Origin of the sequence: Thioclava sp. SK-1 (assembly GCF_001705665.1) — a bacterium.
GTDB lineage: Bacteria > Pseudomonadota > Alphaproteobacteria > Rhodobacterales > Rhodobacteraceae > Thioclava.
In genome coordinates this window covers 173,015-372,301 of record NZ_MDHA01000044.1, presented here as the reverse complement: position 1 = coordinate 372,301, position 199,287 = coordinate 173,015, and the positions used below count along the sequence as shown (strand labels likewise).

The window sequence follows — 199,287 nt, the reverse complement described above, 5'->3', positions numbered from 1 at the left end:
CAGCAAAACGCTTGCGGATATCGGCCGCGACCGTCTCGGGCCCATCATCGGCCGCCAGTGCCATCCGCACCCGCCGCTGCCGCGCGGCATCCCCCTTCACCGCCTCAAGGAGTAGATCGGCCAGCACCTCGGCCCCGAGCGCGGTTAGATTGGCTTTGTTGAGGGATTTGCCGGCCATGAAATACGCCCTTGGGTCTAAGAGATCGGATTAGCCTAGCCGACAGCGAAGGGAAATCAACATATAGAAAAGGCGCCCAGTGGGCGCCCTATATATAGATCTCTGGAAAAACTTAGCCTTTGTTGGGAAAAACTCAGGTTAGTTTTACAACGTTCAGTGCGTCCAATTTCCACGCCGACCGGAGGCAAAATTCTCACCGTATCCACCAGCGCGCACATTGGCGGCACGTTTCTGCGGTGTTGTGACAGCATAATCGATGTTGTTTTCTTTCGCATAGGCTTCGGCCTCGGCACGGCTTTCAAACCGCAGGCGAACCTGTGTTTGCGTATCAGCCGAACTGGTCCAGCCCATCAACGGATCGATTTCGCGCGCGTCAGTCTGTGCGAAATCCAGATACCAGAACTTGGTTTTGCCTTGCCCGGATTGCATCGCATTTCGGGACGGTTGGTAGATACGTGCGCGCATGGCTGTCTCCTCAGAACTTGAGTACTTTTAAAACATACGCAAAAAAGAGCAAGTCCGAAGGGAAGACATCGCTCAGGAAACCTTAATTGCATAAATGGGACGTGCGATGTGCACCGCGCAACCTGTAGGCTTGGGCGCAAAATTTCGCCTGTTGGCGAAAGCAGAGCCTTGGCTTGAGTGTTTGGCTGCGCCTTAATGCGGCTGTGGTCGGGCGATGGCGCCTAAGCGCGATGTTCGTTTTGGGCGCGAATTATGTTCAATGCGCGCCCAAAACGGTGTTTCCACTATATGCTGATAGCGGACCGGATGGTCGAGGTTAAATCGACAGGCAGATATATTTCATTTCCAAGAAGTCTTCGATGCCGTGATGGCTGCCTTCGCGGCCCAGGCCGGATTGCTTAACACCACCAAAGGGTGCGACTTCGGTGGAGATGATCCCGGTGTTGACGCCAACGATGCCATATTCCAACGCCTCTTGCACGCGGGTAATGCGGCCGACATCGCGGGCGTAGAAATAGGAGGCCAGACCAAAGATCGTGTCATTGGCTTTTTCCACCGCCTCTTCTTCGGTCGAAAAGCGGAACAGCGGTGCCACCGGGCCAAAGGTTTCTTCTGTCGAAACTTTCATATCCTGTGTCACCCCGGTTAAAACCGTGGGTTCGAACCATGTGCCACCCAGATCCGAGCGTTTGCCACCCACCAGAACCTTACCGCCACCGTCAAGCACGTCTTTGATATGTTCTTCGACTTTTTCCACCGCTTTAGGGGTGATCAACGGCCCGGCATCGGTGCCGTCGTCCAAACCATCGCCCAGTTTCATCGCGCGAACAGCCTGTACCAGCTTTTCCGCAAAGGCATCGTAAACGCCGTCTTGGACATAAATCCGGTTGGCGCAGACGCAGGTCTGACCGTTGTTACGGAATTTACATGCCATGGCGCCTTTGACTGCTTCATCCAAATCGGCATCATCAAAGACGATGAACGGGGCATTTCCGCCCAGCTCCATCGAGCATTTCATGACTTGATCGGCCGCTTGGCCCAGCAAAATGCGCCCGACATTGGTGGATCCGGTAAAGGTCAACTTGCGCACGGTTTCGTTTTCGCAAAATTCTTTGCCGATGTCGGAGGCTTTGTTCGACGTCACAACATTGAACAGTCCCTTGGGCAGGCCGGCGCGTTCCGCCAGAACCGCAAGCGCGAGGGCAGATAGCGGCGTTTCCGACGCAGGGCGGGCGACAAAACCACAGCCTGCGGCCAAGGCGGGTGCAGCCTTGCGGGTAATCATTGCAGTCGGGAAATTCCATGGTGTAATGGAGCCGACGACGCCGATCGGTTGTTTGATGACGCTGATCCGCTTATCGGGCATATGGCCAGGGATGGTTTCGCCGTAGATCCGCTTGGCCTCTTCTGCGAACCATTCGATGAAGCTTGCGCCATAGGCGATTTCGCCAGTGGACTCTGCAAAGGGTTTGCCCATTTCGGCGGTTAAGATGATGCCCAGATCCTGTTGGTTCTCCATCATCAGATCAAACCAGGCCCGCAATGTATTGGCGCGTTCTTTAGCAGTTTTTGCGGTCCAGCCCTTCATTGCATTTTTGGCGGCTGCGATTGCGCGAGCCGTTTCGGCGCGGCCCATATCGGGAACGGATGCGATGATATCGCCACGGGCAGGGTTGGTGACGTCAAATGTCGAGCCATCATCAGCGTCGATCCAATCGCCGGCCACATAGGCTTTGGTCGCCAGTAGGCTGGGGTCGTTGAGTAAGGATTTCAGGTTGGTGGCTTGGTCAAGCATGCAAAAGGGTCCTTATCATCATGGTCGCTTTTCTGTGCGACACATTATCGGGTTGGGCGCAGGCTGACATGTTGGCCTGGCACTGTCCATCTGTCGCAATGAACAGCAAGCCAGATGCACTGTCAGTTCTGGTATCTTGTGCTGCCATATGGGGCGATTGCCGCGCTTGGCAAGGTGGCGCTGCGGGCGGGGGGCTGGCGTTGAAGGGGCTCTGCCCCGACCACCGTTTTCCGGGGCTTAATGCCCCGAAAAACGGTGGTCTCCCCGGGATATTTAAGGGCAAGATGAAAGACAGATGGGGCTTTCGGCGGGGCGCGGTGAGGGGTATGGTGCGCTATGGATCAGACACTCGAAATCTCCGCAGAAGATACGGCTGAAAAAGCCGCCACGATCACGTTTTCGGAAGATCAGGCAGAGGCTTGGGATGGTATCGCAGCCATATTGGAAGCGGCTGGTGTGGATATTGTCGACGGCACGGTAGGGCCAGAGACGGGCGGATCGAGGGTGTTATCTGTTGTTGGGAAGGCCGGGTCGGGCAAAACCATGTTGTTGGCCGCGCTGTATAAAGCCTTGGATGAGGCCGGTGTAGATTTGGTAACCGGTGATTATGAAGGCAAGCCACGCAAGGACCGTCGCACGCTTGCCATTTTGGCCCCTACGAATAAGGCCGCCAGTGTTTTGCGATCACGTGGGGTGCCGGCCACGACCATTCACCGGATTATTTACACGCCTGTTTATGACCCTGAATATGAAAAAATTGCAGAATGGCTGGCAGGGCAGGGGGCGCGGCCGAAAATTGACATGCTGGGTCTTGATGGGTTGACCGAAGAGGCTTTGGACCGGGCGAAAGCATTTTACGATATTCATACCTCGATCCCGGGTGCGTTGGCGGCTGCGGGTTTGCGTGGGTCTGATTTCATCAATGGCTGGAAGCGTCGCGAAGATCCGCTTGATATCGGTTTTGTCGATGAGGCGTCGATGCTGGATGACAAGCAGTTTGAAGATCTTAAAGAGCTGTTTTCAACATTGGTGATGTTTGGGGATCCCGCGCAGCTGGCCCCTGTTAATCAATCGGGCCAGATGGTTTTTGAAAGCCTGCCGGAAGAACGTACCCATATATTACACCGCATCCATCGACAAACAGCAGATAACCCGATTTTGGATCTTGCGCATGCTTTGGCGGATGAAAGCCTGAGCTTCGAGCGGTTTGAACGGATGATTGAAGACCGCGCTGCCAATGATGACCGTGTTGTTTGGGCACGACGCGTGGAAAGTGATTTGATGGCGCGCTCGCCGGTATTGGTGTGGCGCAATGCGACGCGTATCCGGTTGATCCATGCGTTTCGCGGTGCCCATCACGCGCCTGCGGATGAGCTGTTACCAGGGGAGCCGCTGATCTGTGACGGCATTGAGCTGCCTGTCAAACATCGCAAGCGGCGCATTGATTTGGAAGCGCGCGGCTTGATCAAAGGTGCGCAGGTTGTCTATCTGGGACCGGGCAAGAAACCGGGGTTTTCACGGCTGCATGTTTTGGGGGCAGAGGATCCGCGCCTTTCTGCCGCATCGATCGTCAAGATTGAGCTACCCGATGAGGAAGAGCCGTTCATCCCCTTTGCTGCGCGGATGGGGGCAACATTTTTGCACGGGGCGGCGGTCACGATTCATAAGGCACAGGGCAGCCAGTGGCGCGATGTTCAGGTGTTTGCGCCAGACATCTATGCGGCACATCGCGCGGGCCGCACAGAAGCCGGGATCCCGCTGTGGAAACGGCTTGCCTATGTTGCGATCACGCGGGCGGAGCATCGTTTGTTGTGGGTGACGCGTAACGCGTTGGCGCGTCCGGCGGCACCTTTGGCGATTGACGATTTGCCCAAAGGGGCGCAGGCGCTGAAGCTGGAGCTGCAAGAGCCTGAGTAATCAGCGGAACCGACGGAACACAAATGCCGCCGCCCAACCCGCAAACACGGCAATCGCCAGTGATAACAGGCCGTAGAGAGGGGGATAATCCTGTGACAGCATGAACAGCCAGCGTTCCAGTCCGACTTTGCGTACTTTAATTGGGGCGCTGTAATCATCGATCACGCGTTCTTGGCGCAAAAGAAAGATGCGAACCAGATAATCGCCTTCGATCAAATTCGCGGGCAGCTGAAAATCGGCGCGAAACAGGGTGTCTTCGATCAGTGTGACATCCCCCTCTTTCAGCCGGTAGAACCCTTCATTGATGCGGATCCTCTGCAGCGCCTCTGCAAAGGGCGAGGCATTGGCACGTTCAATCGCATCCGAGAAGCTGCGCATCGCAGAGGGGATCATTATCCGGTAAATTGCATCCACTTCTGACGCCAGAATATCCTGACGTGGGCCGGTTGTGGCCACCGCATAATAGCTGGGCGCAGAAGGGATTTCGATGGCATCCGTATTGACCCAAACCCCTAATTCACGCGATTTTCGGCGCACGATCACCGGGCTGGACGGGCCCTGTAGTGTGACGATCACATCCAGCCGGCCTTCGGGTTCGGGCTCATATCGTTTGACGGCCCCATAGATCAAAATCTCGGACCCATCGAAAGAGGCGGTGATGCCGATGCTTTCTTTGCTTAGGCCGGCCACGACCTGTTCGGCGTGTGCTGGCAATGCAAAGGCGAATAGCAGGATCAACAGCCGGATCATGGGGCACCTGCAATGCTGATGGAATACAGCTCTGCCGGGGTCAGAACCAGATCCAGGCCCAGCTTGATTGCGACAGAAAGGACCAACACAGCCAGCAAAATGCGCAGCTGTTCGGCCTTTAGCAGCGCGCCCAAACGCGATCCGAATTGCGCACCGATCACCCCCCCCACAATCAGCGATAAGGCCAGCATGACATCGACCGATTGATTGGTGACCGCATGCAACATTGTCGTGAAGGCTGAGGTGAACAGGATTTGAAACAGCGACGTGCCAATCACCACCTTTGTGGGCATGCCCAGCAGATAGATCATCGCAGGCACCATGATAAAGCCGCCGCCGACGCCCATAATCGCCGCCAAGATGCCGACGCAGACGCCGACCAAAATCGGTGGGATTACAGAAATATACAGTCCCGACGCGCGAAATTTGATTTTCAGTGGCAGCTTATGCACCCAGGTGTGGATATGGCGCTTGCCACGTTTGCCACCCTTCTTGGACCGGCGCATCGCGCGCAGGCTTTCCAAGAACATCAACATGCCGATCCCGCCAAGAAACACGACATAGCTTAGCTGCACGGCCAGGTCGATTTGTCCAAGTGACTGTAATATATTGAAAATGATGATGCCAAAGCCGGATCCAACAAGTCCGCCGACCAGCAATACAAGCCCCATCCGCACATCAACCGCTTTGCGTTTGAACTGCGCAAGCACCCCCGAGACAGAGGAGGCAACCACCTGATTGGCCCCTGTGGCCACAGCCACGGCAGGCGGGATGCCGATAAAAAACAACAGCGGCGTGATCAAGAACCCGCCGCCAACGCCGAACAGGCCTGACAGCAGACCCACGAGCCCACCCAGCCCCAGAAGGAGATAAAGATTAACCGATACCTCGGCGATGGGCAGGTAAACTTGCATGGACATCCGTCACGAGCTGGTCAGCCAAGTGTCGCCTTGAAACCGGGCGGTGTCAAACGGCACAGCGGGTGTTTTGCCGTAATTTACGACAATATCTGATTACAGATTGCGCAGATAGCGGCGTAAGATCCGCTCTAACTTGGCGGCGCCCAATGGGGCCATCGCTTTTGTCTGCGCATGGCTGATCTGTTCATCGGCTTTCATGCCCGCGCCCATATTGGTGATGACTGATACGGCAGCGACGCGCAGTCCCAAAAAGCGTGCCAAGATGACCTCGGGAACCGTGGACATGCCAACGGCATCGGCGCCCAGGATCTTGGCCGCGCGTATTTCTGCCGGGGTCTCAAAGGAGGGGCCGGAGAACCAGCAATACACTCCCTCTGGCAGCGCAATATCTTCGGCGGCTGCGGCCCGCGCCAGACCTTGCCGAATGGTTGTGTCATGGGCTTGCGTCATTGGCACGAAACGCGTGTCCGATGGCTCTTTGATCAGCGGATTATGACCTGCGAAATTGATATGGTCAGACAGCATCATCAAACCGCCGGGCATGATGTCGGGGCGCAAACTGCCTGCCGCATTGGTCAGCAGCAGCTCTTGCGTGCCCAGCCCGCGCAGGATCTCCAACGGCACGCGCATTTCTGCGGGATTGCCATGTTCATAGTAATGCGCCCGACCGCCAAAGACGGCGACGCGCACGCCCTCCAACTCTCCGATGACCAGCTTGGGATTATGGCCCGACACACCTGCCTGTGGGAAGCCGGGCATATCAGAATAAGGGATCTCAACCCCGTTGACCTCATTGGCCAAATGACCAAGGCCGGACCCCAAAACCAAGCCCAATCGCGGGGCGCTATCACCCGCACGGGCCCGGATCAATTCAATCAGTTCATCGGACATTCAGCGTTCTTTCACATAGGGCTGTCCACCCGCCTTTGGGGCAACGGATTTGCCGATAAACCCGGCCAGAGCGATCACGGTCAAGATATAGGGTAGGGCGTCCAAAAATGGACCGGGGATTTGGAAATGCAAAACGCGTTCTACGATATCACCGCGCAACGACAGGGCTTGGAAAAAACCGAACAGCATCGTCGCACCCAGCGCGTTCCACGGTTTCCATTTGGCAAAGATCAATGCCGCCAGCGCGATATACCCCCGCCCCGATGTCATTTCTTTGCCAAACCCCGCCTGTAGCGCCGTGGCCAGGTAGGCCCCTGCCAAGCCGCATAAAACCCCGGTGATGATCACCGCGCAGTAGCGCAGGCGGATCACGGAAATTCCTGCCGTATCCACGGATTCCGGGTTTTCCCCCACAGCGCGCAGGCGCAGTCCAAAGCGTGTGCGATACAGCACCCACCATGTCAGCGGCACCAATAGCAGCGCGATATAGCTAAGAATGGAATCCCCCGACAACACGGTGGAATACAGCGGCCCAATCACCGGGACAGGGGCGATTTGCGCGGTAAAGGGCAGCTCAATTGCGTTGAATCTTGCCGCACCGCGCAGCGCTTCGGTTCGGCCCCCTTGATGGAAAATTGCCTGCGCCGCCAGAACCGTCAGGCCAGAGGCCAGAAAATTCAACGCCACGCCAGAGATCAGCTGATTGCCGCGAAAGGTGATCGAGGCCACCCCATGGATCAGTGCAAAGAGCACTGAGGCCACGATCCCCGCGCCCAAGCCAACCCATGCTGACCCGGTGAAATAGGCCACCGTGGCAGAGGCCATCGCAGCGGCCAGCATCTTGCCCTCTAGCCCGATGTCAAAAATTCCCGCCCGTTCGGAAAACAGCCCGGCAAGGCAGGCCAACAACAATGGTGTGCCAAGACGAAAGGTGGAATCCAGCAGCGCGATCAGATCCAGATAGCTCATGCTTGCGCCCCCTGTTTGGCCGATAGCTTGGCAAATACCCAGATCACGGCGCGTTCGGACATGCCGTTCAACGCCCCGGTGAACAAGATCACCAGACCTTGCAGCACGATGCGCAGCTCAATCGGAATAGAGGTCCATAGACCCAGCTCGCCACCGCCCTGATACAGCATTCCGAACAAAAGCGCCGCGATGAAGACGCCAAACGGATGATTGCGCCCCATCAAAGCAACCGCGATGCCAATAAAGCCCGCCCCTTCAGCCGAATTCAGCACCAAACGTTCGCTTTCGCCCATCACATTGTTAATCGCCATCATCCCGGCCAAACCGCCCGAAATCAGCATAGCAATCACGATCACTTTCGTAGGTGAGATGCCGGCGTAGATCGCCGCGCTTTCAGATTTTCCATAGGCACGAATTTCATAGCCCAGGCGCGAACGAAACAGCAAAAACCACACGGCCACACAGGCCAGAACCGCGACAAAGAACGAAATATTGACCGGGGTGTTATTGGCAAACAGCATGCCAAGGCCGGGCACCTCATTCAACGCGGGCAGATGCGCACCCGGCCCAAATCGCGCAGTGGCCGGGTCTGAAGATCCCTCCGGTTTGAGCACCCCACCCAGAAGATAGACCAGTAAAGCCGAGGCGATATAGTTGAACATGATGGTGGTGATGACGATATGGCTGCCGCGCTTGGCTTGCAGCCATGCGGGTATCAACGCCCACAGCAGCCCAAACAGCGCAGCACCAATCATCGCAGCCGGCAACGCCAGCGCCCAATGTGGCCACGGAACTGCCAGACAGACCAAGGCCACACCCAACCCGCCTAGCTGTGCCTGGCCTTCGGACCCGATGTTGAATTGGCTGGCATGATACGCGACCGTGACAGACAGGCCGGTGAACAGAAAACTGGTGGTGAAATACAGCGTGTAGCCCCATGCGTAGCTGGAGCCGACCGCACCTTCGACCATGACCTTGATCGCTTCGACAGGATCGCCGCCGATGGCCAGAATTACCAACATCGAAATTCCAAAGGCCAGCGCCACATTGATCAGCGGCACCAACCCTAAATCGGCCCATTTCGGCAGTTTGTTCATGCGGCTTCTCCACCGTCTTTTTGCGGATCACGTACGCCGGCCATTAGTAGGCCAAGTTCGCGTTCGTTCGTGTCGCTCGCCAGACGCTCGCCCATGATTTCACCATCAAACATCACTGCGATGCGATCAGACAGGGACATGATCTCGTCGAGCTCTACCGAGACAAGCAGAACGGCCTTACCTGCGTCACGCAATTCAATGATGCGTTTATGGATGAATTCAATTGCACCAATATCGACACCGCGTGTCGGCTGACCAATCAGTAACAGATCCGGATTGCGTTCAATCTCGCGGGCCAGAACGATCTTTTGTTGATTGCCGCCCGAGAAATTCTTGGCTGCCAAGGACGGGATAGGGGGGCGGACATCAAACCGTTCCATGGCGCCTTCGGTGGCCTGAACGATGGCCGGGTTATCCATCAAAACAGCATTTTTCTGATATTGCGGCGCGTCGTGATAGCCAAACACAAGGTTCTCCCACGCAGCAAAGTCCAAAATCAAACCATGGTGGTGTCGGTCCTCTGGCACATGCGCGATTGAGGCATCACGGCGATCGCGCCCGGTCGCTCGCGCTGACAAATCGATCGGCGTGCCATTCATCTTTACGCTGCCGGTGGCAGGGCGATAGCCACCCAAGACCTCCAGAAGCTCAGTTTGACCATTTCCGGCGACACCGGCAATGCCAAGGATCTCACCGGCACGAATGGTCAGGTTGATACCGCGCAAACGTTCAACTTTGGCCGCATCAACCACGCGCAGATTTTCTATTTGCAGCACTGCATTTTTGGGTTGCGCCGGTGTCTTTTCAACATTCAGCAAGACTTTGCGCCCGACCATTAGCTCTGCCAGATGTTCTGGGCTGGTTTTTGCGGTTTCTACCGTAGCTGTCATTTGCCCGCGCCGCATCACAGAAACTGAATCTGTGGCTTCCATTATTTCGCGCAATTTATGGGTGATCAGAATGATGGTTTTTCCCTGCCGCTTCAGGTGATCCAGAATGCGGAACAGATGGTCGGCCTCTGACGGGGTCAGGACCCCCGTCGGCTCATCCAAAATCAAAATCTCGGCCTGCCGATACAGCGCTTTCAAAATCTCAACGCGTTGTTGATGGCCAACAGACAGGTTTTCAATTTTCGTATCGGGATCTACATCCATCTCATATTCATCAGACAGACGTTTCAATTCTTTGCGGGCCTTGGACAGGGAAGGGCGCAGCAACGGCCCGTCTTCCACGCCAAGGATAATATTTTCCAGTACGGTGAAATTCTGCACCAACTTGAAATGCTGAAAGACCATGCCGATACCGGCGCGGATTGCGGCATCGCTATCGGGGATCTGGGTGGGCGTGCCATTGATCAAGATCTCGCCCGAATCAGCCTTATAAAACCCATAAAGGATCGACATCAGCGTGGATTTTCCCGCGCCGTTTTCGCCGATAATGCCATGGACGGTTCCCGGCATGACGCGGATTGAGATGTCTTTATTCGCCTGCACTGGTCCAAAAGCCTTGGATATGCCGCGAAGTTCGATGGCGGGGGCGGCCGTTGCCGGCTGCCCCCCTGTGTTCGGCGTTTGGGTCATGCGTTATTCAATCGGGCAGGAGTTATCCGACATGTAATCATGGACTTGGATCTCTCCAGACGCGATTTTCGCCGCAGCCTCATCCACGGGTGCAAGCATTTCCGCGCTGACCAGCTCGGCGTTGTTTTCGTCCATTGCATAGCCGACGCCCTTATCCGCCAGCCCCAGCACGACAAGCCCGGTTTCCGTATCCTCACCCGAGGTAAAGATATCAAACACCGCGTTGTCCACGCGCTTGGTCATCGAGGTCAGAACCTTGCCCGGATGCAAATAGTTCTGGTTGCTGTCAACGCCGATGGACAAGATGCCCTCATCGGCAGCAGCTTGCAAAATACCGATGCCGGTGCCGCCTGCCGCGGCATAGATGACATCTGCGCCCTGGCTGATCTGCGCCTTTGTCAGCTCGGCCCCTTTGACCGGGTCATTCCATGCGGCTGGGGTCGTGCCGGTCATGTTTTGAATGATTTTCGCATCAGGGTTTGCGGCTTTGACGCCTTGCGCATAGCCGCATGCAAATTTGCGGATCAGCGGGATATCCATGCCGCCGATAAAGCCGACCGTCCCGGTTTTCGAGGCCTCTGCCGCCATCATGCCCACCAGATAGGATCCTTGCTCTTCTTGGAACACGACCGAGCGCACGTTGGGCTGATCAACGACCATATCAATGATGGCAAATGTGGTGTCGGGATAATCGGCTGCGACCGAATTCAGGACATCGCCAAAGGCAAAGCCGGTCATCACGATTGGGTTCGCACCCGATTCGGCCAAGCGGCGCAGCGCCTGTTCACGCTGGGCTTCGGATTGCATTTCCAGCTCTTTGTAGCTGCCACCGGTTTCTTCGACCCAGCGTGCAGCACCGTTATAGGCGGCCTCATTAAAGCTTTTGTCGAATTTTCCTCCCAGATCATAGATCAATGCCGGGTCGGCCAAGGCTGCGCCTGCACTGATAGCAAGCGTGGCGGTCGCGCCAAGGAACTGTTTTAAAACTGTCATGGATCTCTCCCGGTCGATGTTTGTTCTGCCGTTAAGGCATGTTTTGGCGGGGGTAAATAGCCCGCAGACCCCGTGAATTAGGGCGGAACCTGACTGTTTGGTCAAGTCCGATTCCGCCCTGGTCGAAAACGACGTAGCGGGTCCTCTGGCAGATGGTCAGAAATAGGGCGTTATATCGCGCGCCATGATAAGCGCATCCTGACGCCTGCCATCGGGCCTGCGGTAATAGCCTTTGCGCCGGCCGGTTTCATGCCAGCCCGTTGCATCATACAGGGCAATGGCGGCAGCGTTATCCTCCACCACCTCAAGAAAAGCTGTCTGCGCGTCGCGTTCGGTGCTGACGGCCACGAATTGCGATATCAGCGCCCGGCCCGCGCCACGTCGCCGCGCAGTTGGATCCACAGCAATTGTGATCAGCTCGGCCTCGCCTGCCACGGCGCGACCCAGTGCAAACCCATCGGTATGAAAGACGATAAAGCTGAAGCGATCCGCCAATGTTGTGCGAAATTCGCCCGCTGACCACGGGCGCGGAACGGTGAAACATTGCGCATGAAGGGCCGCAAGCTGGTCTGGTGTCATCTTCGGTCAGTCCAAAATTAGCGGCGGCGGATCCGATGGGGGCGCAGCATCGGCCGCACGCACATAAAGCGGAGCTGGGCGATCTATGGGATCGCCAGCCTCGAATATGCGCAGGGCGATCCGCGTCAATCTGGGGGCAAGATCGGTGATTTCACGCGGTTGGGCTACAAGCCCCAGCGCCGCAGAAATGGTCTGTGCATCTTGGCCAATCACCCGTGTAGCCCCCATCACTGCCAGTCCCGTATCGGGGGCGGATGGGTCATGCATCATCGGTTTGCCGCGTGCGACGCCTTGATCGAACAGCTGCAAATAGGCCTGGCCTCGTGGTGCTGTCAGCGCCACCAGGGCGGGATCATCGCCCGCCCCATCGGCAATGACTTGAAATAATGAGACACCGATGGCGGGGATCCCCAGCGACAGCGCCAGTCCACGTGCCGCAGAGACGCCAATGCGGATCCCGGTGAAATTGCCCGGCCCGGTGCCAACGGCCACGGCGCTTAGGTCAGACCATGCGACACCGCCTTGTGCCAGGATCTGTTCCAGCAGGGGCATCAGATGCTCTGCCTGTCCGCGCTTCATTTCAACATAGTGGCTCGCAAGGGTTTGATTGCCCTGCACCAAAGCGGCCGCGCAATGCGCGGCCGATGTGTCAAAGCCCAAAACCAACGGCAAATTAGCTGGCAACGGGGCGAACCTCTGTCACCTCAGGAATGTAGTGGCGCAGCAGGTTTTCAATCCCCATTTTCAACGTCAGCGTCGAAGACGGGCAACCTGCACAGGCGCCTTGCATATGCAAATAGACGACGCCGCGATCAAACCCGTGGAAGGTGATGTCACCGCCATCTTGGGCGACAGCCGGGCGTACGCGCGTGTCCAGCAATTCCTTGATCTGGGTGACGATAGCACCGTCTTCGGCATCGCCGGTATGTTCTGCATGGCCAGAGGAGCCTTCGCCCTCAATCACCGGGGCGCCGGATTGGAAATGCTCCATGATGGCGCCTAAAATTGCGGGTTTGGCATGGTCCCAGTCGGTCGCGTCATCTTTGGTGACGGTGACGAAATCGCTGCCAAAAAACACACCGCTGACACCAGGAATGTCGAACAGGCGCTTGGCCAGTGGCGATTTCTGCCCGGCTTCGGCACTTGGGAAATCTGCGGTGCCCGCGTCAAGCACGGTCTGGCCCGGCAAGAACTTCAATGTTGCGGGGTTCGGCGTGGTTTCGGTCTGGATGAACATTTGCGCCTCCTTGGCTTCGGTTGCAGATATGCGCTTCCCGAGCCTTTGCGTCAAGATTTACGGGCAAAAAAGCCCGCATGGTCTAAGCGGTGGTTGGGGCGTCCAATTGGGCCCGGCTTAGGTGATTTGTTCCAATTTCTCTTTTGACATATCGCCGGGCACGATGGTCAAAGGGCAGGGCAATGAGCCCGCGCTTTTGGTCATCTGCGTTACAAGTGGCCCGGGGTTGTTGCCATCAGTCCCCGCGCCCAGCACCAAAATCCCGATATTTTCGTCTTCTTCGACCAGCTTCAAAATCTCGCGCACGGGTTCGCCCTCACGGATCACCAAAGTGGGGTTCACGCCCTGGCGGTCACGCATCCATTTCGCGAAAACCTCAAAATGCGCTTCGATCCGGTCGCGGGCCTCTTCGCGCATGATCTCGCCCACACCGATCCAATGTTGGTATTCCTCGGGCGGGATCACAGAGATGATCGTGACACCTGCCTTGGTGCGGGCTGCACGCATGGCTGCAAACCGCATAGCGTTCAGGCATTCTCGGGTGTCGTCAAGGACGACAAGGAACTTGCGCATGGTGCCTCGTTTGGTCGGCGGGCTGGGGGCCCAGATCGCGGCATCATCGCGTGCGATCGGGGCTTTGGCAAGCGCGGCTGAACAGTTACAGCACTTGGCTTGCGGCCCAGTCCATATACAGTTCGCGCACTTTCTGGGTTGCAGGGCCATAGCTATAGCGAACATCGTCAAATGCGCTTACGCCCTGCACTTTGGAAAAATTACCCGAAAGAAAGATTTCATCTGCGTTACGGAAATCGTCCAAGGTCAATACAGCCTCATGCACGATATAGCCCGCGTCGCGCAGGTTTTTCATATGGCGTTTGCGTGTCAGCCCGGACAAGAACGTGCCATTGGCGATCGGGGTGAAATATTCGCCATCCTTCACCATCCATACATTGGCCGTGGCAGTTTCTGCGACATTGCCCTGCGCATCTTGCACCAGCGCATTGCCAAAGCCTTTGCGCTGCGCCTCGACCAGCATCCGGGCGTTATTGGGATACAAACACCCTGCTTTGGCATTGCAAACATTATCGGCCAGAACGGGGCGGCGAAAGCTGGTTGTGGTCAATGTGGTCATCGCCTGCGCGTCGGGCATAGCCACCTCTTCCAATGAGATCGCAAACCCCGTGGCACCCAACGCGGGCGCCACGCCCAGATCAGAACCGTTCAGCGCCCAATACATCGGGCGGACATAGACCGCCGCACCTTTGGCATAGGCGCGCAGGCCCTCACGGGCGATGGCAGTGATATCTTCCCCCGAGTGGGTGGGGGTGATCATCAACGCCTCTGCCGAGCGGTTCAGCCGGGCGCAATGCGCGTCGAGATCCGGGGCCACGCCATCAAACAGCCGTGCGCCGTCAAACACGTTGGATCCCTGCCACAGCCCGTGATCGGCTGCGCGCATCACCATCACATCGCCATCATGCCAAGCGCCATCGAAATAGGTGCGAATATTCTTGCCGAATGCCATCGTCGTCTCTCCAAATTTGCGGCTGACCCAATCACTTGCGGACCAAACTGTCCAGAGTGCGTCTGGCATGGCTGTGTTGCAATCGCCGCAGGTTGCGTGCGCAGGCGCACAGCCCTGGCGGGGCGGCGAACTGTCGCGTGGCCGCATACGACGCCGGGCAAACAAAAGGAACTGTGACTTTCAGATCCTGACAACCGATGATAAGTCCTACAAAACCGTGTGTGTTTTGGGTCAGTCGCGCTGTCCCACCCGCCAAAGGAGCAAGCCGTTTACATGGGTATCGACGGGCCAGCCACTGATATGTTGCAGCCGTTTGGCAAAACGCAGGCTTTGCGGCTGTTGGTTATTGGCGGCACTGGGCGGCTTGGTCGGCTGATTGGGCCTGTGCTGCGCGCGCAGCCCGGTTTGGCCTGCGTATTTCAGGCCCGGGCAGAGCATCGCGGTGGCGATATCATCTTTGACCCCCTTGGCGATGCGGCTGCTTACGCGCATGCGGCTGGCGCGGCGGATGTGATCTTGAACCTTGCCGGGCCCGTCAGCTTTGTCAGGGGGGGCGATACGCAGGCGCAATGGGATCAGCATGTGGCACTGGCGCAGGCGGCGATTGCGGCCTCCAATGGCTGCCCGGTTGTGCAGGTTTCCTCTGCAGCGGTGTATGGTGATCCCGGACCGCAGTCTTGCGCCGAGGCGCAGCCACTTGCGCCGTTGTCGCCCTATGGGCAAGCGAAACAGGCGACAGAGAGTGCCGTGGCCGATCACGCCAATGTCACGGTGGTGCGTATCGGCAATGTGGCCGGTGCGGATGCGCTGTTGGCAGGCAGCAACGCGGCGGCCACCCTGCGCAAGTTACATGTGCTGCCCGATGGGCGTGGATTGCAACGCAGCTACATCGGGCCGCTGGCGCTTGCGCGGGCGCTTACGCGTTTGGTTCGGTTACTGGCGGCGGGGGCAGATGTGCCCAAAACCATCAATCTTGCGTTGCCCGGCGTCGTTGGCATGGATGATTTGTTGCGCGCCGCAGATATGGCCTTTACGCCCGAAACGGCCCCTGCGGGAACCATCGCGCAGGTCGATCTGGATGTTGGACGCGCGATTGACCTTGGGCTTGTGCCGGGCGCGCCTGCGCGTGCCGACGATATTATTGCGGATCTGCGTGCCGTAATTGAAATGGAGCCGCGCCCGTGACCTTGTCGAAACGCCTGTTTGATCTGACTCTGGCGCTGATCTTGTCGCCGATTTTGCTGACCTTGATGTTGGTCGTGCTGGTGACATTGATGTTCACCGAGGGCCGGCCCTATTTTTATGCGGCCGATCGGATGAGATCTCCGACACGCCGTTTCCGGCTGTGGAAGTTCCGCACCATGACCATTGATCACAGTGATCATGGTGTGACTGGTGGGAACAAAGCCGCAAGGATTACCCGCATCGGTCGGATTTTACGTAAAACGCGCGGGGATGAGCTGCCGCAGCTGTGGAACATCTTCAAAGGGGACCTTAGCTTTGTTGGTCCGCGCGCGCCTCTGCCCGATTATGTCGAACGCTTCCCGGAAATATATGGTCAGGTTTTGCAAAGCCGACCCGGGGCGACCGGCATCGCGTCGCTGTATTATCATCGCCATGAGGAATGGTTGCTGGCAAAGACCACCACCCCGGCCGAGACAGATGCCGTCTATTGTCAGGTTTGTATCCCTGCCAAGGCCAAGTTGGATCTGTTGTATCAACGTCACCAATCCGTATGTTTTGATCTGGTTTTGGTTGTGCGTACCATCAAGCGAGTGTTGAGTTGACGGTAGAAATTTCTTCGATTGATGGTTTGGACCTGAAAAGACGAACGGATAGACGACAATGATCCGCACCAACCGTAAATTGCCATCGCTTGCGCGGCGCCTGATCCGGCTGACACCGACGCATAAAATATGGATCCTGACATCTGTTCAGTGTTTGCTGGTGCCGGTGGCGTTTTGTTGTGCGCTGGCGTTGCAACAGGGCGCAAGCAATTGGACGGCGGCTTTTGAAAAGAACTGGGTCTATCTGCCGTTCTTGTTGCTTGTCGATGTGTCGCTGAATTACATGTTCGGGTTGAACCGGCTGAAGCTGAAGGATTTTGAAGGTGATGCGATTTTGCGCAGCCTTGTGGTGTCTTTGGGGTTGGGCCTGTGTTCCTATGCCTTATCCAAACTGTCGTCCGAGGGGCTGCGTGGAAATATCCATGTGGTATTTGCCCTTCTGCATTTCATTACCGGGCTTGTGACGCGGCGGACGCTTTTGGCAGTTTTGCAGCAAATCTATCGTAGCTCAAACGTGGTCAGTCGGATTGCGATCTATGGGGCCGGACGCACCGGAATGACGCTGGAGCGTGAATTGCGCAATCGTCCGGGGCTGATGGTTCATGCCTTTATCGACGACAACGCGGCTCTGGCAGGGGCCAATGTGAACGGCCTTCAGGTCTATGCCGGGGTGCATTCCAAAAAGTTGATCGACAAATATAAAATCAACCGCGTTATTTTGGCGATGCCATCGGTATCGGTTGACAAGCAGACTTATCTGATTGACCGGCTAACCAAGCTGGGGCTAGAGGTGCAAACCCTGCCTTCTTTTGCGCAGCTTTTGGGCGGAGATGCGTTGATGAGCAAGCTGATCCCGGCAGGTCCGGCAGCGTTGCTGCAGCGCGAGGCATTGGATGATCGTCTGGTCACGGGATGTTCGGCCTATCGTAACGCCAATATTTTAATCACTGGTGGCGGCGGCTCTATTGGATTGGAACTGTGCCGTCAGGTGCTGATCTGTCGCCCCAAGAAGTTGGTTTTGTTCGAACTGTCCGAATTGGCACTTTATAATGCCGAGGCCGAGATGCGGGTGCTGGCGGCGCAGATTGGCTGTGAAATCGTGCCTATTTTGGGTACGATTTGCGACAGTTTGCATATTCGCGACGTGTTGGACCGTCATCAGATCGACGTTGTCTTGCATGCCGCCGCCTATAAACATGTGCCTTTGGTCGAGGCCAACGCCCGTGTTGGTTTGGCTAATAATGCATTGGGGACGGCCGTCTTGGCGCGCGCGGCGCGCGACGCGCAGGTTAAGCGCTTTGTTTTGGTGTCTTCGGACAAGGCAGTGCGGCCCGGCAATTTGATGGGCGCGTCAAAGCGCCTGGCCGAACTGGTCGTGCAGGATTTGGCGGCGCGTTCGGGGCGCACAGTCTATTCGATCGTCCGTTTCGGCAATGTCATGGGCTCTTCCGGGTCGGTGATCCCGAAATTTCAGGAGCAAATTGAACGCGGCGGACCGGTTACGCTGACGGATAAGGACGTAACGCGCTATTTTATGACGATCCCGGAAGCCTCGCGTTTGGTGCTTGTGGCGGGTTCTTTGGGGGATGGCGGAGAGGTCTATGTGCTGGATATGGGCAAACCCATTCGGATCTATGACCTGGCACATCGGATGATCGAGGCAGCAGGTTATACCCTGCGCGATGAGGCCACCCCAGAGGGCGACATTCAGATCGTAACCACTGGCCTGCGCCCGGGCGAAAAACTGCATGAGGAATTGATGGTGCGCACCGGTGCGCAGACCACGGCCCATCCCAAGATCATCCGGGTGCGCGAAGATCATCTATCGGAACTGGAAACCGCGGCCATGCTGCGTGACTTGCGCGAAGCGGTGGAAGAAGGCGATGAAAACGCTGCGATTTCCATCGTGGTGAAGGCTGTGCGTGAATATGATCCGCAAAGCCTGCCCGATACAGCGCCACAGCTGGTCGCCGCCCGCGCACGTGAACAGGCGGATCTAACGGGCCGTGAGGGGAAACCGACAACGCGTTAAACCCGTGGGCATCACGTTTCGCGAAACGGATCGTCGGGGTAACCTACACCGTTCAGATACAAGCCCTGCGGTGGGCAGACCGGGCCACAGGCCGCACGGTCGCGCGCCTGCAAGGCAAGCGCCACACGGTCGGGTGCCCAGGATCCGGCGCCGACCCGCTCTAATGTGCCGACGATAGAGCGGACTTGATTGTGCAAGAAGCTGCGCGCTCGCAGATAGAATCGGAATTCTTGCCCATGCGGAATGTCGCTACAGTCAATCTGAATATCGTCAATGGATTTCAACGGTGATTTCGCCTGACAGATAGAGCTGCGAAAGGTCGTGAAATCATGATGGCCCACCAGATGCTGTGCGCCTTGGCGCATCGCGTCGATGTCCAGTGGGTTGGTAACGCGCCAGACCTGCCCTTTGCCATGCGTCATTGGGGCGCGGCGTTGCACCAACCGAAACAGGTAGCGCCGCTCAATGGCGGAAAAACGCGCGTGAAAATCATCATCCACCCGGGCGGCGGCCAAAATTGCTACAGGGGCGGGTTTCAGATGAAAGTTCAGCGCCTCTGACAGACGAAAGGCGTCCCAGTCTTTTTCCAGATCAACCGTCGCGACCTGCGCCGTGGCGTGAACGCCTGCATCTGTGCGTCCGGCTGCGGCGATCGTATGGTCGCGTGGTTCCAGTTTCGCCAAGGCGGTTTCAATCGCGCCCTGGACCGAGGGCTGATCAGCCTGTCGTTGCCACCCTGCAAAGGGTGCACCATCGTATTCAATTTTCAAAGCATATCTGGGCATGTTTTGGCCATAGCCTTGCGCGTGGATCTGCGCAAGGCTCTGTTATCAGGTTACGACAGCTCATGCCGCCTGGGCAGGAATATGGTCAATAGTCCCAGGATCGGAAGAAAGGCACAGATGCTAAACACGGTTTCAATGCTAGTGGCATCGGCAACAACGCCCAATGCAGCGGCGGCGATGCCGGCCACACCAAAGGCCACGCCAAAAAACAGCCCCGCAACCATGCCGACCCGGCCCGGCATCAGCTCTTGTCCAAAGACCACAATTGCTGGGAAGGCAGAGGCCAGCGTGATGCCGATGATCACGCTAAGCGTGCCGGTCCAAAACAGATTGGCATAAGGCAGGATCAGGGTGAATGGCAAAACCCCAAGGATTGAGACCCAGATAACGGTGCGTCGTCCAATCCGATCCCCAACAGGTCCACCAATCACCGTGCCGACGGCCACCGCGGCCAAGAAAAAGAACAGCATTTTTTGCGCCTGCGGTGTGGACAGACCAAAACGGTCGATCAGGAAAAACGTATAGTAGCTGGTCATCGACGCCATATAAACATGTTTAGAAAAGATCAGCAGCAACAACACGGTGACGGCTGTGATCACCCGGTTGCGCGGCAATCTCTTGGGGTTGGTGGTGGCTTTGCGCTTGGCCGCGGCCAGACGTTCACGGATGTGCCAGCGGCTGACATTGACCAAAATCACCATGCCTATCAAAGCTGCAAGCGCGAACCACGCGACAGAGCCGCGGCCGAAGGGCACAACGATAAAGGCCGCCAACAATGGACCGGCGGCGGTGCCAAAATTGCCGCCAACTTGAAAGACGGATTGCGCCGTGCCGAACCGCCCGCCTGAGGCTGCGCGCGTCACGCGCGAGGCTTCGGGGTGAAACACCGATGATCCGATTCCGATCAGCCCGGCACCGCATAGCAGCATGCCATAGCTTGGCGCGCTCGCGAGTAAACCAAGGCCGCACAGTGTCGCAAACATACCGATAGGCAGCGACCATGCAAAGGGGTGGCGATCTGTCACGATGCCCACAACCGGTTGCAACAGCGATGCGGTCAGCTGAAAGAAAAAGGTCAACAGGCCGATTTGCCAAAAGCTAAGGGCAAACTCCGCCTTAAGCATTGGATAAATCGCTGCCAGCAAGGATTGCATCAGGTCATTCAAGAAGTGACAGCCACTGATCGCTGCCAGTATCACATAGGCGGTCTTGGCTGTATCGTCTTGGGCTATAGGTGTCTTACCTTGGGCCGTGGGTGTCGTGGCATCGACCATCTGGCTGTCTCCTTTTTTGCCCTCAATACGGGGATTGAGGGCGGCGATCTTTCGTGATTTAGTCAAGCTCTTTCGCGATTGGGCCAAAATGCAACCTATGTCTTCCGGCGCTTTGGTGTCGCTTGCCAATCGTATCGCCTTGGTTGAACAATCAGCGGCGGCGGTGATCAGCCTGGCGTCGGATTATCCCGAAGGCACCTGGGTCGCGCCGCATTCCCATCCGCGCGATCAGCTGCTGCATGCTTTGTCAGGTGTGGTGGATGTGTCGACGGAACAGGGAAATTGGCGTGTGCCCCCTGAAACGGCACTATGGATACCGGCGGGCTGTGTGCACGCGGTAGAGATGCTGGGGCCAGTTCGGATGCGCTCGGTCTACGTCAAAGCCGGACATGTCACGCCGGCGACGGGATTGAGGACGCCGCAGGTGCCGCGCGTGGTGTCGATGTCGCCTTTGGCGCGTGCGCTGGTGCTAGAGACCATCGGCATCGGCAATCGCGATTGCCTGGACCGGCGTGAACAATTGGTGCTGGATTTGCTGCTGCATGAAATTCCGCGGCTGCCAGAGCAGCCATTGGCGCTGCCCTTGCCGCGCGACCCTCGGCTGTTACGCCTGTGTCAGGCGTTCATCGCAGATCCCTGTGCGCAGGTATCGCTGGATGGCTGGGCCGCGCAGGCCGCCATGAGCCGGCGCAGCCTGTCACGCCATTTTCGTCAGGAAACCGGGCTGACCTTGGATCGGTGGCGGCAGCAGGCCTGTGTGATGGCGGCGCTGCCGCGTTTGGTGCGCGGGGATCCGATCACGCAGATCGCGCTTGATTTGGGATATGACAGCCCGGCGGCCTTTACGACGATGTTTCGCCGCCTGTTGGGCGTGGGGCCGCGGGCCTATGCGCAATCAGGGGCAACCTGATCTAGGCGCGGCGCAGTAAGAGGGATCTGGCCGACGGCCAAAATTGGCCTAACCCTTTTGCCAATCGCCTCTGGAAACGGATCTTCGCGCACCCTATCTTTCGCGCAGGAGGATTTGCCTATGAAAATGACACGTCTGCCATCCGCGGCTGAGGCTCTGCCTGGCCGCGAGGTTCCGATGCCGGTGCGTGCACCGCATTTCCTGTTTCAACGCGATCTTCATGCGCCGGTCCCCAAAGGGATGGCGCAGGCCATGTTTGGGATGGGGTGTTTTTGGGGTGTGGAGCGGATTTTTTGGACCCTGCCTGGGGTATGGCTGACCATGGTTGGCTATGCCGGTGGACATACGCAAAATCCTGATTACCGCGAGGTTTGCTCGGGCATGACGGGCCATAATGAGGTGGTGCGGCTGATCTATGATCCCGAGGTCATCAGTTATGAACAGCTGCTACAGGTGTTTTGGGAAAACCACGACCCGACGCAGGGCATGGCGCAGGGAAATGACCGCGGCACGCAATACCGGTCCGGCATCTACACATATTCCGCCGCGCAGACACATGCGGCAGAGACCAGCCGGACCGCCTATGCTGCGCTGTTGGTGCAGGCCGGGCATAAGGCGATTACGACCGAGATCCGGCGGGCTCCGGATTTTTATTTTGCCGAAGAATACCACCAACAATATTTGGCCAAAGAGCCCAACGGATATTGCGGTATCGGGGGGACGGGGGTGTCCTGCCCCATCGGGTTAATGGCATAGTCCAAAACCGGGACCGACGCGCCATCCCGATACGCGCTAGGGCCAGGCAAGGGCGGCGCGCGGCGGCATTGAGCCCCCGCGAGCCGCGTCGGGACCATTGTCATGGTCCCTCCCGCCCTTGACCTGACGTGGTTTGCAGGCCAAAGCGGGGGCGGATCTGTTTAGGGAGACCGCGATGACCACCAGCTTTACTGCGTTCACAACGCTTGATGACGCCGCCACAGCCGAAGCGCTGGAAGCCCGTGTTGCGGATTTGGACCCGGCCCCCTACGGCACCGGCGTTTTTGAAATCGAAGATGGCTCGGGCCGGTATGAGCTGGGCGCGTATTTCACCCAAGCCCCCGATGCGATCGCACTGGCGCTGCTGGCGATGGTGCATGGTGCGCCTGACTTCACGATTTCCGAGCTGCCCGAGACAGATTGGGTGGCCCATGTGCGCCGCGAGCTTGCGCCCGTGGATGCGGGTCGCTTCTTTGTCTATGGCAGCCATGATGCGGATAAATTGCCCGCCGACCGCATTGCGCTGAAAATTGATGCTGCAATGGCTTTTGGCACCGGGCATCACGGCACCACTTTGGGCTGCCTGAAGGCGCTGGATCAGCTGGAACGCGATGGGCTGGTGGCGAAGAATGTCGTGGATATTGGCTGTGGTACGGCTGTATTGGCGATGGCTGCCGCCAAGCTGTGGCCCGATGCCGTTCTTGCGTCAGATATTGATCCAGTTGCGGTGGAGACCGCGCAGGCCAATGTGCGCAGCAATGATTTGGACGGTCGGGTGATATGTTTGCAAGCAGCCGGGTTTGACCATGACACCTTGCGATCGGCCGCGCCGTTCGATTTGGTCTTTGCCAACATCTTAAAGGCCCCGTTGATCGCATTGGCCCCGGATATGCGACAATACTGCGGCGAATCAGCATATGTAATTCTGTCGGGAATCCTGCATGAACAGGCCGATGATGTTATCGCCGCTTATAAAAATAACGGTTTTTGTCTTCGTATGCGAAACGAACACGGCGATTGGACGACATTGGTTCTACAGCATAGTTAACGCAACGTTAAGTGATTGGCTTTTCGTTTAGATTTCAGTCATAGTGATCTTGCCCGGAATGAGGCAATTTCATGACTCGGATCTTTAACATGCCCGGAACACATCAGACTGATTTTGAACGCCGCCTGGCGCGCATTGATCAAATTCACAAAGCAGGTGGCGCGTTTGAAGCCACCGGCGCTTTGGGCCGTGCGTATTTTGACAGCCATCGGGTGAAAACGCGTAGGTCGATCCCGTGGCGCGGGATTGCGGCGCTTTTGGCGGGGATGCTGTTGTTCAAGGCCACGATGCTGGCGCAGATCGGGGGCGAGGCCTATGCCGCGCGCGTTGATCTGTTACGCGATGGCACGATGTTGGAACAGCTTGGTGCTTGGGTGCTGCATGCGGATACCGCGACGCGTTTTGCGGCCGAATATATCCGGCCTTTGCTGTATTAGACACGCTTTAGATTGCGCGGCAGGGGCGGCGCCAAGGCATAGAAAAAGGGCCGTGCAGTTCAAGCTGCACGGCCCTTTTAAGTGTTGAAGGGTGCTGGGCCCCGCATGATGCATCAGCGAACCTGGGCAATATCAAAGCGGGTCAGGCCGATATCATCCAGCTCACGGTCGGACAGTTTGTCCAGTGCGCGGCGGGTCATGCGGGCATCATTCCATGCCAAGATGGCTTGAAACGCTTGAGCGAACAGGCCTGTGGCTGCGCCAGAGCGAAGTTCGATACGGTTTGTGGTTTGGACGGACATTTAAGAAATCTCGTTTTCAATATGCTGATAGGGTGGGCGGTGGCTGCCCTTATCCGCTCATATAATGGGCTATTTACGAAAACAACGCGCATGTTGTCAGGCCTGCCATGCGGTTTTTGCATGCCCTGCACGCCTGTCGGTATGCAGCATCAAACCTGCACACCATAGCCGGGTTTTCGCCGCCCCCAGGGGGAGTGAGGCCGGCGTGGGACAGTTCTGGCTTCCCGATGTTCTCTTTTCGTGCTACTTGATGGAAAAGTAATGAATAATGAGCATCAAGGGGCGCACCATGCGGGTGATCGGAATCGATCCGGGGCTAAGGAATCTTGGCTGGGGTGTGATCGACATGGAGGGCTCGAAGCTGCGCCATGTTGCCAATGGGACGCTGCATTCCGCTGGTGATGCCTTGGCCAATCGGCTTGCAGTGCTGTATCGTGATTTAACGGCAGTGTTTGATAGCTATGTGCCAGAGGCCGCCGGAGTTGAGCAGACCTTTGTCAATAAGGACGCGGTCGCGACGTTGAAATTGGGTCAGGCGCGCGGCGTCGCCTTGCTGGTGCCCGCGCTTGCGGGGCTGGAGGTTGGGGAATACGCGCCAAATGCTGTCAAAAAAACCGTGGTTGGCGTGGGACATGCAGATAAAAAACAGGTGCAGCATATGGTGGCGCATCAATTGCCGGGTGTAAAATTCGACAGTGCGGATTCGGCAGATGCCTTGGCCATTGCGATTTGCCACGCCTTGCATCTGCAATCCGCGCGGCGCATTGGGGCGGCGCAGCTGTCACGCACGATGGTGACATTGAGCGACCGGGGACAGGCGCGGATCAAAAGGACACCGGTATGATCGGCAGGCTTTCAGGTATTATTGCCCACCGGGGCTTGGATCAGGTGATGATCGATGTGCGCGGTGTGGGCTATATCGTCCATGTCAGCACGCGGACGGCGCAGTCATTGCCACCCGTGGGGGAGGCCTGTGCGCTGTATACCGATCTGCTGGTGCGCGAAGATTTGTTACAGCTGTTCGGGTTTTCCAGCCTGTTGGAAAAGGAATGGCATGGGCTTTTGACATCGGTTCAAGGGATTGGCGCGAAAGCGTCGCTTGCGGTGCTGGGGCAATTGGGACCAGAGGCATTGGGCCGTGCGATTGCGCTTGGCGATTGGGCTGCGGTAAAGGCGGCGCCCGGTGTGGGGCCGAAATTGGCGCAACGTGTGGTTAATGAGCTGAAGGACAAAGCGCCGACGGTGATGGCGCTTGGCGCAACATTAAGCGTGGATGCGGCTCCGGCGCCGGAGCTAATCGAACCCGCGGTAAGGTCGCGTGGGCGCGCGGGGGCAACCCCGATGGCGGCCCCAAAGGTAAATTACCAAGCAGAGGCATTGTCTGCGCTGACGAATTTGGGCTATGCGCCGTCAGAGGCGGCTTCGGCTGTGGCGCAGGCGGCAGAGGCACCGGAGGCCACCGATACCGCCAAGTTGATCCGTTTGGCACTGCGGCAGTTGGCGCCGAAAGATTGATATGTGGTGGATTAATACCGGGGGAGCGCGGCATGGGGGCATCGAACCCCCATCCCACGCGGGGGGCTGTCGCCCCCCACGCCAAACCCGACCGACAGCGAGGCAGATGAAGCGATGACCGACCCGGACCCGACATTGCGCCCAGATCGTTTGCCCGATGATGCGGATCGTGCGCTTCGGCCACAGGTCTTGGAGGAATTCGTTGGTCAGGCTGAGGCGCGGGCAAATCTGCGTGTATTCATCGAATCCGCCAAAATGCGCGGACAGGCGATGGACCATACACTGTTTCATGGCCCACCCGGTCTGGGGAAAACCACTTTGGCGCAGATCATGGCCCGTGAACTGGGGGTGAATTTCAAGATGACCTCTGGCCCGGTTCTGGCCAAAGCCGGTGATCTTGCCGCGATTTTGACCAACCTGGAAAATCGCGACGTGCTGTTCATCGACGAGATTCACCGGATGAACCCGGCGGTGGAAGAGGTGTTATATCCGGCCATGGAGGATTTCGAGCTGGATCTTGTGATCGGGGAGGGGCCTGCTGCACGCACGGTGCGCATTGAATTGCAGCCCTTTACCCTGGTAGGGGCGACGACGCGGTTGGGATTGTTGACCACGCCGCTGCGTGACCGGTTCGGTATTCCGACGCGGTTGCAATTCTATACCGAAGATGAACTGGATTTGATCGTTGCGCGTGGGGCGCGGCTGCTGGGTATTCCTGCCCATCCCGAAGGCACGCGCGAAATCGCCAAACGCGCACGCGGCACGCCGCGGATTGCCGGACGATTGCTGCGCCGGGTTGTGGATTTCGCTCTTGTCGAAGGCGATGGAACCTTGTCCCGCAGCATTGCCGACAGCGCCTTAACGCGGCTGGGTGTCGACAGCCTTGGTTTGGACGGTGCGGATCGGCGCTATATGATGTTGATGGCGGAACATTACGGCGGCGGTCCCGTCGGGATTGAAACGCTTTCCGCTGCGCTGTCGGAAAGCCGGGATGCGTTAGAAGAAGTGATCGAACCCTATTTGCTGCAACAGGGGCTGGTGCAGCGCACGCCTCGCGGGCGTATGTTGGGCGCGCGGGCCTGGCGCCATCTGGGCATAGAAGCCCTACGACCGGAGCCGCCTGTCGCCACCCCGCAATCCGATCTGTTTACATAACCCACTGAAAGATCAAGATGACCGAACCGCTTGCCCGTTTTGAGATAACATCCGCCCAGATCGAGCATGTTGTAGGCGCATTTTACACGCGCGTGCGGGCGCATCATCTGCTGGGGCCTGTTTTTGCAACTCATGTCACAGATTGGGCAGAGCATGAGGCGAAGATTGCGCGATTTTGGAAAGGCGCGATCTTGCATCAACCGGGGTATGAGGGATCACCGATGATGGCACATCGCCGGGCAGGCAACGTATTTGCAGGACATTTCCCTGTGTGGTTGGGCCTGTTTGATGACACGTTGCGGCGTGAATTGGACCCGCTGGCCGCTGCGGGCTGGTCCGCCCTGGCGCATCGTATCGGGGCGGGGCTGCGCATGGGGGTTGCGGATGTCGGCAAGGCACCGGCTGATGCACCTGTCTTGCGCTAGATTAACTGTCCTTCGTCCCCGCCTGGTTGCGACCAAATAGGCCGGTCAGACTGCGGCCGATGATATTGGTCACTTTCGGCTTGGGCAAGGCACGGAAAGGCATCGGTCGGCAGACCTCCATCGCGGCAATGCCCACGCGTGCGGTCAGCGCGCCATTGACCACCCCTTCGCCAAAACGGCGAGACAGTTTGGCGGCCAAATGCCCGCCCGCCACCGTCTCTATCAGGTCATCGCCTGCGGCCACCGCGCCCGTGGCGACCAGATGCGTCATCACTGCGCGGGCCAGCCGTATGGCCCCCAAACTGCCTGCGCGCCCGCCATAAATCTCGGCAATGCGTCGGATCATTCGAATATTGGCGATCAACGCAGTGGCCACATCCACCAATGCCAGTGGCACCAGCGCTGTTGTCGCCGCGACCGAGCGGCTTGCTGCCTCAATCTCAAGGCGGGCGGCGCTGTCAAGCGGGCGCATCAATTCGGTTTCTGCCAGATCAACCAATGTATCACTGTCGATTACCTCTGGCCCGCGTTCGGCCAACCGCTTGCGCGACCATGACATTTCGGCCCTTGCAGCATAGAGGGCTGACAGTTTCGTAACTGTTTTGCGGGTTCGGGTGACGTCATGTGTCCCTGTCAAAGATGAGACTTCGCGGTGTAATACATCCAAGCGTTTCATCCGCGAGAATGCGGCGATTTCGCGCAATGCAATGATCAACGCAGCGATCACCACGCAGGCAAGCAGCCCGGCCCCGATCCAGCCAAGGATGGGGTTTGACGCAAAAAGCCCCTCGACAAAGCGCCAAGCGGCCAACGAGGCCATAAACCCCAAAAGTGCGAGGATCGAACGCCACAGGAGCTTTGCAACCAATGATGGTGGACGTGCACCCAAGCGCGCGGCGATTTGCATAGCACGGCCGTGCAATTGGTCTTGGGTCGCGTCGGGCAAATCCTTAATGGGTTCTGCCTGTGCGGGATTTTCGGCAGCCTCGTCCAGTTCGATCATCACCGGGCGTTTCATAGCTTATCTCCGATCAAAAATTGCGCGGCACGGTCCAGCCGGATATGGGGCGGCCCATCCCCGGGGCGTAATGTTACAGGGGCCGGTGCAAACCCCATGATGGCATAGGCGTCATTCAGCCATTTCTGCGCGCCTTGGCGGGCAGGTGATAGCAATTGCCCTGGATCATCGGGCAGGGCGCCTGGATACATCGCGACATTGCGTCCATCGGGCAACCGCCCCCGCACAGCAGGCAAAGTGCCACCATCTTGTTCGATCATCGCCTCGGTTGTGGTGCGCAGCGATGCCAATGCAAGAGCCTGCGTTTGCGCACCGGAAAAATCGGCACGGTCTTTGGCATCACGTAAAAGAGCAGTGGTGATCGCGGTTAATTTGCCATGATCGATCGAATGCAGATGATCGGCCTTGGTCGCTGCGAATAAGATTTTTTCGACCCGCTGTGCGCCCATCAGGCTGGTCAGCCAGCTGGCACGCCCGGGGCGAAAGGCCTGCAATACCTCTGCCATCGCGCGGCGCAGGTCTTCCAGCGCAGCAGGGCCTGCATGGATTGCGCCCAACACATCGGCCAGCACTACTTGGCGGTCGATTTTTGAGAAGTGATCGCGGAAGAAGGGTTTGACGACCTCCCTTTTGTAGGCATCGTAACGGCGTTCCATTTCATGCGCCAAGCTGGTGCGGGGGGTGTCCGTCGCCGGAAGGGGGGCAAATGTCAGCACGGGGGAGCCCTCTAGCTCCCCAGGCAACAAAAACCGACCCGGGGAGCAATCGGAAAAACCGGCCTCTTTCGCAGATTTCAGATGTGACGTGAACTGAAAGGCCAAAGCTTTGGCTGTTGGCTCTGAGAAATCCGCTGCGGGGTCGACTGTTGTCAAAAGCTGCAAATATTCGGTGCCTTGCGGGCGATGTTCTAGCCGCATGAGCACACCATCTGACCATTGGCGATAGGATTTGTCTATCAAAGACAAATCCAAAAGCCATTCGCCGGGATAGTCGAAAATATCCACATGCAATGTGCGCGGCCCGCGCATGCCCGATAGTAGCCCGCGCGGCGCAATGCGAAAGCTTAACCGCAGTTCCGATGTGGCGCGTGTCCCTTCAGGCCAGAAAGGTTCTGGCCCGGTCAATGCCGCCAAATGCGATTCGTAATCAAACCGGGGCACCGTGTCATCGGGCTGGGGCTGCAAGAATGCCGCCTGTACATCGCCCGCGCCCGTCAGTGCCTGCATCCGCCCCCGGTCCAGAAGATTGGCCACCAAAGAGGTGATGAACACGGTTTTACCTGCACGCGACAGGCCGGTGACGCCAATGCGCAGAACGGGTTCAAACATCGCCCCTGAAAGCTGGTCGCCAAGTCCCGCAATGCCGCGCGTTACGCCATCTGTCAGATCGGAAAATCCCACCACATTCTATCCTTATATCTTCATAGGTTAGATAGGTGTGCAGTCGCCGCGATTCAATTCCACGCAGAGATCAATAAAAACCGCCACCCCCGGAGTAGGGGCGGCGGCAGGCGCGTGTCGGGCTTGGGTTCAAACTCAAACGCCGGTAGGGCCGGATGTATCGGTTCCGGTGGCCTTCTTGGCGACAGGGGCGCGGCGGCGCATCGGCGTGACCGTGCTATCGCCGGCGATTTCTTCGTCCTTGGGGCCATCGGCATGTTCGTCAATGAATTCCAGCACAAGCGGGCGGATATTGTTCCGCCATGACCCGCCCGCAAAGATGCCGTAATGGCCTGCGCCGGGCTCCAAGTGCTGTGCTTTCATCGCATCTGGAACGCCCGTGCACAGATCAAGCGCGGCAACACATTGGCCCGGCGCAGAGATATCGTCATTCTCGCCTTCGACCGTTTTCACCGCGACCGAGGTGATTTTGCCCAGGTCAACCGGCTTTCCCTTAATGGTGAATTTGTTCTGCGCGATCTCCAGCCCCTTAAAGATCCGCTCCACCGTCGACAGATAGAACTCAGCGGTCATATCCATAACGGCCAGATATTCATCATAGAATTTATTGTGCTTATCGACATCAGGGACGTTGTCGGACTGTGCATCGCTCATGATTTTGTCATGGAAGGCTTGCGAATGCTTCTCAGAGTTCATTGAGATGAACGAGGCCAGCTGCATCAGCCCGGGATACACCAGACGACCAACGCCGTTATATTTGAAGCCAACGCGCTGAATCACCATCTGCTCCAACTGGCCCATCGTGATGCGGCGACCAAAATCGGTCACATCGGTGGCGGCGGCATCGGGGTCAATCGGTCCGCCGATCAGGGTCAGGGTGCGCGGCTGCGCATCAGGATCCTCTTCGGCCAGATAGGCCGTCGCCGCCAAGGCCAGCGGTGCGGGCTGACATACGGCGATCACATTGATATCTGATCCCAATTCCCGCATGAAATCGGCCAGATACAGCGTGTAATCTTCCACGTCGAATTTGCCAACACTGACGGGGATGTCGCGCGCATTGTGCCAATCGGTGATATAGACCTCGGCATCGGGAAGCAGGGAGGCCACAGTGGACCGCAGCAAGGTCGCGTAATGGCCTGACATTGGGGCCACTACCAACACGCGCCGCGGCATTGGCCCACGGCCTTGCACGTCAAAATGGATCAAAGAACCAAATGGCCGGTCCACGATGGTCTTGATTTGCACCAGATGATCGCGGCCATCCGTGCCAGTGATCGAAGGGATGTTCCACTCTGGCTTGACAACCATACGCGAAAAGCTGCGCTCGGTGACGGCGCCCCATGCTTCGATCACACGAAACATTGGGTTGGGTGATAGGCCCCAGACTGGGTAAGATGCCATGGCCCGAGCAGACGCCCCAAGCCATTCGTTGGTGTTCCTGATTGATTCCATCAGGTCGTAGCTCGACATGGCTTTCATCTACGTTACTCCTTCAAACCGCCCGCCTTGATAACATTCTTTATCAGACGTCGGTGAAAAACTCCTCAAGCTTTTGCGAACGAACTTGTTTGCTGCGCAAAGCCGGGTCTATCCTACTAAAAACAATAGGAGGACCACTACCTTATGACAACCGGGGAGGAAGAGGTTTCTGCTGCATCGCAGAAAATGCAGCGAAATTTGGAAAAAATCGAAGCTTTGACGCAACGCATGGTTGATGCAATGACGCGAAAACGTGCGCCAAACCTTGCGTTGGAAGGGCCTGGGCCTGATTTATACATGTCCACCGCGAATGCCTATATGCGGGAACTGGCCGATAAGCCGTCTCATATCTTCGAATCTCAGGTGAAATACTGGGGCGAGGCGATCACTCATTACATGGAAGCCTCACATACGTTGGCGACAGAGGGTCTGAAGGTGCCCGAGGACACCGGGCCAAAAGACAGGCGTTTCACCAACCCGTTGTGGGACACGCACCCCTATTTTAATTTCGTTAAACAGCAGTATATGATCGCGTCGAAGGCGCTTGACGACGCGTCCAAAGGATTGCCGGGGCTGACGCAGAAAGATCAGCAACGGGTTGATTTTTTCACCCATCAGTTGATCGATATGATGGCGCCTACGAACTTTCTGGCGACCAATCCGGATGCGCTGGAACGGGCCGTCGTGACCGAAGGGGAGAGCCTTGTCCAAGGCCTTGAAAACCTTGTTCGGGACATGGAGCAAAATGATGGTGATCTGCTGGTAACGCTGGCCGATCGCACAGCCTTTGACGTTGGCACAAATTTGGGCGCATCAGAGGGGGCGGTGGTTTACCGCACCCGCATGTTTGAACTGATCCAATATGCGCCGCTGACAGAACAGGTGCACCGCACCCCGTTGTTGATCTTCCCGCCATGGATTAACAAGTTCTATATCCTTGATATGAAAGCACAAAGCAGCTTTATCAAATTTGCCGTAGAGCAGGGGTTCACGGTGTTTGTGGTCAGCTGGAAGAACCCCGATGCCACATTTGCAGATGTTGGGTTTGAAGATTATCTGGAAAGCTATCTGGATGCGATGACGCAGGTAAAGGCGATCACCAAAGTCGCTAAGATCAATGTCATCGGTTATTGTATCGCCGGCACCACGCTAAGCCTTGCGCTGGCGCTGATGAACAAGCGCAAGGACACATCGGTCAATTGCGCGACCTTCTTCACCACTTTGACCAACTTCTCCGAACAAGGAGAGTTCATCCCCTTCTTACAAGATGATTTCGTCGATGGGTTGGAACGGCAATGTGAGCGCGATGGCGTGTTGTCGAGCTATTTCATGAGCCGGACATTTAGCTTCCTACGCTCCAATGATCTGATCTGGAAACCCGCCATTCGTAGCTACATGATGGGGGAGGCGCCGCCGGCCTTTGATCTGCTGTATTGGAATGGCGATGCCACAAACCTGCCAGGCAAGATGGCGATGCAATATTTGCGTGGGCTGTGCCAGGAGAATCACTTTGCCGAAGATGGCTATGAGATTCTGGGCGAGGTACTGAAACTGTCGGATGTAAAAGTGCCGCTTATGGCTGTGGCCTGCGAAACCGACCATATCGCGCCGTGGATCACGTCCTTCTCCGGGATCGCGAAAATGGGATCGAAGGACAAAACCTTTATCCTGTCCGAATCGGGGCATATCGCGGGGATCGTGAACCCACCGTCGAAGAAGAAATACGGTCACTATACATCACCGGCACCGCTGGAAGATGCTAAGGATTGGAAATCAAAAGCAGAATTTCATGACGGCAGCTGGTGGCCGCGTTGGCAGGAATGGCTTGCCTCGCAATCTGGGCGCATGGTTGCAGCGCGCGAACCCGGCGGGCCGGACCATCCGGTGCTTGCCGAGGCTCCGGGGATCTACGTAAAGGAGATCGTCAAGATATAATTCGCTAATAGGTTGTAAAATTTCTGCGACGCAGCAAGAAAGGACTTGATTTGCTGCGTCGCAGCATTTATATCTGTATTCAAGCGAACGGGGTCCCGCAACCGAACATCCAGGACCTCAATGATATTGGAGATATGACAATGGCTACCACGACCCCGGACTTCACAAAGATGATGCAAGACATGATGGCTTCGATGCCGATGGACACATCGAAGTTCCAGGAAGCCTTCAAATCGCAGGCTGCTTTCGGCGAGAAAATGTCGAAAGTCGCGTTGGACGCAGCAGAGAAATCCGCTGAAATCTCGTCCAAATGGACCAAAGAATCGATCTCGAAAATGGGTTCTTTGTCGACCACGAAAGACGAGCCGGCAGATTACGCCAAAGCGATGAGCGATTTCGCATCCTCCTCCGCTGAGCTGGCGTCGGAAAACATCTCTGCTTTCGCTGAAGTTGCAAAAAAAGTGCAGATGGAAACGGTTGAGCTGATGCTTGCCGCTGGTAAAGATTTTTCTGAAGATGCTACGGCTGCTGTCAAAAAAGCGACCACCGAAGCAACGACGGCTGCGAAAAAAGCGACCGCTGCCGCGAAGTAATCAGGTTCCTCCCGCAGTTTCAGCAACCTCCTCCCTGCTGGAACACGGACCTAGGGCGGGCTTCGGCCCGCCTTTCTTTTGTTGCTTTTAACGGGTTACAGCTTAATCATTGCTGCAATGCAAAATAAACGGGAGGTTCCTATGACGGACGCGCAGAAAACGCTTCTGATCAAGCGCTACGCCAGCCGCAGGCTCTATAACACCGAGACCAGCGACTATGTCACGCTTGAAGATATTGCCCGTTTTATTCGGTCGGGCCGTGAAGTAAAAATCGTCGACCTTAAGACAGGTGACGAGCTGACACGCCAGTATCTGCTTCAAATCATTGCAGAACATGAAAGTCGCGGCGAAAATATGCTGCCGGTTTCCGTTCTGACGGATTTGGTGCGTTCTTACACAACATCGGCGCAGGCCATGATGCCGCAGTTCTTGACCAATACATTTGAAATGCTGCGCCAGGGTCAGGAACAGATGATGGGGAACCTGAATCAGATGCCGAATCCCATGGCCAAAGTGCCGGGGTTTGACGCGCTGCATAAACAGCAGCAGGCCTTCTTAGAATCGATGATGTCAGGTTGGCCCAAGGGCGGCACCAGCCCGGCGGCCGACAGCAGCGACGCGGCCTCCGACAAAGAGGATCTGCAGGCGATCAAGAAGCAGCTTGCCGAACTGCAGTCGAAACTGTCGAAGTTGTAATCAGGCTTTGGGCGTATGTGACCTACATGCGCCCGGCCATGCCCTGGGCTGCGACGGTGATTGATCTTGCGGCTATCGCCGCTATATCTGGCCCGAACTGTCGAAAAGGGATTTCCATGTCAAAGGTTCCAACACCCTGCATCGGTGTGTGCAAGTTCCGCCGCCAAGGTCATTGCATTGGTTGTTCAATGACCAAAGAACAAAAGCAGATTTCAAAGAAATTGAAAAAGCCCAAGCTGCAAAAAGCCTATGTCGAGTTGATTATCGCCCAGCAAAAAATTATGGGACGGTATAGCCACTGGGTGCCAGCCTATCTGAAACGATGTGCCAAAAAAGGCGTAACACCACCAGATCTGTGATCGCACCACTAGGGCTGCACAAATTAGAGATCAAATATAAAACGGGCCGACACGTTGATGCGTGTCGGCCCGTTTTGTGTCGTTAGATCAGATTAGCCCAGATGTGAACGCAAGATCCAAGCGAATTTCTCGTGGATGCGGCCGCGTTCGATGCATAGGTCTTCGGTCAGGGTGTCGCCGTTATCGGCAGCGATATCGCCGGCGCCGTGCAATGTGGCTGCAACGATTTCTTGTGCTTTGACCAGCATTGCGATCATTTCACGATCCGTTGCGGGGCCTTCATGCTCTTCAACTTTGGAGCGTTCCAGCATGCTTTTCAGCGTGCCTTCTGCCATAACGTCGATGGCCCGAATACGCTCGGCCAGATCGTCTTGTGCAACGAAGTGATCTTCGTAAATGGTCTGGAACAGCTCGTGCAGGGGGCCGAAAGCCATCCCTTTGACGTTCCAATGGAAATTTTGCGCCAGCATGGTGGCAACAACGGTTTCCGCAACGGATTGCTGAAGTGCCTCAGCAATGGCTTCGCGTGCGGTGGGGGATAGGGATACTGCGGTTTGGGACATGGGTCCTGCCTTCCAATTGAATCACGGGACGTTGGCTGGCGTCTTGCTGGCTGTCCAAATTATATGGCACATCCAGAGTGCATTGCAACCCCTTGAAAAATATAGATTAATTCTGATTAAAAAAGTCAGGCAATTATGGATTTGATCAGTTGCGCTGATCTTGCAGCGACGACAATCGTGCGATCCCATTGAGAAGAAACGCGATATTGCGCCAGTGATGCCGTGTCACGCGGGAGCGAAGCAGAAATTCTGCTGACCCAAGGTCATCATCATGCAAACAATAGGCCAGACGAACCAACCATGCCTCGTCAAAACTGACATCTGGGGAACCGGGGCGATATAAAACCGCAGGCGCTGCCAGCGCCTGCGCCAACACACGCGCCAGGCCATCCGCCATTGTGGTGACGGAACGATCACGGTTTAACGACAGCATCGCACAGGCCCGGAAGGCATCAATATAGCGGGTAGAACGGACACGCAGGGCGGCGGCACGAATCTCATCCAGCAGCGCACGCTGCTCGGCGCGCAGCACAACAGGGCGATGTGCGGGCTGTTCATAGCGTTCAGATTGAGCAGCGGTGATCGCGATAGCGTGCATGGGCGGCCTCCATTGATTGCCCGAGTAATACAGTCAGATATTGATTCAAGCAAGATATTTTCTGATTGTTTCACTCGGGCTTCATGGCGTGCCGCAAATTCCAGGCGGGGTTTTGCCGCAATCCATGCGCGGCATCAGCCTTAGGAATATAAAAAACCCGCAGCGCCTTGCGACACTGCGGGGATAATCATGGCCACATCAGCGGCGTTATTCGGCGACGCAATCAGCGAAATAGCTGGGCGCGCCATCAGGGCCTTTTTCAACCACCAGGCCGTGAATATCGGTTTCAAACCCGGGGCATTCGCGCGCAAATTCGCGGTTAAATTTCAGGTAATCGACGATCTTCTTATTAAATACCTCTCCGGGGACCAGCAGCGGGATGCCGGGCGGGTAGGGGGTCACAAGGCTGGTGGTAATGCGGCCTTCCAGCTCATCCACCGGGACGCGCTGTGTCGTGCGCCGCGCGATGTGCGAGAACGCATCGGCCGGTGTCATCGCCGGTGTATGGTCGCTAAGATAGATGTCGGTCGACAAAATCGCGACATCATATTTTGCGTACATCTGATGCACATGTTGGCAAAGGTCGCGCAGGCCCATCTGTTCATAGCGTGGCTGCTTGGCGCAGAAATCAGGCATTGTGCGCCACAATGGCTGGTTCTTATCAAAGTCATCCTTGAACTGCTGCAACGCCGCCAATAGCGTGTTCCAACGGCCTTTGGTGATGCCAATCGTGAACATGATAAAGAAGCTGTACAGCCCGGTCTTTTCGACAACCACACCATGTTCGGCCAAGTATTTCGACACAATCGAGGCCGGAATCCCAGTTTCTTCAAACCGGCCATCAATATTCAAACCCGGTGTGATCAATGTGGCCTTGATCGGGTCCAACATGTTGAACCCCGGGGCCATATCGCCAAATCCATGCCAGGCATCTTCACCGTCAGATTGCTGCACGCCATCGGCGTCAGTGCGTTTCAGAACCCAGCCGGTGTTGCGCCCAATGCCTTCTTCTTCCAGCTCATCGGGGCCCCATACCTCAAACCACCAGTCATTTTCGCCATATTCTGCATCGACCTTGCGCATGGCGCGGCGGAAGTCCAACGCCTCATCAATGCTTTCTTCCACCAAGGCGGTGCCACCTGGCGGCTCCATCATTGCGGCGGCAACATCGCAAGATGCGATGATACTGTATTGCGGGCTGGTCGATGTGTGCATCAGATAGGCTTCGTTGAACAGATGGCGATCCAGCTTGGTCTCTTCGCTGTCTTGCACCAAGACATGGCTGGCCTGCGAAATCCCGGCCAACAGTTTATGGATAGATTGCGTCGCATAGGTCACCGAATGTTTGGTGCGCCCGCGCTTACGCCCCATCGCGTGATAGGTGCCATAAAACGGGTGGAAGGCCGCATGGGGCAGCCATGCTTCGTCAAAATGCAGGTTCTCAACATACCCATCCAGCGCGGTTTTAATCGTCTCGGTGTTATACAGCACGCCGTCATAGGTCGATTGGGTCAAGGTCATGACCCGCGGCTTGATCGTCTCGGCGTCATAGCCTGCCAAAAGCGGGTTTGCGCGGATCTTGGCCTTGATCGTTTCTACATCAAATTCGCTGCGCGGGATCGGGCCGATGATGCCGTAATGGTTGCGTGTGGGTTTCAAGAACACCGGAATCGCACCGGTCATGATAATTGAGTGTAGGATTGATTTGTGACAGTTGCGGTCTACGACCACCACATCACCGGGCGCAACCGTGTGATGCCAGACCATCTTATTACTGGTCGATGTGCCGTTTGTGACAAAAAAGCAGTGATCGGCATTGAAGATCCGCGCTGCATTTCGTTCAGATGCGCCAATGGCGCCATTGTGATCCAGCAGCTGGCCAAGCTCTTCTACCGCGTTGCACACATCCGCGCGCAGCATATTTTCGCCATAGAACTGGTGATACATCTGCCCAATCGGGCTTTTCAAAAACGCCACACCGCCGGAATGGCCCGGGCAATGCCAAGAGTAGGATCCATCTTCGGCATAATCCAGTAAGGCGCGGAAGAAGGGCGGCTGGATGCTTTCCAGATAGGATTTCGCCTCGCGGATGATATGGCGGGCAACGAATTCCGGCGTGTCCTCAAACATATGGATGAAACCGTGCAATTCGCGCAAAATATCATTGGGCAAGTGCCGCGATGTCTTGGTCTCCCCATAGATATAAATCGGAACTTCTTCGTTTTTCCAGCGCACCTCTTCGATGAAATTACGCAGGTTTACGACAGCGGGATCCAGATCGGGACCGGGGGTGAATTCCTCATCATCAATGGACAGCACAAAGGCGCTGGCGCGCGACTGCTGCTGGGCGAATTGTGAAAGATCACCGTAGCTTGTGGCGCCAAGCACCTCGAACCCTTCGTTTTCGATGGCCTGCGCCATCGCCCGAATACCAGAGCCGGAGGAATTTTCTGACCGGAAATCTTCGTCGATGATGACAATGGGAAAGCGAAACTTCATAGGGTTCTCCTACCGGGCAGACCGCGATTTCAGCGCGCGGCGTGCCGGGGCGATATAGGTGCAGATCTTGCGCCGTTTGTTTCTGCTTCGGATGCGCAGGTCAAGGCTTGCGCATCAACTGTCGGTAAAACGGGCGCGACAACCGCGCCCGTGATGGCAGGTCAGGCGACTTCGGCAAAGACCTTTTTCAAAGCGCGGTCCAGTTTTTCAAACATCTCATCCATTTGCGGTTCTGTCATAATGAACGGCGGGCATAGGACGACCGACTGCCCCAAAGGACGGCAGATCAGACCCATATCCGTGCACGTATTGGCGATCCGTTCTGACACGGACAGATGCCCGTCGAACGGGGTTTTGGTGGCACGGTCTTTCACCGCTTCCAGGGCCCACATATAGCCCACGCCGCGCAGTTCCCCGATATTTGCGGATGTCGCGATTTCCGCCAGCCCGGCTTCCATACGCCCCGACAGGCGGTTGACGTTATCGGCCAGCCCTTCGTTCATCACTACATCTATCGCCTTTAGCGCGATGGCGCAGCCAACCGGATGGCCCGATGCGGTAAATCCATGCGGGAATTCCTCAATTGCTTCAATCGCGTCTTGCAGGCGTTGGGCCAAAGTGCCGCCGATGATCACCGCGCCCATCGGGAAATACCCCGCTGTCAGCGCTTTGGATGAGATAATCGCATCAGGCATGAAATCATAGGTTTGCGCGCCCCAGGTTGACCCGGTCCGGCCAAAGCCACAGATGACCTCATCCGAGATCAGCGGAACGTCATATTTTGCCAGAACCTTGGAAATAGCCTGGAAATAGCCTTTGGGCGGGGGCACGACGCCACCTGCGCCGATCACCGGCTCTGCGAAGAACCCTGCGATTGTGTCCGCGCCTTCCTTGATGATGGTTGCTTCCAACTCGGCGGCCAGCCGGGCGGTGAACTGTTCTTCGGTCTCCCCCTCTTGGCCAAAGCGCCAGTAATGCGGCGAACCAACATGGATGAACCCCGGCAACGGCAGCCCAAAGACCGAGTTATAGGGCTTGCCCGTCATTGATGCCGACACCGCCGTCACCCCGTGATAGCTATTCCACCGAGTCAAAATCTTGCGCTTTTGTGGCTTGCCTTCGGCGGCGTGCAAGAACCACAACATTTTAACCATCGTGTCATTCGCCTCTGATCCAGAGTTGGTGTAGAACACCCGCCCGGTATCAAATGGCGACACTTCGATCAGCTTTTCACTTAGCAAGACAGTCTGATCCGACATCCGCCCGAAAAAGCTGTGATAGCCGGGGAATTTATCAAACTGGGCTTTGGCGGCCTGCGTCAACCCTGCGTGATCGAACCCGGCGACCATGTTCCACAGGCCGGAATTGGCATCCAGATATTTGCGGCCGTTGGTGTCGAAAATATACGGGCCTTCCCCATGGGTCACCACAACCGTGCCACGGTCATGAACCGAGGGCAAATCGGTGAACCCATAAAGGGAGAATTCTTCTGCTCTGGCTTCCCAGCTTTGTGTCACCGACATCGTCGACTCCTTGGTCAGATTTGGAATGCAGGCTAGCGTTGGCGCGGGCCGCGTCAATGGGTGTCATTGATCCAATTGCACGGGATTCGGTTGCCAATCCCTGTTGCGATACCGCAGTCTGCGCGCGAACCGAAGGGGGAAATATGGCAACCCAACGAGAACGTGTCAGCCTATGGGCGGTAGAGGTGCTGGTCGCTGTGGCTGAAGAAGGCGCGATCACTGCGGTGGCGCGCCGTTTGGGTGTATCCGCCTCCGCCGTCAGTCAGCAACTTGTTGCGCTAGAGGCAGCTTTGGGCGCTGATCTGGTGGACCGCTCCGCCCGGCCGATGAAATTGACAGCAGCGGGAACTGCGTTCTTGCCACATGCGGGGGCGATGTTGGATGCCTTGGCACAGGGGCGCGGGGATATTGCCGGTGCCGATCACCGAAGCCTGCGTCATTTCCGCCTTGGTATGATCGAAGATTTTGAGCATGCCGTGACCCCGCAGCTGCTAAGGGATATGGCGCAAACGCTGACCTCATGCAGGTTTGAATTGGAAACCGGCCCCAGCCACCGACTGCTTAGCAAACTGGAGGCCCGCGCATTGGATGTGGTGGTGGCCGCAGCGCCGCATGCGCCCGCAGCCGATGGGTTGCAGGCCTATTCAGTCCTGCAAGAACCTTTTCTAGAGGTCTGGCCAGATAACCGTATGGATGCGGATCTGCCGCTTATTCGGTACAGTCAGCGGACATTGATGGGCCGGGTGATCGCACAATATCTGGCACAACACAGCCTTACGCCACCGTCGCGCTATGAAATGGACAGCTATCCGGCGATTTTGTCACTGGTGGCGGCAGGGCAGGGATGGACGATCTTGACCCCGTCCGCCCTGCATCACGGCGCGCGCAGCGGTCTTACCTTGCGCCCGATGCGCAGGCCCGGTCTGACCCGCGAGATTTCGGTGTTTGCACGCGCAGGGATGATGGCCGATTTGGCACAGATGGTCGCGCGGCATTTGCAAACCTCCCTTATGGCGCAGATTGTCAGCCCTGCCATTGCGCAAAACCCTTGGCTGCACGGCCATTTGCGTGTGCCGCAAGATCTTTGACCCTCTCCGCGACATAACACCGGGGGCACAAGGCCCCCGATGTCCATATCATCGCAATCCGCATGGTCTTAGACTAATCGGTTTTGCTCTTTGGCAGCTTTGATAAAGCCTGCAAACAGCGGATGCGGCGCGAAAGGTTTTGATTTCAGCTCAGGGTGGAACTGCACACCGATGAACCACGGGTGGTCTTTGTGTTCTACAATCTCGGGCAGGCGACCATCAGGCGACATGCCGGAAAAGACCATGCCACACTCTTCCAGCTTTTCGCGGTATCGTGCGTCAACCTCATAGCGATGGCGGTGGCGCTCCTCGATTTCGGTGGTGCCATATTGCGCGGCCACATTTGACCCCGGCGTCAAAGCCGCAGAATAGGCGCCCAAACGCATGGTGCCGCCCTTATCGTCGGTCACTTTACGTTCCACCCGATGATTGCCCTGCACCCATTCTTTCAGGTGATAGACGACAGGTTCAAACCGCTCTGCGCCGGCTTCATGGTTGAATTCTTCCGAACCCGCATCTTCAATCCCGGCCAGATTGCGCGCAGCTTCAATGACCGCCATCTGCATGCCAAGACAAATGCCCATATAGGGGATCTTCTTCTCGCGCGCGAATTGTGCGGCGCGGATCTTGCCTTCGGTTCCGCGTTCACCAAAGCCACCGGGCACCAGGATCGCATCATAATCTTCCAGATAGGCCGCCGGATCTTCACGGTCGAACACTTCGGCATCGATCCACTCGGCTTTCACTTTCACGCGGTTGGCCATACCCCCATGTGTCAGCGCCTCGGCAATGGATTTATACGCGTCTTCCAGCTGCACATATTTACCAACGATCGCCACACGCACAACACCTTCGGCGTTGTTCAGACGATCCATCACGTCTTCCCAGCGGCTCATCTCGGGTTTGGGCGCAGGCGATATACCAAACGCATCCAAAACGGCCTGATCCAAACCCACCCGGTGATAGGCCAAGGGCGCTTCATAAATCGATTTTAGATCATAGGCCGGAATTACCGCCTCTGGTCGCACGTTACAAAACAGGCCAATCTTGGCGCGTTCTTTTTCCGGGATCGGGTGTTCTGAACGGCAGACCAAAACATCAGGCTGCAACCCGATAGAGCGCAGCTCTTTGACCGAGTGCTGCGTTGGTTTTGTTTTCAGCTCCCCACTGGCCGCCAAATAGGGCAGCAATGTCAGATGCATGAAAATACATTGGCCGCGCGGACGATCTTGGCTGAACTGACGGATCGCTTCGAAGAACGGCAAACCCTCAATATCGCCTACCGTGCCGCCAATTTCACACAACATGAAATCAACCTCGTCATCCCCGATAGAGATAAAGTCTTTGATTTCATTCGTCACATGGGGAATCACCTGAATGGTCTTGCCCAGATATTCGCCGCGGCGCTCTTTCTCCAGAACATTGGTGTAGATGCGTCCAGATGAAATCGAATCTGTCTTGCGCGCGGACACCCCGGTGAACCGCTCGTAATGCCCCAGATCCAGATCCGTTTCGGCGCCGTCATCGGTCACAAAAACTTCGCCATGTTCAAATGGCGACATCGTGCCGGGATCAACGTTTAAATAGGGATCAAGCTTGCGCAGCCGAACGGAAAAACCGCGCGCCTGAAGCAAAGCCCCCAGTGCCGCCGATGCCAAGCCTTTGCCGAGCGAAGAAACCACACCGCCGGTGATGAAGACGTAACGTGCCATGGAAGCCCCCGTGAGTGTCTGTCACTGCCACCTTGTTTCAAGGCAGCACAAAAGAAAAAGGCCCGACACGATTGCACCGGGCTCACGGGATTTAATGCTTACATGATTCGCAGCCCGCCCGCAATCGGACCGCAAGCAGTAGAGTTAAAGCGCCCGCTCAACGCGATACTTTGCGGTGGGCGCTTTGAAAATACGGTCCAGACAGGCCGCCTTAGGATTACTCCGCAGCAGGGGGTGTAATCGGCGCGTTTGTGCTTGCAGGGGGCGGTGTCAGGTCAACAGAGGGCAGCGCAGGTGCGGACCCATCTGTTGCAGGCATCAGATCCACAACAGAACCGTTTTGCGCATCGCGCGCAGCCAAAACCGTCAAGGTGATCGAGGTCGCAAGGAACCCGGCTGCAAGGATCCAGGTCAGCTTCGACAGCGCATTCGCCGCCTGACGCCCGGTCATGACACCATTGCCTGCCCCACCACCTGAATCGCCCATCCCAAGGCCGCCGCCTTCGGACCGCTGCAGCAGCACCACGCCAATCATCAACAACGCAAGGATCAGGTGGATGGAAAGAACGACAGTTTGCATGCGGACAAGGCCTTCTGTATCGGATGACGCGCCTATCTAGGCGGATGTATCCTCTCGTGCAAGCCCCCGATTGCCCGTCTTGCGCCCGCATGGGCCAAAACATCCATTTTTCTGCGCAGCTTTCAGCTTGCTATATATATCCCGGGGGAATTGGCCGCAGGCCAAGGGGGCAGAGCCCCATGCGGATCCCGCTGATACATCGCGACGCGCTGCAATTGGGCTTTTGTCATGAAACATCCATAAAAACAGGTTTCGCATTCGGCCCAGCTTCGCTATACCGCGCAAGGTTTTCTTAGCCTTCAGGAGTATATCATGGCCAATGTCGTCGTCGTCGGTGCCCAATGGGGTGACGAGGGGAAGGGCAAGATTGTAGACTGGCTCTCAGAACGTGCCGATGTCATCGCGCGCTTTCAAGGTGGTCACAATGCCGGCCACACGTTGGTGATTGACGGCAAAGTCTACAAGCTGAACGCGCTACCTTCGGGGGTTGTGCGCGGCGGTAAGCTTAGCGTGATCGGCAACGGTGTCGTCTTGGATCCGTGGCATCTGCTGGGTGAAATTGATAAGATCCGTGAACAGGGCGTCGAAATTTCGCCCGAAACGCTGATGATTGCGGAAAACACACCGCTGATCTTGCCATTCCACGGCGAGCTGGACCGCGCGCGCGAAGGCGTGGCCACCGCGGGTACAAAGATTGGTACCACAGGTCGCGGCATTGGCCCTGCCTATGAAGATAAGGTGGGGCGCCGCGTCATCCGCGTCGCAGATCTGGCCGATCCTACAACGCTTGCCGCGCGTGTGGACCGCGCGTTGGTGCATCACGACGCGCTGCGCCGCGGTCTGGGCCTGGAGCCGATCGACCGCGATGCAATCTTGGCACAGCTGAATGAGGTTGCGCCGGAAATCCTGAAATATGCAGCTCCCGTCTGGAAAGTTCTGACAGAGCAGCGCAAGGCCGGCAAACGCATCTTGTTTGAAGGCGCGCAAGGCTCGCTGCTTGATATTGATTTCGGCACCTATCCTTTCGTCACTTCCTCTAATGTGATCGCCGGGCAGGCTGCGACGGGTGTGGGCATCGGTCCGGGCTCAATCGATTATGTCCTTGGTATTGTCAAAGCCTATACCACACGGGTCGGCGAAGGCCCGTTCCCGACAGAGCTGGACGATGAAGACGGCAACCGGTTGGGCACGCGCGGCCACGAATTTGGCACCGTCACCGGGCGCAAACGTCGCTGCGGTTGGTTCGATGCCGCGCTGGTGCGCCAGACCTGCGCCGTGTCGGGCGTCAACGGTATTTCCTTGACCAAACTTGATGTATTGGACGGTTTCAAGACGATCAAGATCTGCATCGGCTATGAGCTGGACGGTGAACGACTTGACTATCTTCCGACGGCTTCGGATCAGCAGGCGCGTTGCAAGCCGATCTATGAAGAGGTCGAAGGCTGGTCGGAATCGACCGAAGGCGCACGCTCATGGAATGACCTGCCCGGCGCGGCGGTGAAATATGTCCGTCGCATCGAAGAGCTGATCGATTGCCCGGTGGCCATGCTGTCCACCAGCCCAGAGCGTGACGACACGATTCTTGTCACCGACCCGTTCGAGGATTGATACCATGGCGCTCAGCTATAAGGCGCGGCGGATGTGGTCCATTGTCGCATTGCTGATCGGTCTGCCGATCTACATTGCGGTGGCGGTCACTGTCACCAATCTTGCCGAAGGCTATTTCGGTCGATTGCCGATCCTGATTGAGCTGGTCGTCTATGTAGTTTTGGGTGTTGCTTGGATCATTCCGCTGAAACCCGTGTTTTCCGGGATAGGGAAACCCGACCCGGACGCACCGCCATCCGATAAATAAAGCAGCCTGTGCCGGAATGCGTGCGGGGCATTTTTTGGCGCGGCATCTGCACCTACCTGATTCATAAGACGGGCCGGCACAACAATAAGTGCCGGCCCGTCTTATGTGATCTGTAATTCCGCTATCGGGCCGACGCCCAAGTGTTGCGCTCAGGTGATAAATACCTGAATGTCGCAAGAGCGCGCGGCAGGCATCATACCCCGCCGTGTTTACGGCCATGCGAACTGTTGGAGCCAGCCTCATGTATCGTCCACCGGCCTTTGCAGAAACCCGCCGCGAAGTGTTGCATCATGCGATCGCGCAGATTCGACTGGCAGCGTTGGTCACGCCACATGACGGCGGAATTGACGTTTCGCATGTGCCAATGCTGCTGCGCGATACGGGGAAGGCCGTCACCTTAGAAACTCATGTCGCGCGCGGTAATCCCCATTGGCGAAGGCTTGCACAGGACCGTCCGTCGGTCGCGATTTTTCAAGGACCCCAGGCTTATATATCTCCGTCGTTCTATCCGACGAAGGCGGAAACGGGAAAGGTTGTGCCAACTTGGACCTATATTGCGGTGCATGCCCATGGCCAGCTTCGCGCGGTTCAAGATCGCAGCTGGTTGGCGCAGCATTTGCACGACCTGACGCAAGCGTCAGAGGCGAATATGCCGCAACCATGGTCTGTTGACGACGCCCCGCGGGAGTATCTGAACAGCCTTGAACGCGGAATTGTGGGATTGCAATTTTCCGTGGATCGGTTGGAGGGCGCGTGGAAGATCAATCAACATAAATCCGAAGCGGATCGGCGTGGCACTGCCGATGGGCTTGCGGCCTCAGGCGCGCAAGGGGCTGCTTTGGCAGCCGTTTTGGCCCAGACATTTGAATAATCTGCGTCGAAAGGGGCCGGCGGATTAAGGGGGCGCTCCAATGCGCGCGTCCCCCCGCAGTGTCATTTGCAATCTGTTGTAGCACTGTGGTCACCGGCCCCGAATGCGCGGGTCCAGAGCATCGCGCAACCCATCTCCAATATAGTTGACCGACAACACCGTAAGCGAAATCGCGATACCGGGTAAAATTACCCGTGCAGGATACAGTTGCATCTGATCGACTGCATCAAACAGCAATCTGCCCCAAGTTGGAAAATCCGGTGGGAATCCCAACCCCAAAAACGATAACGAGCTTTCGGTGATGACAGCGGTGGCGATGCCCAAGGTCGCAGAGACCATGATCGGACTAAGGGCATTTGGCAAAACATGGCGCAGGATCATCCGCCGTGGCGGGGTACCAATGGATTTCGCCGCAAGGACAAATTCACGCTCTTTCAGCACAAGCACATCGCCGCGCACGATCCGTGCCGTTTGCATCCAAGATGTCGCCCCGATCGCGGTGACAATCAGAATGAATATGCCGGTTTCAGGGCCAAACGCCTTGGATAGGGGCTCACGAAACAACGTGACCATCAGCAACAATAGGGGCAGTAGGGGCAGCGCTAGGAACAAATCGGTCAGGCGCATCAGCGGGCCGTCAAGCCGTTTGAAATACCCCGACAATACGCCGATGGCCGTGCCTAAAAACAACGAAAGCAACATCGCGGTCATCCCGACGGCAATGGTGATCTGGCCCCCGGCCAGGATACGCGCCAGCAGATCGCGGCCCAATTGGTCGGTGCCAAAGGGATGTGCTGCCGATGGTCCTTTGTTGCGCGCCAACAGATCAACATAGCTGGGGGCAGTTTTCCACACCAACGGCCCCAAGAAAATGCCAACAAGAATGATCACGAAGATCGACAGGCCAAATAACGCACCTTTATGCGTTTTGAATTGATCCCAAACATCCCACCACTGAGAGCGCGGCGCGCGGCTTGTCGCCGTGATCTGAACCGGGTGCGGAGGGGCAGGTGGCGCTGCGGCGGGTGCTGCAGCAGGCTGTGCGGCCTCAGGTTGAGGGGCTTCACCGCGCTGCGCCTTGGCGGCATCCATTTTGGCCATCGCTTTTTCAAGTTTAATCATAGCGGATCCGTGGGTCGAGAATGCCGTACAGTAGATCGGCAACCAGATTGAAAAGAACGATAAGGATGGCAAAGATGAACGTCAGCGTCATGACCATTGGCAGGTCATTGGCATAGATCGATAAGATCAATTGCTGGCCCAGGCCGTTTACCTTGAACACCTGCTCGGTGATGATCGCGCCGCCGAAAATCGTGGGAACACCCAGGGCGATAACAGTGATCACAGGGATCATGGAATTGCGCAGCACATGGATCAACACGACGACATTTTCGGTTAGCCCTTTGGCGCGTGCCGTGCGCACATAATCTTGTCCCAGGTTGTCAAGCATCGAGGCCCGCATGAACCGCGAGATTTGCGCAGCATTATACAGGGCCAATACCGTGACGGGCATAACCATCTGCCGGATTTGTTGCCAAAAGCTTGACCAATCGGTGACCTCTAACATTGTGTCATAGACCGAAGGAAACCATTGCAGCTTTACCGCGAAAACGATGATCAATACCACGCCAGTAAAGAACGTGGGAACCGAAAACCCCAGCATGGCGATGAATGTGCCGATATTGTCGAACCAGCTATACTGCTTATAGGCGGAAATGATCCCGATCGGCAGTGCAATCAATACGCCAACGATATAGGCCAGCCCCACAACCATCAATGTTTGTGGCATCCGCTCGGCAATGATGGCCATCACGGGTTGGCGCGATTGAAATGAAATAACGCGCTGCATACCGTCGCCAAAATGCGTGCCAAAGGTATAATCCCACAGGTGAACCGGCTCGACCCAGAAAAACTGTTTTAACCACAAAAGATAGCGTACCCACCAGGCCGAATTCAGACCAAGTGCTTCGCGCATCTTGGCTTTGACCTCCGGCGGGACGGTTAAAGGAACATCACCCAATGGATCGCCGGGCGCGGCCTCTAAAAGTAAGAATATGATCAGGGAAATGATCAAAAGCGTGGGGATCGCAATCAGCAATCGTCGCAAAGTATAGGTGAACATCGGCGGCTGATACTTTCTGGCTGTCCGCATTTTAGCAGGGCGGTCCGGTATGACCGGGGGGTGGCGGTGGCGGGGGCCGGGCCAAAGGCCCGGCCCCCGCCACCGCCCGGGTTCGATCCCCTAAAGGGGGATCGAACACCGCGAAGCGGCAAATGAGCGGAAAATTATTCAGCCCGATACCAGTCTGACGCGTTCCAAAGCTCTGAATCCCAAGTGTTGAGCACCACCCCACCCAGTGTATTGGATTTCGCCGAAACACGACCACGATCGACCAAAGGCACGATGGTCATTGTGTCTTTGGTCAGCATGTCATTCATGGCTTTCGCAAGGGTCGCGCGTTCCGTCAGCTCTCCGGTCAGGCCCAGCTCTTTGACCTTTTCATCATAGGCTTCATCACAGAAACGGTTGATGTTTTCGCCTTGCCATTGCGTTGCCGGACGTGGCGCTTTTGAACATGTATATTGTGCCAGGTAGGGCTCTGGATCCGTGCCGTCGAAATTGTTGGCATACATCTCCACATCGGCATAAAATTTCTGGAACGTATCGGGCGAGCCTGCATCGCCACCAAAGAAGACCGAGCCATCAACGTTTTTCAATTCGGTCTCGACACCCAGCTCGGACCACCATTGTTTGATGATCGATTGAAAATCTTGGCGCACGGCATTGGTGGAGCTTTGGAACAGCAAGCTTAGCGCTTTGCCATCTTTGTCACGAATGCCATCGCCATCCGTATCAGTCCAGCCTGCGTCATCCAGCAAGGCCTTCGCGCCGGCCATATCCTGTGTCAGACATTCGGTGTTGTCAGAGGCAAACATTGCCGGGGCCGGCACCAGATTACAGGTCGCGCGCCCTGCCTGACCATAGCCGATTTCCGTTAAAATGTTGCGATCAATCGCCATCGATAACGCACGTCGGACGCGTTCATCCGACAAGATCGGATGTGGATGAGCCGCAGTCGAGCGCTCGCCCTCCGGCAGATCGGAGGATGGATCTGTCATATTCATTTCCAGCCGCTCGACCAATGTGCCAAAACCTACCACCAGTTCGCCTTTGCCTTTGGCTTCCATCGCAGCCAAAACATCGGGGGCAAGCTGCAAATTCCACGCATAGTCGAATTCGCCTGTTTCCAGAACGGCACGCCCTGCCGCAGCCGCATCGCCCCCACCTTTCAGTACCAATGTTGAAAACGCAGGTTTAGCCGCATCGCGATATTCTGGATTTGCCTCCATTGTGATCACGTCATTGGTACGGAATTCGGTGACGCGGAACGGCCCTGTGCCGATCGGGTTGAAATTTTCCGCGGTGCAGCTGGAGGCGGCAGCGCCCAGGCATTTCTCAAACTGTGCTTTTTGCAAAACCGGCGAGGTGGCGCCGGTGAAGGCTGTAAACGGGTTCGGGCGTGGCGCATCATAGGTGATCTTGACGGTCAGATCATCCAAGGCTTCAACTGATTGAATGCCCTCATATCGTGCCAGATAGGCGCAGCCGCCCTCTGGGTGCATACAATATTGCGCGGTAAACGCCGCATCTTCGGCGGTCAATGGCGTGCCATCGGACCATTTCAACCCCGGCGTGATATGCCAGGTGATCGATGTCAGATCCTGCGCGATGCCACCGTTTTCCAGGCTCGGGATTTCCGTCACAAGACGGGGGATGATTTCACCTTTTTCGTTGAAACCAGCCAGTGGTTCCAACACCAAAGACGAGGCTTCAACATCCTTCGTCCCGGCTGACAAATATGGGTTCATGGTGGACGGGGCTTGCCAATAGATCACATTGACCTGACCGTCAGCGCCGCGTTCGGCAAATGCCGCTGGGGCAATCCCAATGGCCGCGACTGCGCCCAGCAAAGCGGTGATATGTTTCATTCTGTCCTCTCCGTTATGGACTATTTTTGTTGGGTCAGACCAGTTCGGTCTGCGGTGCCGCCGTGTTTCCGGCAGTCGTGTTTTGGTCCTGATAAATATGGCAGGACACATATCGCCCCGGTTCAACCTCTTGGAATCTGGGTTCAATCTCGTGGCAAATTGGTTTCACCTGTGGGCAACGCGTGCAAAAATTGCAGCCCTTGGGCGGATTTGCGGGGGAGGGCACATCCCCCGTCAGTAAGATGCGATGGCGGTCGACCTCGGCCTCAGGGTCCGGTTCTGGAACCGCAGATAGCAACGCTTGCGTATAGGGGTGCAGGGGCTGTGCATAAACCGCGTCGCGCGGTGCAAGCTCTACGATTTGGCCCAGATACATCACCGCGACGCGATCCGCGATATGGCGCACCATCGAAAGGTCATGGCTGATGAACAGATAGGTCAGGCCCAGCCGATCTTGCAGCTCTTCTAGCAGGTTGACCACCTGCGCCTGGATCGACACATCCAATGCGGCAATCGGTTCGTCACAAATGATAAATTTGGGATTCAGCGCCAAGGCACGCGCAATTCCAATGCGCTGCCGTTGCCCACCGGAAAATTCATGTGGGTAGCGATTGGCAAAGGTGCGGTTCAGCCCCACCTGATCCATCAGCTCATACACCCGCAGCAACTTTTCCTTTTTCGATAGCTGCGTATGCTCGTCTAGGGGCTCGCTGATGATGCCGGCAATTGTCATGCGCGGGTTCAGACTGGCCTGCGGATCTTGGAACACCATCTGCATGGTCGGGCGCATTCGCCGCAACTGGCGCTCATCGGCCTTCGCGATTTCGATCCCGTCGATTTTTACGCTGCCTGCCGTAGGCTCATACAGCCGCAAAATCGCGCGTCCTGTGGTCGATTTCCCGCAGCCCGATTCGCCGACCAGCCCCAGTGTCTCACCTTCGTGAATGTCAAAGGAGACGTTATCAACCGCCTTCACATCCCCCACATGTTTGCGAAACACACCTGCGGTGATCGGAAAATACATTTTCAGGCCTTGCACCTGCACCAAGGGTGGTTTGGTGGCATCAGGCATGATCATGCTCCGTCAAAATCAAAGGGGCTGCGCGCGGTGAGTCGGCGGCTGAATTCCAAAAACACGCTGCGTCATGGCCCGGACCTGCCTCAAACCGGGGCGGGTTCTGGCTGTGGCACAGATCGAACGCCTTGGGACACCGATCACGGAAAGAACAGGCGGCCGGTGCTGCGGTCAGGATCGGCGGTTGCCCTTCGATCACGGACAGTTTGGGCGCGCGATCGCCGCGCACGCTTGGCACAGTGCGCAGCAACGCCTGAGTGTAGGGATGCGCAGGCGCGCGGAACACCTCTTTCACGGGGCCTTGTTCCACGATCTGCCCACCATACATTACCATAATCCGGTCCGCGATCCCGGCAATGACGCCCAGATCATGGGTGATCCACACAATGGCCATCCCCAGTTTTTGGCGTAAATCTTTCACCAGCTCTAATATCTGGGCCTGAATGGTTACATCCAGCGCGGTTGTCGGTTCATCCGCGATCAGCACTTTGGGGTCACAGGTCAGGGCAATTGCAATCATCACGCGCTGACGCATGCCGCCGGAAAATTGATGCGGATAATCCTTTAACCGGCGTTCCGCATCGGGGATGCCAACAAGTTCCAGTAGCTCTTTCGCGCGGGCATGCGCCTGTTTCTTGTTCAATCCCATATGTTTGATCAACGGTTCGCGCAGCTGATAGCCAACCGTGAACACCGGGTTCAAAGAGGTCATCGGATCTTGAAAAATGAATCCGATTCCGGGCCCGCGCACTTTGCGCAGATGTTCAGGCGAACAAGTGCGCAGGTTCACCCCTTCAAACATTACCTCACCTGCGCGGATCTCCGCAGGGGGCTGTGGCAATAATCCGATCAATGACATCATTGTCACGGACTTGCCCGACCCTGACTCCCCGACCACCCCAAGCAGCTCCCCGGGATAAAGATCAAAAGACACAGAATTGACGGCATGGACCGCTCCGCCACGTGTGCGGAAAACGGTTTTCAACCCATCAACGCGAAGCGCGGGCTCTGCCCCGTTCGGCATATGGTTCTCCAGTCTGTTGGTATCGCTTTGATTTTAAGCGATTTTATGTGCGGCCTGTCTGTGCAGATGCCTATTTTTTACTAACTGTTAGATAAATTTCTTGTGCTTGCAAGTCTGATTGTCGACATTCGACATAATCCAGATGCATAGCTGCCATGGCTTGACGTATATGGTTGGTGTTGACAGCGTCTCGCCTGAAATATGATCTTAAACGGGAGCCCCCAATGTCCGATCTTGCCACCGCCCGGCAGCTTCTTGAACGCCTTGTGGCGTTTCCTTCGGTTAGCCGGTCCAGCAACCTGGACTTGATTGAATGGGTTGCCGCTTGGCTGGCTGAACAGGGGATTGAGGCCACGATTGTGCCCGATCCCAATGCGCCCAAAGCCTCGCTTTACGCGATGGTGGGGCCGGCCGTCGAAGGCGGGACGGTTTTGTCGGGCCATACCGATGTCGTGCCGGTGGACGGTCAGGAGTGGAGCACGGACCCGTGGGTGGTCAGCGAACGCGACGGGCGGCTATATGGTCGGGGCTGCTGTGATATGAAAGGGTTCGACGCGCTGGCGCTTGCTGCGATGGCATTGGCGGCCAAGCGGGATTTGAAACGCCCGCTGCAGATCGCGCTAAGCCATGATGAGGAAATCGGCTGCATCGGGTGTATTCCTCTGATCGAAGCAATGACGGCTCTGCCGCGTGCTGCGGGCGTGATCGTCGGAGAGCCGACGCAGATGAAAGTGGTGTCTGGTCATAAGGGAGGCTTGGCATTCAAAGTGGCGATCCACGGCGTAGAGGTCCATTCGTCTTTGATGCACACCGGGGTCAGCGCGATTTTGGAAGCCGCAAAAATTCTGAGCTGGATCAATGAGATGAACCAGAAAGGTGAGGCCAGTTCTGATCCCCAAGGCCCGTTTGTGCCACCCTGGACCACCGTGCATTGCGGCCAGATCAATGGCGGCACAGCGCATAATATCACCGCCGCATTATGTGAATTGGATGTCAGCTTTCGGGTGATGCCGCCTGAAAATCCAGAAGATTGGCGCGCCGTGTTCATGGCCAAAGTTGCCGAGATTGAGGCGCAGATGAAGGCGGTGGATGACGAAGCCTTTATCGAAGTTTCCGAGCTGTTCGCCTTTACCGGGCTTGCGCCTGAACGCGACGGCGGGGCAGAGCTGCTGGCGCGGCACATCACCGGGGAAAACGCGCCCGAAGTGGTCAGCTACGGCACAGAAGCGGGGCAGTTTCAGCAACGCGGCTGGTCTGCCGCCGTTTGTGGTCCAGGAAATATTGAGCAGGCACACAAGCCCGATGAGTGGCTGGCGCTTTCGGAATTTGAAGCCGGGTGGACCTTTATGGAAACCCTCGTGTCGCGGTTATGCGACTGATTTGAAGGGTAAATATTGTGGGTATTCCGATTTCAATGAACAGCAGTCCGCGCCATCGCGCACAGTTGCCAGAACAGACGGATGTTGTCGTGATTGGCGGCGGCATCGCCGGCATCATGAGCGCGTATTTTCTGGCCCGTGCGGGACGCCGAGTTGTTCTGTGTGAAAAGGGGCGCATTGCCGGGGAACAGTCTGGCCGCAATTGGGGCTGGATCCGGCAACAAGGGCGCGACCCGGCAGAGCTGCCGATCATGATGGAGGCGCTGCGGCTGTGGCACGGGTTGGCAAAAGAGCTGGGGCCGGAGCTGGGGTTTAAAACCTGTGGTGTCACTTATCTGGCCAATACGCCGGAAAAAATGGAAGGCAATGCACGCTGGGTATCACTTGCACAACAATTTGGTCTGGATAGCCAATTACTGACATCGGCGCAGGTACAGGCAATGGCTCCCAATTCTGCGGGTTGGCTTGGCGGGGTTACGACGCCGTCAGATGCACGTGCAGAGCCGTTTCTGGCGGTACCGATGCTGTCGGATTTGGCGGTTGCAGCCGGTGTTGTGATCCGAGAGCGCTGCGCGGTTCGCACGTTGGAACGGCGCAATGGCGCGGTTTGCGGCGTGGTGACCGAGGCAGGTACCATCGACTGCGAGCAGGTCTTATTGACGGGCGGCGCTTGGTCATCGCTTTTTGCCCGTAATGAAGGGGTGATATTCCCGCAGCTTGCCGTGCGCGCGTCGGTGGCGCGGACGCAGGCGTTGCCGCTGTTGGGCGAAACATCTGGTGCGGATCGTGAATTTGCGTTTCGCAGACGGGCGGATGGCGGATATACGCTCGCGCCAGGGACGCAGCATGATTTTTGGGTCGGGCCAGACGCATTCCGCCATTTCACAGCCTTCTTGCCACAGCTTTTGCGTGATTTCAGCCAGACCAGCTTACAACCGATGGCGCCGGCAGGCTTTCCTGACGCATGGCGCACGCCGCGCAGCTGGACGGGGGAGGATGCGACCCCATTCGAGGCGATGCGGGTCTTGGATCCCAAGCCAAACGCGCTGCTCTTGGACAAGACACGCAGCGCATTCTCGCGTGCTTTCCCACATTTAGGACCAATACGGCTGCAAGACAGCTGGGCCGGGATGATTGACGTGATGCCAGACACGGTGCCCGTTTTGGATGAAACCTCGGTGCCGGGGTTCTGGGTGGCGACAGGGCTGTCGGGTCATGGGTTTGGGATCGGGCCGGGTATTGGCCGTGTGATGGCCGATCTGATGCTGGGGCGGCCAGCTGGGCATGATCTCAGCCGGTTCCGCCTATCACGTTTCACGGATAGTTCGAAAATTGACCTTGGGCCAAAATTTTGACCCGCTACCGCGCAAAAAACATCGAAAAATGAATAGGGGGCGTTATGCCAATCAAAAATCGCTTCGCGGAAATGTTGAACGAAATCACCCGGTGGCGCCGCGATTTCCACGAAAACCCGGAACTGCTGTATGAGGTTCATCGCACCGCTGGCAAGGTGACGGAACTGTTGCAAAGCTTCGGCGTGGATGAAGTGGTCACGGGGCTGGGCCGCACCGGTGTCGTCGGGGTGATCAGGGGAAGGACCAATGCCTCGGGTCGGGTGATCGGGCTGCGTGCAGATATGGATGCACTGCCAATTGTGGAACAAACCGGTGTGGAGTATGCCTCTAAAACACCGGGTGTGATGCATGCTTGCGGCCATGATGGGCATACCGCGATGTTGCTGGGGGCGGCGAAATACCTCGCCGAGACACGGAATTTCGATGGCACCGCCGTTGTCATCTTCCAACCCGCAGAAGAGGGCGGCGGCGGTGGTCTGGCCATGTGTGACGATGGTCTGATGGAGAAATTTGGCATCGATGAAGTCTATGGTATGCACAATCAGCCGGGCATGCCCATCGGCCAATTTGCCATCCGCGAAGGTGCAATGATGGCGGCAGCAGATCATTTCGAAGTGGTGGTGACGGGTGTCGGGGGCCATGCCGCGAAGCCGCAGATTACCGTGGATTCCGTGCTTGTGGGCAGCCAGATTGTCGTGGCGCTACAGTCGATTGTCTCGCGCAATGTTGATCCGCTGGGCAATGCCGTTGTTTCGGTCTGTGCATTCCAATCGGAATCTACGGCCTATAACGTCATCAGTCAGACGGTTACGCTGAAAGGAACCGTGCGCAGCCTAGATCCCAAACTGCGTGATTTCGTGCAAGAGCGGTTTACTAAGGTTGTGACCGCCACGGCGGAAGCCTTTGGTGCATCCGTCGATATCACCTATGACCGTGGCTATCCGGTGACGATGAATGCGCCCGATAACACCGCCTATGCGATTGAGGCGGCCAAGATCGTGTCCCCCGATGTCCAGATCGGGATTGACCCCATGATGGGGGCCGAGGATTTCAGCTATATGCTGGAAGAACGCCCGGGCGCATATATTTTTGTTGGCAATGGCGATACCGCCAGCGTGCATCACCCGGCCTATAATTTCGATGATGATGCGATTCCCTTCGGCTCCAGCTGGTATGCGACGATGGTAGAGACCCGCTTGCCCATAACATGATCAACCGCCTGCGCGCCTTGCTTATGTGGCGGGGCGTGCAGGGACAGTTGCCCGGTATTTACTTGGAACCACTGGGCTTAGAACCACTGGCCGGGCTCCATCAGCCCAAGGTTCATCAGCTGCGCACTGTTCCATTCAAATGGGGTGGAATTATACCAGTAAAAGCTTTGCACATCGAAGGTCGATCCGGCATTGGCCTTCAAGGCTTTTGCCGCACGAAATGACGCCACCGCAGCGGTCAGATTGTGGTGCCAAGGGCAGGCATATGTGTTGTATTCTTCATCCGAAAATGTGTGATTTGCGTGGAATTGCAGCCCCGGCTGAGTGCGAAACAGGCTAATTCTGTCAATTTTCCGCTTTTTCTCTGGAACATGCTCTTCAAACCGCCAGCGCAGCCCACCGAAGAAATCCAATTGGCGTTCTTTTGGGTGATTGTCATTGGCCGGGTCCGGGCGGGCCAGCGCATAATATCCGGCACGGTCAATCATTGCCTCTTGCAGGTTCACGCCGTTGGGATTGACCTGAAGATCAGCGGCATAAAGATCGACAACATAGGTCAGCATCGCAGAGCGGCGTTCTTCGGTGTGAAAGGCCAGAACCTCGCGAATATTGCGTGTCTCGCTGAACGGATAGAACAGATATTCGCCGTTATAGCAGTAATACAGCCATGTCTGCGGCGGGCAGGCCGCGATGATCTGATTCATCGCAGACACCATCGCATCCGGATGGCGCAGCGGATAATCGATCCTGTGCACTTTTTGTGCGATATCTGCAGGCAATGTCAGCTCTGGCGGGGCCAAAGCGATAACGGCGGCAAAGCCAAGTCCCAGATGATGGGTCAGCGTGCTGTCAACTTCGACCAGATCTTCTATAAAAATCAGCGCGATCGGGCCTTTGGCCAACAGGGTTTGGCCGGTGTCTAAAAACACGTCGAGGGAGGAGAAATTCATATGCCTATCCGTCTTGTCCCTGCCAAAAGTCTGTTAACCGCCGGGCAAATGCAAGTGTGAACGGTGCTGTGGCTTGTCACGATGGGGTCTTTTGCGGTATCGGGCAGCGTCATCCAGACATATGAGGCCCCACAATGTCGCAAGACAAGACCGCTACGACAGACGCAGTCCCAATTCTGACAGGTGCCGGCGCGCCCAAAAAGCTGCATATCAAGACCTATGGCTGCCAGATGAATGTCTATGACAGTGAGCGCATGGCCGAGGCGATGGGGCCAGAGGGCTATGAGCTGACGGATGATCCCGCGCAGGCGGATATGGTGTTGCTGAATACCTGCCACATTCGTGAACGCGCTGCAGAAAAGGTCTATCATGAGCTGGGTCGATTGCGCCCGCTGAAAGAAGCCCGGCCAGATCTGAAGATCGGCGTCGCGGGGTGTGTGGCGCAGGCCGAGGGTGAGGAAATCCGCCGCCGTATGCCGTTGGTGGACCTGGTTGTCGGGTCGCAAAGCTATCACAAGCTGCCCGCAATGGTGAAAGCTGTGGACGCAGGCAAGAAGCCTGTCGATACGGAATTCCCGCTGGAAGATAAATTTGACCATCTGCCAGAACGGCCAAGCACCACCCGGCCCACAGCGTTTTTGACCGTTCAGGAAGGCTGCGACAAGTTCTGCGCGTTTTGCGTGGTGCCCTATACCCGTGGCGCAGAGGTATCGCGCCCCGCCGAGCGTATCATGGGCGAGGCCAATAAGCTGGTTGCTAAAGGCGTGCGCGAAATCACGTTGCTGGGGCAGAACGTCAATGCCTATCACGGTCCGGGGGCAGATGGGGATTGGTCATTGGCGCGGCTTGTGCGCGAATTGGCCAAGATCGACGGGCTGGAACGTATCCGCTATATGACCTCGCACCCCAATGATATGGAAGATGATCTGATCGCGGCGCATGGTGATGAACCCAAGCTGATGCCCTATCTGCATCTGCCGGTGCAATCGGGCTCTGACCGCGTGTTAAAGGCGATGAACCGTAAACATACGGCTTCTGAATATATTGCGTTGATAGAAAAAATCCGTGCGGGACGGCCAGATTTGGTGCTGTCGGGGGATTTCATTGTTGGTTTCCCAGGCGAAAGCGACCAAGATTTTGAAGACACGCTGGAGCTGGTCCGCCGGGTGAATTACGGGATGGCCTATTCGTTCAAATATTCCGCCCGCCCTGGCACCCCCGCAGCAGAGCGCAAGGATCTGGTACCTGACGATGTGGCCGATGCACGGTTGCAACGCTTGCAGGCCCTGCTGGGTGAACAACAGCGCGCCTGTCAAGATGCCATGGTCGGCCGTGAATGCACGGTGTTGGTTGAAAAACCCGGGAAATTGGAAGGGCAATGGGTTGGCAAGTCGGATTACCTGCAGGCTGTCCATCTGCGTGGCGAAGGTCTTGCTCCGGGTGTGATGGCGCGTGTGCGGATTGTTTCGGCGGTGCGCAATTCGCTCCATGGAGAGCTGATTTAACCACCACATCACGCAGGGGGACGGCAGATGATATACGCTGTATTCAGTGATGCAGCGTGTTTACGGTGTTTGTTGCTGAAATAGACACAATATATGGGCCGAATTTGCTTCCAATGCGTCACGTTTTTGCTACTGTAGCAGGAATTATTATTAACGCTCGCGCGGGTATTATTGTGACGCGACGGTCTGGATGAGGAGGCGGAAGCGCTTATGTCAAAGCTGTTCCCAAATATGAAATCGGCGCTGGGCCTTGTAGGGGCTGCCGCCTTGGCTATGGCAAGTGCTGCGGCGCCTGTGTCTGCGCAGACGCAGCCAGAGGCCTATGTGCCCACCATTTGGATTGACCCCGATGGTTGTGAACATTGGGTGATGGATGACGGTGTCGAAGGCTATATGGATATCCGGCTGGACCGCCAGGGCCGTCCGGTTTGTCACCGCAATGTTTGTGGCGTGGTGCCGACCGATCGCCTGTTTGCGACGGACAAATCCTCGATTTCGGCATCGGGCCGCGAATATTTGCATCAATTTTTCCGGTCGGCGCAGGCGCGCAGCTTTATCATTACGGGCCATACCGATAGCCGGGCCTCGGATGAATATAACATGCGCCTGTCCAAACGTCGTGCAGAAGCCGTGGCCAAAACGGCGCAAGAGGTCGGCGCACCTGTTCTGGCGGTCAATTGGTATGGTGAACGCCAGCCCCGCGCGACCAATTCAACATCCACAGGTATGGCGCAAAACCGTCGTGTCGAAATCATCTGCGTGAAGTGAGGAGCCTCTTGATGAAAACGCTTAAGACAGTGCTCTTCCTTGGCGCGGCGCTTGGTGCGGCCGCCTGTACCCCAGTTGGCCCGTATAAAGGCTATGATCGTCAGTTGGGCGGGAAGCAGGATCTATCGACACTGAAAGCCGGTGTCTGGATCGATCCGGAAGGCTGTGACCACTGGATCATTGACGATGGTGTGGAGGGCTATCTGTCCGCGCGTCTGGATGATTACGGCAAGCCGATTTGTTCGGGCGCAGGCCCCAAGGGCAGCGCCGTTGGTCCCTTCCGTGGTGGCAGCGAAGAACCTTTCGACCCGCTCTGAGTCGCCTGTCCAAACAGGTTTTGCTTAAATTTTCATCAAATGGGCCGTGCAGTATTCTGCATGGCCTGTTTCGTTTCAGTGATGTGACAATTGTCGAGCCAGATCAGGGACTAGGGCAACCAAGGCTTGCGTGACATTTGGCAAGCATGCACCATATATTTACAGACCCATAGCCAGGAGGTTGTTTTTGGGCTTTAGCGCGATCACCCCCCCGCCCAGCACTCAAGATGCGAGAGAGACGCTTCTTGAGTTTCCCGACAATCGTCTTTTGATCGACCTGTGCGGCGAATTTGACCGCAATCTGGCACAGATCGAACATAAGCTAACCGTGCATATCCTGCGACGTGGCAACCAGCTTGCTGTTGTTGGCGCGCCAGAGATGCAGACACTTGCCGCCGCCGTATTGCATCAATTGTATCAACGCCTTGAAGAGGGCAAAGCAATTGAAGCCGGTGATATTGATGCCGCTGTGCGCATGGTCGATCTGGTGCAAGGTGATGCGGTGGACGATCAGCTTGAGATGTTCAAAGGCGGAAAATATGAGATCCGCACGCGCAAGAAACATATCGAACCCCGCACAGAGGCGCAAAAAGCCTATGTCCGCAACCTGTTCGACAATGAGCTTGGGTTCGGCATTGGTCCGGCGGGGACGGGTAAAACCTATCTTGCTGTTGCCGTCGGCGTGACGCTGTTGATCGGCGGTCATGTCGATAAAATCATTTTGTCGCGTCCTGCAGTTGAGGCCGGCGAACGGTTGGGCTTCTTACCCGGTGATATGAAGGAAAAAGTCGACCCCTATATGCAGCCACTGTATGATGCGCTGAACGACTTTTTGCCTGCCAAGCAATTGGCCAAGCTGATGGAAGAAAAGCGGATTGAAATTGCGCCGCTGGCGTTCATGCGCGGCCGGACCTTGGCCAATGCGTTTGTCGTTCTGGATGAGGCGCAAAACGCGACCACCATGCAGATGAAGATGTTCCTGACCCGTTTGGGACAAGGGTCACGGATGGTGATCACCGGCGACCGCTCTCAGGTGGATTTGCCCCGCGGTATGCCGTCGGGTCTGGCTGATGCGGAACGTATCCTTGGCGATGTAAAAGGGATTTCGTTCAATTACTTCACCTCGGCTGACGTGGTGCGTCATCCGCTGGTGGCGAAGATTATCGACGCATACGACAAAGTCGAAGGTTAACTGCGACGACAAGCAGGGGATTTGGGGCAGCCGGGCGAACAGCCTGTGCTGCCCTTTCCTTTGCCCGAATCCCAAGTGCCAAATTACATCCGTGCCTTGTGAGGTTCTGGGAAGATATGGCGCGCGGATATCGAAAAACCCAAAAACAGATACCCCGTGCAGTGCATGCCGGATATGCGCTTGGTGGTTGCCTGCTGGAACCTGTCAAAATGAAAGGTTTTTTGCGAGTATCTGTTCGCCAAATTAATCCATTGATTTTATTAATTGATTGATCCACGTCCCACCGATGCAGCGCGGTTATTGGCAAGCTCGTGAATTTCTGATGATTTTTATCAGAAAAATCACGGATTTCTCACGTGGGTTTTCATTCCGAAGTTTAGCGCTAACACAAGGTGAGGCCCCGCAATGACAAGGGCCGGAATTTCAGCAGGAGCGCACCGTGCAAAACAGCATGCAGCTAAGCCGTCGACGATTTTTAGGAACCTCTGCAATGGCGCTGTTTATCAGCAGCGCAGGCGTGGCACGCGCGGCAGGGCAGGCGATGCAGATCGACCGCTTCATGACATTGTCGAAATTTGCCACCGGTCACGATGCGTTGGATACAACTGTGGGGGCCGGGTTGTTGGGTGGGTTGCAAGCCAACGATGCAGGCTTTGATGCACAGGCCATCGCGCTGGAGGCTGCGATTTCCAAAGGTGCGTATAGCGATGTCGAGGCACTTGATGCCGCATTGCAAGGCGATGCATTGCGCCAGACTTTGTTGGATATCATTCACGCCTGGTATTCCGGCGTGGTTGCCAAGGGCACAGATGCGACGGTCTATGCCTTTGATAAAGCGTTGATGTATCAGCCCGCGCTGGATGCGGTGCCGATCCCGACCTACGCGCTAAACGGACCAGATTGGTGGACCGCCGAACCGCCTGCCTTGTCTGCAATGCCCTCTTTTTAAAGAATTGATGATTTGATGTTGTCGAAAACGATTTCTCTGTTTGCCCTATGCGCAGGCGCGATGCTGGGGCCTTGGGGCGCCGCTGGTCATGCTGAGCAGCTGTCGGGTGCCTATATCGCCACCACCGCAGATTGCGCCGCTTGCCACACCGATGGTAAGAATGGCACGCCTTTCGCGGGGGGCTATGCGATCACCTCTCCTATGGGGTCGATCATCGCCTCTAATATCACCCCGTCGAAAGAATTCGGGATCGGTGATTACTCGTTGCGCGATTTTTCACGCGCGGTGCGCGAAGGCGTGCGCAAGGATGGCGCTCATCTTTATCCGGCGATGCCCTATCCAGCCTATTCAAAAATGAGCGATGCGGATATCGCCGCGCTTTACGATTACTTTATGAATGACGTAGCGCCGGTGGATGTGGCCGCGCCGCAAACCGATCTGCCCTTCCCGTTTTCGGTGCGCATGTCGATGGCGGGTTGGAACCTGCTTTATGGCGGTGGTGCGCCACTGGTCGATGACCCCGCGCAATCGCCAGAGTGGAACCGTGGGCGGTATCTGGTAGAGGGGCCGGCGCATTGCGGCACCTGTCACACGCCGCGCAACCTGTTGATGGGCTCAAAAACCAGCGCGTTTCTGGCGGGGGGCGCGGTGGGACCGTGGTTTGCCCCCAACCTGACGCCCGGTGCTGGCGGCCTATCGGATTGGTCGGATGCAGATCTAAGCGCCTATTTGTCCACTGGTGTCGCCGAACATGCGCGTGCCTCTGGCCCAATGGCCGAAGCGGTGGAATTCAGCCTGCAACATCTGAACGATAGCGATATTGCCGCGATCGTCACCTATCTGCGCACCGTTCCCGCGCAAGACACGGCTCAGGCCGATACAGCGTCGATGCCTGATATTGCTGCCTTTGTGCCCGCCGATCACAGCGCGAACCGGTCCCGTCACACATTGGCCGATGATGCCAGTGGCGCGCAGCTATATGAGACCGTTTGCGCGTCGTGCCACGGTCTATCGGGGCAGGGGTCGGCCGATGGCACTTATCCCGCGCTGACGGGCAATGTGACGCTGGAACCTGCGCAAAGCTATAACCTGATCTCGACGATCCTGGACGGGGTGTCGCGCACTGTCGATGGCCATGAAACGCTGATGCCCGCGTTTCACGAAGGCAGCCTGGTGCAGCCGCTAAGCGATGATCAGGTCGCGACAGTTGCCAGCTATGTCTCTACGAAATTTGGCACTGAACCGGCCGATATCACGGCACAAGAGGTGGCAACGGTGCGCACTGGTGGCCCCGTCGCCCTTTTGGTCAAGATGGCCGCGCCGGGTGTGATGGCCGCAATCGGTGCAGCGCTAGTGCTGATCCTTGCCGGGTTGGCCGTGATGTTATGGCGCCGCAAGCGCAGCCGATGACCCTTTACGGGCGGCCATGGTGCCGCCCGACCGTAATGCTGTGCCGCGACAGGATCGTGGTGCGCCGATCTAAGGAAATAAGATGACTCAGGAAACGCTTAGCGCCGATGTGGTGATTGCGGGTGCCGGTATTTGTGGCGGCCTTATGGCGCTGGATCTGACACGTGCCGGTCTGTCGGTGATCGTGCTGGACGCTGGCCCGCGATATGATCGTGATCAGGTGGTGCAGAACTGGCGCTATATGCCGCCCGAAAACAAGGCGGGGTTTGACTATGCCACGCCTTATCCCACCGTGCCTTGGGCGCCGCATACGAATTTCTTCCCTGACAACGGATATTTGCACACAACAGGTCCGGATGCCGCTGCCTATAAACAGGGGATCATCAAGGGCGTCGGCGGTACGACATGGCATTGGGCGGCGTCCAGCTGGCGCTATCTGCCCAGCGATATGCAGCTATATTCAACCTATGGTGTGGGCCGCGATTTCGCGATGACCTATGATGAGCTGGAGCCGTATTACTACGCCGCGGAAACCGAAATGGGCGTTATGGGGCCCAATGATCAGCAAATCACCCCCTCTGCGCCGCGGTCAAAACCCTGGCCGATGACATCGATGCCCTATGGTTATGGTGATCGCCGCTTTACCGAATTGGTCGCGCCACTGGGGTATGACAACACGCCGGTGCCGCAGGGGCGGAATTCACGCCCCTATGACGGGCGTCCGCAATGCTGTGGCAACAACAATTGCATGCCAATTTGTCCGATTGGTGCAATGTATCACGGTGTATATTCGATTGAAAAAGCCGAAGCCTTGGGCGCCAAAGTGATCGAAAACGCTGTCGTCTATCGCATTGATACCGATGCGAAAAATGATGTCACGGCGATGCATTTTTACAACCCGGATAAAATCAGCACTAAGGTCACAGCGCGGCGTTTTGTGATTGCAGCCAATGGGATTGAGACGCCCAAACTTTTGCTGGTGGCTGCTAATGACAAGAATCCGAATGGTATCGCCAACTCCTCTGATCAGGTGGGGCGGAACATGATGGACCATCCCGGCATTTCCATGAGCTTCGTCGCGGCAGAGCCGATCTGGTCCGGCCAAGGTTCGGTCCAGATGTCGTCGATCACCAATTTCCGCGACGGGGAGTGGCGCGGCGAACGCTCTGCGATCCAGATCGGTTATAACAATACGGCACAGACATCGAAGGGCGGCATGAAGGCGCTGGCCACGGGTAAGGTTGGGCGCGCCCTGGATGAAGAGATCCGTCGCCGGGCGGCCTGCGGTGTCGATATTTATGTGAACCATGAGACATTGGCAGACCCGAACAACCGACTGACCTTATCGTCCAAGCGCAAAGACGCACTGGGGATCCCCGAGCCTGATGTCTATTATGATGTGGGCGATTATGTCCGTCGTGCCGCCGTCTCTTCGCGCGAGCATCTTAAAACCATCGCGCAGGCTTTGGGCGGCACCGAGATTGAGATGAGCAGCACGTTCACCCCGAACAACCATATCTGTGGTGGCACGATCATGGGCACGGATCCGCGCGATTCCGTCGTCGATAGCTGGTGCCGGACGCATGACCATCAAAACCTGTTCCTGGCCACGGGTGGCGCGATGTCTGCCGTTGGCACGGTCAATGCCACGCTGACCATGGCGGCGCTGTCACTGCGTGCCGCCGATGCGATTAAGTCGGATTTGCGCGCGGGTTAAGGCTGCGCGGAAATGCAATGAAACTGTGCCTGCCGGTTTTTTTCCGGCAGGCTCTCTTGCGTTTTGTTTTTTGTATGTAGTTGAAATTTAATACAAAAGTTGGAACTCGACGCGGTGTTGTATGTTGATTTTACAGCTGCTGCACGGCAGCATGATTTAAACGACAGAGGTTCATATGACACGATTGATGACAGCCCGCGCCGTTCCCCTTGAAGGCCAAGAGGCCCGTTTGAAAAACCTTGTGACCACGCTTGCCGGTAACGTTCGCACCGAAGCGGGCAATATCCGGTTTGAGGCCTATCAAGAGCCCGAAACCAAAGCGATGGTGATGATTGAAGAATACCGCGATGATGCTTGCTTTGACGCGCATCTTTCTGCCCCCCATACGCAGCAATTTAACGCAGCTTTGGCGGAAATCGCGGTAGATGGTGGCTCTGATGTCACCGATCTTACGCCGGTGGCACGAGAAACGTGCGCATTGGGGGATGTGCGTGCGCTCGATCACATCGGGCTGACGGTCCCTGATATTTCCGCCGCTACGCAGTTCTTTCATGACGTCTTTGGGGCGGTGACATTGTATGATGTTCAGCCCGCAGACGCCGAGCCGATGCAAGGCGCCGATGTTGAGGCGCAGCTGGGCCTGTCTAAGGGCAGCAAAGTTTTGCATATGCGGCTATTGCGGATCGGGGATGGCCCCTGCCTGGAGCTGTTCCAGATCGACGGCCCGTCACAAGACGCTGCGCGTTTGCAAGATATGGGCCTGACTCATCTTGGCCTGTATGTCGACGATGTTGACGCGGTTGTGCAGCGCTTTTCGGCGGCTGGCGGGCGTTGTTTGGCTGGGCCACATCCTCTCTCTGGGATTGAAGGCGCTGATGGGAATGCGGGTATCTATGGCTACGCCCCTTGGGGGACATTGATTGAATTGCTGACCTATCCGGGCGGTTTGGATTACCCCGCCGATGCGGCAGCGACGCGTTGGACACCGGCCCCTTCGACCGGGGGTGCGAAATGATTAAGATGACGATGTTTTTAAAGCGTCACCCGGATTTGACACGGGCAGAGTTTGTTCGCCACCATATTGAGCAGCACGGCCCCCTGTTTCGCGCCATCCCCGAGGCGAAAAACCATGTGCTGCGCTATATTCAGACCCATCCGGTGCCTGCGCCCGAAGGCACGGTGGCAACCGCTGATTATGACGGCACTGCCGAGATCTGGTTTGATAGTGCGGCGGGAATGCATGCTGTCCTGACATCGGACAGCTATAAAAACCGCGTATTCCCGGATGAAAAAACCTTTCTGGATCATGATACGACGCTGATCGTTCTGGGCGATCAGGTGGAGATCATCGAAGGCACGGTATGACCGTGACGCCTGACGGGTTGGCCAGTTTGTGGCCGGCCCATTTGCGAAATTGGAGGATTGAATGACACAGAATTTCTTGCAGCCGCTGACCGGGTCATTTGCCCAACCAGCCGAGGAAAACCCGACGGGCCCAATGATCGAGGCGGCGTTTCGTCATCACGGGCTGGACTGGCGCTATATCAATTGCGAAGTTGCGCCTGATGATCTGGCCGCGGCGGTTGCGGGCGCACGGGCAATGGGCTGGCGCGGGTTCAATTGTTCGATCCCGCATAAGGTTGCGGTGATTGACCATCTGGATGGTTTGGGCGAAAGCGCGAAAATCATTGGTGCGGTGAATACTATCGTGCGACGCGGCGATCAGCTGATTGGTGAAAATACCGATGGCAAAGGCTTTGTCGGCGCGCTGTCGCGGGTTGTCGATCCCAAGGGCAAAGAGGTGATGTTGTTTGGCGCAGGTGGCGCCGGGCGTGCCGTTGGGGTTGAACTTGCCTTGGCTGGTGCACGCAAGATCACTGTTGTTAACCGGTCGCACCAGCGCGGCCAGGAGGTGGCGCAGGTGATTGCCACCCAGACCCCGGCACAGGCTGAATTTATGGCCTGGGACGGTGTGGTATCGGTGCCAAGCTCCACGCAGATTGTGGTACATGCCACGTCGCAGGGGCTGTATCCGAAGACCGATCAAATGCCTGATATCGATACAGACAGCCTGCATCCAAAGATGGTTGTAGCTGACGGAATTCACAATCCGCCGCAAACACGTCTGTTGCGGGCCGCACAGGCGCGGGGCTGTCAAACCGTTGACGGGCTGGCGATGTTGGTCGGGCAGGGGGTGATTGGGTTGAAATATTGGACCGGGGTCGACGCCGATCCAGAGGTCATGCGCCATGCATTGGAGGCGCTGGATCTGTAACCTTGTTTTTTGGCCCCCGATGTGGGGCCGATCACAACTGTGTCGGCAGGGATGAAAACCTGACCGTTTCTATCGGACTGCTGTTAGCTTGGGCGCATTAACAGGAGGAACCGATGACGACGCTTGAAAGATTAACCGCCAAGGATTTCAGCCCCGAGTTGCTGGAGCTGTACGATTTTTACGCCCATGGCCATTTGACCAAGCGCGAATTTTTGGATCGTGCGGGGAAATTTGCGGTCGGCGGACTGACCGCTGCTGCCATTCTTGGGATGATGAGCCCGAATTACGCAATAGCTGAACAGGTCAGCTTTAATGACCCGGATATCAAAGCAGATTGGATTACCTATCCCTCTCCCAACGGGCACGGGGATATGCGCGCCTATATGGTGCGTCCCACCGGCCTCCAGGCCGCGCCGGGCGTGGTGGTTGTGCATGAAAACCGGGGCTTGAACCCCTATGTGCGCGATGTTGCGCGCCGCTTGGCCAAGGCAGGTTTCATCGCACTGGCCCCCGATGGGTTGACCCCGGTCGGCGGTTATCCCGGCAATGATGAGGAAGGGCGCGCGCTGCAACAGCAGGTTGATGGCGAAAAGCTAATGAATGACTTCTTTGCTGCGATTGAATTCTTGATGGCGCATTCCGATGTGACGGGTAAGGTCGGCATCACGGGCTTTTGCTATGGCGGGGGGGTGGCGAATGCGGCCGCTGTGGCCTATCCAGAGCTGGGCGCAGCGGTGCCGTTCTATGGCCGCCAGCCCGACCCCGCCGATGTGCCCAAAATCAAGGCTGCGATGTTAATGCAATATGGCGAATTGGACACGCGGGTGAATGCGGGCTGGCCTGCCTATGAACAGGCGCTTCAATCCGCTGGAACCACCTATGAGGGCTATGTCTATCCGGACGCGAACCACGGGTTCCACAATGACAGCACCCCGCGTTACGATGCGCAGGCCGCAGAGTTGGCATGGTCACGCACGCTGGAATGGTTTCGTAAATACCTTGTCTAAGCGTCTAAGATGACGGTCTTTATAACAAAACAATAAGGTTATGCAGGGTTCGCGGCCTGCATGGCCGACATAAGATCAGCTTGGGTCAAAGGCACGGGATTGGCCTTCATCGAAGACGATTGCGCGGCCGCCGCCGCCGCTTGTTGCATGGCCTGCGCGCTGATACCTTGGGTGTCTAGGCCGGGCAATCCCGCATCCCAGGCCCAATCGGCCAAGGCGTCACAGGCCGTATTCATATCCGCAGCCTGTGGCGCGAATTCCGCCGCGATCCATGCGGCGATCTGATCGCAGCGGGCGGTATTGGCCCCTTTCTGCTGATTAAGCCGCAGAATATGTGGCAATAGCGCGCCGCAAATCGCGCCATGGGTCGCACCGGTGGAGCCGCCCAAAGGCCCCGCCAGACCATGCACCGCGCCCAACCCGCTGTTGGCCAGGGTGATCCCACCGCACAGGCTGACCCAGGCCATTTCATCACGCGCGTCGGGTGTGTCTGCTTGCATCAACGATTTGATCGCAGCCAGTCCGCGTGGGATCGCATCACGGCACAGCGCATCGGTAAATGGATTGGCCTTGGTCGATAGATATGGCTCAATCACCTGGGTAATCGCATCCAACCCAGAGGCCAGTGTGATATGGCGCGGGCATCCGTCAGTCAGGCTGGGATCAACGACGGCCAATCGGGGTAACATGCGTGGGTCACGCAAACTGACTTTTCGTTGATGTTCCGGCACGCCGATCACTGCATTCCGCGTGACTTCGGCGCCAGTGCCTGCAGTGGTGGGAATGGCAACGAAGGGCAGCGGATCCCGGTCCAGCGGCAGACCTTTGCCCACAACTTCCAGATGGTCCATCAGTGGCCGCGGTGCCGGGATCATGGCGGCCAATGCTTTGCCGGCGTCAATCACCGCGCCCCCACCCATCGCAACGACCACTTGGCGATCGCCCGCAATGCGCAGACCCGCTTCAATATCGGCCAGGGTCGGTTCGCCCGCAACCGGATGCGCAAGCACGTCACAACCCAAATGTTGCAACTGGGCGCGAATTTCTTCGGATCGCTCCGGGTTTTGACCATGAACGAACAAAACCCGATGCCCCATTGCCGCGATTTGCGCGGATGCTGCCGCGATCTGCCCCCGGCCAAAAGCGATTTTTGTAGCTGTCAAAAAGTCAAACATCACGCACCTTCCACAACACGAATTTCTGTGCCCCAATCGGCGCATCGTTGGCTAAGCACCCTCGGCAGGGGTTGATCGATAAAGACTGTGTCAATTTCCGACAGGGAGGTCAGCCGTACCGGAGCAGAGCGTGCAAGCTTACTGGAATCCGTCACCAGAAAGGTTTTGCGCGCTTGCCGAATGATGGTTCGGCTGACGCGGATCTCGGCCAGGTCAAAATCTAGTAAATCGCCATCTTCATCCAGCGCCGAGGCACCAATAACGGCGAAATCCACTTTAAACTGGCTCATGAAATCGGCGGTCAAGTCGCCCACCAGCCCACCATCAGAGCGGCGCAAATGCCCGCCTGCAACCATGATGTCGCAGCTGTCATTTGCCAGTAATATATTGGCAACATTGCTATTATTTGTAACAACAGTGATGTTCCTGTGGCATAATAGTTCGCGGGCCACGGCTTCGGTCGTTGTGCCAAGGTTTAAGATGATCGAGCTGTTATCGGGGATGGCACGCGCGCAGGCCCGGCCAATCCGGGCCTTGGCATCTTCGCCCATGCGGCGGCGTTCCTCATAGGCGAAATTGGCAACGCCTGTGCGAATGACTGCGCCGCCATGCACCCGGTCCAGCAGGCCTTCTTCGGCCAGTTCAGACAGATCACGCCGAATGGTTTGCAGCGAAACATTGAATTGTTCAGCCAAGAGTTCGACAACAACCCGACCTTCGTTGCGCGCGATCTCAAGGATCTCTGCCTGTCTGAAATTATGTGCCATATTCTGTCAGTCTCCCCCTGAGCGCCATTGCTGCCACAGGCGGTTCGCTTTGTCACCAAAAGCTTCCGCTGCGATTGCAAACACTCATGCTGCAACCGCGAATATGCGCGAAAATGTTCGATTTAGACAAAAGCGAAAATAAATGTTTGACACAAACTGGTGAATCGCGCTTTATCCCTGTCAAGCGAGGGGAGGCGCGGCACATGACACAAGCAGCATATCATCAGACCCCGGTCGACCTGTTTGTCATTGGCGGCGGGATCAACGGTTGCGGGATTGCGCGTGACGCATCCGGGCGCGGTTTGTCGGTTGTTTTGGCCGAAATGGGCGATCTGGCGCAGGCGACATCATCGGCATCGACCAAGCTGTTCCACGGTGGCCTGCGCTATCTTGAATTTTTTGAATTTCGCCTTGTTCGTGAAGCATTGGAAGAGCGCGAAACATTACTGCGCGCGATGCCGCATATCAGTTGGCCGATGCGATTTGTCCTACCATATCATAAGGATATGCGGTTCGACAGTGAAACGCCTACATCGCGTATTCTGTCGGGTGTGATGCCTTGGATGAAAGGTCGGCGCCCTGCGTGGTTGATCCGTTTGGGGCTGTTTCTATACGACACATTGGGTGGGCGTAAAATTTTGCCCGGCACGTCGACTGTGGATCTGACCCAGGCGGAAACGGGTAAGCCGCTGAAATCTAAGTTCCAATTCGCCTATGAATATTCAGACTGCTGGGTGCAGGATGCGCGTTTGGTGGTTTTGAATGCGCGGGATGCGCAAGCGCGCGGCGCGTCAATCCTGACACAGACCAAAGTGACCTCGGCATATCGTGCGGATGGTCTGTGGCACATCACGACCGAGGGCGCACAAGGGCTGCAAACCTATGTTGCGCGGGCTTTGGTGAATGCGGGCGGCCCATGGGTGGAAGATGTGATCCGCAATACGGTTCGCATCAATTCCAGCGAACATGTGCGTTTGGTCCGCGGCAGCCATATCGTCGTGCCGAAACTTTACGATCATGATCGTTGCTATTTCTTCCAAGGCGAAGATGGGCGTATCATCTTCTCTATCCCCTATGAGCAGGAATTTACCCTGATCGGCACGACCGATAAAGAGCATCAGGGCGACCCGAAAGACGCGACCTGCACGGATGAGGAACAAGAATATCTGTGCCGGTTTGCTAGCCAGTATTTTGAAACGCCGGTCACACGGGCGCAGATTTGCTGGACCTATTCTGGGGTGCGGCCGCTGTATAATGATGGTTCCAGCTCGGCCACGGCGGCGACGCGTGACTACGTTTTATCGATGGATGAAAACGGGGCGCCGTTGTTGAATGTATTTGGCGGAAAAATCACGACCTATCGCCGTTTGGCGGAAAGCGCGATGGAGAAGCTTGCACCACATTTCAGTGACTTAACCGGCAAATGGACCGCTGGCGTGACCCTGCCGGGTGGGGATTTCACCCCTGACCAAACGGCGCAGATCACGGCCGATCTGCAGCGTGATTATCCGTTTTTGACACCTGCTTGGGCGCAGCGGCTGATCCGCCATTACGGCACCGAAGCGCGGCAAATCCTTGGCACGGCCAACGCGGTTGAAGATTTGGGTCAGAATTTTGGTGCGGGTTTGACCGAGGCCGAAGTGATCTGGCTGATGGATATCGAATGGGCGCATCATGTGGAGGATGTGATCTGGCGCCGCACAAAGCTTGGCCTAAGGCTGACTGAACAGGAGATCGCAACACTGCGTGCCTTTATGGCGGCGCGTGTGCAAACCGCAGCGGAAGGGTGATCCGCATGCGGGGGAGGGAGGATATATGACACTCGAACTACGGGATGTGGCGACGACTGTGAACGGGCGGCCCCATATCTATACCACGAATTTGACGCTGCAAAAGGGCACGATGAATGTGCTTTTGGGGCCGACATCTGCTGGCAAAACCTCGTTGATGCGGTTGATGGCCGGGCTGGACCGTCCAACCACGGGGCGGGTATTTTGGAACGGTGAAGATGTGACCGATATGCGCGTGCAAGATCGCCGCGTGGCGATGGTGTATCAGCAGTTCATCAATTACCCTGCCATGAGCGTTTACGACAATATTGCCTCGCCGATGAAGTTGATGGGCAAGTCCAAGGCTGAAATCGACCGGGCCGTGCGCGAAACTGCGGATCTGATGCAATTGACCCCGATGTTGCAGCGCAAGCCGCTGGAATTGTCGGGCGGCCAGCAGCAGCGTTGTGCTTTGGCGCGTGCGCTGGTCAAAGGGGCCGGTCTTGTGCTGCTGGATGAGCCTTTGGCAAATCTGGATTACAAACTGCGCGAAGAATTGCGCGCTGAAATCCCCAAGATCTTTGAGGCGTCCGGGGCAATCTTTGTCTATGCGACCACCGAACCGGAAGAGGCGTTGTTGTTGGGCGGGCAGACGGCGGCCCTGTGGGAAGGGCGTGTGACGCAGTTTGGCCCGACCGCTCAGGTGTATCGCCAGCCCGCTGACCGGATCACGGCGCGGGTGTTCAGTGATCCACCGATGAATTTCGTCAGGTGTCAAAAGCAAGGGCATCGTCTGTCCTTTGGCAGCGGTGTGAACGCCCCAGCCGATGGCGCATTCGCGGCCCTGCCTGATGGTGCCTATGTGGCGGGGTTTCGACCCAATCATCTGGAGCTTGCAACGCATCATGATACCGGGCTGCATTTCGTATGCCAATTGACCGGAACCGAGATCACCGGGTCCGAGACCTTCTTGCACCTGCGTCATGACGGCGCACCGTGGGTCGGGCTGGTGCATGGTGTGCATTCACTGGCACGCGGCGCGGATGTGACCGTGGCATTGGACCCTGGTCATATTTATCTGTTCACCGAGGATGGGCGGCTAGCGGCCCCTGCCTCCTATGCGCAGGCGGCGTAACATATGGCACAGATTACACTTTCCAACCTTGCACATAGTTATCTCCCTGAACCGAAAGGGGAGCAGGACTTTGCCTTAAAACATATGGACCATGTTTGGGACAATGGCGGGGCCTACGCGCTTTTGGGATCGTCCGGCTGTGGGAAATCCACGCTGTTGAACATCATCTCGGGGTTATTGAAACCTTCACAAGGGCGGATCCTATTCGGCGATACGGATGTGACTGACGCCCCCACTGCGGAACGCAATATCGCACAGGTTTTTCAGTTTCCCGTAGTCTATGACACGATGACCGTGCGCGACAACTTGGCCTTTCCATTGCGCAATCGCGGGATGGATGCGGGCTATATTGCGGGGCGGGTCAACCAGATCGCGCAGATGATCGGTATGGAAGAGATCTTATCGAAGAAAGCGCGCGGTTTGACCGCAGATGCAAAGCAAAAGATCAGCCTTGGGCGCGGAATGGTGCGCGAGGATGTGAACGCGATCCTGTTTGATGAGCCGCTGACGGTCATCGACCCGCATATGAAATTTGAACTGCGCACGCAGCTAAAGGCGCTGCACCGTGAATTTGGCCATACGATGATCTATGTCACCCATGACCAGACAGAGGCACTGACCTTCGCGGATAAGGTCGTGGTGATGTATGACGGGCGTGTGGTGCAGATGGGGACACCACAAGAGCTGTTTGAACGGCCTGCGCATACATTTGTGGGCTATTTTATCGGATCTCCGGGGATGAATTTCTTCGATGCCACCGTCACGGGCTCCGGCGCTGTGGTCGAGGGTATCGAGGTGCCTCTGGGCGCGGCCAATTATGATGGGCCAGTCGCGGGCCGCGTCCAGATCGGCATCCGGCCAGAGTTCTGTGTGCTGGATAGCACCGGTTTGCCCTTTAAAATTGAGCGGGTCGAAGATGTTGGTCGGCACCGGATTGTGCGCGGCAGCTGCATGGGCCGCCCGGTCAATGTCACCTTGCCCGAGGGGATGCCGATTTCTGAAGATGCGTCGCGCGTGGCCTTCGCGCCTGAGCGGATCAATGTCTATGCCGATGACTGGCGTGTGGCGCCGAAAGGGGAGGCGGCCTGATGGAAAAGACACTTAATAACAAAGCGTGGTTCTTGGTTCTGCCGGTTCTGATACTGGTGGCGTTTTCAGCGGTGGTCCCGCTGATGACCGTGGTCAATTATTCGGTGCAAGATACCTTCGGCAATAACGTGTTCTATTGGGTCGGGCTGGAATGGTTCGCCGATATGCTTCAGTCGGACCGGATGTGGAATGCGCTGGGTCGGCAGGCACTGTTTTCTGCAATTATCTTGGCGATTGAGGTTCCATTGGGGATTTTCGTCGCGTTGAACATGCCCAAAAAAGGATTTTGGTCCAGTTTCGTTTTGGTGACGATGGCGTTGCCATTGTTGATCCCGTTCAACGTGGTAGGCACGATCTGGCAGATCTTTGGCCGGGTGGATATCGGTCTTTTGGGCTATGTTTTGGCCAAGCTGGGCGTGGATTACAACTACACGGCGGATGCGTTTGACGCCTGGGCGACCTTGATTGTCATGGATGTGTGGCATTGGACATCGCTTGTGGCACTGCTGGCCTTTGCCGGGCTGCAATCCATCCCTGAGGCGTATTACCAGGCTGCAAAAATTGATCAGGCCAGCCGCTGGGCCGTGTTCCGTTACATTGAGCTGCCAAAGATGCAAGGCGTGCTGTTGATCGCGATTTTGCTGCGCTTCATGGACAGTTTTATGATCTATACAGAACCATTCGTTCTGACCGGTGGCGGTCCGGGCAATGCCACCACATTCTTGTCGATTGATCTGGTGAAAATGGCAATCGGGCAATTCGATCTGGGACCCGCTGCGGCATTCTCGCTGATGTACTTCCTAGTGATCCTATTGATTTCATGGGTGTTCTACACCGTTATGATCACCGTCGAAAAAGCGGAGGGCAAGTGATGCGCTTAAAAGGTCAACCCTTTGTCATGGCAGCTTATCTGATCTTTTTGATGCTGCCGATCTATTGGCTTTTGAATATGAGCCTGAAAACCAATACCGAGATCACGTCGACATTCTCTATGTGGCCGGTGAATCTGACCTTTGAAAACTATGCGACGATCTTGACCGATCCCAGCTGGTATATGGGCTATGTAAATTCGCTGATCTATGTGGTGTTGAACACCGCGATCAGCCTGGGTGTGGCACTGCCGGCGGCCTATGCGTTCTCACGCTACCGGTTCATGGGGGACAAACATTTGTTCTTCTGGTTATTGACCAATCGTATGGCCCCGCCTGCTGTGTTCGCTTTGCCGTTCTTTCAGCTGTATTCCTCGGTTGGGTTGTTTGACACCCATCTTGCGGTTGCGCTTGCACATTGTCTGTTCAACGTGCCACTGGCCGTGTGGATCCTGGAAGGTTTTATGCGCGGCGTCCCCAAAGAGATTGACGAGACCGCTTATATCGATGGCTATTCCTTTGGCGCGTTTTTCATGAAGATCTTCCTGCCGCTGATTGCGTCAGGTGTGGGTGTGGCGGCGTTCTTCTGCTTTATGTTCTCATGGGTGGAACTGCTGTTGTCACGCACGCTGACATCGGTGGATGCGAAACCGATTGCGGCCACAATGACCCGCACCGTTTCGGCCTCTGGCATGGACTGGGGTGTGTTGGCGGCAGCTGGGGTTCTGACGATTATTCCGGGCGCGCTAGTGATCTATTTCGTGCGCAATTACATTGCCAAGGGCTTTGCCCTGGGCCGCGTCTAAGGAGGATATCGATATGGCTTGGATGGCTTGGACCCTGCCTACGGCGCTGTTTTTCGGAGCGATTGCCTGTTTGATCGTGACCTTCACGGTGCTTGCGATCAAATTCCCCGAAACCCCGCGGGTTGGAATTTTGCGGATTGAAACCACGCGTGGTGATCGGCTTTTTATTACGCTGCTTGGCTCTGCCTTTTTGAACTTGATTTGGCTGGCCGTCGGCATTTCGCCCCAATGGGGCGCACTTATTCTGTGCTTTGTCTATGCCTGTGCGGTGTTCCGCTGGGTATGATCCCAAAACAGGCAAAGCATTGATGTTACTCGCAGACCACATCTCAGGGAGGAGACTATGAAACTGCACCTTACTACCGCTATGGCGCTTGCGCTGATGGTATCGGGACCGGCTTTTGCGGATATGGACGCTGCCAAAAGCTTCCTTGATACGGAAATCGGGGATTTGTCGTCGCTGTCGCGCGCCGACCAAGAAGCCGAGATGCAATGGTATATCGACGCGGCCAAGCCTTTTGCGGGCATGGAAATCAAGGTCGTGTCCGAGAATATCGCCACGCATGAATATGAATCCAAAGTTCTGGCGCCGGCATTTGAGGCGATCACAGGCATCAAACTGACCCATGACTTGATTGGTGAAGGTGATGTGGTTGAAAAGCTGCAAACCCAGATGCAATCGGGCCAGAATATCTATGACGCGTTTGTCAATGACAGCGACCTGATCGGCACACATTGGCGCTATCAGCAGGTGCGCAACCTGACAGATTGGATGGCCAATGAGGGCGCTGATGTGACCTCGCCTACGCTGGATCTGGAAGATTTCATCGGGTTGGACTTTACCTCTGCCCCTGATGGAAAACTGTATCAGCTGCCCGACCAGCAATTCGCGAACCTATACTGGTTCCGCTATGATTGGTTCAACGATCCGGCGATCAAGGCCGAGTTCCTTGAGAAATACGGTTATGAGCTGGGCGTGCCGGTCAACTGGTCAGCCTATGAAGATATCGCGGAGTTTTTCACCGGCAAAAATATCGACGGCCAGGAAATCTATGGCAACATGGATTACGGCAAGAAAGACCCCAGCCTGGGCTGGCGTTACACTGATGCGTGGATGTCGATGGCTGGCATGGGCGACAAGGGCGAACCAAACGGCCTGCCCGTCGATGAATGGGGCATTCGGGTGAATGAAAATTCACAACCCGTAGGTGCTTGTGTGGCACGCGGCGGGGCGACCAATTCACCCGCGGCCGTCTATGCGATCGATAAGGCCATCGACTGGCTACAAAAATACGCCCCACCGGCGGCGGCTGGCATGACCTTCTCTGAGGCCGGTCCAGTGCCTGCACAGGGCAACATCGCGCAGCAGATGTTCATGTATACTACCTTTGTGGCCTCTTTGGTGGAGCCGGGTCTGCCGGTGATGAACGATGATGGCACGCCGAAATGGCGTTTGGCACCAAGCCCTCACGGCGCCTATTGGGAAGAGGGTATGAAAGTTGGCTACCAGGACGTTGGGTCTTGGACGCTGATGGATTCTACACCCGAAGATCAGGCGAAAGCCGCGTGGCTTTATGCGCAGTTTGTTACCTCGAAGACGGTGGATGTGAAAAAATCGCATGTGGGTCTGACCTTCATCCGAGAGTCCACAATTCAAGATGACAGCTTCACCGAGCGCGCGCCGAAACTGGGCGGTTTGGTTGAGTTTTACCGCTCGCCTGCCCGCGTTCAATGGTCGCCCACAGGAACCAACGTGCCGGATTATCCAAAGCTGGCACAGCTGTGGTGGCAGAACATCGGTGACGCCATGTCGGGTGCGAAATCCTCGCAAGACGCATTGGACAGCCTTTGCGCCGATATGGAAAATGTGATGTCGCGTCTGGAACGTGCCGGGGTGATGGGTGATCTTGGTCCAGCCTTGAACGAGGAAAAGGACGCCGAGTATTGGCTCAGCCAGCCCGGTGCACCCAAACCTGCGTTGGAAACCACGGATGAAGAGCCCAAGACGATCGCTTATGATGAGCTGATCGCATCGTGGAACTGATCTGATACACCGGGCGGGGGATGCCCCGCCCGGCTTTTTTTCACCTGCGCGAAAATTGGCGCGCAGATGTAAAAAAGCCATTTGGCATTTGGGGGGAGCCATGACTTATATTCTTGCAATCGATCAGGGCACGACCTCGTCACGGGCGATTGTCTTTGACGAAAACCTTTCCCCTGTCGCGCAGGCACAGGAAGAATTTCCGCAGAAATTTCCGCGCTCTGGCTGGGTGGAGCATGATCCGGCGGATCTGTGGTCAACGGTGGCACGCACAACCCTAGATGCGATCAAAGCGGCGCAGATCGGGGCGGGCGATATTGCTGGGATTGGCATTACAAATCAGCGCGAAACGGTCGTGGTCTGGGACCGTCACACGGGCGAGCCGGTGTATAATGCGATTGTCTGGCAAGATCGCCGGACATCGGATTTCTGCGCCAAGCTGCGTGACGACGGCTTTGAAGAAACTGTCACCGCACGCACGGGCCTGATCATTGATCCCTATTTTTCTGCGACGAAATTGCGCTGGATCCTTGAAACAGTCGAGGGCGCGCGGGAACGGGCTGAAAACGGGGATCTGTTGTTCGGCACGGTAGATTGCTTTTTGATCTGGAAGCTGACGGGCGGCAAGGTCCATGCCACCGATGCAACCAATGCGGCGCGCACGATGTTATATGATATCGCGAAAGGTCGGTGGTCCACCACAATCAGCGCGACCTTTGGGATACCGCAATCCATGCTGCCACAGGTGCGTGATTGCGCAGATGACTTTGGCACCACAGATTCCGGGCTGTTTGGCGCAGCGATTCCGATTTTGGGCGTGGCAGGCGATCAGCAGGCGGCGACCTTGGGGCAGGCGTGTTTTCAGCCGGGCATGTTGAAATCCACCTATGGCACCGGATGTTTCGCGCTGCTCAACACGGGTGATCACATGGTGCGTTCGCAAAATCGGATGTTGACCACGATTGCCTATCAGCTTGATGGCAAACCAACCTATGCGCTGGAAGGATCGATATTTATCGCCGGTGCGGTTGTGCAATGGTTGCGCGACGGGCTGAATATGATCGGTGATGCGGCCCAAACCCAACCTTTGGCGGAGGCCGCGGACCCCGGGCAAGAGGTGATCATGGTGCCTGCCTTTACCGGGCTGGGTGCGCCCTATTGGAATGCTGACTGCCGTGGTGCAATGTTTGGTTTAACCCGTGCGACGACGCCCGCTGAAATTGCCCGGGCGGCATTGGAAAGCGTGGGCTATCAGACCCGCGATTTGTTGCGCGCGATGCAGGCCGATTGGGCGGCACAGGGCGCACAGCCCACTTTGCGGGTGGATGGGGGGATGACGGCATCGGATTGGACGATGCAGTTCCTGGCCGATATTATTGGCGCCCCGGTGGACCGCCCACAGGTGCTAGAAACAACGGCGCAGGGCGTGGCATGGTTGGCGGGATATAAGGCGGGCGTATGCCCTGACCAAGAAGGATTCGCGAAAGCCTGGGCGCTGGATCGGACCTTCCAGCCTAAGATGTCGCAAGCGACGCGTGACGCCCGCTATGCACGGTGGAAACGGGCCGTCGCCGCCACGATTGAATTTGGCTGATCCTTGATACGGCTGCCAACGCGTCTATAGCAAGGCGCGGTTATGCGATCCCCTGCGCCGCCAACCCTGACACGACCGAGGCCACCACGGCACGGCTTTCAGGTTGGCTGGCGGTATGGGGCGTAATGAAAATCTTGGGATGATCCCACAGCGGACTGGTGCTAGGCAAAGGTTCGGTCGCAAAGACGTCAAGCGATGCACCCGACAGATGCCCGGTGTTGAGGGCCTTTAACAGGGCGGTTTCATCCAGCTGCGCGCCGCGCCCCAAATGGATCAACGCAGCCCCCCGGGGCAGGGAGGCCAGAAACGACGACCCGATCAGACCCGTTGTCTGGGGCGTCAAGGGTAAGACATTGATGGCGATCTGTGTGCGGGCCAGAAATGCGCTGCGATCAGCATCGGTGAAATGGGTTACGTTGGGCAACGGATTATGCGGCAGGTTGCGTGACAGCGTGGCGACGCGGAAGCCCAGATCGCTAAGCGCCTTGGCAATGGCGCGCCCCATATGGCCAAACCCTAAAACCCCCACGGCGCAATCTGATGGCGAGCGCCCGCCAATCATCCGCGACCATTCATGGCGCTTTTGTTGCGCCAGATAGCGGCCCATGGAACGGTGATGCCAAACCACATGAAACGCCGCAAACCCGGCCATTTGCAGTGCCTGATCTGGATCTTCGACCCGGATCACCGGCAGATCGGGTGGTAAGGTGGGACAGGCCAGAATCCCATCTGTGCCCGCCGCCGGGCAGCAGACCGCGCGCAGGTTGGGGTAGCGCGCGAAAACCGCGGGATCTGGCGCAAAACATATCAGAAACTGCACCGCAGCAGGGTCTGTGATATCCTCGGGACGGCGTAGATCCAGATGCGGTGCAAAGGCCGCGAAATCTGCCCCGTAATGGGTTAGGATATCGACGCGGGTGCAATCCGCCACGCCCAAATATGTTGCCGTCATAACCGTCAACCTGTCTTACCCCAATCGCCGCCGGGCACCGCTGCCAGCAGCTTTTGTGTATAGCCATGTTGCGGGCGCAAAAAGACCTCTGAGGTTTGTCCGATCTCAACCAGCTTGCCTTTTTGCATCACAGCGATACGGTCGCACAGCTGGGCAGCCACCCGAAGGTCATGGGTGATGAACAAGATTGACAGGTTCATGCGCGCGCGCAGATCGCGCAGCAGATTCAGAACCTGCGCCTGAATAGAGACATCAAGCGCAGAGACCGCTTCATCCGCGATGATCAGTTCTGGATCCATTGCCAGCGCACGGGCAATCCCGATCCGCTGCCGCTGGCCGCCCGAAAATTCATGCGGGAACCGGTCCACGGCTTCAGCACCAAGGCCTACGATTTCCATCAGCTCGCGGGCGCGGGCCTGTGCATCGGCTTTGCTTACCCCCTTGGCAATCGGCCCATCGGTCAGCGCGCGCATGATTTTATGACGCGGGTTCAAACTGGCATAGGGGTCTTGAAAGACCATCTGAACCTTATGGCGCGCAGCGCGCAGATCCGCATCATTAAGCGCGGCCATATCCGTCCCCCCCACAAGGATCTGGCCACTGTCGGGCGTGACCAAACGCACAACCGCGCGGCCCAAAGTGGATTTACCCGACCCCGACTCCCCCACAAGGCCCAGTACTTCGCCTTTGGCAATTGTCAGGGAGATATCATCAATTGCGCGCACTTCACGCGGGGGTTTCATAAACCCGCCCCCGGTGCGATAGACCTTGTTAAGCGATTTGATTTGCAACGCGGGCGCGTTCGTCACCGGCGCTGATTGCGGCACATGTCCTGAAGGGATCGCGTTTAACAACGCCTTGGTGTAATCATGCTGGGGATCTTGAAGCACGTCGGCGGCGGTGCCTGCCTCAACAATCTGACCGTGGCGCATCACAATCACACGGTCTGCGATTTCTTCGACCACGCCAAAATCATGGGTGATGAACATCACGGCCATGCCGCGTCTGTCGCGCAGATCCAAGATCAGCTTCAAAATCTGTGCCTGTGTGGTGACGTCAAGCGCAGTGGTGGGTTCATCAGCAATCAGCAGCTCTGGCTCCAAGGCCAAGGCCATTGCGATCATCGCACGTTGGCGCTGCCCACCAGACAGTTGAAACGGATAGGCGCGGATGATCTTGGCAGGGTCGGGCAGGCCAACTTCGGTGATCAGTTCCAGCGCGCGGGCGCGGCGCTGTGCCGGGCTGTGGCGTTTATGGGCGGCAAAGACCTCTGCGATCTGGTCGCCAATACGCATCAACGGGTTCAGTGCTGTCATTGGCTCTTGAAAGATCATCGCAACCCGATCGCCGCGCATGGCGCGTTGATCGCCCTCTGACAGGCGCAAGATATCCTTGCCGCCAAACATTGCGCGTCCGGCCCCGACCTTCACCCCCGAAGGTAAAAGCCCCATCAGCGCATTGGCCGTCATGGATTTGCCAGACCCCGATTCACCGACAACGCATAGGATTTCGCCCTTAAGGATTTGATAGGAGCATTTATGCACAGCAAACTGTCGGTCCGCGCCTGCGGGCAGATCGATGGTCAGCCGTTCGATGGATAATGTAGGGGAGGTCATGCGCGGCCCTTTCTTGACAGATGCGGGTTGAGCGCATCATTGAGTCCTTCACCGATCAGATTAAGGGCCAACACCGTAAGGATGATTGCCAGACCGGGGAAGAATGACAGCCACCACGCAGTTCGGATCACTGTGCGCGCAGCCCCGACCTGATAGCCCCAGCTCATGATATTGGGATCGCCAAGGCCCAGAAACGACAAAGAGCTTTCCAACAAGATCGCCGTCGCGACCATAAGTGACGCCATGACGATAATCGGAGAGACAGTGTTGGGCAGCACCTGTCCGATCAAGATCTTCATATTCGACAGGCCCGCAAGGCGTGCGGCATCAATATATTCACGTTTGGTGACAGACATTACCTCGGCGCGGACCAGGCGGGCCACCGGGGGCCAGCTGACAATCGCGATGGATAAGGTGATTGATCCAAGCGAAGGCTCTAGAATGGCGACAAGCACAATGGCCAGCGCGAAATTGGGGATGGTTTGAAAAAATTCGGTAAAGCGCATGGCGCATTCATCAACCCAACCGCCGTAAAATCCGGCCAATGCGCCAAGTGGCACACCGATGCACAGTGCCATGACCGTTGAGATCAGGCCGACCAAAAGCGAAACACGCGCACCATAGACCAGCCCGGACAATACATCACGCCCCAACGTGTCTGTGCCCAGATACAGCCCGGCCGCATCAAAGGGCGCAAGGAAGGGGCGCTGCACCATCGCCCAAGGGCCGCGCGGGAACATGAATGGCGCCAGCAGGGCAATGGCGATAACAAGGAACAATAAGATCAGGCCAAAGACGGCGCCACGGTTGGTTGAGAAACGTTTCCAAAAACTCATGCGGATACCTCAGGCCTTATGGCCGATGCGGGGGTCAATCAGGCGGTAGACGATATCGGTGATGATGTTAAAGACGATCACCATCGCCGCCGACACAAGGAAGACGCCCAGAATTGTGTTGTAGTCGCGTGCGGCGAGGCTTTCGAACATCAGCCGCCCAATGCCGGGCCATGCAAAGACCGTCTCAGTCAGGACCGCGCCACCGACTAGCTGCCCGGCTTGCAATCCAGCCAATGTCACCACAGGCAACAATGCGTTGCGCAGGATATGACGGCGACGGATGATCGGATCGGCCAACCCTTTGGCCCGTGCGGTTTTCACAAAATCTTGCTGCCCGACCTCCAGCATGGAGGCCCGGGTCATACGCATGTATACGGCCATAAAGAACAGGCCCAGTGTCGATGCAGGTAAGACCAGATGAGACAGGATGTCCCACATTCGCGTCAGCCCGGTGTAATTTGCACCAACCGTTTCATAGCCAAATCCGGGCAACCACCCCAGATTGACCGAGAACACCAATACCGCCATCAACGCGGCCCAATACAGCGGTGTGGCATAGAACAGCAGCGCAAAGCCGGTCAGCAAGCTGTCACCGATTTTCCCAACCCGAGCAGAGGCCGCAACACCCATCGCAATCCCGCCAACCAATGAAATGCCAAATGCGGTCAGCGTCAGCAATAATGTTGCGGGCAACCGGTCCAAGATCAGATCCAGCACCGGTGCACCCTGGCGGAAACTATATCCCAGATCCAGCGTGACCACATTCCCGACATAGCGGGCAAGCTGTACATAGAATGGTTGATCCAACCCGAATTGAGCCCGTAAATCTGCAATCATCTGTTCATCTGCAGCACCGGCTTCGCCTGCGATTACGGCGGCCGGATCACCCGGCGCAGCATGGATCAGAAAGAAATTCAGAATTGCGATCGCCAGTAGCGTAATCGCGGCTTTTAGCAAACGCCCGAGGATGGGGCCGAGTATGGCCATGACCTGTCCTTGTCTTCAATGCCCGCGCCAATGGCTGCGGGTCGTTGCGGGTGGGGAGGTTCAATCGCCTGACACGCGCGGACAATCGTCTGCGCGGTTTGGGGGTGGCGGAAAGAAAAGGGCAGGGCGGTCAGAGGAACGAAACCGCCCTGCCAGGCAAGTTATTTCTGGATCCACGCGCTGCGCAGACCGTCATTCAGCCCGATGCCTGTCGAGATCAGATCCTGCACCCCGCAACGGTAAATCGTGGGGAATTCCAGCTCCATCATCCAGGCGACGGGCACATCATCGACGATCTCTTTTTGGATCTCGTTATAAATGTCTTGCCGTTCGGTATTGGATGCAGACACGGCGGCTGCGGCCCATTTCTTGTCCAGCTCGGGGTTTTCGTAACCCTCAACATTGTTCCATGGGCTGCCCTTGACGATTTGATCCGCCGTATAGGTGCGTGACACGCCCAGGGCCGGGTCGCCATATTGATACAGATAGGTAAAGGCCAGATCGTAATCCCATTGCGCTGTTTTTTCATTCCAGCCCGCGACATCGGTGGATTCCATATCGACCTTGATACCAACCTCTTCGAGGTTTTGTTTCACCGCTTCGGCCCAACGCGCCCATGTTTCGCCATAGGGCAAGGGCAGCAACCGGATCGGCGTGCCATCATAGCCCATCTCTGCCAGCAGCGCTTTGGCCTTTTCCGGGTCATGGGTGTAATGCGTCACGTCATCTGAATAGAAGTTGGTCTTTGACGACACCGGCCCGGTGGGCACCGTGCCATAGCCATTCCACACAACATCCTTCATGAATTCGCGGTCCATCGCATACATCAGCGCCTGACGGAAACGCTTGTCCGCGGTTGGTCCTTGACGATTGTTCAGCCACATCCATGCATGGGGCGCAAAGAATTCCCAGCCCTTGGTTGTGGTGCAGACATTGTCCATCGCGGCAAGGCGCGGCACATCCCAATTTTCAACGGCGCCGCCGGGAACCACATCAACCTCACCCGTCTCAAAGGCTACCGCACGCGATGCAGCATCGGGGATGACGCGGTAAAACACCTCATCTAGATAGGGCAGACCCTCAACATAATAATCGTCATTCTTCACCAGATGGATGAAGCTGCCTTTTTGCCATTCGTCAAATTTAAACGGGCCAGTCCCGATTGGCGTGCTGTTGGCAGGGTTGGTGGCGTAATCCGTGCCTTCGTAAATATGTTTGGGCAGCATCGGCATAGAGCCTACCTCAAACGCGTTGATGAACGGCCCATAGGATTCTTTCATATGGAAGATGACCGTGTAATCATCTGGCGTCTCGACGCTGTCCACATGGGCGTAATTGGCGCGGAACCGCGGGTGGGTGCCATCCAGAAAGCCTAAGCTAAAGACAACATCGGCAGCGGTGAACGGCGCGCCATCATGCCATTTTACATTCTCATTCAGATGGAATGTATAGGTCATGCCGTCCTCAGCGATTTCCCAAGACTTGGCAAGGCCGGGCTGTGGGTTCAGATCCCCGTCGTAGCGCAGAAGACCTTCATAGATTTGTCCACCCACCATCTGCGTAGGACCGTTTTGCGTCAGCCCCATCATAAGGCCGGGCGGTTCAGGCTGCACGATGACATCCAGACGTCCACCGGCCTCTTGCGCCGCAAGCTGTGTTGCGAAGGCGCTGGCCACGAGGAATGTCGTCAATTTCAGCAGTTTCATCGGTTTCAATATCCCTGTTGAGGCATGATCAAAGATCTGTCCGCATTGGATGCGGATCTGAAGTTTGGCCGCAGTTGCGCGGCGAAAGAGTTTTGGATAGGTGCGATCTGTCGCCGCTTTTGCCCACCGTGGGGGCAGGAAAGAAGAAGTTCGCTCGCAAGTCAAGTAAATTGTCGACAATCGACAAAACCGGAGTTACGCTTCCTTATCGGAGCGCAAACATACGGATATTTGATGGATTACGCTGACATGGGCGGCAAAAGCCCTTCTCCCTTTCTTCCATTGACACGAGACGGCCTTGTGGACCGTGTCGCCAATTCCTTGGCCGAGGCGATTTTAAGTGGATCATTGCAGCCAGGGGATCGTCTGGCCGAGTCGACCATCGCCAAACAGATGGATTTGTCACGCGCGCCGGTGCGTGAGGCTTTGCGATTATTAGAAAGCTCTGGCCTTGTGGATTATAAGGCCAATCGCGGTTTCTTCGTGCATTCCTTGTCAGTGGAGGCCCTGGAACATCTGTATGAATTACGGATTGTAATCGAAACCGCATCTATCCGCCGTTTGATCGCAAGCAACCATCAAGAGGCAGTAAAGGCGCTGCGCGCGCAGCTTGATCACCTGCATGAACTGTCCAGCACAGGTGTAGAAATGGCACCTCATGTGGATGCAGACATGCAATTTCACCGGCTGATCTGTCACTATTCTGGCAATCCGCGGTTTTTGCAGGTCTTTGATACCACGGCGAATGAAATCAAACTAAGCGTGATTTATACCGGGCGCCTTTATGCCGATCCGGCGCTGATCGCGCAAACTCATGAGCCAATCTTTGACAAAATCGCACAAGGCGATGCGGAGGGTGCGGTCGCTGCAATGGAATACCACCTTAGCGATGCACGGCGCATCGTAACGGGGATGTTCCGTAAAAATCAGGAAAGTAAGCAGAAATGAAAGTGTTCTATTCCCCAATGTCGGCGGAGCACGATCCGGTGTTTCGCATCGTTCATGGCAAGATGCAGCGCAATGCCGAACAGGCAGAGCGCTGCCGCCTGTTGATGGCCGCCGTGACCAATCTGGGGCTGCCTGTCGAAGATCCCGGTGACATCCCGCGTGCAGCGATGTTGCGCGTGCACACTGAACGCCATTTGGATTTTTTGGAAAATGGCTGGGCCGAGTGGCAAACTCTGACCGATCCCGGAATTGAAATTGTGCCAAATCAGCATCCGGTGCAGGGGCTGAAATCCTATCCTCGGGGGATTGTGGGCCGGGCCGGCTGGCATATCGGCGATACCTCCATGCCGCTGGGCGAAGGGTCGTGGAAATCTGCGCTGGGGGCGGCGGCGGCGGCTTATCGGGCTGCGCAAGCGGTCAATGATGGCGAACGCGCGGTCTATGCGCTGTGTCGTCCACCTGGCCATCATGCAGATGTCGAAATCAGCGCGGGTCATTGCCTGATGAACAATGCCGCCATCGCAGTGGAAGAATTGCTGACCAAGCATAAAAAGGTCGCGACGCTGGATATTGATGTGCATCATGGCAATGGTACGCAGATGATCTTTTATGGTCGCGATGACGTGCTGACCTGTTCGATTCATGCCGATCCGGCGGAATATTACCCGTTCTTTGTGGGCTATGACCATGAAACGGGCGAGGGCAAAGGCGCGGGATATAATCTCAATTTGCCACTTGCCCCTTCCACTTCGGACGAAGGCTGGGTCGAAGCGATCAAAACGGCACTTGCACGTATCGCAGAATTCAAGCCTGATGCGCTTGTCGTCTGCCTTGGGCTGGACGCGCATGAGAATGATCCCCTCAAGGGGCTGAAAGTGACGTTTGACGGATTTGCCCAGGCCGGGCATTTGATTGCCCAGGCTGGCTATCCCACGGTCATGTGTCAAGAAGGCGGATATCTATCGCCTGATTTGACCACCTCGCTTGAAAGCTACCTGTCCGGATTTCTTGGCAAGGATGCCCTTGTCGAGCCTGCCAACTGATACATCGGAGATCTGAAGTGAATACCCGTCTCAACTCGCTGCACGAAACTGACATCGCCTATCAGGTGCACCCTTACACCAATGCCCGTGCGCATGAAGAGCAAGGTCCGATGATCATCACGAAGGGCGAAGGTGCCTATGTGTATGATTCAGAGGGTAAGAAATATCTGGAGGGTCTGGCAGGCCTGTGGTCCGTCGCTGTGGGCTTTTCAGAGCCGCGTCTGGTTGAAGCGGCCGCGAAACAAATGGCGGAGCTACCCTATATTCAGAACTTTGCCCATAAGGCGCATGAGCCAGGCATCTTGATGGCCGAAAAATTGGTGGAGATGACCCCAGATCACCTGAACAAGGTATTCTACACCAATTCGGGTTCCGAGGCGAATGACACCGTCGTCAAATTCGTCTGGTTCATGAACAACATGTTGGGCAAGCCGAAGAAAAAGAAATTTCTGGCGCGGAATAAGGGCTATCACGGGATCACCGTTGCCTCCGGGTCACTGACCGGCCTGCCGGGCAACCAGAAGGGATTTGACCTGCCTGCGATCCCCGTCGTTCACCTGACCTGTCCGCATCATTATCGCTGGGCCAATGAGGGTGAGACCGAGGCCGAATTCACCGCGCGCCTGTTGAAAGAATGCGAGGATACGATCTTGGCCGAAGGGCCTGAAACCATTGCTGCTTTCATCGGTGAACCGGTGATGGGTGCAGGCGGTGTTATGGTGCCGCCCGAAGGGTACTGGCCCGGGATCGAAGCGATCTGCCGTAAATATGATATTTTGCTGATCTCGGATGAGGTGATCAATGGCTTTGGTCGCACCGGCGCACCTTGGGGCTGTGAGCGGTTTGGCTTTACCCCCGATATTTTGGTGACCTCCAAGCAGCTGACCTCTAGCTATATGCCGCTGGCGGCAATCATGATGTCCGATAAGGTCTATCAGATCATTGCAGATTACACGGCAGAGCTGGGCACTTTGGGCCATGGCTTTACCGGTGGTGGTCATCCGGTCGCCTGTGCTGTCGGGCTTGAGAACCTGAATATCATCCAAGAGCGAGACTTAATGGGCAATGCCAAACGTCTGGAAGAGAAATTCCAAGGCGGGCTGCGCAAGTTTCTGGATCATCCGCTGGTGGGTGAGGTGCGCGGTGTGGGTCTGATCGCCGGTGTGGAGCTGGTACAAGACAAGGCCACCAAAAAGGGCTTTGATAAATATGCAGCCACCGCCAAGGCTGCGGTTTTCGCCGCAGATGAAGGTCTGATCGTGCGTAATGTATATGACACGATTGGGATCTGCCCGCCGATGATCATCACCGAAGCGCAGGTGGATGAGCTGTTGGAGAAACTGGGCAAAGCCCTGGATCGCACGTTGGAATGGTGCAAATCCGAAGGTCTGGTCTAAGCGTCCCGACAGGCGCACACCACACGGGCCGGGGCATATCGCGCCCCGGCCCGTTTCTTATTCCGCTTGCCGTAGCGTCAGTTTGTGGCGTCAATGCACAGGTGGGTTTGTGTTCCGAGCCCGTCAATCCCAAGGGCGACGGTATCGCCGACCTGAAGATAGGTCTGCGGCGTCATCCCCATGCCAACGCCGGGGGGGGTGCCGGTCAAGATCACATCGCCGGGGTCCAGGGTCATGAATTGCGATAGATAGCCGACAACATGTTCCACCCCATACACCATTGTCTTGGTTGAGCCATCCTGACGCCGCGTGTCATTGACATCCAGATACATCGACAGGTCTTGCGGGTCTGGCACCTCATCCGCTGTGACCATCCACGGCCCAAGGGGGCAGAATGTGTCATGGCTTTTGCCCTTAACCCATTGGCCACAGCGCTCTGCCTGAAAGTTGCGCTCTGAGATGTCATTGGCGAGAACATAGCCCGCAACATGGTCCATCGCCTGACCCGCGGGCACATATTTCGCGCGGGTGCCGATGACGATGCCCAGCTCGACCTCCCAATCGGTTTTTTCTGAACCTTGCGGGATTTCTGTTGGGTCATTTGGCCCGCAGATCGCTGAGGTAGCCTTCATGAAGATCACTGGCTCTGCAGGCACTTCCATTCCCGATTCCGCCGCGTGATCGGCGTAATTCAATCCGATGCAAATAACCTTGCCAATTTTTGCAACGGGGGCACCCAGCCGCGTATCAGCGGGCAGGGCGGGCAAGGTCGCGGGATCAAGCGCGGCGATTTTGGCCAAACTGATTGCGGCCAACTGCGTCCCATCAATGTCGTGGATATGGGCTGACAGATCGCGCAGCGTGCCATCTGCATCAACCATGCCGGGCTTTTCAGCGCCAGCCTCTCCGTGGCGGATCAGTTTCATCTTATCCCTCCCTATGCGTGATGGCGCGCACTGTGCCATTGCCTTTTCCCAAAGGGCAAGGGGCGGTGAGTCACATCTTACCCATAAGTGTTGGGACGGTTTTGACCCGGCAATAGCGTAAAGATCAAAATCACGAGCGCCAACACCGCTGACATTACAGAGCAGACCGCAGCGCCTGCCAATTTTTCCAGCACAGTCGCCATGCTGGGTTCAGTCATCGGGGTGATTGTGCCGTATTCCGCCATGGTCGCTGCCGCGAGCTCATAGGCATAAAACCCGACCAGGCAGATCGTCACCAATTGCAGCAGGAATTGGAAAGCGATGATATGACCTGAACGCCCGGTATCATGTAAACGACGGATCGACAGGGTCGCGCCGGCAATGAAATTGATCAGTGATATAGCGCCATAAGCGATCATGACGCCCCACCACAGGCTGGAAGCGGTGGCATCCATTGCGGATCCGGCGAGGTCGGCAGGCGACAAAAGGGTTTTTAGCCCAAGGCTGAACACAAGTTGTTGTGCCGCCACGGCAAGCATGAAGAACCAGAACTCGGACCGGCTGGCGCGGCCGCAGCGCTGAAACATCTTGCGATAGCCATGGGCGATGGCGCGCAGAGGGCCGCAAAAGGGGGCAGCGCCGGTAGAAGCCACGGATTCGGCCCGGATCGACGCGGATGCGCCTGTATTATGTTGAACGCGGGTAATGAAATCATTGCGCCCGTGGTTCCTTGGCTGTGGATCGAATGTCTGAAACTGATCTGCCGGATCCATTGGCACGGAATCTTGCGACGCGGTGTCAAAGTGGAAATGCGCGCAAGCAGGTTGCCAATCGGGCAGGTCTGCGTGCCAAAGGTAGGTTTCCGAGCTGATACTGCCCGATCCGATCATTTTGACCAAAACCTGTTCAGTGATGGGCCCTTGTGGGGCAGTGCCGTCCAGATAAAACCAGTACCGAGCCATTACTTTTCCTTTGCCACCACAGGGCTTACACATACTTCCCGTCACGCCGAACACAGATTGGCAGGTAGGGATTACCATTGATCACTTCGATGTGATCGGCAAAAGCGGCCAAAATGGGGAAAGCGTGGGCCGCTCCGGTGACGGGCTTGCGTTTGCCTAAAAATTCGACACAGTCGGCGGGCCGAATTTAATTAAAGCGAGCCCTCCATGCCCCGTCCATTAACATCTGCCGGCAAGACACAGATTCTTTTGCTGGTGTGTCTGTGCTTGCCGCCGCTGTTTTGGGCGGGAAATTTTATCGTTGGGCGCGGGGCACGGGGCGATATCCCCGGTATCGTGCTGGCCTGGGGGCGTTGGGTGATTGCCTTTGCCGTTTTGTTGCCCTTTGCTGCGGGGGCGATCCGGCGCGATATACCGATTTATCGGGATAATCTGAAAGCGTTCATCGGTATCGGATTGACCAGCGTAACCCTATTTAACACATTGATTTACATAGGTTTGCAATCAACCCAAGCAACCAATGGGATGTTGCTGAATTCGACCATTCCGGTGTTGATCTTGTTGATTGGGGTGGTGTTTTACAGGCGTCGTTTGGTGCTGGCACAGGTGCTGGGGCTGTGCCTATCACTGTGTGGGGTGGCGGTTGTCATTTTGCGCGGTGACCTGGATCGGCTGTTGGGACTGCAATTCGCGCCGGGTGATTTGTTGATCTTTTTGGCGATGGTGTGTTGGTCGTTTTATACCATGTGGCTGACGGATTTTCCCGCGCAGGCCAGCCGCGTTGGTCTGCTATGTATCCATGCCGGGCTGACGGTGGTGATCCTTGCGCCATTTGCCGCGTGGGCGGTGCTGAACGGGGCGCAGGTTCATGCCACACCGCAGGCGTTGATCGCATTGGCTTATGTTGGGGTCGTGCCGTCGATCGGGGCGTTTTTGCTATATGCGAAAGGGGTCGCTTTGGCTGGGCCGTCGACGGCATCCCTGTTTGTGCATTTGATACCAGTCTATGGTGCGGTGCTATCGGTTGTCTTTCTGGGTGAGCAGCTCCACTTGTATCATGCCATTGGCTTTACAGCGATTTTGGGCGGGATTGTCGTAGCGGGCAAACCCAGCCGTTGAGCGCAGGTCCATTGGCGCGATTTTTTCACACCGCCCCTTTTCGACCGCCATCATGATGGCCAAGTTAAGGAGCTGGAGGCACCATGACCATACCATATTCTATTTTGGATCTTGCACCGATTGCCGCAGGCAGCACGCCGCGCGATGCGCTGATGAATTCCACCGATCTGGCCATTGAGGCAGAGTCACTGGGCTATGCGCGTTATTGGTTGGCTGAACATCATAATTCGCGAGGGATTGCGTCGGCGGCAACTGCAGTGGTGATTGGCCATATCGCGCAGGCCACGCAAAAGATCCGTGTCGGCTCGGGCGGTATAATGCTGCCCAATCACGCGCCACTGCAGGTTGCAGAGGCGTTTGGCACGCTGGCCACATTGCATGGGGACCGGATTGATCTGGGGTTGGGCCGTGCGCCGGGCACCGATCAGCGCACGATGCAGGCCCTGCGGCGCGGGATGAACGGGGCAGATCGTTTCCCGGAAGATGTGATTGAATTGCTGGGCTTCTTGCAAGAGCCGCAAAAGGATCAGCCGGTTATCGCGATGCCCGGCGCAGGCACCAATGTGCCGGTATGGATGTTGGGATCATCGCTGTATGGTGCACAGCTGGCCGCGCATTTGGGGCTGCCCTATGCGTTTGCGTCGCATTTTGCGCCAGATGCGCTGGAACAGGCGCTGGAGGTGTATCGCAACAGTTTCACCCCAGGTGTGACGGATCGCCCGCGCTTTATGCTGGCGCTGAACCTGTTTGCTGCCGAAACGGATGAAGAGGCGCATCTGCTGCGATCATCGATGTTGATGGGTTTTGTGCATCTGCGGCGTGGACAGCCCGGCCCACTGCCTGCTCCGGTTGAGAATCTGGCAGAACATGCAGAGGCGCATGAGTTGGTGCAATCACGCCATGCGTTGCGTATGGCCGCCGTTGGCAGCCCCACGACGGTCGAGCGTCAGCTAGGTGATTATATTGCGAAATACCGCCCCGATGAGGTGATCTTGACCGGGCAAATCCACGACCCGGCAGCGCGCAAACGTTCGTTTCAGATTGGTGCGCAGGCAATGGGACGTATCAACGCGCGGCTGGCGGCTTAATGCCGCCGCCGCGCATCGCAGTGTTACATGGAAAAGGAAACCCCACAGCCACAGCTTGATGCGGCATTGGGGTTTTCGATCACGAACCGTGCGCCGATCAGCTCATCCGTGAAATCAATTACTGCATTTTCTAAAAATGGCAGCGATACGGCATCGATCAACACACGCTGACCACGGCCTTCCAAGACGATGTCATCTTCTGCCGAAGTTTCCTCCAGCTTGATATCATATTGAAAACCCGAGCATCCGCCGCCCTCGACGGCGATGCGCAGGGCACGCGGCGTCTGAGCATCTTCGTTGATCTCTGCCAGCCGTGCGAAGGCGCGTTCAGTCACTGTTGGCGGAAGTTGCAACATTTTCACCCGCTTTCTGGCCATTTGGCCTGTATTTCTTAGACAATACCGATATAGGCCCGATATAAGAACACGAAAGAGCCGCGACAAGACGAGGACGCCTTTGCTCAAACCTTATGCCTGCCAGCCCGACCAATCGCGCGGCCGCCTATTCCCCGAAAGTTATTCCACCTTTCGCACGGATTTTCAACGGGATCGCGACCGGATCATCCATTCCTCTGCATTTCGGCGGTTGAAGCATAAAACACAGGTTTTTGTAGAGCATGAGGGCGATTATTATCGCACCCGGCTGACGCATACCATTGAGGTGGCGCAGGTCGCGCGGACTATTGCTGCGACATTGGGGTTGAACACAGATCTGGCAGAGGCGGTGGCACTGGCGCATGATTTGGGGCATCCGCCCTTTGGCCATACCGGTGAAGACGCGCTGCATGAGCTGATGGAACCCTATGGGGGGTTTGACCATAACGCGCAGGCGCTGCGGATCGTCACACGGTTGGAAAAACATTACGCTGACTTTGATGGTCTGAACCTGACATGGGAAACATTGGAAGGGATTGCCAAGCACAACGGTCCGGTGATTTCAAACCGTGGTGGCAGCCATACGGTCACTGATCGCAAGGAGCTGCCCTATGCGTTAGAGGGAGTCGACGCCATGTGGGATCTGGAGCTGGAAACCAATGCCAGCGCCGAGGCGCAGGTGGCGGCTGTAGCCGATGACTGCGCCTATAATCACCATGATTTGCATGATGGTTTGCGCGCCGGCCTATTCACAGAAGATGATTTATGCGAGCTGCCGGTGATCCAGGATTGCTTCGCCGAGGTGGATAAACTGTATCCCGGGTTGGATCCCATGCGCCGCCGCCACGAGGCGCTGCGCAGGGTTTTTGGCTGCATGGTCGAAGATGTGATTGCGGTGGCGCAAAACCGTTTAACATCGCTGAACCCGCAATCGGTTGACGATATCCGGCTAATGGATGGGCCGATCATCCGCTTTTCAAAGCCGCTCTATCAAAACCTGAAGGCGATCAAAGGGTTCTTGTTTCAAAAGATGTATCGGGCGCCGACAGTTCTGGTGGAACGCAAGCGTGTGACCAAAATGATCAATGGCTTGTTTCCACTATTCATTGACCGCCCACATCTGCTGCCTGCTGATTGGCAAGACGATGTTTCCAAAGCCCAGGCCAGTGCAAACCCTAGGACAGAGCTGGCACGTGTGGTTTTAGATTATGTCGCGGGTATGACGGATCGCTTCGCGATTCAGGAATATCACAGGTTGGTGGATCCGAACCTTTGAGTTCATATAAAACAATATAAAAACAATTTGTTATAGTGTTTTTAGCATGGGGGGCTTCGGCCCCCTTTTTAATGCGCTCAACAGGTCCACGAAAAAGGTTCCAGAAAAGTTTCAAATTAATATGTGCATATATAAACATTGAGCGGATAAAAACTCATGTTTTCAATCTGGGGGCACAGGTCTAAATGTAATTCATCGACGAACGAAACGGGTGTTCGCCAAGGGAAACGAAACTGGCCCACACCCACTGGCACAAAAAATTAGATTGGGAGATCTATCATGAAAACCGCATTTATCGCACTTGCAGCCGCTTCCGTTTTTGCCGCTGGCACAGCTTCGGCACAATCTTTCTCGGCTGCTCAGCTGCAGCTGGCCACACAAGCCGGAGTTGAAGCAGGCACCTATTCGGTGGCTCAGCTGCATTCGATCATCGACGCTCAGCGCGACAACAATGAAACCGCTAGCGTTGCAAATGTGAAAACATCCTTCAGCGCAGCGAAATCGGGCGCCGTTCCGGCAAATGCTCAGCTGTCTTCGGCTGCTGAAGTGCCTGTTGGTTCGATCACCGCAGGTCAGGCAAATTACCTGGCAGAAGCACTGCGTGACCCGAATGCTGGCGACGCAGAATTGGTGAAGGCATCCCTGACCCGCAAAAGCGGTTCTGAAATCGACAATGCTGGTTGGGCGCAGCTTGCAGCACAAGCCGGTGTCGGCCCGAACGCGACCAAATCCGAAGTGATTGCTGCACTGACCGCACAGAAAACCGCACGCGAAGAATAATTCGCTTAGATCGGCCTTTGGCAGATCACGTGACGCCCGCATCTGATGATGCGGGCGTTTTCATTTGGTGAATTTCTTTTGCACAGAGGGGCTGTGGCAGGAACATCCCCTGTCCGGCCCGCGTTATATGTTGAACGAAGATAAAAGCAGGAGGACGCTATGATCGTCAAAAAAGGTTCCGCACATTGGGAAGGCCCTATTAAAGAGGGAAAAGCCACCGTTTCAACCGGTTCTAAGGCGCTTGACGCGCAGCCTTATGGGTTCAATACCCGGTTTGAGGATAAGCCCGGCACCAATCCGGAGGAGCTGATCGCGGCGGCGCATGCGTCATGTTTCTCGATGGCGTTGTCTCTACAGCTGACCGATGCGGGTATTACGGATGTTGTGATCGACACCGAAGCTAAAGTGTCAATGGACAAGGATGGGGACGGGTTCGCAGTGAAATCGTCGCAGCTGATTACAAAAGTTTCTGCGACGGGCGATGCCGAGAAGATTAAGGAATGTGCCGAGGGCGCAAAAGCCGGCTGCCCAATCTCCAAATTGTTGAACTGCGATATTTCACTGGATCTGACGATCGCTTAACCGATGGAATCACGCAGTTAACTGCGCCGCACGCGTAGGCTTTCTGTTATGTCAGGCGTGACACAAGTGCCCCTGCAGTGATCTGCGGGGGCGTTTGTCGTTTTGCGCCACGTTCCGAGGCCTCCAGCTGATGGCGGTAAGCGGGAGATTTTTTGCAAAGTGGAACAGATCTGTGACGGCACGACGCGTGTATGTCGCTTGACGTATCGATGGCGAGCCGTGTTTAGCGTGTAATTTGCGCCGAGTCAGTGACTTTTCCGAGATAATCTGATCGCCTGCGTCTTGCTGCCCTTGAAGACCGGGGGGCGCGACAATAAGACTCTGGTAAGCATCTTCGGTTTATTCACGTTTCGTGACTGATAAAGAAAAAGGGCAGGGCCAATGAAAGATCCGATGGACCTCTACATGAATACGCTGGTTCCTATGGTGGTCGAACAGACCTCTCGTGGGGAGCGCGCATTCGATATTTATTCGCGCCTGCTAAAGGAACGTATCATTTTCCTGTCTGGCCCCGTGCATGACGGCATGTCGACCCTGATTTGCGCGCAGCTTTTGTTCCTTGAGGCGGAAAACCCGTCAAAAGAAATTGCTATGTATATCAATAGCCCAGGCGGTGTTGTGACCTCTGGCCTGTCGATTTACGACACGATGCAATATATCAAACCTAAAGTATCGACTCTGGTGATTGGCCAGGCGGCGTCCATGGGATCGCTGTTGCTGCAAGCCGGTGAAAAAGACATGCGCTTTTCATTGCCCAACAGCCGTGTGATGGTGCACCAGCCTTCTGGCGGGTATCAGGGTCAGGCAACCGACATCATGATTCACGCGCAAGAGACGGCAAAATTGAAGCGTCGCCTGAATGAAATTTACGTAAAACATACAGGTAACGACTACGATACTGTTGAAGCTGCGCTGGAGCGTGACAACTTTATGTCGGCGGAAGAGGCAAAAAATTGGGGTCTTATCGACGAGATCCTAGAGAATCGCGGCAAGGCCGAAGACAACAAGTGACGATCATCCCTTAACCGGGGGATGAATTTGACATTGGCATGACGGTTGGGCTGGCCTAGACTTCGGTGAAAGGCCGGCTTGATCGACATACCGGCAGGGGTGGATGACATCCCAGCAGCAGCGCAGAGGTAGAGATGGCGAATAATTCAGGCTCCGACAGCAAGAACACGCTTTATTGCTCGTTCTGTGGCAAGAGCCAGCACGAGGTCCGCAAGCTTATTGCAGGGCCAACGGTGTTCATCTGCGACGAATGTGTCGAGCTGTGCATGGACATCATTCGTGAAGAGACGAAATCGGCCGGGTTGAAAAGCTCTGAAGGGGTTCCGACACCCCGCGATATTTGTAAAGTCCTTGATGATTATGTGATTGGTCAGGAACACGCCAAACGTGTTCTGTCGGTCGCGGTTCACAACCATTACAAACGTCTGAACCACGGTACGAAGCAAGATATCGAACTGGCAAAATCCAACATCATGCTGATTGGTCCAACTGGTTGCGGTAAGACGCTTCTGGCACAAACCTTGGCGCGTATTTTGGATGTGCCGTTCACAATGGCAGATGCGACCACATTGACCGAAGCCGGTTATGTGGGGGAAGATGTTGAAAATATCATCCTGAAATTGCTTCAGGCGTCGGAATACAATGTTGAGCGTGCGCAGCGCGGTATCGTTTATATCGATGAAGTCGATAAGATTACGCGTAAGTCTGACAATCCGTCGATTACGCGCGATGTATCGGGCGAGGGCGTGCAGCAGGCCTTGCTGAAGATCATGGAAGGCACTGTGGCGTCAGTTCCCCCTCAAGGTGGGCGCAAACATCCTCAGCAAGAGTTCTTGCAGGTCGATACAACGAATATCCTGTTTATCTGCGGCGGTGCGTTCGCAGGTCTTGACCGGATCATTGCTGCGCGTGGCAAGGGCTCTGCTATGGGCTTTGGCGCCGAGGTGAAGAACAATGACGATCGCGGTGTTGGTGAACTGTTCAAAGAGCTGGAGCCAGAAGACCTTCTGAAATTCGGGCTTATTCCGGAATTTGTCGGCCGTTTGCCGGTGATTGCGACGTTAACCGACCTGGACGAAGACGCGCTTGTCATTATTCTGACGCAACCCAAAAACGCCTTGGTCAAACAGTACCAACGCCTGTTTGAGATTGAAGGCGTTACGCTGAGCTTCACAGACGATGCGCTGATGGCGATTGCAAAACGGGCGATTGAACGCAAGACGGGTGCGCGCGGCTTGCGGTCCATCTTGGAAGATATCTTGCTGGATACGATGTTTGAGCTTCCGGGTATGGAAGGTGTTGAAGAGATCGTGGTCAATCAAGAAGCGGTCGAATCGGCGGACGCCAAGCCGTTAATTATCTATGCAGACCAAAAGAAAGAGCCGAAAACCGCAGGATAATCGGTCCTGATCACAGTATATGACGCCTGTCGGAGATTTCTTCGGCAGGCGTTGTCATGTGTTAATCTTCGATATGTAAAGCTGTCGTATCAATGGGTTCAAACGGCCACTGGACCTTACCGCCTGCTGCGGTATAAGGGGACAGATAGCGCGCGGAGGTAGCACATGAAAACCCTGCTTCAGATTTTGACCTGGTGGAATGGTCAGACCCTTGGAACCCGTTTCTGGACATCGCGCAACGGCGTGAAAGTCGGTAGCGATGAACAAGGTAATATTTTTTACCAAACCAAAGATACGAAACGCCGTTGGGTTATTTATAACGGGGAATCGCAGGCAAGCCGGGTGACACCTGATTGGCATGGCTGGCTTCATCACACCTATGATGAGCCGCCGACCACTGCACCGATGGCTCATAAGTCTTGGGAAAAACCGCATGAAGAAAACCTGACTGGCACGCCAGCGGCATATGTCCCGGCGGGATCGTTGCACCGTGCGCAGCCGGTTGCGCGCAGTGATTACGAGGCCTGGCAGCCAGAGTGAAACCAATGCGCTGTGCTGCGATGATTGCATCAATTGTGATGCTGTGCACCCCGGGCTGGGCGCAGGACGTCCCGGCGAACGCGCCATCGGGTTTGGCTGAATCCTCTGGCGCGCTTTTGCGTGGTCTGGATAAGGTGACCGGAGTTGCATCAAATATCGACCTAGCGGTTGGTCAAACGGTTCAATACGGGTTCATTACCGTTACGTTGCAAGAATGCCGGTATCCCGCCAATGACCCGTCATCAAACGCATATGCACGGGTCATGATCGCCGATAAAGGTGCCACACAGCCGGCCTTTTCGGGGTGGATGATGGCAGATAGCCCGGCACTATCTGCATTGGATCATCCGCGCTATGATGTTTGGGTCATGCGCTGTAATACGGATTGAGGGTCATCTTCGATACGTTTTGTAAAGCTGGCATGGGTGTGCAGGGCCTGCGATAGCCGTATCTGATAGTCTTTACGCGAAATTTCAATACCTCCCAGACTGGCCAGATGGGAGGTTAAATATTGCGTATCAAACAATTTAAAGCCGTTTTGACGCAGGCGATCCACCGCATAAGCGAGTGCGATTTTTGAGGCATTGGGCACGCGAGAAAACATGCTTTCACCAAAGAACGCCCCACCCAACGTTACGCCGAACACGCCGCCAACCAATTTTGCGCCGTTCCAGACCTCTAGCGAATGCGCATGATCGGCCGCATGCAAATCGTCATATAAAGCGAATAGCGCATCATTAATCCAGGTTTCGTCCCGCGCAGCGCAGCCTTCTACAGTTGCGCGGAAATCCGTGTTCACGCGGATTTGGTAGCGCGCTTTGCGCAGCTCTTTCGCAAGTGAGCGAGATAGCCGAAATCCGTTCAGTGGAATGATCCCACGGAGCTTTGGTTCAAACCAATACAGCGTGTCGTCATCCCGACTTTCAGCCATTGGAAAAATGCCACGCGCATAGCCTGTCAGCAGGGCCTGGGCGGTCAGACGGTCTGTCATTCCATTATCCGTTCGTCGTTAATCGCTTCGCAAGCTCATCGGGTTAACCTTGCTGTATCAAGATGACTGAGCCAATGGCAGAAGGCAATTATGGGCTTTTTCGATTTTCTACCCGACCTCCCGCGATATGAAGGGCAGGCCGGTCCTGTTGAACGTATGAATTGTCGCCACGACATGATTATCGCACCGCTCGCGGATGAAATTGCAGGGGCTAGGGTGCTCGATCTTGCCGCGCATGACGGGCGCTGGACATTCGCCTTCGCCTGCGCAGGCGCGTCAGAGGTGGTGGGGATTGAAGGCCGTGCCGGGCTTGTGCAATCTTACGCGGATTTTCCGGCAGTGGATCATAAATCCCGTTCTAGCTTGCGCTGCGACGATGTGTTCGACGGGATGGAAAAAGCAATTGCCGCAGGCGAGCAATATGATGTCATCGCGGTGCTGGGAATTTTGTATCATGTAATGGATCACATGCGCCTGTTTCGATTGATCCGTCAGCTGAAGCCGAAGCTGGTGATTGTGGACAGTGAATTTGCGATCCGAAACGGCCCGGTGATTCAGCTTGTCCGTGAACGAACGGATAAAGATCTAAACGCGATTGCGCAATTCCCCGGACAGGAGCGAACCTTGATCGGCATTCCGTCGTTCCCTGCGATGGAAGCGATGGCGGATGTCTTGGGGTTTAGTTGTGAATGGATTGATTGGACGCGCCTGCCGGTGCAGCGGCGCAAGCCTGTGAATGATTACTTTCGGCTTGAAAACAAACGCCGGGCCACCTGTCTGCTGCGGCCAGTGTGATGTGTTCCAAATGAAACCACAGCGTTGCTGGGATGGCGGCGCATAAGGCAGCCGGCAGTGAAAAGGCCCGCGACGAACGCGGGCCTGAATGACTTATTTACCGAAGTTCCGCTCCAGCCATTTTTCTAGCCAATGGATGGAGTAGTTGCCCGATTGAACGTCTGGCTCTTGCAGTAGGGCGTCGAACAGGGGCACCGTAGTATCAATACCATCGACAATCAGCTCGCCCAGGGCGCGGTGCAGGCGCGCCAAGGCTTCCGGGCGGTCACGGCCATGCACGATCAATTTTGCGATCAAGCTGTCGTAATAGGGCGGAATAGAATAGCCGGTATACAGCGCCGAATCCATCCGCACACCCAAACCACCGGGGGCGTGATAAGCGGTGATTTTGCCCGGGCAGGGCGAGAAATTAGGCAGTTTCTCTGCGTTGATACGGACCTCAATCGCGTGGCCGTTGATCTGCAGGTCGTCTTGTTCAAATTCCATACCCAGACCAGCGGCAACCATGATTTGTTGGCGCACAAGATCCACACCAAAAATGGCTTCGGTAACTGGGTGTTCCACCTGAAGGCGCGTGTTCATTTCAATGAAGTAGAACTCGCCATCCTCATACAGAAATTCGATCGTACCCGCGCCCGCATAGCCCATCTGACCGATGGCATCGGCGCAGATTTTACCGATCCGCGCACGTTCTTCGGGGGTGATACAGGGGCCGGGCGCCTCTTCGAACACTTTTTGGTGGCGCCGCTGTAGCGAGCAGTCACGCTCGCCCAGATGCACACCACGGCCTTTGCCATCGCCAAAGACCTGAATTTCAATGTGGCGCGGACGTTGCAAATATTTCTCAATATAAACTTCGTCATTACCGAAGGCCGCTTTGGATTCTGAACGTGCCGTGCGGAACGCGGATTCGATCTCATCCTCGTTCAGGGCCACTTTCATACCGCGACCACCGCCGCCGGCAGTTGCCTTGATGATGACCGGATAACCCATTTCAGCGGCAACTTTTTTCGCATCTTCAATGGTCGGAACACCACCGGCAGAGCCGGGAACAACCGGAATACCCAGCTTTGCAGCCGTCTCTTTGGCGGTAATTTTATCGCCCATCATGCGGATATGTTCCGCCGAGGGGCCGATGAATTTAATGTCGTGATCTTCCAGAATCTGCACGAAATTCGCGTTTTCAGACAGGAAACCGTAACCGGGGTGGATTGCCTGCGCACCGGTCACTTCACAGGCGGCAACAATGGCAGGTACGGAAAGATAGCTATCGGTCGAAGAATTGGGACCGATACACACCGATTCATCGGCCATACGCACATGCATTGCGTCCGAATCTGCCGTTGAATGGACCGCAACAGAGGCGATCCCCATCTCGCGGCACGCGCGGATGACACGCAGTGCGATTTCGCCCCGGTTGGCGATCAGGATCTTGTCGAACATCTCAGGCCCCTTATTCGATAATCATCAGCGGTGAGCCAAACTCCACAGGCTGCGCATCATCCACAAGGATACGCTTGACCGTGCCGGATTTCGGCGCCGGGATATGGTTCATTGTTTTCATCGCTTCGACGATCAGCAGTGTCTGGCCTTCTTTGACCTGATCTCCGGGTTTGACGAAAGCGCTCGCGCCGGGTTCTGGTGACATATAGATTGTGCCAACCATGGGCGATGTAACGGCGCCGGGATGGTCTGCAGGATCTTCAGCAGCCGAAGGCGTGTCGGTGGGGGCAGGGCCTGCAATGGCTGCAGGGGCGGTCGCCGCCGCGGCAGGGGCAGAGGCAGCAGGCGCAGCCACAACGTTCATTTGTTTGGAAACGCGAACCTTCAGGCTGTCATCATCGCCATATTCACGGGTCACGGCGATTTCGGTCAGCTCGTTTTTGTTCAAAAGCTCAGCCAGCGCCTTGATGAAGGCCACATCATTTTCACGGGTGTTATCGGTCATGCTGTCCTCATTGCGTGCGGGAGGCATGATAGTTTCTCCGCCCGGCACGGCCTGAATGGTGTTTGCGTGCGCTTATACGCCACGAACGCAGAGGTGAAAAGCGCTAACGAACCAAAGGAATTCACTCCAGCTTGCTTAAACATTAATCAATTGGCCCGGAAATCAGGTTTTAGCGTCCTGTTGAAGGGCTTTTGCTGAGTAAATATTTTTTACCACTTGATAAAATTATTGCTTGTGCAAGCCTGAGCAAAACCAGATGCCAGCACGGAGGACACAATGTCCAATAGCCAGCTTACCGAAGGGATCTGTGCCAACCGGCTTAGCCCCGACGCATTGGCGCAGAATTTCACTGATATCGCGCCCTCGCTTACCGCACATGAAGCACAGGTGGCCGCCGATCGGTGCTATTTCTGCCATGATGCGCCCTGCCAGACGGCCTGTCCAACCGATATCGATATCCCGCTGTTCATTCGGCAAATCGCAACGCAGACCCCGGATGCGGCGGGCATGACAATTTTTGACAGCAATATTTTGGGTGGGATGTGTGCCAGAGTGTGCCCCACCGAAAACCTGTGCGAAGGCGCCTGTGTGCGAATGAAGGCCGAAGGTAAACCGGTCGAAATTGGGCGTCTTCAACGCTTTGCCACTGATGGCGTGATGGCGCGGCAAGATCATCCCTATACCCGTGCCGCAGCGACCGGGCGCACTGTGTCGGTGATCGGTGCGGGGCCTGCCGGGCTTGCCTGTGCGCATCGTCTGGCAATGAAAGGGCATAGTGTCACGATATATGACGCCCGGCCCAAAGCGGGCGGTTTGAACGAATTTGGTATTGCTTCGTATAAGGCTGTAGAAGGGTTCGCGGCGGCAGAGGTCGCATGGCTGATGCAGATCGGCGGCATCAAGATGGTGGAAAACTGGCAGTTGGGCCGGGCCGGGGACGGTGATTTGTCCGATATTCTGGCGCAATCTGACGCAGTGTTTTTGGGCATGGGCCTGTCTGGGGTAAATGCGCTGCGGCTGAAGGGTGAAGATAAAGACAATATCATTCCGGCAACGAATTTTATTGCTCAGCTGCGTCAGGCCAGCGATCTGGCCGCGCTGCCCATTGGGCGTGACGTTGTTGTGATCGGCGGCGGGATGACGGCGGTGGATGCGGCGGTTCAGGCCAAGCTGCTTGGTGCGTTAAATGTCACCATCGTCTATCGGCGTGGACGCGATGCCATGCCTGCGTCCGCGCATGAACAAGAGATCGCACTGTCGCGCGGTGTGCGGATCATCGAACATGCGGCCCCCAAAGCGATTATCGGCAATGGCGCGGTGCGTCATATTGAATTTTGCTACACCAAAAACGGGCCCGACGGGCTGGAAATGACCGACGCTACCTTCCGCCTGCCGGCCGATCAATGTTTCACAGCTATCGGTCAAACCCTTGGGGACATGCCCGAAATTGTGATTGTGAAAGGCGGCAAGATCATCACGGACGGCGCCGGGCGCACCAGTATGGCGCGTGTTTGGGCTGGGGGGGATTGCACCCATGCAGGTGATGATCTGACTGTGACAGCTGTGGCGCAGGGGCGCGATGCGGCTGAAGATATTCACCTTTTCTTGGCGAAGGGATAATCCATGGCGGATCTGACGAGCAACTTCCTGGGGATCAAATCTCCCAATCCATTTTGGTTGGCCTCGGCGCCGCCCACGGATAAGGAATACAATGTGCGCCGTGCATTTGAGGCAGGCTGGGGCGGTGTTGTGTGGAAAACACTGGGTGCCGAAGGCCCGCCGGTGGTGAATGTCAACGGTCCGCGCTACGGTGTCGTTTACGGTGCCGATCGGCGTGTTTTGGGGCTCAATAACATTGAACTTATCACCGATCGCCCGTTGGAGGTGAATCTGCAAGAGATGACCTCGGTCAAACGTGATTACCCGGATCGGGCGCTGATCGCCTCTATCATGGTGCCATGCGAGGAAGAGGCTTGGAAAGCGATTTTGCCTCGGGTTGAGGAGACCCGGGCAGATGGGATTGAGCTGAACTTCGGCTGTCCGCATGGTATGGCCGAACGTGGTATGGGATCTGCCGTCGGGCAGGTGCCTGAGTATATCGAAATGGTGACGCGCTGGTGTAAGCACTATACGCGGATGCCGGTGATCGTAAAATTGACGCCCAATATTACGGATATTCGCGCCCCTGCACAGGCAGCAAAACGCGGTGGTGCAGATGCTGTCAGCCTGATTAATACAATTAATTCAATAACATCCGTAGATTTGGATAATTTCGCACCGCAGCCCACGATTGATGGAAAGGGCAGTCACGGCGGCTACTGCGGCCCAGCCGTCAAGCCGATTGCACTGAATATGGTGGCCGAGATCGCGCGCGATCCAGCAACGGCCGGTCTGCCAATTTCGGGTATCGGCGGGGTCACAACTTGGCGCGACGCGGCGGAATTTCTGGCGCTTGGGGCAAGCAACGTGCAGGTGTGCACGGCGGCGATGACCTACGGGTTCAAAATCGTGCAGGAAATGATCTCTGGACTATCAGATTACATGGATAAAAAGGGCTTCACCAGTGTCGATCAGATCTCTGGTCGCGCCGTGCCCAACACCACGGATTGGCAATATCTGAATCTCAATTATGTGACCAAGGCGCAGATCAACGAAGACGATTGTATCAAATGTGGTCGGTGTTATGCTGCCTGCGAAGACACCTCGCATCAGGCGATCGCAGTATCGTCGGATCGGGTCTATTCGGTCAAGGATGAGGAATGCGTGGCGTGCAATCTATGCGTTGATGTATGTCCGGTGGATTGCATTTCGATGCGTGAATTGGCATTGGGTGAGGTCGATCAGCGGACGGGCACGCCGGTGGCGGGCTACGGAAATTGGACCAGCCACCCCAATAATCCGTCATCACAGGCGGCACAGTGATACGGCGATAGGTATCGCCAAGGGCCGCGTGGGAGCATCCACGCGGCCCAAGTGCAGGATCGCAAGCTGACTGGTTGGGGGGAGACGCGCCCGCGTAATCCCGCAGATGGCGGTTTAGCGGGTCACATCCAAGTCGTGCATGGGTTCTGCAGCGACAGTTTCATATCCCCTTGGGGCAGCTTCGGGTTCAGTAGTGCGCGTTTCGATCTGTTTGATCTCGGCTTGCACCTGTTCCAATTCGACCTTTTTGGTTTCCGCCGTTTCTGGCGGCGTTTCTGTCGGTGCCCTCGACGTCACCGTGCGGGTCATTGTTGTGACCGTTTCCGTGGTCGTGCCATCGCTTGACCGGCTGGTCGAGCGCGTTTCTTGCACGACGGGTGTCGATTGCGCCGGGGTAGCTGTTTCTACAGCAGCGGCATCTGTGCTGGCACTAAACATTCCCGCACGCAGGCGCGCAGCTTCTTGCTGTAGCTGCGTTACCCTGAAGGTCGGCGGCGGGCCAGCCGGTGCCGATAAAAGATCAGACGATGAGACGCTTTGCGCAGCCTCGTCTGTTGATGTGCGGCTTTTCACAGATTGCGCAAGCGCGGCAGCAGCCTTACCTTCTCCAGTCTGCGTATCAACGCTGCCTCCCATGCCACCGTTTACATTTGCACTTGAAACAACGGCTTCTACCGTTGTTGCCGGTGCAACTTTCAGGGCAGGTGTCAGCAGTAACGGTGACCACCCAACCTGTGGATTCAACCCAGTTATACGGTCCATCTCCCCAACTCCATTTGAGATGCACCCCCACATATTCAATCTACGCGCGGATATTTACCGAATCGTTAAGGCGGGCAAGGTCGGGCCGGGTCACAACCTATACGGTCACGGGACCAACAGTCTGGAAAATAAGGTTTCCAGGAAGGTCTCTGCCTCGGCAAAGGAATCGCGCTTTGGCCCCAAGATCGTGCGGACCTGGACATCGAAATCCGCATAATGCTGTGTCAGTGACCAAATCGAAAAAATTAAGTGATAGGGATCAATTGCGGCAATTTTTCCCTGTTGCGACCATGTTGCGATGATTGCGGCCTTGGCATCGACCAGAGTTTTCAGCTCTCCTTCGATCCCATCTAGAAAGCGCGGCGCCCCCTGCAGCACCTCATTGGCAAACAGGCGCGATTCGCGCGGCATTTCCCGGCTCATTTCAAGCTTGCGGCGCATGTAGCCCATGATTTCATCGCGTGGATCACCATCGGCATCCAAAGCATAAAGCGGTGCCAGCCAAACCTCCATCAGGCCTGATAAAAGCGCCACATGGATGGCCTCTTTTGATGGAAAATAATACAGCAGATTGGGCTTTGACAGTCCGGCGGCCTGTGCGATTTGATCCAAAGTCGATCCACGAAACCCATATTGCGAGAACACATCCAGCGCGGCCTCTAATATGGCCTTGGTGTTGCGCAGCTGAATGCGGGTCTGAGGGCGTTGACCCACTGACAGTGGCGGATCTTCGGCAGGGGGGGCGTTAGGGGTTTGCTCTGTCACACGATGTCTCCGGGCCGGGGGAAGGGGCTACATTTATCAATCATTACAGTTCAGTCTGAGCGCAAAGGGTGGCATTTGGGGAAGTCTTTTCCCGATCTATTCCAAAAACTATGTCTATTCTGCCCGAATGGTCAAACCATCAAGGGCAATTGTGCACGCGGATTTGTCATTTCGGCTTTGGGTGCGGATTTGCTAGGCTACGGAAATCTTTAGCCAAAGGAGATGTGATGATCCGCCCTGTTCTTGCGTTATGTGTCGGCATGGCCCCTGTTATTGCAGGCGTTCCGCTTGTACCGATGGCTCAGGCGCAAACCACGTTAGAGCGGTGCCAGACCTCTCTCCGGGGGCAGCAATATGAATTTGCCTATGATGCGGATAATACGTTGCTGCAAGACAGTCGTTCGATGCGGGAAAAATTGTTTGGTGGCAAGGGGGATATCACCTGTCCGGGCCTTGTGACACTGCGCGCCCTGACACCCGAGATGGAGGATAAGACGCGCGGCGCGTTTTGCCTGCAATGGGACAAGGAAAATGAGACCTACATCGGCTATGCCGAAGGGGCGCAAGATGGGTTGGGCCATTGCCGTGCGCCTTCTCGCAGTTTTTGCGAACGGGTGAACGGCTCGACCCAGGCGGCAAAATCTCTGACCGGTTCGGTGGGGGATGTCGCGCGCGACACCACCGGTAAGGTGGTGGGCGAGGATATCGGTGCCGTCGTCGTTGAAACAACCGGGGCAAAGTTGCGGGACCGGCTGCAAGATGCGGGTATCGCGGCCTTGGCAGCTGCAACGCCTGCCGGGCTTGCGGCGGTTGCGGTAACAGCGGTCGTTGTGGGCGGCACGGTCTATGTCTGTTCTGATAGTGGGGCGGGCGGCGCAGATGTTGAAGGGGTCCCCCAAGATCCCCAAGATGGCGCGACCGTCACTGTGGAAGGGCTGGATCAGTTAGGGGCCGATTTGCCCGAGGAAACACCCGCCGATGCGATCACGCCTGCACCGGTTCCAATGGTGGAAACCACACCGCTGACAGAACCAGAAGCTCCACCGGCACCCGTGCCCCCCACCTGCGCCACAGGCGCTGATTGCAGCAGTGCACCATAAGAAATATTGAATTTCTTATACGCATCCTTCAGACAATCATCGTAACGTATCGGTTAAGCACAAGACAGGACAAGATCACGCCCAACCGGGAGCAACGCATGAGACACTATACAGTAAGCTGCGTGACGCAGATGTGTAGGACTGGGTTAACGATTGGTTTGGGTCTGGGTATCGGCTTGAGTTTGGGCATCGCTGCCAATGCCGGTGCACAGGGGTTGGACAGACCGCTTGGCCCAAATGAGACCGCGCTGGATATGTTTCGCTGGGAAAACCGGCTTGTGGTTATTTTCGCCTCGTCCGATGCGGATCCGCTTTATGCGCAACAAAAGGATCTGCTGTCGCAGGCGCTTGACGGTTTGGCCGATCGTGACATCGTGGTTCTAAGCGACACGCAGCCGCAAGCGCGATCAGCGATCCGCGAGCGTTTGGGCGTGAACGGGTTTGAAGTTATGTTGATAGGCAAAGACGGCGGTGTAAAGCTGCGCCTGCGTCGGCCGATCCAGGTGCCTGACCTTTTCGCCGCAATCGATCAGATGCCGATGCGGCGAAAAGAACTTCAGGAATGACCCCGCCCTACGTCGATAGGTTAAAACCGGGTCGTAACGCTTTGTTTTAATTTTCGCTTCCGCGATAGGGTTGGACATATTGCAGCGCCATATCCCATGGAAAAAAGATCCATGTGTCTTGGCTGACTTCGGTAATGAAACTGTCGACCAAAGGTCGGCCCAGCGGTTTTGCATAGACGGTGGCGAACATTGCTTTGGGATACATCTCGCGCACCAGGGCCAAGGTTCGCCCGGAATCGACCAGGTCATCAATGATCAAAACACCTTCGCCCTGATCGCCCATCACATCCGCCTGCGGGGATTTGATCACATGCGGCTCTGACTGGGTTTGGTGGTTGTAGCTTTTGACCGAGATCGTATCGACGACGCGGATGTCCAGCTCGCGTGCTACGACGGCCGCAGGCACCAACCCGCCCCGGGTGATGCCAACAACCGCGCGCCACGCACCGTCATCGGGGCCTTTGCCATCCAAGCGCCAGGCCAGCGCGCGGGCATCGCGGTGGATCTGGTCCCAGCTGATATGAAAGCCTTTTTCATGTGGCAGGCGGTCATTCATCGTCTCTCTCCGTCAGGTCAGCGCCAATTTGGCTGCCAATAGCGCAAGCAAGCCGCCGAATACACGGTCAATCTTTGCTTTTGCGTTCAGATAAATCTGCCGTGTGCGCTCTAATGAGAAGACACGTGCGACAATCACGTTCCACCCGGCATCATTGATGAATACCATCAGCAAAATTACCGGAAATGCCCAAAGCGGGGCATCCACAGGGATGAATGTCAGGAAGATGGTGCCGAAGAAGACTGCAGGTTTGGGATTGGCCAGCTGGGTGGTGACACCTAGCCAGATCAGGCCCATGGGTCCGCGGCTGCGGCTGAGCTTGGGCAAATCCGTGTTTAAGGGCTGCGCCGCATCGCGCCACATTTTATAGGCCAGATAGGCCAGATACCCCGCACCAAAGAATTTCAGAACCGTGAGCAGGGCAGGGGCCAGTTTGAACAAAACCGCCAGCCCGAATAGCGCGGCACAGGCCCATACGCAGGCCCCCAGACCGACACCGATCGCAAGATATGTGCCGCGCATGAACCCTTCGGTCAGGCCGGTGCGTGCGCATAACAACACCGCAGGGCCGGGCGAAATTGCGGCCGCCAGATGCACAAGATAGATTGCTAAAAAGGCAGAGAAAATCATACGAGCCCCCCTTAAGACAGGGGGGCAAGTCTTACTTTTTGTTGGTCACAACGTCAATATCGGGCGCATCAACCGCCTTCATGCCTACGACATGATATCCCGCGTCGACATGCAGGTTTTCCCCGGTCGTGCCAGAGCCCAGATCGGACAGCAAGAACAGGGCGGCTTTGCCCACCTCGTCTTGTGTCACATTGCGGCGCAATGGTGAATTCAGCTCATTCCACTTCATGATATAGCGGAAATCCCCGATACCCGACGCAGCCAGCGTTTTGATCGGACCGGCGGAAATCGCATTGCAGCGAATGCCGTCTTTGCCCAGATCCTCGGCGATATATTTGATCGATGCTTCCAATGCCGCCTTTGCCACGCCCATCACATTGTAATGCGGCATCACTTGTTCGGCGCCGTAATATGTCAATGTCAGCAATGACCCGCCTTCGGGCATCATGGCGGCTGCGCGTTGGCACACAGCGGTAAAGCTGTAGACCGAAATATCCATCGTCATACGGAAATTATCCGCCGATGTATCGACATAGCGGCCACGCAGCTCGCTTTTGTCCGAAAAGCCGATGGCGTGAACGACAAAGTCGATCTTGCCCCATTTTTCTTTCAACGTGTCGAAAAGCGCGTCAATCGACGCCCCGTTTGACACATCACATTCGACAATCGTGTCGCAGTTCAACTGCTGGGACAAAGGATCGACGCGCTTTTTCAGGGCTTCTCCCTGATACGAAAGAGCAAGCTCTGCTCCTGCGTCTGCAAGCTGTTTGGCAATGCCATAGGCGATGGATTTATCATTCGCCAGGCCCATGATAAGGCCGCGTTTGCCCGCCATAAGGTTATTGGACATAATCAGGTAACCCCGCTTCCCTCTGGTAAGTGAAAGTGGCTTAGGTGAAACATGCGACTAAGACAAGCCATGCCAGACCTGCGCCCTTGGCAGGTGGGGCGTGAAGGATACATATGTGCCATACGCCACGCGTGATGTGGCGCAGACCACGCAGGAGTGCCGTTTATGTCAGATCGCAGCGGAAAATTTGCAGGGAATGATCCCTTCGTGATCGCGCAATCATGGTTGACCGAAGCCGAGGCGACAGAGGTCAACGACCCCAATGCCATCGCATTATCAACAGTGGATGCCGATGGGATGCCCAATGCGCGTATGGTCTTGCTGAAAGAGATCGAACCCAGCAGCGCACCATCAGGCGGGGCTTTTGTGTTTTACACGAATTACGGTTCGGTCAAGGCGCAGGAAATCGATGACGCGGGCAAGGCTGCATTTGTGATGCATTGGAAGTCTCTGCGCCGGCAGATTCGGGTGCGCGGCACGGTGGCGCGCGAGGACGGGCCGCAAGCGGATGCCTATTATAAATCACGTTCGCTGAAATCGCGCCTTGGTGCCTGGGCCAGCCATCAAAGCCAGCCACTGGAGGGGCGCGCGACCTTGATGGCCGAAGTTGCCAAGCTGACTCCGCGATTGGGAACCAACCCCGACCGTCCGCCATTTTGGGGCGGTTATCGCATTATTCCGACGGAAATTGAGTTCTGGGCGGATGGTGCATTTCGGTTACATGATCGGTTCCGTTGGGTGCGTGACCTTGCGTCAGATAACTGGCTGATCACACGCTTAAATCCGTGATTTCACGCTTCGTGAAGTCGGTAACATATGACAATTTCGAACTTTTCTCTTGATTGCGTGTGAAAATTTGCGACACTGGGGGGAACCTGCAGTTGGGCCGCTGCGGGGCAACCATTTATGATGTATCGGATTTTTTTATGGACGACTCGGTAGCGGGCCAGCGGAAACTCACCGGAAAGGTAAAATGGTTCGACCCTGGTAAAGGGTTCGGATTTATTTTGGATGCCGAGGGTGGTCCGGATATTTTGCTGCACGCCAACGTCTTGCGCAATTTTGGCCAAGGCTCGGTGGCAGATAATGCCCAAATTACAGTGCATATTCAGGCCACGCCGCGCGGTGTGCAGGCCGTTGAAGTGCTTGAGATTGAACCCCCTGAAGGCGATGAAAATGTCCCGCCGATCGAAGATTTAGGCCGGGCCGAGGTTGAGGATTTACACACCTTGCCGTTGGAACCATCGCGTGTGAAATGGTTCGATAAGGCCAAAGGCTTTGGTTTTGCCAATGTTTTCGGCCGGCCAGAGGATGTGTTTATTCATATCGAAGTGCTGCGCCGGTCTGGCTTTGCCGACCTTGGCCCGGGGGAGGCGATCTGCCTACGGGTGATTGACGGGCGCCGGGGCAGAATGGCCGCGCAGGTTGTCTCATGGGACGTTGCCTTGCGCAGCAGTGAAGAGGGCTGATAGCCTGCTGTCGAAACATCGGTGATTTTTTGGGGGGGGGCGGCAATGCGGCAGTTTATCTTGTCTTTCATGATGACGATTTGGGCCGTAACCGCTGGTGCCGCGCAGCTTACACACTGCGCCCCAGATGCGGCGATTTTCCAAACCGATAACGGGGCGCAGAGAATTGCCATTGAGGTGGCGCAGACCGCCGATGAGCGGGCCCGCGGGCTGATGTTCCGCGACTCCATGCCACAACAGGCCGGAATGCTGTTTGTTTATCCGCGCGAACATGATGTGGCCTTTTGGATGAAGAACACGTTGATACCACTGGATATGGTGTTCATGGATCATAGCGGCACCGTTGTCGATCTGCATGAAAATGCGCGCCCGCATGATGAAACGCCGATTCCCTCAGCCCAGCCTGCGCAATTTGTCTTAGAGGTCAACGCAGGGCAGGCGCGTGCGCTTGGTTTGCTGCCGGGCGCCATTATGGCACACAATCTAGTATCGCAGCCCGATGCGGCGGCACCGTGCAAATAGTTTCAAAAAAAATCACATACCCCCTTTTCCTTTCTGATCACTATCGTTAGAGAGAGCGCAGTCGGGGCATAGCGCAGCCTGGTAGCGCGTCTGTTTTGGGTACAGAAGGTCGTGAGTTCGATTCTCGCTGCCCCGACCACTTCAATTACATTTGGTAGTCAGTCACGTTGGAAATCTTCGGATTGTCCAATGTTTTTGATTCGGCCTATACCACATGTGGTGGCCCTGTGACCTGTGACCACAACGCCACAAAATTACTGCCCCGGAAATTGCGTAAAATTTGATCGGCATCGTTAAGAATTCTTAACTACATGTGGTAGGCTGTGGATGAAACCGGTGGAAAATCCCTAGATATCGCGATTTTTTCCAATATAGCTTGGCTATGTGGCGTTAACTTGTCCACAGGGGCGGCGGTGGATCTTGTGGAGGAATCGCACAATCCTTTGGCGGCCAAAAATATGCGCCAACCGTCAACTCGAAAAACCGTATTTGAATGGTGAAAGATTCATTGACCTGAGCGGCGCTCTCCGTCAATTTGTGGCCAATCGGCGATGGCGACACAATATGTGGTGTCCGCAGGCCCGGTCAGCTCAAGTCACATGGCACATGCCAGGACATCGCTTCGCGTTAGGTCGCGGTGGCGTGCGCTGTTCGGTTTAGACATCGCTTGGCAGAGTTTGTACACGAGATGGATCAGGGCAGATGAAAATTGAACGTAAGTTCACGACGGCACAAAACGGTGCCTATGGCGACATTTCCTTCACCACCACTGCGTCAGAGATCAAGAACCCTGACGGCAAGATCGTGTTCCGCAATGATGCGGTAGAGGTTCCGGCACGCTGGAGCCAGGTTGCGTCCGATGTCCTGGCGCAGAAATATTTCCGCAAGGCTGGCATTCCGGCCATCTTGAAGAAAGTCCCTGAAAAGGGAATGCCAGAATTTTTGTGGCGTTCGGTTGCAGATGACGCCGCTTTGGCGAAACTACCAAAGGAAGAGCGTTTCGGCGGCGAAACCTCGGCCAAGCAGGTGTTTGACCGTTTGGCAGGGGCTTGGGCCTATTGGGGTTGGAAGGGTGGATATTTTACCACCGAAGCCGATGCGCAGGCCTATTATGACGAAATGCGTGCCATGCTGGCCGGACAGATGGGTGCGCCCAACAGCCCGCAATGGTTCAACACCGGTTTGCACTGGGCCTATGGGATCGACGGTCCGGGTCAGGGCCACCATTATGTCGATTACAAAACCGGCAAACTGACCGCGTCTAACAGCGCCTATGAACATCCGCAGCCACATGCCTGCTTTATCCAGTCGGTCGATGATGATCTGGTTAATGACGGGGGCATCATGGACCTGTGGGTCCGCGAAGCGCGCCTGTTCAAATACGGCTCGGGCACAGGCACAAACTTCTCCAGCCTGCGTGCCGCGAATGAGGCCCTGTCGGGCGGTGGTAAATCCTCTGGCCTGATGGGCTTTTTGAAAATCGGTGACCGCGCAGCCGGTGCGATCAAATCGGGTGGTACCACGCGCCGCGCCGCCAAGATGGTGATCGTGGATATGGATCACCCCGATATTGAGGAATTCGTGTCGTGGAAGGTCATCGAAGAGCAGAAAGTGGCCTCGCTTGTTGCGGGTTCCAAACTGCATGAGCGCGAGCTGAACAAAATCTTTGAAGCGATCCGCGCCTTTGATGGCTCTGATGAAAGCTCGGTCGATCCATCGACCAACCCGGCGCTGAAAGCGGCGATCAAATCCGCCAAGGGTGTGATGATCCCGGAAACCTATATCAAGCGCGTATTGCAATACGCACGTCAGGGCTACAGCGCGATTGAGTTCCCAACCTATGACACTGATTGGGATTCTGAGGCCTATTCCTCGGTCTCGGGTCAGAACTCCAATAACTCGGTGCGGGTGACCAATGCGTTCTTGCAGGCTGTCAAAGATGATGCCGATTGGGAACTGCTAAAGCGCACCGACGGTTCTGTCGCCAAAACGATCAAGGCGCGGGATCTGTGGGAACAGGTGGGTCATGCGGCCTGGGCCTGCGCCGATCCGGGGATTCAGTTCCACGACACAGTTAATGAATGGCACACCTGCCCGGAAGATGGTCCGATCCGTGGGTCCAACCCATGTTCGGAATACATGTTCTTGGACGATACCGCATGTAACCTGGCGTCGATGAATTTGCTGACCTTCTATAAGGACGGCGCGTTTGATGCAGAAGCCTATATGCATGCCACCCGCATCTGGACAGTGACGCTGGAAATCTCGGTTTTGATGGCGCAGTTCCCATCAAAAGAGATCGCCCAGCGGTCTTATGATTTCCGCACCCTGGGTCTGGGCTATGCCAATATCGGCGGTTTGCTGATGAATATGGGCTACGGCTATGACAGTGACGAGGGACGGGCGTTGACCGGTGCCTTGACCGCGATCATGACCGGCGTGTCCTATGCAACCTCGGCCGAAATGGCGGGGGAGCTGGGAACTTTCCCAGGCTATAAGAAAAACGCCGATCACATGCTGCGCGTCATCCGTAACCACCGCAATGCGGCCTATGGTAAAACCGACGGCTATGAAGCCCTGGCGGTGAAGCCGGTTCCGCTGGATCTGGAAAACTGCCCGCAAGAGGGTCTGACCGCGCTGGCCAAAGGCGCATGGGATCAGGCGCTGTCGCTGGGTGAACAGCACGGCTACCGTAACGCCCAGGTGTCGGTCATCGCACCGACTGGCACGATCGGTCTGGTGATGGATTGTGACACGACCGGGATCGAGCCAGACTTTGCATTGGTGAAATTCAAGAAGCTTGCCGGTGGCGGGTATTTCAAGATCATCAACCAATCGGTTCCTGCGGCCTTGGCAAAGCTGGGCTATGGATCGGCGCAGGCCGAGGAAATCGTGTCTTATGCTGTTGGTCATGCTTCGTTGGGCAATTGCCCGGCGATCAACACCACATCATTGATCGGTCACGGGTTTGGTGAAGCCGAGCTGAAAAAGATTGCCGCGGCGCTGCCATCGGCATTCGACATCCGCTTTGTGTTCAACCAATGGACCCTAGGCGAAGATTTCTGCTTGAAAACACTGGGTATTCCAGTGGCCAAATTGAACGACCCGTCTTTTGACATGCTGCGCCACCTTGGCTTTACCAAGGCCCAGATCGACGCTGCCAATGATCATGTTTGCGGCACGATGACATTGGAGGGTGCGCCGCATCTGAAGGACGAACATCTGTCGGTCTTTGACTGCGCCAACCCTTGCGGTAAGAAAGGCAAGCGCTTCTTGTCGGTGGACAGCCACATTACGATGATGGCCGCGGCACAGTCGTTCATTTCCGGCGCGATCTCAAAAACGATCAATATGCCGAACAATGCCACCATCGAAGACGTGAAAGCGGCGTATGAGCTGTCATGGTCCTTGGGCATCAAGGCCAACGCGCTGTATCGTGACGGGTCGAAGTTGTCGCAGCCATTGGCCGCCGCGCTGATCGAAGACGACGAAGAGGCAGAAGAGGTTCTGGCCTCGGGTACGCCGCAGGAAAAAGCCGCTGTTCTGGCCGAAAAGATCATTGAGAAAGTGATCGTCAAAGAGCTGGTCCGGTCCAACCGTGAAAAGCTGCCTTCGCGCCGCAAGGGCTATACCCAAAAGGCGATTGTCGGCGGTCATAAGGTCTATCTGCGCACCGGGGAATATGATGACGGTGCGCTTGGCGAGATCTTCATCGATATGCACAAAGAGGGTGCAGGCTTCCGCGCGATGATGAACAACTTCGCCATCGCTGTGTCAGTTGGCTTGCAATATGGCGTGCCGTTGGATGAATTCGTCGATGCGTTCACCTTCACCAAATTTGAACCCGCTGGCATGGTGCAGGGCAATGACTCGGTGAAATCGGCCACCTCGATCCTGGATTATGTGTTCCGCGAATTGGCGATTTCCTATCTGGATCGCACCGATCTGGCGCATGTCAAACCACAGGGCCACACATTTGATGATCTGGGCGGTGGCTCACATGAAGGTCAGACCAATATCGAAGACATCAGCGAAGATGCGGCGCAAAAATCTTTGGAAGTGCTGCGCCAGATCTCGTCCTCGGGCTATCTGCGTAAACGGATGCCGCAAGAGCTGATGGTGCTGCAAGGCGGACAGGCGACGACGACGACCGTCACCGCAACCAGCGAAAGCGTCACTGCGTTTGCCACCCAGCCCAGCCAACAGCCGCAGGCATCCACTGCGGTGGCATCGGGCACGGTGTCGATGGACCGGCGCGCCAAGGCCAAGATGCAAGGCTATGAGGGCGAAGCCTGTGGCGATTGTGGCAATTACACGCTGGTGCGCAATGGCACCTGCATGAAGTGCAACACCTGTGGCGGCACCTCTGGTTGCAGCTAAGGGCGATTGCCGCAAAATGACCGTCCCCGGATGTGCGCAGTCGCGACCGGGGATACCCTAACCGGGGCCGTTTGGGTGCCGGAGTTAAGAGTATTTGCGTTCACAAGGACGATCCAATGCAGCTGATCATTGCAACACAAGCCTTTGCCGATGTTCCATTGCGCCGCATTTCCGGCGGGTATCAGGCCGAGCTGGCCGGCCCTGCATTGAAACATCTGGTTGATGCCAGCTTTGGCGGTGCCTCGATTGAGGTGCTGGAACATGACCGCACACCGCAGGCGTTAAACGTGACAGAAATCCAGATGGCGGGGCGCACGACCCGTGTCACATTGATGAGCTGCGGCGCCAAACAGCTGCATTGAACGCAATGACCCAGATCGGGGGCGGGTGCGCTCGCCCTGGACGTCGAGATGGCCTAGGCAAATAAACCGCTTTCGAGGGCAGTGAACCAGAACGAGCCTGATTGACGAAACTGGCCCCCGTGCAGCTTTGCCGGGGGCCGTTTTATGTCTGTTGGTTTGTGGCGGGCTGAACCGGTGGACGCGTAGGGTGGCGCTGGCTTGGAAACAGGTCTGCGACATAATCCCACAGGCGTTTGCCGTTGCCCCCTTAGCGACCGTCGCTTAGGGTGGTCGCATGGTGTTGCGCATCCTACGTTGCCTTTTAGTTCTAAGCGTTCTGTTGGGCGTGGCGCTGCCGAAATCCTCGGCGGTGTTGGCAGAAGTCATTGGCGCGCAGACAGTGGTGATTTGTACCGGCACAGGGTTAGAAGTGCTGGTGCTTGATGCCAATGGCACACCGATTGAGCGCCAATCCGCGCCGGCCCATCATTGCCTGCTGCATCACGCCACAGATACCGCCGTTGCGCCGAACATTCCGCAGCGTGGGGTGACCTATCAGACCGCCCGGCATGCGCTGCGCGGCCCGGTGCATTGGCAGGCCAGCCGTCCATTATATGATGGGGTGGCCCGCGCCCCGCCGATATCTGCCTGATCCTAGTCTTTCGTAAAGAAATCAGACCACTCCGCGCCAAATCTGGCGGCGGATATCGGAGCCATAAATGATGTTATACAGTTTTCGCGAACTGGGGGCCTGCTGATGGCCGCCCTTTCAACACCCTCACCCTCTGACGCAGCGCCCGATCTGGGCCGCAAGGCAACATTTTACCGTGCTGTCTGGCGCTGGCATTTCTATGCCGGATTATATGTTATTCCCTTTTTTCTAATGCTTGCAGTGACCGGGATGACAATGTTGTGGATCGCCTGGATTGATGGCCGCGATGGGGAGACGATGCGCGTGATCGCCCAAGACACGGCCTTACCCGTCTCGGTTCAGGCGGATGCGGCCTTGGCAGCCTTCCCCCAAGGCGGCACAGTGGCACAATATATCGCGCCCCGCGGCGCGGACAGGGCAGCGATCTTCCGTATCGATACGGTCGATGGGCAGATGATGGCCGTGGTGGACCCGTATTCAGCTGCCGTGCTGGACAGTTTCAGCCGCCGCTCTGGCTGGTATGACACGATGGATACGATGCACAGTGATCTGATGATCGGCGTAACCGGCGACCGGATGATCGAGATTGCAGCGTCTTTCGGGATCATTCTGCTGGTGACAGGCCTGTATTTGTGGTGGCCGCGCGATGGGCGTGGGTGGCGTGAAACGCTCCCGCGATGGGGGTTGCGCGGGCGCAGCCTGTGGCGCTCCTTGCATGGTGCGGTGGGACTGTGGCTGTCGGTCGCGTTGCTTTTCTTCCTGATCTCGGGCTTGTCGTGGACCGGCGTCTGGGGCGAAAAAATGGTGCAAGCCTGGTCCAGCTTTCCAGCGGGGAAATATTCCGGGATCCCGGTCAGCGATGTCACCCATGCGCAGGCGCTTAATGGAGGCACCAAAGAGGTGCCCTGGGCGTTAGAGCAGACACCGATGCCGGCGTCTGATCCGCATGCTGGACATGGGTCGATGGCCGATATGCCGATGATCACACAGGCAGGATCGGCGGGGGACAGCCCGGATATGGACCGGGTTGTGGCCTTCGCGCATGAGATCGGCTTTCACGGCCGATATCAGCTGAATATGCCCATGACCGCGCGTGGGGTCTGGACCATCAGCCGCGATTCTATGTCGACAGACTCGACCGATCCAACATCCGATCGCATCGTGCATATTGACCAATATTCCGGGGATATTCTGGCCGATGTGCGCTTTGCCGATTACAGCATGATGGGCAAGGCGATGGCCGTAGGTATTGCGTTGCATATGGGCACCTTGGGATTTTGGAGCGTGCTGGCCAATACTGTCGTCTGTTTTGGCGTTATCTTCCTATGCTTGTCGGGTGTTGTGATGTGGTGGAAGCGGCGTCCTGCGGGACGTTGGGCGATACATGCGCCACCCCCGCCCAAGAACATGCCACGTTGGCGTGTGGCACAATGGATTGCGGTTGTTCTGGCGCTGGCCTTTCCGATGGCGGGTGCGGTTTTAGCCGCAGTGCTGGTGTTTGACATGATCATCCGGCCACGCCTGCGCCTTGCATGATGTCATTGGCCTGCGGCAGGCGCTGTCGCGGGCCGGTTTTTTGCAGTTTCGCTTGCGCTTATCGGCCAAGCTGATAGCGGTGATGCCATGACATACGATCTTCGCCTGACCCCGCTTGTTGCCGCCCTGCCTGCCACTGTTCCCTTTGTGGGGCCCGAGACGCTTGAGCGAGAGCGCGGCGCGCCGTTTGCGGCACGTTTGGGCGCGAATGAAAACGGCTTTGGCCCGTCACCGCGTGCGATGGCAGCCATGGCCGGGGCAACCGCGGATATCTGGAAGTATGGTGACAGTCTGAGCCATGAACTGCGCCACGCCTTGGCACAGTTTCACGGCTGTACGCCGGACAATATCCTTGTGGGAGAGGGGATCGACGGGCTTTTGGGCGTTTTGGTGCGCCTGTTGATCGCGCCGGGGGATGCGGTGGTGACATCGGACGGCGCATACCCGACGTTCAATTACCATGTGGCCGGGTTTGGCGGCGTTTTGCATAAAGTGCCATACCGTGATGATCGCGAAGACCCAGAAGCGCTTCTGGACCGCGCACGGCTGACCGGAGCCAAGTTGATCTACCTGGCCAATCCCGACAACCCGATGGGGTCATGGCTGACGGGGGCCGAGATTGACGCGATGATTGCGGCTTTGCCTGCGGGCACTTTACTGTGCTTGGACGAGGCCTATTTGGAAATGGCCCCACCAGAGGCCGTGCCCACCACCGCCCTTGATGACCCGCGCGTGATCCGGATGCGGACATTTTCCAAATCCTACGGGCTGGCAGGGGCGCGGATTGGCTATGCGCTGGGGGCCACTTCGGTGATCGCCTCCTTTGACCGGGTGCGCAATCATTTCGGGGTGAATGCGATTGCACAGGCGGGTGCCTTGGCTGCGCTGCAAGACCGCACATGGGCCGCCTATATGAAACTGCTGATTGAGGGCGCGCGCGGGCGCATCGCGCAGATTGCGCATGACAATGGTTTGCGCCCCCTGCCGTCGGCTACAAATTTCGTTGCCATCGATTGCGGACGTGACGGCGTCTATGCCCGCGCGGTGTTGTCGCAGCTGGCTGCGCGCGATGTGTTCGTGCGCATGCCCGGTGTGGCGCCATTGGATCGATGTATCCGCGTATCATGTGGCCCGGACGCAGAGCTGGACGTTTTGGCCCAGCAATTGCCTGCTGCGCTGAAAGCCGCTGATCAAACGGTGTCAAAGCCCTAAGATGGGCCGGTCACGGCGCTCTCTCTGAGCAGTGATTTGCACGCGATCATTGTTCCTTGCCAATGTTGGATAAGACCGACGACGGAGGGGACGATGAGCCGTGCAAAAAGATATCACCGAATAGCCATGCTAAGCCCACTGGCCTTTGCATTGGCATTTGGCGCCTATGCGCAAGAGCCGCATTACAAAGACGCGATCCAACCCAATATTATCGCGACAGATAGCACAGGGGTGACCGGCACGGCAGATGCCGCCCCTTCGACCGCCGCGTTCAAGGACGCGCGTGATGAAATGCTGCAAGAAACGCCAAAGCAATTAACCGGAGATGTGGATCGCGATTTCGTCAAGATGATGATCCCGGAACACCGCAGCATTTTGGCGATGGCGCAGGTGGTGCGTGATTACGGGGAAGATCCGGCCCTACGCAGCCGCGCGGGCCAGATCATCGCCCGTGAACAAGCCGAGCTGGACTGGATGATCGCCTGGTATGAGGCGCATGGCACCCCCTAGACGTTATGCGACCGTATGGGCGGCAACCACGGCAGCGGCGGCGGCCACACCGCCCGGACCATGCGGAATGTCCAGCGCTTGCAAGCCGGCCTCTATTGTCGCCAAAACGCCAAGCGTCATATGTGCATTTACATGGCCCATATGGGCGACACGCAAGAAGTCATCGGCCTCTTTCGTGCCTGGTTCGGCCATGCCCAGCCCGATGCCCAATGTCACGCCGGCCTGTGTTTCCAGCCATTTGCGCAGCCGTTCTGCGCCGCCGTTGCCAATGCGCGCTGCCGTCACCGAAGATCCGCGTAAGCTGGCATCATTAGCCAAGTTCAAGCTGATATCGCCTTGTGCGCCCCATGTATCAAAGGCGGCCCACACGGCGCGCGCCAATGTTTTATGCCGGGCCCAGATCGCGTCCAGCCCCTCTTCCTTGATCATGTCAAGCGACTCGCGCAGGCCGAACAGATGATGTGTCGGGGAGGTGCCGCCGAAATATTGATACACAAATTCAGGGTTCATCCGGGGCGTCCAATCCCAATAGGGTGTGCGCAGATCTGCATCACGGCACGCAGCAATTGCTTTGTCGCTGGCCCATACCAGACCAAGACCGGGCGGCACCATCAACCCCTTTTGGGAGGCGGCGACCATGATGTCCACGCCCCAGTCTTGCATTTTAAACGGCTCACAGCCCAGCGATGCGATGCAATCCACCGCCAAAAGGGCAGGGTGGCCCACCGCATCAATTGCGGCGCGCATCGCGGGAATATCATTGCGCACAGTGGTCGCGGTATCGATATGCGTGACCATGACTGCTTTGATCTTATGACCCGTATCCTTGCGTAGTGTCGCCTCTAGCTGCACGGGATCAGCGGCAGATTTCAGACCGAAATCAATGACTTCTACGTCGACACCCATGCTGCGTGCGTGATCGGCCCAGCCAAGGCCAAACCGCCCGGTGGCCAACACCAAGGCCGTATCGCCGCGCGAAAACATGTTGGAATTCGCGGCTTCCCACGCGCCGTGCCCATTAGAGATATAGATCGCAACATGGGCCTGCGGGCCTTGTGCAACATATTTCAGGTCCTCGACAATGCTCGCCGCCAGTGTTTCAATCTCTCCCTCGTAGATATTGGGCGCCGCCTGATGCATGGCACGCAGTACCCGGTCGGGCATGGCAGAAGGGCCGGGGATGGCAAGATAGCTACGACCGTTGGCGAGAGTCATCTGACGGATATCCTTGCGAAAAAGCGATTCCTAAGCGGTAGAGCCAGAGCAAAACTGGGTCAATCGTCACTGCGTAACCGACACAATCTGACCTTGGCGCATTTGGGTCGGGTGCCTATATTGCAGGCAAAGGAGCACATCATGACAGACAGAGCAATTTTTGAGGTGACCGGCGTAGACCGCGTAAGCTTTCTGCAAGGCATGGTGACAAATGACATGCGCAAGCTGTCGCACGGGGCGGTTTACGCCGCGCTTTTAACGCCGCAGGGCAAATATCTGGCCGATTTTATCTTGGTTGAGCAAGGCGAGACGATCTTACTTGATATCGATGCCTCAATTGCCGGGCCGACGATCAAACGGCTGCTGATGTATAAATTGCGTGCGGATGTGGCGATTGTGCCATCGACGCTGTCAGTGTTTCGCGGCACCCAGAAGGCACCCGAGGGCGCTGTTGCTGATCCACGGCATCCTGCGCTGGGGTGGCGGCTGTATGGGGCGCGATCTGGCGATGACGGCACGGATTTTGACGCGATCCGGGTTGCGCATTGCATTCCCGAGACAGGGTTGGAGCTAACGGCAGACAGTTTCATTCTGGAATATGGCTTTGAACGTCTGTCGGGTGTTGATTTCCGCAAGGGCTGCTATGTCGGGCAAGAGGTCACTGCCCGGATGAAACATAAGACAGAGCTGCGCAAAGGCTTGACCACGGTTACGGTGGCTGGGGATGCCGAATTCGGGGCACAGATCACGTCCAACGATAAGGTTGCAGGGCAAATCTTGACGCGGTCTGGGGATCATGCGCTGGCCTATTTACGTTTTGACCGCGTTGGCGACGAGATGCTGTGCGAGGGTGCGAAGGTTACTCTGAATACGGTTAACGAAGGGTAAAGCTAAGCTAAGTCACGATAATGCGAGCGATTGTCGTAAAATGGTGTGGTTCCCTATGGTTAAAGGGCTTTGCCTGATATTCGTGCAAAATAAAAACCACCCCTATATGATGCGGGTTTTTCCATGAAATCAAATATATGAACACTACATATAGTAAAGATTTCAGTGCCGTTTCGTGTATATTGCACTCGCCATGCCTTAGCTATGTGTTATATGCATGGCAGCTATGCTTATGGGGGCATATCGAATCGCAGGCGAACAGCCCTACATGACCGTCACGCCAGGAAACGCAAGAGCAATAAAAAGGACGGAATAATGCGCGATTTCGTTGATGGCTCCGCATTCAACTATGAGCAAGGCCAACGAGCACGGAAGCTGTTTGCTGCCGTCGTCCTTGCTGCGTTAGATGATGCGATTGCCGATGACAAAAAATACGGTAACGGACCTGAACAGATTGCTCGCTGGGCGCGCTCGCGCGATGGCCGCGAGGTTCTGTCATGCTCTGGTATCGACCCGAATGAACGTGTGGTGCAGGGTCTGATGGATTTTGTTTCCAAGGGTGTGCGGACCTCGGTTGCGCTGTCTCGTGAAGAGAGCGAACGCCGAATGGCCGCAGAAGAAGCCGAAGCAGCCTAAACACTGGCAATGGCTCTTTAAACGAAACAAGCGCGCCCAGATCCGGGCGCGCTTGTTTCGTTTAATGGTCAAAGGCAGGCGCGGGGGTTGGGACGGCCAACTGACCTGGCCCCCATTTAATCCTGCGTTTCATGGGTGCCTTGTGCAGGGTTTGGCCCTGTCATGCCCCCTTGCTCTGACCTTAGCTTATATCCCACGCGGCGCGCCGGTAGTGGCGCCTTGACGGGGGAACAATGTTTATGTGATGCGGCGGCGCAGTAGCCATACAAAGAACATGCCGCCGATCAGGCCCGTGACAATACCGATCGGCATATCGTCTGGGGCCATAACGATCCGGGCAATAATGTCGGCCCAAACCAGAAACACAGCGCCGCACAGTGCAGATATTGGCAACAGGCGGCGATGATCCCCGCCGACAAGAAGGCGCACGATATGCGGGATCATCAGCCCGACAAATCCAATTACCCCCGAAAAGGCAACCATCACCCCGGTTAATAATGCGCCGATGGCAAACACGGTCAACCGAAACCGCGCAACCGGAATGCCCAGCGTTGTCGCGGTTTCATCCCCCAAAGACATGGCGTTCAAAATACCGGATCTTGCCCAAAGATAGGCCCCACAGCCCAGCAAGATGACCGCTGGGTATACAAGCTGATCCCATTGCGCCAAACCCAGCCCGCCCAGCATCCAAAACACCACCGTATGCGTGGCCCGGGGATCGCCCAAAAAGATCAGCACATTGGCCGCTGACATTACGATAAAAGATACTGCGACCCCCGCCAAAACCAATCTGTCCGCGCTGGTGGCGGATGCAAATTGCGATACCGCCAGTACCAGCATTGTAGATGCAAGCGCGCCCAGAAATGCCAACAGCGGCACGGTCAAAAGCCCGATGAACAACCCTGTGTGCAGCAGGGCCAAAATCGCGCCAAATGCCCCGCCCGCCGAAATGCCCAACAGATGCGGATCGGCCAGGGGATTACGCGTCACGGCCTGAAGGCTGGCACCAACCATCGCCAAGCCCGCGCCCACAAGGCAGGCAAGGATGGCGCGGGGAAGGCGGATATCCCATACGATGGCCTCGCGCCCGCTGGACCAATCCACGGGAATGGTGTCAGGGGCGATCTTATTGATCAAAACCCCCCAGACAACATCCAGCGGGATCGCGATCGCCCCGACGCTGACAGCAATCGACACTGACCCAAGCAACAGCACAAGCCCAAGCGCCCCAATGCTCCAAACCCGCGCGGACATGCGCCGTGTTGTCAATTGCTGCGACATTATCATCTTGCGTCACTCGCCCCTGAACGCGGCGGCGAGGGTTTTAACCGCCCGAATATTGCGCGGCCCTGGCGTGGCTTCGACATAATCCAAAACCACAAAGCGATCATTGCGTACAGCGTCCATGGTTGCGAATGCAGGGTTGGACATCATGAAATCGCGTTTTTGTTCGGCTGAAACTTCGCCGTAATTCACGATCACAATCACCTCTGGATTGCGCTCAATCACGGCTTCCCAGCCAACGGTGGCCCAGCTTTTCTCAAGATCGCCCATGATATTGCTGCCGCCTGCGGCCTCGATCAAGGCGTTGGGCATGGCGTAGCGCCCGGCGGTAAATGGAACATCTTCGCCACTGTCATAGACAAAGACCCGCGGCGGCATAGCCAGTGGGGTAAGCGTGTCCAAAAATGTCGCCAGCTGGGACTGATAGCCGGTGATCAATTTATTGGCGCGGTCGGATACGTCGAAAATTTGGCCCAGATTGCGCAGGTCATTATACATATCCTCCATTGAGGCGGGGTCTTTCTTGCCGATATGGATGCAGCTTTCCGTCAGCTCATAGACCTGAATGCCAAAGGGCGCCAAGGTCTGTGGCGTGACCTCGCCGCCGACTTTCATGCCGTAATTCCATCCGGCAAAGAAGAAATCTGCATCGGCACCGATCAGCACTTCTTTAGAGGGGTATTGCGCGGCAAGTTCGGGTAGCTCTTGAACGTTCAGTGTCATGTCCTCGTCCAGCGTTTTCCATCCTGAAATGCCGGTATAGCCAACCATGTGATCGGCAAGCCCCAGCACCAGCATCATCTCTGTCAGATTTACATCATGGGAAATCGCGGCCTTTGGTGGCGCGTTAAATGTGACGGTGCGGCCGCAGCTTTGCACCGTGGTTTGCGCCAAGGCGGTGCCAGCCAGTGACATGAGCGCAAATGTGGAGAGGGTAAGTTTCATAGCTGTCGTCCAGTTCACTTGGGAAGTGCGAATGAAAAATGTGCGGCCCCACTGGGGCGAAGGGTTTCGCGCCGGGCATCGACACGGAAAGTATTCGACACAAGCATGTCGGTGAGCAGGGCGTCGGGCGGGCCAAAGCCTTGTGGATGGCCATCTTTCAAAACCAAAACATCATCGCAAATGCCCATGGCCATATTCAGGTCATGCAATGACACGACGATGGTCAGGCCAAGGCTGCGGATAAGGGACACGACCTCCAACTGATGGCGCACATCAAGATGGTTTGTCGGCTCATCCAAAATCAGCACCTGCGGTTCTTGTGCCAAGGCCCGTGCCACCATCACCCGTTGGCGTTCGCCGCCTGAAAGCGTGCCGAAATCGCGCCCAGCCAAGACGTGCAGGCTAAGCGTCTCCATGACACGATCTACCACATGTTCGTTTTGCGTGCTGGATGCGCCAAAGGGGGTGCTGTAGGGGGTGCGGCCCAGCCGGACAATGTCGCGCACGCTTAATCCAAAGGCCGTGGCCTGTTCTTGCAAAACAGCGGCGATCAGCTTGGCCACATCCCTGGCCGGCAGCGACCAGATATCTTGCCCGCCCACACGCACATGCCCCGTGTTGGGTTTTTGGAATCGATACAACAGGCGCAGCAGGGTGGATTTTCCCGCTCCATTTGGACCAACTACGCCCAAAACCCGCCCCGCCGCCACGCGAAAACTGGTGGAATGCAACACAGGTGTGGCCGATTTTTCAGGCTCCCAACTGACGTTGCTGACATCAAGATCGGCGCTGTTCATCGGGCCACAGGCGATAGGGGGCAGCCGTGGCCTATAGGGTCGACCACCAGCAGTGGCGCGGGCCGTCGAAGGCGATCACTTGCCTTGATATAGGCGGTGTGACCTGCCGGCCTCCGCAATATCGTGCCTGTGATTATATAATGGTGATGCGCTGTCATATCGCCCTCCGCGACGATGCGGGGCGTGGGGCAGACATGTTTTCAGATACGGATAGTTCCGTAATGCCATCATCGTCTCCTATCCAGACACCCCGTCCGGGTCGAGTTGCATGGACGACACCGTAAGATGCCGCTGATGGCAGGTCTCCTGACTTGCGGCTCAACGTTTTCCTGAACCTTCCCAAGCCGATGATGGCTCAGTGGTCGTCCTCAGGATCACTCGCCGCTCACAGTTGCGGGGGCAGTTACGGGTTTGGCGCCTCTGGGCTCTTCCGCACCGTATTCCCTTTTTCATTCCAAGCGCACTTCGGGCGATTAAGAACCATCGCGGGTTTTGTGAAAGATTTCGACCAGCGCGTCAAGTTCGGACATTGGCCGGCGCTGAGATGCCCAGTGGCCCGCTATCGCTGCGCCATATTTCAGGCCGCATTGATGCCGGGCAGCTGAACATCAGCATGTTTAAGCTGGCGCGCCATGATTTCGGTAAAGGGCAAGGTTGGATGTGCTTCTGCCAACATGCCGACCTTGATCCAAAATTCAGCCTGCGCATTGATCGATCGGCACATGACCGAACTTGCCTTGCGTAATTCCTCGTGCAGATCATCCCCGATTTTTACAATACCCACCCTTGAGGCTCCTCTTCACATCTGTATATGGAATGTGTATATTTCATATACTACTGCAGGAGTACATTGGTCAATCTGACCTTTGGTGAAACAGCGAAAAATCAAACAAGAGCGCATCATGACCAGCTATGTGAACGTGCCTGCCAACGCCAAGGCGCAAGATGCCCGCAGATCCAACATCATCAAGCTTTATGGACCAGAGGCGTTTGATGGGATGCGCCGCGCGGGCGCGTTAACCGCCAAATGCCTTGATGGCCTGTCAGATCTGATCCATCCAGGCGTCGCCTTGGCGCAGATCAATGATTTCGTCGTGGCATTCGCGTCGCAGCATGGTGCGACACCAGCTACGCTGGGCTATCACGGTTATCCCTATGCCTGCTGCACATCGGTCAATCATGTGGTGTGCCACGGTTTTCCAAACCAGAAACGCCTGCGCGACGGGGATATTGTAAATGTGGATGTCACGCTGATCTGTGACGGATGGTATGGCGATGCCAGCCGGATGTATGGCGTGGGCAAGCCCAAACATGCGGCACAGCGGCTGATGCAAATTGCCTATGAAGCAATGATGCAGGGCATTCGCGTGGTGCGACCAGGGGCGCGGCTGGGCGATATCGGCCACGCGATCGACTCCTATGCCCGCAGTCAGCGCTGTTCGGTGGTGCGTGACTTTTGCGGCCATGGCATAGGGCAGGTGTTTCATGACACGCCCGATGTTTTGAATTTTGGCACAGCCGGAACGGGTCCAGAACTGCGTGAGGGCATGATTTTTACGGTGGAACCGATGGTCAATCTGGGCCGCGCAGATGTCAAAATTCTTGCGGACAACTGGACTGCTGTGACCCGGGACAGGTCACTTTCAGCACAATTCGAACATTCAATCGGTGTTACATCCGATGGTTATGAGATCTTCACATACTCACGGTCAGCCTAAGCCGGCATCTGCATCGCGGCCAGCATAGGACATCACAGGCCGCGATGGGGTGATGGGATCAGCCCTTTAACACGTCGATTGCGACAAGTGCATCTTGCAGATCAACCGCCGTGTAGGGTTTGCGCACCAGATAGGCGGGAGGATATGCGTCAATCCCGGCCTCATCCCGGTCATAGCCAGACGCCAGCAGGAACGGAACATTGGCCTTTGCCAGATATTCCGCGACAGCCAATGATGTCTCATTGCCCAGATTGACATCCAGAACAGCAAACATTGGGTTGAACCCATCTTCCAACAGACGCAAGGCCTGCGCGACAGACGGGGCAGTTTGCACATCTGTCGCACCCAGGTCTTCTAACATCCCTGCCAGATCCAGTGCGACAATCATCGTATCTTCGACAATCAGTGCTGCGCCGTTCAGCCGGTGCCCGGGTTGGTCGACATCGGGGGTGATGCTTGGCATTTCAGTGTCTGTGTTCTGCTTCGCAAAGGGACGTGTTTCCACGATTACGTTTGGAGGCACCTCAAAACGGGCCTCTAATCCGCCGGTGGCATAGCGCACATCGGCCCCGCCACCCAGCTCATGCGGGATCGTGCGCTCAATGATGGTGGAGCCAAACCCACGGCGTGTGGGGGCATTCACCACCGGGCCACCCCGCTCGATCCAGTCGATTGACACGATGCCATCTTCGGCCTGTGACATGGTGACTTCGACACGGCCTTGGGGCACATGCAATGCACCATATTTGACGGAATTGGTCACCAGTTCATGAAAAACCAGTGCCATCGGGGTAAATGCCTTAGGCGCGATCACCGCATCCTGACCTGCAAATACGATCCGGTCCATGTCTTTAGAGCTGAAGGCACCCAGCTCTACCGCGATCAGCTCGCTTAATGGAATCGGGCTGTATTGATCTTTGGTCAGCTGATCATGGGCGCGTGACAACGCATTGATCCGGCCATCCAGTGCTTGCGTAAAGGATTCGATGGATTGTGCGCCCGATTGCGACTGTTTCATCAATGAGCGGATCAAATTCAGGATATTCCGCACCCGGTGATTGAGTTCAGAAATGAGGATTTCCTGCTGTTCTTGCGCGCGGTTGCGTTCCTGCGCGGCCATATCTGTCAGTTTTAGAACAATTTCCAATAACGTGACGCGCAGGGATTCTGCCGCGCGCAATTCACCTGCGGTCCAAGGTGCGCTGCAGCCCTTCACAACCTCACGCCATGTTTCAAAGCTTTTGCGCGGGGTCAGCCGAGATCCGTTTGGCCCATATTCAATGGATTTATTGGGATTGCCTGCCCATGTGACCGAGCGCGCGATTTCATGGCGAAATAACACCAGATAATCACGAGGGCGCCTTGAAATCGGCAATGCCAATAGACCACAGGACCGGTCGGTGAATGTCTCACCGGCGGGATAGACGCTGGTGATGCAATCCGTGGCATAGACCTGCGACTGCGACGCACCATTCAAGAACCGTGCTAGGGCCGGAAACTCTTCGGCAGATGGTGTGCTGCCTTGGGTCAGATATGTGCCATCGCTATACAGCGCGATCCCGTCACATTTGATCAGCCGCGCGATGCTTTCTGCCACATCGTCAAAATTGCTTTCCCAAGAGCTGTCACCAGAGATCAGCGACATGATCCGGTTATGCGCGTTTTGCGCCCGGCTGGCGTTTTCCGCCTCAATTTCATTTTCTGCTCGCGCCAGTTCATAGGACAAAAGCTGCGCCAAGAGCTCAACCGAGGTGCGCTTTTCATAATCCAGCAGCATTGGTTCCGGATGATGGCAGGCCAATAGCCCCCACAATTGTCCCTTGCGCAGGATCGACACAGACATGGAGGATTTTACCCCCATATTGCGCAAATACTCCAGATGGATGGGCGATACGGACCGGCTCACCGACAACGACAGGTCCAGCGGGTTGCCCATTGGATCATGCGCCGGAAGGATCGGTACGCCTGGGTCATCCACATCGGCAATATGGCGCAGCAATGTCTTTGTATACAGCGCGCGCGCTTGCCGCGGGATATCACTGGCAGGGAAATGCATCCCCAGATATCCCTGCATCTGTGCCGACAGGCTTTCTGCGATTACCGTGCCGCTGCCGTCAGTGGTGAATTGATAGGCCATAACCCGACCGAAACCGGTCATGCTTTGCAGCCCTTCACAGGCCAATTGAGCCATCTGTGCAACAGAGCTGCTGCTGGATAATTTCGCAATGATGGGTTGCACCTGCGCCAGATCATCGCGTTGGCCCGGGCCGGTCTTTGGCTCCAGTTCCAGCACAAAACCCGTGCCATTTTGATGTGCCGACATATCAAAAAGCCGACCATCTTCCAGGAAATCCACGCCGAAAAGACGCACAATCTTTCGGTTTTCATCCAAAAACGCCAATTGAGCGCGGATTTTCTTCAATGTCTCAAATGGTAGGAATTCATGCAACGGATGCCCGACCACATCGGCCACCTGTGGGCCAAGCACTTTGCTGCAATTTATGGACTGATGGCGCACGATCCAATCAGAGGTCAGCGCGATCAAACATCCCCATCTTTGTACGCGGCCCAACAAATGGATGGGCTCACGGTCACAGCTGGTCAGATCGACTGTGTGCGGTTGAACCGGGGGCTGAGAATCGGGTGTGTGTGTCATAGCATATGTTCCGTCGGCGCGCGCGACATGTGGCGGCGGCTTTGGGTCAAAGAAAGGTCGAATGCGGCGAAGCAGGCTTTGGTGTCTGCGATGGCGCGCTTGGCAACAGGGTCACGGTCGCAGACTTGGCTGGCCATCACGCAAAATTCGCGCCACATGGCGGCATCAAAGGGAAGGGCGAAATAGCTGTCGGCGGGCGTATGTGTTTGCGCGCTTGCGACCGCTGCAGCACGGCGGCGGCGCAAAACCTCGGTGCCCAGCCGCGATCCTAATACAACATAATCGACCGCCCAAGGACATAATAGGACGGCGTTGTCGGATGGGTTTTGTGGCAGTGGTTGATGACCAAGCGCCATGATGTCATTGCCCAGCGCGTCCAACATGGCCGGCATTAATGCTTGCGCCGTCGGGATGGGTGCTGCGCGGTCTATATGGTCAAAAATCCACCGCAAACCCTGCTCATGTGCAAGTAGGAAGACTGCGTAATCGCCGTCATACCCTAAATCAAGCGATGAAAACCCTGTGTCAAGCTGATCATGGGCCATGCGCGATCCATCACGCAAAGCGCTACGCAAGCCGCCAGAGGTGGCGTCGCGTTCTGGTCTGTTTGCAAAGGTCTGCCTATCCAATCCGGCGGCAAGACGTTGGGTCATTCTACACTCTTTCCGGCCTCACGCACATGCGGGCAGGTCATCCATACAAGCTTCTGACAAAAATAATGCGTCAAAAGACATATACGGAACATTGGTTTCAGCACGTTCAACAGTTTAGCAGAGAGTTGGTTCCGCAAAAAGCCGACTTTTGCCTTAAATTAATGCTTTCGCTAGATTTTATCGGCCATGAATTTTCTGGGGAATCAAGCATCACGGTTCCGTGATGATGTCATCAAACATGCCTGAAACGGCTTGGCATATGTCCAATGACCCAAGCGTTGGGAGGTAAAAACGTGCCGGGTTGGTGATCACGCTATACTGGGCGGGGCGGTGTGATATTCTTTGACCTGCAGTCTTGCCGTGGGGTGCATATGCCCCATCTGAGGCCAAGAGATATAATACCGCTATGCTGAATTTACGTGAATTCCCTTAGATATCTGGCCCTTTTCTAACAAGGACACGCACCAATGATCCGCCACCGCTGCCCGCATTGCCGGGCTGAAATTTATTTTGACAATTTATCCTGCCTGTCATGTGGTGCGGCGTTGGTGTTTGCCCCCGGTGAGGGGATGAGGGCTGCGCCAGAGGCGGCCACTTGCAAGAATCGCGCGCGCATTGGCTGCAATTGGCAGGCGTTGGAAGGTGCGGATGGTCTGTGCCTGTCTTGCGCCCATACCGAGGTCATTCCCGATCTGTCGATTAAGGGAAACACTGAACGCTGGGCCAAGTTTGAGGCGGCAAAACGGATGTTGATGCGCATGCTGCGCCATTTGGATCTGCCACTGACGGATGGTGCCGGTGCACGTTTCCCACGGTTCCATTTCAAGGGGCCGGATGCGACAGGCAAGGTGGTGATGGGCCATCAAAACGGTCTGATCACCTTGAATATCGCGGAGGCCGATGACGAGTATCGGATTTCGGAACGTGAACAGATGCGCGAAAGTTACCGCACCTTGATCGGGCATTTGCGTCACGAAAGTGCGCATGCCTATTGGGAGGCGTTGATTCAACCCAATGCGCAGCGCCTGGCAGAGTTTCGCAACCTGTTTGGGGATGAACGCGCCGATTACGGCGATGCGCTGAAACGCCATTATAAATTGGGTCCGCCCGATGGATGGGAGCGGGGCTTTGTCAGCGCCTATTCCACCGCGCATCCGTGGGAAGATTTCGCGGAAAGCTGGGCGCATTTATGCCATATGGTCGATACGATGGAAACCGCGCTTAGCTGGCAATTGGCGCCGCTTGGGCGGCTGGCACCCTATGCGCAAGGTGGGTTTGACCTGATGCACGAGCTGCTGCAGGCTCCGTTTCAGGATGTGGTGGAAGAATGGATCAGCCTGTCTGTGGCGCTGAATGCGTTGAATTCCGCAATGGGACATCCCAGTTTCTATCCGTTCATTCTGGGCCCGAAAGTCAGTGAGAAACTGGACTGGATCCGTACCGTCATTCGTGATCACCAATCGGCGCGGCTGGGCATGTCCTAACTGGCCGGCGTGGTGGTCAGCGCGAAACGGCGCAATTCTTCTGGTGTCAAAAGATAGATCCGGTTGGGCGCGGTGCGCATGGCGGGTTCCATCACCGCCGGGTCGATCCCCATTTCCAGCAAATAGCCCATCACATTCGCCTGACCGCGTTGAACATCCTCTACAGCCATAAACGCAGGCAGTATCGCGTTTTTGCCGAAATAATGTTGATGCACGCCGATTTTGCCGTCGGTGGCCACGCTGCGCGTGATCCCACCTGCGAATAGATAGGGGCAGGCGGACAGGCAAATCGCACCACTGTCCACGCGGGTGCCAATGCCGCTGTCGCGCACAATCCGCCCGATGTCCAACGCGTCTTGGACCGAGCCACCGGTGGAATCCAGCGCAATCTGTGTTACCGGCTGTCCGGTTTCGGCCCGCAAGGTCAGCTCATCTGTTATCCGGGCGGCGTCACCGGGTGCGATTTGCCCGGTCAACGTCAGTTCGGTTCCGGTGCCGGTGAACTCCAGCCGCTCTGGCATCGGTTGGCTGCGTGGCGTCAGCCCCGGAACACCCGAGGGGCGCTCATTTGGGGAATAGGGCCGGGTTTCGGGCCCCGACGGGCCGGGCGCGGTCAATGGGCTTGCCCCGCTGAAACTGTCCGACAAGTCCAACACGATCAATGTTGCACCGATGGCAATTTGCACGACGATCAGCGCCTTGATGGCGCGGCCAATCGGGTTTGGACGCGGTAAATCCGGTGTCATGGCTGCGCCCTTGGGGTGGAGGCGGCTGTGTCGGCATCCGCGGCTGCGTCGGCGTGAACGGCTGGGGAGCTGCCTGCGTTTGGTGACGCGTTCTGGTCGGGGTTTGGCCTGGGCGACAGACCCAGATCACGCGCCGCCGACAGGGCAAGGCGCAGCTCTGCGACGGTCATATGTTCTTCGGGCGCGTGGGCACCGGTGCCTTGCCGGATCGCCGCCTGTGTCACCATCAAGATGAATACCAAAACTGCCGGAAGCAGATCAATTGCAATGGCACCGGCCCAGGATGGCACGAAATTCCCGGCATAGCGGATCACCGCATCTGCGGCAGAAAGGGCTGTATATTCAATATCCTGAACATCGGGCAATGTGGCGACCTCTTGCGTGGCGGCTTCCAATGTTGTCGCCCGGTCAGCCAAAAGTGCCATGACGGATGCAATCGTGCTTTGCTGGGCGCTGCGTCCGGCGCCGGTGCTGGCGTCCAAATCCGGCAATACCGCAGAATCACGCAGATCGGCTGCGGCGCGCATCACCAATGGGGCTACGTTCAGCTGCCGTAGTTCTGCGATAATCGCCGACAGGCGCACAGCCTCTTCAGAGAACCGGACGGATCGCCCCTCTACAGCGCCCGGTTCAACCGATAGCGCACGCATCCGCGATAAAATCGCGTTGCCAGTCGAAAATGCTTCATCTACAGCGCGATCCTGGCCCGCGATCTGGGCTTCCAGCCCCTCCAGCTCGGCGGATTTTTGGGTCAGCACCCGAAACACCGCACCACGCCCGGCAAGGCCGGACAGGTCGCCGGTGGCTTCTTGTTCTGACAGGCTTTCGAACGTATCGCGAACCCGCGCCACATCACGCCCAAGTGCCTGACCCGCAATGGTTTTCGCATGCGCCCGTTCCAGCGCGGTCTGATAGCTTTGCACAGTATGAGCCAGATGCTGCTCTACTGCCGCGGCCCCAGCCAAAGCCGCCGCATTCAACCAAGAGGACATCGCCACAATAGCTAAGGATCCCAGCGCCATAGACAGCAATAGCCCCAGCCGTGACGCCGCGGTGCGCATCGCCGGCAACAGCCGCATCATATAAGACCAAAACACAAAAATCCCGACCGAGACCGCCAGCGCATAGCTGACGGCAGCAAAGGTCGTCCACGCGCCCGTGTCATCAAGCAAAGAGCGCACCCCAAGATAGGTATAGATCCCCGACGCGGCCGCCAAAACACCAAGGGCTGCGCCAGTAAAGCTGTCCAGCCAACGCAAATGGCGCGACAGCTCATGCGCGTAGCGTGCGCCCTGGTCTGAATGCTGGGTCTGCGCGGTCGTCGGGTCGATGGGATCGGCCACTGGCAAGTCCTTTGGTTTGGGGATTTTTCACAAGATAAGGCCGGGGGGCAGTTTTCCCTACCGCTTGACGCGATCGTGCCGATCACAGCTTCGTGTGTCAGGGGGATGGGGGGCGCCCCTCTTTTCCTTTGGCGATGAATGCTTATCTATTGGGTCAAAGATAAGGAGACAGGGATGACCTTGAAAACCTATGCCAAGACCGAAGACGCGATTGAACGCCTGACACCCGAGCAATATCGTATCACGCAACAGTCGGGCACCGAAGCGCCGGGTTCGGGGGAGTATCTGGCAGAAAAACGACGCGGGATTTACGTTGATATCGTGTCAGGCGAGCCGCTTTTTGCATCGGCGGCCAAATACGAATCTGGCTGTGGCTGGCCCAGCTTTACCCGTCCGTTGATCACCGATCATGTGCAAGAGCTGACCGACACAAGCCACGGCATGACCCGCATCGAGGTGCGTTCGCGCGATGGTGATAGCCATCTGGGCCATGTCTTCCCCGATGGCCCGCAAGATCAGGGCGGTTTGCGCTATTGTATCAATTCCGCCGCATTGCGATTCATCCCTGCGGAGGAGATGGAGGCCGAAGGCTATGGCGATTTGATCGACGAGATCGATTGAACGCTTTGGCATCATCTTGTGATGTGACGCACATAAAAGGCCCCTGCGTGGGGCCTTTCGCATGTCCGCGCGCTATGGCAGGGTCGCGCAGAATGTGACGCAAGACTTCGGAGACTATCATATGCGTAAGGTTAAATTGGGTCGGACCGACCTGGACGTGTCGGAAATTTGCCTTGGCTCAATGACTTGGGGGTCGCAAGATCACGAAGACAATGGTCATGCACAGATTGATTATGCGCTGGAACGTGGTGTGGATTTCATCGACACGGCGGAAATGTATCCGGTAAACCCGGTGAAGGCGGAAACCGCAGGGCGGACCGAGGAAATCATCGGCAATTGGCTGACCAAAACCGGTAAGCGCAAAGATGTTGTGATCGCCACGAAAATCGCAGGCGGCGGTGGGATGATCCGCAACGGCGAAGAGATGACGGCCGATTCGGTCACGCGCTGTATCGACGCATCGCTGAAACGGCTGCAAACGGATTACATCGATCTGTATCAGTTCCACTGGCCCAACCGCGGTAGCTATCATTTCCGTCAAAACTGGAAATTTGCGCCCGATACACAGCCGGGTGCAGATCAGATCACCGCAAATATGATCGACTGCCTTGGCGCGTTGGAAACGGCTGTCAAAGCAGGTAAAATCCGCCATTTCGGCCTGTCAAATGAATCGGCTTGGGGTATGGCGAAATGGTTGGAACTGGCCGAGGCCGGGCATGGTCCACGCGCCGCGACCATTCAGAATGAATATTCGCTGATGTGCCGGTTGTATGATCTGGACCTGGCAGAGCTTGGCCATCATGAAGACGTGACGTTGTTGGCGTATTCGCCGCTCGCGGTAGGGATGTTGTCGGGCAAATATGCCGACGGTGCGGTGCCTGCGAATTCGCGTTTGGAAGCAAATGGCAATCTGGGTGGGCGGGCAAACCCGCGTGCCTTTGCAATTGCGGATAAATATGTCGCCGTCGCCAAAGAGCACGGTCTGCACCCGGTCACTATGGCAAATGCCTGGACATTGCAGCGTCCCTTCCCCTGTTTGCCGATCATCGGTGCGCGCTCTATCGAACAGCTTGGGCCGGTGCTGGATGCGGCAGGGCAGGTGCTGTCGGAAGCGGTCATGACGGCTTTGGATAAGGTTCATCATGAAAATCCGATGCCGTATTGATCGGCGGCTGGCGCTGGCGGTTTTGCCGCTGGCGCTATGGGCCTGTCAGCCAGATGCGGATCCGTCCGCGCCACTACCCCCGGTGGGGGAGGCGCGTATGGAGATGTTGCAGGCGCAATGTCTTACCAATGGTGGGCAATGGACCAGCACTGGCTTGGGCAGCCTATGTGTAATGCGCACAGGCGATTCCGGCAAATCTTGTCAGGCCAGCACACAATGTGACGGCGCGTGTCTTGCGCGCTCGGGCACTTGCTCTCCGGTCAAGCCATTGCTTGGATGTAATGATGTGCTGACATCCTCGGGGTTGAGGGTCAACGAATGCGTCGAGTGATCTGCCTTTTGGTCGCGCTGGTATCGGGCTGTGCGCAAACATCAGAGCGGGTCAGTCTGCGTGCAGATGATACGTCGATTTCATCGATTGTGCTATTTTCGCCCGAACGGTTTTCGGGCGATTGGCAGGTATTGGAAAGCGCCACGCAGGGGTGTCACGGCGCGCCGCAGCACTGGCGTTGGGATGGAACGTCGCGGTTCACCCTGTCGGGGGTGGATTGCACCGGGATCAAACCCACCCATCTGGGCGGGGTAGCTGCGCTGACCGGGCCGGGGGCGCGGATGATGCCCGACACCGGTTTTGGGCGCGAGCCAATTTGGGTGCTATGGGTCGATCAAGATTACCGGATCGCCGTTTTGGGCACGCCTTCGGGGCAATTTGGGCAGATTATCGGCCGCAAAGGCATCGAGGACCGTCCGGATTTACGCAAGGCCGCGCGTGAGATATTGGAATTTAACGGCTATTTTCCAGCCGCAATTGGACACTGATCTATGTGGATAGCTGTAACGATTTGTGCCGGGGCGATACAAACCGGTCGCTTTGTACTGCAAAAGAAGTTGGCCGGTTCGGGCCTATCGGCAGGGGGCGCAACATTTTCGCGGTTTGTCTTTGGTGCACCGATTGCCATTTTGGCGGCCTTACTGTTGCTGTTGGGCACGGGGGCGCAGATGCCTGCATTGCCCGCATCGTTTTGGGGCTTTGCCGCCTTGGGTGGGTTTGCCCAAGCCGCCGCCACGATGGCTTTGGTGCGGTTGTTTTTGATGCGCAATTTCGCCGTCGGTGTGGCGTTTTCAAAGACCGAGATCGTGCAGGTTGCACTGTTTTCGTTCTTGATCTTGGGCGAGTCGATCACCGCGCTTGCCGCTGTCGGGATCGCCATCGGGTTGGTCGGGGTTCTGGTGTTGTCAAAGCCGCCGCAGGGCGGGAGGGTTGCGGGCCGGGCCGCCGTTCTGGGGATCGTGGCGGGCGGTCTGTTTGGCCTGTCTGCGATCTGTTACCGCGGCGCGACATTGCAATTAGAGGGTCTGCCGGCGCTGGCGCGGGCGCTGGTGACGCTGGGCTGTGTGACCACGTTGCAAAGCTTTGGGATGGCAGCGTGGCTACGCTTGCGTGAGCCCAAAGAACTTAGCCGGGTCTTTGCGCGGTGGCGCATGACGATCTGGGTTGGTGTGCTGGGGATCCTTGGCTCTGCCGGGTGGTTCTTTGCCTTCGCACTGCAAAATGCCGCCTATGTGCGGGCGTTGGGGCAAATTGAAATGGTCTTTACTCTATGTGCCTCTTGGTTGATTTTTCATGAGAAATTGCAACGGCGCGAGGGGCTGGGGATCGCCCTGATCATCGTGTCATTGATGTTGGTGGTGATCGGCGGCTAACGTTGTGTGACCCGACGTTGCGGGATGGGGGGATGATATGGCGTCGATCTGGATTGCGATTGCACCGACATTTTTGTTGATCGTGCTGGGGTTTGGCCTGCGCAGGGGGGGGATCCCCTCGGTTGAATTTTGGAACATCAATGACCGGATCGTTTATTGGGTGTTCATGCCCGCCTTGTTCTTTGCAAAAATATCGGCGGTGGATCTGCACTCTGCCCCATTGGGAGATTTTGCATTTATCCTATATGCAGGGCTGTTTGGCGCGATTGCGTTTGGATGGATCATGCAAAAGCTTTGCGGATATGATCCGGCGCAAGGCACCTGCGTGATCCAAGGTGCCAGCCGGTTCAATACATTCGTTGGCCTGGCGATTGCGGGATCATTATTTGGCAATGAGGGGTTGCAGATTGCGGTATTGGGGTCGGCATTGCTGGTGCCGGTAGTCAATGTCTCGATTGTGACGCTGATGGCGTCCATGCTGGGGGGTGGCCAAGGCGGGCGGGTGCTGGCTACGGTGAAAGAGCTGCTGCGCAATCCATTGATTTTATCCATTGCGGTGGGGATGGTGTTTAATCTGTTAGGATGGCATGAAATTCCGGTGCTGCATGAAACGGCGCGGGTGTTGGGGCAGGGAACCTTGCCGGTGATGCTGCTGTGCGTGGGGGCGAATTTGCGCCTTGATGGGTTGGATGCGGCGGTTGGGCCGGTGATCTGGGCAACGGTGGGGAAGCTTTTGGTGTTTCCTGCGCTGGTGTTTGCTGCGGTGTATATTGTCCATCCGCAGGAAATCGTGGCGCAGGTGGCGATGATCTATGCAGCATTGCCAGTGGCGGTGTCAGCCTATTCTTTGGCGCGACAAATGAGAGCCGATGCGCCTTTGATGGCGGCGATGATTACCGCCCAGACGATTGCGGCATTTGTGACGATCCCGCTGACCCTTGCCCTGATGGCGATATTATATGGCTGAGGGTGAGGATTGCGGGGCGCTGCCCCGCAGGCCCCGGGATATTTAATGCAAGCTGAAAGAGGGAGCGCATTTGCGGGTTAGATCAGCCGAGTGACGATGCCGCGGGCTGTGCGATTGTCGAAAAACGGCGTTCCGTGATCAGCGGTGTGTGGCGATGCCAGGTGGTGTGCGACCTCGGCCAATACGATTTCGGTCACGAAGGGCAGATCGAGCTGTCGGGTGCGGGCCAGAGGCACCCAGTGAATATGAGATAATTCACTGCCTGCACGGGAAAAATCATCAAGGTCGCCATGCACGGATGTGCTGTCAACGAGGAAGAACCGGGCATCAAAGCGCCGGGGGCGTCCATAGGGGGTGATGGCGCGGAATATAAAGGTCAAAGCGCCGGCGCAAGGCGCCAATCCGTCGCGTGTGAAGCTGGCCCAGCCGTGATTTTTGGGCGGGGCGGCTGTGGCGATGGCCAGTCCGGTTTCCTCCCATGTTTCGCGGATGGCAGCGGCGGCCAGTGCAGAGCCCAAGCCGGGGGCGGCGTCACAGGTAAGCCTGTGCGCTGTTTGGGGGCCAAGCGAGGAGGCGAATGTGACATGGCTGTCGGCGGGATCAATGGCCCCACCGGGGAAAACATATTTTGAGGGCATGAACGCAGCATTCGCACCGCGTTGTCCCATCAACACGCTGGGGCCCTGCGCCATGTCATGCCGCAACAGGACAATCGTTGCAGCATCACGCAGTTGGTCGGGCGCTGTGTCAGTCATGATCGGTCCGATCCGCACCAAACCCATGCATGCGCGCGGCCCATTGAACGGATATAATGGCGCCCTTCATCATTGGCAGCAACGCAAGTGACAACACGACACTGCTGGAGCCAAATAACGCGATCATTGTCCAGGGGCTGGGGCGGTAGGCCACGAATATCGCCAGCATCAGCGGTGCAAGAATATGGCCCACGATCAAGATCGTCAGATAGGCTGGCCCGTCATCGGCGCGGTGGTGGTGGAAATCTTCTTGGCATTGCGGGCATCTATTGTGCACCGAAAGATATTTATAGAGCAATTTTCCACTGCCACAGTTCGGGCACCGCAGGCACAGCCCGCGTCGTATCGCACGCCAGGTGTCGCGGGGTTCGATCACGTCGTCTTCACGAAAAGTCATGCTTCAGCCTCCCTTCAGGCTGTTATCCGAGAAAAGCCAGGTCGAAGGAAGGGGAAACCTTCTGGACCCGGCCTTTGGTCGGAAGATTTCAACAAGAGGCCGCAATATTGGTGACGGAAACCTGAGCGCGCTTCGTAAAACAAGAACTGATGAGGGCGAGCCCTGATTGGTCGCGTGAGGAGAACACGATGAAGACCACGTTTAAAACAACGATCGCCGCGGCGCTTTTGGCCGGAACCAGCTTGGCTGTTGTGGGTGTGGCATTCGCACAAGATGCAACACCTGCGCCGCAAGATAGCGCCGCAACACCTGCGCCGGTTGCCAAACCGCCGATGCCACATATGGGCAAAGGTGAGAACGGGCCGCGCATGGGCTTTGACTTCGTTGCCGTGGATACCAATGGTGATGGCCAGATCACATTGGAGGAAATCGAGGCAAAACGTCAGGCGGATGCAGCTGCATTGGATTCCGATGGGAATGGGTTGATCTCGGCCGAGGAGTTGGTGGCACAGGAAATGGCACAGGCACAGTCGCGGATCGAAGCACGTGTCGCCAAGCGAATTGAGATGTTCGATGCGGATGGTGACGGATCGCTGAGTGCTGCAGAATTGATCGAACGCCCGACAGCCGCGGCGGGAATGTTCGCGCGGATCGATGCCAATGGCGATGGGGCCGTGACGCAAGAAGAATTGGCACAGGCACGCCAGATGCGGATGGAGCACGACGGCCGCAAGGGCGGCAAAATGGAGCGCCACGGCGACCATGATCGCAAGGGCAAAGGCGACCGCGATGGTGGCCGCAAAGACGGTGGCCGTAAGGGAGATCACGCGCGCCCGGTGATGCCAGAGAATGCGCCCGACACGTCTGAGGCAAACTGATTTTTAAAAAAGAGGTCCGGCCCGGTGCAGATCGCATCGGGCCGGATGGTATCATGAGCAAAAGCGGGCTATCCCCGGTGAGGATGAACATGGCGCTTGATTCCAATCGGGCCGTCTCTGATGAGGCGTTGCTGATCCTGTATGGCAATGGGGATCGCTCTGCCGCGCGTGATTTGACGCTGCGGATGGGGCCATTGGCGTTTCGCGTCGCGATGCGGATGTTGCGCGATACGGCAGAGGCCGAAGATGTCGCACAAGATGCTTTGTTGCGGTTATGGAAGATCGCGCCTGAATGGCGCAAGGGGGAAGCGAAAGTGACCACCTGGCTGTATCGCGTGACGGCCAACCTTGCGACAGACCGGCTGCGCAAACGGCGTGTTCTGGGCTTGGATGAAGCGCCCGAGATTGAGGATGACAGTGCGTCCCCCTATGATCGGATGATCGACGATGCACGCGCGCAGGCCCTGCAATCCGCCCTTGATCAGCTGCCCGAACGCCAGCGTGAGGCGGTAATTTTGCGACATATCGAAGGGCTTTCAAATCCGCAGATTGCTGTTGCGATGGAAACTGGCGTGGAGGCCGTAGAAAGTCTGACCGCGCGTGGAAAGCGGGCATTGACAGCGTTGTTAAAGGGGCAGAGGGAGGCCTTGGGCTATGACCATGATTAAGCCGCATCAAGATGAAGATGACATCTTTTTGGAGCCATATTTTGGGGCGGGGCGGCGACAGCAGCCCGAGCCGGATACTGCGTTTTTGGGGCGTATCTTGGCCGATGCCGAAGCCAATCTTATGTCCGGGTGTCGCACCGTTGCGCAACGTCCTGCGGCGAAAATCGATCTGCGCCAGTTGTTTGCGTCGATTTTTGGCGGTTGGCTGCCTGTTGGCGGTATGGTCAGCGCGGGATTGGCGGGCGTGTGGATCGGTTTTTTAGGGGATGTGACGATGCAGTCCTATCTGGGGGCTGCGCCTGCGACCGCAAGCACTGTGCATTTGATGCCAGATAGTTTGAGTTTGGGTTTTGCGGAGGAGTAAGGCAGTAATGGCTTCAGGGTCTCAACCCGGTGATGTAGTGGCGGTGCCGCGCGGGGTGCGTTGGGCGCTTATTGCGTCAGTGACGGTGAATATTTTGGTTTTGGGTGTGATCGTCGGCGGCATCCTGGGGCATGGCGCCGGCGGCAAAGCCCGTCCGATGCCGGAGATGAGCTTCGGTCCGTTTGATCGCGGGCTGCGACCCGAGGACAAGGCCGCGATCCGAAAGGCTGCGATGGAGAAAGGCGTAGATCTGCGTGGGATCGACGATGAAAGCCGGCAGAATTTTGATACGATTTTAACGGCGATTGCGGCGGAGCCGTTTGATATGGTGACGTTACAAGACGCGCTGCGTCAGCACCGCGCCGAGATCAGCCGCCGGATTGAGCTGGGCGAAAATCTGATGGTGGATCATTTGAAAACCCTTAGCCCACAGCAGCGGCAGAATTTCGTCAATCAAGTGCGCAATATGGAGCACAAAGCGCCACCGCCGCGCCCGTAAAAGGTGTCACCGGGCGGCGTACCGTGTTCAGGCGGCATTCGGGGCGCGTAAAATGCGGACCTGATTGCGACCATGCGCTTTGGAATACATCAGGGCACGATCCGCCATTTCGATCAGCGTATCGACCGAACGATCCGGGTCGCTTGTACCGCCAAGCGCCATCCCGATCGAAACAGTGGCGCGTAGGGAATTATGGTTGTCGGGCAAGGCGATGGGCTGTTGTTCGATCACCCGACACAGCCGCCCGGCAATCTGGCCGGCTTGCTCCAAAGATGTATTGGGCAGCGCGACAAGAAATTCTTCCCCGCCGAAACGTGCGATAATATCGCTGGCGCGCAATTCCTGTGACAACCTTTTTGCAACCTCAACCAAGACACTGTCACCTGCTGCGTGGCCAAATGTATCATTGATGGATTTAAACCGGTCCATATCCAAAATCAGGATAGCGAAATCCCGATTGGCCTGGCGGCTTTCACTGGCGATACGGTTCAGATGTGGCAAAGCGTAGCGGCGGTTGAACAATCCGGTCAGCGGATCAATCGTTGCCAAGCGGAGTCCCTCGGCCAAAGTTGCGCGCTGTTGATCCAGACGTCGTTTGCGTGCCAAATTGCGTTTCAGCCGCAGACCGGCCTCCTGTGCCAGTTCCGGGGCGGAAAATGTGTCGGGAAGCAAGTCATCGGCGCCCAGATCCAAGGCCACCGCGATTGTATCGCGCCGTCCGGGTGGCACAGCAATGCAGATCGCGGCATGGCGCGAGCGCGAGCGCGACCGCAATTCCGACATCAGCCGCAGCCCTTCACCCGGCATTGACAGATCCGGCGCGATGACAAAGGCATCATATCCGCATCCGCTTTCATTGGCCTGGGTTGCTACATTGAGCGCGTCATGCTGCCCCAGAAGATCAATGCGGTCATGCGGCATCTGGCGGCGCAATGCCGCGCGCCAGTTTACCCCAATTTCAGGGTTTGGAGCGATAAGGCCAATACGGGCGGGTTGAGCAAAATTTGCCGGACCTTCGGCAAAGCCCAGCTCCATCAAAGTTGCGTCGCGCAGGCGCAATTCTTCATCTTGTTCATAAGCACGCAACAGGCTGCGCATCCGGGCCAGCAGGATCTGATCATCGACCGGCTTGGGCAAAACATCATCGGCCCCGGCATGCAGCGCGTCCAGCCGTGCCTGTCTATCCGTGTTGGCGGTGACAATAACTACCGGGATGCGAGAATATTTTGGATTCTGTTTTAACTTTTTGCAAATGTCTATGCCGTTCATATCCCCCAGATCCAAATCCAACAGGATCAGATCTGGCGTGTCACGTGCGATAGCATCCAGCGCCTCTTGCCCCGAAGCTGCCATAACTGGCTGGTAACGTGCATTTGCCAGTTTGACCTTCAGCACGATGCGATTCGTCGCCACATCGTCCACGATCAATATCTTGCCGACCATGCCCACTGAAACTCCTTCAAAGAAGACGGTTGTTTTCAGCATCATGGCGCGTATTAGGTTAACAAAAGCTTTCCGACTTCGGAGATGACATAGATGAAGCAAGAACCCGCTCAAACCATCGCTATTTCCGCTTTGGGGTGGCTCGCCAGTCAAGATACAGTATGCGAAGCTTTCTTACACACAACAGGTGCCGATGCTGGGCAATTGCGCTCTGCCGCGTGTGATCCGGGTTTCCTGGCTGCTGTGCTGGACTTCATTTTGCAACAAGATGAATGGGTTTTGGACTGTGCCGACAGTATTTCCCAACCGCCAGAGCAGCTGGTGACAGCGCGTGCTGTCTTGGGCGGTGGCGATCAGATGCACTGGACATAATGCATGAAAATCAAGGCTGTATTGTTTGATAAAGACGGAACGCTGTTTGATTTTCACGCCACATGGGGTGTCTGGGCAGCCTCTGTTTTAACGCAGCTTAGCGCAGGTGATCCGCGTCGGTTGGATGCGCTGGCGCGGGCGATTGCCTATGATCTTACTCAACAGCGGTTTTTGCCTCACTCTTGCGTGATTGCGGGTACGTTAACCGATGTCATAAAAACCCTGCTACCGCATCTGCCGCACTGGGATGGCCACGCATTGGCCGACTTTTTAAACACGCGCGCGGCCGATGCGCCGCAAGCACCTGCCGTTGATCTGGTACGAGTGTTAAGCGATTTGCGCGGTGATGCCCTGTCACTTGGTGTGATGACCAATGATTCAGAGGCCACGGCGCGCCTGCAACTGGACCGCGAAGCAGTAAGCCATTTGTTTGATTTTATTGCCGGCGCGGACAGTGGCTATGGTTCCAAACCCGATCCTGCGCCACTTTTGGCCTTTGCCAGCGCACAGGCCATTGCGCCACAACAGGTTGTGATGGTGGGCGACAGTTTGCATGATCTGCATGCTGCCAAAGCGGCCGGGATGCTGGCCGTTGGCGTGCTGACCGGCCCAGCATCGCGCGAGGATCTGGCAGAGACCGCCGATGTCGTATTGCCAAATATCGGCGCGCTGCAAGACTGGCTGCGCGGAGTGTCATACCGCAACAATCCAATTTAATATTTTGAACTTATCTTAATGCTGAGTCGCTACGTTTCGTTACATCTATATCTGCGAGGCGGCTTATGCATGGACTTATCAATCGCGCATTACAAAGCTTTCTGACCCTGAATTACGGGCCAGCAGCGTGGAGTGATATCGCACGCGATACAGGCCTGTCGCCCGACGGGTTTGAAGCAATGCTGCATTATCCTGACAGTGTCACGGAAACACTGCTCGCCGCGGCCAGCCGGCGTTTGGACAAATCACAAGATACCTTATTGGAAGATCTGGGGGCACATCTTGCCTCTTTGGAACCTGTGCGGCGGCTGTTGCGCTTTGGCGGTGGCGATTACTGGGAATTTCTTATGTCGCTGGAGGAATTGCAGGGCCGTGGCCAAATGGCATTGCCCGATCTTCGCCTGCCAGAACTTGCTCTAAACATTGAAGAAAACGGATTAATTCGGCTGCGTGTGCGCGGTGATTACCTTGGATGGGGCCTTGTAATGACGGGGCTGGTGCGTGCGATGGCCGATGATTACGGCTCGCTCGCATTGATCGAACCATTGGATCCGCAAGCTGCGGACACACCTGCTGGGGCCGAAGATATTTTAGTGACGTTGTTAGATACCGCCTTTGCCGAAGGGCGTACCTTTGATCTTGCCGGTCCTATGGAGGATGCATGACCGTTGTTTTAACCAATGAAATGTTACAGGGATCCGGCCATGCACGCATGTCGACGGTCGCGTTAGGTCAGTTGATGCCGATGTGCTTGTGGCTTGGGCCCGATCACACAATCCTGTCTATGGGCCCCACATTAGAGAAAATTATTGGCGGGCCCGATGCAATTGGAAAATCATTTCATGATGTTTTCCTGATCGGTCGGGGCGGCGCGCGGACCTGTGCGAAATTGGAACCCACCCGCCGGATACATCTGTCACTGCGCAAAAAACCGGCGATCTCATTGCGTGGGGCTTTGGTGCAAAGCGATGGCGGCGGGTTTATTTTGAACCTTACATTCGGCATCCATTTGACTGAAGCTATTCGTGAATTCTCGATGACAGAGGCCGATTTCGCCTCTTCGGATTTGGCGATGGAGTTGCTGTATCTGCAAGAAGCCAAGACCGTTGTTTTGAATGAGCTGCGCGGATTGAACCGGCGTCTTGAAGACGCACGGCGATCGGCCGAGGATCAGGCGCGCACCGATGCGCTGACGGGCCTGTCCAATCGGCGCGCCTTTGATGCGGCGCTTTCGTCAGCCTTGGTGGATCGCAGGCTCAGCGGGCGTCCCTTCGCGCTTGCGCATTTGGATTTGGATCATTTCAAGGCGGTGAATGATACATTGGGACATGCCGCCGGCGATCAGGTTTTGACCCAGGTCGCGCGTATCTTGCGTGAGGAAACGCGCGACCGGGATGTGGTCGCGCGGGTGGGCGGAGATGAATTCGTGTTGCTTCTGCGCGATATTTTGGACCCCGCGCCGTTGCAAGCATTAGGGGTGCGGATTATCAGCCGCCTTGAAGAACCGGTGCCGTTTGAAAATACAGTCTGCCGAATTTCTGGATCTATCGGTGTGGTGATTTCGTCTAACTACGATGATCCCACGCCCGAACAGATGATGGCAGATGCGGATGCCGTTCTGTATCAATCCAAACGAGAGGGGCGGGCGCGCTGCACAATTGCGCCGCCGCCACTGGGCCAACAAGTCGTCACTGAAATCAGAACTGCCGGCTAATGCGCCGGTAGGCGTCCCCTGACGGCAACAATCAGGTCCGACACAGTCTTCAGTCAGCAGGCTGATATGCACTAGGCGTGATCCTGACTGCCGATACCACCCGGACAGGCAGCGCGGCCCGCTGCTGTAAAACGTGACTGCAAGCCCAGTGGGTGCCTGTGCCCCCCGCACGCTTTGACACAGTTGCTGCGCGCGGGGAATTTAAGCCGTTTTGATCAACTATTGCCGTGACGCGTGAACAGGCCGGCATCTTCGGCCGCCTTGCGCAATGCTTTGGATTTATTGACCGTTTCCTGAAATTCTGACTCCGGGTCACTGTCATAGACCACGCCACCACCGGCCTGAATATACAGCGTTTTGTCTTTTACTACCGCGGTGCGCAGCGCGATACACATGTCCATTTCGCCATTGGCCGCGAAATACCCTACGCCGCCGCCATAGATGCCGCGCTTTTCAGGTTCCAGCTCGTCAATGATTTCCATAGCACGGACCTTGGGCGCGCCTGACACCGTGCCTGCAGGCAGCCCGGCCAGCAATGCCGACAGCGCGTCATGCTCGTCAGACAATTCCCCCACAACATTGGACACGATATGCATGACATGGCTGTAGCGTTCGATAATGAATTTCTCAGTCGGGCGCACCGTGCCAATTTTCGCCACCCGGCCCACATCATTGCGCCCCAAATCCAACAGCATCAAATGCTCTGCCAGTTCTTTCTTATCGGCCAACAGATCTTCTTCCAGGGCGTGATCTTCTTCTGGCGTTGCGCCGCGTGGACGCGTGCCGGCGATGGGGCGGATTGTCACCTCACCGTCGCGGACCCGCACCAGGATCTCTGGGCTTGCACCCACGATCTGGAACGCACCAAAATTCAGGAAGAACATAAAGGGTGACGGGTTGGTGCGCCGCAAAGAACGATACAGCGCGAAGGGCGGCAACGGAAAATCCGCCGCCCAGCGTTGCGCCGGAACCACCTGAAAAATATCGCCAGCGCGGATATATTCCTTCGCCTTTTCGACTGCTGCGATATAGCCCTCATGGGTGAAATTCGATCGCATTTCACCCACTTTCATGGCTTCGCCCATCTCGCGTGATTGGCTTGGCGCGCGGTCCAGATCGCGCAGCGCATCCATCACCCGTTCAGCGGCCTGCGCATAGGCGGCCTTGGCGGACATCCCACTATTTACCCAAGCGGGGGCGCATAGGATCACTTCGCCTTTAACAGAATCCAACACGGCAACGACCGACGGGCGCATCAACACCGCGTCGGGCACACCCAGCGGATCCGGGTTCACATTGGGCAAATGTTCGACCAAGCGGATGGTGTCATAGCCCAGATAGCCAAACAAGCCGCAGGCCGCTGCTGGCAGGTCATCAGGCATCTCCATCCGGCTTTCCGCGATCAGGGCACGCAGACTGTCCAGCGGCGCCTCCTCGCAGGGGGTAAAGCTGTCTTCAAACCGGGCCGAGCGATTGATCTGCGCCTTTTCACCGTGACATTGCCATATCACATCCGGCTTCATCCCGATCATGGAATAGCGGCCGCGGGTTTCCCCCCCGGTCACAGATTCCAGCATAAAGCTGTTTTTAGACGCATCGGCCAGTTTCAACATGACCGAGACAGGCGTGTCCAGATCCGCGGCCAACCGGGCATAGACCAGTTGGTTTTCGCCACGATCCCATGCGGCCTTGAACGCGTCAACTGACGGTGACAGAGCAACCATAATAGCCTCCCGGTGGGTCGTTATTGCATTTGCGCTTCAACAGCGCGGATCGCCGCCTGATCAATCGTCAGACCGGCTTCGGCCTGTGCGGCACGGGCGTAAAGGTCTAACATGTCATTGGCCAGGGTTTGCGACAATTGGGTGGCGATTTGCCCGCGCAGCTGCGCAAGGCTGTCATCGGCAGGGTCCGCTGCGATTACCGCTGTGGGCTGCACGACGAAAACCCGGCCTTCGGCGGTCAGGTCCTTGGCTTGACCTTCAGGCGTGGCAAAGGCTGCGACCACCAGATCACCGGGCATACCGTCCAGATAGCCACCGCGGGGCAGGTCACTGACGTCAGTGGTCAACACACCGGTGGAAGACAATGTCGCGCCGTCATTGACGGCTGCGGCCACCTGCTGCGCACGGGCAGCCAGCGCTGTGGTCAGCGTCTCTTGGCGCCAATCGGCCGCAACGGCATCGCGCGCCTGCGCGAAGGGGATTACCGCTGCTTCGGTGATGCCGTCCAGGCGCAGCGCAAAAACGCCACCGTCTTCCAGCTCTTGCAGCTCGGGGAAATCATTGGCGGTGACAGCCATGGCGGCACTGCGGAAGGCCTCGTAGCCCGCGATATCCGTGTCGGAATCCCCACTGTAGGACAGCGACCCCAGCTCCATCTGGCTTTCATCAGCAACCTCTTCCAAGGTGGCGCCGCCCGCGATCAGATCATTCAGGCTGTCGGTTTGGTTTTGAATGACCCGACGCGCCCGGTCCAGGCCAATTTCCTGCCGCAGCTCTGGCTCGACCTCGTCAAACGGAGTTTGCTGCGCCTCCAGCACGCCATTCATCCGGAACAGGGCAGGGCCGAAATCGGTCTCAATCGGGCCAACGACACCGTTTTCCGTCAACGCGAAAATCGCATCCCCTGCGGTGCCCAATTCTGCCTTCGTCACATCGCCCAGATCCAGATCGGACAGATCCAAGCCGCGCTCTTGCGCGAGGGTTGCGAAATCGGCCTCTCCGGCGTCCAGACGCGCTTTGGCGGCGGTTGCCTCCTCCAAGGACGGGTAGACCAGACGTTCTACCAGTCGGCGCTCTGGCTGGTCATATTGATCGGCACGCGCGGCATAGGCCTGCTGCAATTCGTCATCGGTGACATCGACGGTATCGACCAACATCGAAGGATCCAGCCAGACATAAGAAATCTGACGGGTTTCGGGCGACATGAAACGATCTGAATGCGTCTTATGCCAGTCTTGCAACTGTGCGTCGGTAGGCTGGGCCAAAGGCTCCAACAGATCCGCTTCTTCGATTTCCGCATAAGCTACATTGCGGGTTTCCGAGATATAGGCCGCATAGGCGTCCACTTCGGCTTGTGGCGCATCGACGCCGGTCACAACAGCTGATTGCAAGATAGAGCGCGCAATATCGCCACGCATCTGCGCCTCAAATTGCGATTCCTGATAGCCTTGGTTGCTTAGCGCCATACGGTAGGCCTCGCGGTCGAAGCTGCCGTCCAGACCCTGAAACGCCGGCGCCTGAGTGATCTGCCGGTTCAAGGTCATATCCCCAACCGACACGCCGATCTGACGGGCCTGCTCTGAAATTGCTGCCTGACCGAACAGCTGGCCTTGCACACGGGTCGTCAGACCCAGCGCTTGCGCTTGTTGCATCGAAATCGGCTGGCCAAATTGCGCGGCCATCGCCTGTTGCTCTTGTTGCAATGTGCGGGCGTAATCGTTCATCGAAATCTCGGTGTCGCCCACCGTGCCGATATCTTGATTGCCACCGGCGAAATTCGTGACCGAAAATCCACCAAGCCCAAGGATCAATAGGCCCAACAGGACCCAAACGACCATGTTCTTGCCGTGGCTGCGCAGCTTGTTAGCCATAAGACGTCCTCCCGCCGAATGCGGCGTGTTCTTGCAATTGTCGCAAGCTGTTTAGGGGTTTGAAACCTTGCGGGCAAGGCATGACACGCGCTCAGGGTGTGACGGTGCGCAGGCGGTCCATCAACAATGCGATGCCGGTTGTATCCACATTGGCAAATGCGATGCGCAACTGGCGTTGGCCGCGGGCATCGTCATCGGGCATGAACATGGTGCCGGGCAAAAGCAAAACGCCTGCATCGCGGACCAGACGCTGCGCAAATATTGGTGAGGGATCATCGGCGCAATGTTCGACATAGGCGAAATATGCCCCTAATCCCAACAATTTCCATCCCTCTAGCCCGGCAAATCCGGCCTGCATCGCCGCGCGACGCATCAGGATTTCATCGCGTTCTTGGGCCACCCATTGCGACAGGTTGCGCATGCCCCATAGCGCGCCGATCTGGCCCAGCTGACCGGGGCAGATCGCAACCGTGTCCAAAAATTTCTCTACCTGCGCCAAACGCGCGACCGAGGCCACGGCCGCGCCCACCCGGTGGCCTGTCAAACGATAGGCTTTGGAAAAAGAATACAGCTGAATCAAGGTCTGATCCCAGTCCGGATCGGCAAACAGATCATGCGGCGCGCCGGTGCGGCTGTCAAAATCGCGATATGTCTCATCCACAATCAGCGCGATGCCACGCGCCTTGGCCAATTCGTAAAATGCCCGCATCAGATCGGCCGGATATTCTACACCACCCGGATTGTTCGGGCTGACCAAGACAATTGCGCGGGTTCTATCGGTGATCAGGGCGGCTGCGGCCTGTGGGTCGGGCAAAAGATCAGGTCCTGTCGCCAGACCAACCGCACGGATGGATGCCATATCCAGCCACATTTTATGATTGAAATACCATGGGGTTGGTAAAATCACCTCATCTCCGGGTGCGGTCAATGTCGACAGAACGGCGCAAAAGGCCTGATTGCAGCCTTGTGTGATTGCCACCTGATCTTCATGTACCGTACCGTGATAGGCTGTGCTCCATTGCTGGGCGACCTCGGTGCGCAAGGCGGGCAGGCCCAGCACCGGCCCATATAAATGGGCGGCCGGATCGTCCAGACAGGCCTGCGCAATTGCTTGGCGCAGGCCGACGGGGGGCGGATCCACGGGGGCAGCTTGGGATACGTTGATCAACGGGCGATCAGGCGCAAATGTCACCCCGTCCAGCCATCGCCGCGCCTCCATCACGGGGGGGGCGAATGTCACCGCCATAGCGGGCGATAGCGGTGCAGGCAAAACTGGGTCGGTGGTCATCATGTCCTCGCGTCTTTTCGCCAAATCAGCATGAAGCCGCGTCCGGGCGCAAGATGTCATGCGCTGCAAATGTATTAAAACGCGCCGATCATGCCTCTAGGTCAATCCAGACAGGCACATGGTCCGAAGGCTTTTCACGCCCGCGGATATCTTTATCAATCTCCACATTGCGCAGCAAATCCGCCGCTTGGGGGCTAAGCAGCAGGTGATCAATGCGGATCCCGTTGTTACGCTGCCACGCCCCGGCCTGATAATCCCAAAAAGAGTAATGCCCCGGCCCTGTCACTTTGGCGCGAAAGGCTTCGGTGAAGCCCAGATTCAAAACACGTCGGAACGCGGCCCGGCTTTCAGGCAGGGCCAAAGCATCGCGGCGCCAGCTTTCTGGCTTGGCGGCATCTTCATCTTGCGGGATGATATTGTAATCGCCCGCCATCACAACCGGCTCTTCGCTTTGCAGCAACTGTGTGGCGCGGGCATGCAGCCGGTCCATCCAGTCCAGCTTATAGCCGTATTTTCCCTCGCGGATAGGCGCGCCAGAGGGGTCAAATTCCACCGGGTTGCCATTGGGCAGATACAGCCCGCACAGCCGCACAGCCCGCTCGCCGACAACCGTGGCCTCAATCCAGCGGGCCTGTTCGTCACTCTCATTTCCGGGCAGGCCGCGGGTTACATCCTCCAGCGGCAGCTTCGATAAGATGGCCACGCCGTTAAAGCTTTTCTGACCATGGGTTTCCACCGCATAGCCCAGATCTTCGAACAGTTCGCGCGGGAACCCCTCATCAATCGATTTGATCTCTTGCAGCAAGGCGACATCGGGATCGGCCTCTTTCAGCCAATCCACCAATGCCGCATGGCGTGCCTTAATTCCGTTGATGTTGAATGTCGCAATTTTCATGGCGCCGCCCTTTTTATGCTGTGGCACCTGTGATACGCAGCCCGCCCCAAAGTCACAAGTGTGCGTGGGACGGGATCTGCTGTTCCACAACAATGTCTCTACGCCGCCCCGAGACGGTGTCGAACAGGTGCAGCCGTTGTGGATCGATGGCGATGTGAACACGCTGGCTGATCGATTTTGCGCCCGTTTCCACGACTGCAAGGCGCTGACCGTCAACCAACCCATAGACCACGCGCTGTGCGCCCAGTTCTTCGATGAATTCAACATCCATTGGCAGGCCTTGCGGTGCAATGCGCAGATCCTCCGCCCGCAAGCCCAGCGTCAGCGGCCCGTCGCCAGCGTGCACCCGTGCCACCTGGTGCCCGGCCAGCACCAGTCGCCCGCTTTCAACATGGGCATCCAGCAGGCTCATGGCTGGTGCCCCGATGAACGAGGCCACAAAGGTTGACGCCGGTGTGCGATATACTTCCAGCGGGGCGCCGATCTGTTCTATCTGCCCGCCGTTCAACACAACCAACCGATCCGCCAGCGTCATCGCCTCCAGCTGGTCATGAGTGACATAGAGGGCGGTCGTGCCAAGGCGTTTTTGCAATTTGCGAATTTCCATCCGCATCGTCACGCGCAGCTTGGCATCAAGGTTCGACAGTGGTTCATCGAATAAGAACGCCGCTGGTTGGCGCACGATGGCCCGGCCCATTGCCACCCGTTGGCGCTGTCCACCTGACAGCGCGCGTGGTTTGCGATCCAGATAGGGGCCAAGCTCCAGCAAGGTCGCGGCCTCTTGCACGCGCTGTGCGAGCTCTTGCCGGGACGCCCCGCGATTTTTCAGCCCATAGGCCATATTATCGCGCACCGTCATATGCGGATACAGCGCATAGTTTTGAAACACCATCGCGATATCACGCTCGGCCGGATCCAGATCATTCACCAATCTGTCCCCGATATGGACCTGACCGCCCGAGATGGCTTCCAGACCCGCCACCATGCGCAACAAGGTGGATTTGCCGCAGCCCGATGGGCCGACAAGCACGATAAACTCCCCGTCCTGTATCGCGATATCCACGCCCGATACGGCGGAATGTGCACTGCCCGAATAGGTTTTTGAGACATCTTTCAACGTGATATGTGCCATTATTTATCGCTTTCCGTCAGGCCCTTGATGAACATGCGCTGAAAGACCACCACCACTGCTACGGGGGGGATCATGGCCAGCACAGCAAGGGCGAAGGCTTCGTTATAGTCGGGGATTTGACTGCCGATCCACACCTGCAGGATCGATTTGATGCCGCGCATCAACGTGTAGAAGCTTTCATCCGTGGTCATCAGCAGCGGCCACAGATATTGGTTCCAACCATAGATGAACATAATGATGAAGATCGCCGACATCATGGTTTTCGATAAGGGGATCAAAATGTCGATGAAGAATTTCACCGGTCCGGCCCCGTCGATCCGTGCTGCCTCTAGCAGCTCATCAGGGACTGAGCGAAAAAACTGTCGGAAAAAGAATGTCCCAGTGGCAGAGGCCAGCAAAGGGATGATCAACCCCGAATAAGTGTTAAGCAAATGCAGCTGTGCCATTACCTGATAAGAGGGCATGATGCGCACCTCCAGTGGCAGCAACAGCGTGGTGAAAATCATCCAAAACAGCGCCGTCGCAAAGCGAAAACGGAAATAGACCAGCGCATAGGCCGCCATCATGGACAGCACAATTTTTCCGATTGCAAAGCCCAGGCCAAGGATTAGCGAATTGCGCAGCATCAGCAGGCCGGTCACATCCCCGGTGAACCCGCCGCGATGGGTCAGCACCTTGCCATAGGTGGCCATGGCGTCACCCCCGGGCAGCAGCGATAATCCATTGGTGTGAATGTCGATGGCCGCATGGGTTGATGACATCAGCGCCATCACAACAGGCAGGCACAGGAAGATCACGCCAAGGATCAGGACCAGATGGTCAAATGGTTTCATCTTTTGCATAGCTCACCCGTAATGAACGCGACGTTCAAGAAAGCGGAACTGAACCACCGTCAGCACCGCCACGACGATCATCAAAATCACGGATTGTGCTGAAGATCCGCCGATGTCATTGCCTTTGAACCCGTCCAGATAGACCTTGTAGACAAGGGTCATCGGGTTATTGGCAGGCTTATCTTTTACAATCACATCAATGATCGGGAATGTGTCAAACATCGTATAGGTGATGTTGATGATCAGCAGGAAAAACGCTGTCGGCGCCAGCAAGGGCAAAGTCACATCGCAAAACCTGCGCCACCCGGACCGCGCATCGATCAACGCGGCTTCACGCACCGACGCGGGGATGGATTGCATACCTGACAGAAAAAAAATGAAATTATAGGGGATTTGCTTCCACACCGCGATCGTGACCAAGGCCACGACCGTATCCCAGTAATTCACCCCGACTTTCAGCTCATATCCAAACCAGGCCGCGATTTCGGTGAATGGACCGATATGCATGTCAAAAAACATCATGCCAATAAGCCCGGCCACGGGCGGGGCGATGGCATAGACCGCGATCAGCAGCGTTTTATAGCTATGCGCCCCGCGAATGACCTTATCGGCCTTCACCGCCAGTAATAGCCCAAACCCCAGGGCCAGCGTGGTCACGACCACACAGAAAAACGCGGTAAAGGCTGCCGTGCTGGCATATTGCGTGCTATCGAGCGCAGTTTTGTAATTCTCTAGCCCGACAAAGGTCGCGCCAAAGCCAAACGGATCCTCGATATAAAACGAGGATGTAACGGCCTGTATCGCAGGCCAATAGAAGAAGACCACCACGACCGCGATCTGCGGCAAAACAAATAGCCATGGCGCAAGCGGTGCGTTGAACTGGGCGCGTTTCATCGGATGGGCGGGTTCGGCGCGCCACCACAGGCGCAGTCGGTCGCGCATGGTTTTTGGCGCCCCATTCGTCGTCAAGGCATCTGTCACCGAAGTGTATCCTGCTGATCAGGCCCCGGTGCACGACCGGGTGCGGTGGAATGAAGACGTCCCGGACAGGGCGTCCGGGACGTCGTCGATAGGGCAAAGCGGTGTTAGCTTGCGGATTTTGCGAAACGCGCCAACAGGGCGTTGCCCTCGGTCTCGATCGTGTCAAACGCGTCTTCGACTGTGGTCTCATTGGAGAAGATGCGGTTGAATTCGCGCTCCATCACCGAGCGGATCTGCGGGTAAAAGCCCATGCGGTAGCCTTTCGACCACTCACCACCAGGCAACATCAGCTGCTGGATACCCACTTCGGCGACGGGCTGTTCGTCGTAATAGCCTTCGGACTTCGCCAGCTCATAGGCCGCTTCGGTAATTGGCACATAGCCGGTGTTCTTGTGCCAATATACCTGAGTTTCGGGCGCCGTCAGAAAGGTGAAAAACTGCGCCGTGCAAGCGTTTTCGGCATCAGGTTTTCCCGCCATTGCGAACAGCGCCGCGCCACCGATGAAACTTTGGGTGCCTGCGCCTTCAATCGCATCCCAATAAGGCATGAAATCCGCGCCAAACTCAAAATTGGCCGATTTTTGCAAACCGCCAAAGCTGCCAGAGGACCCGATCCACATCGCGGCTTTGCCTTCTTCGAACGGTTTCAAATTGTCCGCCCAGCCAGCACCGTAAAAGCCATACAACCCAGCGTCAGCCCAGTCTTTCAGCTTGTGGAACATCATTTCTGTGTTCTCATCGGACACGATCATTTCCGTGCCTTCAGCGGAGTCATAGCCATTGTTATTGGTGGCAAATTGCTGGTTGTTGCGGGATTTGAAATTCTCCACCATCATCCATGTCAGCTGCGACGCGGTCATGGGCAGATAGCCGGCCTCTTTCAGCTTGGGCGCTACCTGTTCAAATTCCTCCCATGTTTTGGGTGGCTCAACGCCTGCGGCCTCAAAGGCTTGGGTGTTGTAATACATGATCGGCGCAGAAGAATTGAACGGCATGCCGATGAATTTGCCCGCGCTGTCGGCGTAGAAATTCCGCACGCCCGCGATGAAATCTTCGCGGTTGAACGCTTCGCCTGCACCGGTAATCAGGTCCTCGGCGGGGATTGTTGCGCCTTGGGCCGCGATGATCGTGGCGGAGCCTGCGTCAAACACCTGCAAAATATTGGGCTGTTCACCCGCGCGGAAGGCCGCGATACCCGAAGACAGTGCCTCTTCATAAGTGCCCTTAGAGATCGGGGTCAGATTGCAGCTATCTTGCGCGTCGTTGAACTGTTGCGAGATTTCATTGATGACCTCGCCGTTGCGGCCGCTCATGCCGTGCCACCAGCTGATATCGGTGGCCATTGCGCTGGAGGCTGTCAGGCTCAGTGCCAATGCCGTCGTCGTTTTTGTGAACATGTCCCAGGTCCCTAAAGGATTTTGATTGCGCCGAGGGCTACGGGGGGAATGTTACAGTTCCTTGAGGCAGGGATGACGGTTTTGTAACCCTGTTAAATTTTGCGGGCACAGGCGCGGCCAAAGCCATGTGCGCCCATATTTTGCGCACAATTCCTACGCCCGCAATCAGGCCCCGGAAAATGGAACGGGGGCGGTGGGTGCCGTCAAATGCGACATGGAAGGGGACGTTCGGGTCAGGGCAGGATCGGTGCTGCCTGTTCGTGATGGCTGCGCGCGGTGATCGGCGCAACCGGTGTGGCCGGTGTCCAGCGCTGCCCGCGACCATTCAAAACCTGCCCGCCGCATTCTTCGACAATCAATGCGCCTGCGGCATGATCCCAAGGCTTGGTCATCGGTGAGACCATGAACTGCGCATGACCCAAAGCCATTTGGCGATATTCATGACACGAACAGCCCAGCGTATTCAGCCGCGCATAGGGCGGAAATGTTGCCGCCACCGCGGCACGTTTGTCGGGCGCAAAAAGCGCAAGCGACAGATAGCCGCAGGCGCGTTCGGCCGGGCGCGCAGGCCAAGGCCCCAACTGGCGTGGCGCGGCCCCCTCGCGGCAATACCATGCACCACCGCCCTTATGGGCCATGACCCAATCGTCCAGAACCGGATCATACAGCAGGCCGAAAATGGTCTCTCCATGTTCCACCACAGCCAAAATAACCCCAAATGTGGCCAGCCCCTGTGCGAAATTCGATGTGCCATCCACCGGGTCGATGATCACCGCACGCGCAGCCCCTGCCAGCCCGGCCAGAAGCGAGGGATCATTTTCCACCGCTTCCTCGCCGATGATCAATGCGTCGGGAAACAGTGCACGACAGGCGCGGGCGATCTGCGCCTCGGCTGCCAAATCGGCCTGGGTGACCAGATCTTCGGGGCTGGATTTCGTCGAAATATCCTCGGGCGTCAGGGTGCGAAATCGGGGCATGATCTGATCGCGCGCCGCAGTACGTGTGATGTCAATCAAAGCAGCATGAAGGTTAGGTGTCAGGGGCATCAGGCAATCATCCGAATTGGGGGCAACAGGGGAAAGAGGATGGGAAAGGTGTCGAAATAGCACATCATCAGCGGGGTAAACGGTGCCTTTGACCCAGCAGCCAAGGCCGGCGATTATGTCTGCTCCGGTTGTGGTTGTGGCGTTGCGCGGGGCCGTCTCTGGCGGGGGGGTGGCATCGTGATGATCACAAGACACCCTACAACCAATCCCACGCCGATCCAGCCGATATTTGGCAAGCGTTCGCCGATAATCAGGACGGCCAAAACAGCCGCAACGACGGGTTCAAGCAAAGTGATGACTGTCGCCATACTGGCGGGCACACGGGCCAGTCCAAAACCAAAGGCCAGGTAGCCCAAAAACATCGGCACCGCCGCCATGTAAATGCCCACGAAAGCGTTCGTCCATGAGGCAAGAAACGGTCCCCCGGTCATGAACAAAACCGGCATAAGCAATATACCTCCAAGTCCAAACGTCGCCCCCATTGCGATAGAAGACCTGGTGCCTTGCAGCATCATTTTACGCGCGCTCCAAGAATACAGCGCATAGGTCAGCCCACCAATCAACCCAAGGCATGTCCCCAAAAGCATATTGCCGCCGTCGACCATATCCCCATGGGATGGGTTTTCCGCTATGCAAATCATCCCCATGCCGATCAAACCAACAAATGCCCCGATGGACCACCGCACCGTCAGATGCCTTCGGTCCAGAAAATATTCGATTAGCGCGGAGAGAAGCGGTGCAGAGCCAATAGTAATGACGGTTCCAACGGTCACCCCTGCCAGCCGCATAGCGCCGTAAAACGCCAAGGGATAAATCGCCACGGATACAGCGCCGATTACCAAAAAACGACGCTGGTGCCAAAGCACCGTCCGAGATTGCGCAATGCCTCGGGCGGCGACCAATGCCTGTGCGATGCCCCCTACGCCCATTGCTGCGGCACCAATTGCGGCCGCGCTGACATCTGGCGCAAATGTTGCTGCTGTTCCTGTCGTGCCCCAGACGATGGCGGAAAACAGGATGGCTACGACGCCCCAAATGTGTCCCTGAAGCATTTTAAAGGCCTTCCAACATGTCATACACCATCGCGCGTGCGGTGATCACCCGTGCGCTGCTGCCCTCTAACCCCGCCCGCACCATCGCGCCTTCCAGCAAAAAGGCGATCATCGCGGCCAAATTCACCACGCGGTCGGGCTGATTGGGCAACAGGTCGGATAGATGGTGCGCAAGAATGCTTTCGACCTGTTCCTTATGCCGCCTGACAGCGGCCCGCCCGATATCGGCGGTTTCAAGCTCCGCTGCGGCATTGAGCAAACCGCAGCCGCGAAACCCCCGTTCATAGGCAAATTCGGCATGATCTTGATAGGCGTCAAATACCGCAAGAATGCGCTGATTTGGCGTTTGCGCCGCCGCAGCGCGGGTTTCATACAGGCCCAGCCATTCGCCATGACGTGCCTTAAGATACTGGTTCACCAGATCTGCCTTGGAGGAGAAATTGTTATAAAGGCTCTTTTTGGCCACGCCTGCGCGTTCTACAATGGCATCTATGCCCGTTCCATTGATGCCGTGATTATAAAACAGCGCCATCGCCGCGCCCAAAAGGCGATCATGTGCCGATGGTTTTGGTGTCTTGTTTGGCGCTGTCATGTTGAATCTTTCAAAAATAGGTAGGTCAGTCTAGCTACAACTGGAAGGCCACAGTGGTCAAGCCAGCACTGACGGCGGCATTTGTGATGGGAAATCCACACCGCCGGCCGATGCATTTGATACAATTTCGGAAATTTCTGGCCTTTAGGGCGCTGTCGTTCTTGTCTGCATCTTGATAGATTGCACCCTTTGTTAGCCATGGATATCGTGGCGCTGCGCGCTGGGCTTGTCCTTCAGCGCAGGGATGTTTCCAGGGATACGCTGCGGGCCGGCCGGGGGCGCGGGCGGATTTTGTCAGATACGCCGCAGCGGTTTGCCCCTGATTTTGTATCGGAGTGAAGATGCTACGACATTGGCTGGCTCAACGCCGGGACGTACCGCCCCGGGCGGCGTTGCCTACGACGGTTTGGATGCTTGGTTGTGTTAGCCTGTTGATGGATGTTTCCTCAGAAATGGTGGCGGCGCTATTGCCGATCTATCTGACCAGCGGCCTTGGCGTTTCGGTTATGGCGCTGGGCCTGCTAGAGGGGCTGTCGGTGGCCATCGCCACGGTCACGAAGTTCCTGTCGGGGCTTTGGGTGGACCGCTCGCGCCGGGCCAAGCCATTGGCCGTGCTGGGCTATGGACTGGGGGCGGTATCGCGGCTGATCTTTCCGGTGGCATCCAGTATGGACCACATTGTTTTGGCCAAGTCGATGGACCGCGTTGGCAAAGGCATCCGAGGGACGCCGCGCGATGCAATCATTGCTGCCGTCAGCCCGCCGCAGCTGCGCGGGGCAAGTTTTGGCTTGCGCAAATCTCTTGATACGGTTGGCGGGTTTTTGGGCCCTATCATCGCTGTCTTGGCGATGGTGGTCTTGGCGCAAGATATTCGTGCGGTCTACTGGCTGGCGACAGTTCCGGCGGCTTTGGCGATTGTCGTTTTGGTCCTGTGCGTGACGGAACCTGACGGCCCGTCCTCCCTCGCCGGCTCAAGGTTTCGCCTCTCAGATAGTTTGCGCTTGAACAGGCAGGTCTGGTCAGTAATCGGATTGGCGGCATTGATCATGTTGGCCCGCTTTAGCGAGGCATTCGTTCTATTGAAATCTCTGGAGGCCGGGTTCACCCCCACATGGGTGCCGCTGTCACTGGTGATCATGCATTTGGCCTATGGGGCGACCGCCTATCCGGTGGGCAAATTGTCGGACACTATAGGCACCACCGGATTGTTGCTGTGCAGCCTTGGCTTTTTGCTGGGCGCGCATCTGTTGTTGGCTATCGCTGCATCTGTTTGGGTGTATATTTTGGCAACAGTGATGTGGGGGCTGCATATGGGGTTTTCGCAAGGGTTGCTGGGGGCGATGATTGCCGCGGCAACTCCGCAAACCCTGCGTGGCAGTGCCTTTGGCACGTTCAATCTGGTGACAGGGGCGGTGGTGTTGCTGGGGAACACGGCGGCAGGATGGTTATGGACCTATAGCAGCCCTGCCATGCCCTTTTTTGCCGGAGCAGGGATCAGTCTTGTGGCAGGGGTGCTGATCTGCCTGCGCAGTGGCATAGCACGGGGCCGTAGGCAATCGTGCCGCTGATGGGCTGATGCAACGACATTCCATCCATAACTAACACTCACCTCATGCCTTATTTATATTCGTTATCCTTGATGACTTAGCGCTGCTATACCGGATGAACACGAACCGTCACCGCCTGCGTTATCGCAGGTCAGCGCGTTGCAAGGGCGGCGGTTTTCCACATGCATTCGCTGCGCCACAGGCGTGGCCGGACCAAAGAAAGTGAGTAGCGATATGACTTTAACGTTCAAAAACCAGACCCTTATAGTACTGACGGCTTTGATCATTGGCGCATGTTCTGCTGGCGATGTGATTGATAATACCGTCGACGGCACCGGCGCAGTGCTTAAAGCAGGCGCGAAAGGTGTTGTTGGGGCGGGCCGTCTTGCCGGGCAGGCCGTGATGGGCAGTGAAGAAGAGGATGAATAATCCGACCGTTCCCGGGCGACGGGCTTTTGGCCCAGCCCGGCGCCCATGTGCCACGCAGATTTTGAATTGTCGATCACATGAGGATCGCTTATGGATAGGGGATGGATATCACCCTGATCCGCACATTTTTGGAAGTGGCCGCGACCGGCTCGTTTGTCTCGGCCTCGGCGCGTTTGTTTGTAACGCAATCGGCGGTCAGTTTGCGTATCCAACGGCTGGAAGACTCCCTTGGCCATGCGTTGTTCACCCGTTCTAAGGCCGGGGCAGAGCTGACGCCCACAGGCAAAGAATTTGAACGCTATGCCCTTAGTCTTGTGAAACTGTGGGAGGAGGCGCGCCATCACGTCGCCATGCCTCAGGGCTTCACACGCGCGCTGATTATCGGGGCGCAATATTCGCTGTGGCCGGGCCTGGGATTTCGCTGGATTGATGGGCTGCGCGTTGAAATGCCGGACCTGAGCATCCGCGCCGAAATCGGCATGCCAGAACGGTTGACCCGGTTTTTGATCGAAGGGGTGATCGAAGCCGCTTTGATGTATACGCCGCAGCTGCGACCGGGGTTGCGGGTCGATAAGCTGATGGATGATGAGCTGATCTTGGTCGCCGCTTGGCCTAATCCCACACTGGATCTGGCGGATCGCTATGTGTTCAGCGATTGGGGCGCGGAATTCACACAGGCCCATGCGTTGCATCTGCCCGGGCTGACCCAGTCCGGCCTAAGCTTGACCTTAGGGGCCATGGCGGCGGATTTTATCAGCCGCCGGGGATTGGCTACCTACGTGCCCGCGCGTTCTGCCAAACCCCATCTGGATGCCGGAAGTTTGTATCTTGTGCCCGATGCGCCTGCCTTCCATTATCCGGCATGGGTGGTATGGCGAGAAGATCTTGATCCACAATTGCAACAGGACGCCCAGCGAATATTGCACCGCGTTGTCGGAAAAATAGAAAACGATCAAAACACAATCATCCATGATCTTGCACAGATCAGCGAAGATGGCGATGTCGACACGCTGAATTAGCGGTGTCGGTGGCTGGTTTAGGCAACCGGCTCTGGGGGGGCGGTTTTTTGCGCTACATGCGCTGCCGCCGCATGGGAGGCACGCTCACAGGCCTGTGCCAAGGATGCGCCGCGCACCAGGGCCTTTGCCAAAGCTCCGGTGAAGCAATCACCCGCGCCATGGGCACTGACGGCTGCGACAGGCACGGCGGGCAGGGCGGCAGGTGCACTGTCTTGAGTGGCCCATGCCACGCCCTTGGATCCTGCGGTAACAATCACGGCGTTAAACCCTGCGATCAGCGTGGCTGCTGCGGCCTTTGCACTGGCCAGATCTGTCACTGGGGCGGCGCCAAACATCTCGGCCTCGATCGCGTTGACGACCAAAATATCGACCAACTGCGCAAAATCGTCGGAAAGGGGTCGGGCCGGTGCCGCGTTCAGCAATACTGGAATATTGCGCTGACGTGCCCCACGGGCGGCAGCAAGATTGACCGCCGGTGCCACCTCATTTTGCAAAACCAGAATACCAATATCTTGCCAAATCTGCGGGGTGTCGAATTGCGCGGGATCAATCGCCAGATTGGCCCCTGATACGATGGTTGCGGCATAGTCTCCATCGGCGTTCATGATTGCAACGCTCATGCCTGATGGTTGGGCAAGCGTGGTGACCCCGCGATGATCTACGCCGGCCTGATCCAGCCGTTCACGCAAAAACGCGCCAAATTCGTCATTGCCCACCGCCCCGACCATTCGTGACGGCATCGCCGCAACCGCCTGATTGCCACCTTTTCCGCCGAATTTTGGAAACCAGCGATGGCCTACAGCGGTTTCATCCAAACGCGGCAACTGATCCGTTTCCACCATAATGTCATAGTGTAACGAGCCAATGATCAAGGAAAGGGGGGTAGGTTGGGTCACGATATCCTCATTTTCGTCTTTTTTTGGTAACGGCATTCATCGTGCGCGCCAAATTGGCATCCGCGGCGGCGCGGTCACGCTGCGCGGTGGCGACGAATAGCGCATCCAAAAGATTAAGCTGCGCGATCCGGGCCGTAGCATTTTCCCCCAACAGTGCAGAGTTTTCGGCAGTAGAGCACAGCACAACATCAGCCTGGCGGGCCAATGCGCTGTCATGGTAGTTGGTAACGGCAATGATCCGTGCACCATTTTTGCGGGCCAATTCAACGGTATCAAGCAAGATCGCGCTTTCGCCAGAATGTGAAAACGCGATAACGGCGTCATTCGGCGTCAGCAAGGAGGCCGACATCATCATCATATGCGCATCGTCAAATACCGAACTGCGCAACCCAATACGCAGGAATTTATGGCTGACATCGCGGGCGATTTGCGCCGATCCGCCAAAGCCGTAAAAATCACGCTGTTTGGCGGCATGTAAGAAATCTGCGGCGCGGTTGAATGCCTCCAGATCCAAAATCGCAAAGGTTTCCTCCAGGGCCTGCATCGCGGTGCGAAAAACCTTTTGCACGATTTCGCCCGAGGTGTCCTCGGCCGAAATTTCCGCATGCATCCCAGCCGTATCGGAATGATAATAGGCGATCAGACCGTGGCGAAATTCACGAAACCCGGCAAAGCCCAGCTTTTTGGCAACCTTGACCACCATCGCTTCGGACACGGCTGATTTTTCGGCCACCTCGCGCAGGGGGGTGTCTGGCGCAATATCTTTGCGGGCCAAAATATCTGCCGCGACTTTTCCTTCAAGTGGGGTCAGGCTTGGCAGCCGCATTCGGATTTGCGCCGCGACAGTTTTCGGATCGTCCGTCATTGATTATTTTCCACTTGTTGCGCGATCAATCAGCATCGCAACAATGATGATAATCCCGGTCGCAAGCAATTGGTAGAACGCCTGAACATTCAACAGCGTCAAACCATTACGCAAAGCACCAAGAATAACACATCCGATCAGTGTCCCAACGATAGAGCCACGCCCCCCCATCAGGGACGCCCCACCAATGGCCGAAGCCGCGATGGCGTCCAGCTCCCACAAGTTGCCCATTGTGGGTTCTGCTGCGCCCAACCGTCCAATTAAGATCAGTGAGGCAATCGCGGCCAAACCGCCCGAAATCATATAGGCCGACAGTTTGGTCAAAGTTACAGGCACACCCGCCACACGGGCAGCTTCGGGATTGCCACCCACGGCCATTAGATATTCCCCCAGCGGCGTTTTCGTCAGCACAATCCAGGCGATCAGCGCCAAAAGCGCGACAACAATCACCGGGCCGGGCAGCCCCAACACGGTGCCATTGGACAGGGCACGAAATTCAGTGGGCAGGCCAAATATTGGTGTGCCACCAGTATAGATCAGCGCCAAGGCACGATACAGCGACAACCCGCCCAGCGTCACAATGAACGGCTGCAACCCGCCCCATGTGATCAGCGCACCATTGACAAAGCCGCAGGCCACGCCGGTGGCAATCGCGCCCAGAACCGCCAGCGGCACAGGGACTCCGGCAACCATCATCGCCGCTCCCAATGTGGCCGACAATGCGGCAACCGGGCCGACCGACAGATCAATCCCGCCAGAGATGATAACCAGCGTCATCCCGATCGCAATACAGGCACTGATCGAGCTTTGCTGCAAGATGTTGATGATGTTTTGCACGGTGAAAAAGCTGGGTGTCAGCGCTGAGAACACAATTGCAATCAGGATCAACCCAACCAAAGTGCCAGCATCACGAAACCGCACGCGTGAGAATAACGGTATATTTGTCAGTGCCTTCGTCATGGCAATCCTCGTAATCTATAGATGGGCAACAAGCTCACGCGGCTGGGATCGCGTGGCGGGCTATGGCGGCTTCGGTAATGTCACCGGCGTTCAAGGAGGCTGCGACCCTACCTTCGCGCATCACCAGCACGCGGTCAGAGACACGGATCACCTCTGGCATCTCAGAAGAGACGACCAAGACACCGCAGCCTTGCGCGGCAAGTGTTTCTATCAGGTCGTAGATTTCGGCCTTGGCGCCGACATCAATCCCCCGGGTGGGTTCGTCAAACAGGAAAATACGGGTGCCGGCGGCCAGCCAGCGGCCGATGATGGCTTTTTGCTGATTTCCGCCAGAAAAGCTGCCGATGGCGCGTGTTACGTCAAAGGGACGCAGGTTGACCTCGCGCATCAGCTGTTGCGACCGGGCGTGCAAGGCGCGTTTGCGGATCAGACCCACACGGGAAAACTGCGACATCGCTGGCAGGCCGATATTGGCGGTGATCGGGCGGTGACGGATGATCCCATCGCGTTTGCGTTCTTCAGGCACCAGCCCCAATCCCGCGCGGATACGCGCACGTGGGTTGGCGCCACTGATGGTGACACCGTCCACCGTGACGGTTCCGCTATCGGCGCGGTCCACCCCGGCAATCAGGCGCAGTAATTCAGTGCGTCCCGACCCGACAAGCCCGGCAATACCCAGAACTTCGCCTTGGTGCAATGTCAGATCGGCATTACGCACGGCGGTGCCACGTGATAGCGCGTTGACCTGCATCATCACTGTGTCTGTGGCAAAGCTGCGATGATGGGCATGGGCCAATTCGCGCCCGACCATATGTTCGATCACCGTCGAAAGCGGGGTCTGCGGCAAGGCCACATGGGTGACAAACCGCCCATCGCGTAAAATCGTCGCCGCTTGGCACAGCCGATACACCTCATCCATTTTATGAGAGACATATATGATCGAAACACCCTGTGCGGTTAGGACTTGGATCACCTTTACCAGGCGTTCAAATTCCTTTGGTGTCAGGCTGGAGGTGGGCTCATCCATAGCGATCACCCGCGCGTTGGACCGTAAAGCCTTTGCAATTTCAACAATTTGGCGCTGAGCGACGCGAAGATCTCTGATCGGGGCGGTAACGTCGATGCTGGGGTCCAACGTGGCCAGAAGGCGGCGGGATTCGGCCTCCTGGGTCTGGCGGTCGACAAATATCGCCCCACGGCGCAAGGAGGCGCCAAGGAAGATATTTTGCGCCACCGTCAGTTCGGGCACCTGTTGCAGCTCTTGGTGGATCATCGCGATACCTGCTTTGGCGGCATCTTTCGGGCGCGCGATCGTGACCGCCGTGCCATCAACCGTTATTTGCCCCCCATCTGGTGGGACGACACCGCATAGCACATTCAAAAGAGTAGATTTTCCTGCACCATTTTCCCCTAGCAGGCCGTGAACCTCTCCCGGTGCGACAGTCAAAGACACACCATGCAGCACCTGAATCGGGCCATAGGATTTGGTTACATCTGTCAGGTGAAGGCGCGCAGCGGAAACAGAGGTCATAGGACATCCTTGCAAATACGTGACCCGCAGCGCAGCCGTGCCGCGGGTCTGAGACCGAAAGCCGATGTGATTATTGCGCCGTCAGCACGGCGCGCAGCGCATCCATATCGGTGGTTGTATAGCTGTCGATGGTGTCTTTGGTGATCAGGGCCTGTGGCGTGGCCACCACGCGTGGCAATTCCTGCCCCGCGATAAGGCGCAACGCGACCTCCATCGCCACCTCACCTGTCAGAAGTGGAAAGCTGTCGACGGTTCCGGTCAAATCACCCGCACGCACCGCGGCATAGGCATCTGAAATCCCATCGGTGCCAAATACCGCTGTTTGCTGTTGTTTTCCCGCCGATTTCACGGCTTCGACAACGCCAAGCGCCATCCCGTCATTATTGGCATAAAAGCCGATCAGATCAGGATGTTGCTGTAAAATGGTGGCTGCGGCATTGAACGCAAGCTCGCGCGACCAATTCGCAGGCACAGAGGCCACGATATCAAAGTTACCATTTTCTGTGATTGTCTGGGTAAACCCTGCCGTGCGTTGCCCTGCAGCATAGACCCCGGCCTGACCTTCGATCACCGCGACTTTGCCGCCCTGTGGGTGGTTGTCGATGAACCACTGTGCCACGCGCACGCCGTTGTCCTTTTGCACATTGCCAACGTAATGGCGGGCTGTCGGGATGACCGCATCATTCACATTGACCACAGGCACCCCGGCCGCCGCAGCTTTTTCCAACGCCGGGATCAGGTTCGCATCGGTCTGAGGGGAGAAAAGCAGCGCATCAAACCCTTGCGAAATCAGCGTTTCGGCAATGGACAATTGTCCCAGCTGATCACCTTCGTTGCTGGCCGCCTGATAGACCACACCGACCGACTGCGCATCGGCAAAGGTTTTATAGCCCTCGCCAAGCGTGCGCCAATATTCGTTGGTCAGCGTTTTCGACACACCGCCAACCTTTGTGCCCTGTGCCGGTGTCGCCAAATCGCCAAAAGTAGCATCCAACTGTGACCAATCAATGCGGTCGGGTTCACTGTCTGAATTGAGCGGCGTCAGATCCTGTGCGCAAGCGGCGCCAATGGTGAAGATCAAAGCGCCAGAGGCCAGGGCCGTGTTTAAAAGATGTTGCATGTGGGTCTCCTCCCCGTTTCAACGTGTATGATGTCGGCGTATCAGCTGGCCAAAAGCTCTCCCCGCAGGGCCAGTTGCGCAATTTCTTGTCCGACAATTGGGTCTTGTAAGGCTTGGGCATCTCCCAACTTGTTGTTTGAGTCCATCAGCTCCACTGCTGCGATCATCCGGCGTACGGTGCGGATATTGGCGCTGCATTCGGCCACAGGATCAAGCCCGGACGCATCTGGAAATGTGTCGAAATAAATCGCCCCGTCATATCCACCACGTTTGACCGCCAGCAGCAGTTCCAGCGTGGCTTGCACATGCACGGCGCCCACCATCAGCCCGTCATCGCGCTTTGCATAGCCGTCGTTCAAGTGCATTCCAAATAATTTGGATCGGCGCATGATATGCGATGCTGACAGGGCGGGTTGTTCATTGGCATACAGCGAATGCGCGAAGTCGATCGTCACACCCAGATTGTCCGCGCCCACCTCATCAATGGCCATCAATGTCGTCGCGGCATCTGGCAAGAGTGAGAATGCGCGGGGCTCATTTGGTTTGTATTCAATCGAAATCATGCAGGTCGGATCATGGGCTGCGACCTCTGCGATGGCTTCGATTTCATCCGCCCACATGGTGCGGTAATCCCCCTGAAAACCATAATCGAATCCGTCTTGGCCAAGCCAAAGCGTCATCATCGGCGCATTCATTTCACCGGCGGCATCAATGCCGCGCTTGGTCATATCAATCGCTTCACGGCGCACCGCGCGATCAGGGTTGGTAAAGGCGCCCAATTTGAACGCAGGGTTGGAATAATAGCGCATCGCCAGTCCGGACACGCCAAGACCAGTGTCTGCGACCATCTTTGCCACTTCTTTGGGGCTATCGGTGACGTGATCGGGGTAGTTCAGATCCAGCTCTGTCAGCCCCTTTACGGTGGCCGCGCGCGCGATCATCTGCGCCAGCGACGGCTTGCCCGCCAGATCGGGCCAGTAGCGCGCCGCGTCTGAGGCAAAAGAATTGATACGGGTAGCAAAACGATGTCCAAGCATATGAATCTCCTTACTTCACAATATGTCGTATTGCTGTGAAGTTGTATAGTAAAAAATAAAATGCACTCCAGGAAAGTTTTAAAGTTATGTTTTTAAACGCTATTTTGAATGACTCACCAGGGGTGACATGGCGGTGGCCCGTGATAATGGTGCGATGAGCTATGCCGTTTTGACCGCCAAACATAAAAAACCGGCCGTGATGATGAAGATCACGGCCGGTTTTAATTTTGGATCAACGGGGCAGGAAATCCGCCGCCCCGAAAGAGTGGGCTCAGCGTAACAGCGTCAGCAGCTCGCCCATCGACTGTTTCGCGTCACCATAATACATCCGCGTGTTTTCTTTGAAGAACAGCGGGTTTTCGATGCCGGAATAGCCAGTGCCCTGACCACGTTTGGACACGAACACCTGTTTCGCCTTCCACACTTCCAGAACCGGCATGCCCGCGATGGGCGAATTCGGATCATCTTGTGCAGCCGGGTTCACAATGTCATTCGAGCCGATGACGATCACAACATCCGTTTGTGGGAAGTCGTCGTTGATCTCATCCATCTCCAGCACGATGTCATAGGGCACTTTCGCTTCGGCCAGCAAAACGTTCATGTGGCCGGGCAGGCGGCCCGCAACAGGGTGGATGGCAAAACGCACGTTCTTGCCTTCTTTGCGAAGCAGGGTCGTCAGCTCGGACACAGCTTGCTGTGCCTGCGCTACGGCCATGCCATAGCCCGGGACGATAACCACGCTATCGGCGTCTTTCAACGCTTCAGCAACACCGCCGGCGTCAATGGCGATCTGTTCGCCCTCAACTTCCATCGCAGGACCTGTGGTGCCGCCAAAGCCGCCCAAGATCACCGAAACAAAGGAACGGTTCATCGCCTTACACATGATATAAGACAAGATCGCCCCAGAAGACCCAACCAGCGCACCGGTCACGATCAGCAAGTCATTGCCAAGGCTGAAGCCGATGGCCGATGCCGCCCAACCGGAGTAGGAGTTGAGCATCGATACGACAACGGGCATATCCGCGCCGCCGATCCCCATGATCAGGTGATAGCCGATAAAGAACGCCAGCAGCGACATCAAAAGCAATGTCCACACGCCTGCGCCATTCATATACATCACCAGCAAAATCAACGAAACGATTGCCGCCGAAGCGTTCAGCATATGACCGCCCGGTAGCTTGCTGGCTTTGCCATCAACCTTACCGGCCAACTTGCCAAAGGCGATGATCGAACCGGTAAATGTGACCGCACCGATGAACACGCCCAGGAAGGTTTCCACCTTCAAGATCGCCACTTCGGCCATGGTCTTATGCGCAACAATTGCGGCGAACCCGCTAAGCGCGTCATAGGCGGCGGGCAGCGCACCCGTTTGCGCATGCTCGACAATGATCGGCATGACCGATGACAAAACGATATGCGTGTTGATGCCGATGAATACAGCCGCCAGACCGACAAAGCTGTGCAATGCGGCGACCAATTGCGGCATTGAGGTCATTTCGACCGTCTTCGCCAGATACCACCCCAGAACAGAGCCTGCGATGATGCCCAAACCGATCAGCCAATAAAAGCCGATGCCTTCACCAAACACCGTCGCAACCACGGCCAGCGCCATGCCGGCGATGCCATACCATACGGCGCGCTTGGCGCTTTCTTGTCCCGACAGACCGCCAAGACATAAGATGAACAGGATAGCGGACGCGATATACGCCGCAGAGATCAGTGCAATATCCATAGATCCTGCCCTCCTTTACGACTTTTGGAACATGGCAAGCATCCGGCGTGTTACCAGGAAGCCACCAACGATATTGATCGACGCAATCAGGATCGACACGAAGCTAAGCAGAACGACCAACCAGCCGCCCGTTACCTGACTGCCTGCACCAATCTGCAACAGCGACCCAAGGATGATGATCCCCGATACCGCATTGGTCACCGCCATCAACGGCGTGTGCAGGCTGTGGCTGACGTTCCAGATCACCTGGAACCCCACAAAACAGGCCAACACAAAGACCACGAAATGCGCCATGAACGAGGCCGGAGCGACCGATCCCACAAGCAGCAGCAAAACCGTGCCGCCAAGCAGCAGTCCGACCTGCGTCTTGGTTTGGGATTTGAACGCTGCAACTTCGGCGGCTTTCTTTTCCTCTGGCGTCAGTTCTTTCGCCTTTTCCTTCGGTTTTTGGGCCGCGATGGCCTTTACCTTGGGTGGCGGCGGCGGGAAGGTGATCTCATTGGCATGCACAACAGTGGCGCCACGGATCACATCGTCTTCCATGTTGTGATTGATTACACCGTCTTTGCCCGGCGTTAGATCATGCATCATGTGACGAATGTTGGTGGAATACAGCGAAGACGATTGCTGTGCCATCCGCGATGGGAAGTCGGTATAGCCGATAATGGTCACGCCATTATCCGAAACCACCTTCTCATCTTTCACGGTCAATTCGCAGTTGCCGCCACGTTCTGCTGCCAAATCCACGACGACAGAGCCGCGCTTCATCAATTCGACCATATCCTTGGTCCAAAGGATGGGCGCATCGCGTCCAGGGATCAGGGCCGTGGTGATGACGATATCGACATCAGGCGCAAGTTCGCGGAATTTCTTCAGCTGCGCCTCGCGAAATTCCGGGCTGGAGGGGGCCGCATAGCCACCTGTTGCCGCGCCATCCGTCTGGGCCTCTTCAAAATCCAGATAGACGAATTCCGCCCCCATGGACTCGATTTGCTCGGCCACTTCGGGACGCACGTCAAATGCGTAGGTGATCGCCCCCAACGAGGTCGATGCGCCAATCGCGGCCAAGCCAGCCACGCCGGCCCCGACAACCAGAACTTTGGCAGGTGGCACTTTGCCCGCGGCTGTTACCTGACCGGTGAAGAAGCGGCCAAAATTATTGCCAGCCTCCATAACGGCGCGGTAGCCTGCGATATTGGCCATGGATGACAGCGCATCCATTTTTTGCGCGCGCGAAATTCGCGGCACCATATCCATCGCAATAACGGTGGCGCCGGTGTCCTTCGCCTGCGCCATAAGCGCGTCGTTTTGGGCCGGGTAAAAGAATGAGATCAAGGTCTGCCCGGATGTCAGCTTGGCTGTTTCATCCATAGTTGGAGGGCGAACTTTGACAATGAAATCAACTGCCGAGAACAGTTCATCGGCAGAGCCGAGCACTGTTACACCCGCAGCTTCATAAGCGGTGTCCGCAAAGCCAGCCTTCTGGCCCGCGCCGGTTTGGATAAAGCATTCATGGCCCAGCTTTTGCAGCTGAAGCGCCGAGTCCGGCGTCATAGCAACGCGCGCCTCGCCCTCGAATACCTCCGATGGTGCGCCAATCTTCAAGTCTGTGTCCCCCTTCTACGGTTCCCGGCACGCAGATGGCTCCGGGTCGATATGTGGCGGTGTATCCTTAGCACCGCGCAATAATGTTTCACAAGCGTTCAAATAATCGAAACCCTTGGAAAGCTTTGATATTTGCAAAGCGCATAAACGGCACATCACAGTATGCAAATGTATGCCGTTAATTTTTCATTCTGTTTCATCGCTTTGAACAGAATGCAAATTTGTGCCGCGGGGGCAAACGCTTTTGTCGATCTCGGACAAAAGTCCTAAGGAATAGCCAAGGAAATAACGGGTTCGCGCTACAGCCAACGCCGCGTTTGGGTGCAGTAGCTGTCAAATTCAGAACCGAATGCTTGTCGAATCTGTGCTTCCTCGGCCAGGATATAGCGCTGTGTTATCAACCAGATAAAGATGGGCACCAAAAGCAGCCCATGCGGCGCATCCCAAATCAGGCAGAGCCCGGTCAAGATCAGTGCATCGCCCAGGTAAATCGGATTGCGTGATAGCGCAAACAAACCGCCCGTGACCAAAGCGGTAGGGTTGCGGCGCGGGATGAAGCTAGTGCGCTGTGCGGCCATTTGCGCCATCGCACCCACCAGCAATCCCACGCCCAGAAGGATGATCACCCAACCGACAGGCCGCCCGAATGAGATCTCTACCGGCACTATGGTTCCAAGGCACCAGATAATGGCTGCAGATATGGCCAGCCACAGCGGCGGTATATCAATCTCTTTTAACATCTCACCGGCGCCATCAAGATCCGTAAACAGTCAATTCGGGAAGGTCGGTCAAGGACACGTCCAGCAATCGCAGCGCAGGAAGTGACAGTTGACTGCCCGCTGTTGACGCATCGCCTGACGGGATCAGTTCCACCTGCGCGGATTTTCCGTTTGCCAGCTCCACCCGGCCTTTGGCAGGCGCGGTGACAAGCCCGGTTTTCAGCCAAAACCCAGGCATCGTCGGGTCGCCAAGGCTGGCGATTGTGGTGCCCAGCCGGGCCTGAGCCGCAGCGGGTTTTTTCACCGCCTCGGCGCGTTCTGCGGCACTGGTGGTGTCATAGGAATCGGCGCTGGCCGCCGCCGCGCTTGGCATGCCCTTAGTTGGCGCTTGTACCGGCGCAGGCGCGGCCACCGGTGCTGTGTCTTGCGCAGGTTTGCCAAATGGTGACGTGCAGCCTGCCAGTATCAAAACCCCGGCACCCCAGACGAAATATCGCATAAAATAGTCTTCCTTTATTAAATACAGCCCGACACGCATCGCGACATGCCCATGCGCTCACCTATGGTTGATCGTTAAGCTAGTGCGAAGCCCCCCCTGCATCAATGCGCATTGTCACATCTTGTCGTGGCAGGCCATGCAGCTTAGCTATAGCGGATGGAACACGCCCCCTTGATCGACCCTTTCGCCCGCCCGATTTCCTATCTTAGGATGTCGGTGACGGATCGTTGCGACTTTCGGTGCACCTATTGCATGGCCGAACATATGCAATTTCTGCCCAAGAAAGAGCTTTTGACACTGGAAGAGCTGGACAGGCTGGCCAGCGCCTTCATCGGGCTTGGCGTGCGTAAGCTGCGTGTTACAGGCGGTGAGCCGCTGGTGCGGCGCGATATCATGACTTTTTTCCGCTCCGTTTCAAGACATTTGGACACGGGTGCGCTGGAGGAGCTGACACTGACCACCAACGGGTCGCAATTGGCCCGGTTTGCGCCCGACCTTGCGGCTTTGGGAATGCGCCGGATCAATGTGTCTCTGGATACGCTGAACCCAGAGAAATTTGCCAAGATCACCCGCTGGGGGCGGCTGGAGCAGGTGATGCAGGGGCTGCAAGCGGCCAAGGCGGCGGGGCTGCGGGTCAAGATCAACAGCGTGGCATTAAAAGGGTTCAATGAAGACGAGCTGTTCGATCTGATCCATTGGTGTGGCGAGGAGGGCTTTGATCTGACCTTTATCGAGGTCATGCCGATGGGGGATCTGGGCGAAGAGGACAGGCTGGATCAATATTGGGCGCTGGACGACATGCGCGCCCGGATTGCCACGCGCCACCCAATGGTGGATCTGGCCGAGCGGACGGGCGGCCCTGCACGCTATGTTAAGCTGACCGACACGGGGCAAAAGATCGGCTTCATCACCCCGCTGACGCATAATTTTTGCGAAAGCTGCAACCGTGTACGCGTGACCTGCACGGGGGAGCTGTTCATGTGTCTGGGGCAAGAGGATAACGCCGATCTGCGCGCGCCCATCCGCATGGCACCAGATGATGACGGCCCCTTGATTGACACGATCCGCGCCGCAATCCTGCGCAAGCCCAAGGGCCATGATTTTGACTATTCACGCCAGTCGATCGCGGGGCAAATGACCCGACATATGAGCCATACCGGCGGTTAAGCTGTCAAAAATGTCAATTAGATAAGGAACCGCAGGCCCAGTCGCGCATTGTCGTATGACATAATGAAAGTGCGTCACCTATGTCCCGTTCAGAACACCCAGCCCAACGGATTTCCTGTACGGAATGTCCTTTGCGCGCGATGGATTGTTTTCTACCGTTCAGCGATAACGAATTGGCTTTTATGGAGCAGTTCAAAACCGGAGAGCTGATCGTTGACGCGGGCACCACAGTGCTGCTTGAAGGGGCATCAAGCCCGCAATTGTTCACAATATTTGACGGGATGGGATTGCGATATAAAACCCTGCCCGATGGTGCACGCCAAGTGCTTAATTTCGCCTTTCCGGGCGATTTCTTGGGCCTGCAAGCCGCATTGATGGGGGAGCTGAGCCATGGGTTTGAAGCCTCGACGCGGATGCGGTTATGTGTGTTTGATCGCAGCGCGATGTGGGATTTGCTGCGAGAACAGCCCCGCCGCGCCTTTGCCCTGACATGGTTGGCCGCACGCGAAGAACATCTGATGGCCGAAAGCCTGACAAGCGTTGGCCAGCGCCCGGCAGAGGCCCGGATTGCATGGGGACTGTTACAGGTTTTCGCCCGTATGAATGAGCTGGGCGAAGTAAAAGACCACCGCACCGTCATGCCATGGCGGCAGCAGGATCTGGCCGATGCTTTGGGCATGTCTTTGGTGCATACCAATAAAACGCTGGCCAAGCTACGCGCACAGGGGTTGGCGGATTGGCGGCGCGGCACGCTTTATGTGCCAGATGCCGCCAAATTGGCCGATTTTGCTGAAATTGAGCACATCAAGCCAGAGCGCCGCCCGTTGATTTGAACACGGTCAGCCCGAAATGGGCCGACCCCAAAGATCATAATCAGAGGCTTCGTCAACCTTTACCATCAACATATCGCCGGGTTTAAGTGCCTCAAACCCTTCGTCGATGAACAGGTTGCCGTCGATCTCGGGCGCATCTGCACGGGTGCGGCAGGTTGCGCCTTCCTCGTCTACCTCATCAACGATCACTTGCTGAACGGTGCCCACGCGGGCTTGCAGCTTGGCTTCTGAAATTGCTTGCGCCTTTTCCATGAACCGGTTCCAGCGATCCTGTTTGACTTCCGCCGGGACATGATCGGGCAGATCATTGGACCGTGCGCCAGCAACATTTTCATATTGGAAGCAGCCCACCCGATCCAGATTGGCCTCGTCCATCCAGTCCAGAAGATATTGGAACTCTGCCTCAGTTTCGCCAGGGTAGCCGACGATGAAGGTCGACCGCAGCACGATGTCGGGGCAAGAGGCGCGCCAGGCCGCGATCTCATCCAATGTCTTGGCCGATGCTGCCGGCCGTGCCATGCGTTTCAACACATCGGGATGGCCATGTTGGAACGGGATGTCCAGATAGGGCAGGGCCAGCCCCTCGGCCATCAGCGGAATCAGATCGCGCACATGCGGATAGGGATATACATAATGCAACCGCAGCCACGCCCCTGCATCGCGCGCCAATGTCCCCATTTCGCGGGTCAAATCGGTGATATGTGCGCGCACCTCACCGCCTTTCCAGGGGCTAAGATCATGTTTGCGATCTAGACCATAGGCAGATGTATCCTGACTGATCATCAGCAATTCGCGCACGCCAGCATCCAGCAGCTTTTCTGCCTCACGCAGGATCGCATGGGCCGGGCGCGATACCAGTTTGCCGCGCATGTCGGGGATAATGCAGAACTTGCACTTGTGGTTGCAACCCTCTGAAATCTTTAGATAACTGAAGTGGCGCGGTGTCAGTTTGATCCCGGCTGCGGGAAGCAGGTCCACAAAGGGATCGGGGCTGGGCGGAACCGCACCATGCACTGCGTCAAGCACCTGTTCAAATTGCTGTGGCCCTGTCACCGCCAACACTTTTGGATGTGCGCCAGTGATATATTCGGGATTGGCCCCCAGGCAGCCGGTCACGATCACCTTGCCGTTTTCAACAATCGCTTCTCCGATGGCCTCAAGGCTTTCGGCCTTGGCGCTGTCAAGAAAGCCGCAGGTGTTGACGATCACCGCATCTGCCCCGGTATAATCGGGTGAGATCGCATAGCCCTCTGCACGCAGCCGGGTTAAAATGCGTTCACTATCGACAAGCGCTTTGGGACAGCCAAGGCTAACCATCCCGATGGTTGGCTGGCCTGGCCGGGCTGGCTCATTGAAACGCGCTTGGGGCGCAAGATCGGGGCGGAGGCTGGGGGGATTCTGGCTCATACCCGCCCTATACACCCAAGCGCGCAATGCGGGAAGCGCCTAGATGATCGCGCGTGGTCCGCGCAGGCGCATTTTCATTCGCTGCGCCGGGTGACTTGGCTGCTGCAAATAAAAAAGGGCGCAGAGGCATTTCGCCCCCGCACCCTTAGTTGAATGTCTGATGCCGTATGGCCGAACGATCAGCGGCGGCGATCGCGGCGCGAGCTCATGGGTTGGAAGGCCACGCCGACATGCGCTTCGCAATAGGGTTTTCCAGCTTGCGACGGCAGGCCACAAAACCAGAATTCCTCTGTGGCCGGGTCGCCAATGGGCCATTTGCAGGTCCGCTCGGTCAGCTCCATCAGGCCAAGGCGTTTGGCATGTTTTTCAACTTCGCCTACTTTGGCCAGTGCCTCGGGGCTGATTTCATTGGCCGATGGCTGCGGGGGCAATGGTTGACCGGCTGGCACGATGGGCCGGCGGTTTGTCACCACGACAGGGGGCTGGGCCGAGGTCGTCATCGGCGGCGCCTTGGGTGCGGCAGCAGGGGTGGCCGGTTTTGGCTCTGGCTTTGGTGTGGGGGCTGCGGCCACGGCGGGTTTGGGTACGGGTTTCGCAGCTGCGGCCGGGGCGGCATCTGCCGCCGGTTTTGCCGCGGGTTCAGAGCCTGCGCCCGCGGTGCGGTTCGAAAGACCAAGACGGTGCACTTTGCCGATCACCGCATTACGGGTGACGCCACCCAGCTCTTTGGCGATCTGGCTGGCCGACTGGCCTTCGGCCCACATCTTCTTTAGGGTCTCGACGCGTTCATCGGTCCAGGACATGGGCTTCCTTTCGTTTTCGGGCATCCGGGCGCGGCCCTTGAGATCTGCACCCGGTCTTACAAGCTGACTTTTGTGCAAGCCAACTTTCATGCAAGCCAACCAGATACAACCCGGCGCGGGTGATTTCAAGATGTAGACATGCGCCAAGAGTTGTTCATTGCCGTTTCTCCCCCTAGATGGGGTAAAAAGACGACCGCTGCTGCAGTGGTGGCGGGCGTTAAACTGACGTGAAGAAGGCCATGCCCGGTTATGGCGCGAAAGGACGAAAGAATGTCTGTAGACCCGATTTCTGAGAAAACTGGTGCTGAGACGGCCCGGACGATGGGCGTGCGCCGGTTTGGGCGGGTGAATTGGCTGGGGTTGGCCAGCCTGTGTTGGCGAGAGAACCGCCGGTTTTTATCGGTGTGGCAACAGACGGTTCTGGCGCCTTTGATCACGGCCGGGCTGTTTTTGGTGGTGTTTGCTTTGGCCTTTGGGCAGGGGCGTGCCGATATCATGGGCGTGCCCTTTTTGAATTTTCTGGCACCGGGCATTTTGATGATGACGGTGATCCAGAACGCTTTTGCCAATACATCCTCTTCATTGGTCGTGGCCAAGGTGCAGGGCAATATTGTGGATACATTGATGCCGCCATTGGCCCCTTGGGAATTGGTTGTGGGCTATCTGGCGGGTGCGATCGGGCGGTCCCTGATAGTGTCGGTGGTGATCGCCCTGGGAATGTTTGTAGCGATGGGGCAGGGGGTGGCGCATCCGGTCTGGGCCTTGGTCTGGATGGTAATGGGTGCGATGCTGATGGGCGGGTTGGGGCTTATTGCCTCTATCTTGGCCAATAAATTCGATCAGATGGCCGCATTCACGAATTTTGTGATCACGCCCTTGTCGTTCCTGTCTGGCACATTCTATTCCGTTGAAGTTTTGCCACCGTTTTTCCGCAGCTTGTCGCATTGGAACCCGGTGTTCTATCTGATCGACGGGGCGCGTTACGGGATTTTGGGTGTTTCGGATGCCTCACCATGGCAAGGGCTGTGGGTTGTTACCGTTTGGCTGGCGCTTGTCTTGGGTGTGTCATGGTATTGGTTCCGCATCGGGTTTCGCCTGAAGGCGTGAGTGCGGTTGCACAAGGATCGCATTTGGCGCGCGGGGGGTGGATGCTGTGAGGGGCTCTGCCCCGCTCCGGCACGCCGGAGCCCCCGGGATATTGTTGGCAAGATGAAAGATGCCTGTATGGCAATGGCGCTTGGATATTGACCTTATTTGGGTTGTTGCGTATCTGGGGGGCATGATCACGTTGGATATTCATATCTTGGCGCTTCGACGCCGATAAATGACGCGCTTGGGCGCGGCTGCGTGATTTGATGTGGTGCGATGCCACAGTCCCCCTTCTATTCTTTGCAAACGGGTCTTGAACGTTGACAGCCCTTCGGGCTTGATGCACGTCAAAGCCTTCCTTTTCCGGAGTTCCGCTGATGATCGCCTCTGTTCTTCCCACCTATAACCGTGCACCGCTGGCTTTTGTTCGCGGTGAGGGGAGCTGGTTATTTACCGAGGATGGGCGCCGATATCTGGATCTGGGCGCGGGGATTGCGGTGAATGCATTGGGCCATGCCGCACCCGAGCTGGTGGCTGTTTTGACCGCGCAGGCGGAGAAATTATGGCATGTGTCCAACCTGTATGAGATCCCGGCGCAAAAGGCGCTGGCCGATATGTTGGTTGAAAAGACCTTTGGCGATACAGTGTTTTTCACCAATTCGGGCACGGAAGCGGCCGAATTGGCGATCAAGATGGCGCGGAAATATTGGTATGAGAGCGATCCTGCGCGTGTTGAGATCATCACTTTTGATGGCGCGTTTCATGGACGTTCAACCGGGGCAATTTCTGCCACGCCCAATTCCGAGAAAATGGTCAAAGGATTTGGGCCTTTGTTGCCGGGGTTCACGCAATTGCCTTGGGGGGCTATGGAGGCGCTGCGCGGTGCGGTGAGTGAGACGACGGCTGCGATCATGATTGAGCCTATCCAGGGGGAGGGCGGTATTCGTCCTGTCAGCGATGCGGATATGAAGGCGTTGCGCGCGTTATGCGATGAGACAGGCACGTTGTTGATTTTTGATGAGGTGCAATGTGGCGTGGCGCGCAGTGGCAAGCTGTTTGCGCATGAGTGGTCGGGTGTGACGCCTGATATTATGATGGTGGCCAAGGGGATTGGCGGCGGTTTCCCCTTGGGCGCAGTTGTGGCGACACAAGAGGCGGCGCGCGGCATGGTTGCAGGCACGCATGGTTCAACCTATGGTGGCAATCCATTGGGCTGTGCCGTGGGGGCAAAGGTTTTGGAAACCGTGTCGGATCCGGCGTTCTTGGCCCAGGTTCGGGAGAAGGCTGCAGCATGGCGGCAGTCTTTGGAAGGGCTGATCGCGGCGCATCCCGATGTGTTTGAAGAGGTCCGTGGTGAGGGGCTGATGTTGGGCCTTAAATGCCGGAAGCCGAATTTAGATTTGGTGAAAGCCGGTTACGAGGTTGGTTTGCTGACGGTTGCTGCGGCAGATAATGTCGTTCGATTGCTGCCGGCATTGAATATTTCGCACGCAGATATGGCCGAGGCGATCGCGCTTTTGGATCAGGCGGCGCAGACATTGGATGCGGCACAGTAAGGGACGGCCGGCACTGCCTGGCGCAAGAAAGAATGACGATGAAACATTTCCTAGATATTCACAAAACCAGTCAAGCCGAGCTGCGGTCGATGATTGACACTGCTAAGGCGGTGAAGACCGCACGGCAGGGGCAGCCTAAAGGCATGTTGGACACCGACAAGCCGCTGGATGGCCATATGGTGGCGCTGATTTTTGAAAAGCCCTCGACCCGGACCCGGGTCAGTTTCGATGTCGGTGTGCGGCAGATGGGCGGGCAGACGATGGTTTTGTCGGGCAAGGACATGCAATTGGGGCATGGTGAAACGATTGCCGATACTGCCCGGGTTCTGTCGCGCTATGTCGATCTAATCATGATCCGCACATTTGAAGAAGAAACACTGCTGGAGATGGCAGAACATGCCAGCGTTCCGGTGATCAATGGTTTGACCGATCGCACGCATCCTTGCCAGATCATGGCAGACGTGATGACATTTGAAGAACAGCGCGGGCCGATTGCGGGCAAGAAAGTCGTCTGGTCTGGTGATGGCAACAATGTCTGTGCGTCGTTTTTGCATGCGGCGGGCCAATTTGGATTTGATTTCACCTTTACCGGGCCATCGACGCTGGATCCCGAGCAAGAATGGGTGAATTTCGCCCGTAAGCAAGGTGTGAATGTGTCGATCGAACGCGATCCGGTCAAGGCGGTCACGGGGGCCGATCTGGTGGTCACGGATACCTGGGTTTCGATGCATGATCCGGAATCGGCCAAGGAACGTCGGCATAACCAGCTGCGGCCGTATCAGATCAATGCAGAGCTGATGCGCCACGCCAATGATGACGCGCTGTTCATGCATTGTTTGCCGGCCCATCGCAATGATGAAGCCACGAGTGAGGTCATGGATGGCCCACATTCGGTGATTTTTGAAGAGGCGGAGAACCGGCTTCACGCCCAAAAAGCCATTATGCGCTGGTGCTTGGGCAAATAAGCCCTTTGTGAGCCATGCCTTTGAAACATGTGACAGGCCTATTTGTCTGATCGGCCTGTCACACTATTTGCGCCGCGATGTAATGAATTCTCTGGGGGATCCAAGATGGCTGATGTGAAAACGATGTTGCTTGGTGTGCCGCTGGATTGCGGCAAGCGTGCGCGCGGCTGTTTAATGGGGCCTGACGGGTATCGTGTGGCCGGCCTGGTCGAGGCATTGACCGATCTGGGCCGCGATGTGACTGACCTTGGCAACCTGTCGCCTGCACCATCGCGCCCGATGGATGCGCCTGCGCCACTGTATAAGCTGGCCGAAACCGTCGCCTGGACCGAGGCCCTGTTGGATGCCGGCATACGCGCGGCGCAAGAGGGGTTTCCGATCTTTATGGGCGGTGATCATGCTTTGGCGATGGGCAGCGTGGCAGCCATGGCCGCCCATGCGTCTGATCTGGATCGTCCGCTGTTTGTGTTGTGGCTGGATGCGCATCCCGATTTCCACACCCCGCACAGCACAGACAGCGGGAATTTGCACGGCACGCCAATGGCATATGTGACTGGACGGGATGGGTTTGATGCGTTCCCGGCCCTGCGTGCGACGGTTGATCCAGCACATGTATGTATGATTGGTCTGCGCTCAGTTGATCCTGCTGAACGCGAAGCCCTGGCACAAAGCGATGTGGTGATCCATGACATGCGTGCGATTGACGAACATGGGATCGCGCAACCGCTTAGCGACTTTCTAGACCGTGTGCGCGCTGCCAATGGGATGTTGCATGTCAGCCTAGACGTTGATTTTCTTGATCCGTCGATCGCGCCTGCGGTGGCGACCACGGTCCCGGGCGGAGCGACCTTTCGTGAAGGCCACCTGGTGATGGAAATCTTGCATGACAGCGGGCTGGTGACCTCGCTCGATCTAGTTGAACTGAACCCGCCGATGGATGAACGTGGGAAGACCGCGGCCTTGATGGTGGATTTGACTGCGTCGCTGTTCGGGCGGCGGGTGTTCGACCGCCCGACTCATCGGCATTAGCCAAGCGGGTCAGGCCGCGCTGTAATGGCGCCTTCTGACAGGTTCAGATCGGCCTCGGCGCGGGTCCTGGGCAGGGCCTTGGGGTGATTTTCCTGAATATATGCGATCAGCCCTTCGCGCATTTCACATCGCAAATCAAAGACTTTGGGCGCGGTGCGCGCCGATATCAGCACACGCACCTCCATCACCCTTTCGCGAAAATCCGTTACTTGCATCGCGTAAACTTTTCCATCCCACAACGGATTGCGCGCCGCGATTTCGCGTCCGGCGCTGCGCAGCGTGTCGATTGGGGCGCTGTGATCCAGATAGAACATACAGGTCCCGATCAGCTCTGCATTCTCGCGCGTCCAGTTCTGGAACGGCTGTTCGATGAAATATGACAGCGGCACCACCAGACGGCGCCAATCCCAAAGCTTGAGCACGACATAGGTCGAGGTGATCTCTTCGACCCAGCCCCATTCGCCTTCGACAATCAGCGCGTCGTCGATGCGGATCGGTTGTGTCAGCGCAAGCTGAATGCCGGCAATCAGGTTTTTCAACAAGGGCTGTAAGGCCAGGCCGACCACAATCCCTGCCGCGCCGCCCGCCGCCAGCAAGGACACACCATATTGGCGCACGGCAGGAAAGGTCATTAAGGCGGCAGCAATAGCAAAGACGACGATCATCACATTCGCAACGCGCAGTAAAATTCGGGTCTGCGTGACATGTTTGCGGGCCAGAAGGTTGTCTTCGGCATCCAGTTTGAACCTGCGCATATGCAACGTGGTCCAGATGAACAGTGCCGTATGGCAGATCCAGGCGATGCAGATAATGAAACTGACCAACAGAATGTGGCCCAGGATCCTTGCTGCCTGATCCGACATCGGGGCGGTTTTGATCCCGATACCAACACCCGCAATCAGAAGCACCATCCGCAGCGGCTGCGCCGAACGTGACACAAGGGAGCGCCAGAACAGATCGCGCGATGCCACCATCCGCGTCAGCATACTTAGTACAAACCGATACAGCAGTAGCGCGGCCAGAGCGAAAACCACCAGCACCAGAACGCTGGCCGCCCAATCGGGCAAGAACCGGGTGGTTTGTTCAACCGCCGCACCAACGGCTTCGGTAACGCTGTCTTCAATATGCTGGATGTCTTGCGGCAGGGTGGTTGGGTCCATCATGGGTCCTTCATACTGTGGTCTTTATTCAGCGGCCTTTGCTGCAACGCAGCATGATGGCAGCCTTGGCCATAAGTCAAACCCGTGGGGGTCACAAACTGGCGACATCGCGATAGCGCGGGGCTGGGTGCGAAGCTGGTCCGAGTGTTGGCGAGAGGTGCCAAACATGTGCAAATTCGTGAATTTTAGTTGTCTGCCCCGGTAAACGCGTTAAGCTGACGCAGGGGAGGACCAAATGGCACGAGCGTCATTAACCGGCACGCGCATACGCGAGCGCCGCACGGCTTTGGGTATGAAACAGGCGGACCTGGCGCGCCAAGTTGGAATTTCCCCGGCCTATATTAACCTGATCGAACACAATCGCCGCCGCGTCAGCGAGGCGCTGCTAGAGACGGTAGCGCAGGTTTTGGGCGTTGATACGGTCGCGCTGGCCGAGGGGGCGGAGGGTGCTTTATTCGATGGGTTGCGCGAGGCCGCGGCACGCGCACAACAGGATCGTCCCGGCGTATATTTCGCAGACCGGTCCTTGGCTGCATGGCCAAAAGCGGGTGCAAGCAAAGCCGATCGCAGCGATATCGAACGCCCGGAAATCGACCGGATCGAAGAATTTGTCGGACGATTTCCCGGCTGGGCCAATTTATTGGGAATGGAACAGGCCCGCGTGACCCGGCTGGAGCGCGTGTTGGAACAATTTTCCGAACGCATGGCGCAAGACCCTTTCTTGCTTGATAGCCTGCATGAGGTTTTGTCGGCGGTTACGTCTTTGCGCTCTACCTCAGCGATCTTGGCAGATGAGCCGCAAATAGAACCGGAATGGCGCGATCGTTTCTTGCGCACGATCCAGGAAGAAAGTAGCCGCTTGGCGGGCACGGCAGAGGCGCTCGTGGGTTATTTGGACAGCCAGCAAGAGGCCGAGACCGGGCTGTCTTCGCCACAAGAACAGGTGGAAGCCTGGTTGGAAACCCACCACTGGCATATGCCAGAGCCGCCCGAACAAGACAGGAATTCAAACTCAGTTACGGGCGCGAAGAGTGCCAATGATGATCATCAAGGTGCGGCTGTAAAGGCGATCGCTGATGTGCCGGAGCTTGCGTCGGGGGCGGCGCGTACAATGGCACTGGCCCATGTGACGCGCGCGCGCGCGGACGCGCAGGCATTGCCGTTGGAGCCATTTGTCGCCGCATTACAAAGCTTTGGACCCGATCCGGGGCTACTGGCGCAGCGTTTCGATGTCGAACCTGCGCAGGTGTTTCGCCGTTTGGCGACGCTGCCGCCCGATATTCAGGGCGTGCCGCCAATTGGTTTGGTCGTCTGTGACGGCGCAGGCGCGATGACGTTTCGCCGACCTGTCCCGGGGTTTTCGTTGCCGCGTTTTGGCGCGGGGTGCCCGCTGTGGCCTTTGTACGAGGCCTTGGCCCGTCCTATGCAGCCCATCCGAATGGTGATTGATATTGCTGGGCGGCTGCCACAGCGGTTCTTGACCTATACGTGGTGTGCGCCGCATCGGCCCGGCAGTTTCTCGGCGCCGCGTGGCGGGGCGATGCCGATGCTGAGTGAATCGATGATGCTGATCTTGCCACCCCCTACGGATGAGGCCTCTGGCGCGCGTCCTGTGGGGACCTCATGTCGGGTGTGCCCACGCGGGGATTGCCCGGCCCGGCGCGAGCCGTCGATCCTGTTTGAACGTTAGGACGATGGTCGCGGCCCGGTTAAATTGACAGCCCCCGCATGGCGGGCGTAAACCTTATCTTGGGGAGGACGCAGATGATGCAAAAGCAAGTGCTGCTGATCGAGGACGAGCCGCATATCGCTGAGGCTGTGCGATTCATCTTGTCGCGTCGTGGATGGGCTGTGTCTGTTGAAAGCGACGGGCAACGTGCGCCTGCGCAGGTGCGTGCGCTGCGCCCTGATGCGGTGATCTTGGATATGATGTTGCCCGGGCGCTCTGGGTTGGAAATCCTGGCGGATTTGCGCGCTGATCCCATGTTTCGCAACTTGCCGGTGTTGATGCTGACAGCGCGTGGTCAGGCGCGCGACCGTGATGCGGCACATAAGGCAGGGGCGACGGCGTTTTTGGCAAAACCTTTCGCCAATGCCGAGCTGCTAACCGTGCTAGAACAGATTGCGCTGCCTGCCGTTGCTTCTTGCGATAGCGTCCCAGATCACCCGGCGCCACCACGGTGATGGGAAAATCCGCGCAACCGCTGTTTCTGGCGCGCCGCGCCTATCGCCGCCGTCGGATGATGGATGCGGTGCGGTTGTTGCCTATCCTTGGGGCCGTGTTGATCTTGATACCGGGCTATTGGCATGTGGGCGATACGACCGGCGCGCAGGCGGATACTGTCAGTGTGGCGGCGGGGGGGCTGTATCTATTTGCGGTCTGGCTGGGGTTGGTCGTGCTGGCCTTTGGGCTGGCGCGGGGGCTTGGCCCGACCCTGACAGAAGAAGAGCTTCCGGAAAGTTCAACGCCCGAGCAGCGCATCCGGGCCGAGGCCGCGGCCCTTGCGCAAAGCGCTGACTGACCGGAGCCGCCGATGCCATTTAAAATTCTGGTCACGGTCTGTCTGGCCTATGTGATCTTGCTTTTTGTGGTGGCGTTTCTGGCCGAGCGCCGGGCGCTGCGTGGGCAGACGCGATTCCTGCACAGCCCTTGGGTCTATACCCTGTCTTTGTCGATCTATTGCACAGCATGGACCTTTTACGGTGCGGTGGGCTATGCGGCGCGGTCGGGGTTAGAGTTCTTGACAATTTATCTGGGGCCGACATTGGTTTTTGTGGGCTGGTGGTGGGTGTTGCGAAAATTGGTGCGCATTGGCCGGGCGTATCGCGTGACTTCAATTGCGGATCTGATTTCCTCGCGTTTTGGTAAATCCAATACCTTGGGTGTGATTGTGACATTGATGGCGGTCGCTGCGGCCACCCCCTATATTGCGCTGCAACTGCAATCTGTGACCGAAAGCTTTGGCGCCTTTGTTACTCCGGCACCCGACGACCCGGTTTTGCCCGGTCAGGGGCCGACAGCCCTGTGGATTGCCTGCGGCCTGACGCTGTTCACTATTTTATTCGGCACGCGCAATCTGGATGCCAATGAACGCCACCACGGCGTTGTCATGGCCATTGCGCTGGAGGCCGTGGTAAAGTTGATCGCGCTTTTGGCGGTGGGTATTTTCGTGGTGTGGGGCATTGCGGATGGGCCGATGGATGTGCTGTCGCGCATTGATGCCGCGGCACGGCCGGGCTGGCATCTGGACCCGGGGCGGTTTGCCGGATTGACCTTTGTATCGGCGGCGGCTGTGTTGACGTTGCCGCGCATGTTTCAGGTTCTGGTGGTGGAAAATGTTGATGAACGGCATCTGGCGACGGCCAGCTGGGCGTTTCCAGCCTATCTGCTGCTGATGAGCATTTTTGTTTTGCCCATTGCCGCAATCGGTTTGGAATTGCTGCCTGCGGATGCAAACCCAGATTTGTTTGTCCTGACCCTGCCACTGGGGGAAGAGCGTGGGAACCTTGCGCTATTGGCGTTTTTGGGCGGGTTTTCTTCGGCCACATCAATGGTGATTGTGGTGGCGATTGCGCTGGCAACGATGGTGTCGAACCATATTGTCACCCCGCTGTGGTTGGCGCTGCGGCGCGGGACCGAACCTGATGTGCGCGGGCTGGTGCTGTTTTCGCGGCGGGTGTCGATCGCGATCGTTCTGGCGATGGGATATGGTTATTATCAGCTCTCTGGCGGATCGGGCGCTTTGGCCGAGATCGGGTTGATCGCTTTCGTCGGGGCCGCGCAGGTTTTGCCAGCAATGTTGGGCGGGATTTATTGGCGCGGTGCCACGCATCAGGGCGCGCAGGCGGGTTTGGTATTGGGCGCGGCGATCTGGCTTTACACTCTGTTTTTGCCCAGCTTTGGCGAGGCGGGGCTGTTTACCGCTGCGCTGATGGAGCACGGACCTTATGGTCTGCACTGGCTGCGCCCTCAGGCGTTGTTCGGGATTGAGGGGCTGGACCCGCTGCTGCATGCAATATTTTGGTCATTCTTGCTGAATACGGCCGCATTTTTGATCCTGTCTCTGATCAGTTTTCCACCGCCGATGGAGCGGTTGCAAGGCGTCGCTTTTGTGAATGTGTTTGATCAAAGCCACGGCTCGCAAAACTGGCAACAAACCGGGGCAGAGCCAGAGGACCTGCTGTCCATGGCGCAGCGAATTTTGGGTGCGGCACCCGCACAAAATTTCTTTCAGGCGCAAGCGCAGGCACAGGGTAAGGCCGGCTGGCTGCCCGATCCCACGGCGCAATTCCTAACCGCATTGGAACGCAAGTTGGCCGGCTCTGTCGGGGCGGCCACGGCGCACGCGATGTTGGCGCAATTGGCACAAGGGGCGCGGGTTTCGGTCGAAGACCTGATCGCGATGGCTGGCGAAGCTGCTGAGATTAAAGAACATTCCGCACAGCTTGAGACACAGTCAGCAGAGCTGACGCGCGTGGCCTCTCGGTTGAAAGAGGTCAATGAGAAGCTTACAGAATTGTCGGTGCAAAAGGATGCATTTTTGGGCCAGATCAGCCATGAACTGCGCACGCCGATGACTTCTATCCGGGCTTTTTCGGAAATCTTGATGGAGCCTGATTTGCCTGAAGCGATGCGGGTGCAATACAGTGAAATCATTCATGAAGAATCCCGCCGATTGACACGATTGCTGGATGATTTGTTGGATTTGGCGGTATTGGAGCATCGCAAAGTGCAGTTGAATATTACCGTCGCCAATTTGCATGATCTGCTGAACCGGGCGGTGCAGGCGGCCTCAAGCACGCGGCCCGAGCGCAGTTTTAAAATTGAGCGTGACTTCCCCGCCGAACATATGCCGGTTTTCACGGATTGTGATCGTCTGGTTCAAGTTTTCATCAATCTCATTTCAAATGCACGGAAATATTGTGCTGCAGAGCCGGGCGTTTTGCGGGTTGAATTGCATCGGCGCGGCAACATGATTGATGTGGATTTTATTGACAATGGGCAGGGCATTCCAACCCGATCACAGGCGCTGATATTCGAGAAGTTTTCGCGCCTTAGCGATATGTCGCGGGCAGGTGGTGCGGGGTTGGGGCTGGCAATCTGTCGTGAAATCATGGTCAATTTGGGTGGGGAAATTGCCTATCTTCCCGGTCAGGGCGGGGCCGCATTTCGTGTGTCATTGCCGCTGCGCAGCAGCATTTCTGCGCCTTCCCCTGCGGAAACCCTCTAAGATGCCGATTTTGCGAAACCTTTTGTCAACCTTGATCTGCGAATGTGCCTGTAACTGAGCAGACGGGGTTCGGATCGGACATATGGTGGACGAACAGGCGATATCAATTTTGCGGCGCAAAACCGCAGCGGCGGCAGCTGATGGTGCCGGCGTCGTGGTGACTGTAGAGCGCGCTTTACGCAGCGTTTTGGCCAAAGTGGCGCAGGATATGCTGGAGCTTCCGCTGCAAGTGGAGGATGTGAAGCAGGTAAAGAAATCGCTTGCTGAAATGCTTGAAGGCGTTGAGGAAATGTCAATGCTTTGCGTGGTGGAAGGCCCGCAAGAAGGTCTGGGGATGGTCGCTTTGCCAACCACGACCTATTCCGCCTTGATTGAAATTTTGACGATGGGGCAACTGGCCAAGGTTGCGCCCAGCCCGCGCCGCCCAACCCGCGTTGACGCAACGATGGTGCAAGAGTTCCTTGATAATGTCCTGGAGGGAATGGAACGGCTGTTGTTGGAAAGCGACGATATAATTTGGGCCGGTGGTTTCCGCTATGCCTCGTTCTTGGATGATCCACGCCCTTTGTCCCTGATCCTGGACGATATATCCTACCGCTGCGTAGAGGTTACGATGCGTGTCGGGCCGGGGCTGTTACGCGATATTTCCATGACGATGTGCCTGCCGGCGGCGGGGCGCGGTGAAAAGCCTGCGCCAAGCGTCGTCGTGCCCAAACATGGCACCGATCCGAATTGGACGCAGAATATGGAACGCACAGTGATGAGCACCCGCGCAGAGCTGATGGCGGTACTGCACCGTTGGTCGATGCCTTTGGGCGATGCGATGGGCCTGACGCCGGGGATGGAGATCCCGATCCCAAGTGATGCGCTTGAGACCTTGAAAATCGAAGGCGCCGGGCGTAGGCGTATGGCCATTGCGCGGTTGGGTCAGCACAGCGGGCGCCGCGCGGTGCGCATTCTGGAAGATGATGCCGAAGACGCATTAAACGATGCAGAGCCTGATCACAGCTCATTCGACGCTGGTGCAAGCCCGTTTGGTGGGATGGCACCGATGGATGAAGAGGGTGCTGCCGCTGGGTTTGGTGGCTTTGACGACATTGAGGCAGCCCCTGCGGAAATGGATCTTGGTGGTTTGTCCGATGATGGCGAGATGCCCACGATGGGGCTGCCAATGGGCGGTTTTGAGGATGACGAAGACATGCCAGCGATGAAAACCGCCTGACATCAGATCAGCTGACGGGCCATGCCGATGGGCCGGCGGTTTGCGCGCGGGGGCCTGATAGGTCGAATGTTACCATAGGGCAGTGTGCTAATACGGTATCGCTTTGAGTTGGCTTCCTATCGGCCCTCGTCGTTGCCGCTGTGCGTCCAACGCAAAAGGTCTGACGCACAACAGCGGAAGATGGCTGCATCGACTGATCGAAACGTCCCCAACTGGAGAGGCAATCGATCACATTTATTGCAGCGATTGCCCCTTGGCGGTATTTGCCGCCAGCTTTATCCCAAGCGTTTCGATATTATTGAACGATTGCAGATGCACATAGCACAGCTCCAGCTCGTCATTGTGGAACATTTGTCCCAGAACCTCAGGCGAGATTTTCTTGAGCTTTTCGCGGCTTATCCGGAAAAACCCCGATAGGCGGCGCGGCTGGCTGTCATCACCGGTGAAATTGGCCACCGCCGGTTCCAGAACATCCAATTGCAGCAGGCGATCACAAAATGCCTTGGTGCGCAGATATTGGTTTTGATATTGTGTGGCAAAGGACAGCTGCGCCTCTAAATAGCTGCTGCGCGCGCCCTCACTGTCAAACAGGCGCTCACCCTTGCCGTCAGTGTTGACCCCTTCAAATGTGTCATCGATGCAAAGCGTCAGCTGATCTGTTTCAGGGTTTTGTGCAAAAACAAAGGGGTAGCGGCGCAAAAATGCTGGGACATACCGCCCCGACCAGCGGTTCTGATCATCCAGATATTCGTTATGATCTGGTTCCAGACCCAGCAAAACGGCGGGAAAGACGGCCTCGGCCGTGCCGGCAAAAACGATAACGCAATCGCTGGCAGCGGCCAGAAATTCGGCGGCGACGATTGGAACGGAATTCACATTACGCGCAAAGGCGTAGGTGCCGGCCATTTTCACCGACACATCACGATGCGTGTCAGGGTTGACCGGGGTCGCCGTATCATAAATCAAAAGCTGTTTGGCCATGGCTGGATCCCTGTGGTTGCGCTGCTGCTGGCGTCGATAGTTAAGCGTCGAAAGTTTTTCCGTCTAGCGCTGCGACGATTTTTTACGAACTGGGCGCAAATATGTCATAGATTAAATGACGCTGGTGGCATTTCTTCCTTGGTAAACCTTATAGCGTTGGTCTAAGGTGCAATCTATCTGAAAAGTGAACGGATTTGACCGCGCGCATCGATTGAGCAAAACTATTTGTTTTGATTGGCAAAAGGCGGCACATATCCTGCGAAAAGGTCAATATGTCACGTCAAAAAGCCAAAAACCAAAAAGGTGCTGGCAAAGCGGATCGTGATGATCAGCTGGTCTTGCCCGGTTTTGGCTTAGAGACGCTTGAACAGCGGATCTTATTGTCTGGTGATTTGCCACTGTCGGAAGGGTCCGGTGCGGATTCCCGTACGGCGGCCGTTGATGTCGCGCAAGACCTGCATCACGACGCGCAGGTGGCGACCACAGTTGCGCCTGCGGATTTGATCATCACACTGGGGTCGGGCCGCTATGACGTGCCCGAAGATGCGCCGGTTGTCGTGTCGCAAGATGCCGTATTATCGGGGCGCGGGGCGACAGAGCAGTCGCTAACCAACACGGGCATTGTGGCGCCGGGACTGTCACCGGGTGTATTGCAGGTGACGAGCTATACGCAATCTGACGGCGCGACATTGCAAACCGAAATCGGTGGCATGGTGGCAGGCGCTGCGGGTCCGTATGGCTTGGATGGCTATGACCAGCTGATCGTCACCGGCCAAGCCGAGCTGGCAGGCAAGTTGGATGTCAGCTTTATCAATGATTTTCGACCCGTGGCGGGGCAGGTCTATGATGTGATGCGCTGGTCGCAGCGGATCGGCACATTCTCGGAATATAACGGGCTTTATGCGGGCAATGGCGTGATGCTGCGCCCGACCTATATGCCCGATCGGCTGCGGCTTGAGGCGGTGCAGATCCCCGGACTTGCACAGGTCAATCCGGGCGACTCTGCGGATCAGGCCGTTTTGGACCGTTGGATGAGTGCGATTGCCAATAAGGTCAGCCAGACGGCGCTGTCGCTGACGGCTGCGGTGGATCTGCAAGGTCTGCGCCTATCGGGCGATTGGTCGGTGGCAGTCACCACAACGGCGAGCGGTGTGCAAACGACGTTACAGCTTGCCAATGGCATGGCCGCATGGCTGTCGGGCGGGCTGTCAGGTGGGCTGAGTGATCTGTCGGGCAGTTACAGCTTTGGCGATGGCGTGCCAACACAGCTGACGATGACGGGCACGGGATCGGTCGCGGGCTTTGGCGGCGCAGCTTTGGCGGGTGATTTTACGCTGGGCTATGACGGGGCCGATTCTGCGGTAACGGTCGCGGCGGCGGGCGTGTCGGCACGGCTGGGGGATCCGTCCATAGGTGCGGCGGTCGCGTTGCGCGATGGCGCGCTGCAATTGCAGCTGCGCGAGGGTGGGTTCGCACTTGCGGTCACCGGCACGGGCGCGATTGACGGTATCGCAGGCGCAAGCCTAAGCGGCGCGCTGTCATTGGAGGCAAGCACACAGACCCAATCGGCGCGGTTCGTTGCCCGCAGCGCAGAGTTAACGCTGCGCGATACAGCGCAGATCCGCGGTGATTTCACCTTTGAATCGCGCCAGTCGGTCACAGAGGGCGAGCGCCTGCAAGAGCTGTTGATCGGTGCCAGTGATGTTCATGGCGCCATATCGCTGGGCGATGTGGATGTGGCCGCCAGCGCCGGGCAACTAGCGGTCATTTTGCAAACGCGCGGCGCGCAAACCGGGTTGGGCGTGATGCGCCACACGCAGGCGATCATGGGTCAGATTGATCTGAGCGTCGATGTCGACACCCGGCTTAGCCTAACCGGGCGTGATATATCGCTGGCCTATAACCCCGGCGATGTGGCCATCAGCCGGCAGATCACCTTGGCCGATGGTGCGTTCCTTTGGGCCGATCTGGACGCGCAGACGACCCGGCTTTACGGGCTGTTTTCAGCGACGATTGACGGGGTAGTCTCTGTTTCGGGGGTGTTGGAACTTGATATCAGCAACACCACCCGGGCTTTGTCAGATAACACACTGGTAAACCTGACGGAATATGCGCTGAGCGGCAGCAATATCGCGGCGCAGTTTGGCGGGGGGAATGGGCTTGCGACCTATGGCGCGGATCTGGCATTTGTCTATGCACAAGAGGTCGATGGAACACGGTCCTGGCTGACGTCGAAAGGCGCGATGGGGCACGCACAGATCGGTAGCTACCTGTTGCAAGACCTGGACGCATCAGGCTGGTCAGTGAACCGTGCGGTTGCAGCCGCTGTGACAGATGCGCCGACGATCAATTGGTCTGACCTACGCAGCTTTCAGTTGGACAGCGGTGTTGATCTGGTGCTGGATCAGTTGGGCGATGTGTTCACCGTTCCGATTGAGGGCACGCTAAATCTGGGCGAGACGCAGTTGTCGGGGGCGATGCAGATCACGCGCGACGCGGCCGATGGCTGGGTTGTTACATTGCAAGATGTGTCATGGGCAATGGTCGCGGGGCCGGTGGCGCTGCGCATCGCGCGGGCCAGTGGAAGCCTGCGCATTGACGCGGATGGAAAACGTGCGGGCCATTTATCTGGTGCGCTGGCGCTCAGCGGGATTGACGGGCTGACATTGTCGGCGCAGGGCCAGCTTGTGTTTGACAGCAATGACACCAGCGTCGCGATATCGGCCACAGGTGTTCTGGGTGTGGATGGGTTTGCAACGGTCTCGGGTGCCTTCACAGTGGCCAAGGCTACGACGGTGGCTGGTCCGGGGCTGAAAATCGCGGCCAACAATGCACAGATTACGGTCGGTCCGCACGATGGTCCCCACGTCACGGTCTCGCAGGCCGATTTCGGACTGGTGATGCGTGATACTGCGCTGGGGCAGGCTGGGTTCGCCCTGATGGCGCAGGGTGCGGTTGGCCTGACCGGACTGGGCGATGCGATGGGGCTGACGGCCAGTCGGGCGCAGGTGGCGGTGAACCGTCTGGGCGCCACGGTGGATGAGGTGATAGCGCTCAACGGCTCCTCGGTTGCGGTGCAATTTGCATCGGCGCGCGACAGTCAATCGGTCAGTATCGATGGCGCTGTTGTAAGGCTGGGCGATCTGACGCTGCGCGGTGATCTGCGCATTGACAGTCGGCTGTTTACGCTGGGCGGGACAACCCGTCAGCAGCTGGAATTGGGCTTTGATAACCTGTCGGTTACGGGGATTGGACTGGGCAGCGCCACGGCTGAATTGACGCAGGCGCGCGGCGCGGTGGTGGTGTTTGTGCGGGCGGATGGCAGCACGGGTTATGCGGTGCAGGCCGAAGGCGCGGTATCGCTGCAGGGCCTGTCTGGTATTACGCTGTCTGCTCAGAATATGGTCTTCAGTATGAACCGCACCGGTGTGGCGCTGGATCTGTCGGTCACCACTGCGGATGACCATATCGCGATACAACAGGCGGTGGATCAGCTGCGCTTGTCTGGAACGGCGGTTGCTGGAATCGCAGGTATTGCGGATCTTTCGGGCGATCTGTTCTTAGAAACCCGCACCGGACAAGACGTTCAGGTAAAGACCACCGCGACCGACGGCACCACCAGCTTTGAAACCGTCACCACCGATATGTTGGTTTTGGGCGGCGCGGGCCTAAGCGCGGGTCTTTATGCCGGACAGGCCACTGTGTCGCTGGGCGGGGTGGATATCGCGCTGATCCTCACATCCGAGACGGGCGGGCCGCGGCGTTGGTTGACCTCAAGTGCGACGCTGGCGCAGGCTTCTGTCGGGGCGGTGGCAGAGGCCTCTGTCACGCTGGGTATGTTAGAGATTAATCGCGCTTTGGCCGTGGATGGCAGCCTGCGCCCAAGCGGGACTCCGGTGATTGATTGGTCAGGCAGCGCGGCACAATTACTGCCAATGACATCGGGCGGAGCCGTCGCGATTGCCACCGATGCGGACCGGTTTGCCACGGCAATTAACGGCAGTCTGACACTGGGCGGGGCCGAGATTTCGGGCATTTTCCATATCCAATCGGGACAAGATGCCAGTGGCGCGCCTGCGTGGGATATTGTGATGGGCAGCGCGGATGTGTCCTTGAATGCCGGGAATGCACAGGCTGTGATTTCGGGCGCCAGCGGGACATTCCATGTCAGCGCCGACGGTGATGTGACCGGCGCAGTGTCTGGCGTGGGCAGCGTGACGGGTGTGGATGGTTTAACGGCAAGCGGTGATCTTGTTGCCTCGGTCGAAGATGGGGTTATGGCGCTGGCCGGCAGTCTTAATCTTGTGGTGGATGGCGTTGGCCATCTGTCGGGCGATATCGCGATCACCCGCGAAGCAGCGGTGTCGGGCACCGTGGTGGAGGCGCTCGACCATGCGCTTGCAGCCCTTGGTGGCACCAGCGTGACGATCACCCAAGGCGGCATCCAGACCAATACGCATATTGCCTTTGCGATGGTTGATGGCAGTGGCAGCGTGGCGCGCGAAGGGGTTTATAGTTTTGCGCTTGACGGTGTGGCGCAAACGGTGTCCTCGGTGGATGCACAGGGCCACCCGGTCAGTGACGCGGTCTTGCGGTCGCGGTTGCAATCAGGGCTTGCGGCGCTGCCAGGCGTGGGGGCAGGCAATGTCGTGGTCACCGGCACCCGTGCGCAGGGGTTCACCCTAAGCTTCATCGGCAGTTTGGCGGGGACGCCCGTGTCTTTGGCGTCAATGGCGGGTGGGCCGGGCCTGTGGATGGCCCCGCCTGCGCCCGGCGCAAGCTGGTCAGTTGTGGAAACGGTCGCGCCGGCCAGTGCGGGGATAGATGCGCGCGCACTGATCACCCTGTCGGACCCGGCTGACGATTTCACCGTGACATTTGATGGCATCACCACTGCCGCCATCGCGCGGGTCAGGGATGCCGCACCGATTGATGCCCGACAGCAAATCACGTTGCATGCTGCAAGCGGGCAATCAGGCCAGATCTGGTTTGGCAATGGCACAGAGCGCAGCGCGAAAATCCGGCTGCAAGATGATATGGTGGCACAGGCGGGCGCGATAGATCGCGCGCTGAATGATCTGATGGGCGCAGGCACAGTGTCGGTCAGCTATAACGCGCAAGATAATGCCTTTGCGGTGGCATTTTCTGGCGCGTTATCGGGGCAAGATATCGCTACATTGCAGGGGTTTGCCTCTAGCGATGCGATTTCGGTTACCGTTCAGACAACGCAGATCGGGCGTGCAGCACCGGCTTTGCAACTGCAAGCAGATTATATTGCGCAGGCTTTAGCTGCGGCGCATGGCCCGGGCCGGTTTGAGGTTTTGCATATCGCTGGGACGTCGCTGGCTGATGCTACGTTTCAGGTGACATTCACCGGCGCTTTGGGCCAACGTGCGGTGCCAGATCTGCGCTCTGATACGGCGGGTGTGACCGTCACGATGACGCGCGACGGTGCCGGGGCCTCAGGGACAGTGCAAGCGGTGCATCTGCCCGCCGGGATCAGCAGCGACCGGGTGACATTGCGTCTGGTGGTCGATGGCACGGGCTATGTGACCCAGCCACTGGCACTGACGGCCACGGCGCAGCAGGTGCACGCCGCGCTTTTGGCCGCGGTGGATGGCGACAATGCCCGGTTTGGGGCCACAGGCGCCAGCGTATCGGTTCAGTCCGACACCGGCATATGGACGGTGGGGTTTGGCCCCACGCGTGCCGGTGCGACAGTGGTGCCGATGACCGCGCAGCTGACCGGCACTGTGGCGACGCCCGATCCGGGTTTGCGCGTCGATATTCTGGGGTCCACCACATCCGAGGTGCACGATCTGGATCTGTCTGGTCATGACCGTATCCGCCTATCGGTCGAGGGGACGGCAGGCGCGACGGTGGTGTTAGAGACTGCGGATCTGGATGCGCAAAGCCTGCAAGAAGCGCTTGGCGCGCTGCCAGCAATCGGCGGGCCGGGCAATCTGTCGGTCACAGCATTGTCGCAACCGGGACAGTTCCGTCTGACCTATAGTGCAGGGTTGGCACAGCGCGACATTGCGCCACTGGTGGTGTCCCCGGTGCAACGGCTGTCTTTGGCCGCGAACGGCATACGCCCCGACACCGTGTCAGTGCGTCTTGGTGCGGCGCCATGGGGTGCTGTGGCGGCGCTGGACGGGCTGGATGACACGCAGATCGCGCAGGTTTTGATACGGTTGATCGGTGCGCAGCCCGGGGTCAGTGCCGATGCCGTTTCGGTCAACCTGACGGATGCCGACACGCTGACATTTGATATCAGCTATATCGGTGCTTTGGCCGGGGTGCTGGCGGCTGACCTGTCGGCGCTGACGACCTTGGCGCCACAGGTCGCAGGCCCTAAGTTGATGATCGGTGCTACGGCCGTGTCGGGGCAGATGGGCGATGGTGCGAGTGCAAGCTTTGCGTTGGAAAATGCCGATCTGGCGCTGCTGATTGCAGATGGGGCTGCGGGCGCGTCAGGCTTCGCTCTGCAAGCCTCCGGCCTGGTGACATTGGCAGGTGCTGGCGCGGTGTCCTTATCGGCAAACGGTAGCCTGCGGGTCAATGCGATGGGCACACCCGTGTCGCAGGTGATTGCGACGGGGCCATCCAGCAGCACTGATCTGATCTTTGACACGGCCACCGCGCGCCAAGAGCTAGCGATCACCTCCGGCGCGGTGACGGTGGAAGGGCTGGGCACGCTTCGGGGTGGTTTGGTGGTCACGCGCGCCCAAACCGTGGCGAATGGTGTTACGATCACCGATATCCGCATTGGCATTGATCAAGCGGCAGGGATGCTTAGCCTTGGTCCCGCGCAGGCGTCGGTGTCACAAGGGCGCGGTGCTATTGTGTTGCGCCATGAAATCGACCTGTCGGGCAATGAAACCACCCGATATGCGGTTCAGGCCGATGGCGATGTCGCCCTGTCCGGTGTG

The 199,287-nt window shown here is 56.9% G+C and carries 191 protein-coding genes, 1 tRNA gene and 1 riboswitch (1 of these 193 running past the window's edge); of the genes, 104 read left to right on the top strand and 88 right to left on the bottom strand.

Annotated elements, in window-relative coordinates; genetic code table 11:
* From BFP70_RS21590 to BFP70_RS11700, 3 genes are all read right to left on the bottom strand, one after another.
* Positions 1 to 178: DUF6880 family protein (locus BFP70_RS21590; RefSeq protein WP_369820195.1), on the bottom strand; the 178-nt coding region annotated here is incomplete at its 3' end.
* A gap of 153 nt (positions 179 to 331) precedes the next feature.
* Complete coding sequence (locus BFP70_RS11705) at positions 332 to 643, bottom strand: ETC complex I subunit (protein WP_066011730.1); 312 nt, start codon at positions 641 to 643, stop codon at positions 332 to 334.
* A gap of 316 nt (positions 644 to 959) precedes the next feature.
* Positions 960 to 2,438, bottom strand: coding sequence for an NAD-dependent succinate-semialdehyde dehydrogenase (locus BFP70_RS11700; protein ID WP_066011729.1), 1,479 nt, complete (start codon positions 2,436 to 2,438; stop codon positions 960 to 962).
* A 336-nt stretch (positions 2,439 to 2,774) separates the two neighbouring features.
* On the opposite strand from BFP70_RS11700, the gene BFP70_RS11695 reads away from it, so the two are divergent.
* Entirely contained in the window at positions 2,775 to 4,355 is a 1,581-nt protein-coding gene (locus BFP70_RS11695) for an ATP-dependent RecD-like DNA helicase (protein ID WP_066011728.1), read from the top strand.
* On the opposite strand, the gene BFP70_RS11690 is transcribed toward BFP70_RS11695, so the two are convergent.
* From BFP70_RS11690 to BFP70_RS11635, 12 genes are all read right to left on the bottom strand, one after another.
* Positions 4,356 to 5,105 carry a TIGR02186 family protein gene (locus tag BFP70_RS11690; protein WP_066011727.1) on the bottom strand — a complete coding sequence of 250 codons (750 nt, stop codon included), beginning with the start codon at positions 5,103 to 5,105 and terminating at the stop codon, positions 4,356 to 4,358. It abuts the gene before it with no gap.
* A complete protein-coding gene (locus tag BFP70_RS11685; protein WP_066011778.1) occupies positions 5,102 to 6,019 on the bottom strand; it encodes a sulfite exporter TauE/SafE family protein in 918 nt (305 codons plus the stop codon). Before BFP70_RS11685 ends, BFP70_RS11690 begins: the two co-directional genes overlap by 4 nt.
* A gap of 99 nt (positions 6,020 to 6,118) precedes the next feature.
* The gene (locus BFP70_RS11680) at positions 6,119 to 6,916 is read right to left on the bottom strand and encodes a purine-nucleoside phosphorylase (protein WP_066011726.1); all 798 of its coding nucleotides are present in this window, start codon (positions 6,914 to 6,916) and stop codon (positions 6,119 to 6,121) included.
* Entirely contained in the window at positions 6,917 to 7,885 is a 969-nt protein-coding gene (locus BFP70_RS11675; RefSeq protein ID WP_066011725.1) for an ABC transporter permease, read from the bottom strand.
* Positions 7,882 to 8,982 (bottom strand): ABC transporter permease, encoded by a 1,101-nt coding sequence (locus BFP70_RS11670; protein WP_066011724.1) that lies wholly within the window; start codon positions 8,980 to 8,982, stop codon positions 7,882 to 7,884. The genes BFP70_RS11675 and BFP70_RS11670 overlap by 4 nt, the downstream gene beginning before the upstream one ends.
* The gene (locus BFP70_RS11665; protein ID WP_066011723.1) at positions 8,979 to 10,562 is read right to left on the bottom strand and encodes an ABC transporter ATP-binding protein; all 1,584 of its coding nucleotides are present in this window, start codon (positions 10,560 to 10,562) and stop codon (positions 8,979 to 8,981) included. The genes BFP70_RS11670 and BFP70_RS11665 overlap by 4 nt, the downstream gene beginning before the upstream one ends.
* Positions 10,563 to 10,565: 3 nt before the next feature.
* A complete protein-coding gene (locus BFP70_RS11660) occupies positions 10,566 to 11,555 on the bottom strand; it encodes a BMP family protein (protein WP_066011722.1) in 990 nt (329 codons plus the stop codon).
* A 156-nt stretch (positions 11,556 to 11,711) separates the two neighbouring features.
* On the bottom strand, positions 11,712 to 12,134 hold the full coding sequence (rimI, locus tag BFP70_RS11655) for a ribosomal protein S18-alanine N-acetyltransferase (RefSeq protein WP_066011721.1): 423 nt from the start codon (positions 12,132 to 12,134) through the stop codon (positions 11,712 to 11,714).
* A 6-nt stretch (positions 12,135 to 12,140) separates the two neighbouring features.
* The gene (gene tsaB / locus BFP70_RS11650) at positions 12,141 to 12,818 is read right to left on the bottom strand and encodes a tRNA (adenosine(37)-N6)-threonylcarbamoyltransferase complex dimerization subunit type 1 TsaB (RefSeq protein ID WP_066011720.1); all 678 of its coding nucleotides are present in this window, start codon (positions 12,816 to 12,818) and stop codon (positions 12,141 to 12,143) included.
* Positions 12,808 to 13,371: a NifU family protein gene (locus tag BFP70_RS11645; protein ID WP_066011719.1), complete on the bottom strand. Its 564-nt coding sequence runs from the start codon at positions 13,369 to 13,371 to the stop codon at positions 12,808 to 12,810. Before BFP70_RS11645 ends, tsaB begins: the two co-directional genes overlap by 11 nt.
* A 117-nt stretch (positions 13,372 to 13,488) precedes the next feature.
* Positions 13,489 to 13,944, bottom strand: a complete 456-nt coding sequence (locus BFP70_RS11640) for a universal stress protein (protein ID WP_066011718.1) — start codon at positions 13,942 to 13,944, stop codon at positions 13,489 to 13,491.
* Positions 13,945 to 14,029: 85 nt separating this feature from the next.
* Positions 14,030 to 14,896, bottom strand: coding sequence for a branched-chain amino acid aminotransferase (locus BFP70_RS11635; RefSeq protein WP_066011717.1), 867 nt, complete (start codon positions 14,894 to 14,896; stop codon positions 14,030 to 14,032).
* A 273-nt stretch (positions 14,897 to 15,169) separates the two neighbouring features.
* On the opposite strand from BFP70_RS11635, the gene BFP70_RS11630 reads away from it, so the two are divergent.
* The 3 genes from BFP70_RS11630 to BFP70_RS11620 are packed head-to-tail and all read left to right on the top strand — an operon-like array spanning position 15,170 to position 18,715.
* Positions 15,170 to 16,081, top strand: coding sequence for an NAD(P)-dependent oxidoreductase (locus tag BFP70_RS11630; protein WP_066011716.1), 912 nt, complete (start codon positions 15,170 to 15,172; stop codon positions 16,079 to 16,081).
* Positions 16,078 to 16,683 (top strand): sugar transferase, encoded by a 606-nt coding sequence (locus BFP70_RS11625; protein ID WP_066011715.1) that lies wholly within the window; start codon positions 16,078 to 16,080, stop codon positions 16,681 to 16,683. The genes BFP70_RS11630 and BFP70_RS11625 overlap by 4 nt, the downstream gene beginning before the upstream one ends.
* 58 nt (positions 16,684 to 16,741) lie before the next feature.
* A complete protein-coding gene (locus BFP70_RS11620) occupies positions 16,742 to 18,715 on the top strand; it encodes a nucleoside-diphosphate sugar epimerase/dehydratase (RefSeq protein WP_066011714.1) in 1,974 nt (657 codons plus the stop codon).
* Between the two features lie 11 nt (positions 18,716 to 18,726).
* Here the strand turns inward: BFP70_RS11620 and truA are convergent, their stop codons facing one another.
* A complete protein-coding gene (gene truA, locus BFP70_RS11615; protein WP_066011713.1) occupies positions 18,727 to 19,500 on the bottom strand; it encodes a tRNA pseudouridine(38-40) synthase TruA in 774 nt (257 codons plus the stop codon).
* A 50-nt stretch (positions 19,501 to 19,550) separates the two neighbouring features.
* The gene (locus tag BFP70_RS11610) at positions 19,551 to 20,774 is read right to left on the bottom strand and encodes an MFS transporter (protein ID WP_083217468.1); all 1,224 of its coding nucleotides are present in this window, start codon (positions 20,772 to 20,774) and stop codon (positions 19,551 to 19,553) included.
* Between the two features lie 97 nt (positions 20,775 to 20,871).
* Between BFP70_RS11610 and BFP70_RS11605 the strand changes: the two genes are divergently transcribed.
* The 4 genes from BFP70_RS11605 to BFP70_RS11590 all read left to right on the top strand — a co-directional run bounded on the left by BFP70_RS11605 (position 20,872) and on the right by BFP70_RS11590 (position 23,925).
* Positions 20,872 to 21,684, top strand: a complete 813-nt coding sequence (locus BFP70_RS11605) for a helix-turn-helix domain-containing protein (protein WP_066011776.1) — start codon at positions 20,872 to 20,874, stop codon at positions 21,682 to 21,684.
* A gap of 120 nt (positions 21,685 to 21,804) precedes the next feature.
* Positions 21,805 to 22,440, top strand: coding sequence for a peptide-methionine (S)-S-oxide reductase MsrA (msrA, locus tag BFP70_RS11600; protein WP_066011712.1), 636 nt, complete (start codon positions 21,805 to 21,807; stop codon positions 22,438 to 22,440).
* A 175-nt stretch (positions 22,441 to 22,615) separates the two neighbouring features.
* On the top strand, positions 22,616 to 23,488 hold the full coding sequence (locus BFP70_RS11595) for a 50S ribosomal protein L11 methyltransferase (protein WP_066011711.1): 873 nt from the start codon (positions 22,616 to 22,618) through the stop codon (positions 23,486 to 23,488).
* A 71-nt stretch (positions 23,489 to 23,559) separates the two neighbouring features.
* On the top strand, positions 23,560 to 23,925 hold the full coding sequence (locus BFP70_RS11590; protein WP_083217467.1) for a hypothetical protein: 366 nt from the start codon (positions 23,560 to 23,562) through the stop codon (positions 23,923 to 23,925).
* Between the two features lie 113 nt (positions 23,926 to 24,038).
* Here BFP70_RS11590 and BFP70_RS11585 read toward each other — a convergent pair whose 3' ends face one another.
* Positions 24,039 to 24,227 carry a DUF1127 domain-containing protein gene (locus BFP70_RS11585; protein ID WP_066011710.1) on the bottom strand — a complete coding sequence of 63 codons (189 nt, stop codon included), beginning with the start codon at positions 24,225 to 24,227 and terminating at the stop codon, positions 24,039 to 24,041.
* Between the two features lie 289 nt (positions 24,228 to 24,516).
* Between BFP70_RS11585 and ruvC the strand changes: the two genes are divergently transcribed.
* The 4 genes from ruvC to BFP70_RS11565 all read left to right on the top strand — a co-directional run bounded on the left by ruvC (position 24,517) and on the right by BFP70_RS11565 (position 27,322).
* Positions 24,517 to 25,071 carry a crossover junction endodeoxyribonuclease RuvC gene (gene ruvC / locus BFP70_RS11580; RefSeq protein ID WP_066011774.1) on the top strand — a complete coding sequence of 185 codons (555 nt, stop codon included), beginning with the start codon at positions 24,517 to 24,519 and terminating at the stop codon, positions 25,069 to 25,071.
* A complete protein-coding gene (gene ruvA, locus BFP70_RS11575) occupies positions 25,068 to 25,742 on the top strand; it encodes a Holliday junction branch migration protein RuvA (protein WP_066011709.1) in 675 nt (224 codons plus the stop codon). Before ruvC ends, ruvA begins: the two co-directional genes overlap by 4 nt.
* Positions 25,743 to 25,856: 114 nt before the next feature.
* Entirely contained in the window at positions 25,857 to 26,897 is a 1,041-nt protein-coding gene (gene ruvB, locus BFP70_RS11570) for a Holliday junction branch migration DNA helicase RuvB (RefSeq protein ID WP_066011708.1), read from the top strand.
* Positions 26,898 to 26,914: 17 nt separating this feature from the next.
* Positions 26,915 to 27,322 carry a group III truncated hemoglobin gene (locus BFP70_RS11565; protein WP_066011707.1) on the top strand — a complete coding sequence of 136 codons (408 nt, stop codon included), beginning with the start codon at positions 26,915 to 26,917 and terminating at the stop codon, positions 27,320 to 27,322.
* A 1-nt stretch (position 27,323) separates the two neighbouring features.
* Here BFP70_RS11565 and BFP70_RS11560 read toward each other — a convergent pair whose 3' ends face one another.
* From BFP70_RS11560 to phaZ, 3 genes are all read right to left on the bottom strand, one after another.
* Entirely contained in the window at positions 27,324 to 28,340 is a 1,017-nt protein-coding gene (locus tag BFP70_RS11560) for a YcjF family protein (RefSeq protein ID WP_066011706.1), read from the bottom strand.
* Positions 28,337 to 29,740, bottom strand: a complete 1,404-nt coding sequence (locus BFP70_RS11555; protein WP_255356686.1) for a YcjX family protein — start codon at positions 29,738 to 29,740, stop codon at positions 28,337 to 28,339. The genes BFP70_RS11560 and BFP70_RS11555 overlap by 4 nt, the downstream gene beginning before the upstream one ends.
* A 135-nt stretch (positions 29,741 to 29,875) precedes the next feature.
* Positions 29,876 to 31,222 (bottom strand): polyhydroxyalkanoate depolymerase, encoded by a 1,347-nt coding sequence (phaZ, locus tag BFP70_RS11550; RefSeq protein WP_066011705.1) that lies wholly within the window; start codon positions 31,220 to 31,222, stop codon positions 29,876 to 29,878.
* Between the two features lie 144 nt (positions 31,223 to 31,366).
* Between phaZ and phaC the strand changes: the two genes are divergently transcribed.
* From phaC to BFP70_RS11530, 4 genes are all read left to right on the top strand, one after another.
* Positions 31,367 to 33,157, top strand: coding sequence for a class I poly(R)-hydroxyalkanoic acid synthase (gene phaC, locus BFP70_RS11545; RefSeq protein WP_066011704.1), 1,791 nt, complete (start codon positions 31,367 to 31,369; stop codon positions 33,155 to 33,157).
* A 140-nt stretch (positions 33,158 to 33,297) separates the two neighbouring features.
* On the top strand, positions 33,298 to 33,750 hold the full coding sequence (locus BFP70_RS11540; protein WP_066011772.1) for a phasin family protein: 453 nt from the start codon (positions 33,298 to 33,300) through the stop codon (positions 33,748 to 33,750).
* Positions 33,751 to 33,891: 141 nt separating this feature from the next.
* Complete coding sequence (gene phaR, locus BFP70_RS11535; protein ID WP_066011703.1) at positions 33,892 to 34,446, top strand: polyhydroxyalkanoate synthesis repressor PhaR; 555 nt, start codon at positions 33,892 to 33,894, stop codon at positions 34,444 to 34,446.
* Positions 34,447 to 34,502: 56 nt separating this feature from the next.
* Positions 34,503 to 34,805: a DUF1289 domain-containing protein gene (locus BFP70_RS11530; RefSeq protein WP_369820202.1), complete on the top strand. Its 303-nt coding sequence runs from the start codon at positions 34,503 to 34,505 to the stop codon at positions 34,803 to 34,805.
* A gap of 92 nt (positions 34,806 to 34,897) precedes the next feature.
* Here the strand turns inward: BFP70_RS11530 and BFP70_RS11525 are convergent, their stop codons facing one another.
* The 4 genes from BFP70_RS11525 to BFP70_RS11510 form a co-directional block, all read right to left on the bottom strand.
* Positions 34,898 to 35,368, bottom strand: a complete 471-nt coding sequence (locus BFP70_RS11525; protein WP_066011701.1) for a Dps family protein — start codon at positions 35,366 to 35,368, stop codon at positions 34,898 to 34,900.
* 145 nt (positions 35,369 to 35,513) lie between these two features.
* The gene (locus BFP70_RS11520; protein ID WP_066011700.1) at positions 35,514 to 35,966 is read right to left on the bottom strand and encodes a hypothetical protein; all 453 of its coding nucleotides are present in this window, start codon (positions 35,964 to 35,966) and stop codon (positions 35,514 to 35,516) included.
* Between the two features lie 207 nt (positions 35,967 to 36,173).
* Positions 36,174 to 38,465 carry an arginine/lysine/ornithine decarboxylase gene (locus BFP70_RS11515; protein WP_066011699.1) on the bottom strand — a complete coding sequence of 764 codons (2,292 nt, stop codon included), beginning with the start codon at positions 38,463 to 38,465 and terminating at the stop codon, positions 36,174 to 36,176.
* A 161-nt stretch (positions 38,466 to 38,626) separates the two neighbouring features.
* Entirely contained in the window at positions 38,627 to 39,988 is a 1,362-nt protein-coding gene (locus tag BFP70_RS11510; RefSeq protein WP_066011698.1) for an aminotransferase, read from the bottom strand.
* A gap of 143 nt (positions 39,989 to 40,131) precedes the next feature.
* On the opposite strand from BFP70_RS11510, the gene BFP70_RS11505 reads away from it, so the two are divergent.
* A complete protein-coding gene (locus tag BFP70_RS11505) occupies positions 40,132 to 41,076 on the top strand; it encodes a LysR family transcriptional regulator (RefSeq protein WP_066011771.1) in 945 nt (314 codons plus the stop codon).
* A 68-nt stretch (positions 41,077 to 41,144) separates the two neighbouring features.
* On the opposite strand, the gene BFP70_RS11500 is transcribed toward BFP70_RS11505, so the two are convergent.
* A complete protein-coding gene (locus tag BFP70_RS11500) occupies positions 41,145 to 42,788 on the bottom strand; it encodes a CTP synthase (RefSeq protein ID WP_066011697.1) in 1,644 nt (547 codons plus the stop codon).
* A 217-nt stretch (positions 42,789 to 43,005) separates the two neighbouring features.
* The gene (gene secG, locus BFP70_RS11495) at positions 43,006 to 43,368 is read right to left on the bottom strand and encodes a preprotein translocase subunit SecG (protein ID WP_066011696.1); all 363 of its coding nucleotides are present in this window, start codon (positions 43,366 to 43,368) and stop codon (positions 43,006 to 43,008) included.
* Positions 43,369 to 43,680: 312 nt separating this feature from the next.
* Between secG and BFP70_RS11485 the strand changes: the two genes are divergently transcribed.
* The 3 genes from BFP70_RS11485 (at position 43,681) to BFP70_RS11475 (ending at position 46,094) form a co-directional block, all read left to right on the top strand.
* Entirely contained in the window at positions 43,681 to 44,976 is a 1,296-nt protein-coding gene (locus tag BFP70_RS11485; RefSeq protein WP_066011694.1) for an adenylosuccinate synthase, read from the top strand.
* A gap of 4 nt (positions 44,977 to 44,980) precedes the next feature.
* Positions 44,981 to 45,223 carry a DUF2842 domain-containing protein gene (locus BFP70_RS11480; protein ID WP_066011693.1) on the top strand — a complete coding sequence of 81 codons (243 nt, stop codon included), beginning with the start codon at positions 44,981 to 44,983 and terminating at the stop codon, positions 45,221 to 45,223.
* A gap of 241 nt (positions 45,224 to 45,464) precedes the next feature.
* A complete protein-coding gene (locus tag BFP70_RS11475; RefSeq protein ID WP_066011692.1) occupies positions 45,465 to 46,094 on the top strand; it encodes an FMN-binding negative transcriptional regulator in 630 nt (209 codons plus the stop codon).
* 90 nt (positions 46,095 to 46,184) lie between these two features.
* On the opposite strand, the gene BFP70_RS11470 is transcribed toward BFP70_RS11475, so the two are convergent.
* The 5 genes from BFP70_RS11470 to BFP70_RS11450 all read right to left on the bottom strand — a co-directional run bounded on the left by BFP70_RS11470 (position 46,185) and on the right by BFP70_RS11450 (position 52,183).
* Positions 46,185 to 47,186, bottom strand: a complete 1,002-nt coding sequence (locus BFP70_RS11470; RefSeq protein WP_083217473.1) for an ABC transporter permease — start codon at positions 47,184 to 47,186, stop codon at positions 46,185 to 46,187.
* A 22-nt stretch (positions 47,187 to 47,208) separates the two neighbouring features.
* Complete coding sequence (locus BFP70_RS11465) at positions 47,209 to 48,216, bottom strand: ABC transporter permease (RefSeq protein ID WP_066011691.1); 1,008 nt, start codon at positions 48,214 to 48,216, stop codon at positions 47,209 to 47,211.
* Positions 48,217 to 48,380: 164 nt separating this feature from the next.
* The gene (locus tag BFP70_RS11460; RefSeq protein ID WP_066011690.1) at positions 48,381 to 50,084 is read right to left on the bottom strand and encodes a peptide ABC transporter substrate-binding protein; all 1,704 of its coding nucleotides are present in this window, start codon (positions 50,082 to 50,084) and stop codon (positions 48,381 to 48,383) included.
* A gap of 34 nt (positions 50,085 to 50,118) precedes the next feature.
* Positions 50,119 to 51,156 carry an ABC transporter ATP-binding protein gene (locus tag BFP70_RS11455; protein WP_066011689.1) on the bottom strand — a complete coding sequence of 346 codons (1,038 nt, stop codon included), beginning with the start codon at positions 51,154 to 51,156 and terminating at the stop codon, positions 50,119 to 50,121.
* Positions 51,149 to 52,183: an ABC transporter ATP-binding protein gene (locus tag BFP70_RS11450; protein WP_066011688.1), complete on the bottom strand. Its 1,035-nt coding sequence runs from the start codon at positions 52,181 to 52,183 to the stop codon at positions 51,149 to 51,151. Before BFP70_RS11450 ends, BFP70_RS11455 begins: the two co-directional genes overlap by 8 nt.
* 224 nt (positions 52,184 to 52,407) lie before the next feature.
* Here BFP70_RS11450 and argE point away from each other — a divergent pair, with 224 nt between their 5' ends.
* From argE to BFP70_RS11435, 3 genes are read left to right on the top strand one after another with little or no spacing between them, the layout of a single operon-like run.
* Positions 52,408 to 53,562 (top strand): acetylornithine deacetylase, encoded by a 1,155-nt coding sequence (gene argE / locus BFP70_RS11445; RefSeq protein ID WP_066011687.1) that lies wholly within the window; start codon positions 52,408 to 52,410, stop codon positions 53,560 to 53,562.
* A 35-nt stretch (positions 53,563 to 53,597) separates the two neighbouring features.
* A complete protein-coding gene (locus BFP70_RS11440) occupies positions 53,598 to 54,917 on the top strand; it encodes an FAD-binding oxidoreductase (protein ID WP_066011686.1) in 1,320 nt (439 codons plus the stop codon).
* Between the two features lie 44 nt (positions 54,918 to 54,961).
* Positions 54,962 to 56,128: a M20 aminoacylase family protein gene (locus BFP70_RS11435; RefSeq protein ID WP_066011685.1), complete on the top strand. Its 1,167-nt coding sequence runs from the start codon at positions 54,962 to 54,964 to the stop codon at positions 56,126 to 56,128.
* Between the two features lie 77 nt (positions 56,129 to 56,205).
* On the opposite strand, the gene BFP70_RS11430 is transcribed toward BFP70_RS11435, so the two are convergent.
* Entirely contained in the window at positions 56,206 to 57,078 is an 873-nt protein-coding gene (locus BFP70_RS11430; RefSeq protein WP_066011684.1) for a hypothetical protein, read from the bottom strand.
* A 134-nt stretch (positions 57,079 to 57,212) separates the two neighbouring features.
* On the opposite strand from BFP70_RS11430, the gene miaB reads away from it, so the two are divergent.
* The 12 genes from miaB (at position 57,213) to yghX (ending at position 68,218) form a co-directional block, all read left to right on the top strand.
* On the top strand, positions 57,213 to 58,583 hold the full coding sequence (miaB, locus tag BFP70_RS11425; RefSeq protein WP_083217465.1) for a tRNA (N6-isopentenyl adenosine(37)-C2)-methylthiotransferase MiaB: 1,371 nt from the start codon (positions 57,213 to 57,215) through the stop codon (positions 58,581 to 58,583).
* A 210-nt stretch (positions 58,584 to 58,793) separates the two neighbouring features.
* A complete protein-coding gene (locus tag BFP70_RS11420) occupies positions 58,794 to 59,351 on the top strand; it encodes an OmpA family protein (protein WP_066011683.1) in 558 nt (185 codons plus the stop codon).
* An 11-nt stretch (positions 59,352 to 59,362) separates the two neighbouring features.
* Positions 59,363 to 59,668 (top strand): hypothetical protein, encoded by a 306-nt coding sequence (locus BFP70_RS11415; RefSeq protein WP_066011682.1) that lies wholly within the window; start codon positions 59,363 to 59,365, stop codon positions 59,666 to 59,668.
* 187 nt (positions 59,669 to 59,855) lie between these two features.
* Positions 59,856 to 60,860: a PhoH family protein gene (locus tag BFP70_RS11410; protein ID WP_066011681.1), complete on the top strand. Its 1,005-nt coding sequence runs from the start codon at positions 59,856 to 59,858 to the stop codon at positions 60,858 to 60,860.
* A gap of 116 nt (positions 60,861 to 60,976) precedes the next feature.
* Positions 60,977 to 61,132, top strand: coding sequence for a hypothetical protein (locus BFP70_RS21045; protein ID WP_176715554.1), 156 nt, complete (start codon positions 60,977 to 60,979; stop codon positions 61,130 to 61,132).
* 179 nt (positions 61,133 to 61,311) lie between these two features.
* Positions 61,312 to 61,809, top strand: a complete 498-nt coding sequence (locus tag BFP70_RS11405) for a sugar dehydrogenase complex small subunit (RefSeq protein WP_066011768.1) — start codon at positions 61,312 to 61,314, stop codon at positions 61,807 to 61,809.
* Positions 61,810 to 61,824: 15 nt separating this feature from the next.
* Entirely contained in the window at positions 61,825 to 63,219 is a 1,395-nt protein-coding gene (locus BFP70_RS11400; protein WP_218059674.1) for a cytochrome c, read from the top strand.
* Between the two features lie 82 nt (positions 63,220 to 63,301).
* Positions 63,302 to 64,936: a GMC family oxidoreductase gene (locus BFP70_RS11395; RefSeq protein ID WP_066011680.1), complete on the top strand. Its 1,635-nt coding sequence runs from the start codon at positions 63,302 to 63,304 to the stop codon at positions 64,934 to 64,936.
* A 175-nt stretch (positions 64,937 to 65,111) separates the two neighbouring features.
* Positions 65,112 to 65,951 (top strand): VOC family protein, encoded by an 840-nt coding sequence (locus BFP70_RS11390; RefSeq protein ID WP_218059673.1) that lies wholly within the window; start codon positions 65,112 to 65,114, stop codon positions 65,949 to 65,951.
* Positions 65,948 to 66,301: an EthD domain-containing protein gene (locus BFP70_RS11385; RefSeq protein WP_066011679.1), complete on the top strand. Its 354-nt coding sequence runs from the start codon at positions 65,948 to 65,950 to the stop codon at positions 66,299 to 66,301. The genes BFP70_RS11390 and BFP70_RS11385 overlap by 4 nt, the downstream gene beginning before the upstream one ends.
* Positions 66,302 to 66,362: 61 nt before the next feature.
* Positions 66,363 to 67,211, top strand: coding sequence for a shikimate dehydrogenase (aroE, locus tag BFP70_RS11380; protein ID WP_066011678.1), 849 nt, complete (start codon positions 66,363 to 66,365; stop codon positions 67,209 to 67,211).
* Between the two features lie 113 nt (positions 67,212 to 67,324).
* The gene (yghX, locus tag BFP70_RS11375) at positions 67,325 to 68,218 is read left to right on the top strand and encodes a YghX family hydrolase (RefSeq protein WP_066011677.1); all 894 of its coding nucleotides are present in this window, start codon (positions 67,325 to 67,327) and stop codon (positions 68,216 to 68,218) included.
* Positions 68,219 to 68,256: 38 nt separating this feature from the next.
* On the opposite strand, the gene BFP70_RS11370 is transcribed toward yghX, so the two are convergent.
* Both BFP70_RS11370 and BFP70_RS11365 read right to left on the bottom strand, forming a co-directional pair.
* Positions 68,257 to 69,393: an iron-containing alcohol dehydrogenase gene (locus BFP70_RS11370; RefSeq protein ID WP_066011676.1), complete on the bottom strand. Its 1,137-nt coding sequence runs from the start codon at positions 69,391 to 69,393 to the stop codon at positions 68,257 to 68,259.
* Entirely contained in the window at positions 69,393 to 70,160 is a 768-nt protein-coding gene (locus BFP70_RS11365) for a DeoR/GlpR family DNA-binding transcription regulator (RefSeq protein WP_066011675.1), read from the bottom strand. Before BFP70_RS11365 ends, BFP70_RS11370 begins: the two co-directional genes overlap by 1 nt.
* A 203-nt stretch (positions 70,161 to 70,363) precedes the next feature.
* Here BFP70_RS11365 and glpD point away from each other — a divergent pair, with 203 nt between their 5' ends.
* The 8 genes from glpD to glpK all read left to right on the top strand — a co-directional run bounded on the left by glpD (position 70,364) and on the right by glpK (position 79,463).
* The gene (gene glpD, locus BFP70_RS11360) at positions 70,364 to 71,950 is read left to right on the top strand and encodes a glycerol-3-phosphate dehydrogenase (protein ID WP_066011765.1); all 1,587 of its coding nucleotides are present in this window, start codon (positions 70,364 to 70,366) and stop codon (positions 71,948 to 71,950) included.
* Between the two features lie 25 nt (positions 71,951 to 71,975).
* Positions 71,976 to 73,064, top strand: a complete 1,089-nt coding sequence (locus BFP70_RS11355; protein ID WP_066011674.1) for an ABC transporter ATP-binding protein — start codon at positions 71,976 to 71,978, stop codon at positions 73,062 to 73,064.
* A gap of 3 nt (positions 73,065 to 73,067) precedes the next feature.
* A complete protein-coding gene (locus BFP70_RS11350) occupies positions 73,068 to 74,153 on the top strand; it encodes an ABC transporter ATP-binding protein (RefSeq protein ID WP_066011673.1) in 1,086 nt (361 codons plus the stop codon).
* Complete coding sequence (locus tag BFP70_RS11345) at positions 74,153 to 75,025, top strand: carbohydrate ABC transporter permease (protein WP_066011672.1); 873 nt, start codon at positions 74,153 to 74,155, stop codon at positions 75,023 to 75,025. The genes BFP70_RS11350 and BFP70_RS11345 overlap by 1 nt, the downstream gene beginning before the upstream one ends.
* Positions 75,025 to 75,828, top strand: coding sequence for a carbohydrate ABC transporter permease (locus BFP70_RS11340; RefSeq protein ID WP_066011671.1), 804 nt, complete (start codon positions 75,025 to 75,027; stop codon positions 75,826 to 75,828). Before BFP70_RS11345 ends, BFP70_RS11340 begins: the two co-directional genes overlap by 1 nt.
* Positions 75,829 to 75,841: 13 nt before the next feature.
* A complete protein-coding gene (locus tag BFP70_RS11335) occupies positions 75,842 to 76,114 on the top strand; it encodes a DUF2160 domain-containing protein (RefSeq protein WP_066011670.1) in 273 nt (90 codons plus the stop codon).
* 57 nt (positions 76,115 to 76,171) lie between these two features.
* On the top strand, positions 76,172 to 77,872 hold the full coding sequence (locus tag BFP70_RS11330; protein WP_176715552.1) for an ABC transporter substrate-binding protein: 1,701 nt from the start codon (positions 76,172 to 76,174) through the stop codon (positions 77,870 to 77,872).
* A gap of 100 nt (positions 77,873 to 77,972) precedes the next feature.
* Positions 77,973 to 79,463 (top strand): glycerol kinase GlpK, encoded by a 1,491-nt coding sequence (gene glpK / locus BFP70_RS11325; protein ID WP_066011669.1) that lies wholly within the window; start codon positions 77,973 to 77,975, stop codon positions 79,461 to 79,463.
* Between the two features lie 40 nt (positions 79,464 to 79,503).
* Here glpK and BFP70_RS11320 read toward each other — a convergent pair whose 3' ends face one another.
* The 5 genes from BFP70_RS11320 to BFP70_RS11300 form a co-directional block, all read right to left on the bottom strand.
* Entirely contained in the window at positions 79,504 to 80,415 is a 912-nt protein-coding gene (locus BFP70_RS11320) for a glyoxylate/hydroxypyruvate reductase A (protein ID WP_066011668.1), read from the bottom strand.
* 5 nt (positions 80,416 to 80,420) lie between these two features.
* Positions 80,421 to 82,031 (bottom strand): ABC transporter ATP-binding protein, encoded by a 1,611-nt coding sequence (locus BFP70_RS11315; protein WP_066011667.1) that lies wholly within the window; start codon positions 82,029 to 82,031, stop codon positions 80,421 to 80,423.
* Positions 82,028 to 82,867: an ABC transporter permease gene (locus BFP70_RS11310; RefSeq protein ID WP_066011666.1), complete on the bottom strand. Its 840-nt coding sequence runs from the start codon at positions 82,865 to 82,867 to the stop codon at positions 82,028 to 82,030. Before BFP70_RS11310 ends, BFP70_RS11315 begins: the two co-directional genes overlap by 4 nt.
* A 9-nt stretch (positions 82,868 to 82,876) precedes the next feature.
* The gene (locus BFP70_RS11305; protein ID WP_066011665.1) at positions 82,877 to 83,854 is read right to left on the bottom strand and encodes an ABC transporter permease; all 978 of its coding nucleotides are present in this window, start codon (positions 83,852 to 83,854) and stop codon (positions 82,877 to 82,879) included.
* 161 nt (positions 83,855 to 84,015) lie between these two features.
* Complete coding sequence (locus BFP70_RS11300; RefSeq protein ID WP_066011763.1) at positions 84,016 to 85,560, bottom strand: ABC transporter substrate-binding protein; 1,545 nt, start codon at positions 85,558 to 85,560, stop codon at positions 84,016 to 84,018.
* A gap of 234 nt (positions 85,561 to 85,794) precedes the next feature.
* On the opposite strand from BFP70_RS11300, the gene BFP70_RS11295 reads away from it, so the two are divergent.
* From BFP70_RS11295 to BFP70_RS11285, 3 genes are read left to right on the top strand one after another with little or no spacing between them, the layout of a single operon-like run.
* Positions 85,795 to 86,508 carry a GntR family transcriptional regulator gene (locus BFP70_RS11295; RefSeq protein WP_083217463.1) on the top strand — a complete coding sequence of 238 codons (714 nt, stop codon included), beginning with the start codon at positions 85,795 to 85,797 and terminating at the stop codon, positions 86,506 to 86,508.
* A gap of 17 nt (positions 86,509 to 86,525) precedes the next feature.
* On the top strand, positions 86,526 to 87,551 hold the full coding sequence (locus BFP70_RS11290) for a histone deacetylase family protein (RefSeq protein ID WP_255356678.1): 1,026 nt from the start codon (positions 86,526 to 86,528) through the stop codon (positions 87,549 to 87,551).
* 17 nt (positions 87,552 to 87,568) lie between these two features.
* Positions 87,569 to 88,948, top strand: coding sequence for an aspartate aminotransferase family protein (locus BFP70_RS11285; protein ID WP_066011663.1), 1,380 nt, complete (start codon positions 87,569 to 87,571; stop codon positions 88,946 to 88,948).
* A gap of 77 nt (positions 88,949 to 89,025) precedes the next feature.
* On the opposite strand, the gene BFP70_RS11280 is transcribed toward BFP70_RS11285, so the two are convergent.
* On the bottom strand, positions 89,026 to 89,874 hold the full coding sequence (locus tag BFP70_RS11280) for a fumarylacetoacetate hydrolase family protein (protein ID WP_066011662.1): 849 nt from the start codon (positions 89,872 to 89,874) through the stop codon (positions 89,026 to 89,028).
* A 77-nt stretch (positions 89,875 to 89,951) separates the two neighbouring features.
* Positions 89,952 to 90,836, bottom strand: coding sequence for a DUF805 domain-containing protein (locus tag BFP70_RS11275; RefSeq protein WP_066011661.1), 885 nt, complete (start codon positions 90,834 to 90,836; stop codon positions 89,952 to 89,954).
* Positions 90,837 to 91,043: 207 nt separating this feature from the next.
* Here BFP70_RS11275 and BFP70_RS11270 point away from each other — a divergent pair, with 207 nt between their 5' ends.
* Together BFP70_RS11270 and BFP70_RS11265 are read left to right on the top strand one after the other, a co-directional pair.
* A complete protein-coding gene (locus BFP70_RS11270) occupies positions 91,044 to 91,955 on the top strand; it encodes a DMT family transporter (protein ID WP_066011660.1) in 912 nt (303 codons plus the stop codon).
* 83 nt (positions 91,956 to 92,038) lie between these two features.
* Positions 92,039 to 93,043, top strand: coding sequence for an LLM class flavin-dependent oxidoreductase (locus tag BFP70_RS11265; RefSeq protein ID WP_176715551.1), 1,005 nt, complete (start codon positions 92,039 to 92,041; stop codon positions 93,041 to 93,043).
* A gap of 23 nt (positions 93,044 to 93,066) precedes the next feature.
* On the opposite strand, the gene BFP70_RS11260 is transcribed toward BFP70_RS11265, so the two are convergent.
* Positions 93,067 to 93,396, bottom strand: a complete 330-nt coding sequence (locus BFP70_RS11260) for an iron-sulfur cluster assembly accessory protein (RefSeq protein WP_066011760.1) — start codon at positions 93,394 to 93,396, stop codon at positions 93,067 to 93,069.
* 103 nt (positions 93,397 to 93,499) lie between these two features.
* Between BFP70_RS11260 and BFP70_RS11255 the strand changes: the two genes are divergently transcribed.
* The 7 genes from BFP70_RS11255 (at position 93,500) to BFP70_RS11225 (ending at position 99,395) form a co-directional block, all read left to right on the top strand.
* Positions 93,500 to 94,693: a deoxyguanosinetriphosphate triphosphohydrolase gene (locus tag BFP70_RS11255; RefSeq protein ID WP_066011659.1), complete on the top strand. Its 1,194-nt coding sequence runs from the start codon at positions 93,500 to 93,502 to the stop codon at positions 94,691 to 94,693.
* 279 nt (positions 94,694 to 94,972) lie between these two features.
* On the top strand, positions 94,973 to 95,473 hold the full coding sequence (locus BFP70_RS11250) for a hypothetical protein (protein ID WP_066011658.1): 501 nt from the start codon (positions 94,973 to 94,975) through the stop codon (positions 95,471 to 95,473).
* Between the two features lie 159 nt (positions 95,474 to 95,632).
* A complete protein-coding gene (locus BFP70_RS11245) occupies positions 95,633 to 96,055 on the top strand; it encodes an OsmC family protein (RefSeq protein WP_066011657.1) in 423 nt (140 codons plus the stop codon).
* A gap of 381 nt (positions 96,056 to 96,436) precedes the next feature.
* On the top strand, positions 96,437 to 97,066 hold the full coding sequence (locus tag BFP70_RS11240; RefSeq protein ID WP_066011656.1) for an ATP-dependent Clp protease proteolytic subunit: 630 nt from the start codon (positions 96,437 to 96,439) through the stop codon (positions 97,064 to 97,066).
* Between the two features lie 134 nt (positions 97,067 to 97,200).
* A complete protein-coding gene (gene clpX / locus BFP70_RS11235; protein WP_066011655.1) occupies positions 97,201 to 98,466 on the top strand; it encodes an ATP-dependent Clp protease ATP-binding subunit ClpX in 1,266 nt (421 codons plus the stop codon).
* Positions 98,467 to 98,631: 165 nt separating this feature from the next.
* The gene (locus BFP70_RS11230; RefSeq protein ID WP_066011654.1) at positions 98,632 to 99,006 is read left to right on the top strand and encodes an NADH:ubiquinone oxidoreductase subunit NDUFA12; all 375 of its coding nucleotides are present in this window, start codon (positions 98,632 to 98,634) and stop codon (positions 99,004 to 99,006) included.
* 20 nt (positions 99,007 to 99,026) lie between these two features.
* Complete coding sequence (locus tag BFP70_RS11225; protein WP_066011759.1) at positions 99,027 to 99,395, top strand: DUF2155 domain-containing protein; 369 nt, start codon at positions 99,027 to 99,029, stop codon at positions 99,393 to 99,395.
* Here BFP70_RS11225 and aat read toward each other — a convergent pair.
* Entirely contained in the window at positions 99,359 to 99,997 is a 639-nt protein-coding gene (gene aat, locus BFP70_RS11220) for a leucyl/phenylalanyl-tRNA--protein transferase (RefSeq protein WP_066011653.1), read from the bottom strand. The genes BFP70_RS11225 and aat overlap by 37 nt on opposite strands.
* Positions 99,998 to 100,171: 174 nt before the next feature.
* Between aat and BFP70_RS11215 the strand changes: the two genes are divergently transcribed.
* Positions 100,172 to 100,792 (top strand): bifunctional 2-polyprenyl-6-hydroxyphenol methylase/3-demethylubiquinol 3-O-methyltransferase UbiG, encoded by a 621-nt coding sequence (locus BFP70_RS11215; RefSeq protein ID WP_176715550.1) that lies wholly within the window; start codon positions 100,172 to 100,174, stop codon positions 100,790 to 100,792.
* 93 nt (positions 100,793 to 100,885) lie between these two features.
* Here the strand turns inward: BFP70_RS11215 and accC are convergent, their stop codons facing one another.
* Both accC and accB read right to left on the bottom strand, forming a co-directional pair.
* Entirely contained in the window at positions 100,886 to 102,235 is a 1,350-nt protein-coding gene (accC, locus tag BFP70_RS11210; RefSeq protein WP_066011651.1) for an acetyl-CoA carboxylase biotin carboxylase subunit, read from the bottom strand.
* A 10-nt stretch (positions 102,236 to 102,245) separates the two neighbouring features.
* Positions 102,246 to 102,740: an acetyl-CoA carboxylase biotin carboxyl carrier protein gene (gene accB / locus BFP70_RS11205; protein ID WP_066011650.1), complete on the bottom strand. Its 495-nt coding sequence runs from the start codon at positions 102,738 to 102,740 to the stop codon at positions 102,246 to 102,248.
* 276 nt (positions 102,741 to 103,016) lie between these two features.
* Between accB and BFP70_RS11200 the strand changes: the two genes are divergently transcribed.
* Both BFP70_RS11200 and preA read left to right on the top strand, forming a co-directional pair.
* Positions 103,017 to 104,360: an NAD(P)-dependent oxidoreductase gene (locus BFP70_RS11200; RefSeq protein ID WP_066011649.1), complete on the top strand. Its 1,344-nt coding sequence runs from the start codon at positions 103,017 to 103,019 to the stop codon at positions 104,358 to 104,360.
* 3 nt (positions 104,361 to 104,363) lie between these two features.
* Positions 104,364 to 105,662 (top strand): NAD-dependent dihydropyrimidine dehydrogenase subunit PreA, encoded by a 1,299-nt coding sequence (preA, locus tag BFP70_RS11195; protein WP_066011648.1) that lies wholly within the window; start codon positions 104,364 to 104,366, stop codon positions 105,660 to 105,662.
* 114 nt (positions 105,663 to 105,776) lie between these two features.
* On the opposite strand, the gene BFP70_RS11190 is transcribed toward preA, so the two are convergent.
* Together BFP70_RS11190 and BFP70_RS11185 are read right to left on the bottom strand one after the other, a co-directional pair.
* Positions 105,777 to 106,424: a hypothetical protein gene (locus BFP70_RS11190; protein ID WP_066011647.1), complete on the bottom strand. Its 648-nt coding sequence runs from the start codon at positions 106,422 to 106,424 to the stop codon at positions 105,777 to 105,779.
* A 105-nt stretch (positions 106,425 to 106,529) separates the two neighbouring features.
* Positions 106,530 to 107,144 carry a TetR family transcriptional regulator C-terminal domain-containing protein gene (locus BFP70_RS11185; protein ID WP_369820203.1) on the bottom strand — a complete coding sequence of 205 codons (615 nt, stop codon included), beginning with the start codon at positions 107,142 to 107,144 and terminating at the stop codon, positions 106,530 to 106,532.
* A 272-nt stretch (positions 107,145 to 107,416) separates the two neighbouring features.
* On the opposite strand from BFP70_RS11185, the gene BFP70_RS11180 reads away from it, so the two are divergent.
* Together BFP70_RS11180 and BFP70_RS11175 are read left to right on the top strand one after the other, a co-directional pair.
* Positions 107,417 to 108,289, top strand: a complete 873-nt coding sequence (locus BFP70_RS11180) for a hypothetical protein (protein WP_066011646.1) — start codon at positions 107,417 to 107,419, stop codon at positions 108,287 to 108,289.
* A gap of 98 nt (positions 108,290 to 108,387) precedes the next feature.
* Positions 108,388 to 108,855, top strand: a complete 468-nt coding sequence (locus tag BFP70_RS11175; protein ID WP_255356677.1) for a DUF4174 domain-containing protein — start codon at positions 108,388 to 108,390, stop codon at positions 108,853 to 108,855.
* A gap of 46 nt (positions 108,856 to 108,901) precedes the next feature.
* On the opposite strand, the gene gpt is transcribed toward BFP70_RS11175, so the two are convergent.
* Genes gpt through fabI form a run of 3 tightly spaced genes read right to left on the bottom strand, consistent with a single transcriptional unit; the run spans position 108,902 to position 110,891 of the window.
* Complete coding sequence (gene gpt, locus BFP70_RS11170) at positions 108,902 to 109,411, bottom strand: xanthine phosphoribosyltransferase (protein WP_066011645.1); 510 nt, start codon at positions 109,409 to 109,411, stop codon at positions 108,902 to 108,904.
* Positions 109,412 to 109,423: 12 nt separating this feature from the next.
* Positions 109,424 to 110,041 carry a LysE family translocator gene (locus tag BFP70_RS11165; protein WP_066011644.1) on the bottom strand — a complete coding sequence of 206 codons (618 nt, stop codon included), beginning with the start codon at positions 110,039 to 110,041 and terminating at the stop codon, positions 109,424 to 109,426.
* A 31-nt stretch (positions 110,042 to 110,072) separates the two neighbouring features.
* Positions 110,073 to 110,891 carry an enoyl-ACP reductase FabI gene (gene fabI / locus BFP70_RS11160; protein ID WP_066011643.1) on the bottom strand — a complete coding sequence of 273 codons (819 nt, stop codon included), beginning with the start codon at positions 110,889 to 110,891 and terminating at the stop codon, positions 110,073 to 110,075.
* Positions 110,892 to 111,056: 165 nt separating this feature from the next.
* Between fabI and pdxH the strand changes: the two genes are divergently transcribed.
* The 10 genes from pdxH (at position 111,057) to BFP70_RS11110 (ending at position 121,513) form a co-directional block, all read left to right on the top strand.
* Positions 111,057 to 111,680: a pyridoxamine 5'-phosphate oxidase gene (gene pdxH / locus BFP70_RS11155; protein ID WP_066011642.1), complete on the top strand. Its 624-nt coding sequence runs from the start codon at positions 111,057 to 111,059 to the stop codon at positions 111,678 to 111,680.
* Positions 111,681 to 111,817: 137 nt separating this feature from the next.
* Positions 111,818 to 112,360, top strand: coding sequence for a cold-shock protein (locus BFP70_RS11150; protein ID WP_066011756.1), 543 nt, complete (start codon positions 111,818 to 111,820; stop codon positions 112,358 to 112,360).
* Positions 112,361 to 112,405: 45 nt separating this feature from the next.
* Positions 112,406 to 112,882, top strand: coding sequence for a DUF192 domain-containing protein (locus BFP70_RS11145; protein ID WP_066011641.1), 477 nt, complete (start codon positions 112,406 to 112,408; stop codon positions 112,880 to 112,882).
* A gap of 62 nt (positions 112,883 to 112,944) precedes the next feature.
* Positions 112,945 to 113,021, top strand: a tRNA-Pro gene (locus BFP70_RS11140).
* A 563-nt stretch (positions 113,022 to 113,584) separates the two neighbouring features.
* Complete coding sequence (locus BFP70_RS11135; RefSeq protein WP_066011640.1) at positions 113,585 to 117,262, top strand: vitamin B12-dependent ribonucleotide reductase; 3,678 nt, start codon at positions 113,585 to 113,587, stop codon at positions 117,260 to 117,262.
* Between the two features lie 116 nt (positions 117,263 to 117,378).
* Positions 117,379 to 117,624, top strand: coding sequence for a hypothetical protein (locus tag BFP70_RS11130; RefSeq protein ID WP_066011639.1), 246 nt, complete (start codon positions 117,379 to 117,381; stop codon positions 117,622 to 117,624).
* A gap of 274 nt (positions 117,625 to 117,898) precedes the next feature.
* Complete coding sequence (locus BFP70_RS11125; RefSeq protein ID WP_066011638.1) at positions 117,899 to 118,255, top strand: hypothetical protein; 357 nt, start codon at positions 117,899 to 117,901, stop codon at positions 118,253 to 118,255.
* Between the two features lie 105 nt (positions 118,256 to 118,360).
* The gene (locus BFP70_RS11120) at positions 118,361 to 119,791 is read left to right on the top strand and encodes a PepSY domain-containing protein (RefSeq protein WP_066011637.1); all 1,431 of its coding nucleotides are present in this window, start codon (positions 118,361 to 118,363) and stop codon (positions 119,789 to 119,791) included.
* 87 nt (positions 119,792 to 119,878) lie between these two features.
* Positions 119,879 to 121,003 carry a pyridoxal phosphate-dependent aminotransferase gene (locus BFP70_RS11115; protein ID WP_066011636.1) on the top strand — a complete coding sequence of 375 codons (1,125 nt, stop codon included), beginning with the start codon at positions 119,879 to 119,881 and terminating at the stop codon, positions 121,001 to 121,003.
* A gap of 93 nt (positions 121,004 to 121,096) precedes the next feature.
* Positions 121,097 to 121,513, top strand: coding sequence for a DUF305 domain-containing protein (locus BFP70_RS11110; protein WP_083217460.1), 417 nt, complete (start codon positions 121,097 to 121,099; stop codon positions 121,511 to 121,513).
* 3 nt (positions 121,514 to 121,516) lie between these two features.
* Here the strand turns inward: BFP70_RS11110 and BFP70_RS11105 are convergent, their stop codons facing one another.
* Positions 121,517 to 122,728, bottom strand: a complete 1,212-nt coding sequence (locus BFP70_RS11105) for an alanine--glyoxylate aminotransferase family protein (RefSeq protein WP_066011634.1) — start codon at positions 122,726 to 122,728, stop codon at positions 121,517 to 121,519.
* Between the two features lie 141 nt (positions 122,729 to 122,869).
* Here BFP70_RS11105 and BFP70_RS11100 point away from each other — a divergent pair, with 141 nt between their 5' ends.
* Both BFP70_RS11100 and BFP70_RS11095 read left to right on the top strand, forming a co-directional pair.
* On the top strand, positions 122,870 to 123,616 hold the full coding sequence (locus BFP70_RS11100) for a folate-binding protein YgfZ (protein WP_066011633.1): 747 nt from the start codon (positions 122,870 to 122,872) through the stop codon (positions 123,614 to 123,616).
* A gap of 315 nt (positions 123,617 to 123,931) precedes the next feature.
* The gene (locus BFP70_RS11095) at positions 123,932 to 124,252 is read left to right on the top strand and encodes a DUF6280 family protein (protein ID WP_066011632.1); all 321 of its coding nucleotides are present in this window, start codon (positions 123,932 to 123,934) and stop codon (positions 124,250 to 124,252) included.
* A gap of 237 nt (positions 124,253 to 124,489) precedes the next feature.
* Here BFP70_RS11095 and BFP70_RS11090 read toward each other — a convergent pair whose 3' ends face one another.
* The 4 genes from BFP70_RS11090 to BFP70_RS11075 all read right to left on the bottom strand — a co-directional run bounded on the left by BFP70_RS11090 (position 124,490) and on the right by BFP70_RS11075 (position 128,062).
* Positions 124,490 to 125,506: an iron ABC transporter permease gene (locus tag BFP70_RS11090; protein ID WP_255356676.1), complete on the bottom strand. Its 1,017-nt coding sequence runs from the start codon at positions 125,504 to 125,506 to the stop codon at positions 124,490 to 124,492.
* 39 nt (positions 125,507 to 125,545) lie between these two features.
* Entirely contained in the window at positions 125,546 to 126,481 is a 936-nt protein-coding gene (locus BFP70_RS11085) for an ABC transporter substrate-binding protein (protein WP_066011630.1), read from the bottom strand.
* 14 nt (positions 126,482 to 126,495) lie between these two features.
* Entirely contained in the window at positions 126,496 to 127,278 is a 783-nt protein-coding gene (locus tag BFP70_RS11080; RefSeq protein ID WP_066011629.1) for an ABC transporter ATP-binding protein, read from the bottom strand.
* A gap of 278 nt (positions 127,279 to 127,556) precedes the next feature.
* Positions 127,557 to 127,778, bottom strand: a riboswitch (cobalamin riboswitch).
* Between the two features lie 77 nt (positions 127,779 to 127,855).
* Complete coding sequence (locus BFP70_RS11075) at positions 127,856 to 128,062, bottom strand: ParD-like family protein (RefSeq protein WP_066011628.1); 207 nt, start codon at positions 128,060 to 128,062, stop codon at positions 127,856 to 127,858.
* Between the two features lie 118 nt (positions 128,063 to 128,180).
* Here BFP70_RS11075 and map point away from each other — a divergent pair, with 118 nt between their 5' ends.
* Positions 128,181 to 128,996, top strand: a complete 816-nt coding sequence (map, locus tag BFP70_RS11070) for a type I methionyl aminopeptidase (RefSeq protein WP_066011755.1) — start codon at positions 128,181 to 128,183, stop codon at positions 128,994 to 128,996.
* A 58-nt stretch (positions 128,997 to 129,054) separates the two neighbouring features.
* On the opposite strand, the gene BFP70_RS11065 is transcribed toward map, so the two are convergent.
* Positions 129,055 to 131,652: an HWE histidine kinase domain-containing protein gene (locus BFP70_RS11065; RefSeq protein ID WP_066011627.1), complete on the bottom strand. Its 2,598-nt coding sequence runs from the start codon at positions 131,650 to 131,652 to the stop codon at positions 129,055 to 129,057.
* Positions 131,649 to 132,305, bottom strand: coding sequence for a hypothetical protein (locus BFP70_RS11060; RefSeq protein ID WP_066011626.1), 657 nt, complete (start codon positions 132,303 to 132,305; stop codon positions 131,649 to 131,651). Before BFP70_RS11060 ends, BFP70_RS11065 begins: the two co-directional genes overlap by 4 nt.
* Before the next feature lie 467 nt (positions 132,306 to 132,772).
* Between BFP70_RS11060 and BFP70_RS11055 the strand changes: the two genes are divergently transcribed.
* Positions 132,773 to 133,789 (top strand): putative zinc-binding metallopeptidase, encoded by a 1,017-nt coding sequence (locus tag BFP70_RS11055; RefSeq protein WP_066011625.1) that lies wholly within the window; start codon positions 132,773 to 132,775, stop codon positions 133,787 to 133,789.
* Here BFP70_RS11055 and BFP70_RS11050 read toward each other — a convergent pair.
* Positions 133,786 to 134,535: a hypothetical protein gene (locus BFP70_RS11050; protein ID WP_066011624.1), complete on the bottom strand. Its 750-nt coding sequence runs from the start codon at positions 134,533 to 134,535 to the stop codon at positions 133,786 to 133,788. The genes BFP70_RS11055 and BFP70_RS11050 overlap by 4 nt on opposite strands.
* Positions 134,532 to 135,878, bottom strand: coding sequence for a hypothetical protein (locus tag BFP70_RS21390; RefSeq protein ID WP_255356675.1), 1,347 nt, complete (start codon positions 135,876 to 135,878; stop codon positions 134,532 to 134,534). The genes BFP70_RS11050 and BFP70_RS21390 overlap by 4 nt, the downstream gene beginning before the upstream one ends.
* A 174-nt stretch (positions 135,879 to 136,052) precedes the next feature.
* Between BFP70_RS21390 and msrB the strand changes: the two genes are divergently transcribed.
* From msrB to BFP70_RS11015, 6 genes are all read left to right on the top strand, one after another.
* Complete coding sequence (gene msrB, locus BFP70_RS11040; protein WP_066011623.1) at positions 136,053 to 136,499, top strand: peptide-methionine (R)-S-oxide reductase MsrB; 447 nt, start codon at positions 136,053 to 136,055, stop codon at positions 136,497 to 136,499.
* 121 nt (positions 136,500 to 136,620) lie between these two features.
* Positions 136,621 to 137,664: an aldo/keto reductase gene (locus BFP70_RS11035; RefSeq protein WP_066011754.1), complete on the top strand. Its 1,044-nt coding sequence runs from the start codon at positions 136,621 to 136,623 to the stop codon at positions 137,662 to 137,664.
* Positions 137,642 to 137,995: a hypothetical protein gene (locus BFP70_RS11030; RefSeq protein WP_066011622.1), complete on the top strand. Its 354-nt coding sequence runs from the start codon at positions 137,642 to 137,644 to the stop codon at positions 137,993 to 137,995. The genes BFP70_RS11035 and BFP70_RS11030 overlap by 23 nt, the downstream gene beginning before the upstream one ends.
* Positions 137,983 to 138,483 carry a hypothetical protein gene (locus tag BFP70_RS11025; RefSeq protein ID WP_083217459.1) on the top strand — a complete coding sequence of 167 codons (501 nt, stop codon included), beginning with the start codon at positions 137,983 to 137,985 and terminating at the stop codon, positions 138,481 to 138,483. The genes BFP70_RS11030 and BFP70_RS11025 overlap by 13 nt, the downstream gene beginning before the upstream one ends.
* 3 nt (positions 138,484 to 138,486) lie before the next feature.
* Positions 138,487 to 139,368 (top strand): DMT family transporter, encoded by an 882-nt coding sequence (locus tag BFP70_RS11020; protein ID WP_066011621.1) that lies wholly within the window; start codon positions 138,487 to 138,489, stop codon positions 139,366 to 139,368.
* 37 nt (positions 139,369 to 139,405) lie between these two features.
* Complete coding sequence (locus BFP70_RS11015) at positions 139,406 to 140,335, top strand: AEC family transporter (RefSeq protein ID WP_066011620.1); 930 nt, start codon at positions 139,406 to 139,408, stop codon at positions 140,333 to 140,335.
* 77 nt (positions 140,336 to 140,412) lie between these two features.
* On the opposite strand, the gene BFP70_RS11010 is transcribed toward BFP70_RS11015, so the two are convergent.
* Positions 140,413 to 141,090, bottom strand: coding sequence for an NUDIX domain-containing protein (locus BFP70_RS11010; protein WP_066011619.1), 678 nt, complete (start codon positions 141,088 to 141,090; stop codon positions 140,413 to 140,415).
* On the bottom strand, positions 141,083 to 141,487 hold the full coding sequence (locus BFP70_RS11005; RefSeq protein WP_066011618.1) for a DUF983 domain-containing protein: 405 nt from the start codon (positions 141,485 to 141,487) through the stop codon (positions 141,083 to 141,085). Before BFP70_RS11005 ends, BFP70_RS11010 begins: the two co-directional genes overlap by 8 nt.
* Before the next feature lie 188 nt (positions 141,488 to 141,675).
* Here BFP70_RS11005 and BFP70_RS11000 point away from each other — a divergent pair, with 188 nt between their 5' ends.
* The 4 genes from BFP70_RS11000 (at position 141,676) to BFP70_RS10985 (ending at position 143,896) form a co-directional block, all read left to right on the top strand.
* Complete coding sequence (locus tag BFP70_RS11000) at positions 141,676 to 142,365, top strand: EF-hand domain-containing protein (RefSeq protein WP_066011617.1); 690 nt, start codon at positions 141,676 to 141,678, stop codon at positions 142,363 to 142,365.
* Positions 142,366 to 142,448: 83 nt separating this feature from the next.
* The gene (locus BFP70_RS10995; protein WP_066011616.1) at positions 142,449 to 143,033 is read left to right on the top strand and encodes an RNA polymerase sigma factor; all 585 of its coding nucleotides are present in this window, start codon (positions 142,449 to 142,451) and stop codon (positions 143,031 to 143,033) included.
* Positions 143,020 to 143,397, top strand: coding sequence for a hypothetical protein (locus tag BFP70_RS10990; RefSeq protein ID WP_066011615.1), 378 nt, complete (start codon positions 143,020 to 143,022; stop codon positions 143,395 to 143,397). The genes BFP70_RS10995 and BFP70_RS10990 overlap by 14 nt, the downstream gene beginning before the upstream one ends.
* Before the next feature lie 7 nt (positions 143,398 to 143,404).
* On the top strand, positions 143,405 to 143,896 hold the full coding sequence (locus BFP70_RS10985) for a periplasmic heavy metal sensor (protein ID WP_066011614.1): 492 nt from the start codon (positions 143,405 to 143,407) through the stop codon (positions 143,894 to 143,896).
* A 27-nt stretch (positions 143,897 to 143,923) separates the two neighbouring features.
* Here BFP70_RS10985 and BFP70_RS21525 read toward each other — a convergent pair whose 3' ends face one another.
* Positions 143,924 to 145,384, bottom strand: a complete 1,461-nt coding sequence (locus tag BFP70_RS21525; RefSeq protein ID WP_304441949.1) for a diguanylate cyclase — start codon at positions 145,382 to 145,384, stop codon at positions 143,924 to 143,926.
* A 48-nt stretch (positions 145,385 to 145,432) separates the two neighbouring features.
* Here BFP70_RS21525 and BFP70_RS10975 point away from each other — a divergent pair, with 48 nt between their 5' ends.
* The 4 genes from BFP70_RS10975 (at position 145,433) to BFP70_RS10960 (ending at position 148,142) form a co-directional block, all read left to right on the top strand.
* Positions 145,433 to 145,711, top strand: a complete 279-nt coding sequence (locus tag BFP70_RS10975; RefSeq protein ID WP_066011612.1) for a DUF3572 domain-containing protein — start codon at positions 145,433 to 145,435, stop codon at positions 145,709 to 145,711.
* A gap of 3 nt (positions 145,712 to 145,714) precedes the next feature.
* Entirely contained in the window at positions 145,715 to 146,428 is a 714-nt protein-coding gene (locus BFP70_RS10970; protein ID WP_066011611.1) for an HAD family hydrolase, read from the top strand.
* Positions 146,429 to 146,493: 65 nt separating this feature from the next.
* Positions 146,494 to 147,093 carry a heme NO-binding domain-containing protein gene (locus BFP70_RS10965; protein WP_066011610.1) on the top strand — a complete coding sequence of 200 codons (600 nt, stop codon included), beginning with the start codon at positions 146,494 to 146,496 and terminating at the stop codon, positions 147,091 to 147,093.
* Positions 147,090 to 148,142: a GGDEF domain-containing protein gene (locus BFP70_RS10960; protein ID WP_255356674.1), complete on the top strand. Its 1,053-nt coding sequence runs from the start codon at positions 147,090 to 147,092 to the stop codon at positions 148,140 to 148,142. Before BFP70_RS10965 ends, BFP70_RS10960 begins: the two co-directional genes overlap by 4 nt.
* Positions 148,143 to 148,357: 215 nt before the next feature.
* Here BFP70_RS10960 and trpE read toward each other — a convergent pair whose 3' ends face one another.
* From trpE to BFP70_RS10905, 11 genes are all read right to left on the bottom strand, one after another.
* On the bottom strand, positions 148,358 to 149,866 hold the full coding sequence (trpE, locus tag BFP70_RS10955; protein WP_066011609.1) for an anthranilate synthase component I: 1,509 nt from the start codon (positions 149,864 to 149,866) through the stop codon (positions 148,358 to 148,360).
* A gap of 20 nt (positions 149,867 to 149,886) precedes the next feature.
* Positions 149,887 to 151,737 carry a SurA N-terminal domain-containing protein gene (locus BFP70_RS10950; RefSeq protein WP_066011608.1) on the bottom strand — a complete coding sequence of 617 codons (1,851 nt, stop codon included), beginning with the start codon at positions 151,735 to 151,737 and terminating at the stop codon, positions 149,887 to 149,889.
* 91 nt (positions 151,738 to 151,828) lie between these two features.
* Positions 151,829 to 153,007: an aminotransferase gene (locus BFP70_RS10945; RefSeq protein ID WP_141693176.1), complete on the bottom strand. Its 1,179-nt coding sequence runs from the start codon at positions 153,005 to 153,007 to the stop codon at positions 151,829 to 151,831.
* A 106-nt stretch (positions 153,008 to 153,113) separates the two neighbouring features.
* A complete protein-coding gene (xth, locus tag BFP70_RS10940) occupies positions 153,114 to 153,920 on the bottom strand; it encodes an exodeoxyribonuclease III (RefSeq protein WP_066011607.1) in 807 nt (268 codons plus the stop codon).
* 52 nt (positions 153,921 to 153,972) lie between these two features.
* Entirely contained in the window at positions 153,973 to 155,052 is a 1,080-nt protein-coding gene (gene ugpC / locus BFP70_RS10935) for a sn-glycerol-3-phosphate ABC transporter ATP-binding protein UgpC (RefSeq protein WP_066011606.1), read from the bottom strand.
* Positions 155,052 to 155,894 carry a sn-glycerol-3-phosphate ABC transporter permease UgpE gene (gene ugpE / locus BFP70_RS10930; protein WP_066011605.1) on the bottom strand — a complete coding sequence of 281 codons (843 nt, stop codon included), beginning with the start codon at positions 155,892 to 155,894 and terminating at the stop codon, positions 155,052 to 155,054. Before ugpE ends, ugpC begins: the two co-directional genes overlap by 1 nt.
* Positions 155,895 to 155,897: 3 nt before the next feature.
* Complete coding sequence (locus BFP70_RS10925; RefSeq protein WP_066011750.1) at positions 155,898 to 156,779, bottom strand: ABC transporter permease subunit; 882 nt, start codon at positions 156,777 to 156,779, stop codon at positions 155,898 to 155,900.
* A 191-nt stretch (positions 156,780 to 156,970) separates the two neighbouring features.
* A complete protein-coding gene (locus BFP70_RS10920; RefSeq protein ID WP_066011604.1) occupies positions 156,971 to 158,263 on the bottom strand; it encodes an extracellular solute-binding protein in 1,293 nt (430 codons plus the stop codon).
* Positions 158,264 to 158,496: 233 nt separating this feature from the next.
* Positions 158,497 to 159,309: an inositol monophosphatase gene (locus BFP70_RS10915; RefSeq protein WP_066011603.1), complete on the bottom strand. Its 813-nt coding sequence runs from the start codon at positions 159,307 to 159,309 to the stop codon at positions 158,497 to 158,499.
* A 113-nt stretch (positions 159,310 to 159,422) separates the two neighbouring features.
* Positions 159,423 to 160,361 (bottom strand): DMT family transporter, encoded by a 939-nt coding sequence (locus BFP70_RS10910; RefSeq protein WP_141693171.1) that lies wholly within the window; start codon positions 160,359 to 160,361, stop codon positions 159,423 to 159,425.
* 1 nt (position 160,362) lies between these two features.
* On the bottom strand, positions 160,363 to 160,953 hold the full coding sequence (locus tag BFP70_RS10905; protein ID WP_066011601.1) for a TetR/AcrR family transcriptional regulator: 591 nt from the start codon (positions 160,951 to 160,953) through the stop codon (positions 160,363 to 160,365).
* A 341-nt stretch (positions 160,954 to 161,294) separates the two neighbouring features.
* Between BFP70_RS10905 and BFP70_RS10900 the strand changes: the two genes are divergently transcribed.
* From BFP70_RS10900 to BFP70_RS10890, 3 genes are all read left to right on the top strand, one after another.
* Positions 161,295 to 162,521: an MFS transporter gene (locus BFP70_RS10900; RefSeq protein ID WP_066011600.1), complete on the top strand. Its 1,227-nt coding sequence runs from the start codon at positions 161,295 to 161,297 to the stop codon at positions 162,519 to 162,521.
* 213 nt (positions 162,522 to 162,734) lie between these two features.
* Positions 162,735 to 162,929 (top strand): hypothetical protein, encoded by a 195-nt coding sequence (locus BFP70_RS10895; protein WP_066011599.1) that lies wholly within the window; start codon positions 162,735 to 162,737, stop codon positions 162,927 to 162,929.
* Positions 162,930 to 163,030: 101 nt separating this feature from the next.
* A complete protein-coding gene (locus BFP70_RS10890) occupies positions 163,031 to 163,948 on the top strand; it encodes a LysR family transcriptional regulator (protein WP_066011598.1) in 918 nt (305 codons plus the stop codon).
* 17 nt (positions 163,949 to 163,965) lie between these two features.
* Here BFP70_RS10890 and BFP70_RS10885 read toward each other — a convergent pair whose 3' ends face one another.
* The 6 genes from BFP70_RS10885 to BFP70_RS10860 form a co-directional block, all read right to left on the bottom strand.
* Positions 163,966 to 164,844: a PfkB family carbohydrate kinase gene (locus BFP70_RS10885; protein WP_255356673.1), complete on the bottom strand. Its 879-nt coding sequence runs from the start codon at positions 164,842 to 164,844 to the stop codon at positions 163,966 to 163,968.
* Between the two features lie 7 nt (positions 164,845 to 164,851).
* Positions 164,852 to 165,709, bottom strand: a complete 858-nt coding sequence (locus tag BFP70_RS10880; RefSeq protein ID WP_066011597.1) for a MurR/RpiR family transcriptional regulator — start codon at positions 165,707 to 165,709, stop codon at positions 164,852 to 164,854.
* Positions 165,710 to 165,712: 3 nt separating this feature from the next.
* Positions 165,713 to 166,669, bottom strand: a complete 957-nt coding sequence (locus BFP70_RS10875; protein WP_066011596.1) for an ABC transporter permease — start codon at positions 166,667 to 166,669, stop codon at positions 165,713 to 165,715.
* A gap of 34 nt (positions 166,670 to 166,703) precedes the next feature.
* Positions 166,704 to 168,200 (bottom strand): sugar ABC transporter ATP-binding protein, encoded by a 1,497-nt coding sequence (locus BFP70_RS10870; RefSeq protein ID WP_066011595.1) that lies wholly within the window; start codon positions 168,198 to 168,200, stop codon positions 166,704 to 166,706.
* 70 nt (positions 168,201 to 168,270) lie between these two features.
* Positions 168,271 to 169,320 (bottom strand): substrate-binding domain-containing protein, encoded by a 1,050-nt coding sequence (locus BFP70_RS10865; protein ID WP_066011594.1) that lies wholly within the window; start codon positions 169,318 to 169,320, stop codon positions 168,271 to 168,273.
* A gap of 41 nt (positions 169,321 to 169,361) precedes the next feature.
* Entirely contained in the window at positions 169,362 to 170,357 is a 996-nt protein-coding gene (locus tag BFP70_RS10860; protein ID WP_066011593.1) for a TIM barrel protein, read from the bottom strand.
* Between the two features lie 127 nt (positions 170,358 to 170,484).
* On the opposite strand from BFP70_RS10860, the gene BFP70_RS21035 reads away from it, so the two are divergent.
* A complete protein-coding gene (locus tag BFP70_RS21035) occupies positions 170,485 to 170,637 on the top strand; it encodes a hypothetical protein (protein ID WP_176715549.1) in 153 nt (50 codons plus the stop codon).
* On the opposite strand, the gene BFP70_RS10855 is transcribed toward BFP70_RS21035, so the two are convergent.
* The 4 genes from BFP70_RS10855 to BFP70_RS10840 form a co-directional block, all read right to left on the bottom strand.
* On the bottom strand, positions 170,629 to 172,089 hold the full coding sequence (locus tag BFP70_RS10855) for an NAD(P)(+) transhydrogenase (Re/Si-specific) subunit beta (protein ID WP_066011592.1): 1,461 nt from the start codon (positions 172,087 to 172,089) through the stop codon (positions 170,629 to 170,631). The two genes, BFP70_RS21035 and BFP70_RS10855, sit on opposite strands and share 9 nt — an antisense overlap.
* Before the next feature lie 15 nt (positions 172,090 to 172,104).
* Positions 172,105 to 173,694, bottom strand: coding sequence for a Re/Si-specific NAD(P)(+) transhydrogenase subunit alpha (locus tag BFP70_RS10850; protein WP_066011591.1), 1,590 nt, complete (start codon positions 173,692 to 173,694; stop codon positions 172,105 to 172,107).
* Between the two features lie 299 nt (positions 173,695 to 173,993).
* On the bottom strand, positions 173,994 to 174,434 hold the full coding sequence (locus BFP70_RS10845) for an isoprenylcysteine carboxylmethyltransferase family protein (RefSeq protein WP_066011590.1): 441 nt from the start codon (positions 174,432 to 174,434) through the stop codon (positions 173,994 to 173,996).
* Between the two features lie 13 nt (positions 174,435 to 174,447).
* Positions 174,448 to 174,912, bottom strand: a complete 465-nt coding sequence (locus tag BFP70_RS10840; RefSeq protein WP_066011589.1) for a hypothetical protein — start codon at positions 174,910 to 174,912, stop codon at positions 174,448 to 174,450.
* A 156-nt stretch (positions 174,913 to 175,068) separates the two neighbouring features.
* Between BFP70_RS10840 and moaA the strand changes: the two genes are divergently transcribed.
* Together moaA and BFP70_RS10830 are read left to right on the top strand one after the other, a co-directional pair.
* Positions 175,069 to 176,079, top strand: coding sequence for a GTP 3',8-cyclase MoaA (gene moaA, locus BFP70_RS10835; protein ID WP_066011588.1), 1,011 nt, complete (start codon positions 175,069 to 175,071; stop codon positions 176,077 to 176,079).
* A gap of 80 nt (positions 176,080 to 176,159) precedes the next feature.
* A complete protein-coding gene (locus BFP70_RS10830) occupies positions 176,160 to 176,912 on the top strand; it encodes a Crp/Fnr family transcriptional regulator (RefSeq protein ID WP_066011587.1) in 753 nt (250 codons plus the stop codon).
* Between the two features lie 6 nt (positions 176,913 to 176,918).
* On the opposite strand, the gene rimO is transcribed toward BFP70_RS10830, so the two are convergent.
* Both rimO and BFP70_RS10820 read right to left on the bottom strand, forming a co-directional pair.
* Positions 176,919 to 178,319 (bottom strand): 30S ribosomal protein S12 methylthiotransferase RimO, encoded by a 1,401-nt coding sequence (gene rimO / locus BFP70_RS10825; RefSeq protein ID WP_066011586.1) that lies wholly within the window; start codon positions 178,317 to 178,319, stop codon positions 176,919 to 176,921.
* A 179-nt stretch (positions 178,320 to 178,498) separates the two neighbouring features.
* Positions 178,499 to 179,122, bottom strand: coding sequence for a GcrA family cell cycle regulator (locus BFP70_RS10820; RefSeq protein WP_066011585.1), 624 nt, complete (start codon positions 179,120 to 179,122; stop codon positions 178,499 to 178,501).
* A 270-nt stretch (positions 179,123 to 179,392) separates the two neighbouring features.
* Here BFP70_RS10820 and BFP70_RS10815 point away from each other — a divergent pair, with 270 nt between their 5' ends.
* The 4 genes from BFP70_RS10815 (at position 179,393) to rocF (ending at position 183,761) form a co-directional block, all read left to right on the top strand.
* Entirely contained in the window at positions 179,393 to 180,229 is an 837-nt protein-coding gene (locus BFP70_RS10815) for an ABC transporter permease (RefSeq protein ID WP_255356672.1), read from the top strand.
* A gap of 359 nt (positions 180,230 to 180,588) precedes the next feature.
* Positions 180,589 to 181,767 (top strand): aspartate aminotransferase family protein, encoded by a 1,179-nt coding sequence (locus tag BFP70_RS10810; protein WP_066011584.1) that lies wholly within the window; start codon positions 180,589 to 180,591, stop codon positions 181,765 to 181,767.
* Between the two features lie 38 nt (positions 181,768 to 181,805).
* On the top strand, positions 181,806 to 182,732 hold the full coding sequence (argF, locus tag BFP70_RS10805) for an ornithine carbamoyltransferase (RefSeq protein WP_066011583.1): 927 nt from the start codon (positions 181,806 to 181,808) through the stop codon (positions 182,730 to 182,732).
* Between the two features lie 105 nt (positions 182,733 to 182,837).
* On the top strand, positions 182,838 to 183,761 hold the full coding sequence (gene rocF / locus BFP70_RS10800) for an arginase (protein ID WP_066011582.1): 924 nt from the start codon (positions 182,838 to 182,840) through the stop codon (positions 183,759 to 183,761).
* On the opposite strand, the gene BFP70_RS10795 is transcribed toward rocF, so the two are convergent.
* Entirely contained in the window at positions 183,758 to 184,924 is a 1,167-nt protein-coding gene (locus tag BFP70_RS10795; RefSeq protein WP_255356671.1) for a mechanosensitive ion channel family protein, read from the bottom strand. The genes rocF and BFP70_RS10795 overlap by 4 nt on opposite strands.
* Before the next feature lie 232 nt (positions 184,925 to 185,156).
* On the opposite strand from BFP70_RS10795, the gene BFP70_RS10790 reads away from it, so the two are divergent.
* The 5 genes from BFP70_RS10790 (at position 185,157) to BFP70_RS10770 (ending at position 191,374) form a co-directional block, all read left to right on the top strand.
* Complete coding sequence (locus BFP70_RS10790) at positions 185,157 to 186,611, top strand: short-chain fatty acyl-CoA regulator family protein (protein ID WP_066011581.1); 1,455 nt, start codon at positions 185,157 to 185,159, stop codon at positions 186,609 to 186,611.
* Positions 186,612 to 186,688: 77 nt separating this feature from the next.
* Entirely contained in the window at positions 186,689 to 187,105 is a 417-nt protein-coding gene (locus tag BFP70_RS10785) for a response regulator transcription factor (RefSeq protein WP_066011580.1), read from the top strand.
* Positions 187,105 to 187,443: a hypothetical protein gene (locus BFP70_RS10780; protein ID WP_066011579.1), complete on the top strand. Its 339-nt coding sequence runs from the start codon at positions 187,105 to 187,107 to the stop codon at positions 187,441 to 187,443. Before BFP70_RS10785 ends, BFP70_RS10780 begins: the two co-directional genes overlap by 1 nt.
* Before the next feature lie 12 nt (positions 187,444 to 187,455).
* Positions 187,456 to 190,152, top strand: coding sequence for an ATP-binding protein (locus BFP70_RS10775; RefSeq protein WP_066011578.1), 2,697 nt, complete (start codon positions 187,456 to 187,458; stop codon positions 190,150 to 190,152).
* An 82-nt stretch (positions 190,153 to 190,234) separates the two neighbouring features.
* The gene (locus BFP70_RS10770; protein ID WP_066011577.1) at positions 190,235 to 191,374 is read left to right on the top strand and encodes a FliM/FliN family flagellar motor switch protein; all 1,140 of its coding nucleotides are present in this window, start codon (positions 190,235 to 190,237) and stop codon (positions 191,372 to 191,374) included.
* Between the two features lie 234 nt (positions 191,375 to 191,608).
* On the opposite strand, the gene BFP70_RS10765 is transcribed toward BFP70_RS10770, so the two are convergent.
* Positions 191,609 to 192,355 carry a SapC family protein gene (locus BFP70_RS10765; RefSeq protein WP_066011576.1) on the bottom strand — a complete coding sequence of 249 codons (747 nt, stop codon included), beginning with the start codon at positions 192,353 to 192,355 and terminating at the stop codon, positions 191,609 to 191,611.
* 272 nt (positions 192,356 to 192,627) lie between these two features.
* Here BFP70_RS10765 and BFP70_RS10760 point away from each other — a divergent pair, with 272 nt between their 5' ends.
* A protein-coding gene (locus BFP70_RS10760; protein WP_066011575.1) for an Ig-like domain-containing protein crosses the window boundary here: on the top strand, positions 192,628 to 199,287 show its 5' end (the start). 46,923 nt of this gene lie beyond the right edge of the window; the window shows 6,660 of its 53,583 coding nt (coding positions 1-6,660); the start codon lies at positions 192,628 to 192,630; its stop codon lies off the right edge, out of view.

Coding starts and splice junctions, on each gene's coding strand:
- BFP70_RS11640 (WP_066011718.1), bottom strand. CDS start 13,944: ATGCGCAAGTTCCTTGTCGTCCTTGACGACACCCGAGAATGCCTGAAC.
- BFP70_RS10810 (WP_066011584.1), top strand. CDS start 180,589: ATGATCGCCTCTGTTCTTCCCACCTATAACCGTGCACCGCTGGCTTTT.
- BFP70_RS11430 (WP_066011684.1), bottom strand. CDS start 57,078: ATGAATTTCTCCTCCCTCGACGTGTTTTTAGACACCGGCCAAACCCTG.
- BFP70_RS10860 (WP_066011593.1), bottom strand. CDS start 170,357: ATGCTTGGACATCGTTTTGCTACCCGTATCAATTCTTTTGCCTCAGAC.
- BFP70_RS11090 (WP_255356676.1), bottom strand. CDS start 125,506: ATGTCCGCGCGGGTTTGGAGCATTGGGGCGCTTGGGCTTGTGCTGTTG.
- BFP70_RS11245 (WP_066011657.1), top strand. CDS start 95,633: ATGATCGTCAAAAAAGGTTCCGCACATTGGGAAGGCCCTATTAAAGAG.
- BFP70_RS11080 (WP_066011629.1), bottom strand. CDS start 127,278: ATGAACAGCGCCGATCTTGATGTCAGCAACGTCAGTTGGGAGCCTGAA.
- ugpE (WP_066011605.1), bottom strand. CDS start 155,894: ATGCAAAAGATGAAACCATTTGACCATCTGGTCCTGATCCTTGGCGTG.
- BFP70_RS11450 (WP_066011688.1), bottom strand. CDS start 52,183: ATGCCGAACGGGGCAGAGCCCGCGCTTCGCGTTGATGGGTTGAAAACC.
- BFP70_RS11035 (WP_066011754.1), top strand. CDS start 136,621: ATGCGTAAGGTTAAATTGGGTCGGACCGACCTGGACGTGTCGGAAATT.
- accC (WP_066011651.1), bottom strand. CDS start 102,235: ATGTTCGACAAGATCCTGATCGCCAACCGGGGCGAAATCGCACTGCGT.
- BFP70_RS11465 (WP_066011691.1), bottom strand. CDS start 48,216: ATGTTCACCTATACTTTGCGACGATTGCTGATTGCGATCCCCACGCTT.
- BFP70_RS11560 (WP_066011706.1), bottom strand. CDS start 28,340: ATGAAACGCCCGGTGATGATCGAACTGGACGAGGCTGCCGAAAATCCC.
- BFP70_RS11150 (WP_066011756.1), top strand. CDS start 111,818: ATGGACGACTCGGTAGCGGGCCAGCGGAAACTCACCGGAAAGGTAAAA.
- BFP70_RS11000 (WP_066011617.1), top strand. CDS start 141,676: ATGAAGACCACGTTTAAAACAACGATCGCCGCGGCGCTTTTGGCCGGA.
- BFP70_RS11230 (WP_066011654.1), top strand. CDS start 98,632: ATGAAAACCCTGCTTCAGATTTTGACCTGGTGGAATGGTCAGACCCTT.
- BFP70_RS11015 (WP_066011620.1), top strand. CDS start 139,406: ATGGCGTCGATCTGGATTGCGATTGCACCGACATTTTTGTTGATCGTG.
- trpE (WP_066011609.1), bottom strand. CDS start 149,866: ATGGTTGCTCTGTCACCGTCAGTTGACGCGTTCAAGGCCGCATGGGAT.
- BFP70_RS11355 (WP_066011674.1), top strand. CDS start 71,976: ATGACACTCGAACTACGGGATGTGGCGACGACTGTGAACGGGCGGCCC.
- BFP70_RS11345 (WP_066011672.1), top strand. CDS start 74,153: ATGGAAAAGACACTTAATAACAAAGCGTGGTTCTTGGTTCTGCCGGTT.
- truA (WP_066011713.1), bottom strand. CDS start 19,500: ATGCCCAGATATGCTTTGAAAATTGAATACGATGGTGCACCCTTTGCA.
- BFP70_RS11515 (WP_066011699.1), bottom strand. CDS start 38,465: ATGAAGTTTCGCTTTCCCATTGTCATCATCGACGAAGATTTCCGGTCA.
- BFP70_RS11250 (WP_066011658.1), top strand. CDS start 94,973: ATGAAAACCGCATTTATCGCACTTGCAGCCGCTTCCGTTTTTGCCGCT.
- yghX (WP_066011677.1), top strand. CDS start 67,325: ATGACGACGCTTGAAAGATTAACCGCCAAGGATTTCAGCCCCGAGTTG.
- BFP70_RS10865 (WP_066011594.1), bottom strand. CDS start 169,320: ATGCAACATCTTTTAAACACGGCCCTGGCCTCTGGCGCTTTGATCTTC.
- secG (WP_066011696.1), bottom strand. CDS start 43,368: ATGCAAACTGTCGTTCTTTCCATCCACCTGATCCTTGCGTTGTTGATG.
- BFP70_RS11105 (WP_066011634.1), bottom strand. CDS start 122,728: ATGACTCTCGCCAACGGTCGTAGCTATCTTGCCATCCCCGGCCCTTCT.
- BFP70_RS11525 (WP_066011701.1), bottom strand. CDS start 35,368: ATGTCCCAAACCGCAGTATCCCTATCCCCCACCGCACGCGAAGCCATT.
- ruvA (WP_066011709.1), top strand. CDS start 25,068: ATGATCGGCAGGCTTTCAGGTATTATTGCCCACCGGGGCTTGGATCAG.
- BFP70_RS11180 (WP_066011646.1), top strand. CDS start 107,417: ATGATCCGCCCTGTTCTTGCGTTATGTGTCGGCATGGCCCCTGTTATT.
- BFP70_RS11420 (WP_066011683.1), top strand. CDS start 58,794: ATGTCAAAGCTGTTCCCAAATATGAAATCGGCGCTGGGCCTTGTAGGG.
- BFP70_RS11145 (WP_066011641.1), top strand. CDS start 112,406: ATGCGGCAGTTTATCTTGTCTTTCATGATGACGATTTGGGCCGTAACC.
- moaA (WP_066011588.1), top strand. CDS start 175,069: ATGGAACACGCCCCCTTGATCGACCCTTTCGCCCGCCCGATTTCCTAT.
- miaB (WP_083217465.1), top strand. CDS start 57,213: ATGTCGCAAGACAAGACCGCTACGACAGACGCAGTCCCAATTCTGACA.
- BFP70_RS11680 (WP_066011726.1), bottom strand. CDS start 6,916: ATGTCCGATGAACTGATTGAATTGATCCGGGCCCGTGCGGGTGATAGC.
- BFP70_RS10770 (WP_066011577.1), top strand. CDS start 190,235: ATGGTGGACGAACAGGCGATATCAATTTTGCGGCGCAAAACCGCAGCG.
- BFP70_RS10910 (WP_141693171.1), bottom strand. CDS start 160,361: ATGCTTCAGGGACACATTTGGGGCGTCGTAGCCATCCTGTTTTCCGCC.
- BFP70_RS11085 (WP_066011630.1), bottom strand. CDS start 126,481: ATGAAACTTACCCTCTCCACATTTGCGCTCATGTCACTGGCTGGCACC.
- rocF (WP_066011582.1), top strand. CDS start 182,838: ATGGCTGATGTGAAAACGATGTTGCTTGGTGTGCCGCTGGATTGCGGC.
- BFP70_RS10965 (WP_066011610.1), top strand. CDS start 146,494: ATGCATGGACTTATCAATCGCGCATTACAAAGCTTTCTGACCCTGAAT.
- BFP70_RS11565 (WP_066011707.1), top strand. CDS start 26,915: ATGACCGAACCGCTTGCCCGTTTTGAGATAACATCCGCCCAGATCGAG.
- BFP70_RS11630 (WP_066011716.1), top strand. CDS start 15,170: ATGGGTATCGACGGGCCAGCCACTGATATGTTGCAGCCGTTTGGCAAA.
- BFP70_RS11165 (WP_066011644.1), bottom strand. CDS start 110,041: ATGATTTTCTCTGCCTTTTTAGCAATCTATCTTGTGCATCTGGCGGCC.
- BFP70_RS10875 (WP_066011596.1), bottom strand. CDS start 166,669: ATGACGAAGGCACTGACAAATATACCGTTATTCTCACGCGTGCGGTTT.
- aroE (WP_066011678.1), top strand. CDS start 66,363: ATGACACAGAATTTCTTGCAGCCGCTGACCGGGTCATTTGCCCAACCA.
- preA (WP_066011648.1), top strand. CDS start 104,364: ATGGCGGATCTGACGAGCAACTTCCTGGGGATCAAATCTCCCAATCCA.
- BFP70_RS11370 (WP_066011676.1), bottom strand. CDS start 69,393: ATGTTTGACTTTTTGACAGCTACAAAAATCGCTTTTGGCCGGGGGCAG.
- BFP70_RS11350 (WP_066011673.1), top strand. CDS start 73,068: ATGGCACAGATTACACTTTCCAACCTTGCACATAGTTATCTCCCTGAA.
- BFP70_RS11335 (WP_066011670.1), top strand. CDS start 75,842: ATGGCTTGGATGGCTTGGACCCTGCCTACGGCGCTGTTTTTCGGAGCG.
- rimI (WP_066011721.1), bottom strand. CDS start 12,134: ATGACACCAGACCAGCTTGCGGCCCTTCATGCGCAATGTTTCACCGTT.
- BFP70_RS11610 (WP_083217468.1), bottom strand. CDS start 20,774: ATGGTCGATGCCACGACACCCACGGCCCAAGGTAAGACACCTATAGCC.
- BFP70_RS11100 (WP_066011633.1), top strand. CDS start 122,870: ATGACAGACAGAGCAATTTTTGAGGTGACCGGCGTAGACCGCGTAAGC.
- phaZ (WP_066011705.1), bottom strand. CDS start 31,222: ATGAAAGCCATGTCGAGCTACGACCTGATGGAATCAATCAGGAACACC.
- rimO (WP_066011586.1), bottom strand. CDS start 178,319: ATGAGCCAGAATCCCCCCAGCCTCCGCCCCGATCTTGCGCCCCAAGCG.
- BFP70_RS11415 (WP_066011682.1), top strand. CDS start 59,363: ATGAAAACGCTTAAGACAGTGCTCTTCCTTGGCGCGGCGCTTGGTGCG.
- aat (WP_066011653.1), bottom strand. CDS start 99,997: ATGACAGACCGTCTGACCGCCCAGGCCCTGCTGACAGGCTATGCGCGT.
- BFP70_RS11135 (WP_066011640.1), top strand. CDS start 113,585: ATGAAAATTGAACGTAAGTTCACGACGGCACAAAACGGTGCCTATGGC.
- BFP70_RS11050 (WP_066011624.1), bottom strand. CDS start 134,535: ATGACACCGGATTTACCGCGTCCAAACCCGATTGGCCGCGCCATCAAG.
- BFP70_RS11320 (WP_066011668.1), bottom strand. CDS start 80,415: ATGACGGCAACATATTTGGGCGTGGCGGATTGCACCCGCGTCGATATC.
- BFP70_RS10975 (WP_066011612.1), top strand. CDS start 145,433: ATGAAGCAAGAACCCGCTCAAACCATCGCTATTTCCGCTTTGGGGTGG.
- BFP70_RS10950 (WP_066011608.1), bottom strand. CDS start 151,737: ATGGCTAACAAGCTGCGCAGCCACGGCAAGAACATGGTCGTTTGGGTC.
- BFP70_RS11175 (WP_255356677.1), top strand. CDS start 108,388: ATGAGACACTATACAGTAAGCTGCGTGACGCAGATGTGTAGGACTGGG.
- BFP70_RS11405 (WP_066011768.1), top strand. CDS start 61,312: ATGCAGCTAAGCCGTCGACGATTTTTAGGAACCTCTGCAATGGCGCTG.
- BFP70_RS10815 (WP_255356672.1), top strand. CDS start 179,393: ATGTCTGTAGACCCGATTTCTGAGAAAACTGGTGCTGAGACGGCCCGG.
- BFP70_RS11540 (WP_066011772.1), top strand. CDS start 33,298: ATGGCTACCACGACCCCGGACTTCACAAAGATGATGCAAGACATGATG.
- ruvC (WP_066011774.1), top strand. CDS start 24,517: ATGCGGGTGATCGGAATCGATCCGGGGCTAAGGAATCTTGGCTGGGGT.
- BFP70_RS10985 (WP_066011614.1), top strand. CDS start 143,405: ATGGCTTCAGGGTCTCAACCCGGTGATGTAGTGGCGGTGCCGCGCGGG.
- BFP70_RS10925 (WP_066011750.1), bottom strand. CDS start 156,779: ATGAAACGCGCCCAGTTCAACGCACCGCTTGCGCCATGGCTATTTGTT.
- glpD (WP_066011765.1), top strand. CDS start 70,364: ATGACACAAGCAGCATATCATCAGACCCCGGTCGACCTGTTTGTCATT.
- BFP70_RS11315 (WP_066011667.1), bottom strand. CDS start 82,031: ATGACCTCCCCTACATTATCCATCGAACGGCTGACCATCGATCTGCCC.
- ugpC (WP_066011606.1), bottom strand. CDS start 155,052: ATGGCACATATCACGTTGAAAGATGTCTCAAAAACCTATTCGGGCAGT.
- BFP70_RS11055 (WP_066011625.1), top strand. CDS start 132,773: ATGATCCGCCACCGCTGCCCGCATTGCCGGGCTGAAATTTATTTTGAC.
- BFP70_RS11480 (WP_066011693.1), top strand. CDS start 44,981: ATGGCGCTCAGCTATAAGGCGCGGCGGATGTGGTCCATTGTCGCATTG.
- BFP70_RS11590 (WP_083217467.1), top strand. CDS start 23,560: ATGACTCGGATCTTTAACATGCCCGGAACACATCAGACTGATTTTGAA.
- accB (WP_066011650.1), bottom strand. CDS start 102,740: ATGACCGATAACACCCGTGAAAATGATGTGGCCTTCATCAAGGCGCTG.
- BFP70_RS11295 (WP_083217463.1), top strand. CDS start 85,795: ATGGATTACGCTGACATGGGCGGCAAAAGCCCTTCTCCCTTTCTTCCA.
- BFP70_RS11395 (WP_066011680.1), top strand. CDS start 63,302: ATGACTCAGGAAACGCTTAGCGCCGATGTGGTGATTGCGGGTGCCGGT.
- BFP70_RS11485 (WP_066011694.1), top strand. CDS start 43,681: ATGGCCAATGTCGTCGTCGTCGGTGCCCAATGGGGTGACGAGGGGAAG.
- BFP70_RS10840 (WP_066011589.1), bottom strand. CDS start 174,912: ATGCGATATTTCGTCTGGGGTGCCGGGGTTTTGATACTGGCAGGCTGC.
- msrA (WP_066011712.1), top strand. CDS start 21,805: ATGAAAATGACACGTCTGCCATCCGCGGCTGAGGCTCTGCCTGGCCGC.
- BFP70_RS11130 (WP_066011639.1), top strand. CDS start 117,379: ATGCAGCTGATCATTGCAACACAAGCCTTTGCCGATGTTCCATTGCGC.
- gpt (WP_066011645.1), bottom strand. CDS start 109,411: ATGAATGACCGCCTGCCACATGAAAAAGGCTTTCATATCAGCTGGGAC.
- BFP70_RS11400 (WP_218059674.1), top strand. CDS start 61,825: ATGTTGTCGAAAACGATTTCTCTGTTTGCCCTATGCGCAGGCGCGATG.
- BFP70_RS10900 (WP_066011600.1), top strand. CDS start 161,295: ATGCTACGACATTGGCTGGCTCAACGCCGGGACGTACCGCCCCGGGCG.
- BFP70_RS11225 (WP_066011759.1), top strand. CDS start 99,027: ATGATTGCATCAATTGTGATGCTGTGCACCCCGGGCTGGGCGCAGGAC.
- BFP70_RS10790 (WP_066011581.1), top strand. CDS start 185,157: ATGGCACGAGCGTCATTAACCGGCACGCGCATACGCGAGCGCCGCACG.
- BFP70_RS11670 (WP_066011724.1), bottom strand. CDS start 8,982: ATGAACAAACTGCCGAAATGGGCCGATTTAGGGTTGGTGCCGCTGATC.
- BFP70_RS11390 (WP_218059673.1), top strand. CDS start 65,112: ATGACACGATTGATGACAGCCCGCGCCGTTCCCCTTGAAGGCCAAGAG.
- BFP70_RS11665 (WP_066011723.1), bottom strand. CDS start 10,562: ATGACCCAAACGCCGAACACAGGGGGGCAGCCGGCAACGGCCGCCCCC.
- BFP70_RS11280 (WP_066011662.1), bottom strand. CDS start 89,874: ATGAAACTGATCCGCCACGGAGAGGCTGGCGCTGAAAAGCCCGGCATG.
- BFP70_RS11125 (WP_066011638.1), top strand. CDS start 117,899: ATGGTGTTGCGCATCCTACGTTGCCTTTTAGTTCTAAGCGTTCTGTTG.
- BFP70_RS11595 (WP_066011711.1), top strand. CDS start 22,616: ATGACCACCAGCTTTACTGCGTTCACAACGCTTGATGACGCCGCCACA.
- BFP70_RS11275 (WP_066011661.1), bottom strand. CDS start 90,836: ATGGCTCGGTACTGGTTTTATCTGGACGGCACTGCCCCACAAGGGCCC.
- BFP70_RS11110 (WP_083217460.1), top strand. CDS start 121,097: ATGAGCCGTGCAAAAAGATATCACCGAATAGCCATGCTAAGCCCACTG.
- ruvB (WP_066011708.1), top strand. CDS start 25,857: ATGACCGACCCGGACCCGACATTGCGCCCAGATCGTTTGCCCGATGAT.
- BFP70_RS11300 (WP_066011763.1), bottom strand. CDS start 85,560: ATGAAACTGCTGAAATTGACGACATTCCTCGTGGCCAGCGCCTTCGCA.
- glpK (WP_066011669.1), top strand. CDS start 77,973: ATGACTTATATTCTTGCAATCGATCAGGGCACGACCTCGTCACGGGCG.
- BFP70_RS11690 (WP_066011727.1), bottom strand. CDS start 5,105: ATGATCCGGCTGTTGATCCTGCTATTCGCCTTTGCATTGCCAGCACAC.
- BFP70_RS11340 (WP_066011671.1), top strand. CDS start 75,025: ATGCGCTTAAAAGGTCAACCCTTTGTCATGGCAGCTTATCTGATCTTT.
- BFP70_RS10990 (WP_066011615.1), top strand. CDS start 143,020: ATGACCATGATTAAGCCGCATCAAGATGAAGATGACATCTTTTTGGAG.
- BFP70_RS11475 (WP_066011692.1), top strand. CDS start 45,465: ATGTATCGTCCACCGGCCTTTGCAGAAACCCGCCGCGAAGTGTTGCAT.
- BFP70_RS10830 (WP_066011587.1), top strand. CDS start 176,160: ATGTCCCGTTCAGAACACCCAGCCCAACGGATTTCCTGTACGGAATGT.
- BFP70_RS11120 (WP_066011637.1), top strand. CDS start 118,361: ATGGCCGCCCTTTCAACACCCTCACCCTCTGACGCAGCGCCCGATCTG.
- BFP70_RS11290 (WP_255356678.1), top strand. CDS start 86,526: ATGTCGGCGGAGCACGATCCGGTGTTTCGCATCGTTCATGGCAAGATG.
- BFP70_RS11060 (WP_066011626.1), bottom strand. CDS start 132,305: ATGACCCAACGTCTTGCCGCCGGATTGGATAGGCAGACCTTTGCAAAC.
- BFP70_RS11330 (WP_176715552.1), top strand. CDS start 76,172: ATGAAACTGCACCTTACTACCGCTATGGCGCTTGCGCTGATGGTATCG.
- BFP70_RS11010 (WP_066011619.1), bottom strand. CDS start 141,090: ATGACTGACACAGCGCCCGACCAACTGCGTGATGCTGCAACGATTGTC.
- BFP70_RS11215 (WP_176715550.1), top strand. CDS start 100,172: ATGATTATCGCACCGCTCGCGGATGAAATTGCAGGGGCTAGGGTGCTC.
- BFP70_RS10890 (WP_066011598.1), top strand. CDS start 163,031: ATGGATATCACCCTGATCCGCACATTTTTGGAAGTGGCCGCGACCGGC.
- BFP70_RS11660 (WP_066011722.1), bottom strand. CDS start 11,555: ATGACAGTTTTAAAACAGTTCCTTGGCGCGACCGCCACGCTTGCTATC.
- xth (WP_066011607.1), bottom strand. CDS start 153,920: ATGAAAATTGCGACATTCAACATCAACGGAATTAAGGCACGCCATGCG.
- fabI (WP_066011643.1), bottom strand. CDS start 110,891: ATGTCCAATAACCTTATGGCGGGCAAACGCGGCCTTATCATGGGCCTG.
- BFP70_RS11645 (WP_066011719.1), bottom strand. CDS start 13,371: ATGTTCATCCAGACCGAAACCACGCCGAACCCCGCAACATTGAAGTTC.
- BFP70_RS11095 (WP_066011632.1), top strand. CDS start 123,932: ATGCGCGATTTCGTTGATGGCTCCGCATTCAACTATGAGCAAGGCCAA.
- BFP70_RS11265 (WP_176715551.1), top strand. CDS start 92,039: ATGACCATACCATATTCTATTTTGGATCTTGCACCGATTGCCGCAGGC.
- BFP70_RS10870 (WP_066011595.1), bottom strand. CDS start 168,200: ATGACCTCTGTTTCCGCTGCGCGCCTTCACCTGACAGATGTAACCAAA.
- BFP70_RS10785 (WP_066011580.1), top strand. CDS start 186,689: ATGCAAAAGCAAGTGCTGCTGATCGAGGACGAGCCGCATATCGCTGAG.
- BFP70_RS11585 (WP_066011710.1), bottom strand. CDS start 24,227: ATGTCCGTCCAAACCACAAACCGTATCGAACTTCGCTCTGGCGCAGCC.
- map (WP_066011755.1), top strand. CDS start 128,181: ATGACCAGCTATGTGAACGTGCCTGCCAACGCCAAGGCGCAAGATGCC.
- BFP70_RS10845 (WP_066011590.1), bottom strand. CDS start 174,434: ATGTTAAAAGAGATTGATATACCGCCGCTGTGGCTGGCCATATCTGCA.
- BFP70_RS10905 (WP_066011601.1), bottom strand. CDS start 160,953: ATGACAGCGCCAAACAAGACACCAAAACCATCGGCACATGATCGCCTT.
- argE (WP_066011687.1), top strand. CDS start 52,408: ATGTCCGATCTTGCCACCGCCCGGCAGCTTCTTGAACGCCTTGTGGCG.
- BFP70_RS10855 (WP_066011592.1), bottom strand. CDS start 172,089: ATGGATATTGCACTGATCTCTGCGGCGTATATCGCGTCCGCTATCCTG.
- BFP70_RS11460 (WP_066011690.1), bottom strand. CDS start 50,084: ATGAAACATATCACCGCTTTGCTGGGCGCAGTCGCGGCCATTGGGATT.
- BFP70_RS10775 (WP_066011578.1), top strand. CDS start 187,456: ATGCCATTTAAAATTCTGGTCACGGTCTGTCTGGCCTATGTGATCTTG.
- BFP70_RS11020 (WP_066011621.1), top strand. CDS start 138,487: ATGTGGATAGCTGTAACGATTTGTGCCGGGGCGATACAAACCGGTCGC.
- msrB (WP_066011623.1), top strand. CDS start 136,053: ATGACCTTGAAAACCTATGCCAAGACCGAAGACGCGATTGAACGCCTG.
- BFP70_RS10895 (WP_066011599.1), top strand. CDS start 162,735: ATGACTTTAACGTTCAAAAACCAGACCCTTATAGTACTGACGGCTTTG.
- BFP70_RS11605 (WP_066011776.1), top strand. CDS start 20,872: ATGTCTTCCGGCGCTTTGGTGTCGCTTGCCAATCGTATCGCCTTGGTT.
- phaR (WP_066011703.1), top strand. CDS start 33,892: ATGACGGACGCGCAGAAAACGCTTCTGATCAAGCGCTACGCCAGCCGC.
- BFP70_RS11200 (WP_066011649.1), top strand. CDS start 103,017: ATGTCCAATAGCCAGCTTACCGAAGGGATCTGTGCCAACCGGCTTAGC.
- BFP70_RS11065 (WP_066011627.1), bottom strand. CDS start 131,652: ATGACACACACACCCGATTCTCAGCCCCCGGTTCAACCGCACACAGTC.
- BFP70_RS11190 (WP_066011647.1), bottom strand. CDS start 106,424: ATGGACCGTATAACTGGGTTGAATCCACAGGTTGGGTGGTCACCGTTA.
- BFP70_RS10995 (WP_066011616.1), top strand. CDS start 142,449: ATGAACATGGCGCTTGATTCCAATCGGGCCGTCTCTGATGAGGCGTTG.
- BFP70_RS21525 (WP_304441949.1), bottom strand. CDS start 145,384: ATGATGCTGAAAACAACCGTCTTCTTTGAAGGAGTTTCAGTGGGCATG.
- BFP70_RS11030 (WP_066011622.1), top strand. CDS start 137,642: ATGAAAATCCGATGCCGTATTGATCGGCGGCTGGCGCTGGCGGTTTTG.
- BFP70_RS11510 (WP_066011698.1), bottom strand. CDS start 39,988: ATGTCGGTGACACAAAGCTGGGAAGCCAGAGCAGAAGAATTCTCCCTT.
- BFP70_RS10765 (WP_066011576.1), bottom strand. CDS start 192,355: ATGGCCAAACAGCTTTTGATTTATGATACGGCGACCCCGGTCAACCCT.
- BFP70_RS11470 (WP_083217473.1), bottom strand. CDS start 47,186: ATGGATGCCGCCAAGGCGCAGCGCGGTGAAGCCCCTCAACCTGAGGCC.
- BFP70_RS11365 (WP_066011675.1), bottom strand. CDS start 70,160: ATGGCACATAATTTCAGACAGGCAGAGATCCTTGAGATCGCGCGCAAC.
- BFP70_RS11705 (WP_066011730.1), bottom strand. CDS start 643: ATGCGCGCACGTATCTACCAACCGTCCCGAAATGCGATGCAATCCGGG.
- BFP70_RS11500 (WP_066011697.1), bottom strand. CDS start 42,788: ATGGCACGTTACGTCTTCATCACCGGCGGTGTGGTTTCTTCGCTCGGC.
- BFP70_RS11025 (WP_083217459.1), top strand. CDS start 137,983: ATGCGTCGAGTGATCTGCCTTTTGGTCGCGCTGGTATCGGGCTGTGCG.
- BFP70_RS11115 (WP_066011636.1), top strand. CDS start 119,879: ATGACATACGATCTTCGCCTGACCCCGCTTGTTGCCGCCCTGCCTGCC.
- BFP70_RS10795 (WP_255356671.1), bottom strand. CDS start 184,924: ATGATGGACCCAACCACCCTGCCGCAAGACATCCAGCATATTGAAGAC.
- BFP70_RS11505 (WP_066011771.1), top strand. CDS start 40,132: ATGGCAACCCAACGAGAACGTGTCAGCCTATGGGCGGTAGAGGTGCTG.
- phaC (WP_066011704.1), top strand. CDS start 31,367: ATGACAACCGGGGAGGAAGAGGTTTCTGCTGCATCGCAGAAAATGCAG.
- BFP70_RS11310 (WP_066011666.1), bottom strand. CDS start 82,867: ATGAGTTTTTGGAAACGTTTCTCAACCAACCGTGGCGCCGTCTTTGGC.
- BFP70_RS11455 (WP_066011689.1), bottom strand. CDS start 51,156: ATGCCTGATGCCACCAAACCACCCTTGGTGCAGGTGCAAGGCCTGAAA.
- BFP70_RS11635 (WP_066011717.1), bottom strand. CDS start 14,896: ATGGCATTCGGCAAGAATATTCGCACCTATTTCGATGGCGCTTGGCAT.
- BFP70_RS10780 (WP_066011579.1), top strand. CDS start 187,105: ATGGGAAAATCCGCGCAACCGCTGTTTCTGGCGCGCCGCGCCTATCGC.
- clpX (WP_066011655.1), top strand. CDS start 97,201: ATGGCGAATAATTCAGGCTCCGACAGCAAGAACACGCTTTATTGCTCG.
- BFP70_RS10820 (WP_066011585.1), bottom strand. CDS start 179,122: ATGTCCTGGACCGATGAACGCGTCGAGACCCTAAAGAAGATGTGGGCC.
- BFP70_RS11675 (WP_066011725.1), bottom strand. CDS start 7,885: ATGAGCTATCTGGATCTGATCGCGCTGCTGGATTCCACCTTTCGTCTT.
- BFP70_RS11695 (WP_066011728.1), top strand. CDS start 2,775: ATGGATCAGACACTCGAAATCTCCGCAGAAGATACGGCTGAAAAAGCC.
- BFP70_RS11240 (WP_066011656.1), top strand. CDS start 96,437: ATGAAAGATCCGATGGACCTCTACATGAATACGCTGGTTCCTATGGTG.
- argF (WP_066011583.1), top strand. CDS start 181,806: ATGAAACATTTCCTAGATATTCACAAAACCAGTCAAGCCGAGCTGCGG.
- BFP70_RS10880 (WP_066011597.1), bottom strand. CDS start 165,709: ATGACGGACGATCCGAAAACTGTCGCGGCGCAAATCCGAATGCGGCTG.
- BFP70_RS10915 (WP_066011603.1), bottom strand. CDS start 159,309: ATGCCCCTGACACCTAACCTTCATGCTGCTTTGATTGACATCACACGT.
- BFP70_RS11440 (WP_066011686.1), top strand. CDS start 53,598: ATGAACAGCAGTCCGCGCCATCGCGCACAGTTGCCAGAACAGACGGAT.
- BFP70_RS11620 (WP_066011714.1), top strand. CDS start 16,742: ATGATCCGCACCAACCGTAAATTGCCATCGCTTGCGCGGCGCCTGATC.
- BFP70_RS21045 (WP_176715554.1), top strand. CDS start 60,977: ATGGCGCGCGGATATCGAAAAACCCAAAAACAGATACCCCGTGCAGTG.
- BFP70_RS10960 (WP_255356674.1), top strand. CDS start 147,090: ATGACCGTTGTTTTAACCAATGAAATGTTACAGGGATCCGGCCATGCA.
- BFP70_RS10920 (WP_066011604.1), bottom strand. CDS start 158,263: ATGTTCACAAAAACGACGACGGCATTGGCACTGAGCCTGACAGCCTCC.
- BFP70_RS11270 (WP_066011660.1), top strand. CDS start 91,044: ATGCCCCGTCCATTAACATCTGCCGGCAAGACACAGATTCTTTTGCTG.
- BFP70_RS11385 (WP_066011679.1), top strand. CDS start 65,948: ATGATTAAGATGACGATGTTTTTAAAGCGTCACCCGGATTTGACACGG.
- pdxH (WP_066011642.1), top strand. CDS start 111,057: ATGTCAGATCGCAGCGGAAAATTTGCAGGGAATGATCCCTTCGTGATC.
- BFP70_RS11700 (WP_066011729.1), bottom strand. CDS start 2,438: ATGCTTGACCAAGCCACCAACCTGAAATCCTTACTCAACGACCCCAGC.
- BFP70_RS11685 (WP_066011778.1), bottom strand. CDS start 6,019: ATGCAAGTTTACCTGCCCATCGCCGAGGTATCGGTTAATCTTTATCTC.
- BFP70_RS21035 (WP_176715549.1), top strand. CDS start 170,485: ATGGCGGTGGCCCGTGATAATGGTGCGATGAGCTATGCCGTTTTGACC.
- BFP70_RS11435 (WP_066011685.1), top strand. CDS start 54,962: ATGCCAATCAAAAATCGCTTCGCGGAAATGTTGAACGAAATCACCCGG.
- BFP70_RS11005 (WP_066011618.1), bottom strand. CDS start 141,487: ATGACTTTTCGTGAAGACGACGTGATCGAACCCCGCGACACCTGGCGT.
- BFP70_RS11520 (WP_066011700.1), bottom strand. CDS start 35,966: ATGCACGCTATCGCGATCACCGCTGCTCAATCTGAACGCTATGAACAG.
- BFP70_RS10970 (WP_066011611.1), top strand. CDS start 145,715: ATGAAAATCAAGGCTGTATTGTTTGATAAAGACGGAACGCTGTTTGAT.
- BFP70_RS11305 (WP_066011665.1), bottom strand. CDS start 83,854: ATGGCCATACTCGGCCCCATCCTCGGGCGTTTGCTAAAAGCCGCGATT.